Origin of the sequence: Niallia circulans, assembly GCF_007273535.1 — a bacterium.
GTDB lineage: Bacteria > Bacillota > Bacilli > Bacillales > Cytobacillaceae > Niallia > Niallia circulans_B.
Genome location: NZ_RIBP01000004.1, coordinates 1489547 through 1720232 on the forward strand (window position 1 = coordinate 1489547; position 230686 = coordinate 1720232).

201 protein-coding genes, 1 tRNA gene, 1 other RNA gene, 1 pseudogene, 1 riboswitch and 1 other annotated feature (1 of these 206 only partly in view) are annotated in these 230686 nt (G+C 38.5%); of the genes and pseudogenes, 169 read left to right on the forward strand and 35 right to left on the reverse strand.

The features are described from left to right. Nucleotides 1-207 precede the first annotated feature (207 nt). On the forward strand, nucleotides 208-1533 hold the full coding sequence (locus CEQ21_RS15330; RefSeq protein WP_185765273.1) for a UDP-glucose dehydrogenase family protein: 1326 nt from the start codon (nucleotides 208-210) through the stop codon (nucleotides 1531-1533). 31 nt (nucleotides 1534-1564) lie between these two features. Here CEQ21_RS15330 and CEQ21_RS15335 read toward each other — a convergent pair whose 3' ends face one another. Further along, nucleotides 1565-1768: a hypothetical protein gene (locus CEQ21_RS15335; protein ID WP_185765274.1), complete on the reverse strand. Its 204-nt coding sequence runs from the start codon at nucleotides 1766-1768 to the stop codon at nucleotides 1565-1567. 213 nt (nucleotides 1769-1981) lie between these two features. Between CEQ21_RS15335 and CEQ21_RS15340 the strand changes: the two genes are divergently transcribed. From CEQ21_RS15340 to CEQ21_RS15360, 5 genes are all read left to right on the forward strand, one after another. After that, nucleotides 1982-3694 carry a spore germination protein gene (locus CEQ21_RS15340; protein ID WP_185765275.1) on the forward strand — a complete coding sequence of 571 codons (1713 nt, stop codon included), beginning with the start codon at nucleotides 1982-1984 and terminating at the stop codon, nucleotides 3692-3694. Further along, entirely contained in the window at nucleotides 3691-4905 is a 1215-nt protein-coding gene (locus tag CEQ21_RS15345; protein ID WP_235907264.1) for a Ger(x)C family spore germination protein, read from the forward strand. Before CEQ21_RS15340 ends, CEQ21_RS15345 begins: the two co-directional genes overlap by 4 nt. Next, nucleotides 4902-6014 (forward strand): GerAB/ArcD/ProY family transporter, encoded by a 1113-nt coding sequence (locus tag CEQ21_RS15350; protein ID WP_185765276.1) that lies wholly within the window; start codon nucleotides 4902-4904, stop codon nucleotides 6012-6014. The genes CEQ21_RS15345 and CEQ21_RS15350 overlap by 4 nt, the downstream gene beginning before the upstream one ends. Nucleotides 6015-6298: 284 nt before the next feature. After that, on the forward strand, nucleotides 6299-6679 hold the full coding sequence (locus CEQ21_RS15355) for a VOC family protein (RefSeq protein ID WP_185765277.1): 381 nt from the start codon (nucleotides 6299-6301) through the stop codon (nucleotides 6677-6679). A gap of 102 nt (nucleotides 6680-6781) precedes the next feature. After that, nucleotides 6782-7249, forward strand: coding sequence for a hypothetical protein (locus CEQ21_RS15360; protein ID WP_185765278.1), 468 nt, complete (start codon nucleotides 6782-6784; stop codon nucleotides 7247-7249). A gap of 136 nt (nucleotides 7250-7385) precedes the next feature. Here the strand turns inward: CEQ21_RS15360 and CEQ21_RS15365 are convergent, their stop codons facing one another. Further along, nucleotides 7386-8045, reverse strand: coding sequence for a methionine ABC transporter permease (locus CEQ21_RS15365; RefSeq protein WP_419181619.1), 660 nt, complete (start codon nucleotides 8043-8045; stop codon nucleotides 7386-7388). Continuing rightward, nucleotides 8045-9064, reverse strand: a complete 1020-nt coding sequence (locus tag CEQ21_RS15370) for a methionine ABC transporter ATP-binding protein (protein WP_185765280.1) — start codon at nucleotides 9062-9064, stop codon at nucleotides 8045-8047. Before CEQ21_RS15370 ends, CEQ21_RS15365 begins: the two co-directional genes overlap by 1 nt. Nucleotides 9065-9440: 376 nt before the next feature. On the opposite strand from CEQ21_RS15370, the gene CEQ21_RS15375 reads away from it, so the two are divergent. The 10 genes from CEQ21_RS15375 to CEQ21_RS15420 all read left to right on the forward strand — a co-directional run bounded on the left by CEQ21_RS15375 (nucleotide 9441) and on the right by CEQ21_RS15420 (nucleotide 22364). Next, a complete protein-coding gene (locus CEQ21_RS15375) occupies nucleotides 9441-10970 on the forward strand; it encodes a glycosyltransferase family 2 protein (RefSeq protein ID WP_185765281.1) in 1530 nt (509 codons plus the stop codon). Between the two features lie 229 nt (nucleotides 10971-11199). Beyond that, nucleotides 11200-11931, forward strand: a complete 732-nt coding sequence (locus tag CEQ21_RS15380) for a ZIP family metal transporter (protein ID WP_144453939.1) — start codon at nucleotides 11200-11202, stop codon at nucleotides 11929-11931. A 78-nt stretch (nucleotides 11932-12009) separates the two neighbouring features. Then, nucleotides 12010-12861, forward strand: coding sequence for an NAD(P)-dependent oxidoreductase (locus tag CEQ21_RS15385; RefSeq protein ID WP_185767291.1), 852 nt, complete (start codon nucleotides 12010-12012; stop codon nucleotides 12859-12861). A gap of 148 nt (nucleotides 12862-13009) precedes the next feature. After that, a complete protein-coding gene (locus CEQ21_RS15390) occupies nucleotides 13010-13831 on the forward strand; it encodes a MurR/RpiR family transcriptional regulator (RefSeq protein ID WP_185765282.1) in 822 nt (273 codons plus the stop codon). A gap of 137 nt (nucleotides 13832-13968) precedes the next feature. After that, entirely contained in the window at nucleotides 13969-14418 is a 450-nt protein-coding gene (locus CEQ21_RS15395; RefSeq protein WP_185765283.1) for a VanZ family protein, read from the forward strand. 224 nt (nucleotides 14419-14642) lie between these two features. Next, nucleotides 14643-16847: a GAP1-M domain-containing protein gene (locus CEQ21_RS15400; RefSeq protein WP_185765284.1), complete on the forward strand. Its 2205-nt coding sequence runs from the start codon at nucleotides 14643-14645 to the stop codon at nucleotides 16845-16847. 155 nt (nucleotides 16848-17002) lie between these two features. Continuing rightward, on the forward strand, nucleotides 17003-18613 hold the full coding sequence (locus tag CEQ21_RS15405) for a gamma-glutamyltransferase family protein (protein ID WP_185765285.1): 1611 nt from the start codon (nucleotides 17003-17005) through the stop codon (nucleotides 18611-18613). A 241-nt stretch (nucleotides 18614-18854) separates the two neighbouring features. Beyond that, a complete protein-coding gene (locus CEQ21_RS15410; protein WP_185765286.1) occupies nucleotides 18855-19778 on the forward strand; it encodes an LCP family glycopolymer transferase in 924 nt (307 codons plus the stop codon). 377 nt (nucleotides 19779-20155) lie between these two features. Continuing rightward, nucleotides 20156-21589 (forward strand): NAD-dependent succinate-semialdehyde dehydrogenase, encoded by a 1434-nt coding sequence (locus CEQ21_RS15415; protein WP_185765287.1) that lies wholly within the window; start codon nucleotides 20156-20158, stop codon nucleotides 21587-21589. Nucleotides 21590-21749: 160 nt separating this feature from the next. Next, the gene (locus CEQ21_RS15420) at nucleotides 21750-22364 is read left to right on the forward strand and encodes a cysteine hydrolase family protein (protein ID WP_235907265.1); all 615 of its coding nucleotides are present in this window, start codon (nucleotides 21750-21752) and stop codon (nucleotides 22362-22364) included. Between the two features lie 79 nt (nucleotides 22365-22443). Here the strand turns inward: CEQ21_RS15420 and CEQ21_RS15425 are convergent, their stop codons facing one another. Beyond that, complete coding sequence (locus CEQ21_RS15425) at nucleotides 22444-24144, reverse strand: HAMP domain-containing methyl-accepting chemotaxis protein (protein WP_185765289.1); 1701 nt, start codon at nucleotides 24142-24144, stop codon at nucleotides 22444-22446. Between the two features lie 249 nt (nucleotides 24145-24393). On the opposite strand from CEQ21_RS15425, the gene CEQ21_RS15430 reads away from it, so the two are divergent. The 7 genes from CEQ21_RS15430 to galU (CEQ21_RS15460) all read left to right on the forward strand — a co-directional run bounded on the left by CEQ21_RS15430 (nucleotide 24394) and on the right by galU (CEQ21_RS15460) (nucleotide 30612). Continuing rightward, nucleotides 24394-24903 (forward strand): cupin domain-containing protein, encoded by a 510-nt coding sequence (locus CEQ21_RS15430; RefSeq protein ID WP_185765290.1) that lies wholly within the window; start codon nucleotides 24394-24396, stop codon nucleotides 24901-24903. 121 nt (nucleotides 24904-25024) lie between these two features. Then, complete coding sequence (locus CEQ21_RS15435) at nucleotides 25025-26761, forward strand: phospho-sugar mutase (RefSeq protein WP_185765291.1); 1737 nt, start codon at nucleotides 25025-25027, stop codon at nucleotides 26759-26761. Between the two features lie 222 nt (nucleotides 26762-26983). Continuing rightward, nucleotides 26984-27328, forward strand: coding sequence for a single-stranded DNA-binding protein (gene ssb / locus CEQ21_RS15440; RefSeq protein WP_185765292.1), 345 nt, complete (start codon nucleotides 26984-26986; stop codon nucleotides 27326-27328). Between the two features lie 39 nt (nucleotides 27329-27367). Further along, on the forward strand, nucleotides 27368-27532 hold the full coding sequence (locus CEQ21_RS15445) for a hypothetical protein (protein ID WP_185765293.1): 165 nt from the start codon (nucleotides 27368-27370) through the stop codon (nucleotides 27530-27532). Nucleotides 27533-27842: 310 nt separating this feature from the next. Continuing rightward, nucleotides 27843-28718 carry an ABC transporter permease subunit gene (locus CEQ21_RS15450; protein ID WP_185767292.1) on the forward strand — a complete coding sequence of 292 codons (876 nt, stop codon included), beginning with the start codon at nucleotides 27843-27845 and terminating at the stop codon, nucleotides 28716-28718. Further along, nucleotides 28711-29631 carry an ABC transporter permease gene (locus CEQ21_RS15455; RefSeq protein ID WP_185765294.1) on the forward strand — a complete coding sequence of 307 codons (921 nt, stop codon included), beginning with the start codon at nucleotides 28711-28713 and terminating at the stop codon, nucleotides 29629-29631. Before CEQ21_RS15450 ends, CEQ21_RS15455 begins: the two co-directional genes overlap by 8 nt. 72 nt (nucleotides 29632-29703) lie before the next feature. After that, nucleotides 29704-30612, forward strand: a complete 909-nt coding sequence (gene galU, locus CEQ21_RS15460) for a UTP--glucose-1-phosphate uridylyltransferase GalU (RefSeq protein ID WP_185765295.1) — start codon at nucleotides 29704-29706, stop codon at nucleotides 30610-30612. A 136-nt stretch (nucleotides 30613-30748) separates the two neighbouring features. Here galU (CEQ21_RS15460) and CEQ21_RS15465 read toward each other — a convergent pair whose 3' ends face one another. Then, nucleotides 30749-30904 carry an anti-repressor SinI family protein gene (locus tag CEQ21_RS15465; protein WP_235856594.1) on the reverse strand — a complete coding sequence of 52 codons (156 nt, stop codon included), beginning with the start codon at nucleotides 30902-30904 and terminating at the stop codon, nucleotides 30749-30751. Between the two features lie 27 nt (nucleotides 30905-30931). Next, a riboswitch (cyclic di-GMP riboswitch) is annotated at nucleotides 30932-31019 on the reverse strand. Between the two features lie 231 nt (nucleotides 31020-31250). On the opposite strand from CEQ21_RS15465, the gene CEQ21_RS15470 reads away from it, so the two are divergent. From CEQ21_RS15470 to CEQ21_RS15480, 3 genes are all read left to right on the forward strand, one after another. Then, nucleotides 31251-32009 carry a WecB/TagA/CpsF family glycosyltransferase gene (locus tag CEQ21_RS15470; RefSeq protein ID WP_185765296.1) on the forward strand — a complete coding sequence of 253 codons (759 nt, stop codon included), beginning with the start codon at nucleotides 31251-31253 and terminating at the stop codon, nucleotides 32007-32009. 172 nt (nucleotides 32010-32181) lie between these two features. After that, nucleotides 32182-33147, forward strand: coding sequence for a UDP-glucose 4-epimerase GalE (gene galE, locus CEQ21_RS15475; protein ID WP_185765297.1), 966 nt, complete (start codon nucleotides 32182-32184; stop codon nucleotides 33145-33147). A gap of 80 nt (nucleotides 33148-33227) precedes the next feature. After that, entirely contained in the window at nucleotides 33228-33614 is a 387-nt protein-coding gene (locus CEQ21_RS15480) for an SMU1112c/YaeR family gloxylase I-like metalloprotein (protein ID WP_185765298.1), read from the forward strand. Between the two features lie 461 nt (nucleotides 33615-34075). Here CEQ21_RS15480 and CEQ21_RS15485 read toward each other — a convergent pair whose 3' ends face one another. The 3 genes from CEQ21_RS15485 to CEQ21_RS15495 form a co-directional block, all read right to left on the reverse strand. Beyond that, entirely contained in the window at nucleotides 34076-35248 is a 1173-nt protein-coding gene (locus CEQ21_RS15485; protein ID WP_185765299.1) for a CDP-glycerol glycerophosphotransferase family protein, read from the reverse strand. A gap of 1 nt (nucleotide 35249) precedes the next feature. After that, the gene (tagD, locus tag CEQ21_RS15490; RefSeq protein ID WP_185765300.1) at nucleotides 35250-35642 is read right to left on the reverse strand and encodes a glycerol-3-phosphate cytidylyltransferase; all 393 of its coding nucleotides are present in this window, start codon (nucleotides 35640-35642) and stop codon (nucleotides 35250-35252) included. 574 nt (nucleotides 35643-36216) lie between these two features. Continuing rightward, nucleotides 36217-37146, reverse strand: coding sequence for a polyisoprenyl-teichoic acid--peptidoglycan teichoic acid transferase TagU (locus tag CEQ21_RS15495; RefSeq protein WP_185765301.1), 930 nt, complete (start codon nucleotides 37144-37146; stop codon nucleotides 36217-36219). A gap of 308 nt (nucleotides 37147-37454) precedes the next feature. Between CEQ21_RS15495 and galU (CEQ21_RS15500) the strand changes: the two genes are divergently transcribed. The 7 genes from galU (CEQ21_RS15500) (at nucleotide 37455) to CEQ21_RS15530 (ending at nucleotide 49844) form a co-directional block, all read left to right on the forward strand. Further along, nucleotides 37455-38348: a UTP--glucose-1-phosphate uridylyltransferase GalU gene (gene galU / locus CEQ21_RS15500; protein WP_185765302.1), complete on the forward strand. Its 894-nt coding sequence runs from the start codon at nucleotides 37455-37457 to the stop codon at nucleotides 38346-38348. 209 nt (nucleotides 38349-38557) lie between these two features. Next, nucleotides 38558-42448, forward strand: coding sequence for a PA14 domain-containing protein (locus CEQ21_RS15505; RefSeq protein ID WP_328593502.1), 3891 nt, complete (start codon nucleotides 38558-38560; stop codon nucleotides 42446-42448). Nucleotides 42449-42853: 405 nt separating this feature from the next. After that, nucleotides 42854-44398 (forward strand): glycosyltransferase family 2 protein, encoded by a 1545-nt coding sequence (locus CEQ21_RS15510; RefSeq protein WP_185765304.1) that lies wholly within the window; start codon nucleotides 42854-42856, stop codon nucleotides 44396-44398. A 209-nt stretch (nucleotides 44399-44607) separates the two neighbouring features. Continuing rightward, nucleotides 44608-46722: a CDP-glycerol glycerophosphotransferase family protein gene (locus CEQ21_RS15515; protein ID WP_185765305.1), complete on the forward strand. Its 2115-nt coding sequence runs from the start codon at nucleotides 44608-44610 to the stop codon at nucleotides 46720-46722. A 75-nt stretch (nucleotides 46723-46797) separates the two neighbouring features. Beyond that, nucleotides 46798-47616: an ABC transporter permease gene (locus tag CEQ21_RS15520; protein WP_185765306.1), complete on the forward strand. Its 819-nt coding sequence runs from the start codon at nucleotides 46798-46800 to the stop codon at nucleotides 47614-47616. A gap of 14 nt (nucleotides 47617-47630) precedes the next feature. Next, nucleotides 47631-48440 (forward strand): teichoic acids export ABC transporter ATP-binding subunit TagH, encoded by an 810-nt coding sequence (tagH, locus tag CEQ21_RS15525; RefSeq protein ID WP_185765307.1) that lies wholly within the window; start codon nucleotides 47631-47633, stop codon nucleotides 48438-48440. 342 nt (nucleotides 48441-48782) lie between these two features. After that, nucleotides 48783-49844: a glycosyltransferase family 4 protein gene (locus CEQ21_RS15530; protein WP_127738236.1), complete on the forward strand. Its 1062-nt coding sequence runs from the start codon at nucleotides 48783-48785 to the stop codon at nucleotides 49842-49844. 47 nt (nucleotides 49845-49891) lie between these two features. Here CEQ21_RS15530 and CEQ21_RS27270 read toward each other — a convergent pair whose 3' ends face one another. The 3 genes from CEQ21_RS27270 to CEQ21_RS15540 form a co-directional block, all read right to left on the reverse strand. Then, the gene (locus tag CEQ21_RS27270) at nucleotides 49892-50026 is read right to left on the reverse strand and encodes a hypothetical protein (protein WP_268878992.1); all 135 of its coding nucleotides are present in this window, start codon (nucleotides 50024-50026) and stop codon (nucleotides 49892-49894) included. A gap of 122 nt (nucleotides 50027-50148) precedes the next feature. Continuing rightward, nucleotides 50149-51309 carry an LCP family protein gene (locus tag CEQ21_RS15535; protein WP_185765308.1) on the reverse strand — a complete coding sequence of 387 codons (1161 nt, stop codon included), beginning with the start codon at nucleotides 51307-51309 and terminating at the stop codon, nucleotides 50149-50151. A gap of 140 nt (nucleotides 51310-51449) precedes the next feature. After that, nucleotides 51450-52082, reverse strand: coding sequence for a YigZ family protein (locus CEQ21_RS15540; RefSeq protein ID WP_185765309.1), 633 nt, complete (start codon nucleotides 52080-52082; stop codon nucleotides 51450-51452). A 491-nt stretch (nucleotides 52083-52573) separates the two neighbouring features. Between CEQ21_RS15540 and CEQ21_RS15545 the strand changes: the two genes are divergently transcribed. The 26 genes from CEQ21_RS15545 (at nucleotide 52574) to CEQ21_RS15670 (ending at nucleotide 77790) form a co-directional block, all read left to right on the forward strand. Continuing rightward, nucleotides 52574-53716, forward strand: coding sequence for a sensor histidine kinase (locus CEQ21_RS15545; RefSeq protein WP_185765310.1), 1143 nt, complete (start codon nucleotides 52574-52576; stop codon nucleotides 53714-53716). Between the two features lie 36 nt (nucleotides 53717-53752). After that, nucleotides 53753-54442 carry a response regulator gene (locus tag CEQ21_RS15550; protein ID WP_127738232.1) on the forward strand — a complete coding sequence of 230 codons (690 nt, stop codon included), beginning with the start codon at nucleotides 53753-53755 and terminating at the stop codon, nucleotides 54440-54442. Between the two features lie 182 nt (nucleotides 54443-54624). Next, complete coding sequence (gene sda / locus CEQ21_RS15555; RefSeq protein ID WP_185765311.1) at nucleotides 54625-54756, forward strand: sporulation histidine kinase inhibitor Sda; 132 nt, start codon at nucleotides 54625-54627, stop codon at nucleotides 54754-54756. 136 nt (nucleotides 54757-54892) lie between these two features. Beyond that, complete coding sequence (locus CEQ21_RS15560; RefSeq protein ID WP_185765312.1) at nucleotides 54893-55732, forward strand: DegV family protein; 840 nt, start codon at nucleotides 54893-54895, stop codon at nucleotides 55730-55732. 148 nt (nucleotides 55733-55880) lie between these two features. Beyond that, nucleotides 55881-57380 (forward strand): ATP-dependent helicase ComFA, encoded by a 1500-nt coding sequence (locus CEQ21_RS15565; RefSeq protein WP_185765313.1) that lies wholly within the window; start codon nucleotides 55881-55883, stop codon nucleotides 57378-57380. A 2-nt stretch (nucleotides 57381-57382) separates the two neighbouring features. Further along, complete coding sequence (locus CEQ21_RS15570; RefSeq protein WP_185765314.1) at nucleotides 57383-58075, forward strand: ComF family protein; 693 nt, start codon at nucleotides 57383-57385, stop codon at nucleotides 58073-58075. A gap of 26 nt (nucleotides 58076-58101) precedes the next feature. Continuing rightward, entirely contained in the window at nucleotides 58102-58500 is a 399-nt protein-coding gene (locus CEQ21_RS15575) for a TIGR03826 family flagellar region protein (protein ID WP_185765315.1), read from the forward strand. A gap of 258 nt (nucleotides 58501-58758) precedes the next feature. Continuing rightward, nucleotides 58759-59037, forward strand: a complete 279-nt coding sequence (gene flgM / locus CEQ21_RS15580) for a flagellar biosynthesis anti-sigma factor FlgM (protein ID WP_185765316.1) — start codon at nucleotides 58759-58761, stop codon at nucleotides 59035-59037. Between the two features lie 21 nt (nucleotides 59038-59058). Continuing rightward, a complete protein-coding gene (locus CEQ21_RS15585) occupies nucleotides 59059-59556 on the forward strand; it encodes a flagellar protein FlgN (RefSeq protein ID WP_185765317.1) in 498 nt (165 codons plus the stop codon). Between the two features lie 12 nt (nucleotides 59557-59568). Continuing rightward, nucleotides 59569-61131 carry a flagellar hook-associated protein FlgK gene (gene flgK / locus CEQ21_RS15590; protein ID WP_185765318.1) on the forward strand — a complete coding sequence of 521 codons (1563 nt, stop codon included), beginning with the start codon at nucleotides 59569-59571 and terminating at the stop codon, nucleotides 61129-61131. Nucleotides 61132-61142: 11 nt separating this feature from the next. Continuing rightward, nucleotides 61143-62030, forward strand: coding sequence for a flagellar hook-associated protein FlgL (gene flgL, locus CEQ21_RS15595; protein WP_185765319.1), 888 nt, complete (start codon nucleotides 61143-61145; stop codon nucleotides 62028-62030). Nucleotides 62031-62173: 143 nt separating this feature from the next. Beyond that, entirely contained in the window at nucleotides 62174-62764 is a 591-nt protein-coding gene (locus tag CEQ21_RS15600; protein WP_185765320.1) for a DUF6470 family protein, read from the forward strand. A 14-nt stretch (nucleotides 62765-62778) separates the two neighbouring features. Next, entirely contained in the window at nucleotides 62779-63225 is a 447-nt protein-coding gene (gene fliW, locus CEQ21_RS15605) for a flagellar assembly protein FliW (RefSeq protein WP_144453867.1), read from the forward strand. Between the two features lie 4 nt (nucleotides 63226-63229). Continuing rightward, nucleotides 63230-63451 (forward strand): carbon storage regulator CsrA, encoded by a 222-nt coding sequence (gene csrA, locus CEQ21_RS15610; protein WP_127738220.1) that lies wholly within the window; start codon nucleotides 63230-63232, stop codon nucleotides 63449-63451. 140 nt (nucleotides 63452-63591) lie between these two features. Further along, nucleotides 63592-64407: a flagellin Hag gene (hag, locus tag CEQ21_RS15615; protein WP_185765321.1), complete on the forward strand. Its 816-nt coding sequence runs from the start codon at nucleotides 63592-63594 to the stop codon at nucleotides 64405-64407. Between the two features lie 255 nt (nucleotides 64408-64662). Next, nucleotides 64663-65475 (forward strand): flagellin Hag, encoded by an 813-nt coding sequence (gene hag / locus CEQ21_RS15620; protein WP_144453860.1) that lies wholly within the window; start codon nucleotides 64663-64665, stop codon nucleotides 65473-65475. A 398-nt stretch (nucleotides 65476-65873) separates the two neighbouring features. Beyond that, nucleotides 65874-66683, forward strand: coding sequence for a flagellin N-terminal helical domain-containing protein (locus tag CEQ21_RS15625; RefSeq protein ID WP_144453862.1), 810 nt, complete (start codon nucleotides 65874-65876; stop codon nucleotides 66681-66683). Nucleotides 66684-67086: 403 nt separating this feature from the next. Beyond that, a complete protein-coding gene (gene hag / locus CEQ21_RS15630) occupies nucleotides 67087-67899 on the forward strand; it encodes a flagellin Hag (RefSeq protein ID WP_185765322.1) in 813 nt (270 codons plus the stop codon). A gap of 360 nt (nucleotides 67900-68259) precedes the next feature. Continuing rightward, nucleotides 68260-69075 carry a flagellin Hag gene (gene hag, locus CEQ21_RS15635; RefSeq protein WP_185765323.1) on the forward strand — a complete coding sequence of 272 codons (816 nt, stop codon included), beginning with the start codon at nucleotides 68260-68262 and terminating at the stop codon, nucleotides 69073-69075. Nucleotides 69076-69169: 94 nt separating this feature from the next. Then, nucleotides 69170-71086 (forward strand): glycosyltransferase, encoded by a 1917-nt coding sequence (locus CEQ21_RS15640; RefSeq protein ID WP_185765324.1) that lies wholly within the window; start codon nucleotides 69170-69172, stop codon nucleotides 71084-71086. 28 nt (nucleotides 71087-71114) lie between these two features. Then, on the forward strand, nucleotides 71115-73724 hold the full coding sequence (locus CEQ21_RS15645; RefSeq protein ID WP_185765325.1) for a CDP-glycerol glycerophosphotransferase family protein: 2610 nt from the start codon (nucleotides 71115-71117) through the stop codon (nucleotides 73722-73724). 17 nt (nucleotides 73725-73741) lie between these two features. Then, nucleotides 73742-74797, forward strand: a complete 1056-nt coding sequence (locus CEQ21_RS15650; RefSeq protein WP_185765326.1) for a glycosyltransferase family 2 protein — start codon at nucleotides 73742-73744, stop codon at nucleotides 74795-74797. Between the two features lie 118 nt (nucleotides 74798-74915). Further along, a complete protein-coding gene (gene flaG / locus CEQ21_RS15655) occupies nucleotides 74916-75281 on the forward strand; it encodes a flagellar protein FlaG (protein WP_185765327.1) in 366 nt (121 codons plus the stop codon). 235 nt (nucleotides 75282-75516) lie between these two features. Further along, the gene (locus tag CEQ21_RS15660; RefSeq protein WP_185765328.1) at nucleotides 75517-77037 is read left to right on the forward strand and encodes a flagellar hook-associated protein 2; all 1521 of its coding nucleotides are present in this window, start codon (nucleotides 75517-75519) and stop codon (nucleotides 77035-77037) included. 16 nt (nucleotides 77038-77053) lie between these two features. Beyond that, nucleotides 77054-77455: a flagellar export chaperone FliS gene (fliS, locus tag CEQ21_RS15665; RefSeq protein WP_185765329.1), complete on the forward strand. Its 402-nt coding sequence runs from the start codon at nucleotides 77054-77056 to the stop codon at nucleotides 77453-77455. Beyond that, a complete protein-coding gene (locus CEQ21_RS15670) occupies nucleotides 77455-77790 on the forward strand; it encodes a flagellar protein FliT (protein ID WP_185765330.1) in 336 nt (111 codons plus the stop codon). The genes fliS and CEQ21_RS15670 overlap by 1 nt, the downstream gene beginning before the upstream one ends. A gap of 120 nt (nucleotides 77791-77910) precedes the next feature. On the opposite strand, the gene CEQ21_RS15675 is transcribed toward CEQ21_RS15670, so the two are convergent. Beyond that, nucleotides 77911-79077 (reverse strand): glucose-1-phosphate adenylyltransferase, encoded by a 1167-nt coding sequence (locus tag CEQ21_RS15675; RefSeq protein ID WP_185765331.1) that lies wholly within the window; start codon nucleotides 79075-79077, stop codon nucleotides 77911-77913. 808 nt (nucleotides 79078-79885) lie between these two features. Here CEQ21_RS15675 and hpf point away from each other — a divergent pair. The 14 genes from hpf (at nucleotide 79886) to CEQ21_RS15745 (ending at nucleotide 97582) form a co-directional block, all read left to right on the forward strand. Next, nucleotides 79886-80437 (forward strand): ribosome hibernation-promoting factor, HPF/YfiA family, encoded by a 552-nt coding sequence (gene hpf / locus CEQ21_RS15680; protein ID WP_185765332.1) that lies wholly within the window; start codon nucleotides 79886-79888, stop codon nucleotides 80435-80437. A 248-nt stretch (nucleotides 80438-80685) separates the two neighbouring features. After that, complete coding sequence (locus tag CEQ21_RS15685; protein WP_185765333.1) at nucleotides 80686-81018, forward strand: bh protein; 333 nt, start codon at nucleotides 80686-80688, stop codon at nucleotides 81016-81018. 327 nt (nucleotides 81019-81345) lie between these two features. Continuing rightward, on the forward strand, nucleotides 81346-83865 hold the full coding sequence (gene secA / locus CEQ21_RS15690) for a preprotein translocase subunit SecA (protein ID WP_185765334.1): 2520 nt from the start codon (nucleotides 81346-81348) through the stop codon (nucleotides 83863-83865). 231 nt (nucleotides 83866-84096) lie between these two features. After that, nucleotides 84097-85207, forward strand: a protein-coding gene (gene prfB / locus CEQ21_RS15695) for a peptide chain release factor 2 (RefSeq protein WP_185765335.1) whose coding sequence is annotated in 2 segments (ribosomal slippage) — nucleotides 84097-84168 and nucleotides 84170-85207 — 1110 coding nt in all. Because the reading frame shifts where the segments join, the coding sequence is not laid out codon by codon here. A gap of 515 nt (nucleotides 85208-85722) precedes the next feature. After that, nucleotides 85723-86712 carry a glycosyltransferase family 2 protein gene (locus tag CEQ21_RS15700; protein WP_185765336.1) on the forward strand — a complete coding sequence of 330 codons (990 nt, stop codon included), beginning with the start codon at nucleotides 85723-85725 and terminating at the stop codon, nucleotides 86710-86712. After that, nucleotides 86712-87140, forward strand: coding sequence for a GtrA family protein (locus CEQ21_RS15705; RefSeq protein WP_185765337.1), 429 nt, complete (start codon nucleotides 86712-86714; stop codon nucleotides 87138-87140). The genes CEQ21_RS15700 and CEQ21_RS15705 overlap by 1 nt, the downstream gene beginning before the upstream one ends. After that, nucleotides 87137-88852: a DUF6044 family protein gene (locus CEQ21_RS15710; RefSeq protein WP_185765338.1), complete on the forward strand. Its 1716-nt coding sequence runs from the start codon at nucleotides 87137-87139 to the stop codon at nucleotides 88850-88852. The genes CEQ21_RS15705 and CEQ21_RS15710 overlap by 4 nt, the downstream gene beginning before the upstream one ends. A gap of 173 nt (nucleotides 88853-89025) precedes the next feature. After that, entirely contained in the window at nucleotides 89026-89823 is a 798-nt protein-coding gene (bacA, locus tag CEQ21_RS15715) for an undecaprenyl-diphosphate phosphatase (RefSeq protein WP_185765339.1), read from the forward strand. Between the two features lie 238 nt (nucleotides 89824-90061). Further along, the gene (locus CEQ21_RS15720) at nucleotides 90062-90925 is read left to right on the forward strand and encodes a YitT family protein (RefSeq protein ID WP_185765340.1); all 864 of its coding nucleotides are present in this window, start codon (nucleotides 90062-90064) and stop codon (nucleotides 90923-90925) included. A 606-nt stretch (nucleotides 90926-91531) separates the two neighbouring features. Next, a complete protein-coding gene (gene ftsE / locus CEQ21_RS15725) occupies nucleotides 91532-92218 on the forward strand; it encodes a cell division ATP-binding protein FtsE (protein WP_127738198.1) in 687 nt (228 codons plus the stop codon). Continuing rightward, complete coding sequence (ftsX, locus tag CEQ21_RS15730) at nucleotides 92208-93101, forward strand: permease-like cell division protein FtsX (protein ID WP_185765341.1); 894 nt, start codon at nucleotides 92208-92210, stop codon at nucleotides 93099-93101. The genes ftsE and ftsX overlap by 11 nt, the downstream gene beginning before the upstream one ends. 179 nt (nucleotides 93102-93280) lie before the next feature. After that, nucleotides 93281-94705 (forward strand): murein hydrolase activator EnvC family protein, encoded by a 1425-nt coding sequence (locus tag CEQ21_RS27410; RefSeq protein WP_185765342.1) that lies wholly within the window; start codon nucleotides 93281-93283, stop codon nucleotides 94703-94705. A gap of 133 nt (nucleotides 94706-94838) precedes the next feature. Beyond that, entirely contained in the window at nucleotides 94839-95183 is a 345-nt protein-coding gene (locus CEQ21_RS15740) for an ArsR/SmtB family transcription factor (RefSeq protein ID WP_185767293.1), read from the forward strand. A 209-nt stretch (nucleotides 95184-95392) separates the two neighbouring features. Next, nucleotides 95393-97582: a heavy metal translocating P-type ATPase gene (locus CEQ21_RS15745; protein ID WP_185765343.1), complete on the forward strand. Its 2190-nt coding sequence runs from the start codon at nucleotides 95393-95395 to the stop codon at nucleotides 97580-97582. 47 nt (nucleotides 97583-97629) lie between these two features. Here CEQ21_RS15745 and CEQ21_RS15750 read toward each other — a convergent pair whose 3' ends face one another. Beyond that, entirely contained in the window at nucleotides 97630-98457 is an 828-nt protein-coding gene (locus CEQ21_RS15750) for a manganese catalase (RefSeq protein WP_185765344.1), read from the reverse strand. Nucleotides 98458-98633: 176 nt separating this feature from the next. On the opposite strand from CEQ21_RS15750, the gene CEQ21_RS15755 reads away from it, so the two are divergent. Beyond that, the gene (locus CEQ21_RS15755; protein WP_185765345.1) at nucleotides 98634-100046 is read left to right on the forward strand and encodes a S41 family peptidase; all 1413 of its coding nucleotides are present in this window, start codon (nucleotides 98634-98636) and stop codon (nucleotides 100044-100046) included. Between the two features lie 57 nt (nucleotides 100047-100103). Here CEQ21_RS15755 and CEQ21_RS15760 read toward each other — a convergent pair whose 3' ends face one another. Continuing rightward, nucleotides 100104-100466 carry a winged helix-turn-helix transcriptional regulator gene (locus CEQ21_RS15760; RefSeq protein WP_185765346.1) on the reverse strand — a complete coding sequence of 121 codons (363 nt, stop codon included), beginning with the start codon at nucleotides 100464-100466 and terminating at the stop codon, nucleotides 100104-100106. A gap of 211 nt (nucleotides 100467-100677) precedes the next feature. On the opposite strand from CEQ21_RS15760, the gene CEQ21_RS15765 reads away from it, so the two are divergent. The 10 genes from CEQ21_RS15765 to CEQ21_RS15810 all read left to right on the forward strand — a co-directional run bounded on the left by CEQ21_RS15765 (nucleotide 100678) and on the right by CEQ21_RS15810 (nucleotide 111458). Beyond that, a complete protein-coding gene (locus CEQ21_RS15765) occupies nucleotides 100678-101877 on the forward strand; it encodes an MFS transporter (RefSeq protein WP_185765347.1) in 1200 nt (399 codons plus the stop codon). A gap of 2 nt (nucleotides 101878-101879) precedes the next feature. After that, entirely contained in the window at nucleotides 101880-102719 is an 840-nt protein-coding gene (locus CEQ21_RS15770) for an aldo/keto reductase (RefSeq protein WP_185765348.1), read from the forward strand. Nucleotides 102720-103122: 403 nt separating this feature from the next. Continuing rightward, the gene (gene rpiB / locus CEQ21_RS15775) at nucleotides 103123-103569 is read left to right on the forward strand and encodes a ribose 5-phosphate isomerase B (protein WP_185765349.1); all 447 of its coding nucleotides are present in this window, start codon (nucleotides 103123-103125) and stop codon (nucleotides 103567-103569) included. Nucleotides 103570-103704: 135 nt separating this feature from the next. Beyond that, nucleotides 103705-104571, forward strand: a complete 867-nt coding sequence (locus CEQ21_RS15780; protein WP_185765350.1) for a 6-phosphofructokinase — start codon at nucleotides 103705-103707, stop codon at nucleotides 104569-104571. Nucleotides 104572-104598: 27 nt separating this feature from the next. Further along, nucleotides 104599-106614 carry a transketolase gene (gene tkt, locus CEQ21_RS15785; RefSeq protein ID WP_419181620.1) on the forward strand — a complete coding sequence of 672 codons (2016 nt, stop codon included), beginning with the start codon at nucleotides 104599-104601 and terminating at the stop codon, nucleotides 106612-106614. Nucleotides 106615-106788: 174 nt separating this feature from the next. Beyond that, complete coding sequence (locus CEQ21_RS15790) at nucleotides 106789-107982, forward strand: PDZ domain-containing protein (protein ID WP_185765352.1); 1194 nt, start codon at nucleotides 106789-106791, stop codon at nucleotides 107980-107982. Between the two features lie 298 nt (nucleotides 107983-108280). Then, nucleotides 108281-108520: a phage holin gene (locus CEQ21_RS15795; protein ID WP_185765353.1), complete on the forward strand. Its 240-nt coding sequence runs from the start codon at nucleotides 108281-108283 to the stop codon at nucleotides 108518-108520. Nucleotides 108521-109007: 487 nt separating this feature from the next. Continuing rightward, the gene (locus CEQ21_RS15800; protein WP_185765354.1) at nucleotides 109008-109730 is read left to right on the forward strand and encodes a DsbA family oxidoreductase; all 723 of its coding nucleotides are present in this window, start codon (nucleotides 109008-109010) and stop codon (nucleotides 109728-109730) included. Between the two features lie 158 nt (nucleotides 109731-109888). Further along, entirely contained in the window at nucleotides 109889-110320 is a 432-nt protein-coding gene (locus tag CEQ21_RS15805) for a MarR family winged helix-turn-helix transcriptional regulator (RefSeq protein WP_185765355.1), read from the forward strand. A gap of 64 nt (nucleotides 110321-110384) precedes the next feature. Further along, nucleotides 110385-111458: a YhgE/Pip domain-containing protein gene (locus CEQ21_RS15810; protein WP_185765356.1), complete on the forward strand. Its 1074-nt coding sequence runs from the start codon at nucleotides 110385-110387 to the stop codon at nucleotides 111456-111458. A gap of 41 nt (nucleotides 111459-111499) precedes the next feature. Here the strand turns inward: CEQ21_RS15810 and CEQ21_RS15815 are convergent, their stop codons facing one another. Next, nucleotides 111500-114112 (reverse strand): putative bifunctional diguanylate cyclase/phosphodiesterase, encoded by a 2613-nt coding sequence (locus CEQ21_RS15815; RefSeq protein WP_185765357.1) that lies wholly within the window; start codon nucleotides 114110-114112, stop codon nucleotides 111500-111502. A 378-nt stretch (nucleotides 114113-114490) separates the two neighbouring features. On the opposite strand from CEQ21_RS15815, the gene zupT reads away from it, so the two are divergent. After that, nucleotides 114491-115297 (forward strand): zinc transporter ZupT, encoded by an 807-nt coding sequence (gene zupT / locus CEQ21_RS15820; protein ID WP_185765358.1) that lies wholly within the window; start codon nucleotides 114491-114493, stop codon nucleotides 115295-115297. Between the two features lie 22 nt (nucleotides 115298-115319). Here the strand turns inward: zupT and CEQ21_RS15825 are convergent, their stop codons facing one another. Further along, the gene (locus CEQ21_RS15825) at nucleotides 115320-115538 is read right to left on the reverse strand and encodes a hypothetical protein (protein WP_185765359.1); all 219 of its coding nucleotides are present in this window, start codon (nucleotides 115536-115538) and stop codon (nucleotides 115320-115322) included. A gap of 178 nt (nucleotides 115539-115716) precedes the next feature. Here CEQ21_RS15825 and rpiA point away from each other — a divergent pair, with 178 nt between their 5' ends. Both rpiA and CEQ21_RS15835 read left to right on the forward strand, forming a co-directional pair. Then, nucleotides 115717-116394 carry a ribose-5-phosphate isomerase RpiA gene (rpiA, locus tag CEQ21_RS15830; protein WP_185765360.1) on the forward strand — a complete coding sequence of 226 codons (678 nt, stop codon included), beginning with the start codon at nucleotides 115717-115719 and terminating at the stop codon, nucleotides 116392-116394. Nucleotides 116395-116668: 274 nt separating this feature from the next. After that, a complete protein-coding gene (locus CEQ21_RS15835; RefSeq protein WP_185765361.1) occupies nucleotides 116669-117901 on the forward strand; it encodes an NADP-dependent malic enzyme in 1233 nt (410 codons plus the stop codon). Nucleotides 117902-117947: 46 nt separating this feature from the next. Here CEQ21_RS15835 and CEQ21_RS15840 read toward each other — a convergent pair whose 3' ends face one another. Continuing rightward, nucleotides 117948-119270, reverse strand: a complete 1323-nt coding sequence (locus CEQ21_RS15840; RefSeq protein ID WP_185767294.1) for a nucleobase:cation symporter-2 family protein — start codon at nucleotides 119268-119270, stop codon at nucleotides 117948-117950. A 125-nt stretch (nucleotides 119271-119395) separates the two neighbouring features. Further along, on the reverse strand, nucleotides 119396-121039 hold the full coding sequence (locus tag CEQ21_RS15845) for a PucR family transcriptional regulator (RefSeq protein ID WP_185765362.1): 1644 nt from the start codon (nucleotides 121037-121039) through the stop codon (nucleotides 119396-119398). A gap of 196 nt (nucleotides 121040-121235) precedes the next feature. Here CEQ21_RS15845 and CEQ21_RS15850 point away from each other — a divergent pair, with 196 nt between their 5' ends. The 4 genes from CEQ21_RS15850 to CEQ21_RS15865 all read left to right on the forward strand — a co-directional run bounded on the left by CEQ21_RS15850 (nucleotide 121236) and on the right by CEQ21_RS15865 (nucleotide 126131). Beyond that, nucleotides 121236-122468, forward strand: coding sequence for a Zn-dependent hydrolase (locus CEQ21_RS15850; protein WP_328593482.1), 1233 nt, complete (start codon nucleotides 121236-121238; stop codon nucleotides 122466-122468). 36 nt (nucleotides 122469-122504) lie between these two features. After that, nucleotides 122505-123743: a pyridoxal-phosphate-dependent aminotransferase family protein gene (locus CEQ21_RS15855; RefSeq protein WP_185765363.1), complete on the forward strand. Its 1239-nt coding sequence runs from the start codon at nucleotides 122505-122507 to the stop codon at nucleotides 123741-123743. 61 nt (nucleotides 123744-123804) lie between these two features. Continuing rightward, nucleotides 123805-124018, forward strand: a binding site (T-box leader). Between the two features lie 46 nt (nucleotides 124019-124064). Beyond that, nucleotides 124065-125498 carry a proline--tRNA ligase gene (proS, locus tag CEQ21_RS15860; protein ID WP_185765364.1) on the forward strand — a complete coding sequence of 478 codons (1434 nt, stop codon included), beginning with the start codon at nucleotides 124065-124067 and terminating at the stop codon, nucleotides 125496-125498. A 279-nt stretch (nucleotides 125499-125777) separates the two neighbouring features. Next, a complete protein-coding gene (locus CEQ21_RS15865; RefSeq protein ID WP_185765365.1) occupies nucleotides 125778-126131 on the forward strand; it encodes a hypothetical protein in 354 nt (117 codons plus the stop codon). A gap of 300 nt (nucleotides 126132-126431) precedes the next feature. Here the strand turns inward: CEQ21_RS15865 and CEQ21_RS15870 are convergent, their stop codons facing one another. Together CEQ21_RS15870 and CEQ21_RS15875 are read right to left on the reverse strand one after the other, a co-directional pair. Further along, the gene (locus tag CEQ21_RS15870; RefSeq protein ID WP_185765366.1) at nucleotides 126432-128666 is read right to left on the reverse strand and encodes an MMPL family transporter; all 2235 of its coding nucleotides are present in this window, start codon (nucleotides 128664-128666) and stop codon (nucleotides 126432-126434) included. A 152-nt stretch (nucleotides 128667-128818) separates the two neighbouring features. Next, nucleotides 128819-129457, reverse strand: coding sequence for a TetR/AcrR family transcriptional regulator (locus tag CEQ21_RS15875; protein WP_185765367.1), 639 nt, complete (start codon nucleotides 129455-129457; stop codon nucleotides 128819-128821). 314 nt (nucleotides 129458-129771) lie between these two features. On the opposite strand from CEQ21_RS15875, the gene adhE reads away from it, so the two are divergent. Continuing rightward, the gene (gene adhE, locus CEQ21_RS15880; RefSeq protein WP_185765368.1) at nucleotides 129772-132384 is read left to right on the forward strand and encodes a bifunctional acetaldehyde-CoA/alcohol dehydrogenase; all 2613 of its coding nucleotides are present in this window, start codon (nucleotides 129772-129774) and stop codon (nucleotides 132382-132384) included. 60 nt (nucleotides 132385-132444) lie between these two features. On the opposite strand, the gene CEQ21_RS15885 is transcribed toward adhE, so the two are convergent. Then, nucleotides 132445-133473, reverse strand: a complete 1029-nt coding sequence (locus CEQ21_RS15885) for an HD-GYP domain-containing protein (protein WP_185765369.1) — start codon at nucleotides 133471-133473, stop codon at nucleotides 132445-132447. Nucleotides 133474-133761: 288 nt separating this feature from the next. Between CEQ21_RS15885 and CEQ21_RS15890 the strand changes: the two genes are divergently transcribed. From CEQ21_RS15890 to CEQ21_RS16020, 27 genes are all read left to right on the forward strand, one after another. Further along, nucleotides 133762-134052 (forward strand): hypothetical protein, encoded by a 291-nt coding sequence (locus CEQ21_RS15890; RefSeq protein WP_185765370.1) that lies wholly within the window; start codon nucleotides 133762-133764, stop codon nucleotides 134050-134052. 240 nt (nucleotides 134053-134292) lie between these two features. Beyond that, nucleotides 134293-135147, forward strand: a complete 855-nt coding sequence (locus tag CEQ21_RS15895; protein ID WP_185765371.1) for an STAS domain-containing protein — start codon at nucleotides 134293-134295, stop codon at nucleotides 135145-135147. Between the two features lie 36 nt (nucleotides 135148-135183). Beyond that, nucleotides 135184-135414, forward strand: a complete 231-nt coding sequence (locus CEQ21_RS15900) for a CsbA family protein (protein ID WP_185765372.1) — start codon at nucleotides 135184-135186, stop codon at nucleotides 135412-135414. A gap of 328 nt (nucleotides 135415-135742) precedes the next feature. Beyond that, a complete protein-coding gene (gene uvrB / locus CEQ21_RS15905; protein WP_185765373.1) occupies nucleotides 135743-137722 on the forward strand; it encodes an excinuclease ABC subunit UvrB in 1980 nt (659 codons plus the stop codon). 8 nt (nucleotides 137723-137730) lie between these two features. Beyond that, complete coding sequence (gene uvrA, locus CEQ21_RS15910; RefSeq protein WP_185765374.1) at nucleotides 137731-140607, forward strand: excinuclease ABC subunit UvrA; 2877 nt, start codon at nucleotides 137731-137733, stop codon at nucleotides 140605-140607. A 336-nt stretch (nucleotides 140608-140943) separates the two neighbouring features. Further along, nucleotides 140944-142053 (forward strand): DUF4097 family beta strand repeat-containing protein, encoded by a 1110-nt coding sequence (locus tag CEQ21_RS15915; protein WP_185765375.1) that lies wholly within the window; start codon nucleotides 140944-140946, stop codon nucleotides 142051-142053. An 18-nt stretch (nucleotides 142054-142071) separates the two neighbouring features. Continuing rightward, on the forward strand, nucleotides 142072-142257 hold the full coding sequence (locus CEQ21_RS15920) for a PspC domain-containing protein (protein ID WP_185765376.1): 186 nt from the start codon (nucleotides 142072-142074) through the stop codon (nucleotides 142255-142257). 6 nt (nucleotides 142258-142263) lie between these two features. After that, nucleotides 142264-142617: a phage holin family protein gene (locus tag CEQ21_RS15925; protein WP_127738162.1), complete on the forward strand. Its 354-nt coding sequence runs from the start codon at nucleotides 142264-142266 to the stop codon at nucleotides 142615-142617. Nucleotides 142618-142807: 190 nt separating this feature from the next. Next, entirely contained in the window at nucleotides 142808-143734 is a 927-nt protein-coding gene (hprK, locus tag CEQ21_RS15930) for an HPr(Ser) kinase/phosphatase (protein WP_185765377.1), read from the forward strand. A gap of 47 nt (nucleotides 143735-143781) precedes the next feature. After that, a complete protein-coding gene (lgt, locus tag CEQ21_RS15935; RefSeq protein WP_213087343.1) occupies nucleotides 143782-144594 on the forward strand; it encodes a prolipoprotein diacylglyceryl transferase in 813 nt (270 codons plus the stop codon). Between the two features lie 23 nt (nucleotides 144595-144617). Further along, complete coding sequence (ppaX, locus tag CEQ21_RS15940; RefSeq protein ID WP_185765378.1) at nucleotides 144618-145271, forward strand: pyrophosphatase PpaX; 654 nt, start codon at nucleotides 144618-144620, stop codon at nucleotides 145269-145271. After that, nucleotides 145268-145801 (forward strand): acyltransferase, encoded by a 534-nt coding sequence (locus tag CEQ21_RS15945; RefSeq protein ID WP_185765379.1) that lies wholly within the window; start codon nucleotides 145268-145270, stop codon nucleotides 145799-145801. The genes ppaX and CEQ21_RS15945 overlap by 4 nt, the downstream gene beginning before the upstream one ends. 235 nt (nucleotides 145802-146036) lie before the next feature. Beyond that, entirely contained in the window at nucleotides 146037-147221 is a 1185-nt protein-coding gene (locus CEQ21_RS15950; RefSeq protein WP_185765380.1) for an ATP phosphoribosyltransferase regulatory subunit, read from the forward strand. Further along, the gene (gene hisG / locus CEQ21_RS15955; protein ID WP_185765381.1) at nucleotides 147218-147856 is read left to right on the forward strand and encodes an ATP phosphoribosyltransferase; all 639 of its coding nucleotides are present in this window, start codon (nucleotides 147218-147220) and stop codon (nucleotides 147854-147856) included. The genes CEQ21_RS15950 and hisG overlap by 4 nt, the downstream gene beginning before the upstream one ends. 20 nt (nucleotides 147857-147876) lie before the next feature. Then, nucleotides 147877-149148: a histidinol dehydrogenase gene (gene hisD / locus CEQ21_RS15960; RefSeq protein ID WP_185765382.1), complete on the forward strand. Its 1272-nt coding sequence runs from the start codon at nucleotides 147877-147879 to the stop codon at nucleotides 149146-149148. A gap of 24 nt (nucleotides 149149-149172) precedes the next feature. Continuing rightward, nucleotides 149173-149760, forward strand: a complete 588-nt coding sequence (hisB, locus tag CEQ21_RS15965) for an imidazoleglycerol-phosphate dehydratase HisB (protein WP_185765383.1) — start codon at nucleotides 149173-149175, stop codon at nucleotides 149758-149760. A gap of 1 nt (nucleotide 149761) precedes the next feature. Continuing rightward, nucleotides 149762-150385: an imidazole glycerol phosphate synthase subunit HisH gene (gene hisH, locus CEQ21_RS15970; protein ID WP_185765384.1), complete on the forward strand. Its 624-nt coding sequence runs from the start codon at nucleotides 149762-149764 to the stop codon at nucleotides 150383-150385. 5 nt (nucleotides 150386-150390) lie between these two features. After that, nucleotides 150391-151122 carry a 1-(5-phosphoribosyl)-5-[(5-phosphoribosylamino)methylideneamino]imidazole-4-carboxamide isomerase gene (gene hisA, locus CEQ21_RS15975; RefSeq protein WP_185765385.1) on the forward strand — a complete coding sequence of 244 codons (732 nt, stop codon included), beginning with the start codon at nucleotides 150391-150393 and terminating at the stop codon, nucleotides 151120-151122. Then, a complete protein-coding gene (hisF, locus tag CEQ21_RS15980) occupies nucleotides 151122-151880 on the forward strand; it encodes an imidazole glycerol phosphate synthase subunit HisF (protein ID WP_185765386.1) in 759 nt (252 codons plus the stop codon). Before hisA ends, hisF begins: the two co-directional genes overlap by 1 nt. Beyond that, entirely contained in the window at nucleotides 151877-152512 is a 636-nt protein-coding gene (gene hisIE, locus CEQ21_RS15985) for a bifunctional phosphoribosyl-AMP cyclohydrolase/phosphoribosyl-ATP diphosphatase HisIE (RefSeq protein WP_185765387.1), read from the forward strand. The genes hisF and hisIE overlap by 4 nt, the downstream gene beginning before the upstream one ends. Nucleotides 152513-152751: 239 nt before the next feature. Further along, nucleotides 152752-154257 (forward strand): tetratricopeptide repeat protein, encoded by a 1506-nt coding sequence (locus CEQ21_RS15990; protein WP_185765388.1) that lies wholly within the window; start codon nucleotides 152752-152754, stop codon nucleotides 154255-154257. A 199-nt stretch (nucleotides 154258-154456) separates the two neighbouring features. Further along, complete coding sequence (gene trxB, locus CEQ21_RS15995; protein ID WP_185765389.1) at nucleotides 154457-155407, forward strand: thioredoxin-disulfide reductase; 951 nt, start codon at nucleotides 154457-154459, stop codon at nucleotides 155405-155407. A gap of 303 nt (nucleotides 155408-155710) precedes the next feature. Continuing rightward, on the forward strand, nucleotides 155711-156169 hold the full coding sequence (locus CEQ21_RS16000; protein WP_127738147.1) for an NUDIX hydrolase: 459 nt from the start codon (nucleotides 155711-155713) through the stop codon (nucleotides 156167-156169). Nucleotides 156170-156184: 15 nt separating this feature from the next. Then, on the forward strand, nucleotides 156185-157081 hold the full coding sequence (rapZ, locus tag CEQ21_RS16005; RefSeq protein WP_185765390.1) for an RNase adapter RapZ: 897 nt from the start codon (nucleotides 156185-156187) through the stop codon (nucleotides 157079-157081). After that, nucleotides 157078-158055, forward strand: coding sequence for a gluconeogenesis factor YvcK family protein (locus CEQ21_RS16010; protein ID WP_185765391.1), 978 nt, complete (start codon nucleotides 157078-157080; stop codon nucleotides 158053-158055). Before rapZ ends, CEQ21_RS16010 begins: the two co-directional genes overlap by 4 nt. A gap of 40 nt (nucleotides 158056-158095) precedes the next feature. Then, nucleotides 158096-159037: a DNA-binding protein WhiA gene (whiA, locus tag CEQ21_RS16015; protein ID WP_185765392.1), complete on the forward strand. Its 942-nt coding sequence runs from the start codon at nucleotides 158096-158098 to the stop codon at nucleotides 159035-159037. A gap of 76 nt (nucleotides 159038-159113) precedes the next feature. Further along, entirely contained in the window at nucleotides 159114-159359 is a 246-nt protein-coding gene (locus CEQ21_RS16020) for an HPr family phosphocarrier protein (protein ID WP_185765393.1), read from the forward strand. A gap of 34 nt (nucleotides 159360-159393) precedes the next feature. Here CEQ21_RS16020 and clpP read toward each other — a convergent pair whose 3' ends face one another. Next, entirely contained in the window at nucleotides 159394-159999 is a 606-nt protein-coding gene (gene clpP, locus CEQ21_RS16025; RefSeq protein ID WP_182102171.1) for an ATP-dependent Clp endopeptidase proteolytic subunit ClpP, read from the reverse strand. Between the two features lie 304 nt (nucleotides 160000-160303). Between clpP and CEQ21_RS16030 the strand changes: the two genes are divergently transcribed. From CEQ21_RS16030 to ssrA, 22 genes and pseudogenes are all read left to right on the forward strand, one after another. After that, nucleotides 160304-160375: transfer RNA gene (locus CEQ21_RS16030), tRNA-Arg, on the forward strand. Nucleotides 160376-160825: 450 nt separating this feature from the next. Next, entirely contained in the window at nucleotides 160826-161842 is a 1017-nt protein-coding gene (locus CEQ21_RS16035; RefSeq protein WP_185765394.1) for a sugar-binding transcriptional regulator, read from the forward strand. Between the two features lie 52 nt (nucleotides 161843-161894). Continuing rightward, complete coding sequence (gap, locus tag CEQ21_RS16040; protein WP_144453739.1) at nucleotides 161895-162905, forward strand: type I glyceraldehyde-3-phosphate dehydrogenase; 1011 nt, start codon at nucleotides 161895-161897, stop codon at nucleotides 162903-162905. Nucleotides 162906-163036: 131 nt separating this feature from the next. Then, complete coding sequence (locus CEQ21_RS16045; protein WP_185765395.1) at nucleotides 163037-164221, forward strand: phosphoglycerate kinase; 1185 nt, start codon at nucleotides 163037-163039, stop codon at nucleotides 164219-164221. Between the two features lie 27 nt (nucleotides 164222-164248). Beyond that, a complete protein-coding gene (tpiA, locus tag CEQ21_RS16050) occupies nucleotides 164249-165007 on the forward strand; it encodes a triose-phosphate isomerase (RefSeq protein ID WP_185765396.1) in 759 nt (252 codons plus the stop codon). Beyond that, nucleotides 165004-166536 (forward strand): 2,3-bisphosphoglycerate-independent phosphoglycerate mutase, encoded by a 1533-nt coding sequence (gene gpmI / locus CEQ21_RS16055; protein WP_185765397.1) that lies wholly within the window; start codon nucleotides 165004-165006, stop codon nucleotides 166534-166536. The genes tpiA and gpmI overlap by 4 nt, the downstream gene beginning before the upstream one ends. 27 nt (nucleotides 166537-166563) lie before the next feature. Continuing rightward, the gene (gene eno / locus CEQ21_RS16060; protein WP_185765398.1) at nucleotides 166564-167859 is read left to right on the forward strand and encodes a phosphopyruvate hydratase; all 1296 of its coding nucleotides are present in this window, start codon (nucleotides 166564-166566) and stop codon (nucleotides 167857-167859) included. 160 nt (nucleotides 167860-168019) lie between these two features. Further along, nucleotides 168020-168931, forward strand: coding sequence for a tyrosine-type recombinase/integrase (locus CEQ21_RS16065; protein WP_185767297.1), 912 nt, complete (start codon nucleotides 168020-168022; stop codon nucleotides 168929-168931). Between the two features lie 135 nt (nucleotides 168932-169066). Then, the gene (locus CEQ21_RS27185; RefSeq protein WP_185765399.1) at nucleotides 169067-169819 is read left to right on the forward strand and encodes an SHOCT domain-containing protein; all 753 of its coding nucleotides are present in this window, start codon (nucleotides 169067-169069) and stop codon (nucleotides 169817-169819) included. Nucleotides 169820-169960: 141 nt separating this feature from the next. Then, nucleotides 169961-170512, forward strand: coding sequence for a hypothetical protein (locus CEQ21_RS16075; protein ID WP_185764151.1), 552 nt, complete (start codon nucleotides 169961-169963; stop codon nucleotides 170510-170512). Between the two features lie 26 nt (nucleotides 170513-170538). Then, nucleotides 170539-171504 carry a hypothetical protein gene (locus CEQ21_RS16080; RefSeq protein ID WP_185765400.1) on the forward strand — a complete coding sequence of 322 codons (966 nt, stop codon included), beginning with the start codon at nucleotides 170539-170541 and terminating at the stop codon, nucleotides 171502-171504. Nucleotides 171505-172093: 589 nt separating this feature from the next. Beyond that, entirely contained in the window at nucleotides 172094-172999 is a 906-nt protein-coding gene (locus CEQ21_RS16085) for a restriction endonuclease (RefSeq protein ID WP_185765401.1), read from the forward strand. A 337-nt stretch (nucleotides 173000-173336) separates the two neighbouring features. Next, nucleotides 173337-174554 carry a hypothetical protein gene (locus tag CEQ21_RS16090; RefSeq protein WP_185765402.1) on the forward strand — a complete coding sequence of 406 codons (1218 nt, stop codon included), beginning with the start codon at nucleotides 173337-173339 and terminating at the stop codon, nucleotides 174552-174554. Between the two features lie 139 nt (nucleotides 174555-174693). Continuing rightward, a complete protein-coding gene (locus CEQ21_RS16095) occupies nucleotides 174694-175761 on the forward strand; it encodes a hypothetical protein (protein WP_235907268.1) in 1068 nt (355 codons plus the stop codon). A gap of 86 nt (nucleotides 175762-175847) precedes the next feature. After that, the gene (locus CEQ21_RS16100; RefSeq protein ID WP_185765403.1) at nucleotides 175848-176420 is read left to right on the forward strand and encodes a hypothetical protein; all 573 of its coding nucleotides are present in this window, start codon (nucleotides 175848-175850) and stop codon (nucleotides 176418-176420) included. Next, entirely contained in the window at nucleotides 176410-177489 is a 1080-nt protein-coding gene (locus CEQ21_RS16105; protein WP_235907269.1) for a hypothetical protein, read from the forward strand. Before CEQ21_RS16100 ends, CEQ21_RS16105 begins: the two co-directional genes overlap by 11 nt. Nucleotides 177490-177826: 337 nt before the next feature. Continuing rightward, nucleotides 177827-177943: pseudogene (locus CEQ21_RS27485) on the forward strand (hypothetical protein); the annotation flags it as partial. A 145-nt stretch (nucleotides 177944-178088) separates the two neighbouring features. Next, nucleotides 178089-178325 carry a preprotein translocase subunit SecG gene (gene secG, locus CEQ21_RS16115; RefSeq protein WP_127738135.1) on the forward strand — a complete coding sequence of 79 codons (237 nt, stop codon included), beginning with the start codon at nucleotides 178089-178091 and terminating at the stop codon, nucleotides 178323-178325. A gap of 189 nt (nucleotides 178326-178514) precedes the next feature. Further along, entirely contained in the window at nucleotides 178515-179258 is a 744-nt protein-coding gene (locus CEQ21_RS16120; protein ID WP_185765404.1) for an alpha/beta hydrolase, read from the forward strand. Nucleotides 179259-179318: 60 nt separating this feature from the next. Then, nucleotides 179319-181634: a ribonuclease R gene (gene rnr, locus CEQ21_RS16125; protein ID WP_235907390.1), complete on the forward strand. Its 2316-nt coding sequence runs from the start codon at nucleotides 179319-179321 to the stop codon at nucleotides 181632-181634. Between the two features lie 111 nt (nucleotides 181635-181745). Further along, nucleotides 181746-182213, forward strand: a complete 468-nt coding sequence (smpB, locus tag CEQ21_RS16130) for an SsrA-binding protein SmpB (RefSeq protein ID WP_127738132.1) — start codon at nucleotides 181746-181748, stop codon at nucleotides 182211-182213. 156 nt (nucleotides 182214-182369) lie between these two features. Then, nucleotides 182370-182728: a transfer-messenger RNA gene (ssrA, locus tag CEQ21_RS16135) on the forward strand. A 77-nt stretch (nucleotides 182729-182805) separates the two neighbouring features. Here ssrA and CEQ21_RS16140 read toward each other — a convergent pair. After that, nucleotides 182806-183843, reverse strand: a complete 1038-nt coding sequence (locus CEQ21_RS16140) for a LacI family DNA-binding transcriptional regulator (RefSeq protein ID WP_185765406.1) — start codon at nucleotides 183841-183843, stop codon at nucleotides 182806-182808. 352 nt (nucleotides 183844-184195) lie between these two features. On the opposite strand from CEQ21_RS16140, the gene CEQ21_RS16145 reads away from it, so the two are divergent. From CEQ21_RS16145 to CEQ21_RS16175, 7 genes are all read left to right on the forward strand, one after another. Further along, nucleotides 184196-185632 carry an L-fucose/L-arabinose isomerase family protein gene (locus tag CEQ21_RS16145; RefSeq protein ID WP_185765407.1) on the forward strand — a complete coding sequence of 479 codons (1437 nt, stop codon included), beginning with the start codon at nucleotides 184196-184198 and terminating at the stop codon, nucleotides 185630-185632. An 18-nt stretch (nucleotides 185633-185650) separates the two neighbouring features. Then, on the forward strand, nucleotides 185651-186481 hold the full coding sequence (locus tag CEQ21_RS16150) for a transketolase (protein ID WP_185767300.1): 831 nt from the start codon (nucleotides 185651-185653) through the stop codon (nucleotides 186479-186481). Continuing rightward, entirely contained in the window at nucleotides 186478-187443 is a 966-nt protein-coding gene (locus CEQ21_RS16155; protein WP_185765408.1) for a transketolase family protein, read from the forward strand. Before CEQ21_RS16150 ends, CEQ21_RS16155 begins: the two co-directional genes overlap by 4 nt. A gap of 12 nt (nucleotides 187444-187455) precedes the next feature. Then, nucleotides 187456-188937, forward strand: a complete 1482-nt coding sequence (gene glpK, locus CEQ21_RS16160; protein WP_185765409.1) for a glycerol kinase GlpK — start codon at nucleotides 187456-187458, stop codon at nucleotides 188935-188937. Nucleotides 188938-189094: 157 nt separating this feature from the next. Beyond that, on the forward strand, nucleotides 189095-190507 hold the full coding sequence (locus CEQ21_RS16165; protein ID WP_185765410.1) for a PTS transporter subunit EIIC: 1413 nt from the start codon (nucleotides 189095-189097) through the stop codon (nucleotides 190505-190507). An 85-nt stretch (nucleotides 190508-190592) separates the two neighbouring features. Further along, nucleotides 190593-191879 carry a glycoside hydrolase family 140 protein gene (locus tag CEQ21_RS16170; protein WP_185765411.1) on the forward strand — a complete coding sequence of 429 codons (1287 nt, stop codon included), beginning with the start codon at nucleotides 190593-190595 and terminating at the stop codon, nucleotides 191877-191879. A 313-nt stretch (nucleotides 191880-192192) separates the two neighbouring features. After that, the gene (locus CEQ21_RS16175; RefSeq protein WP_185765412.1) at nucleotides 192193-192783 is read left to right on the forward strand and encodes a lysozyme inhibitor LprI family protein; all 591 of its coding nucleotides are present in this window, start codon (nucleotides 192193-192195) and stop codon (nucleotides 192781-192783) included. A gap of 446 nt (nucleotides 192784-193229) precedes the next feature. Here CEQ21_RS16175 and CEQ21_RS16180 read toward each other — a convergent pair whose 3' ends face one another. The 3 genes from CEQ21_RS16180 to CEQ21_RS16190 all read right to left on the reverse strand — a co-directional run bounded on the left by CEQ21_RS16180 (nucleotide 193230) and on the right by CEQ21_RS16190 (nucleotide 196331). Beyond that, on the reverse strand, nucleotides 193230-194366 hold the full coding sequence (locus tag CEQ21_RS16180; protein ID WP_185765413.1) for a 7-cyano-7-deazaguanine synthase: 1137 nt from the start codon (nucleotides 194364-194366) through the stop codon (nucleotides 193230-193232). 137 nt (nucleotides 194367-194503) lie between these two features. Then, nucleotides 194504-195160, reverse strand: a complete 657-nt coding sequence (locus tag CEQ21_RS16185; protein WP_185765414.1) for a hypothetical protein — start codon at nucleotides 195158-195160, stop codon at nucleotides 194504-194506. Between the two features lie 430 nt (nucleotides 195161-195590). Continuing rightward, nucleotides 195591-196331: an SDR family oxidoreductase gene (locus CEQ21_RS16190; protein WP_185767301.1), complete on the reverse strand. Its 741-nt coding sequence runs from the start codon at nucleotides 196329-196331 to the stop codon at nucleotides 195591-195593. A 134-nt stretch (nucleotides 196332-196465) separates the two neighbouring features. Between CEQ21_RS16190 and CEQ21_RS16195 the strand changes: the two genes are divergently transcribed. The 4 genes from CEQ21_RS16195 to CEQ21_RS16210 all read left to right on the forward strand — a co-directional run bounded on the left by CEQ21_RS16195 (nucleotide 196466) and on the right by CEQ21_RS16210 (nucleotide 201604). Continuing rightward, complete coding sequence (locus CEQ21_RS16195; RefSeq protein ID WP_235907270.1) at nucleotides 196466-197365, forward strand: AraC family transcriptional regulator; 900 nt, start codon at nucleotides 196466-196468, stop codon at nucleotides 197363-197365. Nucleotides 197366-197456: 91 nt separating this feature from the next. After that, a complete protein-coding gene (locus tag CEQ21_RS16200; RefSeq protein ID WP_185765416.1) occupies nucleotides 197457-198443 on the forward strand; it encodes a LacI family DNA-binding transcriptional regulator in 987 nt (328 codons plus the stop codon). Nucleotides 198444-198610: 167 nt separating this feature from the next. Further along, nucleotides 198611-200062, forward strand: a complete 1452-nt coding sequence (locus CEQ21_RS16205) for a sucrose-specific PTS transporter subunit IIBC (RefSeq protein ID WP_185767302.1) — start codon at nucleotides 198611-198613, stop codon at nucleotides 200060-200062. Between the two features lie 60 nt (nucleotides 200063-200122). Beyond that, nucleotides 200123-201604, forward strand: coding sequence for a glycoside hydrolase family 32 protein (locus CEQ21_RS16210; protein ID WP_185765417.1), 1482 nt, complete (start codon nucleotides 200123-200125; stop codon nucleotides 201602-201604). Between the two features lie 60 nt (nucleotides 201605-201664). Here CEQ21_RS16210 and CEQ21_RS16215 read toward each other — a convergent pair whose 3' ends face one another. After that, nucleotides 201665-202096: a GNAT family N-acetyltransferase gene (locus CEQ21_RS16215; protein ID WP_185765418.1), complete on the reverse strand. Its 432-nt coding sequence runs from the start codon at nucleotides 202094-202096 to the stop codon at nucleotides 201665-201667. Nucleotides 202097-202221: 125 nt separating this feature from the next. On the opposite strand from CEQ21_RS16215, the gene CEQ21_RS16220 reads away from it, so the two are divergent. Together CEQ21_RS16220 and CEQ21_RS16225 are read left to right on the forward strand one after the other, a co-directional pair. Beyond that, nucleotides 202222-202674, forward strand: a complete 453-nt coding sequence (locus CEQ21_RS16220; protein ID WP_185765419.1) for a MarR family winged helix-turn-helix transcriptional regulator — start codon at nucleotides 202222-202224, stop codon at nucleotides 202672-202674. Nucleotides 202675-202703: 29 nt separating this feature from the next. Next, complete coding sequence (locus tag CEQ21_RS16225) at nucleotides 202704-203285, forward strand: hypothetical protein (protein ID WP_185765420.1); 582 nt, start codon at nucleotides 202704-202706, stop codon at nucleotides 203283-203285. Between the two features lie 53 nt (nucleotides 203286-203338). Here the strand turns inward: CEQ21_RS16225 and CEQ21_RS16230 are convergent, their stop codons facing one another. The 3 genes from CEQ21_RS16230 to CEQ21_RS16240 all read right to left on the reverse strand — a co-directional run bounded on the left by CEQ21_RS16230 (nucleotide 203339) and on the right by CEQ21_RS16240 (nucleotide 204741). Next, nucleotides 203339-203653, reverse strand: a complete 315-nt coding sequence (locus CEQ21_RS16230; RefSeq protein WP_185765421.1) for a hypothetical protein — start codon at nucleotides 203651-203653, stop codon at nucleotides 203339-203341. A 63-nt stretch (nucleotides 203654-203716) separates the two neighbouring features. Beyond that, complete coding sequence (locus tag CEQ21_RS16235) at nucleotides 203717-204055, reverse strand: hypothetical protein (RefSeq protein WP_185765422.1); 339 nt, start codon at nucleotides 204053-204055, stop codon at nucleotides 203717-203719. 131 nt (nucleotides 204056-204186) lie between these two features. Then, a complete protein-coding gene (locus CEQ21_RS16240) occupies nucleotides 204187-204741 on the reverse strand; it encodes a helix-turn-helix domain-containing protein (protein ID WP_185765423.1) in 555 nt (184 codons plus the stop codon). Between the two features lie 112 nt (nucleotides 204742-204853). Between CEQ21_RS16240 and CEQ21_RS16245 the strand changes: the two genes are divergently transcribed. Continuing rightward, on the forward strand, nucleotides 204854-205435 hold the full coding sequence (locus CEQ21_RS16245) for a LysE family transporter (protein ID WP_185765424.1): 582 nt from the start codon (nucleotides 204854-204856) through the stop codon (nucleotides 205433-205435). Between the two features lie 208 nt (nucleotides 205436-205643). Here the strand turns inward: CEQ21_RS16245 and CEQ21_RS16250 are convergent, their stop codons facing one another. From CEQ21_RS16250 to CEQ21_RS16260, 3 genes are all read right to left on the reverse strand, one after another. Then, entirely contained in the window at nucleotides 205644-206621 is a 978-nt protein-coding gene (locus CEQ21_RS16250) for an NAD(P)-dependent alcohol dehydrogenase (RefSeq protein WP_185765425.1), read from the reverse strand. A gap of 115 nt (nucleotides 206622-206736) precedes the next feature. Then, complete coding sequence (locus tag CEQ21_RS16255; protein WP_185765426.1) at nucleotides 206737-207465, reverse strand: MOSC domain-containing protein; 729 nt, start codon at nucleotides 207463-207465, stop codon at nucleotides 206737-206739. A 47-nt stretch (nucleotides 207466-207512) separates the two neighbouring features. Further along, nucleotides 207513-208013 (reverse strand): GNAT family N-acetyltransferase, encoded by a 501-nt coding sequence (locus CEQ21_RS16260; protein WP_419181621.1) that lies wholly within the window; start codon nucleotides 208011-208013, stop codon nucleotides 207513-207515. A gap of 232 nt (nucleotides 208014-208245) precedes the next feature. On the opposite strand from CEQ21_RS16260, the gene CEQ21_RS16265 reads away from it, so the two are divergent. The 8 genes from CEQ21_RS16265 to CEQ21_RS16300 all read left to right on the forward strand — a co-directional run bounded on the left by CEQ21_RS16265 (nucleotide 208246) and on the right by CEQ21_RS16300 (nucleotide 222554). After that, on the forward strand, nucleotides 208246-213735 hold the full coding sequence (locus CEQ21_RS16265) for a tandem-95 repeat protein (RefSeq protein ID WP_185765428.1): 5490 nt from the start codon (nucleotides 208246-208248) through the stop codon (nucleotides 213733-213735). Nucleotides 213736-213833: 98 nt separating this feature from the next. Continuing rightward, nucleotides 213834-215624, forward strand: a complete 1791-nt coding sequence (locus CEQ21_RS16270; RefSeq protein ID WP_185765429.1) for a cohesin domain-containing protein — start codon at nucleotides 213834-213836, stop codon at nucleotides 215622-215624. A 52-nt stretch (nucleotides 215625-215676) separates the two neighbouring features. Beyond that, a complete protein-coding gene (locus tag CEQ21_RS16275) occupies nucleotides 215677-216237 on the forward strand; it encodes a sortase (RefSeq protein WP_185765430.1) in 561 nt (186 codons plus the stop codon). Nucleotides 216238-216397: 160 nt separating this feature from the next. After that, on the forward strand, nucleotides 216398-217738 hold the full coding sequence (locus CEQ21_RS16280) for a methyl-accepting chemotaxis protein (protein ID WP_235907271.1): 1341 nt from the start codon (nucleotides 216398-216400) through the stop codon (nucleotides 217736-217738). 360 nt (nucleotides 217739-218098) lie between these two features. After that, nucleotides 218099-219601, forward strand: coding sequence for a glucose-6-phosphate dehydrogenase (zwf, locus tag CEQ21_RS16285; protein ID WP_185765431.1), 1503 nt, complete (start codon nucleotides 218099-218101; stop codon nucleotides 219599-219601). 135 nt (nucleotides 219602-219736) lie between these two features. Then, on the forward strand, nucleotides 219737-220630 hold the full coding sequence (gene gnd, locus CEQ21_RS16290; protein WP_185765432.1) for a phosphogluconate dehydrogenase (NAD(+)-dependent, decarboxylating): 894 nt from the start codon (nucleotides 219737-219739) through the stop codon (nucleotides 220628-220630). A gap of 141 nt (nucleotides 220631-220771) precedes the next feature. Continuing rightward, the gene (locus CEQ21_RS16295; RefSeq protein WP_185765433.1) at nucleotides 220772-221758 is read left to right on the forward strand and encodes an LLM class flavin-dependent oxidoreductase; all 987 of its coding nucleotides are present in this window, start codon (nucleotides 220772-220774) and stop codon (nucleotides 221756-221758) included. A 199-nt stretch (nucleotides 221759-221957) separates the two neighbouring features. Then, nucleotides 221958-222554, forward strand: coding sequence for a nitroreductase family protein (locus CEQ21_RS16300; RefSeq protein WP_185765434.1), 597 nt, complete (start codon nucleotides 221958-221960; stop codon nucleotides 222552-222554). Nucleotides 222555-222588: 34 nt separating this feature from the next. Here CEQ21_RS16300 and CEQ21_RS16305 read toward each other — a convergent pair whose 3' ends face one another. Continuing rightward, the gene (locus CEQ21_RS16305) at nucleotides 222589-223710 is read right to left on the reverse strand and encodes a histidine kinase N-terminal domain-containing protein (protein WP_185765435.1); all 1122 of its coding nucleotides are present in this window, start codon (nucleotides 223708-223710) and stop codon (nucleotides 222589-222591) included. Between the two features lie 351 nt (nucleotides 223711-224061). Here CEQ21_RS16305 and licT point away from each other — a divergent pair, with 351 nt between their 5' ends. Next, entirely contained in the window at nucleotides 224062-224910 is an 849-nt protein-coding gene (gene licT / locus CEQ21_RS16310) for a BglG family transcription antiterminator LicT (protein WP_185765436.1), read from the forward strand. 41 nt (nucleotides 224911-224951) lie between these two features. On the opposite strand, the gene CEQ21_RS16315 is transcribed toward licT, so the two are convergent. Further along, a complete protein-coding gene (locus CEQ21_RS16315) occupies nucleotides 224952-226442 on the reverse strand; it encodes an MDR family MFS transporter (protein WP_185765437.1) in 1491 nt (496 codons plus the stop codon). A gap of 129 nt (nucleotides 226443-226571) precedes the next feature. On the opposite strand from CEQ21_RS16315, the gene CEQ21_RS16320 reads away from it, so the two are divergent. The 5 genes from CEQ21_RS16320 to CEQ21_RS16340 form a co-directional block, all read left to right on the forward strand. After that, on the forward strand, nucleotides 226572-227216 hold the full coding sequence (locus CEQ21_RS16320) for a TetR/AcrR family transcriptional regulator C-terminal domain-containing protein (RefSeq protein WP_185765438.1): 645 nt from the start codon (nucleotides 226572-226574) through the stop codon (nucleotides 227214-227216). Nucleotides 227217-227401: 185 nt separating this feature from the next. Continuing rightward, a complete protein-coding gene (locus tag CEQ21_RS16325) occupies nucleotides 227402-227713 on the forward strand; it encodes a PTS sugar transporter subunit IIB (RefSeq protein ID WP_127738098.1) in 312 nt (103 codons plus the stop codon). Then, nucleotides 227713-228045, forward strand: a complete 333-nt coding sequence (locus tag CEQ21_RS16330) for a PTS sugar transporter subunit IIA (RefSeq protein WP_185765439.1) — start codon at nucleotides 227713-227715, stop codon at nucleotides 228043-228045. Before CEQ21_RS16325 ends, CEQ21_RS16330 begins: the two co-directional genes overlap by 1 nt. 33 nt (nucleotides 228046-228078) lie before the next feature. After that, nucleotides 228079-229374, forward strand: a complete 1296-nt coding sequence (gene celB / locus CEQ21_RS16335; RefSeq protein WP_185765440.1) for a PTS cellobiose transporter subunit IIC — start codon at nucleotides 228079-228081, stop codon at nucleotides 229372-229374. Between the two features lie 127 nt (nucleotides 229375-229501). Then, nucleotides 229502-230686, forward strand: the 5' portion of a protein-coding gene (locus tag CEQ21_RS16340) for a glycoside hydrolase family 1 protein (protein ID WP_185765441.1). 219 nt of this gene lie beyond the right edge of the window; the window shows 1185 of its 1404 coding nt (coding positions 1-1185); its start codon is at nucleotides 229502-229504; the stop codon falls past the right edge of the window.

Consider the following 230686-nt stretch of genomic DNA (forward strand, 5'->3'; position numbering starts at 1 on the left):
CTCTTCTTCTTAAAAGGGGATATATGGTTATTAATTTGAAAATCGCCGTTTTCCCTTAAATAAACATACGTATTCATACAACCTTTACATAAGTGCCAACTTAGCTTAACATGCCGCTGTTAAACTATCTGGGAATGAATTGTATATAAAAATTCCCTTCTTACTTTAGGGAGTTTATCCAATAAAAAAGCAAGGGAGTTTAAGTGAATGGAGATTACAGTAGCAGGTACAGGTTATGTAGGGTTAGTGACAGGCGTTTGTTTAGCAGAGGCAGGTCATGTGGTGACGTGTGTGGATCCCATTCAGGAAAAGATTGACCTTTTGAATCAAGGAATATCTCCTATATATGAGCCTCAGCTAGATGACATGATTTCCAAAAACAGAAATTCAAGCAACCTGTTTTTTACGACAGACTATAAATATGCATACGCGAACGCAAGCGTCATTATCATTGGTGTTGGTACACCTGAAAATGAGGACGGTTCTGCTAATCTTACATATCTTTACACAGTTGCAAGACAGATTGCAGAAACAGCGATAAGAGATTGCTTGGTTGTCATCAAGTCTACTGTCCCTATTGGTACAAATGACAAGATAGAAGCATTTATGAGGGAACATGTAAAACAGGGGATTAACGTGGAGGTTGCCGCAAACCCAGAATTTTTGGCACAAGGCACTGCTGTCAGAGATACATTAAATGCTTCTAGAATTGTTATCGGTACTGAATCAAAAGCAGCAGAGCAGCTTTTGACCGAAATCTATCAGCCGTTTCAGCAGCCAATTTTAACGATGGGCCGCAGAAGTGCGGAAATGGTCAAATATGCGTCAAATGACTTCCTTGCACTCAAAATTTCTTTTGTTAATGACATTGCGAATTTATGTGAAACAGTCGGTGCGAATATCGATGATGTGACGAAGGGGATGAGCATGGACAGCAGAATCGGCGACAAATTCCTTCAGGCCGGTATTGGCTATGGCGGTTCCTGTTTTCCGAAGGATACGAAGGCGCTGCACTGGCTGTCAGAGGAAGAGGGCTATGTTCTGCGTACTGTTAAAGCGGCAATAGAGGTTAATGAAAAGCAGAAATTCAAACTCATCAAGAAGGCAAGGAAAGACTTTTCAAGCTTTGCAGGCTTAAAGGTTGCTGTGTTGGGCGTTACCTTTAAGCCTGGTACAGATGATTTGAGGGAGGCTCCTTCTATTCCGAATGTGCGCCTGCTATTAAATGAGGGGGCAAAGATTCATGTTTATGATCCTGTTGGAGAAAAGAACTTTCAAAAAATTTACCCGACAGAAGTCGAGTTTACCGCAAGCATTGAAGATGCTTTAAAGGATGCAGATCTTTGCTTTGTATTTACAGAATGGCCTGAGATTAAGAACATGTCAGTAACTAAGTTTGCAGAAAATATGAAAACTCCGTACGTATATGACGGCAGAAACTGCTACTCGCTTCATGCAATGGAGAAGGCCGGAATTCATTACAAATCAATCGGCCGTCCTGCTGTGAACGAGAAGGTGCTGCAAAATAGTTAGTTCGTTTAAGTATAAAGGAAACGAAGCAGAATCAAGATTCGAGATTCTGCTTTGTTTTCTTTTTTGCTTTTTGCTTAATTGTCTTCCCCCATTTAATCAGAGCGGTTCCATTCATCAATCCCCAGATAATCACAGGTGCGATAATATTCAAGCCAAGCAACACATAGACAATCATCCAAATAAACCATTTCGCATTCAAGATATATTCATAAATCCATGTATGATATAAATTCATTGGCAAATACTCCTTAATATAAAAAAATTTCTATAATCTAACAATTTTAGCAAGGTTTTATCTACTATTCCTTTTCTTCAACATAATTAGTCAGCTTTATACATTTTTCGGCAAAAAGAATAGAACGGCAAGTTGTTGGTTATGAAGGATAGTGATGCCGTTTGAGCCGCAATAGACTAATAAAGATTTTTTGCAGATTGAGGGTGAGGATTAATGGTATCAAACAATAGTACGCAGCATGATTTCACGAATTCTTTAACCTATAACAGCTCTATCATTAAAGAGCTTCTTTCAGGCAGTGCCGATTTTATTGAACGGAAGGTTACTTTTTTAGAAAAGAAGAATGTTCACGCCACTTGTTTTTATATTGATGGACTTGTGAACACACAGATTATTGAAAAGATTGTGCAAGCGTTGATGTTTGAAGGAAATGAAGTTATTCTTCGCAATGATCTTGATACGTTTAACATCGAGAGCCTTTTGGAAGAGCATGTGCTCATGAATACTAATTTCATTGAAACAACAGAGCTTGAAAGTGCTATTAAAGCGATTTTGTCTGGAGATACAGTCCTCCTTGTCGATGGCTGCAAGAAGGCCTTTCAAGTACCGACAAAGGGCTGGGCTGCAAGAAGTGTGTCAGAGCCTCAGGCAGAGCAGGTTGTACGCGGACCGCGGGATGGTTTTACCGAAACTATTCGCGTAAATACTGCGCTCGTTAGGAGAAGAATACGGGACACTGGCTTTAGAATCGAAGAATTAAATGTTGGCAAACGCACGAAAACAGACATTAATATTGCCTACATAAATGGTGTTGTCAAAAAAGGACTAGTGGACGAGGTGAAGGAGCGTCTTGAAAAAATTGATCTTGACGGCATTTTAGAGAGCGGCTATATCGAGGAATTAATCAGGGATGCGCCATTATCTCCCTTCACGACAATCATGAGTACAGAGCGCCCTGATAAGGTTGCATCCTCCTTGCTTGAGGGCAGGGTGGCAATATTTGTTGATAATACGCCGTTTGTACTTGTAGTGCCAACATACTTCTGGGAGTTTCTGCAGGCAAGTGATGACTATTATTTAGGCTTCATGGCAGGCAGCTTTTTTCGAATTGTCCGGTATACAGCCTTTATTCTTAGTTTAACGCTGACCTCCATCTATGTGATGCTTGTCAGCTTTCATCAGGAAATGATTCCGACCCCATTAGCGCTGACAATCGCCTCAGGTCGTGAGGTTGTGCCATTTCCTGTTTTGCTGGAAGCTTTGCTGATGGAATTAACGTTTGAGCTCATGAGGGAAGCAGGCTTACGTATGCCAAAGCCAGTCGGCTCTGCCGTGAGCATCGTCGGTTCGCTCGTTATCGGTCAAGCCGCCGTTCAAGCAGGAATCGTTTCGCCATTTATGGTTATTGTTGTTGCAACGACAGGAATTTCATCATTTGTTATCCCGAACTACTCGGCTTCTTATTCTATTCGTCTTATTCGCTTTCCACTGTTATTAGCGTCAGGAACGCTAGGACTCCTTGGCTTTGCGTCCATGTTTGCGCTTATCGCGATACATGCGTTAAGTCTTCGTTCCTTCGGTGAATCGTACTTGTCACCGGCGACACCGTTCCAGCCGCAAGACCAGAAGGATACGGTTATCCGCATGCCTTGGTGGGCAATGAAAAAGCGGCCATCAATAGCAGACGGTGACACATCAAGGCTTGGGGAAGCCCGATCGCCGCAGCCTCCTAAAGGAGATGAGGAAGAAGATTCACAGACGAAGCAGGCGGAAGCCTCTGAACGAAACGAGCCGGAAAGCAATAGAGAAACGCAGTCAATGGAAGACAGCAGCAAGCAAGAGACACAAAAGCAAGACAATGTCACAGGTGTTAAACAGGTAAAAACAAGAAAAGCGAAAAAAGGAAAAGGGGATGATACGAAGTGAAGAAAATCATCCTTTTCCATATGTTCCTGGCAATGCTTGTCCTGCTTGGGGCTTGCTCAGGAAAAAGAGAAATTAGTGATTTAGCATTAGTAATGGCAGTTGGAATTGATAAAGGCGAAAAGGAAGGAACAGTTAAGATAACAGCACAAGTTGCAAGACCAGCAGATGCTCGTGGTCAAACCGGGGCACCGTCTGGTCAATCTGGTGAGGCTGTTTGGTCTGTGGAAACAGAAGGTGAGTCCATCTTTGAGGCAATTCGCCAAATGTCCAGCTTTTCGTCGCGAAGAGTGTTTTGGGCCCATAACTTTATCATTGTTATTAACGAAGAAGTGGCAAAGGAAGGTATAGGAGATGTAATAGACTTTTTTACACGTAATCCAGAGCTGCGAATGAGGACGTGGGTTGCTGTAACACCGCAAACAGCAAGTGAAGTCATCTCCACGGTAACAAGTCTTGAAATAATCCCAGGTGAGGCACTTGCTAAACTTTTTCGGTATACAACAATATCCAACCAAGCTCCAAGAACAGTGATTATGGATGTTTTGAGTGCGTACTTAAGTGAATCAACAGAGCCGCTGCTTGCAAGACTTGATTTTGAAAAAAGCAAAATTGACAGCAAGGCACCGGATAAGGGAGCCCAAGCAAATCAAGTCGTTCTTGCCGGGGCAGGTGTATTTAAAGAAGACAAGCTTATTGGCATATTAAAGCCGGAAGAACTGAGAGGAGTTCTTATCTTTAGGGAAAAGATTGATTCTGGTGTCGCTGTTGTTGGCTGCCCTGATAATACTAACACTCCCCTCAGTGTGGAATTAACCAACCAAAGCTTTGATGTAAAGCCAAAATACAAGGATGGAAACATCAGTTACGATGCCGCCTTTCAAGCGAAAATTCGCGTTGTGGAGGCTGGCTGCGCATTAGATCTTTCCGATGAAAAGCAAGTGAAGAAGCTTGAAAGCTCTGTTGACAAGGAGCTGACAAGCCAAATAAACACAACGATTGCGAAAATTCAAAAGGATTATAAGTCAGATGTATTAGAATTAGGAAAGGTTTTCCAAAATAAATACCCATATGAATGGAAGCATTATGCTAGTTCCTGGGAGGAAATCTTTCCTGAAGTGAAAATAAACTTGCAAGTAACTGCCAAGTTAGAAAGCGGATCACTTCTTTATAAACCGACAACGTCAGGCAAAAAGGAGAAAGAAGAAAAATGAAGGTGCAAATAACGAATGGTATGTTCATGGCGTTGATTATTAATATGCTTTATGCAAAATCAATTGGCATGACACAAGGCATCATGGCAAGAGAAGTGGGCGGCGATATGTGGATTTCAACAATCATTTCCTCTGTACAGGGTATTGTCATTATGGCAGTCGTGATACTTGCAATTAAAAGACTGCCTAACGGAGATATGATTGATCAATATGAAAAAATCTTAGGTAAATGGATGAGCAAAGGAATCGCACTTCTTGTTTTTTTGTTTTTTTTAGGTGCCTATGGCTCGATAATGGCTACCTTCGTTTATCATTTGAAGGATTATTTCCTGCCAGAATCAAATATTATCCTGTTCATTGTTGCCGCGTTTTTAATTGGCACATATGCCATCCATTTTGGGTTAGAGGTAATTGCAAGAATGGCATTGATCGGGGTTTTTTCTGTGATGGCCTTGAATATTTTACTTTTGGCAGGCTCTATAAGTGAGTTCGATATTAAGGAATTACAGCCGACATTTTCTTCCGGCTTTGTTTCTACCGTGTGGGCAAGCAGGCATCATGATACAGACTGGGCGATAGCGACAATGATGACTTGCATGATTTTGCCGCTTGTAAGAGACAATACGACTTGGATTAGATCAAGTACAGCTGGTCTGATTTTTAGCGGCGTAATTATTGTGATGTGGCCCATTTTGGAGGTTGGCGTTCTTTCGCCAGAAGTGGCAGCCCAATATATTGTTTCATGTATGCAGATGGCGAGAAGCGCAGAAATCGGCTTATTTTTGCATCGCTATGAGATGATCATGATTGCCTTTTTCGCTCTATCTATATTAACCCAAATTATGATGACATTTTTATGCTCCTCCATCGCAGTCCAAAAGATTATTGGTCTGAAGGATTATCGCCCAGTCATCATTCCAGTTGGAATCGTCCTTAGTGCTTTCAGCTATTGGATGGTAGGAAGCCATCACAGGGCAATGGGAATTATTGAAAACGAATGGGTGCTTGTCTCTTTAAGTCTTGCAATCGGACTTCCGGGCATGTTATTTGTTTTGGGGGCAATCTTTAAGAAGAAGCTGAAAAAAGATCAGCAAGCAAAATCAGTTTAATCGGTACGATTAGTTTACATAGATAAGGGATGAAAGTTCAGTGGAGAAATCATTTGCTTCTGGCTGCTTTTGGGGCATTATAATATCTGTTCCAATATGGATTTTGGTCATTTGGCTGATCACAAAGGTATTGTTTTAGTCAGATAATAGTTAAGGCTAGTCCTTTATGTTTTTTATGTAAAATTCAAGCAAATATCCGCATATGATAGAAGACAGAAGGGAGGTTTTGAAGGGATTATACATAAAAATCGACACGAAGAGCGTATTAACGGGGAGGAGATAGTTTGGGTGAAGTAATTTCAAAATCGATGATTAATGGCAAGGTTGTCATCTGGACGTATGTCGAGCAGCTGCAAAGTTCTGTGGAATGGTATTCATACATACTAGAAATGGAGCCAACGGAACGGCATGATGCTGCCTACTTCTTTACGATTAATGAATACACAAAATTGGCGCTTTGCAACAGGTATATGAGGAATCCTAATTATGAGCTGCCTGTTAATGACTGCTTGGACCTGCAGGCAGATGACATATTTGCAGCACATCGCCAGCTTGAGGCAAAGGGTGTGCTTGTCGGTCCTGTTGATAACCCATTCCCGACCTATTATGAATTTTATTTTGTTGACAAAGAAAACAATAAAATACGAATTCATGGCTTTGAATAATAAATTGTAAGCGCTTTTAGTTAGAATTATTTTCCTGGTTTTTTGTCACCAATCTAGGCGGATTGCATACATTAAAGCATCAAAACCGAAAGGGGATTACGTATGTCTTATCCGTCAAATTATCCATATTATATTACGAATGACCAAAATCCATATCGAATAGGGGGAGGCTCATTTTTTCCGAATCCTGGCCCTCCAAGCGGTCCGCCGCCTTTCTCAGGAGGCCCATCAGGTGGTCCGCCACCGTTTCAACCAGGAGGACCTTCCTTCCAGCCTGACTTTGGCGGAGGATCAGGTGGCGATCAATATGGCCCGCCATCAGGACCGCCACCGTCCTTTGTGCCACAGTCTCAGCAATTGCAAGGAGCACAAACTTTTGCGATTGATCCTGGTGCCATGAGAAGATGCAGGTTCCGCTATACGTATGTTTGGCTGCGTAACGGCAGCTCCTTCTGGTTCTATCCAACCTTTATTGGCAGAAATTCTGTTGCGGGATGGCGCTGGAGAAACAACCGCTGGGTCTACTACGGTACAGATGCAGACCGTATCGTATCCTTCCAATGTACGTGAATATAAAATGAATGGTCGCGGCTTTCGTCTATTAGCAGTTTATGCTGCTAATGCGAAGGCCGTTTTCTAATTTAGTTTTATTGAATTTAAATAAAAAACACCTCTTTTGAAAAGAAAAGGTGTTTTTTTGAAAAGCTTATCTTCTTCTAACTCTCCGGGCCAGAAAAGTGCCTAATGACTGAATGACTTGAACAATGATAATAAGAACTATCACTGTGATTACCATAACAAAAGTATCAAAGCGCTGGTATCCGTATGTTAGTGCAAGGCTGCCGATTCCGCCGCCTCCAACTGTTCCAGCCATCGCTGTTGCTCCAAGGAGGCCGATTGCTGCTGTTGTTATAGAGAGGATAAGCGAACCGAATGCCTCTGGAAGCAGAAAATACCAAATAACCTGGAAGGGAGTTGCTCCCATTGCTTCAGCTGCTTCAAGAATGCCCGGGTTTACCTCCAAGATGGAGTTCTCCACAAGTCTTGCGATGTATGGAGCGATATAAATAATCAACGGTACAATTGCTGCTTCCGTCCCAATCGTTGTTTGCACGACAAATCTTGTGAATGGGATGATGGCAATCAGCAGGATGATGAATGGCAAGGAGCGGATTATATTTATGATTGGATTAAGAATATTGTATAAAAGCTTGTTTTCCAACACACCGCCCTTCCTTGTTACGACAAGGAGTATGCCAAGTGGACCGCCAATTAGTGTGCCGATTAATAATGACCAGCCAACCATATAAAGAGTTTCAATGCTTGCTTGGATAAATAAGTCTGCAGTTATGTCTGTTTGAAATATCATGCAGATACCTCCATAACTTGTATGCCTTGGTCTTCTAAATACAAACATGCAAGTACAAGCTTATCCGCTTCCCCCGTTAGGCTGATGGTCATCGTGCTAACAATATTTTCTTGAATTTCTACCATATTCGCAAACAGAATGGCAGGCACCACCTCAAACCGAGTAACAAGCTCATAAAGGAATGTCTGTGTCATTTCATTTCCAAGAAACTCTAATCGAATAATCTTGCTTCCTGATGCAGTTTTGAGTTTGCCTTTCATACTTTGTGGCAGCTCCTTTTGCACAATTGTTTTTACAAAGCTTCGTGTAGTCGGATGGGAGGGATTTGAGAAAACCTGCAATACATTGCCTTGCTCTATGATTTCTCCTTGCTCCATCACAGCAACCTTGTTACAAATTTCCTGAATGACGGCCATTTCATGGGTAATAATCATAATCGTAATATTGTACTCTTGATTGATTTTTTTCAGGAGCTGAAGGATGGACATTGTCGTTTGCGGGTCCAAGGCAGAAGTTGCCTCATCACATAATAAAACAGAAGGATTTGTCGCAAGAGCCCTCGCAATTCCGACACGTTGCTTTTGTCCGCCGGATAATTCACTTGGATATGCTTTTTCTTTATCTGCAAGACCGACAAATTCAAGCAGCTCAATAACGCGCTTGCGAATTTCTCCCTTTTTTCTTTTTTGCAAAACAAGGGGAATCGCAATATTATCAAACACGCTCTTCGATTCTAATAGATAGAAATGCTGAAATACCATCCCAATTTGCTTCTTCGCTGTCCGTAACTGTTTATCATTTAAAGATAACAGGGAATCTCCATTAACGATGACTTCTCCTGATGTTGGTCTTTCCAGAAGATTGACTAGACGGATAAGTGTGCTTTTCCCAGCACCGCTAAAGCCAATAACACCAAAAATGTCTCCCTTTTCTACTTTTAAGCTAATATTTTTCAGTGCCTGCACCTCGGCATCTTTTTTCTTAAATGTTTTGTAAATGTTTTTTAACTCAATCATATGAAATCCTTTCATTTAACGGCATTTTTATCCTGTGCTGCATTAATAATAATGAAATTGTGTTGGGAATACAATATTTAAGTGTAATAAATATAGTAGATAAACATCGGTTTAAATTGTTCTATATAAAGAAAGTGTAAAACGCAGATTAATGAGAGTCATTTTAATAATTTCTACGGATTTTTTTGTTGATAATTCATTTAAAATGAATTGACGGGAAAGCATTTGGATGTTAATATGTTCTTAGTTAAGAACAATTTTATTCTTGTATGAAAACAAACTGTATCACCTATTTTTTTAGTCATTTTGTTCTATATAGTGAACGAAATATGATAGGTATTCTATAAAAAAAACATGTAAGAGAGTTGGTGATTTTATGGCATTGTTATTGGAAAAAGAAGAAGGGAAAATGTCGATTTTTAGTATGCCTGGTGTAAAGAAGACATATATGAAGCCGCGCATTATTGCATTAATTCCTGCACACAATGAGGAGAAATCGATTCGGGACTGCTTAGCTGGCTTAAACGACCAGCTGCTGCCAAAGGGTGTTGAGCTAGATGTTTATGTCATTGCCGATAATTGCACAGACCGTACGGAGGAAAAGGCAATTCAAGCTGGAGAGGAATTCAACTTGCATTTAAAGGTAATAGTGACAGAGGGCAACAAGCTTCGAAAAGTAGGTGCGTTGAATTCAGGCTGGAAGCTATTATATGGCGATTTAATGGACATTTATAACACAGAGCTGACAGAATCACAAATCGTTTATAAACAAAGCGTTAAAGCAGTACTTGGGATGGATGCAGACAGCAGACTTGCTCCAAACTGTTTGAAGTATTTATGGGATGGGCTTATGAGTGCGCGTAATATTGGCGGTGTTATGGCTAAATACACCATGCGTATGCCAAAGAAAAAAAGTCAGCTCAGCAAAAGCGATGTATATTATGAAGAAAAAATTGCGAGCGGCGAATATGGCGGACCAATGTCAAGATGGTGGACACATCAGCAAAAGCAAGACATGGCAAGCTGGCTGCTTGACCTTCAATATCATGGCGGAAGCACCTATGTTCTTGGCGGCCAAGCAACATTGTTCAGACCAGAAGCGTTACAAGAGGTTGTTAACAACAATAAGCTGGATGGACCGTGGCAGAATGACAGTGATGTTGAGGACATGCTGCTCACATGGCAGCTTCAGAAATCAGGCTGGAAGACGCTTATAAGTCCTAAGGGAAGATGCTTTGTAGATGCAATGCGCTCTTATCATACTTTCCGAGAGCAGCGAAATAAGTGGAATTCAGGTACGGTTGAATTGCTGACAAATAAGGATTTGGATGTAAAGACAAGACATAAGGGGAAAATCTGGCGCAGTCAGGTTAAACTATTTTCCGATTTACTGATCCGTGTGATGTTCATCGTGTTACTTGCAGTTGCTCTTGCAACAGATCAGTATTATTGGTCATGGATTTGGCTGACACCAATTGCGCTCGCATCTTTTTTAAATATTATTTTAGCAATGAAAACGCCGATGTATCGTCCGATTGATGTGATAATGGCAGGCTTGCTCATAAGCCCTGAACTGTATTTATGGGTAAACTTAATGACATTTGGTCAAGTGTGGCTTGGTAAGCTTTCCGCAAACAAGAAAGACGGCTGGGCCAATCAATACGCTGCAGAATCAGGGAAAACACAAAGCAAACTCGCACAAGGAATTTTACTTTGTTTATTGCTAGCAGCTGGAGGAGTTTATCTGTGCTACAATTACCGGGATTTCCTTACTACTGCTACTGTACAAGGTGCAATTGAGCCGTACTTGATGGGAGGCTGGGTCGTTCTGACTTACTTAACGATCATTAAGTCACTCATGATGGTTTATCAAATTTGGACACTTCGTGGCAGACATACAGCTTGATTTATAGAAAAAGTAGAAATAAAGGCTTGAAGAAAAAGATAAAGTAAAAGTTCTAAGGTTAAGGCGGACAGAGAAATGCTGCAACATAATATAGAAGATAGATAGAGTACAGCAAGCTTAGCTGTACTTTTTTTTTGTGGAATAATCGCTCGCACGCAACTAACGCTGGTTTTAATGAAACGAAAAAAGAGAAAGATACAAGAGAGAAACAAAATAAGGAGGGATTCGCATGTGGTCTGCGGCGATGTGGGGCGGTATTTCCGGTTCGGCTGTTTTGCTTGGTGCGTTGGCTGCACTGCTGCTGCCGATTAAACGAAGAATCATTGGGTTTATTATGGCGTTCGGTACAGGGGTGTTGATTGGTGCATCTACATATGAGCTGCTAGGTGATGCAGTTGAAAGCGGAGGCTTGCTGCCGACAAGCTTAGGGTTTTTGGCTGGAGCAGTCGTCTTTTTTGGATTGGACTTGCTAGTGTCACGCAAAGGTGCAAAGGACAGGAAAAGGTCGACAGGTGACAAGGAAGGCAATCAATCTGGAATAGCGATTTTTATCGGGACTGTCATGGATGCGATTCCTGAATCGATTATGATTGGCGCAAGCTTAATCGGTCAAAATAGTGTGAGTGCATTACTAGTTATAGCTATTTTTATAAGTAATATTCCAGAAGGACTTTCAAGTACAACAGGTCTATTAAAAAGCAATTATTCAAAAAAGAAAATTCTTGTGTTGTGGATTAGTGTACTCGTCATTTCAACAGCTTCCTCCTTCTGTGGTTATGTATTTCTTGACCATGCATCAGAGGAATTAATGGCTGCGATCGGTGCATTTGCTGGTGGAGGCATTATTGCCATGGTTGGATCAACGATGATGCCAGAGGCGTATGAAGAAGGTGGGTCAATAACGGGTTTAATAACAGCATTGGGCCTCCTGACATCTCTTATTCTTGATTATATGTCCTAAGAGAGGTACAACACTTGTCTGCACTATTTGGTATGGTAAAATGAAAGAAAAATTATCCATAAGGATGGTGCTATAGTGATGAAGTTAGGTTGGGTCGGTTTAGGAAATATGGGAGTGCCAATCTCTATGAATCTGTTAAAGGCAGGTTACGATGTGACAGTATTCAACAGGACTGCATCGAAAACTACTGAGCTAGTTGCTGCTGGCGCTGTGCAGGCAAAAACGCTTGAAGAGCTTATCCAAGAAAATGATGTTATCTTCACAATGGTATCGGATGATGAGGCAGTTAAGGATTTATACTTCTCCAATAAGCTTTTAGAAACAGCAAAGCCCGGACAAGTATTTATTGATATGAGCACAGTTTCACCAGCTACCTCTAAGGAATTATATGCAGCAGCGAAGGATAAAGGAATTGGTTTTATAGATGCTCCTGTTTCAGGCAGTGTTGCCCCTGCAAAGGAAGGGAAGCTGCTTGTACTCGCAGGTGGCGAAGAAGAAACATACAACAAGGTAAAGAACCTGTTTGAGCCAATCGGCAAAATGTCGATTTACTTAGGCGAAAGCGGGTCTGGCAGCAACGCCAAGCTTGCGATTAACCTGCTTCTTGGCATTACTGTTCAAGGCATTGCGGAATCAGTTCTGTTCGCAGAGCAGCAAGGTATTAAATTGGAGGACATGCTGACAATAATTAACGAAAGTGCAGTTGGAACTGCCATTTCGAAAATGAAGACACCAGCAATTCTCGAGGACGAGTATCCAGCTGCCTTTGCATTAAAGCATATGGCTAAGGACTTACGCCTTGCCAAGGAAACAGGAGAACTAAATGCAATCGGAAATTCTGCTCATCATACATATCAGGATGCCTTGGCAAATCAGCTTGGAGACCTTGATGTAATGGCAGTAATTAATGAGCTTCGCAGTAAACAGTAAGTAACAGGGGCTGTTCCAATATTGGAGCAGTTTTTTGTTGTTGTCTATCAAAAGGCTTGCATTTTCATGCTCGAAAAATCAAAATAAAACTAGTAAGGATGGCAGGGGTTACATTAAAGACAGATACTAATAAGCAAGTGGTGATCAAATGAAAGATATTATTTTTAGGCTTTTGGATTTTATTAATAACCATAAGACAAGGGACACGAATTACACCATCGCATTGGCATTGCTGCGGGACGTTTATAAAATCCCGGATATGAATATAAGTGCATTGGCAGACTCCTGTTTTACATCCCCTGCTGCTGTTACGAGGTTTTGCCGCAGAATAGGCTATAAAAACTTTCAGGAGTTTAAGGATTATGCCAAAATAAGTGTGATGGATGCCGCTCCTGCTTTCCAGCCTGGTCAAAACCGGGAGAATCCAGAGCAGATTGGGGAATTGCTGCAAAAAGTTCTTTATGAAAAGATTGTCGGCTGGCTTAAGGCGTCAGAAAATGTGATTGATGTACAGAAAGTACAGGAAATCATGGAGTGTATCCATCGTGCAAATAAGGTTTCCTTTTATGGGACACAGCTATCACAGGCAATTGCACAGGATTTTCAATTCAGGCTTGTTAGATTAGGAAAGTTTGTAAGCGCTTATTCAGATGTGCAGGAACAAAAGACAGATATGGCGGATTTGGATGCATATTCTGTTGCGGTTGTTGTAAGTCCGTCAGGGCGATTTATTGCAGGTAATGAGGAGCTGATGAGACAGCTGCTAGAAAGTGGGGCAAAAGTCATCCTTATAACACATAATAGGGATGCGAACCTTTTAAATAAGGCAGACATTGTTTATTATTTAAATGGCGACAGCCATGATAAAACAGGGTTTTCCTCAGAAAGATTTTCGTTGATGTATTTTTTTGATTTTGCTATCGCGTACTATCAAGAGCTTTTTTATCATGAAGAAACAGACAGAAATTAATATAATAGCCGGGAAAGTGAGAGTCGTGCCTTATAAAAAGGCAAGCTCTCTTTTTTTTCGTTAGTTTTATGGAAATATTGGAAAATGTGATATGATAAGCAAAACTCATTTAAGGGTCTTGGATATTGATGAAGTAGGTGGTCAAGATAAGTGAAAAGAAAAGGCTGATAAATGGCATGCTGCTTGTATCCGTATGTTTTATCTTTTACATGACGATGTTCCCAAACCGCTATTTAGGGATTGGAATTGAAGAAGGCGGCCATAATTTCATCCCTTTTTTGATGATAAAGGAAATGTTTGTGGATAGATCTGTTTTTACATTTGTGGTCAATAATTTTGGCAATATCGCCTTGTTTATGCCTTTTGGTTTTTTTCTGCCAATGGCTGTTCCGAAATTTAGACATGTAATCCTTACTACTGTTGCCGGCTGCTGTTTATCAGCGGTAATTGAATCAATTCAATGGTTCATGAAATACCGGTGGAGTGATGTGGATGATATTATCTTAAACACGATTGGTGCACTTGCTGGCTTCGGAATTTATAAGGCAGTTTTAAAGGCAAAAGCTCATATTTCTATCTCGTTGTAGGCAGGCTCCGTCATATGGACCTGCCTTTTTTGTGCGATATGTATTTGCTCTACAAACTTTCTTGCAAAACATTCTATTATACTAGTGATAATCCGTTTACGATAGTACTAATATAGTGTAATATTTGCATTATATGACAAATAAAAAACTAATTTGATAGAGAAGAACTAACATTGCAAATGAAAGTAAATTCAGCATGATTAGACAAAAGGGAGGGGCGCTATGTGAGCGATAGCTTGATCCAGCAGTATATGTACAAAAAGGTCAAAAAAGGCTTATTACTTGAGGGGGAAGGATCTGATGCAGCTTTTAGCACCCCGAATCTTGATGAACAATTTATCCAAACGAATCTTCAGCCACTTTTAAGTGATGAGTTGAAGAAGGAAGACGATCCTCCATCCTTCCAATTGCTCCAGCCTGAAACAGGGGAGCTTGTTATTGGACAAGCTCAGTTACTGCTTTCAGAAAGGTCAGTTTTTACCCACCAGTATATTATCCCGACAGAGCGTAAGGGAGAGTGGGTTAGAAGTCCAGAAATGATTTTTCAAACGCAGTTTCTAAGCAATTACGATATAGGCAGAGAAGAAGCTTTAGAAGAATTAACGGATATTCCATGTGAAAAAGCAGAAAATATATTCAGGAAAAAGCAGGAGTTGTTCTATAGCCTGAAAATAGATGAAAGCATCTTTAAAAAGCTGTTATATGCTTGTTTATCAGCGGCAGAAAGCGCTAAAACCGTCTATGTATCGCTAGACATACCGATTACAGAGCAAAATAGGCATGCAGTAACATTATTAGAATTGCTGTACATACATTTGCCTTATGCTGCAAGAGAGGTTTTTGGCGCTGTTTCGTTCCAGAAAGCGGCAGCAAAACAAAAAAATGTTCACCTTATGTTTGTGGAGCAAGGCAGCATCCGGTTAAGAAATCATGTATTCGAAAATCAATTTGTTTTTGATTTTACAAAGAAAAGAATAAGTGGTGTGGATATGGAAGGACAGAAACATGAATACCTCGATTTTGCATATGATGCCCTGCAGACAGCTTCTAAATTGGATGATTTTTTTCTTTTTGCAGAAAGGGCGCTTAAAGGGCTGAAGCTAAATGATCAGCTGAACATCAGCTATTATGACCGCTTATGCGCCATCTACCTGCTCGACGTTATGGATTATGACGGGTACGAACGGGATAAGCTTGGAATTTTACAGCTTTTATTAGCACTGCTGCAAATAAATCATAAAGAAAAACCCGAAATAATCGAGATAACGGGAAAAATACTGCAACGTGAAAAGCTACAAAAGGATGGCTTGATTACGAAAGAGTATATGAAGGCAGTGTTTGATATCCATCAAATTACCGGCCTCGTTGAAGCAGTGGAGTTTACCGTAAGAACATTGGCTTATTATCATGAGGAGCCACTGTGCAAAGAGCTTTGGTCCATGTTAGATAAATACCCACGATTATATAAGCAGGTTCTGACATTTATGGATGATATAAAAGGCTCCTATCAAGAGATAATATCCCTTCATTTAGATGATAAGCTCAGCCAGCGTCAATCATTCGAAGCTTATCTTTCTAATATGGCAAATCTTTTGCATGCGCATGTATTCTTTATTGATGATAAAGAATTTGTCAAGCGTGTGAAAAAACGGCTGCTAATTGAAGTGAAAATAAGCAGCAGGCCGTTTGCGATTGCAGAAAAATTCTTTGATTTCTTATGGAAAAACAGCATCCATCCTGCATTTGTGAGAGCTGTAATGCCAGATATAAAACTCGAGCTTTTAAAGCTTGCTCAATTAGAGCGGCTGCAGCTAGAGGATGTCCGCATCTTTGGTGAGCTGTTTCTGTCTGCACATGCCATGGAGGATAGTGCTCTTTACAAAAAAGGGGTGGAGGGTGAGATATTTGGACTTCTTCATGCTCTTCATGCTGCTTTTTTTGAAAACATAGATCATGTAGAGAGCTTAACAGAGCTTGTAGATAGCTATTTGCTGGAAGATACGAAACAAGCTGGCAAAAACATGATAAAAGAAGGTGGACTCTTCCAGCCATTTGAAAGACTTGTGCTATTTTTCCAAAGAAGTGAAGGAAGCAGAATAGACCATGACAAGCTTTTTGCCTTTCTTGCCATTTATAGCTCTGATACACAAATGCTTGAGTATATCATGTGGTCTTACAAAAAATACGGAATGCAGGATGGCAATTACGTTCGTGCTTTAAAGGGCTATTTGGTTGGAGACCGTAATTCGATTTGGAAGAATAAAGACTATCAGCGCAAATTAAAGGCAATCAGATCTCAATCATTCAAGAAACTCTTAAAGGAAGTGAAGCGGAAAAGATCCGGTAAGCTTTCACTTTTGTTCGGCAAATATGGTGTCATTCTTGTATTGCTTGTCCTGCTTGCAGCAGGGGGATTTTTGTTTATTTAAGGCGGCAGTTTTGATGTGAAAACATCAAGACTGTCGCTTTTTTTTTATTTTGCCGTGTAGAAGTGGTGAATCTTATGTTAAAATAATAGAAAATTATAAATTTTCTTTATAAGACGGGACAACTCAGGCCCAATACATACATAACAGGAGGCACTATGCTAAATCACGATCCGCTTTATAATCCATACCCTTCAAAACGAAATACTGTATATGCGAAAAAAGGGATGGTAGCTACATCCCAGCCCCTTGCTGCCCAAGCTGGGATTGATATTTTGAAAAAAGGCGGCAATGCAGTTGACGCTGCTATCGCAACAGCAGCAGCTTTAACAGTTGTTGAACCAACATCCAATGGAATTGGCGGAGATGCCTTTGCATTAGTTTGGATTAACAATAAGCTGCATGGACTAAATGCAAGTGGCCCTGCTCCAAGTGCCATTTCTATAGATGCTGTAAAAAATGCCGGCCATGAAGAGATGCCTAAGTATGGTCTGACACCAGTTACTGTGCCTGGCGCACCTGCGGCATGGGCAGAACTATCGAAGAAATTTGGAAAGTTGCCGTTATCAGAGGTCCTTCAGCCTGCCATTCAATATGCGGAGGAAGGATATCCTGTTTCTGCGACATTAGGACACTTCTGGGAGAAAGCCTATCAAACATTTTCAAAATCTTGTACAGATGACGTTTATCAAAATTGGTTTGAAACATTTACGCCAGATGGCAAGCCACCGAAAATCGGGGAGATATGGAAGTCTGAGTATCACGGCAAAACTCTTCGTGCTATTGCAGAAACAAATGGTGAAGCATTTTATAAAGGGGAAATTGCCGATAAGATAGACGCCTTTTCTAAGAAATATGGCGGTTACATTAGGAAGGAAGATTTAGAGTCCTATTCACCTGAATGGGTCGACCCGATTTCTGTTCATTACAAAGGCTACGATGTTTGGGAAATACCGCCTAATGGTCAAGGTCTGATTGCACTGATGGCGTTAAATACGCTGAAAGATGATAAGCTTGCAGCAAAGGAAATACCTGAAACATATCATCTTCAAATTGAAGCGATGAAGCTTGCGTTCACAGATGGTCTTAAATATATTACGGAAGAAGACAAAATGAGTGTAAGAACTGCTGATCTTCTATCTGACGAATATGCTAAAGCTAGACGGGGACTTATTGGTGAAACAGCAATTGAGCCAGAGCCAGGCAATCCTCCGAAGGGCGGAACAGTTTATCTAGCGGCAGCGGACGAAGATGGTAATATGGTTTCCTTTATCCAAAGCAACTACATGGGATTCGGTTCAGGAGTTGTTGTGCCTGAAACAGGGATAGCCCTGCAAAACAGAGGACACGGCTTCAGTCTTGATCCAGACCATGATAATGCCCTTGTACCTGGTAAAAAAACATACCATACGATTATTCCTGGCTTCATCACAAAAGACAATGAAGCAGTCGGACCGTTTGGCGTAATGGGGGGCTTTATGCAGCCACAAGGACACTTACAGGTAGCAATGAACTTGATTGATTTTTCTCTTAACCCGCAATCAGCATTAGATGCGCCGCGTTGGCAATGGGTCGAGAAAAAGGTCGTTCAGATTGAACCGTCCTTCCCAGAGCATATTGCACACGCATTGGCACGAAAAGGCCACGATGTGCAATGGGCACTTGACTCTGGTTCCTTCGGCAGAGGCCAGATTATTGTTCGTAATAAAAACGGCGTTCTTGCAGGCGGCACAGAGTCGAGAACAGATGGCTGTGTAGCAACTTGGTAATGGAATGAAATACTAACCTCAATCGAATGAGTTCGGTTGAGGTTTTTTTTATATAAGGGCAATGCACATGGGCAACAAAGGTTTTTTGTATATTGATGGCTGCTCTTTGCAAATACTTTATATCAACAGGATATTCCCTGTTGATTAAAGCGTATTTTGGAGGAAATTGTCTTTTTTTCATTTATTTTTAATGTTAATTTGCTATGATGGTAAATATTTTGACGAGAAAGCGAGAAATAATATGAAGAAAAAAGTCCTGATAACAATCGGCTCTATTATTGCCGTGCTTGTACTGGGAATTGGTGGATATGCAGCCTATCTTTATCATTACGTGCAAAAGACTGCAGACAAGATGTATGAGCCAGTGGCAGAAGAGGATCAATCTGCGGCAAAACAGAGAGAAACAAACCTCTCTAATAAAAAGCCAATTTCGATTTTATTGATGGGTGTGGATGAGCGAGAAGGAGATGTTGGCCGTTCTGACACGCTTATGGTGATGACAGTTAATCCGAAAACAGAAAAAATGCAAATCGTTAGCATTCCAAGGGATACAAAAACAGAAATTATCGGTGAAGGCAAAACGACAAAAATCAATGCAGCTTACGCATATGGCGGTGTGAAGATGGCATTTGATACAGTCGAGAACTTCACAGGCATTGATATTGACTATTATGCACAAGTGAATATGGAAGCATTAAGTGACCTTGTAGATGCAGTTGGCGGAATTACTGTGAACAATGAACTTGACTGGATTGATGAAGGCTATTATAAAAAAGGCTATCATTATGAGGAAGGAAACATCCAGCTAGATGGTCCGAAAGCTCTCGGTTATGTTCGTATGCGTCATCTTGATCCAAATGGTGACTTTGGTCGGAATGAGCGCCAGCGTAAAGTGCTGACAGCAATTATCAATAAAGCGGCAAGTATTTCATCCGTGTCTAAATTTGATGATATATTAAATGTACTTGGCAGCAATGTTAAAACAAACATGACTTTTGATGAAATGATGGATATTCAAAAGAACTATCGTGGTGCAAGAAATAATATTGAACAGTATGAGGTCACAGGAACAGGTGATACTTCAACAGGCACCTATTACTTAGTCGTTTCAGATGAAGAAAAACAAAAAGTACATGATATGCTTGCAGATAATTTAGAACAGTAAAGGGGCGGGAAACCGCTCCTTTTTGTTATGTGTTATAAACTAATTCAGTTGTAAATTATGGTAGTATGAGCATCTCCAAGGGGTGCTGCATGGACAATCTGTTAAAATGGAACAGAACTTAATTAATCAAACAAGTAAATAAACATGCAACAGGTGAGGCAGAGGTCTTTAATGCCTGCATTCGAGCTCCTTGATAATTCTTAATTTGAAGGCGGTAAGCAATAGAAAAGATGTAGTAAAACAAGCTTTTGTTATTGGCCAGTGGAAAAATAACAAAAGCTTGAGAAGACAGGAGCTGGATGAAGCGTTTATAGCTCTCATATTCAAGCAATCATAAATTAGAAGCTTGCCTGATAAGCTAAAAGGAGGATTTCATTATGTTATATATAAATGGAGAATGGGTTGAGGCAAATAGCGGTGAAACGTATCCTGTCCTTAACCCTGCGACAGGGGAGCTTATTGAGGAAACAGCAAAAGGCGGAAAAAAAGACGCGAAAGCAGCAATAGTTGCTGCAAAAGAGGCATTGTCTGCCTGGTCAAAGCTAACTGCAAAGGACAGATATGTATATATAAAGAAGGCAGCAGATATCCTTCGTTCTCGTGTTGATTCCTTGTCGAAAACAATTACGATGGAAATGGGGAAACCATTAGCTGAAAGTGCTGGTGAAGTACAGCTTGCGGCAGAATATCTTGATTGGTATGCAGAAGAGGGAAAACGTATATATGGTGATACTGTTCCGTCTAGTTCACCGACGAAAAGAATTCTTGTGTTAAGACAGCCAGTCGGCGTAGTTGGCGCGATAACACCTTGGAATTTTCCGATTGCCATGATTGCAAGAAAAATAGCCCCGGCACTTGCGGCAGGCTGTACGGTTGTGATAAAGCCGGCAGAGTCAACACCTTTGACTGCTATTGAAGTGTTAAAGGCATTTCATGATGCCGGATTGCCAAAGGGTGTATTGAATCTTGTTCATGGTATGCCACAGGAAATTGGTGACGCCATGATGGAAAGCCCAGATGTTCGTAAAATTACATTTACAGGCTCCACAAGGGTTGGGAAGGAGCTTGCAAAACGAGCGGCAGATACAATGAAAAAAATCTCGATGGAACTTGGTGGACATGCTCCATTCCTTATCTTTGAAGATGCAGATCTTGAGAAGGCGGCAGAGGGTGTGATTGCAAGTAAATTCCGGAATGCTGGTCAAACTTGTGTTTGTACAAACCGTGTATATGTACAAAAGAACATTAGTGAGCAATTTGCAGACATCCTGACAAAAAAGATGTCCAAGCTTGTTGTTGGAAATGGTTTAGATACAGGCATTACAATTGGTCCGCTAATTAATGAAAATGCTGTGAAGAAGACGATTGAACATGTTGAGGATTCGATTCAAAAAGGAGCAAAGCTGTTAGCCGGCGGTAAAAAGCCTGAAGGTGAACAATTTAAAAATGGCTACTTCTATGAACCGACGATTCTTGCACATGCAACACATGACATGAAAATAGCAACAGAGGAAACGTTTGGTCCTGTTGCGCCTCTGTTTGATTTTGAAACAGAAGAGGAAGCAGTGGCACTTGCTAACAATACTGTATATGGTCTTGCTGCTTATTTCTATACGAATGATGTTTCCCGGATTTTCCGAGTTTCTGAAGGCTTAGAGTATGGCATTATCGGCATTAACGATCCTCTTCCAACAGTTGCACAAGCACCATTTGGAGGCGTGAAGGAATCTGGGGTTGGCCGTGAAGGCGGAAAATATGGGATTGAGGATTATTTAGAATATAAATACTTGTCCCTTGAGTTAAATATATAAATTTTTATGCTGATTGAATACAACTGCAGCTTCCTGTGAAGAAGGCGATTGTTTTCAATCAGCTTATTTTTGTTTTGTGCCTAACGGGGATACAGAATTGCCTTTAACAAATACTACAAAGGAGCATTGCTCAAAATCTTGTAACGAGAGGATGAATAGGATGAGTGTAGAATGGAATCCAGCTCGAAGTGCGCTTGTGATTGTAGACGTGCAAAATGATTATTGTCATAAAGACGGCAGTATAGCGAAGCAAGGATTGGATGTTTCAATGGCTGAACAAATGCTGCCAAACTTAAAACAAATGATACGTGCATGCAAGGAAAACAACGTGCCGGTTATCTACATTCAGACAATTCATGAAGACAGCACCGATTCAAAAATCTGGGTGAAAAGATTAAAGAACAAAAGCCAAAAGGATCTGTGCCGAAAGAATACTTGGGGATCTGAGTTCTTTCACTTGGCTCCAGAAGAAGGGGATGTCATCGTAATAAAGCATCGTTACAGTGCCTTTATTAATACAAGATTTGACAGTGTTCTGCGTGCAATGGAGATTGATACATTGCTTATGGCAGGTGTTAGTACGAATATATGTGTGGAATCAACTGCACGGGATGGGTTTATGCTCGACTATGATATTCTGTTATTGTCTGACTGCACAGGTGCCTTTACTCGTGAGGAGTATGATATGTCATTAAAGACAATTAATCAGTTTTTTGGGAGTGTAACAAGCTCTGCAGAAATCATGGAAAGCTTGAAGCAGGAAGTTCAGGTTTAACTGTTCGTCTATTCTGATAGACGGCAAAGAAACAAGAAAAACCCACAAGGCAATTTGCTTTGTGGGTTACTTACATAAATTAGATTCTAAAACGATTTACAACCGTCATCAGCTCTTCAGCCATGCCAGCCAATACTTGTGCGGAAGCCTTGATTTCCTCCATGGAAGCCAATTGTTCTTCGGTCGATGAAGCAACCTCTTCTGTATTATTGCCGTTAACCTTTGATAAGGAAGCAATCTCATCAGCAGATGCTGAAGCACCCTGTACATATGAAGCGATTTGCTGGATTGTTGCCGTAACCTCTTTAATTTTTGGTGTCACCTTTTGGGTGCTGTTCAGAATTTCGCCAAATGTATCAGCCGTTTCTGTTGAGATTTTAACACCGTTCTCTGCTTGAGATTTTGCTTCATTTAACAAATTCACTGATTCGGCAGTATCTTTTTGAATACCGCTTAATAGTCTAGAAATATCCTTTGCAGAAACTTGCGATTGCTCGGCAAGCTTACGCACTTCGTCAGCGACAACTGCGAAGCCTTTGCCATTCTCACCTGCTCTTGCCGCCTCTATGGCAGCATTCAGGGCAAGGAGGTTTGTCTGTTCGGCGATATTGCTGATAATATCAATGATAGACCCAATTTCCTTTGATCTTTCTGATAAGGAAGCAATGACAGTGTTGGAACGATTAACGGAATTAGAGATAGATTCCATTTGTGCCAAGTTGCTGCTAATAGAATTAGAGCCTTTTTCCGCATTGTCTGAAGCAGTTTTAGAAAGCTCGGAAACAGCCTCCGTATCTTTTTCGATTTTCTGGATGCCATCAAGAATATTAAATAAAGAGCTTGAGTTATCATCTGTTTTTGACATAGTGATCTCTGTTCCGCTGGCAATTTGCTGGATAGAAGAAGTGATATTTTCTGCTGCCCGTGCCGATTGGTCTGCACTTGCATTGAGCTGTTCTGCAGATGAAGCAACATGGTCTGCGTTGCTTGCAATTTTCGTTATCATGTCTTTTAAGCTGTCTTGCATTTGTGTAAATGATTCATTTAAATGGTATATTTCATCTTTATTTTTAAGCTGCATTGGCTCAGTATTCAAATCACCATCTGCAACCTTTTGCATTTTAGTTTTCAGCTTGCTGATTGGTCTTACAATGAACAGCGATTGAATAACACCAGCAGCAATAGCTATAACTGTTGCTGCAATACTGATAATCAGAATGAACAGTGTACGGTGCTGTGAATCTTCTTGAGCCGCCGCCATTTTCGGTTCTAAAATATCATTGTTAAGCCATGTTATTAAGGCTGTTGTTCTATCTGTTAAGTTGTTTGAAATCGGTTCAAGTGCTTCTAGACCGTCCGCAATCGCAGCTGTCTTATTTGTGGACGAGCTTGACAGGCTGTTCATACTGGAATTAGCTTTTTGGAAGTAATCAGCGTTTAGCTCCTCGATTTGATTCAGTCTGTCCTTTGTTTCCTTAAGTGTTGCAAGCTTTTTACCCTGCTCAACAAGGTTCTTAATATTGCTGTTTGCACCGTTGAGCTGACTTTTTAACTCTGGAGTTTCATAAAGCATAAACCCTCTGTAGCTGGCAACCTGTGTTGCTGTATTTGTTTTGATTTGTTCGCTGATTGAACGCAGCTCTTCAACAGTGTTTATAAGATAAACAAAGGACTCCTCAGTTTTCTTAGAGCTAGTGTAAGAGTAATAGGAAGCAATGCTGAAGATGAGCGAAACGATAATAAAGCTTCCGATAAGTTTTTGTCTAATGCTTATATTCATAACCTGTCCTTCTCCTTTTAAAATATGAAATCTGGGAAATGATAACAAGCTGACCATCTATAAATTAATCGGAAATAGACCGTTAGACACTTGTTTCATTTCTTTATTGTCCATTCTATATCGGCGGAATTTCTGGAATTTTAAGCCTTTTTATCAATCTAAAAAACAAAAAATACAGAAGCATTTAATAGAAGGAATTTTTTTTTGTAAAAGGGGTATAGAAGAGCTATAGAGGGGGAGTGGGTTAAAATGGCAAGAGATGTTACATTGTATTATTTTGAACCAAGTGGCTTTATTCCTAATAATCCAACATTCCCTGTTCTTCACTATAAGCAGGTACTCAAACATAATGAGCACAATATCGGCAAGATATTTCGCTCTCATAATTGGCGGAACAGCTGGGTGGATGGCATCTTTTCCTATCATCACTATCATAGTAATTCGCATGAGACACTTGGAATTATGAAGGGCTCTGCACTGTTGCAACTTGGCGGGGAACATGGGAGCAAAGTGATTCTGAACGCTGGTGATGTACTGGTAATTCCAGCGGGAACAGGGCATAAGAAGCTGTCTGGCACACCAGATCTGCAGGTGATTGGAGCATATCCAAATGGACAGCATTATAATACAAAAAAGGATACAGAGGAAGACTTTCTTCATTCCCCGGAAGAAATTGAAAATGCCCCATTTCCTCTTGAGGACCCTGTATTTGGTGTGCGTGGTCCATTAACAGAAATTTGGAAAAGAAATCAGGAGTAAATACCTAATTAATAAAAGGGAAAACAGTTGTTTATACCCCTGATTTCCCTTTACATAAATACATAATTTAGGTAATGTTAAGGTAGGCAAAAATATTATTCAAAGGTGGGAATCTGGCTATATGGTGTATCAAGATATAGTAGAAAAATGGGCTAGTTTTCAAGATTTAGAACCAAACTTAAAAACGCAATTACAAGAATTGCAAAAATCTGAAAAACAGCTTGAGGATAGCTTTTACAAGCATCTAGAATTTGGCACTGGCGGTATGCGCGGTGAACTTGGACCGGGAATTAACCGTATGAACATTTATACAGTGCGCAAGGCTGCCCAAGGATTGGGGAAATACATACAAGAACAAGGCAAAGAGGCAATGAACCGCGGTGTAGCAGTTGCTTATGACTCTCGCCACCAATCACCAGAATTTGCTTTGGAAGTTGCAAAAGTAGTGGGCAAGCTTGGTATCAAATCTTATGTATTCGAAGAGCTTCGTCCAACCCCTGAGTTATCATATGCAGTGCGGCACCTAAATACATTTGCTGGTGTTGTTATCACTGCAAGCCATAATCCGCCTGAATATAATGGCTTTAAAGCATATGGAGAAGACGGGGGACAACTGCCTCCAGAAGCTGCAGATGTTATTATTAAATATGTGAACGCAGTAGAAAATGAGCTTACGATTGAAGTGCTTGAAGAAAAAGAGCTTTTAGATCAAGGCTTATTGACATATATAGGTGCAGATGTTGATGCAGCGTATGTGGAGCAATTGAAGACAATTCAGCTTAATAAGCTTCCTGAAGCTGAAGACTTAAAAATCGTCTTTACTCCATTGCACGGTACGGCAAACAAACCAGTGCGTGCGGGCCTGCAAGCATTTGGTTTTGGCAATGTAACAGTTGTTAAAGAGCAAGAACTGCCAGATGCTAACTTCTCAACAGTAAAGTCACCAAACCCGGAAGAGCATGCTGCATTTGAGATTGCTATCCGCTACGGAAAGGAAATCGATGCAGATATCCTTTTAGGAACAGATCCAGATGCAGACCGTCTTGGTGTTGCTGTGAAGGACTTGAATGGTGAGTATACAGTTCTTACTGGTAACCAATTAGGAGCATTGATGCTGGAATACTTGCTTTCAGAGAAAAAAGCAAAAGGTATTCTTCCTGAAAATGGTATTGTTATTAAAACAATCGTAACATCTGAAATCGGCAGAACGATTGCAGAAGCTTACGGTATTCCAACACTTGATACATTGACTGGCTTCAAATTCATTGGCGAAAAAATCAAAGAATTTGAACAGACAAATCAACATAATTTCCTATTCGGTTATGAGGAGAGCTATGGTTACTTGATCGGTGACTTTGTCCGTGATAAAGATGCAGTCCAATCTGCTATTTTCGCAGCTGAGGTTGCAGCTTACTACAAAGCAAAAGGCATGACAATGTTTGAAGGCCTACTTGAAGTATTTGGTAAGTACGGCTTCTATCAAGAAGGGCTTGAATCGTTAACACTTAAAGGTAAAGATGGTGCGGAACAAATTTCCTACATCATGGATACCTTCCGTCAAGATCCTATTTCAGAAGTAAAAGGCTTGCAAGTAGTTGCAATCGAAGATTATCAAACAAGCAAAAGAACAGAAAGCGTGAAGGAAATATTAATCGACCTTCCAAAATCAAATGTTATCAAGTACTATTTGGAAGATGGTTCTTGGTTCTGCTTACGTCCATCAGGAACAGAACCAAAAGCTAAATTCTATTTCAGTGTTACTAGCCCATCTCTTGAAGAGAGCCAAGCAAAACTAGCTGAGCTGAAGGCTGGTGTGATGGATAAGGTACAAGCAGTTATCGCATCATACGAGCAATAAGAGGAAAGCGGATAAAGCATATAGCTTTATCCGCTTTTTTGTGCGCAAAAAAAGATTGTTGATTGTTGAGGTTTGCCTGTCATTACCCTTCCAAGTTTAAATAATCTATAAAAGAAACATGAGTTTTCAATTAGCTAACTTTTGTGTTGTTAATGATTGACGGTTTTTCAATAAGCTCCCTATTTAGTATGATAAGCTTGCTAGGAAGAAAGGGGTGATCTATTGGTAAATCAAGTGACATTAGTTGGAAGATTGACTCGTGATCCTGAATTAAAGCTGACTCAAGCAGGCACTTCTGTCACTAATATTACGCTTGCAGTTAAGCGAAATTACAGAAATCAAGCAGGTGAGTATGAAGCAGATTTTATTTCATGCATCTTCTGGAACAAAGCAGCAGAGCATATTGTACATTATTGCCATAAGGGCTTGTTAATTGCCATTATCGGCAGTATCCAGACTAGGAATTATGAAAATCAAGAAGGAAAAAGAATTTATGTGACAGAAGTTGCTGCTGAGTACTTTCGGTTTTTAGAGCCGAAAAGGGAAGAACAGCTCATTACCATTTAAATTTACATTTTTACTAATATGAGAATAGGAGGTGACAAAATGAAGAGCAGTAGTGACAACATGTCAGATTTGCTGTCAGCTCTAATATCAATGCAAGCGAAAACCATTAAGCAAATGGAACAGCAAAATGTTCGTATTCGGCAATTAGAATTTGTAATTCAAGAGGAATTCTCCAGAACGCAACGCTCCGTGCCAACACTCTAAACCAACTTTTTCCCAATTCAAGAATACAAACTATTTCCCCGTTTTAAAAATCTTCGTAAAACATATTCACTTTCTATAGAGAATCAAGCCAATTCCCCATATTCTCCTCACACTTAAAGCGTCCTGCAAGACGCTTTTTCTATTATATAAATATAATGCTATTTTTAGATTCGTGCCTTTATTCTTAATTGTAAAAATCTTTAATTGATATATGTGAGAGTTATATGGTAGATTAGTATGGCTGGTATTTAGTGGAGCGAATTATATATGTAAATAGTATTTTATTTTGACAGGAGGGTTTCTTTTGAGGATGCTTAAGGGTCCTTTCATCCATTTGCTCAGCTTTTTCTTTTTGCTTTGCTTGGCTGCGTTTCCTCTTGTTTTATCTAGTGCAGAGGATGGAAGCATTTTATTTAATTTCTTAGGCATGTTTGCCATTATAAAAACATTTATTATTGGGCTTTTTACAGGAGATGCTTTTTATTTTATTCAGGGCGATCGGACTGTACTTATATTTTCCGTAATAGGAGCTAGTTTTGCTTCGTCCTTTTATTACTTAATTATGGCAGGAGTAGTTGTGCTCAGCCTAACCTTCCTGTTTGGCATTTGGTTTTGGAAGTTGAATGAACGCTTTTTTGGTAAGATAATCAGCCTGTTGGGAATATTGCCCGATTTTATTTTGATCTTGCTGCTGCAGCTTCTTGTTACGGTAGTATATAAAAGCTCTGGAATTAAGCTTGCGAAGGTTGCTTCCTTTAATTCTGATAACATGGCTGTATTGCTGCCAGTTATCACATTAATAATAATCCCGCTATTGTATGCAGTAAAAGCACTAAATGAAAAAACAAAGGATGTGCTGACACAGGATTATATCCTGACAGCAATTGCAAAAGGAATTAAGAAAAAGGACATTTATCTTTATCATGTAACTACAAATGTTACTCCATATTTAAAAGCAGATATGCATAAAGTGTTGGCAATCATGATCAGCAATCTGTTCATTGTGGAATATTTATTTAATTTAAACGGGATTACCGCTCTTTTCTTTCAGACACAAGCTTATTTTGGGTATCAATATAATTTGGTCATTTTCTGTCTGGTTGCATTATTCCTTCTGTATGGCGCAGTTTTTTTCTTATTGTACATGCTCATTATTCTGATAGAAAGGATCTTGAAATATGATTAAGTGGAATATACAGCTTGTTTCAGGAATTTTTTTATTAGCCTTTTTTGTGTTGTTGAGCATTTTTGGGTCATCTATTGCGCCATATCCTCCAGATTATAAGGTAAAGGTTGGCTATATGGAGACAGAAAATGGAACAGAATTTGTCGCCCCGCCATTAGCACCATCAAAGGATTTTCCGTTAGGAACAGACAAATGGGGAAAGGATATCCTCTCCCTGATTTTACATGGTGCAAAGTATACCGTATTTACAGTGTTAATCGTTGCGGCAGCAAGGCTATTGGTTGGAGGAATTGCAGGTGTCTTCGGCGGTTTGGCAGCAAGCGGAAGAAAAAAGGGGAAGCAGGGGCGGATTACTTTATTGACAAGCATACCACCAGTTATACTTATCTACTTTATTATGCTTGGAATGAATATTAATCCAAGCCTGTCATCATTTGCGTTAATTTTTATTCAAGGAGTGTTGATGGCCGCACTTGGTGTGCCTGGTGTATATAATGTTGTTTATTCTAAAACGGCGGAAATAAAAGAAAACCTGTATATTATGGCCTCTGTAACCCTTGGCGGGAACAAAAGTCATCTTTTGAAAAAGCATATTTGGCCAATTCTTAAAGGTGATTTTATTATTTTGTATTTGAATGAAACGATACAAGTGCTTCATTTAATGGGCCAATTGGCGATATTTAACTTGTTTTTCGGAGGAACGGAATTCCAGCCAGATTTCTCTATCTATTTGTCTATGACAAATGAATGGTCTGGATTAATTGGACAGTCACGCTCATTCCTGTCTTATTCTCAATGGATTCTTATCTATCCTCTTATAGCTTTTATTCTGTTTTTACTTTCTTTTTACCTTATTTCGCAAGGCTTAAGTCAACAAAGCAGAAAAAGTCATCGGAAAAATACTTATATTTAATAGTGGTGGTGATAGTTTATCCTGACGAAAACAAGGGAAAAGACTCCTATAATTATTAGGAGGGAATACACCATGAAAAAAGTTAGGAAGGCTATCATACCAGCAGCAGGGCTTGGAACTAGATTCCTGCCTGCAACAAAAGCAATGCCAAAGGAAATGCTGCCAATCGTTGATAAGCCAACTATTCAATATATAGTTGAAGAAGCAGTCGCTTCCGGAATTGAGGACATCATTATTGTTACTGGAAAGGGAAAAAGATCGATTGAGGATCATTTTGACAGTGCCAATGATTTGGAATGGAATCTTGAAGCGAAGGGCAAGGAGGATTTGCTGAACAAAGTCCGATTTGCCTCTAATTTAGCGGATATTCATTATATTCGCCAAAAGGAACCGAAAGGATTAGGACATGCTGTTTGGTGTGCAAGAAACTTTATCGGTGATGAGCCATTTGCTGTCCTGCTTGGAGATGATATTGTTCAAAGTGGTATCCCATGCTTAAAACAGCTCATTAACGAATTCGAGGAAACTCAATCATCAATTATTGGTGTGCAGCAAGTTCCAAAGGATGTAACAGACCGGTACGGTATTGTAGATCCTGGAGAAAATAAAGGTAGAAGATATCAAGTGAAAAACTTTGTGGAAAAACCTGAAAAAGGAACGGCACCCTCCAATTTAGCTATACTTGGCAGATATATATTAACACCGGAAATTTTTATGTTCTTGGAAAAACAACAGACAGGCGCGGGCGGTGAAATCCAATTAACAGATGCCATCCAGCAGCTGAACCAAATTCAACGTGTGTTTGCTTATGATTTTGAGGGTGAGCGATATGATGTCGGGGAAAAGCTTGGATTTGTAAAAACGACCATTGACTTTGCTTTGCAAAATGAAGAAATAAAAGATGAAGTGTATAAGTTTCTGCATGATAGAATTTCGCAGATGAAGGATGAAAAAAGGATAGATGTAGAGCAGTATGGATAAAAAGCACAGAAACGTTTTACCAGGACAAACATTTCAAATCTGAAATGTTTGTCTTATTTTACATAAACTGTGCTATAAGATTCACATATATCCATAAAAAGTGTTTTTAAAAGAATATTCAGAAAGTTAAGCTAAGTTATTTATCTGCTTGTTTTTTATCTGAAAGAAATGAACTTACTTGTTTACTTGTAAGGCCTAAACGCTTTGCCTCAAGCACCAATTCTACCCATTCACTATCTAGTTCTGCTGGATCTCTAGTTTCTAGTTCTTTTACTGGTAACAAATTTAACACCGTAATAAAAACCTCCTTATATTCTCATAAGGTGACCCAGCCATCATAGCAGTACTGCTGCCTTAGATCTGTAGCTTTGCGTCCCACTCTTTCAAATGGTTTGCCTTTATCTTGGATAATTTGTTTTACATGCTTGTTTCTCTTACTACAAGTTGAAAAGTCTTTTAAAAACACATATATATTTTACCACTTTTTGTTCACAATTTAAAAGGCTTTAGCAGTGTAAAGTTTCGACAAATTCCAACAAAACCAACCGTTCTAATGAAAGAATCTAGCCGATAATTGTAACATTAGCTAAATTTCTATATAATGAAGCTACATTATGCAAGGCAGGAGACTGTAACAGATGGAAAAGACGTGGATGGGAAATATCGGGGTGAATGTGCTTTATACAAATGAAGCAATAGCCGGCATTATAAATAAATTAAAGTATAATCATAAATCAAATGTATTCTTTCTAAATGACCATTGCTATAACTTGGCACAAAAGGATAAAAGCTATTTAAATCTTCTTAATGATAGTGACTTTTTATTGAATGATGGTATTGGGATAGAGATAGGAGCAAAGCTGTTCGGTTTTTCTTTTAAGGAAAACTTAAATGGAACCGATTTTATTCCAGCATTGTTTGACAGGCTTAAAGAGGAAAAGGACAGACAATATAATGTCTATTTACTTGGAGCAAAACCTGGTGTTGCTAAAGCAGCACTTGATAAGATGCAGCAGCAATTTCCTCATTTAAAGTTTGTTGGGGAGCAGCATGGTTATTTCGATGTGGGCAGCAATGAAGCCGTCATTACGGACATAAATAACAAACAAACCGATATACTGCTTGTCGGCTTTGGAATGCCGATACAGGAGAAATGGATTGCTGATAATCGGGAAATGCTGAACTGTACGCTTGCTTTTGCAGTCGGTGCATTTTTGGACTTTTCATCAGGTCAAGCTGTAAGAGCACCAGGATTATTTAGAAAGCTGCGGCTTGAATGGCTTTATCGTATGCTGAAGGAACCGAAAAGATTGTGGAAGCGCAATTTGGTCGGCCACCTGGAATTCTTTTATTATGTGTTAAAAAACAGAAGAAAAAAATTAAATGCTGCAGGTTAAGGAAGGATGATTTATCCTTCCTTTTTTGATAGGGAAAATTGCACCTGTATAAAGTATGAAAAAAGGAAATTTTGCCAATGAAATTTTTTTCTAACTGGCTATGTGCTAAAATAAAAATATACGGGTATTAATAGATTGTGAGAAAAAATAATGTGAATAAAGGGGATTTAATATGATACTAGTAGTAGGCGGTGCCGGCTATATCGGCAGTCATCTAGTAAAGGAACTGGCGGAAAAAGAGGAAGTCATCGTCCTTGATAATTTGGCAACAGGTCATCAGGAATCTGTTGATGAAAGAGCAGTATTTATTAAAGGAGATTTAGGGAATGCGGAAGATTTAGAACCGATATTCACTAAATATCCAATTAAAGCTGTCATGCATTTTGCTGCGTTCAGTCTTGTTGGTGAATCAGTGCAGGACCCATTTAAATACTATGAAAATAACGTTGCTAATACTTTAACATTGTTGAAAACGATGCTTAAATTTAATGTGAAAAACTTCATCTTTTCATCAACAGCAGCTACATACGGTATTCCTGAAGAAGAAATTATCTTAGAAAAATCCAATACATCTCCAATTAATCCTTATGGACGTTCTAAGCTGATGGTAGAGCAAATTTTGGCTGATTTTCATGAGGCTTACGGGTTGAATTATGTTGTTTTTCGTTATTTTAATGCTGCAGGTGCACATGAATCAGGGGAGATCGGTGAGAAGCATGACCCTGAAACACATTTGATTCCAATTATATTACAGCATTTATTAGGTCAAAGAGAGTCTATTTCTGTTTTTGGAACAGACTATCCGACAGAGGATGGGACTTGTATCCGCGATTACATCCATGTAACAGATTTGGCAGCTGCTCATATTAAGGGTGTGGAAGCATTATTAGATGGAAGCAAGCAGGCAGAAACGTATAATCTCGGAAATGGTGTAGGTTATTCTGTCAAAGAAGTTATTGAAACATGTGAAAATGTAACAGGCAAAAAGGCAAACGTTGTGTTAGCTGAAAGACGGGCAGGAGATCCTGCAAGACTTGTTGCATCTTCTAATAAAATATATGAGGATCTTGGCTGGAAAGCAGAAAGAGGCTTAGAATCCATTATTCAAAGTGCTTGGGAATGGCATAAAAAAGCATGATGTTAAAGCGGAGAAATGCAACCTGCATTTCTTCGTTTTTTCTTACATACAAAAAAGTGAATTGAGGATGGTGTTGTCATATGAAAGTCAATAAAGTACATCATATAGCGATTATTTGCAGTAATTATCAAGTATCTAAGTCCTTTTATGTCGATATTCTAGGATTTAAACCGATTAGAGAGGTGTTTCGAGAAGAACGTAATTCATATAAACTCGACCTTATGGTTAACGATGTTTATCAGCTAGAACTATTCTCATTTCCTAATCCAAAGAAAAGGCCGAGTTATCCAGAAGCAGCAGGCTTGCGACATATCGCATTTGAGGTGGATGACATTGCTGAAACGGTATCTTATTTACAAAGTCAATCTATCGAAGTGGAAGATATTCGCCGTGATGAGTTTACAGATAAAAGATTTACATTTTTTGCAGATCCGGATGGACTGCCTATCGAAATTTATGAGAAATGACAGTATTCGAGCATTATTTAGAACCCTTGTATTTAGAAAGAATGCTAAGTGTTTGCAAGATGAATTGCTTGTCCTGTGTCGTTAATAGTCTCCAGCTTCCTGCTTTGATTTTCATGATTATCATCCTTTCATTGGGATTATTGTTTTCATATTATACATATACCGCATTCGGTTGAATAAGAAACAACAAAAATATCAACAAATGCTGACAGTTTATTTCCCGAGAAATTTCAGGAAATTTCCTTATTCGAGTTTGTTTTGTATTATTTCGTCAAAAAATGGTTTGTGAGTGCTGTTTCTACAAGCTTTTGAAATGCTTTAGTATATAGGTTTAAGTGGTGGTTTCATTTGAAAGGTAAGGTGTGCGTTTAAGATGGAGCAGCACCAAAATTAGAGGGTTTACTATCGCTTCTATCAACACTTAACATAATAGTTATTTAAAAAACGACTGAAGAATATCTTCAGTCGTCTAACCATTTTGTTATAAGTGCCGCAACGTTCTCACTTGATTTGCCTGTGGAATATTCGTTCCAGCGTCTATGGAATGAATCTATTCTTTCCAGATCATAGCTGTCTTTTTCCAAAATAATGGCCAGTTCTTCTGTTGTATAGGCAACAGGTCCAGGGACGAGCTTTTCGTAATCTGTCCAAAATCCTCTATCTTTTGCATAACCTTCGAGATCATATGGGAAGAATATCATTGGTCTTCTCATAAAGGAATACTCAAAAGGGATAGAGGAATAATCTGTGATGAGCAGGTCTGTAATCAAAAGTAAATCATTTATATATGGATATTGTGATACATCAAAGACAGTGCCGTCCATTTCAGGTATATTTGCCTTTTCTTTAATGGAAGGGTGGAGTCTAATTAGCATAATAGTATCATCACTGAGCTTCGTTTTTAATAATGGTAAATCAAGCTTGGCATTTGTAATCCCATTATTTCCGCCTCTAAAGGTTGGGGCATATAATACGATTTTTTTGTTTTCAAACTGTGGATACTCGCTGTATATTTTTTTGATTGTGTTGTTTTTTCTTGCTTCATCAAAGAAAATATCAGTACGAGGTATTCCTGTGTGAATGATTTGCTGCTCTTGGGTGGAGAATGCTTCATGGAAAATAGTATCCATCTCATGTGACCCAGTTATTACATATTGAAACTGACTGTATACATCCTTGAATCGCTGATTTGCTTTGCTTGTCCGCGACTGAATACTTGAATCCTTTAAGCCGAACGTTTTGATTGCACCAGCAGCATGCCAGATTTGCAGCACTTTAACATTTGGCTTAAATCGAATGCTAGATAGAAAACCGAAATAATTATCAAGTACAACTACTTTTGCTGTCGCAAGATGCTGTATTCCTGTAAGGAAATGCAGTGGCTTACGTGGTGTGAAATCAAGCACTTCACCAATTTGATTTTCTTCGAGCATTCTTTTCGTTTGTGCTGTTGTTGCAAGAAAGATAGATCGGCTATTTGCAGCGTTTTTTATAAGCTTTTCATTTATATCCAGCGTATTTTCTGGAAAAGACACACAAAAAACTATTTTCTTTTGTTGCTGGAATAGACTGCTAATCCGAAACAACAAAGAAAATAGCATTAAATAGAAGGAAATCGCAAGTTCCCTTATCATATTACTTAACCTTGAATAAATCCTTTTTGATTTTAGAAGTAGAAATTCCAACAGTTCTTGGCAGGTAAACAACCTCACAATGATCTTTCAAGAAATCGAATTTTCCTTCCCAGTCATCTCCCATAACAAATACATCGATGTTGTGGTCGACAACGTCTGTAACCTTTTGATCCCAATGGTTTTCAGGAATTACTTCATCAACATAACGGATCGCTTCTAGAATCATTTTTCTGTTTTCATAGCTGTGATACGCCTTTTTATCTTTAATTGCATTGAACTCATCGCTAGAAAGAGCTACTGTCAAATGGTCACCAAGTTCTTTTGCTCTTTTAAGAATATTGATATGACCCCAGTGCAATAAATCGAAGGTGCCATAAGTAATTACTTTTTTCATTTGTATCCTCCTATATATGAAGTTCCATAATCATTATAATAACAGCCAGTCATTCTGCTAATTATTTGGCGTTGCAAACAAATGTGCAAGGATTGTTATCCAAGCTGTTTCTCATAGTTCTTAAATTTATGATATATTGTTTCCTAATTACCTTATTTTAAAACCTTTCCACCATTCTGACAAGTATTTCTATATTATTCGACAGCGTCTTTCATAAAAATGAAAAAACATTGAAAAATATGTCATATTAGCGAGTGTTTGTTACAAGATAAATAAGAAAGAAAAATGAAAAATATATTATTTCCATACCTAAAGGCGAAATAATAATCATTAAAAATATTGGATTTTCTGTTTAAATAACGTCTCTCTTTCCGCGGGTTGGTCTGGCGTACGGGGTTTAACTCGTCTCTATAGCCCTTAATAGTCGATTGGCCTCCGCTCCATTCCACTCAAAAGTTTAAATAATGTACTTGAATAGTTATAAAAAATGAAAAAACCGAACTATTAGGCACGATGGCTAAAGTAGTTCGGTCTTATGATTAAGTTATAATACTGTTTCCCGGCCTAGAATGTATTACTTTACTGACAAATGGTCTTTCAAAGCTGTTTGGATTTTCGTTTTTTCTGCATCATCTACGAGTAAATACCAAATACCGTCAATTTTCTGACCTGTACCATTAATCGTAAATTGCTCGATATTCCCGGCAGCTTGTTTATAATTTTTTTGAATATTTACCATTTCATCAAATGTTAGGTTTGTTTTAATATTTTTACTTAAAGCAGCAAAGATATCGTCGAAGTTTGTTAATGAGTTAAGACTCGCACCTTCCTTCAGTACTGCTTGGATGATCATGCGCTGTCTTAGCTGACGTCCAAAGTCTCCGCGAGGGTCTTCATAACGCATCCGCGAGAATTTAAGTGCTTTTTCTCCATTAAGAGTAACCTCTCCCTCTGGGAAATGAACACCTTCATACGTAAAATCAAGGTCATTATTTACAGTGACTCCGCCGACAGAATCAACTATATCCTTAAAACCTTCCATATTAATTTGCATATAATAATCAATAGGTATATCCAGGAAGTTCTCGACAGTGTCCATAGACATTGCGACTCCACCAAATGCATAAGCGTGATTTATCTTATCTGTTGTTCCGTGTCCAACAATTTCTGTACGTGTATCGCGAGGAATGCTGAGCATTTTCACAGATTTTTTCTCTGGATTAACGGTCATAACAATCATTGTATCGGATCTTCCGCTGTCACCGTCGCGTTCATCGACACCGAGCATTAATACGGAAAAAGGCTCCTGCTGCTCTAGATTTAACGTTTCTGTCCGTTTTGTTGTTTCTCTGTCAACAGGCTCATGCATAGAATCCACTGCACTAGTTAACGAATTCCATATAGTATATCCATAAACTCCAATACCAATTAAAAGGATCAGTAGTATTAATCCTGTGATTCGCAGCCATTTTCGTTTTTTCTTTTTCGGTTTTTCCGATCTCATGTTCTGCTAAAACCTCCATAACTTGACAATTTTTGATAAAACTACTTTTAAGATAGCAGAAAAGACATTGTTTGAATATAAAATTCAGCAAATTTATTATATTAATAATTGTTTATAGAAGGGATGTACTGCTTCAATAAGCTGAAAATGAGTTTATCTACTGTGTATGAATTAGATATGCTGCTTTTTTGTATACTAATAATGGTATAAACTAAAATAGTAACTTTTGCCCTGCCTGTAATCGGTGGACAATAAATAATATTGCATTTAAAATAGAGGTAAGATAGGAATTATTTGGAGGTAAATACATGTCTAAAGTTAGAAAAGCGATAATACCAGCTGCAGGTCTTGGAACTAGATTTTTGCCGGCTACAAAAGCAATGCCAAAGGAAATGCTACCAATTGTTGACAAACCAACTATCCAATACATTGTTGAAGAAGCGGTTGCTTCAGGCATCGAAGACATTATCATTGTTACTGGAAAAGGGAAAAGAGCAATCGAGGACCATTTCGATAATGCATGGGAATTGGAAGAGAACCTAGTTGCGAAAGAGAAGTTTGACCTTCTTGATAAAGTAAAAGAATCATCCAATGTCGATATTCACTATATCCGCCAAAAAGAACCAAAAGGTTTAGGACATGCTGTATGGTGTGCAAGAAACTTTATCGGTGATGAGCCGTTTGCCGTTCTGTTAGGTGATGACATTGTGGACAGTGACGATCCGTGTTTAGGTCAGTTAATGTCCCAATACGATGAAACATTATCTTCTGTAATTGGTGTACAGGTTGTACCTGATTCAGAAACACACCGCTATGGTATCGTTGATCCGATCGAAGGATCTGGAAGAAGACACCAAGTGAAAAAATTCGTGGAGAAGCCAAAGCAAGGCACAGCTCCATCTAATTTGGCAATTATCGGTCGCTATATTTTCACTCCGGAAATTTTCAAATTCCTAGAAGAACAAGAAGTAGGCGCAGGCGGCGAGATTCAGCTGACAGATGCAATTGAAAAGCTGAACCAAATCCAAAGAGTGTTTGCATATGAGTTTGAAGGCAACAGATATGATGTTGGAGAGCAATTGGGCTTTATCCAAACAACAATCGAGCTTGCTTTAAAGCGTGATGATATTAAAGACAAATTGGAAGTATATCTGAAAGATCTTGTTGGAAACATGCAGGATGAGCCTGTTAATAATAAATAATGGACAATAAAAAAAGAGGATGAAAATCCTCTTTTTTTATTGTCTTTTTATACGGAGATTACTAAAAAGAGGAATTGATTCCAAGTATTTTCAGCTAATGTTATTAAACAAAACTCTTATCTACTCGATATTAATAGTATATTAAACTATTAAAATTATTGAGGTGTATGGTTATAAAAAAATTACTGAGCAAGAAGGCTGCTTTTTTGGTGTTTTTTTCTATTTTTGGTCTGTTTTTAATCAACCCTGAGCATAAATTAGCAGCGGAAGCAGGGTGGTCTGGTAATTTTTACAATAATACGAATCTTTCAGGAACTGGAATAGCTGCACAGTTTCCAAGTCTTCACTTGAATTGGGGCTATGATAAACCTCAGAGTGGCGTTAATGCGAATAATTTTTCAGCGTCATTAACAACAAAGCTGAATGTACAAGAAGGCCAGCGCGATTATTTTCTTCAAACCTTTGCTGATGATGGTGTCAGAATGTATGTGGATGATAAGCTATCAATTGATAGCTGGAATAAATCTGGCCAAACAATTTCGAAACCAATCAATTTGACTGCTGGAGTTCATAATGTCAAAACAGAGTATAGTGAGGCAGGAGGCAAAGCAATCCTGTTTTCTGATGTGCTGCCTTTTAACAGCTGGGTTGGCTATTTGTACAATAACACGACAAAAAAAGGTGCTCCAGAGGATGCGCTTCTATATACACCTACTAATAACAGTGATTTGTCTTTTAACTATGGCTATAATGCACCTGGTGCAAAAAATATTGGCAGTAACAACTTTTCAATGAAGCTTTACACATATAAAAAGCTTGCTGCAGGGCAGTATGTTATTCGGACAAAATCAGACGATGCTATCCAAATTTTTATAGATAATAAGAAGGTGCTTGAGAAAACAAGTCCAGGAGAGGAACAAATTATCGTCGATGTGGCTAATTCCTCGCAAGGAAGCACACATGCTATTAGAGTGGAATATGTGGAGAAAACGGGAAAAAGCTATTTAGACTTTTCCATAACACCTGTTAAGGAAGAGCTAGCTGAAGGCTCATGGCTTGCCGCTTATTATAACAGCACAACTGCTGCGGGAATCGGCAATGTTTATGGAGGCAACAGCAGTACAAACAAAATCAGCAATGTGTTTTATAACTGGAAAACTGCTGCACCGAACACAAAAACAGCTAAGGACAATTTTTCTGCTTCCTATTATAAACTAGTAAATAAAGGCAACTACTTTGTTCATACAATTGCTGATGATGGGATAAGTGCGTCTATTAATGGACAGCCATTATTTAATCGCTGGTCATCCTCCTCAGGTAAAGAGAATAAGGCAGTGATTACAAATCTGCAGTCTGCAGGTATATTGGAAATCAACTATTTAGAAAAGACTAGCAGTGCTTTTGTTAGTGCAGATGTTCTTCCGTATGGACAGTGGCTAAGTTATTATTATGCAAATACTAGTTTAAAAGGCGTCCCAGCGAACAAAAAAATTATCAAGGGCGACGAAAACGGGGCATTCAGCTTTGATGCTGGCACTGGCTCTCCTGCTACAGGTGTTCCAGTTAATAATTATACGGCCCAGTTCATTACTGCAATGAAGCTGACTGCAGGTGATTATGTCCTTCGTTATGGTGCAGATGACGGTATACGAGTTTATGTTGATGATAAGCTAGTGCTGGACAAATGGACTGGCTCCAATTCTGCTGAAAACACAATGAAAATCAACATAAATGATATAGCGACATCAGATGCCTCTAAAAAGGATGTTCACTGGATTAAAGTACAGTATTTAGAGAAAAGCGGAAAGTCAAAGCTTAACTTCGACATAAAACCATTACAGCAATCAGTGACAACAAGTGATTGGCTTAATGTGTTTTATCCAAACAAAACGCTAACAGGAACTGGAACTGTAATTGGCGGGGAAAATGCTGAGACAAAAATCACTTCTATTCAGTATAACTGGAATAAAAGTGCGCCTCTTGCTGGTATTCCTGCAGATGGCTTTTCGGCATCCTTCTTGAAAAAAATAACTGGCGGTCAGGATTACTTCGTATCAACATTTGCAGACGATGGCATGCGGGTGAAGGTAGACAATCAATCTGTCATTAATCGCTGGAGTAACTCAGGCGGTGTATATAACAACGGGTTAATGACAAACTTAAGCTCTGGTGAGCATGTTATCCAAGCTGATTATTTTGATAATACAGGCAGTGCTTTTGCTTATGCAGATGTACAGCCATTAGGAAACTGGATTGCCTATTACTATAACAATACGTCACTGACAGGAGCACCGGTCGCAGCTAAGGCTGTTAACAACAGCAACAGCATGACATTGACTCAAAATTTTGGAACAGCAGCACCGGCAACTTCTGTTCATGCAGACGGATTCTCAGCGAAATATGTAACAGCGAAAAGAATCGAAGCTGGGGAGTATGTTATTCGTGGTCTTTCTGATGACGGTGTTCAAGTATTTATTGATGGACAACCAGTCATTGATCAATGGAATAACGGCTCTTACAGAGAGAAGGCTACAAAGGTAAAGATTGCTGATACGAAGGACGGTAATATTCATTGGATAGAAGTGCGTTATTACGATAATAAAGGAACAGCGAAATTCGAGCTTTCTTTTGTCCCATATACTGCTGAAAATCTAGTCAACAGCACTGGCTGGTATGCAGAATATTATCCGAAGATTATCGATGCTGATGAGACTCCTGCTTATACTTTGTCTGACAATGTAAAACCAGTTGTCATCGGCGGACAGAATTCGATTAACAAAATAACAGCTGTTAATTTCGATTGGGGAACTGGATCGCCAGCAAGCACACTTGGTACAGATAAGTTCTCTGCCATTTACAGGAAAACAGTGGAAATAACAGAGGATGGATTGTACAACTTTACGATTGAAGCAGATGATGGAGTCATTCTGGAAATTGATGGTGAAAGAGTGATAAATTCATGGGAGAGCACCTCAAGCGGAAAGCGCGAAGTTACTGGCTATAAGCTTGCGAAGGGGACACATGAAATTGTGCTTAAATATTATGAGAATACTGGTGAATCTTCTGTTAGCTTTGAAATGAAGAAAACAAAAGCTGTCTATACAGCATATGATTATTTAAACTATTCGTTGGCTGATGCAGCTGCTATCCAAGCTAGTAAATCTGCCCAAACGGATAAGAAGTATAAGGCATATGTCAGAGAGGATGTCTTCTCTTATATAAGCAGCTACAGTGATTATGGTCTGATTAAAAGTGGCAGCTGGAATGTAAGAGGTGGAGCTAGCCTAGATGATTGGATAATTGGCAAGTTCTCAACAGGAGACAAAGTAACCATTTCTTCAAAAACAGCTAAGGACAGCAGCGGCTATTACTGGTATGAAGTAGACTTCTACAAATACTATGATGAAATTGCAGCAGCAACAGCTGACAAGCCCGCCCAATACAGACTAGCATACAATTATTGGGTTAACGCTGGTCCTGCTGACATCCAATATTATTTGAATCCGGATAATTTCATTAATGATGACAAGCAGAAGCTGCAGTTCTTGAAGCTTTCAGCAAGTGCAAGTTTAAATGAAGCAGAGGTGAACGCCAAGATTCTTGTCGGCAAAGGGGTTTTTGCAGGAAAGGCGAGCTCATTTATAGAGGCAGGCAAACAGTATGGAATAAACGAGATTTACTTAATTTCTCATGCCATGCTGGAAACTGGCAATGGTTCTTCAGAGCTGGCAACAGGAGTTACCGTTTCAAGTGTTGACGGTAAGGCAGTTGAACCAATGAAGGTTTATAATATGTACGGAATAGGAGCATATGATGCATCACCGACACTAGGCGGATCAGAATATGCATACAAGCATGGCTGGACAACTCCGGAAAAAGCAATTATCGGCGGAGCAGAGTTCATCGGCAAAAATTATATTAATAATGCCACATATCAACAAGATACACTCTATAAAATGAGATGGAATTCCAGCAATCCAGGAGTGCATCAGTACGCAACAGATATAGGGTGGGCAAGCAAACAAGTGAACCGCATGAAATCCTTGTATGATTTGCTTGATTCCTATGAAATGTACTTTGAAATTCCGATATATAAATGATAAGGAAGCCGGCACGCCATTGGAGTGCTGGCTTTTACTTGTTTTCAAAGCGTATAAGTTTTAAAATGGTCTTCATAGAAAAAAGGATAATGATTGGTTCGGAATCCTTTTTTGAGAAAGGTGTCTGAAGGCCTTTAGTGATCTGAAACCAAAAGTATAAACAATGGCATTTAAAGGGGGCTTTGTACTGTTTGTCAGTACTTAAATAAAGGTAAGAATTAGTTCGAAAATCCTAGCAAAAACAATAGTAAAATTACTTATTTTTGCTTGCTTGCTCTATAATGTTAGGTTAATGTTTAAGAAAATCTGCAAAATGTGTATAATAATAAAATGGTTACTTTTGTAAAAGAAGTGAATCGTTCTAATACATAGTGTATTTGATAATGAAGAGGCGGTGTTTTTATAGTGTCAAACTATAATAAAAAACAATTCGAAGCACAAAACAATATTGATTATAATAATGATGGCTACTATGTCTACAATAAAAAAAGCAGCATATTCAGTGCATTGAAAAAGAAAAAGGAAAAGCTTCTGACAGTTGTTACACCTGTTTATAATGCTGAGAAATACTTAAGCAAAACAGTTGATTCTGTTATTAATCAAACAATCGGTTTTGATAATGTTGAGTATATTCTTGTTGATGACGGCTCAAATGATAATTCTCGTCCGATGCTGTTGGAATATGCGCAGAAATATCAGAATATGATGGTTGTTTTCCTTAAGGAAAATACAGGAACACCTGCACAGCCAAGGAACTTAGGGATAGAACTGGCAACGGCTCCTTATATTACTTTCCTTGATGCAGATGACTGGTTGGAGAATAACGGTCTTGAAGTTCTTTATAATATCCTGAAAGAAACTAACGATGATTATGTTGTCGGTAAAACAATCCAGGTAGAGAATAAATCTACTAAAATAGTTGGAGAGCATGAATCCTGCAAAGAAAGAAGAAGTATTCAAGCAACGTCCATTCCTCATATTTTCCAGCATTTAGGGCCGCGTTCAAGAATGATGAAGACAAGCCTGCTGAGAGATAATAATATTCGTTACCCGGAAATGAAGTATGCGGAGGACAAGCAGTTCTTTATCGATGTGCTTGTAGCAACGAAAACAATTTCAACTACAACTAATCTTATTTACTATTTGAACAGGCTTGATGAAAACGATGCTTCCTTAACGAAACAAACAAGCATCATGCAGAAAATGGATACAAACATTAAAGTAATTGACTATGTGAAGGCTAAGAAGCTTGATGAAAAAACAGAAAAGATGATTTTAAATCGTCTATATGAATTTGATTGCATCACTAGATTCTTTAATCGTCAGCATTTCTTCAAGAGTAAAAACAAGCAGGCGTATTATGATAAATTTAATGAAGTAATTGAAACAACTAAGGATCTTAGCTACTCTATTGAGGATCAATTCTTCCACCCAATCAATAAGGTCGTTTATAATATGTTCCTTAATGGGGAGCAGGATAAAATTGCGGACTTGTTTAAATGGGACAAGAAGGAAAAAGTAAAAGACATTGTTATAATTGAAAATGAGCCATATATGGTAACACCATTTGAAGACAAAAAGCATATTCGTGTTTCAATGGCAGGCTTCTATGAAGAGGGAGCTTTCGGGGAGAGCGACTATGTTTTGAACTTCCACTTATATGGTGATTCTATCGATAATGTTAATGATATTATTTTACGTGACAGGGGCAATACTGAAAATCAGTATTCCTTTGATCTTGAAAGAATTGATAAGCATCACTTCCGCATGACACTTCCATTGACAACAATGCTTGAGTTTGCGAAGGGAAGCTACGCGATATTCATCCGCTATAATGAATATCAAAAGATTAGCTTAATTCGTATGGACTATACGCAAAAAATGATGGATAAAAAGCTGTACCAGTTCTATACAACAATTAATTCAAATCTTGGCTTGAATATTAAGTAATGTAAGCAACGCTGTATCCTATAGTGCGGGCTCCTTATGCCCGCAGCTATAGGTTTTTTTCATTATTGTGACAAAAATGAAAATAGTCTAACACAGTTGAGCGTCGTACTTCTAAATAAGTTTGAAATCCATTCACGATACCTATATAATGTTTGATAGATTGTAAAGTACGTGAATTTAGGTACTGTATGTTTGAGAGGAGTAGCATAATGAGTGAATCTGGATATGTTCATAAACAGGCACATAAGGTAATTATTGATAACGATCAATTATCTGTGAAGTTCTGTTTTAAACATGAATTGCTTGAAGCAAAGCAGACAAGCCTTGTACTAATACAAAGAGGCTCTGAAAATGTAATAGAGGGGTCTATCAAGCAAATTGACATAAATGAAGATTTTGGGATTTATGAATCGGCAATCAGCCTTACTGAAAATAAAGAGGAATTCATCAAGACATCTACATGGGACTTGTATTTGCTTGTGAAGGACGAAGAGACGGACACAGAGAAGAGATTTAGAATAAAAAGCAATAAGGCAGCATTGGAGCTTAATTATTATATGTTTGCTGAGGCTGGCACAATGTTTTATGCTTATACAACGAATAAGGGCAATGTTTCCTTCAGAACGGTACAACAGAGAATTATCGCTAACATTGAGGAAGCCCATTTAACAAATGGCAGTCTTGTACATATTTCTGGGTATGGCTTTAATCCGCAGATACAGCAGCCTCCTGTCGAAAAAAGACTGATTATCACAAATAATATTAATGAAGAAGTATTTAATATTTCTCTTGAGGATAACAAAAGAAGTGATTTGCAGGAAATGTACGGTGGAAGCAACCATCATTACGAAACAATTGGGTTCGAAGGTAAAATTGATTTAAGCCAATATCTTTTCCAGTCAGAAGCAATCTTTTACCGCCTCTATCTGGAGCTTTCTTATGAAGAAAACGGGGAAATAGTTAAAGTATTAAGCCCAAGATTGAAGTTTATTTCCTTCAATCCAAAATACAAAAGACAAAGAAGTCGTATTTCAACTGTATATGGAAAGAAAAGAGTGCTGCTTAAATCAACAGCAAAAAATAATTATCTATCCCTAAAAGTGGCGGATTTTAATGCAAAGCAAGAGCTGAAAAGCAGAATTAAAGGCAAGCTTGTGCGCATTAAAAGAAGCCGAAAAGCGAAAAAGCTCTTTAAGCTTGCATTTAAAATGCTCGGCATGCTTCCGGCAAGCAAGAAAACAGTTATATTTGAAAGCTTCTTAGGGAAACAGTATAGTGACAGTCCAAGAGCAATTTATGAATATTTGAAAGAAAATCATCCAGAGTATAAGCTGTACTGGAGTGTTGATAAAAGATTTATTGAAAACTTTGAGAACAGAGGTATCAATATTACGCCAAGATTCTCAGTTAAATGGCTCTTCAGGATGGCTAGGGCACAATACTGGGTCAGCAACAGCCGTTTGCCGTTGTGGATTCCGAAGCCAAAGAACACGACATATTTGCAGACATGGCATGGCACACCGCTAAAACGTCTTGCAGCAGATATGGATGAGGTGCATATGCCTGGCACGAACACGAAAAAGTACAAAAGAAACTTCCTTAAAGAAGCAAGCAACTGGGATTATCTTGTTTCTCCTAATGCGTACTCAAGTGAAATCTTTGCAAGAGCATTTGATTTCGACAGGAAGATGATTGAATCAGGCTATCCGCGTAATGATGCCTTGATTAATGATAACCATGTCGATAACATTACAGCAATTAAAGAAAAGTTTGCGTTACCTCTTGATAAAAAAATCATCCTTTATGCACCGACATGGAGAGATGACCAGTTCTATGGTAAAGGAAAATACAAGTTTGATTTAGAGCTAAAGCTCGACCAGCTAAAAGAAGAGCTTGGCGATGACTATATCGTTATTTTGAGAATGCACTATTTAGTTGCAGAGAATCTAGATCTAACTCCGTATGTTGGTTTTGCTTACGACTTTTCCAACTATGAGGATATTAGAGAGCTATACTTAATATCTGATTTGTTGATTACCGATTATTCTTCCGTATTCTTCGATTACGGTAACTTAAGAAGACCGATGATCTTCTACGTATATGATATAGACACATATCGCGACAAGCTGCGCGGCTTTTACTTTGACTTTGAGCAAAAGGCACCAGGTCCATTGGCAAAAACGACGGATGAAGTTATTGCATATATCCGTCAAGCGGAAAAAGAGCCTCTTAACGAACAATTCGAGGAGTTCTATAATACGTTTTGTTATTTGGAAGATGGGGAAGCATCTAAGAGAGTGGTTGAAGAGGTATTCCTTAAGTAGAGCAATCTTGCTTAAAGCTTACATTAAAAAGCCCATTTAGTCCTATTTGGCTTATGAGAGAAGGGTTAGGTTTACATGGTTTCAATGTTTAAAGTGTTAAAAGAACAATATGATAATTTTCATTTGATCAATAGACTGGCTGCATATGAACTGAAAAGCGCCAATAACAATAACTATTTGGGAAGCTTATGGGAGCTGTTGAACCCTGCTATTCAGATTGCGATTTATTGGTTTGTGTTTGGGTTTGTTCAGGGAAGAGACCCTATATCTTATGAAGGTGGAGGAACCTATAATTACTTTCCGTGGATGCTTGCAGGTATCACGATTTGGTTCTTCATTTATCCTTCGATAACACATGGGTCGAAATCGATTTATACAAGGCTGAAGATGGTGTCTCGCATGAACTTCCCGTTGAGTGCGATACCATCGTATGTGATATTGTCGAAGCTAATGCCGCAATTGCTGTTAATGCTTGTGACAATCATTATTTTTCAGTTTATGGGTATTCCTATTAACATATACTATTTGCAGCTTCCATACTTTTTGGTAGCCACAATTCTGTTTTTGTTTTCATTGTCCTTAATCACGTCAACAATTTCAACAATTGTGAGGGACTTTCAAATGCTTGTGCAATCATTAATGAGGGTGCTTCTTTATATCACGCCAATTCTTTGGCCACTAGGACATTTTGGAGATACGTTCCAATTTGTAATGAAGCTTAATCCATTTTATTATTTGATTGAAGGTTTCCGATATGCCCTTTTAGGTGAAGGTTGGTTCTTCATCGAGCATGGCTGGCTGACTCTTTATTTCTGGGCAGTATTGCTTGTCTTCCTATTCCTTGGTTCGTATTTACATGTAAGGTTCAGAAGGCATTTTATTGATTTCTTATAAATGGAAGTGATTGTATGACTAAATCTGTCGTAGTGAAGAACTTGACGAAAAGATATAAACTATACAGCAGCAACAAGGAAAAAATGATGGATATTTTTTTGCCGAAGAGCTATGGTGAGCCTTTTTATGCACTTAGAGATGTCAGCTTTACGGCGGAAAAAGGCGATACAATCGGCTTTGTCGGCATAAATGGTTCAGGTAAATCAACGCTGTCCAATATTATCGCAGGCATCGTTCCAGAAACGAGCGGCACTGTTGAGATAGATGGACAGGCTTCCTTGATTGCTGTTGCAGCAGGGCTTAACAACCAGCTGACAGGCCGGGAAAACATTGAGCTGAAATGCTTGATGCTCGGCTTCAGCAAAGAAAAGATTAAAGCACTTGAGCCAGATATCATTGAGTTTGCTGAATTAGGCAAGTTCATTGATCAGCCTGTTAAATCTTACAGCAGCGGGATGCGTTCCCGTCTTGGCTTTGCGATTTCTGTTCATACAGATCCAGATGTACTTATCATTGATGAAGCATTGTCTGTTGGGGATAAGGCATTCGGTGAAAAGTGTTTAGAGAAGATGCAGGAATTTAAGGAACGCGGCAAAACGATGTTCTTTGTCAGCCATTCTATCGGCCAAATGAAGAAGTTTTGTGAAAAAGCAATTTGGCTGGAATTTGGCAAGGTGAAAATGGAAGGCAGTATTAAGGATGTTATTCCCGCTTACGAAAAATTTATGGACGATTACAAAAAGATGTCTAATAAAGAGAAAAAGCAGTATCGGGAAAATGCCTTTAAAGACAGAAGTGAAGAGAAGGAAAAAGCACATAGTTAATTATTAGCAGCATTCAAAAAGGGAAACCTTGCTTGAATGCTGTTTTTTTTGCCTTTTTCGGCATGGAATGGCTGGTAACAGAGAAAAAGCGGAAAATTATCAGTAAGATCGGGAATTTATGTCCATATTATAAGTAAAGAGTGCAACTTTTGCTTGTGATGCTACGTCTAATATTATATATTTATAAAAGGTTTTAATTATTTGTAATTTATATGTAAACTATCATGAAGAAATTAAAGGATTTATTAAGATGAAATATGCTATAATCAGTCTTGAAAAAATATAAGCTTAAGAAGAAAGCGCAAATGCCTAAAATACATAAGGGGCATTGGGGAGGATCTTATGATTTATATAATGCTTATTACATGTTTTTTTGGATCCATCATACTTACTCCTTTAGTAAAAAAACTGGCATTTAAACTAGGAGCGGTTGATAAACCAGAACAACGTAAAGTGCATCTGAAAATAATGCCCCGAATGGGCGGTTTAGCAATATATATCAGCTTTATTATCGGAGCTTTAATTATTAACCCTAACAAGGATTATCATTTTCCGATTTTAATCGGGAGCACCATCATCATTATTACAGGCATATTAGATGATATTTATAATTTGTCTGCAAAAATCAAATTCCTGACACAAACATTGGCAGCTGCTGTTGTCGTTATCTGGGGTGGAGTACAGGTTGAATTCATTAACCTGCCATTCGGCGGTCAAATTGAGTTTGGTTTCCTGGATATTCCGATTACCATTCTTTGGATCGTTGGGATTACAAATGCGATTAATTTGATTGATGGTCTTGATGGACTAGCTGCAGGAGTTTCCTCTATCGCCCTGTTCACAATTACTGGTATGGCGATGATTATGGGGAATGGTTATGTTATTGCCATTTCCTCCATTGCTCTTGCGAGTACATTAGGATTCTTATTCTTTAACTTTTATCCGGCGAAGATCTTTATGGGCGATACAGGAGCATTATTCCTTGGTTATATTATTGCTGTGATGTCCTTGCTGGGCTTCAAAAACGTAACATTAATCTCATTCGTTATTCCAGTGATAATCCTGGGTGTGCCGATTTCTGACACATTTTTTGCGATAATACGCAGGCTTATTAATAAGCAGCCATTATCTGCTCCAGATAAATCACATTTACATCATTGTCTGCTCAATATTGGCTTTACACATAGACAAACAGTCATCATTATTTATGCAATGGCAACATTCTTTGGATTGGTGGCAGTCATTTTCTCGCAAGCGAAGGTGTGGGGAGCGATTCTCCTTATCGCTACAGTACTGCTGATTATTGAGTTGTTTGTTGAAAAGATAGGACTTGTCGGCAAGAACTATAAACCTATCCTAAAATTCATTAACGACATTCGATATGCAGCAGATAAAGAGCGTTAAATCACATAAAAAAAGCTTACCTAAAATGGGTAAGCTTTTTTTTGTTATTACAAATCATCATCTGTAATGCTTTCTAGCACCGGCATTACATCCTCTTCATCATCCATCAGGAATGAATCATGTTCTGAAAATAACGGCCTTTCAAGCGCATAATTAATTAATGACCAAACTGATTTAATCATGGTTGTTTCCCTCATTCTTGATAGTTTAACAGCATCAATAGTATTTACAAAAACGAACCGTTTTATAGGGATAACATAAAAAAAAGAAGATGGACTGCTTGTCCCATCTTCTTTAGTGAAATTTAATTAGTTGTACTTGTCGACTCAGAATAAGTCGAATCTGTAGTTGTACCTGTACTATCTGTTGTACCTGTGCTGCTGTCTGTTGTGCTTTCAGAAGAAGTGCCAGTAGTGCCAGTTGTATCAGTTGTTGTATCAGTATCTGTAGTGTTCGTATCAGAAAGCTCATCAGTAATTCCAAGATGCTCCTGTAGGATTGCTTTCGTTTCTTCTAATGCTGTTTGATCTAATTGGTAAATATACTTACCGTCCACATTGCCATCACTGCCTTGTAATGTCAGGCTTTCCACCTGCAATCCGTTTTCAGCAGTTGCGTATGCAAGAAGTGATTGTATGTTGCTGAAAGAAAGGTCTGTTGTCATATTATCGCCGACAGCCTCCATCAGCTTCGAATATTTCGTAATCGCTTGAGCAGATACTGCTTTGTTCATAACAGCCTTCATAATCAATTGCTGACGTTTACCGCGTTCAATGTCATTATCAATTTTTCTTGTTCTTGCAAGGGCTAGAGCCTGCTCGCCATTAAGTGTTTGCAAGCCTTCTTCTAAATGAATCGCATTAGAGCCTTTTTGGTCCTTCGAGTTTTGCTCTGTGAATGTAACCGGAACATCTACTTCAATTCCGTCAAGTGCGTTAACAACATCCATGAAGGCATCAAAGTTCATTTTTACATAGTAATCGACAGGTACGTCCAACAGGTTTTCCACTGTATCAATTGTTGAGCTCACACCACCGAAATAATGGGCATGAGTGATTTTATCACTATAGCCTCGTTCAGGGATGTACACATAGGAATCACGCGGTATGCTTAGCAGCTTAACTGATTTTTCCTTTTCATTTAATGTTGCAAGCATTAGTGCATCCGAGCGGGATCTTGTTGTGCCAGAAGAGGAGGAGCGTTTTTCACTGTCATCCACTCCGATAAATAAGATCGATATATCATCAATGTCTGGATCTACCGCTGAACTGCGTAGGGAGGAATCCCTATCGATTGGCTGATATGAGTCATCTGCAACCGATTTAGCCTTTGTATAAAGGAATGCCCCGTAGCCTATTCCGCTTGCAACAATGACAAGCAGCGGCACAAGGATAAATGTCAGGATTTTTTTCCTTTTTCGTTTCTTTTTATTATAATTAACATAAGATTCTCTATTCGATGCCATTGGTTTCTCCTTTAAGCGTTGATTTTGGAAACTAGTCATAATAGCCATTACATTATTCTTATCTTACTATCTCATCCCATAATAATAACTAGTGTTTTATTTCTTGTTAAGGAAGTTTTTAATAAGAGAAGGGAAAATATTCATATAAGTGTTTCTAAATAAACGGCTTCTTTTTCTTTTAGTATGCCTTGACCATTCGTTAATTCTGTCATCCAATTCTTGTAGGTTTGGATTTTTTCGGTTTCAACATATACATCAATCTCAACAGACTCCAGATAATGGATTTCTTTTAATTGATAAGGGGAGGTTCTTAGCTCATTCTCTATTTTACCGAGGAATGTATAGTCAATGGTAACGCCAATAATTGTCATCAGTGTTCTTTCCACGACTCCTGTCGCAGTTATACACTCTGAGGCCGATTTTCCGTAAGCACGGATAAGGCCGCCTGCTCCCAGCTTAATTCCCCCGAAATAGCGAGTAACGACAACCACTGTATCTTTCAGTTTTCTTTTCTTCAGCACTTCCAAGATTGGAACACCTGCTGTTCCGCTTGGCTCTCCATCGTCATTTGCTTTTTGGATTTGATCATTTTCGCCAATTAAGTATGCTGAACAGTTATGAGTTGCATCTTTATGCTTCTTTTTAATATCTATAATAAACGCTTGTGCTTCTTCTTCACTAGTTGCAGTGCAAACATGTGCGATGAAACGCGATTTCTGTATGATGATCTCATGTTCTCCATAACCTTTTACAGTATGGTAGCAAGGAAGCATTCCAAACAGCTCCTTTCTAAATAAAAAAACAAAAATGTTTGTTATAACGAACAAATAAGAATATAATATTTTATAGCCTTATTTCATTATAATTCGACATTCTTCATTCTTCAATTGTTGATGTGTTTGTAACAGAATTTTAATATTAGTCCGATATTGCCATGTTATAATAAGTAAAACTCCATGCCTAAAAAGTCCCTGATAAAAAAGCAGTCATATCAAAGGTCAATAGGTAAATGCAAGGCACAGCTCGATTTCAGCCGTATCTTTCATAAATGACAAATAGGGCAAAGGGCATTTGTTTAGTATAAAAAATATTCCTTAAAAATTTCTTAATTAGGTAAATAGTATTACTTTTATTGGGTATAATATATGTCTATATAACGATTTTATAATAATTACCCATGAAATTATACATATTTTCCACTTTCACGCTAAAATAAGATTTGATACAGGAAGGGTTTTCAACCTTTTTGGAGGAATTATATAATATGATAATAAGGAAATTTGATACAAAAACACTAGATTTCATTTTAGAAAAAATGGTCGAGACAGTCAGCTCCAGTAAGGATGAAATATTTCGCATTGGAGAACAGTGTCGAAAGGATTATGAAAAGCTGACCGAAGAGCTGAAGGAAATAAGGAATCTAGTCCTTCAAACAATTGAAGAGGGAGATAAGCTTGAAGCACAATCCCGCTTTGCAAGAAAACGCCTGTCAGAGGTGAGTAAGCATTTCAACGAGTACTCCGAGGTAGAAGTGCGTGAAGCATATGAAAAAGCGCATAGCCTGCAGATGGACTTAAGCATGAACCGACATCTGGAAAAGCAATATCGAGATAGACGTGATGATATTGAAAGAAGGCTGATCGGTTTGGATGAGACGATTGAGCGGGCAGACCATCTTGTTACACAGATCACAGTCGTAATGAAATATTTGATCAGTGATTTGAAGCAGGTCGGAGAAGCACTTGAGGATGCGAAGCAAAAGCAGGATTTCGGCTTGAAAATAATCGGGGCCCAAGAGGAAGAGCGAAAAAGACTTTCACGGGAAATTCATGATGGACCTGCCCAGATGATGGCGAATGTCATGATGCGCTCCGATTTAATAGAAAGAATATATAAGGAGCATGGCGCACAGGAAGCATTTGAAGAGATTAAAAATCTTAAGCTAATGGTTCGCAGCGCGCTTTATGAAGTGAGAAGAATCATCTACGATCTTCGCCCGATGGCACTCGATGATTTAGGCCTTGTGCCAACATTAAAAAAATACTTAAAAACGACTGAAGAGTATTATCAAACGGCAAGTATCGGTTTTACGACAATAGGCAAGGACTTCAGACTGCCAAACAAATATGAGGTAGCGCTGTTCCGGCTTATTCAGGAATCAGTTCAAAATGCATTAAAGCATGCAGAAGCCAAGACGATCCTCGTAAAAATAGAGATGAGGCGCGATCAAGTTATTGTTGTCATCAAAGATGATGGTAAAGGCTTTGACAAGAGTGTTAAAAAGCAGGAATCCTTTGGTTTAATAGGGATGAGAGAAAGAGTAGAATTGCTCGAAGGGGAATTATCAATTGATTCAAAAATTGGATCAGGGACGCTCGTCATGATTAATGTTCCAGTTAAAAATTAATGAAATTGATAAGTGAGATTAGGGGAGGCGAAACAATTGGCTACAACGAAAATAGTTATTATAGATGATCATCAATTGTTCAGGGAAGGTGTTAAGCGAATCCTGGATTTTGAATCAAGCTTTGAGGTTGTCGCAGAAGGTGATGATGGTTCACAAGCTATCCAATTGGTAGAGCAATATGAGCCGGATGTAACAATCATGGATATTAATATGCCGACAACAAATGGTGTGGAGGCAACAAGACAATTGCTGGAGAAATTCCCAGATACAAAGGTTATTATCCTGTCGATTCATGATGATGAAAACTATGTGACACATGCATTGAAAACTGGTGCAAGCGGCTATCTGTTGAAAGAAATGGATGCAGATGCACTTGTAGAAGCAGTGAAAGTGGTTGCTGATGGCGGATCTTATCTTCATCCGAAAGTAACTCATAACCTTGTTAATGAATACCGCAGATTAGCATTGGAAGAGACAGGCGGCGGAGATCATTATGTACAAACAGTTGAAATAAGAAGACCGCTTCATCTTCTGACACGTCGTGAGTGCGAAGTGCTGCAGCTTCTTGCAGATGGAAAAAGCAACAGAGGTATTGGAGAAGCCTTGTTCATAAGTGAAAAAACAGTTAAGAACCATGTCAGCAATATTTTGCAAAAAATGAACGTTAATGACCGTACTCAAGCAGTTGTTGTGGCAATCAAAAACGGTTGGGTAGAAGTACGATAAAAGCTTCCTTATGGGGAGCTTTTTTTTTACCTATTTAAAATAAATGTCGATTTCTGTCCTGAATCATGGGGGAAAACCACATTATTTGTCAAAAAAGTAGCGGAATTAGTATAATATTCCTATGTCCATCAAATGGTGAATAGTGCAGAATATTCATAGATAAAGGGATAGGAGTGTTTGAGATGAGCGGAGTTTGTATTCTTTCAAACGCTGAACTGATAAAAGCATATCACCTGGCGGTATCTTTAAAGTTGGAGGAAGAATTTATTTCCATGCTATTTGAAGAAGTAAATCGTCGGGAGCTGACTGTTTAATTCTTTCTTAATAGGAATCAGTATAAGATACCTTTTTGACTAGAATAATAAAATTAACCTATATTTGGTGCAAATATTTTGTTTTTTAGTTAAAATATACATACATCTGTATAGATAAGGAAGGTATTATATAAAAATGAAAACAGCTATTGTAACAGATAGTACTGCTTATATAACGAAAGAAGTAAGAGATAAATATGATATACATATGATTCCGTTGACAGTTGTTTTTGACAACGAAATTTATGAAGAGGAGGTAGACCTGCAAGCAGGTCAATTCTATGAAGAAGTGAAGTCAAAAGCACTTCCGACTACCTCTCAGCCGTCAATCGGAAAATTTGCTGAACTGTTCGAGCAGCTTTCAAAGGAATATGATGAAGTAATTAGCATTCATCTATCAAGCGGTATTAGCGGAACATACCAGGGAGCAATTACTGCTGGCAATATGGTTGATAATATTAACGTATTTGCTTTTGATACAGAAATAAGCTGCATGGTCCAAGGGTTTTATGCTATAGAAGCAGCTAAGCTTGCCAACTCGGGCAAAAAGGCAGCAGAAATTATGCCTGTTTTGGAAGAGCTGAAAAAGACAAGCCATGCCTACTTCATGGTAGATGATTTAGCCCATTTGCAGCGGGGAGGACGCTTGTCCAGTGCACAAGCATTAATCGGCAGCCTGCTGCAGGTTAAACCACTTTTACACTTCGCTGATAAGGTAATTGTTCCGTTTGAAAAAATTAGAACAAGAAAAAAAGCGATGAAACGAATTGTTGATTTGCTTGCAGAAGCAACAAACGGAGAAGACTACCAAGCAGTAATTATTCATGCGAACAGAGAAGAAGAAGCAATCGAATGGAAAGCCGAGCTTGCTGAAAGATTTCCTAATATCGAATTTTCTATCAGCTACTTTGGCGCTGTCATCGGTACTCATCTTGGTGAGGGTTCGATGGGGCTTGGCTGGATAAAAAAAATCTAAACAATGGCCTATCTAATGAAGAATTAGATAGGCTCTTATTTTTTAGAAGGAATGTATAGAATAAATAGAGAAGATAATAGAGGAACATAGAAAAAAGGAAGGAGGAGTAATAAAGCATCATACAAGAATGCTATAAGGAGGCTAAAATATGCTTTTTAGACTTTCACCTGATAACGCACTTCTTCCCACCCTCACCTACAGTCCTGAATTGTCCCGAATAGTGGACCTCCCTTGCCATCCACATAGGTTATTAAATCCAAATTTCCCCTACAATAAAAAACTTCAATCAGCACTACAAGGCAAAAAAATGGTACTGGAGGAGACCACCTTCTCATTAGAAGAAATTCAAACACATTATATGAATGGATATTGCACGTATCAGCCAGCCATAATAAAAAACCGCAAGCAAATAATGTGTGTGCGTTGTGGAAATAGCCAGCCGGCACTATTTGCGTCCTTCCATTGCGCACGGTGCAGGCGGAAATGTACCTATTGCCGTAATTGTGTCATGATGGGCAGACTTTCCGAATGCACCCCTCTTATAAGCTGGGCAGGCCCAGATGCACCAATACCTGCATGCAGGCTCAACTGGCAAGGAACACTTTCGCCAGGGCAGCAGCTGGCTTCCGAAAAGATTGTAACAGCAGTCGAACAAAATTTGGAGATGCTGGTCTGGGCAGTCTGTGGAGCAGGGAAAACAGAGCTTTTATTTAAAGGTATTGAACGGGCACTCCAGTTGGGAAAGAGGGTGTGTATTGCCACCCCAAGAACAGATGTTGTGCTTGAACTGGCACCGAGACTGCAGCAGGTTTTTCCTGATATAAATGTAATCGCAATATATGGAGGCAGCGAGGATAAGCTGACATACAGCCCTCTTTTCATTAGCACAACACATCAGCTTTATCGCTTCGAGAAGGCATTTGATCTTGTTATCCTTGATGAGATGGATGCATTTCCATATTCAGCAGATAAAACGCTTCAGTATGCTGTGAGGAAAGCAAGAAAACAAAATTCTTCCATGATATATTTAACAGCTACTCCCAACAAAAGCTGGCAACGAAAATGCCAAGATAACAAAATTAACTTTGTCACAATACCGGCACGGTTTCATCAGCATCCACTTCCCGTCCCGCACTTTGTTTGGTGTGGAAATTGGGAGAAGCAGCTCCAACGAGATAAACTGCCATCCGCGCTGTTAACTTGGTTGAAGAACAGATTAATCACGGATAGGCAGGTTTTATTGTTTGTACCAAAAATCGCTTATTTACAAAAGGTTATGTCAATATTGAGACAGCTGAACAGCAATATTGAATCAGTTTATGCTGCAGATCCCATGAGGATGGAAAAGGTGAAAAGGATGAGGAATAAAGAAATAAAGCTCCTGATAACTACGACGATTTTGGAAAGAGGTGTTACTTTTCCTAATATTGATGTTGCTGTGTTAGGTGCAGAAGATGCTGTGTTTACTGCAAGTGCACTTATTCAAATTGCCGGCAGAGCAGGGCGAAGCGCTCAAAATCCATTTGGTGACGTCGCTTTTTTTCATTACGGAAAAACAGAAAGCATGGTAGAGGCAAGACAGCAGATTATTAACAGTAATGAGGAAGCAGCAAAAAAAGGCATGCTTCTGCCTGGTACAGGAGGATAACAATGAATTGCACGTTTTGCTTAACCTCACTACGGCCAGTCTTAGATTGGACTTATTTGTTTCAGAAACAAAAGACATTCTTATTATGTGAGGACTGTAATAGCAAATTAGAGATAATTGAAGGTGAACGATGTACCATGTGCTGTCGTCCTTTTGCGTTAGTTGATGCACGCTACAAAAAAGGGGATGTTTGTCTTGATTGCTATAAATGGGAAAACAACCCGAGTTGGAAAGGCGTGCTGGACGGAAACACCTCTATTTTTCGTTATAATGATTTTTTGAAAGAGAAGATTGCGCAGTTTAAATATCGAGGAGATCATCAAGTTGCAGGTGCTTTTGCTGAATATTTTCCGAAAGCGTTGGTGAAAGGAAAGCTTATTACTCCTATTCCATTAAGTGCTGAAAGATTGTACGAAAGGGGCTTTAATCAGGCAGAAGCAATTCTTGAGTATGCTCAAATAAAGAATAAACAGCTTTTAACCAGAACCCATGGTGAAAAACAGTCTAAGAAAGAACGGCAGGCTCGATTGGAAAATACTGCTGCATTCTCAGCGACAATTAATACTGGTTGTAATGCTCAACATGTTCTGCTGGTTGACGATATATATACTACAGGTGCAACAGTAAGGCAGGCAGCGAAGGTATTAAAGGCCGCAGGAGCAAGTACAGTTTATTCCTTTACTATTGCAAGATGAAGATTACTAATGGAGGGAAAGAAACAATGGCTGATTTAGCTAATTGTCCTAAGTGTGGGGACATTTATGTTGTAAATAATCTTAGGGATATTTGCCCTAAGTGCTATAAAAAAGAAGAAGAGGATTACGAGAAGGTATATCAATTCATTCGTAAGAAGCAAAACAGAACAGCACCGATGGAGCAAGTCGTAGCAAATACTGGTGTGGAAAAATCGTTAATATATAAATGGATAAAAAAAGGCCGAATTAAGCTGTCCCAATTTCCAAACCTAGGATATCCTTGTGCAAAATGTGGTACTCAAATTAGAGAAGGTAAGCTTTGTACAAGCTGTTTATCGAGCCTTCAGGGGGATATAAAGAATTTAGAGGTAGAAGAAGAACGGAAGAGGCAGGCAAAATCGTCCACTTATTTGTCAGGCAAATAATTTGAGTGTGAACCTAATGATCTGGGGCTGTGCTTGACAGCCCAGATGACACTGCTTTCCTTCTGCTTATATCTCCAGGAAACAAGCCTCACGACACGATTTCTTCAATATAGTAAAATACTCTTGGTTTTTTAGTTTTAAATTAGTCTTTTTGGCGCATTTTAAGAAAAAGCGAAGGAAATGTTTAAATAAAACGCTAATCATCCGATACTAGAGGTAGAGCTTTTCTGTACGGAAAAAAGAAAGCGAGGAATAACGATGAAAATTAATAATTATGGAACACAAGGAATTAACCCATACAAAAAACAAGTCAATAAAATAGATCAAGTAAAATCAGAGGCAGTAAGGGGAACAGATAAAATTGAAATCTCTTCTGCAGCTAAAGAGCTTCAGCAAGTGACACAAGTGTCACAAGCGAGAACTGAAAAAATTGAAGCACTTAAAAAGGAAATTCAAAATGGCACATATCAAGTCCGTGCAGAAGATGTTGCGAGCAGCATCGTGAATTTCTATGCGAAAAATAATCAGGCTAACTAATTTTTAAAAGGAGGGTCTCTAATGTCTGCGTCCTTATTGATTGAAGTGCTGGAAGAGCTCGTCAACTCCCATGCAAAGCTGTATGAGGTGGCGAAAAACAAAACAGAGATCATAAAGAAGGGGGATATTGAGTCCCTTCAGCAAGTGATGAAAGATGAGCAAGCGCAAGTCATGAGCATTCAAAAGCTGGAAGCGGCAAGAATGGAAGTTTGCCGGAACATTGTCAAGACCGTTCACAATCCTACCATTTCAGATTGCTTGGAGCTGCTGCAGCCAGCAGATGCCAAGCGAGCAGGGGAAATAGCAGATAAGCTGCGCAGCATCATAAGTGATTTAAAAGATGCGAATACGTTGAATCAGCAGCTGTTAAGACAATCAATGCAATTTGTAAATGTATCATTAAGCTTGTTAAAACCAACAAAGCAAAGCCTAAACTACGGAAAACCGGTAAATGGAAACACTGTACAAACAGACAGCATCGGAAAAACATCAAGCAGTCTTTTAAATATGAAAGCATAATGGAGGATAATTATGGGATCAACCTTTATGGGGCTTGAAACAGCCAGAAGAGGGCTAGTCGCACAGCAAAGTGCACTTTATACAACAGGAAATAACATTTCAAATGCTAATACACTTGGCTACACTCGTCAAAGAGTTGACTTAGAGCAAGCTCAAAGCTTTCCAGGAGTGGGACAAAATGCTCCGAGAATTGCCGGGCAATTAGGGACAGGCGTTGTTGCAGGTTCTGTAAACAGAATCAGAGACAGCTTCCTTGATACACAATACCGCTCAGAGTCAAGCAAGCTTGGTTATTGGGAGAATCGTTCAGCAGCATTAAGTAACCTAGAGACGATTATGAATGAACCATCTGATTCTGGTCTGTCTACTTCGATGGATTCTTTTTGGGAGTCATTGCAGGATTTAGCAACAGACCCACAGAACTCAGGGGCACGTGCTGTTGTGCGTCAGCGTGGGATTGCCGTTTCTGAAACATTTAACTATTTATATAAAACAGTAGCAGCAGAAAAAAGTGATGCGAAAAATGAACTTGGTGTTGCGGAAAAGGCCGTTAATACAATTCTTAGCCAGCTTGACCAGGTTAACAAACAAATTGGTAGTGTGGAGCCAAATGGCTACTTGCCGAATGATTTATATGATCAAAGGGACAGCTTGCTTGATGAACTTTCTTCATATGCAAACATTAAAGTCTCATATGAAGCATCTGGCGGCCACTCACTTGCACAAGCTGAAGGAAAAGCAATTGTTACGCTTGTTGATGATAAAGGCAACTCATTAGGAACATTGGTAGATAAAAATGGTTATAACACTTTTAAGGTGAACAGCAATGCTGATGACAGTGCTGTCAAAAGCATAACAATCGGAGATAACGAGATTAATATAAATGACTATGAATCTACTGGAAAATTAAAGAGTATTGTAGAAGCATATGGTTATGAAGATGCAGATGGTAATAAAGCTGGAATATATAATGATATGCTGACAGAATTAGATAATTTAGCATACACATTTGCGACAAAATTCAATGAGGTTCACCAACAAGGGATGAGCCCGAACGAAATTAAAGCAGGCGAAAACCAGTCTATATCCTTTTTTGCTGACGCAGAAAGTGCGGATGGTTCGATTACAGATCGAAGTGGCTTTGCAAGCAGAATATCGATTTCCGCTAGCATTGAGAGCAGCTTAGATAATATTGCGAATGCTGATCCTGGTACAGATCCAACGAAAGCGACACTCGGGGATGCGACAATTGTGAGCAAGTTGGCTGACATCATTAACCAAAGCTACGATTATGGAAACAATTCGCAGACTTCTAATTTCCGTAACTATTACGAGGGTGTAATCGGAAGTATGGCAGTTAGTGCACAAGAAGCAGAAAAGATGACTTCCAATGCGACAACATTACAGCAGACTGTTGAAAACAAACGACTGAGTACAAGTGCTGTTTCTTTGGATGAAGAAATGACGAATATGATTCAATTCCAGCAGGCTTATAATGCTGCTGCAAGAATGATTTCTTTAACGGATGAACTTTTAGATACGATAATAAACGGCATGGGTGTCGGAGGGAGATAGGTGATTAAGCAATGCGCGTAACACAATCAATGCTTTCAGCAAACAGCTTGCGTAATATTAGCAGCAGCTATAATAAGCTGAACCAATTATCTAACCAAGTACAAACAGGGAAAAAAATCACAAAACCGTCAGATGATCCAGTTGTAGCGATGAAGGGAATGTACTATCGGTCCAGTCTGTCAGAGGTAGAGCAATATAAACGTAACCTTTCAGAGCTGTACCTGTGGATGGATAACTCAGAGTCTTCAATGAACCAGGCTAGTTCTGGATTAGACCGTGTCAGAGAATTGCTTCTTCAAGGGAAAACAGATACGAACGGCAAGGATGAAAGAAATGCTATCGCTGAGGAAATCAATCAAATTAAAGAAGATTTGGTAAATGTGGCTAACACGAAGGTGAATGGAAAGTATCTTTTTCATGGTACTGATGTTTCTAATCCACCTGTAACAGCAGGAGATCCACCACAAGTCGCAGCGAACTTAACAGATGGTTCTATAGACAGTTATAAAGTAGAGGTTTCAAGTGGTGTCTCTATGAAGGCAAACGTGAACCCTGCAACATTCAATCAAGAGATGTTTGATGTTGTCCAAGAAATCCAAGACAAAATGGCAAACAACGATAGTACTGGTTTGGATGATTTGCTGACAAGACTTGATTCTGTCATGAATTCTTTATCAAGTGAAAAGTCAGAGCTTGGCGCGAGATATAACCGGTTAGAAATGGTTGAATCAAGAATTGATGCACAGGAAATCCTTGCGAACAAGGTTCTTTCAGACAATGAAGATGTTGATATGGAAGTTGCCATCACTAACCTGTCTGTGCAGCAAAGTGTTCATAATGCTTCATTGAGTGTAGGAGCAAAAATCATTCAAACGTCATTGATTGACTTCTTGAAATGATGTAACCAAGTTCCTTCATTATTCAGGCTGATGAGCTCATTTTGACCATATTATCTATGGTAAATATCACCTGAATATTAGGAGAAACAGCGAAGCTATTCTGAAAGGAATAGCTTTTTTTTATAGAAAGGAGCGTGTTATGTATGCAAATTCCGCAAATTAGAATAGATTCAACTCCTGGTAAGCTTGGACTGACAATACTCCAACCACAAGTTTCTATGGAGCAAAGGCCTGCTGATTTGCATATTGAGCAACCGGAGGCGATTCTGACTATCGACAAAAAGGCGGCGACTTTAACAATTGATCAAACAGAAGCGAGAGCATATGAAGGAATGAAAACAAGAGAAAGATTCATTGATGATTATGTGCGAAAAGGCCGCCAAGAATGGCTGAAGGGGATTGCAAGGCGAGTGCAGGAAGCAGACCAGCTTGGAGCAATCCAGAATAATGGCAAGCCAATCCAAGCGATAGCTAAGCGGAATAGCGAAGGTCCTCAGAAGGAGTTTGGGCTCGGCTGGATACCTCCGGCAAACAGTGTCAAAATTAACTATGATCCCGGCTATGTAAAAACAAATGTTGAAACTCGTGATCCAATTATTGAAGTGAACCAAAACAAGCCAATAATTGACTATACGCCTGGTAAGGTCATTACAGATTTGGTTCAATATCCAAGTTTAGAAATTCATTTTGAAAATTTAAAGTCCAATGGGGTAAACTATCAACAATCAAACTAAAAGGACTGATGTAATTGAAAATTAATACAAGATTTCATGGAGAAAAAGAAATAACAGATAAGGAAATAATCCATTTTCCAAAGGGGATTCCTGCTTTTGAAGAGGAAAGACAATTTGTTATTTTGCCAATCGATGAACAAGAGCATGTTTTTATCCTTCAGTCAGTAACAAATGAAAACCTTGGTTTTGTTATTGCCAATCCTTTTGTTTTTTTCAAGGAATATGAGTTCGATCTGGAAGAGCCTATCACAAGCTTTTTAGAATTAGAGTCTGAAAAAGAAGTTCTCTTGTTTACCATTCTGACAGTGCAGGATCCATTTCCAAATTCAACTGCTAACCTGCAAGCGCCTATTGTGTTGAACATGAAAAACAATAAGGCCCAGCAAATCATTCTGAACCTGCCGCATTATAAAACAAAGCACAGTATTTTTTCACAACAATCAGAAGCGGTAAAGGGGTGAGGAGATGCTTGTACTATCAAGAAAAGTTGGAGAAGTAATAAAAATAGGCAATGATATTGAATTGACTGTCGTGTCTGTCAGCGGAGACCAAGTGAAGATAGGCATTAAAGCACCTAAACAAGTTGAAATACACCGCAAGGAAATTTTTGATCAAATTTATAACGAAAACAAAGCAGCATCTGTCGATATTAGCAGTGTTTTAAATGTGTTTAAAAAAAATCAATAAAAAAGTATAAAAAATATTAAACAAAAATTTCTCCTGCCGATATATATGTTAGAGAGGGGAAGGGCGGCCGACCTTCCCCGATCCTAAAAAATGAAGTCCACAAGGATGTGGACAGAACATTCACGGAGGAGAAAATTACAATGAGAATCAATCATAATATCGCTGCATTAAACACATACCGTCAATTGAGCTCTGCAACAACTGCTCAATCTAAATCAATGGAGAAATTATCTTCAGGTCAACGTATCAACCGTGCTGGTGACGATGCTGCTGGACTAGCAATCTCTGAAAAAATGCGTGGACAAATCCGCGGTTTGGATCAAGCATCTCGTAACTCACAAGATGGTATCTCTTTAATCCAAACAGCTGAAGGTGCATTGAACGAAACACATGCAATCCTTCAACGTATGCGTGAACTAGCTGTACAAGGTGGTAACGACACGAACACTACTGATGACAGAACGCAAATTCAAACAGAATTGAACCAATTAATGTCTGAAGTGGACCGTATTGCAAATACAACTGAATTCAATACGCAAAACCTATTAAAAGGTTCTTTCTCAGCAACACTACAAGTAGGAGCTAATAATGGACAAACTATTAACTTCTCAATTAGTGGAATGGGTGCAGCTAGTCTTGGTCTTACAGCTGCAAAAATTTCAGTAGGATCTAACTTGCTTGCAAGTGGAGCAATTTCAACACTAGATGCTGCGATTAAGTCAGTTTCTACACAACGTTCAAACCTTGGTGCATTGCAAAACCGCCTAGAGCACACAATCAACAACTTGGATACATCATCTGAGAACTTGACTGCTGCTGAATCTCGTGTACGTGACGTAGACATGGCGAAAGAAATGATGAATCAAACGAAGAATTCAATTCTTTCTCAAGCAGCTCAATCAATGCTGGCACAAGCAAACCAACAGCCACAAGGCGTACTTCAATTACTTCAATAATTTGTATCATTCTTTTATCAAAAGAGGATTGTCTATTTATAGACAGTCCTTTTTTGTTTTAAGATCTATTTCTGTTTTTATTAATACTTAAAAGCTCTCCAGGAAGGTATATTGGGAATATCTACTTGTTAATGCGAGAATCGAATTCCCGATATATAAGATAGATAAGGAAAGAGCTGCAGAACTTTCCTGATCATAAAAAAACTTTAACGTTCACAAGGATGTGGACACTTACATTCAGGGAGGAAAATTACAATGAGAATCAACCATAATATCGCTGCATTAAACACATACCGTCAATTAAGCTCTGCAACAAACGCTCAATCTAAATCAATGGAGAAATTGTCTTCAGGTCAACGTATCAACCGTGCTGGTGACGATGCTGCTGGTCTGGCAATTTCTGAAAAAATGCGTGGACAAATCCGCGGCTTGGATCAAGCATCTCGCAACTCACAAGATGGTATCTCTTTAATTCAAACAGCTGAAGGCGCATTAAACGAAACACATGCAATCCTGCAACGTATGCGTGAGCTGGCTGTTCAAGGTGGTAATGATACAAACACTACAGATGATAGAGCGCAAATCAAAACAGAAATTGACCAATTAACAAAAGAAATCGACCGTATTGCCGATACAACGGAATTTAACACACAGAACTTATTAAAAGGTTCATTCTCTGCGACGCTTCAAGTGGGGGCGAACGATGGACAAACAATCAACTTCTCTATAAGTGCAATGGGTGCTGAAGGCCTTGGAATCTCTGGAACAATCAGTGTTGGAACAAATGCTGAAGCAGGTGCTTCTATCTCTGCTCTGGATAAAGCGATCAAAACGGTTTCTACGCAACGTTCAAACCTTGGTGCATTACAAAACCGTTTAGAGCACACAATCAACAACTTGGATACATCATCTGAGAACTTGACTGCAGCTGAATCTCGTGTTCGTGATGTCGACATGGCGAAAGAAATGATGACGCAAACGAAGAACTCTATTCTTTCACAAGCAGCTCAATCAATGCTTGCACAAGCAAACCAGCAACCACAAGGCGTGTTACAATTACTTCAGTAATTAATAAATAGTTTGTTTAAAAAAAGAATACCTGATTTTATTTAAGGTATTCTTTTTTTATTGAGTCAGGTCAATTAATAGAATTACGCTGACGGTGTTTTGGGCTTGATATGTGATAAGTTGGGATTATTAGACACTCTTAATAAAGGTTATTTTGTAAATCAATTTCTGTTGTTGGGATTTTGTTATTTTAAAATAATTAATAGTGATAAAGGTGTAAAATATAATCTAGAATTATATTGGTATAACCTACCATGAAATAAATTTTATAATAAGTTAAATAGAAAAAAGATATACCGATATATAAATTAGAGAGGGGAGGAGCGGCCGCTTCCCTAAATCTAAAAATAAAAAGTCCATAAGGATGTGGACACCTAAATTCAAGGAGGAAAATTACAATGAGAATCAACCATAATATCGCTGCATTAAACACATACCGTCAATTAAGCTCAGCAACAAACGCTCAATCTAAATCAATGGAGAAATTATCTTCAGGTCAACGTATCAACCGTGCTGGTGATGACGCTGCTGGTCTTGCAATCTCTGAAAAAATGCGTGGGCAAATCCGCGGCTTGGATCAAGCATCTCGTAACTCACAAGATGGTATCTCTTTAATCCAAACAGCTGAAGGTGCATTGAACGAAACACATGCAATCCTACAACGTATGCGTGAACTAGCTGTACAAGGTGGTAACGACACTAATACTACTGATGACAGAATCCAAATTCAAACAGAGTTAACGCAATTGACTTCTGAAATCGACCGTATTGCAAATACAACTGAGTTCAACACGCAAAACCTACTAGGTGGTTCATTCTCTGCAACTCTACAAGTTGGAGCTAATGATGGACAAACAATCAACTTCTCTATTTCTAAGATGGATAGTGCTGGATTATCTGTTGGATCACTTAGCGTGACTTCAAACGCAGCTGCAAGCTCATCTATCTCTAAGTTGGATGAAGCAATCAAAACAGTTTCCACACAACGTTCAAACCTTGGTGCATTACAAAACCGTCTAGAGCACACAATCAACAACTTGGATACATCATCTGAGAACTTAACGGCAGCTGAATCTCGTGTACGTGACGTCGACATGGCGAAAGAAATGATGACACAAACGAAGAATTCAATTCTTTCTCAAGCAGCTCAATCAATGCTTGCACAAGCGAACCAACAGCCACAAGGCGTACTGCAATTACTTCAATAATTAATATTATGTTTTAAAAAGAGAAATGCCTTATTTTAAGGCATTTCTCTTTTCTTTATTGAGTCAGGTCAATTGATAGTATTTCATTGACAGTATTTTTATCCCTTATTCTTATATTAAAAATGTTGCAAATAATACGAACCCTTAATAAGGACGCTATTTATTATTCTATTATACTGTACGAGATTTGGTATTTTAATATATTTAATTTGGTAAAACCATAATGGTGAAGTCATTTTCGATAGAGTTAAAACTTACCAAATGATAAAAATGAATAAAAAGTTAAATGATAAAATACTATACCGATATATAAAGTAGAGAGGGGAGGAGCGGCCGCTTCCCTAATCCTAAAAACTTAAGTTCACAAGGATGTGGACACCTAAATTCAAGGAGGATAATTACAATGAGAATCAATCACAATATCGCTGCATTAAACACATATCGTCAATTAAGTTCAGCAACAAACGCTCAATCTAAATCCATGGAGAAATTGTCTTCAGGTCAACGTATCAACCGTGCTGGTGACGATGCTGCTGGTCTTGCAATCTCTGAAAAAATGCGTGGACAAATCCGTGGCTTGGATCAAGCATCTCGTAACTCACAAGATGGTATCTCTTTAATCCAAACAGCTGAAGGTGCATTGAACGAAACACATGCAATCCTACAACGTATGCGTGAGCTAGCTGTTCAAGGTGGTAATGATACAAACACTACTGATGATAGAGCACAAATTAAAACAGAAATTGACCAATTAACAAAGGAAATCGATCGTATTGCCGATACAACGGAATTCAACACACAAAACCTATTAAAAGGCTCATTCTCTGCGACGCTTCAAGTGGGGGCGAACGATGGACAAACAATCAACTTCTCTATTAGCGCAATGGGTGCTGATGGCCTTGGGATCTCTGGAACAATCAGTGTTGGAACAAATGCTGAAGCAGGTGCTTCTATTTCTGCTCTTGATAAAGCTATCAAAACAGTATCTACGCAACGTTCAAACCTTGGAGCATTACAAAATCGCCTTGAGCACACAATCAACAACTTGGATACATCATCTGAGAACTTGACTGCAGCTGAATCTCGTGTTCGTGACGTCGACATGGCGAAAGAAATGATGACACAAACAAAGAATTCAATTCTTTCTCAAGCAGCTCAATCAATGCTTGCACAAGCAAACCAACAGCCGCAAGGCGTACTGCAATTACTTCAATAATTTATTTAATATCTTTTAACTTTCTTTTAACGATTTATCCTTTGTTTGTATGAAATGTAGAGTATAAGTGAATAATAAATATAAAGATATTGTGAATTTAGATTCTTTAATTTATTGGTGAATGCTTCTCTTTGCTTATATTGAATTTTTCTTATTGGTGACATAGTATGTAGTTTTATATCCTTTATAAAGTTTTGTAATCCTAGAGATTTAAATTATAAAAACTTTATAAAAACAGGTTAAACAAAAAACTATATGTCCGATATATAAAGTAGAGCCGGGAAGACAAATTCTCCCCTGCTCTAAAAATAAGAATGTCCACAAGGACGTGGACACCAAATTCAAGGAGGAAGCTTTACAATGAGAATCAATCATAATATCGCTGCATTAAACACATACCGTCAATTGAGCTCTGCAACAACTGCTCAATCTAAATCAATGGAGAAATTATCTTCAGGTCAACGTATCAACCGTGCTGGTGACGATGCTGCTGGACTAGCAATCTCTGAAAAAATGCGTGGACAAATCCGCGGTTTGGATCAAGCATCTCGTAACTCACAAGATGGTATCTCTTTAATCCAAACAGCTGAAGGTGCATTGAACGAAACACATGCAATCCTTCAACGTATGCGTGAACTAGCTGTACAAGGTGGTAACGACACGAACACTACTGATGACAGAACGCAAATTCAAACAGAATTGAACCAATTAATGTCTGAAGTGGACCGTATTGCAAATACAACTGAATTCAATACGCAAAACCTATTAAAAGGTTCTTTCTCAGCAACACTACAAGTAGGAGCTAATAATGGACAAACTATTAACTTCTCAATTAGTGGAATGGGTGCAGCTAGTCTTGGTCTTACAGCTGCAAAAATTTCAGTAGGATCTAACACGCTTGCAAGTGGCACAATTTCAACACTAGATGCTGCAATCAAGTCAGTTTCCACACAACGTTCAAACCTTGGTGCATTACAAAACCGTCTTGAGCACACAATCAACAATTTGGATACATCATCTGAGAACTTGACAGCTGCTGAATCTCGTGTACGTGACGTAGACATGGCGAAAGAAATGATGAACCAAACGAAGAACTCAATTCTTTCTCAAGCAGCTCAATCAATGCTGGCACAAGCAAACCAACAGCCACAAGGCGTACTACAATTACTTCAATAATAAAATAATTTAGTAGTTCTATTGAAATATCGTGCTTCGTTTTATTAAAGCACGATATTTTTATTAGCATTATTAACTATCAGGAGGAATAATCGTGAATATAAAAGTATCATTATGCATGATTGTAAAAAATGAAGAGAATGTATTGGATCGCTGCTTGGCATCAGTTGCACATTTAGTTGATGAAGTGATTATTGTAGATACAGGGTCAACAGACAAAACGAAGGAAATTGCAAGTAAATATACGTCTAAATTATATGACTTTGAATGGGTTAATGATTTTTCGGCTGCAAGGAATTATGCTGCAGAACATGCAACTGGTGACTGGATTTTAGTATTAGATGCTGATGAATTTATTGATGAGGAAAATTATCATGATTTTATTAATGGGTTAGAAGAAGATAATGGCGAATTTGACACATATGGTGTTAAAATAATCAATTTTACTGGTTTGTATGGAGAGAAATTAGTTCAAAATTATCATGACCGCGTGTATAAAAATAACAAAGAGATTGCCTATTATCGTGCTATTCATGAACAATTAAAGGGTATTGATGGACAATCACTGAACGGAAGTATAGCAAAGCTTTCTGTATTTCACTCTGGATACATGAATCAAACAGTGGCAGAAAAGGGAAAGAATGAAAGGAATAAAGACCTTCTTGATAAAGAAATGCAGGAAAGTAATAATGCATTTGATTATTTCAATTTAGGTAATGAATTTTATTCACAAGGAGAGTTTGAAGAGGCATTAAAAGCATACACAAATGCTTATAACTTAAAGAGCAGTTATCAATTATCATGGGTGGCCTCTACTGTTATCCAGATAATAAGTGTGTTAATACAATTAAAGAGATATAATGATGCAGTTAATGTGATTGATGATTCTATAGAGCTATATCCAGGCTCATTCGAAATGATTTTCTTAAAAGGTGAGATTAGTTTCGTTAGAGGACAATATGATGATGCCAAGTATTACTTTGAAGAGATAATAAACAATAGTGAAAAGTATAATCATACAATCTTAAGACCAGACTTGAAAGACCAAATGCCACACAGAAGGCTTGGAGATATATACAACTATGAGAAAGTATATGACAAAGCTATTTACCATTATATGAACGTATTGAACATAAATAAATTGGATAGTGACAGCATTAAAAAGATTATTTATATTTTAAATAAATTCCATTCTGAAGATGAGATTATACAATTTATTGAAAGAAATGATCTGATTAATAAAAATAATTTAAGCTATTACATGTCAGCGTGTTTTGATATTGGAAAACCAATTATAATTGAACCATTTTTAAAATATAATAATGAAGACAATCTGTTAGAGAGAATATACAAACTTAAAAATTACTGTTTAACTGGTACAGGAAATATAGAAGAGTTTAAAGACTTGTTAAATCCACAATTAGTTGAGCGTTTAAATAAGAAACAAATGCTAAACATTATTGATTTATATTTATTAAGAAATAGGCTCGTAGAAGGTAACCATTCACCTTTGCTTATTGCTGCCTTTGAGAAAGACGAGCACATAAGTATGTTGGTTAAATTATTAAATAATATAACAGTGGAAAAATTAGATGAAGCAGAATTATTTTTAGGTTCCCTCCAAATTCTTATGAATTATAAGAAATATGATTTAGCATCCAGTTTATTGAATAATAAACAGTTATTAACAGATTCTGCACTTGTGAAGGTAGCAGCTATTCTTTATGAGAATGATTTTAAAGGAGAGGGTCTTCAATTATACAATGCATGTGACTGGGATGTTTATTCTGAACAAGATTTCCTGAATATAATAAATGGTCTATTTGAAACCGAAAATGATCAGAATGCTATTGAATTCACAAAATATGCTAATTTGTTATTCGAAAATGACTTCAGATTCTGTAAAATTTTACTGGAGAACCCAATTGATGATCACTTGTTTAATACTACAGTAAAAAAAGCATTAGAGACTTTTAAAGGAAGCGTTTATTTGGAAAAGTATCTATTATAGAAAAGGATTATTCAAAAGGGGTTAAAGAATGATTATTGATATTGTATTAGTGTATGCCGCTGGCCGTGGTGGTTTAGAAGATGTAGTAGCTACAGTAAGTACAGAACTGACAAAAAAAGGGCATAGGGTAAGATTTTTTCAATCTTATCCTTCTCAAAATCCAGACTGGGAACAGAGCCTGCCTGAACTCTATTATTATGGAGAAATGGGAAACCTTGAAAGTGAAACACTGCAATCATTGTCCAAAGGATATGCTAATAAATTGAAAGAGGCAGGAAAGCCAGATATTGTCCTTGCGACACATGCACCAAGTATAAGTTATATATGCCGTTCTGCTATTTCTAGTGTGGAAGGAAGGATGGCCCCAGTACTTTCATGGCTTCATGGTCCACCAGAATATTATGGAAATGAAAACATGTTAAGATATAGTGAAGCTCATCTTGCTATATCCTCTCAAATTGGTGACAGCATAGGTAATAGTATTTTTGAAGGGCAACCAGTTTATAATGTAGGAAATCCTGTCATTAGAAACGAGTTTGAGACGATAAAAAGAAGTGACGGAAAAACAGTAGAGCTTCTGTATGTTGGAAGGCTTCATCAGCATCAAAAAAGGCTAGACATTCTTTTCAAAGGACTAGAATTACTAGAAACTGATTGGAGACTTCATTGTATAGGGGAAGGCCCGGATGGAGATGAAATAAGAAGCTTAGCAGATAAGCTGGGAATCAAGGATCAGATCCTGTTTCATGGCTGGCAGGAAAATCCATGGGATGTTGCAGAAGAAGTATCTGCGCTTGTTATGAGCTCTGACTATGAAGGCCTTCCGCTCGTTCTTATGGAAGCACTTGGGAGAGGGATACCTGTTATTTCAACAAATTGCAGTGGCGCATCAGATATTATTAATGATGGGGAAAATGGTTGGATTTACCCGATTGGAGATTTTCATGCTCTTGCTGATATTCTTCAAAAAATTGGGGAAGATCAGAGCATCTTGCCTACTATTGAAACATGTCAGGCAAGTGTTCAAAAGTTCCATTATTTAAAGGTAGTTGACAATATTGAGATGATTTTGCAGTATCATCATGAACTGTTTTTGAAGCAATCTGATAAAAGGGTTTCCCACATTGTAAAAGATAATTCCTATCGAAAATCTCAAGTTGTTAATAATATACTTGATTCTGTTATTAATGGGATTGAATATTTAGGGACAACAAGGGAGACTGTTGTACAGGAAAAACTTGCGGAATATTTCTCGCAAGAATTTATGGACCTTCTTCAGCAGGACGACCAAATAGTAGGCGATAATGAACAAGTAATAGCATACGTCTGTTATCCTAAAGTTGATTTAATCGATTATACCTTCATGAAGGCTAAAGTAAGCTTTTTGTTAGTTAATGAAATCCAAGATGGGGATATTTCCGTAAAAGAAAAGCTACATTATTCTGCAAAGCTTTTCAATGAAAATGGTAACTGGAAGATTTCGGAACTTACCTTAACGGATGATTATCCAAGTAAATCGCGTCCAGAAAAACAACGAAAACAAAAGGTGCTCTTAGTAACTACTTCTAACAGCAGTTCTTCTAATACTGCTGCTTTATATAAAAATATGCCTAAACACATTTCAGATAGCTTTGAAGTGGAGATTACGGAGCAAAGGCTGACTGATGAGTATTATCAAAAGGTCCTTACTGCAGACATACTTGTTCTGACAGAAGCAAATATCATTTTTGATAAGGAACAATATGTTCCAAACCAAACTATTATTGATTTATGGCATGGTTTTCCATTAAAGGCAATGGGACATGCAGATAGAAATGAAGCAGACCGAAATGCTGTGACAGAAAGATGGGGAAATATCGACTATGTTTGCTCCTATTCGGATAAATTTAGCGAAATGATGACAAAATGTTTTAAAGTAGATCCAGAAATATTTCAAATTACCGGAATGCCTCGAAATGATTTGTTAATACATTCTCATCTTAATAAAGATAAGTCTGTTTTGGAAAGAATATTCCAAATTAAAACAGAGGGTAAAAAGTTTATCATGTTTATGCCGACATATCGAAAGGCAGCTTTTAATAACAGGCAGGATACAACGTTGAACAGAAACCATTTCTTTGGATTTGAGAGTTTTAATTCAGAAGAGTTTACTGCATTCTTGAAAAACAATGATTTGGAATTGATTGTTAAGTTTCATCCAGTTGAAGAACAGTATATGCTGAAAAATGGAATTGAACTAGGTGATCATGTTCATTTGTTGACACATGATATGCTATCAAAAAATAACCTAGACATGTATGATGTTTTAGGAAAGTTCGATTTGCTGCTTACAGATTATTCTTCTGTATACTTTGACTATTTGTTAATTGATAAACCAATCATTTTTCTTCCTATTGATGTGGAGCAGTATAAAACAACTAGAGGATTTATTTTAGGTAATTATGATAATTGGACACCAGGGGCTAAAGCGACGACACAGGAACAACTACAGGAAGCAGTTCTTACTAACTTAAAAGATAGCGAGAAGTTTGCTGAGGAGAGAGCGGAGGTACGGGATGTTGTTCATTATTATCAGGATGACGTTTCTTCGTTCAGGGTTTGGGAGTTCATAAAGCAAAAGGCCATTTCTAACAATTGAAAGAATTAGGTACGGACATGAAAATATCGTTAGCAATGATAGTTAAAAACGAAGAAAATTCAGTTAGGAAATGCATACTAAATGCAAAAAAAATAGTAGATGAAATTGTGGTAGTAGATACGGGATCCACAGATAGTACACTAAAGGTTTTGAAGGAGGATCCCAATATAAATCTTTTTCAATTTCAGTGGGAAAATGATTTTTCAAAAGCCCGTAATTTTGCAATTGAAAAATGTACTGGCGACTATATTCTGGTATTAGATGCTGACGAGTATGTGACATTCGGCAAAAGAAGTGAGCTTGAAAAGGTCATAGTCAATAACCAAATAGGCAGAATTAAAATCGTCAGCAAGTTCAAGAAAGATGGAGAAGAGTTTGAAGCGAGTTCCTATATATCAAGATTTTTCCCAAATTATGTTCGCTATAAGGGGGCAATACACGAGCAGCTGGATTCAAATCTTGCAAGGGTGGATTTGAGAGTGACGGTTTCTCATACCGGCTATTTTGATAAGGATAAAGGCGCAAGAAATATCCCAATCCTGCTTCAGGAATTAGAAAAACATCCAAACGATGCCTATTTCCATTACCAACTCGGAAAAGAATACCGGCTAAGTAAGTCCCTTAAAGAATCTTGGTACCATCTCCAGAAGGCATATGGGTTAGTAAATCATCGTGATACCTATTATAACCTGCTTATATTAGAGCTAATACAGACAGGAAAAGAGCTTGTCAATAAAGAAACAATTTCTGTCATTCATGAAAATGAGCAAAGCTTAAACAATGTCACTGATTTTCACTTTTATAAAGGGCTGTTTTATTTGGACTATTGTTTAAAGAATTTGAATGAAGCTGTGCACTTACTTCCGAAAATAGAGGCAAGCTTTACAGCATGTTTGAAGATTAGCAAAAAAAAGCATATCGAATACCTATCTGGAACAGCCAGTTTTCTAGCGCTTTACAATTTAGGCGTTTATTATGAAGCAATCGGCGCTGTACCAAATGCTAAAAGATATTATATGGAGTCTGCTAAACTTGGTTATGAACCAGCTAAGACACGGCTCTCCGCCATTTAATTAGAAAAGGGAAGGCAGTTTGGCATATTTGTCGAACTGCCTTCCCTTTTTATAAACACAGGAAAGAAGCCGCCGATATAATGGTGGTAGTATATTTTTTTTTTAGGGGGAAATGCCTATGATAGAAAAGTATTCTTCAAATGGCGTCTATTCAGCTCAACAGCTCAAAACCAATGAGAATAGTGTGACGAAGGTTAATGAGGCAACTGCCGAACCGCAAGCGGAAGGGAGTAAGGCTGTAAATCCAGTCGATAAGGAAAAAGAGAGAAAAAACCTTGAAGGCTTGATGGACAGCTTGAATGATTTCATGCCAGCACACACATCACTTAAGTTTCAGCTTCACGATAAGCTTGAGGAGTATTATGTGCAAGTTATCAATGATCAAACAAAAGAGGTCATAAGAGAAATACCCTCAGAGAAAATGCTTGATATTCATGCTGCGATGAAAGAGTATTTGGGATTAATGGTAGACAAAAAAATTTGATGCATACATTGACAGCATCTTTTGCATGTATAGGAATAGATGCTGTCACCCTAAAAAAAACTACATCTGACTTTTTTAAATGAAGACACTTTATATATAGGTAAAAAGTAAGATATCTTAATAAAATGTTAAAGCCTGAAAAGGACTGGCCGATAATAATAGTAATCAATGATTATATTTAAAAAATAGCAATACACTATTGATTTAAATATAAAAAAAGTACGAGGTGAGGAATTTGGTAATAAGAATAGGCGGACTTGCAAGCGGCATGGATATTGACACCTTAGTAGAACAGCTAATGACTGCGGAAAGAGTTCCGTTGGACAAGTTGAATCAGAAGAAAACATATACAGAGTGGCAGCGAGACGACTATCGCGAAATGAACACCTTGCTGCTGTCATTGGATACGCTAATGTCAGAAGGCGTCACAAAACAGTCGACATTTATTAAGAAGACAATCAATTCATCTAATTCAGATGCATTGAGTGTTAAAAATATGACATCTACAGTTGATTTTTCAGGTTCCATACAAATAGACAAGTTGGCAACTGCTGCTTCTATGCGAAGTGGAACAACAGCTGATGGAAAAACTGGTATAACAAACTATAGTACAACTGGAACATTAAGTTCTTATAATATAACTGGAAGTAAAATAACAGTAGCTGCTATTGATTCAAATGGTGCAATGTCTAGTAAAGATATAACCTTTGATCCGCAAACAGATACGATGGATTCACTTATTTCAAAAATAAATCAGCAATCAGGTGTTACGGCATTTTATGATCCGAACTCTAATCAAATTTCTTTTACTGCAAAAAATACTGGGGATGTTACAGGAGGACCTGAAATCTCACTTAGTACTGATGGCACTTTATTAGATGTCCTTAAGTTGGGTACAAGCAATACTGATACTACACAAGGCGTTAATACTGAAGGAACTAATGCTGAATTTGTATACAATGGTGTCGCGACAACAAGATCATCCAACACCTTCCGCATCAACGGTGTTGAACTAACACTTAAACAAGTCACAGAATCAGGCAAACCTGTAACGTTCTCATCAACGGCTGATGTTGATTCCATCTACGATTCGGTTAAAAGCTTTGTAGACAAATATAATGAAATAATTGAAAAAATCAGCGATAAAATGAGTGAAACAAAGTACAGAGATTATGCTCCATTGACTACTGCACAAAAGGAAGAGATGTCAGAGGATGAGATTGAAAAGTGGGATGCGAAGGCAAAGAGTGGAACACTAAAGAATGACCAAATCCTTTCCAGCGTTTTAACTAAAATGCGTTCAAGTCTTGGCTCTATTGTGAACACAGGAGGAGCATTCAAAAGACTTTCTGATATTGGAATTTCCACTACTAACAATTATTTAGAAGGCGGTAAGCTGGAAATCGATGAAGACAAGCTAAAGGAAGCAATCACCGCTGACCCAAATAGTGTTTATAAGCTATTCCAAAACAGCAGTGCAAAAACTTCTTCTGAAAATGGCTTGGCACAAATGGTTAGAGCAAACTTGAAAACTGCCATGAATGATATTAAAACAAAGGCAGGTTCATCTTCAAGTGTTAATAATACATTTACATTAGGTAAATTATTGAATCAATATAGTACAAGAATAACTGATTTTGAAGATAGATTAAAGAATATTGAAGACAGATACTGGTCAAGATTTACGGCAATGGAGACAGCTATCAATAACGCAAATAGTCAATCTGCATACTTAACAAGTATGATGAGCTCATAAAAAAGGAGTAAAATAAATGGCAACTACTAATCCGTATCAATCATATAAACAGAATTCAGTAAATACTGCTTCACCTGGTGAATTAACACTTATGCTTTATAATGGCTGCCTGAAGTTTATCGGTTTAGCCAAAAATGCTATTCAAAATAATGATATTGCGACGAGAAATGTAAATATTCAAAAGGCACAAAAAATCATAAATGAATTAATGGTTACATTAAATATGGATTTTCCTATTTCTAAAAATTTCATGTCTTTATATGATTTTATGAACCGTCAGCTTATCAAGGCTAATATTGTTAATGACATTAAAATTCTAGAAGATGTTGAGTTCTTATTAACGGAATTCAGGGATACATGGAAAGAAGCAATTCAGATTAACCGTCAAAAACAATATGCGGCAGGCGGACAAGTTTAATGGAAGCAATTAAACAATGCTATGCAATCACTGGGGAGCTTATCGGCTATTTAAAGAGCGATGGGGAAAAGGAATCGGACAAGATTAGCCGCCTGCTTGACCAAAGAAAAGCAGCACTGACATTGTTGACAAAGCCTTCTACCGAAAACGAAAAAAAGCTCGGGGTTGCACTTCTTCAGCAGGATAAGGAGTTATTAGAGCTTCTTCATGCTGAAAAGAGAAGTATCCAACAGGATATAAGAGAGTTAAAGCTTAAGAAGAATTCCAATCAAAAATATGTGAATCCGTACCAGTCTTTACAGACAGACGGCATATACTATGATAAGAGAAAATAACAGGTGAAACCCATTTGCTAAGGCAAATGGGTGTTTTTTTATATTCAAAACAAAATGAAAAAAAACTGACTCAAATAGGTTGCAAACAACAACCTTTTTGAGTCAGTTTATTATGCTTGTTTAAATTACTCTTGAAAGTTCATGGTGCTTCTTATCATTAACGACATCTTCACCGATTAGAGCAATGGCGTCGTAGGGCGTTTTTGATTTTAAGACTGAATAAGCGTCTATCTTCACATTAGATGCAACAACAGCTCTTTCGATAACTGCGTTTTCTCCGACAACGGCTCCTGGAAGAAGGACGGAATCCTTAATAACGGCGCCTTTTCCGATTGTTACGTCTTGGAAAATAACAGAGTTTTCCACTGTTCCGTAAATCTCGCAAGCCTCACTGACTAAGGAATGCTTAACAGATGAAGCATCGTCAAGATATACTGGTGGATGGGACTGTTCTACTGTGTAGACATTCCAATCCTTGTCTTTTAAGAATATGTTGGATTCTTTTTCAAGTAGATCCATATTAGCTTCCCAGAAGCTGTCGATTGTACCGACATCTTTCCAGTAGCCTTTGAATTTATATGCGTGGAGTTTAAGGTTGTCATGCAGCATTGCGGGGATAATGTCTTTCCCAAAATCCTTGCAGCTGTCTTGATTGTTTTCTTCTTTTTCTAGGTATGCTTTGAGGGTTTTCCATTTGAAGATGTATACACCCATTGAAGCAAGGTTTGATTTTGGATCTTCTGGCTTTTCCTCGAATTCACTGATACGGTTGCTGGTAGTTTCTGTATTCATAATACCGAAACGGCTTGCTTCTTCCCACGCTACCTCTGTAACAGAAATTGTTGCATCAGCACCTGTCTCGATATGCTGCTTAAGCATAAGGTCATAATCCATTTTATAAATATGGTCGCCAGAAATAATCAAAACATTCTCTGGATCATACTGCTCAATAAAAGGGGTATTTTGATAAATAGCATGTGCAGTTCCTTCATACCAGCGTTCTTCTGTATCGCATTGATATGGAGGAAGGATGGAAAGACCGCCATCTCTTCTGTTTAAATCCCATTCTTTTCCGTCTCCGATGTAATTTTGTAATACATGAGGCTGGTATTGTGTCAGCACGCCAACGGTATCAATGCCAGAATTACGGCAATTGCTTAAAGTGAAATCGACGATTCGGTATTTTCCTCCGAATGGTACGGCTGGTTTAGCTAGATGATCTGTTAGTTTTTTTAATCTCGTTCCTCTTCCACCGGCTAAAAGCATGGCGATGCATTGTTTTTTCATTGATAACCCTCCTGTATTCGTTTTCAGATTGTTGTTAGATTGAAGAATTATAATCGGTCATCTTCCCATAACTTGTAGTAGTACTCATGCTCTTCTTCAGTTTCTATGCTGTTATGCTGTTCTTCTGGAAGTTCTGTTAATACTTTTAAGTTGTTCAATGCTGTTCCTCCTTGGCCATTCATATAGACGTTATTCTATTAGATTTTAATTAGATTAACAATTAAAATAATTAGATGTTTTCTGTCAACTAACGACAAATTTCGAACGTTTTTTTATATTGTGAAGAAGATTTGTTTTTTATTTTTGAAAAATATTAGCTTGTTTCACGTAGTTTTTAGATACCCGGGCTAAAAAGCTTTGAAACCAAGTTATATCAAAAAAATTGTAAAAGATTGTTCTAAACGACAAATTAGTACTATAGAAGCAGTAAAAAGATAGAAATTATTAATTGTAATGAAAAATATTTAGAAACGAATAATGGAAAAATGAAGGTTTATCTATAATAGAAAGCGGATGTTAGAATACATGCCACAGATTCTTGCAAAACAAAGACGCTATACTGGTAAAGATTCTCGTAAATAATTTGTCTAAACGTATAAATGAAAAATTTGCCGTAAAATTTATTGTGAAATCGGCTTTTTTTTAGTAAGTTCACAAATTTGTCGAATTTTACAAAAGTTTTTGCAGGAAATTGAAAGGGTAAACAAGAATTATATAGCATAGTCAAAAAAGTTCACTGCTCGCATAGATATAAGAATGTGGTGGGAACAATAAGACTTGCACTGGAATCTAAAAGGAGGAGTAACTTATGAATTTCAACATTAGAGGAGAAAACATTGAGGTAACTCCAGCAATAAGAGAGTATGTAGAAAAGAAAATTTCCAAACTGGAGAGATATTTTTCCGAAACGCCAGATGCAAATGTTAACGTAAATTTAAAGACCTACAATGATAAGACTGCCAAGGTGGAAGTGACAATTCCGATGTCCCAGCTGGTACTGCGAGCTGAAGAAGACCATTTGGACATGTATGCAGCAATTGATTTGATCGTTGATAAATTAGAGCGCCAAATCAGAAAACATAAAACGAAGGTAAACAGAAAGCAACGTGAAAAAGGCAATCTAAATGCTTTATTTGGCGCAGATGAGCCTAATGCGGTATCTGTACAGGATGAAGAGGACGAACTGGAAATTGTTCGCCAAAAGCGCTTTAATTTAAAGCCAATGGACAGCGAGGAAGCCATTTTACAAATGGATCTTCTTGGCCACAGCTTCTTTGTTTATACAGATGCAGAAACGAATACAACGAATATCGTTTATAAAAGAAAAGATGGCAAGTATGGTTTGATTGAAGCAAAGTAATTAGATAGCAAATTTTTAAGAGCCTGCAGGAAACTGCAGGTTTTTTTCTACTACAGTAAGAATATGTAAGGAGGAAGCTTTTTTTAGCTAAATAGTATGTCGCTATCATAATATGGAAATTACTTGAATAATCCAGCGTGATGCAGATGTGTTTGATATAATAAACAAAAGAATTTATAGATAAAACAGCTGAAATCAGAATATCCTTTCTATAGAAGTTAATTTCATTTTCAAGGAGTGTGAAAGGGATGAAAAGGTCTGTAATGGAAGCGAACCTGTTTTGTACACACTGTAATAATGAAACAATCCATGACGTTGTTTATATAAATGAGGAGATAACGAGCGTCAAGTGCCAAACTTGTCAGCATGAAGCAGGTATGAAGGTGGATATTATGAAGAAGTTTTATAAAGAGCTGTTTGAGCATATTGCCACAAAGCCGAGCAGGATGACAGAGGAATACAAGCAGGATCTGAGTAAATTCATTGCAAGACTCCCGATTAGGGTCATCAGCAAGCCATATCGCTTCATGCGCTACTTGAATGAATCCAGAAAGGTATTAAAGTACTATAAAAAGCCGTGATTTTTTTATGATAATGAGTAACTGCATGTTTTTCTTTAGGGCATTAGCCCTTTACATACCCCTTTTTTCACCTTTCTGTCTTTCATTTATACTAAAGTTGTCACTCTATTAAGGAAATGGTAATATTAATAGGAAAATACTAGTTCAGCTATAATATATCCTTCATATATGGAGTTTACAAAAGAGCCATATTCTTTTCATGTGTTTTTAATGAATAGTGAATATGCTATAGATGCTTTAATGCTAGTTATTATGCTATTGATATAATAAACGGATGGAATTTTTCACATAGAATCTCTCATTTTAATTATAAAGGAGCGTTTTTTAATGCTTGGTATTTTAAATAAGGTTTTTGATCAGAACAAACGCGATATAAAGAAACTGACTAAGATTGCCGAAAAGGTTGAGCTTTTGGCTGGAGAAACGGCAGCATTAAGCGATGAGCAGCTCAAGGCAAAAACGGAGGAGTTCAAAGCTCGCGTTCAAAAAGGAGAAACACTTGACGATTTGCTGGTTGAGGCTTTTGCAGTTGTGAGGGAAGCTGCAAAGCGTGTTCTTGGCCTTTACCCATATCCTGTTCAGCTTATGGGTGGAGCTTCTCTTCATGACGGAAATATCTCTGAAATGAAGACTGGTGAAGGTAAAACCTTGACTGCGACAATGCCGGTATATTTGAATGCACTTTCTGGAAAAGGCGTTCATGTTGTCACTGTCAATGAATATTTGGCAACACGTGATGCTGCTGAGATGGGACAGCTATATGAGTTTCTTGGTTTAACGGTTGGGTTGAACTTAAACGGCCTTTCAAGAGAGGACAAGCAGGCAGCATATAATACCGATATTACGTACGGTACTAATAATGAATTTGGCTTCGATTATCTTCGTGATAACATGGTTCTCTATAATGAGCAAAAGGTACAAAAACCACTTTACTATGCTGTAATTGATGAGGTCGACTCTATCTTAATTGATGAAGCGAGAACACCGCTGATTATTTCTGGCTCTGCTCAGAAGTCGACTCAATTATATGTTCGGGCAAATGTTTTTGTGAGCAGCTTAAAGGTAGAAAAAGACTATACGTATGATGAAAAGACGAAGGGTGTTCAGTTGACAGAAGAAGGTATGTCAAAGGCTGAACGTGTCTTCCAGATTGAAAACTTGTTTGATGTAAGCAATGTGGCAATTAACCATCATATTACGCAAGCCCTTAAGGCACATGCAAGCATGCATAAAGATGTCGATTATGTTGTGCAAGATGGCGAAATCGTCATCGTTGACCAGTTCACAGGCCGCCTTATGAAGGGGCGCCGTTATAGTGACGGGCTTCATCAAGCAATCGAAGCAAAAGAAAATCTTGAAATTCAAAATGAAAGCATGACACTTGCAACCATTACATTCCAAAACTATTTCCGCATGTACGATAAGCTTGCTGGGATGACTGGTACTGCGAAGACAGAGGAAGAGGAATTCCGCAATATTTACAATATGAATGTTGTTGTTATCCCAACAAACAGAGATATCGTTCGTGATGACCGTGCTGATTTAATTTACGCAACAATGGACGGTAAATTTAGAGCTGTTGTTGAGGATATTGCTGAAAGACATAAGTTAGGTCAGCCGGTTCTTGTTGGTACTGTTGCAATTGAAACATCCGAAATTATTTCGAAGTATCTTTCTAAGAAGGGTATTCCTCATGATGTATTGAATGCAAAAAATCATGAGCGGGAAGCAGAAATTATCGCAACTGCCGGTGAAAAAGGCGCTGTGACAATTGCAACAAATATGGCAGGACGCGGAACAGATATTAAACTTGGAGAAGGAATTAAAGAAGTGGGCGGTTTAGCTGTTATCGGTACAGAACGTCATGAAAGCCGACGAATTGATAATCAGCTGCGCGGACGTTCCGGACGTCAAGGAGATCCAGGTGTGACACAATTTTATCTTTCTATGGAAGATGAATTGATGCGCCGCTTCGGATCTGACGGCATGAAAGCAATGATGGCTAAACTGGGCATGGATGACTCTCAGCCAATCCAAAGCAAGATGGTTTCAAGAGCAGTTGAATCTGCTCAAAAACGAGTGGAAGGAAACAACTTTGACTCACGTAAACAGCTTCTTCAATACGATGATGTCCTTCGTCAACAAAGGGAAATCATTTACGCACAACGTAATGATGTACTGACATCTGACAACCTTCGTTCTATTGTTGAAAGTATGATTAAGTCATCATTGGATCGTCATGTTGCAGCACATACTCCAGCGAGTGAAGATCAGGAAAACTGGGATTTGCAGGCAGTTCTTGATTATGCAAACGGAAACCTGCTTCATGAAGGCGAATTGGAGCTGAACGATATCCGTGGCAAAGAAGGCGATGAAATTGCCGAAGTCATCATGGAGAAGGTAGTGCATAACTATGATGAGAAAGAAGAAAAGCTGACAACGGAACAAATGCGTGAATTTGAGAAGGTTATTGTACTTCGAGCTGTTGACAGCAAATGGATTGACCACATTGACCAAATGGATCAGCTTCGCCAAGGTATTCATCTGCGTGCATATGGTCAAATTGATCCACTTCGCGAATATCAATCTGAAGGGTTTGCAATGTTTGAGCAAATGGTTACTTCCATTGAAGAGGATGTTGCTAAGTACATTATGAAAGCTGAGATTCGTGAAAACCTTCAAAGGGAAGAAGTCATGAAGGGTCAAGCAGTTAACCCGAAAGAAGAAGGCGAAGATAAGAAGCCGAAGAAAAAACCAGTGATGAAGAAGCTTGATGTGGGCCGTAATGCTCCATGTTTCTGCGGCAGCGGCAAAAAGTATAAAAACTGCCACGGAACTAATCTTTAATAGAATACTGGGACCTGCCTCCCCGAATGCGGAGAGGCAGGTTTTTTAAAGCCTAACGTTTGTGCAAATAAAGTATATCTTCATGAATAATGGAAATGCTTTAATACAGAAAACAACTATTTAAAATAACTTCTAAAAAGGAAAGCATGCATTTTTTCTTGAAAAGCCATATAATACTAGAAGGAAGCAGCCGTGCTTTGCATAATAATTTTTATAAAGGGTGACAGGTAAATGGAATTAGCAGATATTCGCAATGAGTTAGAGAAGATAAATGTAACACTAGAAAACTTTAGGGGGTCTCTTTGACTTAGATAACAAAGAGGCACGTATCGCTCATCTGGAGGATGAAATGTTGCATCCTGATTTTTGGAATGATCAACAGGCAGCACAGACAGTCATCTCCGAAAGCAATGGCTTGAAGGAGCAAGTTAATGAATTTTATAAGCTTGCTGAAACATTTGAAAACCTTGAGCTTACTTATGAGCTGGTTAAAGAAGAGGACGATGAAGAATTGCGCACTGAGCTGGAAGAGGAGCTAGGCCAATTGGTAAGCAGCTTAAGCCAGTTTGAGCTTAATCTTCTGTTAAGTGAGCCTTATGATAAAAACAATGCAATATTAGAGCTGCATCCAGGTGCTGGTGGAACAGAGTCCCAAGACTGGGGAAGCATGCTGTTGCGTATGTACACTCGCTGGGCAGAAAAAAGAGGCTTCAAGGTGGAAACATTGGATTATCTGCCTGGTGATGAAGCTGGAATTAAGAGTGTAACATTGGCTATTAAAGGACATAATGCATTCGGATACTTAAAAGCAGAAAAAGGCGTACATCGTCTTGTTCGTATTTCTCCATTTGATTCATCTGGCCGTCGCCATACGAGCTTTGTATCATGTGAAGTTATGCCAGAATTCAATGATGAGATTGAAATTGAAATTCGTACAGAGGATTTAAAAGTTGATACTTACAGAGCGAGTGGTGCCGGTGGACAGCATATCAATACAACAGACTCCGCTGTTCGTATTACACATATCCCAACAGGAGTAGTCGTATCTTGCCAAACAGAACGCTCTCAGATAAAGAACAGGGAAACAGCAATGAAAATGCTGAAAGCAAAACTTTATCAGAAAAAAATCGAAGAGCAGGAAGAAAAGCTTGCGGAAATCCGCGGCGAACAAAAGGATATTGGCTGGGGAAGCCAAATTCGTTCGTACGTTTTTCATCCATACTCTCTTGTTAAAGACCACCGTACAAACACAGAAGTAGGTAACACACAATCTGTCATGGACGGAGATATTGATCTATTTATAAATGCTTACTTGCGTTCAAAGCTAAGCATTGCAGAATAAGTATTAGAGGCTGGGACATAAGTATGTGAACCAGCGTAAAGACCGAACTACTTAATCATCTATTGATTAAATGGTTCGGTTTTTTTTGTTTTTAGTTTTCATACAATCATTAGAAATCTTAGTTGCATGGAGCGGAGGCCACTCGATATTAAGGGAAATAGAGACAATTTAGACCCCGCAGGCGAAGATATGGGGGCTTCAAACCTTCCAGCGGAAAGCGAGTGCACAAGATTACGATGAACGAAAATAATTTTATTACTAATTATAAAGTGATTATTTATTTTTGGTAAAGTTTTGCCAGCGTTGCATATGGGAAAGGAATTGTAACGTATAATTTTTAAAAGAATTAATTTAATAAGACAAGGAGATAGCGTTCAAATATTCAAAATAATAATAAATTTACTTTTTTAGGGAAAAGTGAAACTTTCTGCTGTATTTTACGTTTATATGTATATTGTTGGAATTATTTAGGGATTCTTATAGTAATTGGTTATTTTAAGAAAAGAGGTTATGAAATGAAAGAGGTCGTTTTGACTATTGCTGTACCATGCTATAACGAAGAGGAGGTTTTTGAACAATCATATTATCAGCTGAAAAATGTGCTGACTTCTCTTATCTCAGAAGGTCTTATAAGTTCTAAAAGTCAACTGCTTTTTATTGATGACGGAAGCAAGGATTCAACATGGGATAAAATTGAAAGTGCAACCCATTTTGACAAGCTTGTCAGCGGTATTAAGCTGTCGAGGAACTTTGGACACCAAAGAGCATTACTTGCTGGGCTGGAGGAAGCCGTTCAGTTTTCCGATTGTGTCATCAGTATTGATGCAGATCTTCAGGATGACACCAGCGTCATAAGAGAATTTGTTCTGAAATACTTAAGCGGCTATGAAATTGTGTATGGTGTTAGAAGCAAAAGAGAAACCGATACCTTCTTTAAACGGAGTACGGCACAAGGCTTTTACAGTCTTATGGGGAAAATGGGCTTATCTCTGGTTTATAATCATGCTGACTATCGTTTGTTAAGCAAAAGAGCATTAACAGAAATGCTGCAGTTTAAAGAGTCCAACCTTTTCTTGAGAGGTGTTGTTCCTTTACTTGGTTTTAAGTCGACTAGTGTTTACTATGAACGAAAGGCTCGTGAGGCAGGGGAATCAAAATACCCAATCGCAAAGATGCTTGCATTCGCTTTAGATGGCATTACATCCTTCAGTGTTAAGCCGATTCGGTTTATAACATTAATAGGATTTTTGTCTGCCATTATCAGCCTTGTTGCAGGTGGTTATGTACTTGTGCAAAAATTCCTTGGTGATACAGAATCAGGCTGGGCATCTGTAATGATATCCTTATGGCTGATTGGCGGTCTTCTTTTAATGAGTATTGGTCTTATTGGTGAATATATTGGGAAAATTTATGAAGAAGTAAAACACCGTCCGCGCTATATAATTGAGGATAATCTTTGCAGAAATAAGCAGGCTAATCCTGCTAAATCAAAGGTGCATGTATAATGCTTCGCTCTTCTTTTATACGTTTTTTGTTCGTTGGTCTAATTAACACAGCAGTCGGCCTCTCTATCATGTATGCCTGTCTGCTGTTGCTTCATATCAATTATTGGAGCTCCACTTTTATAGGTAACTTGGTTGGGGCAGCTGTAAGTTATTTTCTTAACAAAAATATTACTTTCCAAAGCAATGCTAGATTAATAGGCAGCGGTATACGGTTTGGCATTGTCATACTAGCGTCGTACTTCATTGCCTATAAGCTTGGTCTGGTGCTTGTGGAAGAAGTGGCAGGAAGAATTCCGGTGCTCGCCAGTTATGTGGAAGTGCTTGCTGTCCTTTTTGGAAGCGGCATGTACACGATATTAAATTACTTCGGGCAGAAGCATCTTGTATTTGCATCCAAATATCAACAGGTTTCAAGGAGTGTTAAATGATTAAAGTAACAGGTTTAGGGAAGCAGGAAAAAATCTTCCTCTCAATGGCATTATTAATCGTTGTATTATGGGTTTTGCCCTATTTTATTCTTAATGGAAATGCTCATATGCGGATCCATGATAATCTTGATTCAAATCTTGGCTGGTATGAAGTTTTGAAAAACAGTGGTAATATGTTTGCACCTGTCAATACGCCAATGGAACAGATTATGAACGGTGAGTTTTCCAGAGATACATACTATTCGGAATACTATGGCATGGTTTTTCTTTTTAATATCCTGCCACCCGTCGTGGCATATGGTTTGTGTCAGGCAATTACTAGAATTGTTGCCTTTTTAGGAATGTATCTTCTTTTAAAAAAATATGTTTTTAAGAAGTCAAACCCTTATATCATTACAATAGGAGCAGCATTGACATTTTCGCTCACACCATACTGGCCTTCTGGCATGCTCAGCATCCTTGGAATGCCGTTAGCATTATGGTGCTTTCTTAATATACGCAAGGGTGAGCGGAACTGGAAAAACTATGCAGTAATTACACTTTTGCCGTTTTTCTCGACATTTGTGATCGGCTTTTTTTATTTTCTTACATTCATTGGTCTGCTGTGGGTATATGACCTCTTTAAAACGAAAAAATGGAATCTAGTATTTTTGCTATCAATTATCTATATGCTAGTAATCTATATGGCGATTGATTATCGTTTAGTTATATCCATGATTGCACCAGCATCAAATGAACTGACAAACAGGGATGTATTTTATCAATCTAAGCTCGATATATTCCAGACATTCAAGCTAATTGGCAAGAACTATGTTGTTAGTCATAATCAAGACAGAACGATTTCGCAATATATTATTTTGCCGCTCACGATTTTTTGCTTAGTTTGGGTGCTAATAAAAAATAAGGCAAAAGACAATCGTCTATTTATCTTCTTGCATATTGTTAACTTGCTGCTGTCCACATGGTATGCGTTTTGGTTCTTTGAAGGCTGGCAGCCATTAAAAGAACGAATTAGTATTCTAACGAGTTTTAATTTTGGCAGATTTCATTATTTGCGACCAATGATTATTTATGTTTTATTTGCCCTATCATTGAAAATGCTATGGGACCAAGGTGGATGGCTAAAAAAAGTTGTTTATGCTTTGGTAATAGCACAGCTGCTTGTATTGGTACCAAATAATGAGGAGATCATGTACAAAAATCAGCCAAGCTATAAGCAATATTTTGCAGTGGACGAATTTAAGGAAATTAAGGATTACATAGGTAAGCCATTAGAGGACTACAGGGTTGTCAGTATTGGGATGCATCCTAATGTTGCCCAGTACAATGGCTTTTATACACTCGATTCATACAGCAATATTTATCCATTAAGCTATAAGGATGAATTTAGAAAAATTATTGAACCTGAACTCAACAAAAATAAAGGGCTAAGGGAGTACTATGATTATTGGGGTGGACGCTGTTATATATTTGTTGATGAACTAGGCAAAAAATATCAGTTCTCTAAGCATTCCAAGAAAACGATCAAGCATTTGGACTTGAATACGAACCAGCTCAAGAAAATGGGCGGTCAATATATCCTGTCCGCAGTGCCTATTGATAACGCCGCAGATAATAATTTAAGCTTTGAGAAATCCTTTGATTCAAAGGATAGTTATTGGAGAATTTACCTTTATAAAGTAAATGGAAAAGGGTCTCAACAAAGACTGTAGAAAAAATGACCAGCTTCTTGAGAAAATAAGCAATGAGGATATTTTCCCCTTTAGAGCCTAGCTGACAAGCTAATCTGTAGTGGGGAGCGATATCCTTTTTTTTATGTGAGTTTATTTTAAACTGAATAGTATAAATTAATGAGTACCCCAATATATTTAGATTGGAGGTGTTTATGGATATTTTAACGGCTATTATCATGGGCATTGTAGAAGGCTTGACAGAGTTCGCGCCTGTTTCGTCAACAGGGCATCTTATTTTAGCGGGCCATTTGTTAGATTTTACTGGAGCAAGTGCGAAAACATTTGAAATCATCATTCAGCTTGGCAGCATACTTGCCGTTGTTTTTGTTTTTTGGCGCAGGATATTAAGTATTTTAGGGTTGAAGAAATATCAGGATTCCGAAAGCGTAGGTTCCCTGAGCATTTTTCATATTGCTGTTGGAATTATTCCTTTCGGTGTTGGCGGTGTGCTGTTTTATGACTTGATCAAAAATGTGTTATTTAGCCCGGCAACTGTTGTCATCACATTAATTATTGGCGGGTTGCTGATGCTTTCAGCCGAGAAGCTGAAGCCAAAAGCTTCTGCGGAAACGCTTGATCAAGTTACATACAGACAAGCTTTAGCAGTAGGTTTTTTTCAGTGCTTTGCCTTAGTGCCAGGCTTTTCCCGATCTGGAGCAACACTCTCAGGTGGACTGCTTGCAGGCATGAGCCATAAGACAGCGTCTGAATTCACATTTATCATGGCAGTTCCCATCATGTTTGCAGCATCGGCAAAGGATTTGTTTGAAAGCTGGAATCAATTGGGCGCACAAGATATACCTGTTTTTGCAGCTGGTTTTGTGACAGCGTTTATCGTTGCGTTAATTGCCATTAAGTTTTTTCTGCGTCTTATTAATAAAGTGAAACTAATTCCTTTTGCGATATATCGTTTTGGACTAGCCATCGTTTTTTGGATATTTATTATATAACATAACAAATACTATCCTTTAGAAAAAGGGATAGTATTTTTTTGTTCCTTTCCTTCTAAAAAGCCTCGTTTCATCCCTTTACCACGCTAATTTGTCACCATTTACACCTGCTCATTTGAATGATATACTCTCTGCTTGGGAAAATATAAAGGATACATTTTTTAAGCAATATTATGAATAATGTTTCTTACATATTTTTTAACTTTCAAAAATTATGTCATTATTTAGAAATTAAGACATGTCAATAAAAGACAATAACAAAAGAGGTGTCAAAATCGTGCGTGAGTATATTTATGTATTAATCGGATCTGCTATTGTAGCATTATCATTTAACTTATTTCTCTTGCCTAATAGCATCGCTTCAGGTGGAGTGAGCGGTATCAGCACTATTACTGCAAGTTTGTTCCATTGGGAGCCGGCGTTTGTACAATGGGCATTTAATATTCCTTTATTTATTGCCGGTGTAATATTCCTTGGGAAAAATTTTGGTATAAAAACGCTTGTCGGAACATTATTTTTGCCATTTGTCGTTTTCTTATCAAAGGATATGGAGCCTTGGACTACGCAACCTCTGCTTGCAGCAATATACGGTGGAATTGGTATTGGCCTTGGAATTGGGATTGTTTTCAAAGGAAGAGCATCAACAGGTGGAACAGACCTTGCTGCCCAAATTATTACTAAATACACTGGGATGTCTTTAGGAAAAAGCGTTGCATTGATCGATGGGGTTATTGTTATTTCGGCTGCGGCTGTATTCAGTATTGAACAAGGTTTATACGCATTATTAGCCTTGTTTATTACGAGCAAGACAATTGATATTGTTCAGGTTGGTTTCGGAAGCAGCAAAATGGCACTTATCATTACTGAAAAACAAGAGGATGTTAGGGAAGGAATCTTAAATAAAATCGACAGAGGTGTTACTAAGCTGACAGCTCATGGCGGTTATACAGATTTTGAGCGTCCTATTTTAATGTGTGTTGTTGATCAGGCCCAGTTTATGAAATTAAAGGGCTTAGTTCAATCGATAGATCCGACTGCTTTTGTCATTGTTATGGATGCATCAGAGGTTCATGGCAGAGGCTTTAGTGCGAAAAAAGCATAATAGTAAATAATGTCCTTCTATCTTTGTCTAAAACGAAAAGATAGAAGGATTTTTTTATGTGTAATATGTCGATTGTTTGTAAGATTTGTAACAGGATAAAAAATGTAATCGTTTTATTGTAAATGTAAAAAAAGCTAAACAGAAAAATGTCATGTAAATATTTCCACAGATTGTAACATAAAGTAGGTATAAAAGACTAAAAAAGAGAAAAAAATAAAAAAAAAAGGGGAAAATGGTCGATTTGTAGTACTATTATAGTAGTAAATAAAGGTAAGGGATGATAATAATAGTACTTTTTTCGATATTTGAAAAGAAAATGTAATAATTTTATCCGTTAATTTACCGTACTATGATGATATAATAATGTAAGTAATTAGAAGGAAGTCTTGTATTTATAAAAAAAATGTCTCCTTCAGTCGGGTTGTAAATGTCGAATTTTGGTGGTTAATGGAGTTAGAAAAGGAAAAACGAGAGAATTAAGTTAATTCTCTTATAAGAGAAAGCAATTGATATGGCAGTTCGCAAATGTGATTCGTCTACCATGTTGCTATAGACGTTTTGCACTTTTCTTATGTTCTTACAAATAAAATTCAGGTGTGATAATAGATGATAGAAATGAAAAATGTGATAAAGAAATACGCCAATGGTGTTATTGCAGCCAACGGCATTGATGTGAAAATTAACCAAGGTGAGTTTGTATATGTAGTAGGGCCGAGTGGGGCCGGAAAATCTACTTTTATTAAAATGATGCATCGGGAGGAAAAACCGACGCAAGGAACGATTTTGATTAACGGAGTTAATTTGGCAAAACTGAAAAACAGCAAGGTTCCGCTATTGAGAAGAAATATGGGAGTTGTCTTTCAGGATTTCAAGCTCTTGCCGACACTGACTGTATATGAAAATGTTGCGTTTGCATTAGAAGTTATTGAGGAAAATCCTAAATTAATAAAAAAACGAGTTATGGAAGTTCTTGGACTTGTTGGTTTAAAGCATAAAGCAAGAATGCTTCCTACTGAGTTATCAGGAGGAGAGCAGCAGCGTGTCTCCATTGCCCGCTCAATTGTGAATTCTCCAAAGCTTGTCATTGCCGATGAGCCGACTGGAAATCTTGACCCTGAAACTTCTTGGGAAATTATGAATATTTTCGAGGAAATTAACAATAGGGGAACGACAATTGTGATGGCTACTCACAATAAGGAAATTGTTAATACGATAAGACATCGTGTAATCGCCATCGAGGGTGGAAGAATTGTTCGTGACGAGCAGAGAGGTGATTACGGATATGAAGGCTAGAACAGTTAAAAGACATGGAAGAGAGAGTTTTAAAAGTTTATGGAGAAACGGATGGATGACATTCGCTTCAATCAGTTCGGTTACTATTACCCTTTTACTTGTTGGTGTATTCTTTGTGATTATGATGAACTTGAACGAGGTTGCCACGACGATTGAAGAAAATGTGGAAATACGTGTTCATGTTGATCAGACAGCAACTAAAGAGGATCAGGCAGCACTTGAGGATAAAATTAAAGGAATATCAGATGTGGCAAGTGTGACATTTTCTGCGAAACAACAGGAATTGGACAACCTAATTAAAAGTTTTGGTGATCAAGGGGATGCCTATGAACTATTCCAACAGGATAATCCGCTAAGTGATGTATTTGTTGTTAAAACAAAGGATCCAAATGACACGAAAAAAGTAGCAAAACAAATTGAGAAGTTTGATAATGCTGCAACTGTAAAATATGGACAAGGCACGGTTGACAGATTGTTTAATGTCATTAATGTTAGCCGTAACGTTGGAATTGTTCTTATTGCAGGACTTCTATTCACGGCAATGTTTTTAATTTCCAACACAATCAAAATTACGATTGTTGCCAGACGCAAAGAGATAGAAATTATGAGACTTGTTGGTGCAACAAACTGGTTTATCCGCTGGCCGTTTTTCCTTGAAGGAATGTGGCTTGGAGTATTAGGTTCAATTATTCCAATTGGCCTTGTATCAGTTATATACTATTATGCTTATGAATATTTACAGCCAAGATTAGCAGGAAACTATATCCAAATTCTTGATTTTACACCATTTGTTTATCAAGTGGGAGCATTACTATTGTTGATGGGTGCAGTCATTGGTATTTGGGGAAGTGTTATGAGTATACGTAAATTCTTGAAGGTATAAGGTGAAATCAGGAGGAAGTAGTCCCTTCCTCCTAGTACTCACATTATACTGTTGAGTTAATAGTCTGGATGAAGGCCAGGCTATTAAATTGGCGTTATTTTCGATGGTATAGTTCTAATTTACTAGTTTTATAGTGATTAAATCTACTTATCTATCAATAGAGGGGAAGGCATGAAAGCTTGAAAAATACAATAGTAAAATGGACGATCGTTACTACTTTAGGCATTGGTGGTATAGTTACTCAAGCACCATTTTCTACGGCATATGCTGCGAGCATAAATGATCTTAATAAGCAAAAAGATGATATTGAAAGCAAGCAGAGTGATGTAGAGAATAAAAAGAGCGATAAAAACGATGAGTTAAGCAGCATCCATGACGAACAAGAATCTGTGGAAGCAGAGCTAAAGAGATTAAATACAGCCATTTCCACTACTCAAGTCAACATCACCGAGAAGAAAAGTCAGATTGAAACGACAAAAGCTGATGTGAAAAAGCTGGAAAAACAAATTAAAGAGACGCAAAAGAGAATTGATGAAAGAAATGAAGTACTGAAGGACAGAGCTAGAGCAATGCAGGAAACTGGCGGCGCAGTTAGCTACATGGACGTTCTTATGGGCTCTCAAAGCATAAGTGATTTAATCGACCGTATCGGAGCTGTTGCAACAATTGTGGAAGCAGACCGAACTATTTTAAAAGAGCAGGAAGCAGATAAGAAGCTTCTTGAAGATTCAAAAGCAGAGTTAAAGGAAAAGTTAAGCTCCCTTGAAACAATGCTAAGTGACTTGGAAGATATGAAAGCTGATTTAGATTCGAAAAAGAAAGAAAAAGATAAAGTGATGGCTCAGCTTGAAAAAGAAGAGGATCATGTTCATGCAGAAATGCTGTCTCTTGAAGAAGAAGAAGCAATTTTGGCAGACCAAAAAGTAGCTATGGAAAAGGCAATTGAGCTGGAAAAACAGCGTCAAGCTGAAGCAGCGAAAAAAGCAGAAGAAGAAAGAAAGAGACAAGAGGCAGAAGCAGCCGCTGCTGCAGCTGCAGCTAAAGCTAAAGCTGCAAAAGCGAGCAGCAGTTCAAGCTCTAGCTCAAGTTCAAAAAGTTCAGGTTCAAGTAGCTCAAGTTCAAGTAGCTCAAGTAGCTCAAGTTCAAGCAGTTCAAGCTCAAGTTCTTCATCCGCACCTTCAAGCCCAGCAGTATCGTCAGGGTCTTTCACTAAACCAGCAAACGGAGTTCTTACTTCTGGTTTAGGTCAACGTTGGGGTACATTCCATGCAGGTGTTGACTTAGCGGCGACTGGTGATAATGTGGCAATTGTAGCGGCTGCAGACGGTGTTGTTATCCGTTCTTATACTTCAAGCAGCTATGGGGAAGTTATTTTCATCGCGCACTCTATTGATGGACAGACGTATACAACTGTTTATGCACATATGAAATCTGGAAGCAGAAAGGTAAGTGCAGGCCAGGTTGTTTCGAAAGGTCAACGCATCGGTACGATGGGGAATACAGGCGATTCAACTGGACAGCATCTTCATTTCGAATTGCATAAAGGCGAGTGGAACCAAGCAAAATCCAATGCAATTAACCCGATTGGCATTGTTCCATTGTAATAGATTAAAAGACTTGTCCGCATTGCGGACAAGTCTTTTTCTTTTTATAGATGCAGAGCTTCTGGATAATTAACCAGGATACAACTATGCTATAATGGAGGCATTAGTTGTGTTAACAAGAGGAGCAATGAAAATGAGCGGGAATAATCATAATAATGACGAGTTAAATCCGATAACCGAAAACAGTGCCATGCTTGATGAGGAAACATTATTTATCGTTTCCCAAACCTTTAAAGCATTATCAGATCCAACGAGAATTAAAATTCTCCATGTATTATCTGAAAAGCAGCATTCTGTTAATGAGATTGCAGATAGGCTTCAAATGCTGCAGTCAACCGTATCACATCAATTACGTTTTCTGAAAAACCTTCGTCTTGTCAAATACCGTCGTGAGGGAACTACGATGATTTATTCCTGTGATGATGAGCACGTTATGAGCGTTTTAAAGCAGATGATTGACCACGCTAGACATCACTAAGTGAAGAACTGCAGCAGCCGTTATTATTACGGTTGCTTTTTTTATACCCATATTGGAAATTACATTGACACTTTAAAGCCTGCTTACATATAATATGAATATATGAGTAATTGTTCATATAATAAATTTTATAATAACTAAGTAAAATAGATAAAACCAAATCAAATAAGGTAATTTCACTAGGATTTTTTACGAAAGAGGGGATAACCATGGAGAAGGGAAGAGAGCTGCAAAAAAAGGATTTTATTTTAGAAGGGTTGGACTGTGCTAATTGTGCAATGAAAATTGAACGAGGTGTTTCTTCTATTGATGGAGTAGATGCCTGTCATGTCAATTTTGCGACACAAACATTGTCTATGGAGTTCAGCCAAGAAGCAGAAGCAATTGTTGCAAAAACAGAAAAAACGATAAGAAGATTAGAACCGCATGTTAAATTAAGAGAAAAGGCAGCAGGAGAAAAAAACAAAGCAAGTAATCACGCCCATCATCACAGCCACGCTCATGACCATGAACATGAACACGGTCATTCCCATGAACATGGAAATGAGAATATGAAAAGGATGATCCTTAGGCTCGTTATAGGGACAATTATTGCTGGAGCTGGCCTTTTTCTTCCTTTAGATGGTATCGCCGAATTATCTGTATTTCTTGTTGCCTACTTAATTATTGGTGGGGATATTGTTTGGAGGGCTTGCACGAATATTGTTCGCGGCCAAGTATTTGATGAACATTTCCTTATGGCAATCGCCACAATAGGCGCATTTGCCATCTCAGAGTATCCAGAAGGTGTTGCGGTAATGTTGTTCTATCAAGTTGGAGAGCTGTTTCAAGGTGCTGCTGTTAACCGCTCACGCAAGTCTATCAGCGGCCTGATGGATATCCGACCTGATTATGCTAATGTGCAAAAGGGGCAAGTCCTTGAAAAAATGTCACCTGAGGACGTTGTAATTGGCGATATAATTGTCATCAAGCCTGGTGAAAAGGTTCCGTTAGATGGTATTGTGCTTGAAGGCAAGTCAAGTGTTGATACCTCTGCATTGACAGGTGAATCTATGCCAAGAGATGTAGAAGCAGGGCACGATATACTAAGCGGATTTATAAATAAAAATGGTGTTCTTACTGTTAAGGTAACAAAAGAATTCGGACAGTCCACTGTTGCTCGCATCTTGGAGCTTGTGCAAAATGCCAGCAGCAGAAAAGCACCGACAGAAAACTTTATCACGAAGTTCGCCCGTTATTATACTCCAGTTGTTGTAATTATTGCGGTACTTTTAGCTGTTGTTCCGCCTTTGCTTTTGGAAGGTGCGACATTCTCTGATTGGCTTTATCGCGCTTTAATCTTTTTAGTAATTTCTTGTCCGTGTGCCTTAGTCGTATCGATTCCCCTTGGTTTTTTCGGAGGGATAGGAGCAGCTTCGAAAGCAGGTATTCTTGTCAAGGGAAGCAACTATTTAGAAGCTTTAAATAGTGTTAAATATGCAGTATTTGATAAAACCGGAACACTTACAAAGGGAGTATTTGAAGTAGTTTCTGTTCACCCTGCAAATGGATATACAGACCAAGATGTATTGAAAAATGCCGCATTAGCAGAGGTTCATTCCAACCATCCTATAGCAGAATCGATTAGAAAGGCTTATGAAGGAAAAGTTTCAGAAGCGGATGTAAATGAGTATGAGGAAATTCCCGGTCATGGTATATCTGCTATTGTAAGTGGAAAGCAAATTTTAACAGGTAACCACAAGCTGATGGTGAAAGAAGAAATCGATTTTACAGTGAGGGAAGAGACGGGAACAATTGTCTATGTTGCAGCAAACAATGAATTTATCGGCTCTCTTATCATCTCAGATCAATTAAAAGACGATGCAGCACATGCAATTACAGCTTTAAAGAAAGCAGGCATAAAAAAGACAGTCATGCTCACAGGTGATGCAGCAGCAGTTGGAAGGAGTGTTGCTAAGTCACTGGATATTGATGAAGTTTATGCAGAGCTGCTACCTCAGGACAAAGTCGAGCAAATTGAAAAGCTAGACGCAAAAAAACATGCTAAAGAAAAGATTTTATTTGTAGGAGACGGTATCAATGACACTCCTGTACTTGCAAGGGCAGATATAGGGATGGCGATGGGCGGATTAGGTTCAGATGCTGCAATTGAAGCAGCAGATATTGTCATCATGACAGATGAGCCTTCCAAGATTGCCACAGCAATATTAATAGCCAAAAAAACGAGAAGAATTGTCTGGCAAAACATTTTGTTTGCATTAGGTGTAAAAGCAATTTTTCTTCTGCTCGGAGCCTTCGGTATTGCAACAATGTGGGAAGCAGTATTCTCTGATGTTGGTGTCACATTAATTGCAGTCCTTAATGCAATGAGAGTTCTTAATAATAAAGATATACAATGATTACAAATCCCCGCTGCTAATAGAGCAGCGGGGATTTGTTTTATATATTACATTACATTCGGAGGTGTATTATGTTCAGCAGGTGGAGCAGGCTTGAGCTTAGGAGCAGGACCAAACGGTGGTACATCCTTAACATATTGGAATGTGCCCATGCCATCCATGCTTTGCCCAGATGCCCATCTTCCTTTGCTGCTTTCATCTCCCATTGAATGGTTCAAGAATAAATAAGATACATCTCTTTTTTCCAATTCCTTAGGGAAGGTGCTTGGAACAATAACGCCTTCTTGCTGCTCTAGCTCATAGATAGCAGCAAGCCATTGGTTTTGGTGCATTGTATCCCGTGCAATAAGGAAGGAAAGCATGTCTTTAATCCCTCTATCATCTGTTTGCTCATAAAGGCGGACTGCCTGCAGTCTTCCTTGTGATTCTGCATTTAAGTTTGCCCGCATATCGGCAAGTAGGTTTCCACTCGCAACAATATATCCACCACTCCAAGGAACACCAACACTATCCTTTGGCATTGCACCAAGCCCTGACACGATTGCATGTTGAGGGTTCATTCCGCCAATAATTGCTGCCATTGCAGGGTTACTTGCAGCAGCAGTTTCCAAATCCTCAACAGGTGCATTATCAAGAAGTCTTGCCACCATTGTTGCAAGCAGCTCAATATGTCCAATTTCTTCTGTCCCTGTATCTAGCAGTAAATCTTTATATTTAGCATGACCTCTAGTTCCCCATGCTTGAAATAAATATTGATTCATGACAGACATTTCACCGAATTGACCACCAATAAGCTCTTGGATTTTTTTAGCGAAAACTGGATCTGGTCTTTCTGGCTTGGCTTGATAGGCTAATTCCTTAATATGATAGAACATTCTAGGCATTCCCCCCTCTTAGTCTGTATAGAGTATTCAACCTAAGGGAAATAGGTTCATTTAATTAGAGTATGCAAAAAAGAGGTCATCATAACTTGTCCTTTGGCCGCATATAAATGAGTAGGCACTTCTCATGAAGAAGACAGGCATGATGAAGAAGGAAGGGACGATCTTAGATGAATCGAAAATTGCTGGTGATTTGCATGACAGGCTCGCTTATAGTCGGAGCTGGCGGCACCTATATTGGAATGAATAAATGGGGAGAACATACAGAGACAGCCGCTAACAGCAGTGAAACAGTCTTATCAAAGGTTGGTAAGGCATATGACCTCATCCTAAATAATTATGTCCAACAGGTAGATAAGAATAAATTGGAGGAGGGCGCAATAAAAGGGATGCTTTCCACCTTAGAGGACCCTTATTCTGTCTATATGGACAAGGATAGTGCAAAGCAATTCGAACAGGCGCTGGATTCATCCTTTGAAGGAATCGGTGCAGAGATAAGTGCAGAGGATGATAAAGTGATTATTGTTTCACCCATAAAGAACTCCCCTGCCGAAAAGGCTGGCATGAAAGCAAATGATGAAATTGTTAAGGTAGATGGAGAAAGTGTGGAAGGCTTTGATTTATACGATGTGACACAGAAAATAAGGGGCAAAAAAGGAACGAAGGTAGATTTAGAGATTGTTCGACAAGGGTTGGAGAAACCACTGCAAATTGCTGTTGTCCGCGATGAGGTACCACAAATTACGGTTCATTCTTCTGTTAAAAGAGAAGGTGGAGAAAATATAGGCTATATTGAGATTACCTCCTTCTCAGAGGATACGGCTTCTGAATTTCACAAAGCATTAGCTGCACAGGAGGAGGAAGGGATTGCCGGCTTAATATTAGATGTCAGAGGAAATCCTGGCGGCTTGCTGACAAGTGTTAATGCTATCTTAGAAGAGTTTGTAACTTCAGATAAGCCTTACGTGCAAATTGAGCAACGCAACGGAAAAACAGAGCAATTTTACTCTGATTTAAAGCAAAAGAAGGATTATCCTGTAGTCGTGCTTGTTGACAATGGAAGTGCAAGTGCGTCAGAAATCATGGCAGGAGCTTTAAAGGAAGCGGAAAATTATACATTGATTGGCGAGAAGACATTTGGAAAAGGTACGGTGCAGCAAGCAGTCCCAATGGAGGATGGCAGTAAGATAAAGCTGACTTTATTCAAATGGCTCACACCTGATGGTAATTGGATTCATAAGCAAGGGGTTGAGCCAAATCTGGAGGTCGAAAAAACAGCCTTATACAATACACATCCGCTTCAAATAGAGGAAACACTTAAACGAGAAATGAATAGTGAACAGGTCAAATATGCACAGGAAATTTTGACAAGTATCGGCTATCGAACAGACAGGCAGGATGGCTATTACAGCAGCCAGACGGAGATTGCCGTTAAGGCATTTCAAGGTAGTAATAACCTTCCAGAGACAGGTGCAATTGACTCAAAAACAGCCGGAAAAATGCAGCAGGTTGTCAGAGAAGAAATGCAAAAAGACGAAAATGACATCCAGCTTCAAACAGCATTACATTATATTGTTAATTAAAGATAAACGCAAAAAGGAAAGAGCACCGTATAGGTGCTCTTTCCTTTTTGCGTTTACTTATTTATTTAAAATGCTGTCCTCAAGCATCAGTGACTTGTCACCATATACCTTCGTAATATGTCTTTCACCCCAATTGCACAATGCATCAAGGATGCTTTGCAAGCTTTCTCCATATTCACTCAGCTCATACTCTACTTTTGGAGGGATTTGCTGATAAATAATGCGGTTAATAATGCCGTCATCCTCTAATTCACGAAGCTGCTGTGTCAGCATCTTTTGTGTGATATTTGGCATTAGACGCTTCAGCTCACTTGTCCGCTTTTTCCCATGTGTCAGATGGCATAAAATCACGCATTTCCACTTGCCGCCAATAACCTCAAGTGTTGCTTCGACAGAAATATTATATTTTTTCTTTTCCAATTTCTTTCCTCCTGAACGAAAAAATCAACAATATTTTGACAGGCACTAAAAAGTACCTATATAACTTATTGGTTCCTATATTACAAAAAAGTACGTACTTCTCAAAGAAAACGATATGATTCATAATAACATTTGCCGGTCGAAAAGCAAGCTGATAAACAATTTACTTCCACTAGTGGATAACATATAAGAGCATCAAGAAGGAGGACATATGAGTAATCAAAAAAATAGCAGCATGTTTGCCTTGCTTGCATTGGCAGTTAGTGCTTTTGCTATTGGTACAACAGAATTTATTAGTGTCGGTCTTTTACCGCTTATTTCTAAGGATCTACATGTCAGCATAACAGCAGCAGGTTTGACAGTTTCCATCTATGCATTAGGTGTAACAGTTGGAGCACCTGTTTTAACTTCCATCACATCAAGCATCTCAAGAAAAACATTATTATTATGGATTATGATTGTGTTTATTATCGGGAACGGTATCGCAGCAACAGCAGGAAGCTTATCTGTTCTGCTGACTGCAAGAATTATTTCTGCATTATCACATGGAATATTCATGTCAATTGGTTCAACCATTGCAGCAGACCTTGTCAGCAAGGATAAAAGAGCAAGTGCTATTTCCATCATGTTCACAGGATTAACAGTAGCAACTATTACAGGAGTTCCAATTGGAACATTTATAGGCCAGCAGTTTGGCTGGAGGCTCGCATTTTTTGCCATCGTGGTAGTTGGTGTCATTGCATTTGTCGCCAACAGCATTCTTGTTCCTAAAAACTTGTCTCAAGCGAAGCCTGCTACATTTAAGGACCAGCTTAAACTGGTGAAGAATGGCAGATTGCTGCTGCTGTTCATCATCACGGCATTAGGCTATGGAGGAACATTTGTCGTCTTTACGTATTTATCTCCGCTTCTGCACGAAGTCACTGGCTTTAAAGAAGGTACCGTAGCTGGAATCCTGCTGCTGTATGGTGCAGCCATCGCAGCAGGAAATATGATTGGGGGCAAGCTGTCCAATAAAAAGCCGCTTACAGCCTTATTTTATATGTTCATGATTCAAGCTGTTATCTTATTCTTGCTTATCTTTGCCTTGCCATATAAAGGGGCAGGCCTTGCAATGATTGTGTTAATGGGGCTGTTGGCATTCATGAACGTTCCTGGCTTGCAAGTATATGTTGTCATGCTTGCTGAACGCTATGTACCTGGAGCTGTCGATGTCGCATCTGCCATTAACATTGCTGCCTTTAATGCAGGCATTGCAATCGGCTCCTATTTAGGCGGTGTTGTCACCAATTCATTAGGCCTGATTCACACAGCATGGGTTGGCGGAATAATGGTCACAGCAGCAGTGCTGTTGACTGGCTGGAGTTTAATGCTAGAGAAAAAATCAAACAAAGAAGAATGGGGTAATTAAACATGAAACATTTACAAGATACAGTTGCATTATCAAATGGAGTTCAAATGCCATGGCTTGGATTAGGTGTATTCCAAGTGGAGGATGGTTCCGCTGTTGTTGAGTCTGTTCGCACTGCCATAAAAAATGGGTATCGCAGTATTGACACGGCGGCTATTTATCAAAATGAAACAGGTGTTGGACGAGGCATTAAGGAAGGACTTGCGGCAGCAGGTATCAACCGCGAAGAGCTTTTCATCACGTCTAAAGTTTGGAATGAAGATCTTGGCTATGAACAAACACTTACTGCGTTTGACACAACCTTAGAAAAGCTTGGGCTGGACTATTTGGATCTTTATTTAATCCACTGGCCGAAAGCGACGAAATATAAAGAGGCGTGGAGAGCGCTTGAAACACTTTATAAGAATGGAAAGGTAAAAGCAATCGGTGTAAGCAACTTCCAAATTCATCATTTGGAGGAGTTGATGAAGGATGCAGAAATTAAACCAATGATTAACCAAGTCGAGTTCCATCCAAAGCTAACACAAGCAGAATTAAGGGCTTTTTGCCAGCAATACGGCATCCAAGTTGAAGCGTGGTCACCGCTAATGCAAGGCAAGCTTTTAGATAATCACCTATTAAAGACAATTGCAGCAAAATATAATAAATCTGTTGCACAAGTTATCATTCGCTGGGATTTGCAAAATGGGGTCATCACTATTCCTAAATCTATTAAAGAGCATCGTATCATTGAAAATGCAGATGTGTTTGATTTCTCCTTAACTTCAGAAGAAATGGAGCAAATTGCAGGCTTGAATGAAGACTTGCGTGTTGGTCCAGATCCAGATAATTTTGATTTTTAATGTTGTACGATAAGGCCTGACTCCAAATGGAGCAGGCCTTTTTTAATGTGAAGGAAGTTTTTTTGTAATAGCTTCATAAAGCATAAAGCAAATGTTTGCTACTCTATTTGTTTCTATTCCAAGGGGAGAGTAGGTCTTTCTTAAAACAAAGGGAGACGAACAATGTTTAAGGAATTTTTTTTTTTTTGAAATATTGTAAAGTCAATCACCATTCAATATGCTGAAAGGTCTGACAACTTTTTTAAAAAAGTTTTACATGTACGTACCATTCTTGTATGTGTAATATATTTTATAAAAAATAAGCCATTTTTTCTATGCATGTACGTACGAATATATGATAAAATGTACGTGTCAAAATAAATTTCATGAAAAAGTCTAAAATGATGGGGAAGGGGATAGTGAATTGAAGCTGGCAATTGCAAGTGATCATGGCGGCTTTCATTTGAAAGAAGCAGTAAAAGCATATTTAGCGGATAAAGGCCTTGAGGTCCTTGATTTTGGGTGTACGGGCACAGAGAGTGTTGATTTTCCTGGGTATGCTAAGAAGGTGGGAGATGCTATTAATGCTGGTGAAGCAGTATTAGGCATTCTTTGCTGTGGAACAGGGATTGGCATGAGCATTGCCGCAAATAAACTAAAAGGGATTCGTGCTGCTGCAGTTGGGGATGTGTTTACTGCTAAAGCTACAAGGGAGCATAATGACAGCAATGTTCTTTGTTTAGGGGAGCGTGTAACTGGAGAGGGCTTGGCCATAACCATTGTGGATACATGGCTGAATGCAGAATTTCTTGGAGGCAGGCATGCCCAAAGGGTAAACGCTATCAGTAATTTGGAAGCAGAGCTTTGCTAACTAAGGGATATATCTGAAAAATCTGCCAAAAATAATCCTCTAAAAGACAAGTTTTTTTCCATTGCTCTAATAATCCTATATAATACGATTATACGAAAGTAAAAACGCATGCAAAAATTTAGGGGGTAAAATGCTTTGAAAGTTGGAGTAATTGTCTTTGGGAGTTTGCCTGCAGGGGTCAAACAAATAGTGTATAAAATGCAGCTTCATTTGGCTTCTAAGCACGAATTGGTAGGAATGGAGATAGAAAAGGATTCAGGAACAGCAACGTATAGAGAGTTGAACATAAACAGCGACGCTCCTTATTTAAGCCAAACTATGCTGATGATGTCTGCATATCCTGAAGATAATAAATGGGAAGAGATTTTCTCGGCAGTTGATGCCGCTGTTGTTATCGGAAATAAAGAGGCGAAGGAAAAATGGGAAGCGCATCTTGCTGGCCGTTCTTCTGTTCGTTCTTTGTTTGTGCCAGTATCAATTTATAACGATATGGAAGGCTCTGATTCTTCTTTAGGATATGATACTGCCGTTAACAGCATTGTTGATAATATCTTAAGAGTCAAAGATACGATTAATTCGTTGAAGTATGATAAGCCGCGGTTATTCGGTTTTTCCATTGATGGAAGCCCATCTACGAAAATGCTGAAGGATATCTCCATTGCAGGAGATGGTCATTACTTTGTACCTGCAGCTAGTGAAGAGGAAATCCTTTCTTTAAGAGACAGAATCGAAAACAGCTTTACGGAATGGAACACCTCCTCCGTTATTGTTTATAGCAAGGCTTCAGCAAATGAGGCTCAAGAAAAAGTGGTCGACCAGTTAAATGTTGACTTTAAATACACAGAAATTGATGAAGCGCTCTGTATGGGGACAAACCCAACTTCTGCAGACCGAATCATTGCCAATGGATTAGCAGTAGAGATATTATCTTGGGTGCAGAATGAGCAGGAAACAGGTCAAGTGGCTGTCCGTACAGACGGAGTTGCATTCTTGAAGAAATAACGACAATTCATTAAAGGGCGGGTAATGATGAGCGAAATGACGAAGACAAATATTGAACAAATGGCAATCAATACAATCAGAACACTATCTATTGATGCTGTCGAAAAATCCAATTCAGGTCACCCAGGAATGCCGATGGGCGCAGCACCAATGGCGTATGCATTATGGGCAAAGGAAATGAATCATAATCCAGCAAACCCACATTGGTTTAACAGAGACCGTTTTGTGCTGTCTGCAGGACACGGTTCTATGCTGTTGTACAGCCTGCTGCATTTGTTTAATTATGGTGTGAGCATTGATGATTTGAAGAACTTCCGTCAATGGGGCAGCAAAACTCCAGGACATCCGGAATTTGGTCACACTCCTGGAGTGGAAGCAACTACAGGTCCACTTGGACAAGGCGTTGCTATGGCAGTTGGAATGGCAATGGCAGAGAGACATCTTGCTGAGACTTACAATAAAGAAGGCTATCAAGTAGTTGACCATTATACATACAGTATTTGTGGAGATGGTGATTTAATGGAGGGTGTGTCTGCAGAAGCAGCTTCACTTGCTGCCCACCTTAAGCTAGGAAGACTGGTTGTCCTTTATGATTCAAATGATATTTCTCTTGATGGTGACCTTCATCTTTCCTTCTCTGAAAGTGTGCAAAAGCGCTTTGAAGCATACGGGTGGGAGGTCCTTCGTGTCGAGGATGGCAATGATATCACTGCGGTTCAGGAAGCAATCTCTCAAGCGAAAAAATCAGATGTGCCAACATTGATTGAAGTCAAAACAGTCATCGGCTTTGGTTCTCCGAATAAAGGCGGTAAATCAGCGTCTCATGGTGCGCCGCTTGGAGCTGACGAAGCATTGCTTGCAAAAGCTGCATACAGCTGGGATTACGAAGAAGCCTTCCATGTGCCAGCAGAGGTTGCTGAGCATTATGCAGGCTTAGCTGGAGAAGGTCAGGAAAAGGAAAATGCTTGGAATGAAATGTATGACAAATATAAGTCTGCATATCCAGAGCTTGCCGAGCAGTTTGAAACAGCTGTTAAGGGTGAGGTTCCTGCAAATCTACAAGATAGCCTGCCTGATTTTGAAGTGGGGAGCTCTATGGCAACAAGAGATTCTTCTGGCAAAAGCATTCAAGCTGCTGCAAAGGCAATTCCTGCATTTTTGGGCGGTTCAGCTGACTTGGCGGGCTCTAATAAAACGTTGATTGCTGATGAACAGAATTTTGCAATCGACAGCTATGCTGGAAAGAATATTTGGTTCGGCGTTCGTGAATTTGCAATGGGAGCAGCTATCAATGGAATGGCATTGCATGGTGGAGTGAAAGTATTCGGCGCAACATTCTTTGTTTTCTCCGACTATCTTCGTCCAGCCATTCGTCTTGCAGCATTGATGAAGCTCCCTGTAACATATGTGTTCACACATGACAGTATTGCTGTAGGAGAGGATGGGCCGACACATGAGCCTGTTGAGCAGCTTGCTTCCTTGCGTGCAATGCCAGGCCTTTCCGTTATCCGTCCTGCTGATGCAAAGGAAACAGCGGCGGCATGGCAAATTGCCTTGGAAAGCAAGGATACTCCGACTGCTTTAGTACTGACTCGTCAAAACTTACCAACATTAGACTTGTCAAAGTCAGCGGCATATGAAGGGGTAAGCAAAGGGGCTTATACAGTTTCAGCAGCAAAAGGCGAAGCACAAGGCTTGCTGCTTGCCAGCGGTTCAGAAGTTTCACTTGCAATGAAGTCACAAGCAGCGCTTGCACAAGAGGGTATTAATGTAAGTGTCGTCAGCATGCCAAGCTGGGATCTGTTCGAAAAACAATCACAGGAATATAAAGAAAGCGTGCTTCCTGAAAGTATTCAAGCACGTGTGGCAATTGAGGCAGGCGCTTCACTTGGATGGAGAGAGTATATCGGTTCTAAAGGGGAGCATATTACGATAGACCATTTCGGTGCATCTGCTCCAGCCGACAAGCTTTTCCAAGAATACGGATTTACAGTTGAAAACATATCAGCAAAAGTAAAAGCGGTTATAGAAGCAACAAAATAATCCGAAGAAAACCTGCCTTTGTGGCAGGTTTTTTTTCATGGATTCTGCATGAATTATCCTTCCTGGTCTTTCTATTACTTTGCTAGTAGAATATAATAGATTTATATAATGAGGAATATCACATTCTTGTTCAAAAATAGGAATAACTAGTTTTTTAAAAAGGTGGGACTCTTCATGTGGCAAGATTGGCTGTTTGAATTTTTAAAAGGATTTGGAAAGCTATTCCTTCATCCTTTGTTTTATGTATCCTTTCTTTTAGCTGCCTACCTAGGTGTCTCAAGGGTAAAGCAGGAAAGAAAGGAATTTACCATCAGGGCGAAAAATGCCTTTTATGAGCTGCGACAGCTCCTGCCGATGGGAATTATTATAGGGCTGTGCTTATCCATTCTTTCCATTGCACTCGTTCTTGTAGTACCGATGGAAATGATTATTTATACAGGAGCTTTTACAATCCTGCTTGGTCTAATTGGAAAAACACGATTGCTTTCTCCTGCCTATACACTCGGTTTAGGGTTATTGGCAACAATGGCTTCCCTTTATATGGGCTGGGATTTTTTCCTGTTTTCCAAAGGGGCTATAGGTGAAGGTACATATATTTTCCCGACAGCTGTTGCAGTATTAGGTCTGCTGCTTGCAGCAGAAGGCTTGTTAATGGAGAAGAATGGAAGTAAAGGAACATCTCCACGCTTGAAAAAAAGCAGCAGGGGCCAATCAATTGGCATACATTTGTCAGAAAGAGTCTGGCTTGTGCCAATGTTTTTGTTCCTGCCAAATGGCATTCTCTCGATTCCGATTGAAGGCTGGCCTGCATTTACAGTCGGTGATGAAACATATTCCATCATCTTCGTGCCATTTTTGCTCGGATTTAAACAAGCCGTACAGGGAATGCACCCAACGCCTGCAATAAAAGCAGTTGGCAGAAAGGTCTTCTGGCTTGGAATACTTATTGCATTAAGCGCAGCTGCAGCATATTTCATTCCGCTTGCAGCAATCGGCAGCATTCTTGTTGCCATCATTTGCCGCGAATGGATAACAGCTGGCCAAAAAGGTAAGGAAAAAAATAAAGCCTTTTATTTCACGAAAAAAAATAACGGTATTATGATTTTAGGTGTCGTGCCTGAATCCCCAGCAGATAAGATGGACCTTAAAGTAGGGGAAGTCATCACAAAAGTAAACAGTATTGCTGTGCATGATGAAATCCAGTTGTACAGAGCACTGCAAAAAAACTCTGCACATTGCAAGATAGAAGTTCTCGATATAAACGGGGAGGTTCGATTTGCACAACGGGCCCTGTACGAAGGCGACTATCATAAGCTTGGTATTCTAATGATTCAGGATGATAAGTCTAGGGATAATGAGGCGGTATAAGAAAAAGAGCTTGCTTGATGAAGCAAGCTCTTTTTTCTATTTGTGAGAATTTTCTTATCTTCTCGCTACTTTAATGTATGTAGGATTGAGATGAAGTTGATATAACTTTAAAACAGCTTAAGAATTTGAAATCGTAAATCCATTTTAAAATCTTAAGAAAATTTTAAAGAAGTACATAGTAGGTTAAGTCAAAAACCAAATCTCACTCCTTTCCTAATGCAAAAGCCGTTACCAATTTGGTACGAGCTGTCATATTATATGGTGACAGTGCAAAAAAAGGACAAGGAGTGATTAATCTATGGATAGAGGCACACTTATCCGTACATTAGTGTTGGCAATTGCATTGGTTAACCAAGTTTTAGTATCTGTTGGGTTATATGAAATTCCAGGTACGAGCGAGGATTGGACAAACATTTTAACAAATGCATTTACGGCAATATCTGCGGTTGTTGCATGGTTTAAGAACAACTATGTAACAGCGAAAGGGAAAATGCAGAAGGATGTTTTGAAGGCGAATAATCTTACAAAAGCGAAATAAAGTTAAGAGGCTGGGACATAAGTATGTGAACCAGCGTAAAGACCGAACTACTTAATCAACTATGATTAAATGGTTCGGTTTTTTGTTTTTAGTTTTAATACAAAAAATTAGAAATTTTAGTGGAATGGAGCGGAGGCCACTCGACTACTAAGGGAAATAGAGGAAAGGATGAGACCCCAGCAGGCGAAGACAAAGAGGATCCATAACCTCCCCGCGGAAAGCGAGTGGGTGTGGGTGCAGTGCAATGAAACGAACTAATTTTAACTCCCTATTCTATTTTGACACAACCTTCATTTTTAAATTTAGTTGTAATTCTATTATTCGTGTTTAGAAAGGTTATCTTTTGTTTTGTCCCAGCCTCTTTTCAGTTTATCAAGTAGGGTTTGAGCGTATTAATTTTTTATTTAAGTTGATTATTTTATAATGGTAAAGAGAGACTAGGAAGACATAAGTCCAGGTAAGTAAATGATGAAAAGAGGTAGCAATAATGAAAATAGAAGTATGGTCCGATTTTGTATGCCCATTTTGTTATATAGGAAAACGCCGCTTAGAGGAGGCAATTGCTCAATTCCCTGGTAAAGATCAGGTTGAGGTGGAGTTCAAAAGCTTTGAGTTAGACCCAAATGCACAAATATATTCTGGCACAGGAATTAATGAAGCTTTGGCTAAGAAATATGGCATGAGCATTGAGGAAGCGAAGAGAGCAAATGAAGGTGTTGGCAGCCAAGCAGCTGGGGTTGGCCTAACATTTAATTTTGATGAAATGAAACCAACAAATACATTTGATGCTCATCGTTTAGCGAAGTTTGCCGCTACCGTTGGTAAAGAAAAGGAAATGACGGAAAAGCTGTTAGCTTCTTACTTTACAGAATCGAAGCTGATAAGTGATCATGATGTATTAGTAGAAATCGCTCAAACCGCTGGAATTGAGAAAGAAGAAACGTTAGCTGTTTTGAATGACTCCACAAAATATGCAAATGATGTCAGAATTGATGAAGCGCTAGCTCAGCAAATGGGAGTTACGGGAGTGCCATTTTTTGTTATTAATCAGAAGTATTCTATCTCAGGAGCACAGCCGGCTGAAACCTTCAGACGTGCACTTCAACAAGTATGGGAAGAGGAAGGGAATGCCCCTAAGCTGCAAGACCTAACAGGAGGAAACACAGGCGCGGCTTGTACAGACGATAACTGTGACATCCCTGGAAAATAAATCGATATTTGAAAGAAACTGCTTTTGGCAGTTTCTTTTTTTACTATTAAAATGATGTTTACATAAAAAAGCAATTGACATTAACGTTCCTTTTATTTTAAAATTACATGCATGTGCAATTATATGTAGTGCAACTATTTTTGTGGGAAGGATACTATATGTCAGATAATCATAAGAATAATAAAGAATTAGGCTTGATACTTTCAAGAACTTACTTAGCCTTTAAAAGGGCAGCTACACGGCAGATGAGCAGTTTCGGACTGACACCAGAACAGTTTTCCGTACTGAGTGAATTGAGTAAGACAAATGGCATTTCTCAAAAAAGGCTTGCGGAATTGACAGAAAGAGATCAGACAACAGTCGGCAAAATTCTCGATAAGCTTATAAAAAAAGAACTTGTTAGCCGGTCAGTAGATCCATCTGACAGAAGAGCAGTCCAACTCAATATTACTAGTAAAGGGCTTGATTTGCATAAACAAATTTGGCCAGAGCTCGAAATGCTTGAAAATCGAGTATATGAAGGCTTGGAGGATTTGGAAATAGAGAGCTTTATATTCGCATTGAATAAAATGTATGACAATCTTTCCTAATTTTTTTTAAACATATACATGCATGTGCAACTATTTTTGTGAACAGAAGTAAAGGGGAGTAGGAATGAAGATTTTACAAGGCTTTAAAAATATGATGAAAATTCCACAGACAAAGATTGGATTAGTATTTGCGATCTTTGTACCTGTATTTTTTATGATTGTGTGGATGACAGGTTATAATAATGCGACAGAAAGACTTGATCAGCTGAATGTCGGTATTGTCAACGAAGACGGAACTGCTAGCAAGGCAATTGCAGAGCAAATAGCAAAAAACAGTCCGTTCCATGTAGTCGCTGATTCTGAATATGAAAAAGCGAAAGAACAGCTAGATAAAGGGAAATATGCAATGCTTATTGTCATTCCTGAAAAATTTGCTGAGACAATGACAGATAGCAGTGGCAAATTGACTTTCTATGTGAACGAGGCAAATTCACAAGTAGCTGTGTCAATGATGGAAAAAGCAGCTTCAGAAATTAGTGCCAACTTAGGAGCACATAGTGGTGTTACAGCGGATATTGTTAAAACAAATGAGCTTCATAATTTTGCGGCATCTATGCTGCCGATGATTCTTGGCTTCATTACGTATATTGCCGTTATGACAATGAATATCCAATTTAATTTAGTTGGTCAAATAATGAAAAAAGGTCATTCTAAATGGCAAATTTTCTGGAGCAGACAAATGCTTCTGCTAATCGTTGCTCTCGTTGTTCCAACTATTATTATCAGTCTAACGGTTGCTTTTCAGGATGTTGCGGCATCCTTCTGGAAGCTATGGCTGTTCCATGTGTTAGTAACAGCAACATGCATTAGCTTTACACAAATGAGCTTCAGCTTGTTTGGCAATGCTGGCCCGCTGTTTAATGTGGCGATGGTGCCGTTGCAGTTAATGACAGCAGGGAACATCATTCCTGCTAATATGCTTGCACCATTTTATCAGCATTTCGGTGCATTCCTTCCAGCATCTAACGGAGTCCAAGGATTTACGAAACTGATTTATACCGGTGAATCAGTGTCAGCATTTGCTATTCATCTAGTACTTCTGCTCCTTGTGACATTTTTGATAACTATTATCAGACTAGCAGCGCAAAAAGAAAAGGCAGTCAATCCAGCTTTATCAGCAAAGCAGCTAGCCCATTAAAAAAAGGAGAATCCATCACGTTTGGTGGATTCTCCTTTTTACTAGTTATCTAATGTAAACAGAAGCACATCTTCTTTCAAGATGGGTTTTGAGAACAGATAGCCTTGAATGTAAGAACATCCCATTTCTTGCAGGAGCTGTAGCTGTTCCTGATGTTCAACACCCTCAGCTACAAGCTTAAGATTCAGATTGTTTGCTAGTGTTATAATGGTATGAACGATGGCATTATTCGTTTCAGTTCCAAGATTTTGCACAAATTCCCTTGGGATTTTCAGAGCGTCAATTGGTAGTTCTGTTAAATAGGATAAGGAGGAATGACCTGTTCCAAAATCGTCAATGGAAATTCTAACACCTAGTTTTTTTAGTCTGTACATCGTATCAACCGTTTTTTCAATTTGGTTCATCGCAATTGCCTCTGTTATTTCGATGATTAGATAACTTGGGTCAAAACCAGATTCCTCCAGTGCGTCAGCGATTAGAGTGACTAGCTGGCTTGATTGAAATTGTTTAGGTGAGATATTAATAGAAACTTGCAGCATCGAGCCACTGTCATGCCATTCTTTTCCTTGTCTGCAAGCTTCCCTGACAATCCATTCTCCAATAGGAATAATTAAATTTGTTTCTTCTGCTATATCAATAAAATGGAAGGGAGTCAGCATTCCTAGCTTTGGATGCTGCCATCTTATCAATGCCTCTACTCCGTACATTAGTCCTGCCAGTGTATCCACTTGCGGCTGATAATACAGTTGAAACTCATTATTTACAATGGCATGATGCAAGTCCTGTTCCATTCTTAAGTGATTCTCCGAAACACCCTCCATTCCATGCTGATAAAAATTATATTGGTTTTTACCATTTTTCTTTGAGTAATACATGGCAATATCGGCTTGCTTCATCATCATAACTGCACTTTTTTTCTTTTCTTCCGATAATGATACACCCATGCTTGGTGTTGTAGTAACATAATTGTTTTTTATAAAGTAGGAAGGTGCTAATACTTTCATCATTCGCTCAAGAATTTCAATAATCTCAGCCTTTGTTTGAATCTCCGTTAAGAGGATGATAAATTCATCTCCTCCTAATCTGGCAAGCACGTCACTACGCCGGATTACAGAGGAAAGTCTTGCTGAGATAGAAACCAACAATTCATCGCCAGCGTCATGTCCTAAAGAGTCATTGATCACTTTAAATCTGTCAAAATCAATAAAAATAACAGCCATGTCGCCACGGTTAGATGCTGCCAGCTTCTTCTTAAGTGTTTCTTCAAAATAAGCTCTATTTGCCAGCCCTGTCAATGAATCATGATAAGCCAAAAACTGTATTCTTTCCGTGTTTGCGATTGTATTTGTAATGTCTTTGGAAATTACAAATACCCCGGCAACCTCTTTGTCTATATAAATCGGAATGAAGGTTACTGAATAATAATATTTGTTTTCAGCTATATCAAGATAATCGACCTCAAAGCTTTGGTGCTGTCCTTGAAGGGCAGTTAAAAAGGATCTTTCTACGAGCTGTCTTTTCTCCGGAAATATATGAAAGAAGGACGCACCTAAAAAAGATTCAACTGGCTCATAAGCAATGCTGACAAAAGCATCATTAATTTCAATAATCGTTCCTTCTAAGTCAAGCGTCATCGCAGCATCAGGATGGTACTTAAACAAGGACATAAACTTTTGCTTATCAGCAGCGGCAGTTCTGAGAAGCCTTTTATATCTTGTTAGAATGATAATTTGTCTTGCTAAAATTAAAAGAACAGATATAATGCTGCCAATTGCTAAAACATAATGGTGATGATTCAACCGAATGGAAAAAATTATTAAAATTAAAAACGCTGCGTAAGGAATATAAAGCTTGAACAATTCGTATTTAGCTTCTTCGTTATTGCCAGCCTTCGGAATTGCCTTCGTCATAATGCTAGATAACGAGATAATCAGCAAGGATAACGTAAATAAAGGATCAAAAAAACTCCCCGTATTATAGTGTGTTGCAAAAAGTAAGTACATATATCCTGTATCTGAGACTATTTGTATCAATAGCCCAACAAATATTACCGCCAAGCTTGATCGAAGCGGCAATTCCTTTATGGAAAACAGAATAAGTAAGGCTCCCGTTAATAAAGCAAGGTCACCTAAAGGATAGCCGATGGCGATTGTCAAAAAAACATCTGTATATTCATTATTTTTGAGCAAAGGTTCAATAATAAAATAGTAGCTCAAGCTGAATGCAGCAATCATTATAATCAACATTTCAAATACAAGCTGAACACTTCGAAGAACGGTTCTTAGTTTGCTGAAGTAACGAATCAATCCAATTAAGTAGAAGCAGATTTGCAGTACATAAAAAATGTCGCTGTAATCAGGAAAAGGGATAGTACGTTGCAGAAAGCTTTCCTGATACATCCAAATTAGCTCTCCAATAAAGTAGGTAAATGTTCCAATAGCAAACCAAAACCAAATTATTTTATCAGAAGTGGCACTTTTTCGATAGGAATAAAATAAGACAGCAGAGGACATTAAAGCACCAGCAGCAGATAAAAGATTGCGGCTGACCACAGAAATATGGCTTTCAGGTCCAAATAACAAAACAGAGTAATAGAATAATATATAAATGATAATAAATGCTATGCCAAGTCTGATTTTGTAGGTATTTTTCAACGGTGTTCATCCTTTATTTCTCGTATATTAATATATATGTTAGGTATTTTGTCTCATTATATACGAAATATTAGGTTATTCCTACAGTATAAGGAAATGTTTGGAATGGTACTATTTTCTAAATGGTGCGGAAAAGTTTGGAGGCATTTTTTTACATGTTAAAAATGATTATGGCGCTTGAAAAAAGTATTTTAGTTATTTACATGTCCTTATTTGTAAATGTAGAGAACATTTGCCTAATAAAAGCATATATATAATTGACGTATTGTTGATATACATTTAAAATCTTTCCTAAGGGAAACTTTTTTAAATTGGGCAAAAAACATTGGTGATACGAATTGATTAGAAAACTCAAAAAATAAAAAAAGGGGTATGATGATGCCGGAGAATTTGTTGCTAGCATTTGGTTTAACCTTATTAGCGGGCCTTGCAACTGGAATTGGGAGTATACTTGCGTTTTTCACATCGACGACAAATACGAAGTTTTTATCTTGGATGCTTGGTTTTTCTGCAGGTGTAATGATTTATGTGTCAATGATTGAAATCTTTGTTAAGGCGAAGGATTCGCTTGTTGGATATTTAGGGGTTCAACAGGGAAATTGGCTGACTGTGGCGGGGTTTTTCGGAGGTATTTTGTTAATTGCATTAATTGATAAATTTGTTCCAGAACAGGGGAATCCCCATGAATTAAAGAAGGTAGAGGATTTATCTTCAACTAACAAGGTTGCAGACCCAGCCCTTCTGAAAATGGGAACATTCACAGCGCTTGCTATTGCTATTCATAACTTTCCAGAGGGGATTGCTACATTTACTGCTGCATTGCAGGATCCTGCACTAGGAATTGCGATTACGGTTGCTATTGCCATTCACAATATTCCAGAGGGAATTGCTGTATCTGTACCAGTTTATTTTGCGACAGGTGATAAAAAGAAAGCATTCAAGCTGTCCTTTTTATCTGGTTTGGCAGAGCCGGTTGGTGCTGTAGTTGCTTTCCTTATTTTAATGCCATTTTTAAATGATTTACTGTTTGGATTAATTTTTGCTGCTGTTGCCGGAATTATGGTGTTCATTTCTTTAGATGAACTTTTACCTGCAGCCAAAAAATACGATGAAGGCCACTTGTCCATTTACGGGCTTATAACGGGAATGGCCATTATGGCAATAAGCTTGCTGCTATTTATCTAACAAGAAAAATAGCAGCTTGTTTTTACTTTACGTCAAACTTTTGGTTTTCTATTTCTAATTTTTCAACTTCTAGCTTCATTTTATTTGTCTCTAACAGAAAATTTTCATGCTTTAATTTTTCCAATGCAATTTCATCTTGAAGTATCTTCCGTTTTAATTTCAGCTTATCTTTGGAATGTTCTGTTATGATGGCGATAATGGGTATGGCAAATACCATTATTACTGCGACTAGTCCTGTCATGGTTATCCTCCTTAAATTAATTTCTTATTAATAAGTATACGAATAACCCTGTATGTATGTTTCAGAACATTCCATATTTATGCGATAATATAGTGAAAAAAGAGGAGTTAATGGAAATTCCTCTTTTTTTGTATTACGATAAAGACAAGCATTTTTACCAACTAATGAGGTGAAAACAATGAATGAAAAAGCTGCAGTAGGAGAAAAGGCGGCCGTCGATTATGTTAAAGACGGGATGGTTGTTGGGTTAGGGACAGGCTCAACAGTTTACTATACAATATTAAAAATAGGTGAAATGATACAGCAAGGAATGAAAGTCCAAGGAGTAGCAACAAGTGTTCAAACAGAAAAGCTGGCTGAAGAGCAAGGCATTCCACTGTTAACGTTAGATGAGGTTGAGTCCATTGATGTTGCGATTGATGGTGCAGATGAAATAGATCATCATTTTTATGCCATTAAAGGCGGAGGCGGAGCGCTGCTGAGAGAGAAAATAATTGCAAAGGCTTCCAATAAGTTCGTCGTTGTGGCTGATTCTAAAAAAATCGTTCAAAAACTCGGTAGCTTCCCATTGCCGGTTGAAGTAATTCCATTTGGAGTTAGAAAAACGGAGAGCTATATTCAACGTTTTGGATGTCAGACGTTGTTAAGAATGAACGGAGACACTCCTTATGTAACAGACAACGGTAATTATATTATAGATTGCACATTTGATGTAATAGCAGATCCGAAACAACTGGAAAAGGATTTGAACAACATTACTGGCGTTGTGGAAAATGGTTTGTTTATCGATATGGTCAAGGAAGTTATTACGATAAACGGGGATAAACAGGCAATCCTCCTTGACAAGCTAGAATAAGCTATATAGTAGGAAAAGCTAATTTTACGAACAAGTGAAAAAGAGCTTTACAGCTGAAACCTTTAACTTTGTTAGGGGTTTTTTTTATCCTGTCTTCCATTGTTCATAAAATCCTCACAATATCGCCATTTTTTTTACTTTATTAAAGTTTTCATTTCATTTTGTAAGTTATATCATCGTTACATGGATATTTATAAAATGAAAATATTATCAGAAGTAAGTGGTATATAAGCTTTATCTGCTTATGATGTGATAAGCGAAAGGGAGAGAAAATATGTCATTACGAGAAGATGCTTTAAAAATGCATCAGGAAAAGCAAGGCAAATTAGAAGTAAATGCAAAGGTAGAAGTAAAGAATGCGAAGGATTTAAGCCTTGCTTATTCACCTGGTGTTGCAGAGCCTTGTAAGGTAATTCATGAGGAGCCGGAAACAGTTTACGACTATACAATGAAAGGCAATATGGTTGGTGTTGTTACGAATGGTACTGCTGTACTTGGTTTAGGTAATATTGGTGCAGCTGCCTCGCTGCCTGTTATGGAAGGAAAAGCAATACTATTCAAGAGCTTTGCAGGAGTTGATGCATTTCCAATCGCATTGGACACTACAGACCCAGATAAAGTTGTGGAAACAGTAAAATTGTTAGCTTCTGGTTTTGGCGGAATCAATCTAGAGGATATAGCAGCACCACAGTGCTTTGAAATTGAAGAGCGTCTTAAGCAGCAATTAGATATTCCTGTATTTCACGATGATCAGCATGGAACAGCAATCGTAACGGTTGCAGGGCTGTTTAATGCTTTGAAAATCGTTAATAAAGAGTGGAAGGATATTAAGGTTGTTTTAAATGGTGCAGGTGCTGCTGGTATTGCCATCACAAAGCTTCTGTATTCTTATGGTGTGACAAACATGATCATGTGCGACACAAAGGGAGCCATTTATGCAGGACGTCCTGAAGGCATGAATAAAGTGAAGGAATCTGTAGCGGCATATACAAATGTTAACAAAGAAGCTGGTTCTTTAGCTGATGTCGTTAAAGATGCGGATGTGTTTATCGGTGTTTCTGTTGCAGGTGCCCTAACTCGTGAAATGGTTGCAACGATGAATAAAGATGCTATCATTTTTGCGATGGCAAACCCAGTGCCTGAAATTACACCAGATGAAGCGAAGGCTGCTGGAGCTGCAGTTGTTGGCACAGGAAGATCTGATTTCCCGAACCAAGTGAATAATGTTCTGGCATTCCCGGGGATTTTCCGTGGTGCACTTGATGTACGTGCAACAGATATTAATGAAGAAATGAAGCAAGCGGCAGTTGGCGCAATTGCTGACTTGGTTATGGAGTCTGAGTTAAATCCGGATTATGTTATTCCAAGCCCATTTGACCCGCGTGTTGCCCCAGCGGTAGCAGCAGCAGTTGCAAAGGCTGCAATGGAAACGAATGTGGCAAGAATTACAGTTGATCCACAACAAGTTCAAGACAAGACTGCTGAGCTGACAAGCATTGGCGGTTAAGCTTTAAACAGTGAAAGGCTGCAGTATATGCTGCAGCCTTTCTTTATTATGATGGTTGTTCTAATGTAGGAGTAACCTTTTGTGCTGCTTTATCCTTCTTAGGCTTGATACTGAAAAGTAGGTTTAACAGAATGGCAACAAGGCTTCCGGAAATAATGCCATCACTGACAATGATGCGAAGAGCTGAAGGAAGCTGTGCGAATAAATCAGGAACTGCAGTTGCACCAAGTCCAATAGAAACGGAGCACGCCATGATAAGCAGATTTGCCTGTTTGCTGAAATCAACAGTGCTGAGCATTTTAATTCCTGATGCTACGACCATCCCGAACATGACAACAGTAGCACCGCCGAGAACGGGAGTTGGTATGATAGTCGCAAATGCAGCTATTTTAGGAATCAATCCTAAAAAGACTAAAATACCGCCGGCTGCTACGACTACATTTTTTGTTTTTACCTTTGAAAGCTGGACAAGTCCAACGTTCTGGGCGAAGGTGTTATAAGGGAAGGCATTGAGTATTCCGCCAAGTGTGATGGCGACACCCTCTGCTCGATAGCCTCTAGTCAAATCTTTATCTGACAGCGGCTTTTCACAAATTTTGCTTAGTGCAAAGAAGACACCTGTTGACTCAATAACTATAACAATTCCAACAACCAGCATCGTCAAAATCGGACCAATTTCAAAGGTAGGTGTTCCAAAATAGAAAACGCTTGGCAAGCGGAACCAGCTTGCTTCTGCTACTGGAGAGAAGTCAACCTTGCCCATTAATGTAGCTACAATGGTTCCTGCAATGATGCCAGCTAGTACTGATAATGATTGAATAAATCCTTTGGAGAAGCGACTGAGAACTAGGATGAAAAGCAAAACACCAAAGGATAAGGCAAGATTATCAATCGAACCGAAATCAGGACTTGTGGCTCCGCCTCCCATATTTTTAATTCCTGATGGTATTAGTGATAAGCCGATAATTGTCACAACAGTGCCAATAACAACAGGGGGGAACAATCTTGCAATCTTACTAAAGAGCGGCGCACATAGAACGATGAACAAGCCTGTAACGATAATGGCTCCATAAATGGCTGTAATACCATAATTTGTTCCGATTGAAATCATCGGAGTGACGGCAACGAAGGAGCTGCCTAACACTACGGGCAGTCCGATTCCTAAATACTTGTTTTTCCAAGCTTGCAATAATGTCGCAATTCCACATGTGAGCAAGTCAATTGCGACTAAATAGGAGAGCTGTTCTGCTGTCAGCTCTAACGCTCTGCCGACAAGTAATGGCACAAGAATTGCACCTGCGTACATTGCCAGCACATGCTGGAGGCCTAAGGAAAAGATTTTCCCACTGTTCTGCTTTGTTTTTGTCATCATTATCACTCTTTCATCCTTAATGTTAAATAATCTAACACAACAAGTTAGGTTTAATAACATATTAAAGAGCGGAGGGAAAGAAGTCATTGGTTATAATGTACAAAATATTTAGAAAATATAGTTTACTTTACGCCTGCAGCTGGCTTCTGTGTGTGCAATATTGATTTTATCCGAAAAGCAAGTCTTAAATGAAAGGTCGTGTCAGCATCTTTCAAGCTTCTTCCTAAAAGCTCTTCACATTTTTCCAAGCGGTAAATAACTGTATTACGATGAACAAATAATCTTTTAGCAGTCTCGGAAATTTGGCAATGTGTTTCTAAATAAACGGATAAAGTATGAAGCAGGATTTGTTCATCGTCTTCTTGCTGCTTGCTCGACAATCCTTGGAAAATATGATCACAAAACTCTTGCAGATCTTTTCCTGGAATGATGCGGAGCATCTCAGAGACATCTTTGGGACGATGGATTTGGATAAATTGCGTTTTTGCTGAAAGCATGCCTGTATGATAAGCACTTAAAGCTTCTTTATACGCATTAGGCATATTGATTAGCTGATGGCTTATATTACTTACTCCAAATGACATTGTTTTCTTGAATATATTGGCGATATTAGCTTGCAGTTTTTTTAAGTAAGAGATTGCCTGTGAACGGAATTCGGCATTGGAATCCCCTGCCTCCATAATAAGAATGCAATGATCGCCTTTCACAAACAATTGTGTCATAAAAGGTGCTTTCGTGATTTCTGTTTCCAAAAATTCATACAAATAGTCTGTTTCAAGCTGGTGCTGAGTAAATGTTTTATGGACATCATCTTGATCAACCTTGCCAAGAAACATCAGACAGGGCTGTTCGTTTTGTAAGGAAAATTCTTTTGCTCTACTGGCAATTTCCTCTTTTGAAGTAATTCTTCCTTCCACCATATTTAAAAAGAATTCATTACGAGCTCTTCTTGCATATTGTCTCTCTGTATTCTCACGCATCAGCTCAAAGGAAAGTACATTTGTAGCCTGTTCAATTGTCAGCAGCAAGTTTTTGTCATTGATAGGCAGGCTTCCTAACGCAATCAGAAATGCCGGTTTTCCGATAGGGGTATGAATGGGAAATGCACAAAAGACTTCCTCTGTGTACCTGGACGAAAAACATGTGCAGGCAGTGCTATTTAAAAACAACCGAAAGTCTTCTGCATATAAGTTCATGACAAACTCACTGATTGGATGTTTGGTGTGGGAGGATGCATGTGTTTGAAAATGCTGATCAAGCAAAATAACCCTTTGTCCAATCATGGTAGATAAATCATCAAGCAATCTCTTAATCCCTTTTCCTTTTAAAATATGCTGAGTGAATTTCCGGTGGGTTTCAAAAGCAGTCATTAAATCGGTTGTCCGTTCATTCAACATATAATGCAAAGTTGCATTAACGATTTCCCCTAACGATTTCTCAAGAGGGATTTGCATAATCGGAAATTGATGCTCGTCAGCATATTGGATGACATTTTCCGGTATTTGCTCCAAAAAACGATGTGTTTTAATCCCCAGTCCGGCGCATTTTTGCTTATGCATCGATTGCACCAATTCCAAAAGCAAGGCAGAATCATCCTTCAAGTGATAGGCGGTCGTTACAAGAAAGTCATTTTCAAACAGGAAGTCAATGATGTCTGGAGCATCCATCATGGTGACATTTTTTATTTCTCTGCTCAAACCGTTTTTTCCAGCTAGAACTTCAATATCACAAAAAGCTGGTTTATTAAGAAGATCGGTAAGCTTCATAATAGCCTCCTTTATAAATACCGTTTTTTCTTTATATTATAACGTCAACTTAGTTAATTTGCACAAAAAATTTAGATAATTCTAACATTGTCTCTAATGAATTCACTAAATATCGTCTTTATGATTAATTTAATAAAAAACTGTTTGTTGGCAAAAAGAGCTTATGATGAAGATTGCTAGGAGGAAGTGAGGCAAAATGATGAAAACATCCATTCAGGTGAACGAACAAGAAATAGACAACTGGCTTAAATGGCTGTCTGATTACGGACGATCGGAGGACGGTGGGGTGACTCGCCTTCTTTATGATGAAAGCTGGGCAGAAGCACAAACCGCCTTAAAGGAAAGAATGGAGCAAATCGGATTGTCTGCCAAGTTTGACGGTGTAGGGAATCTATTCGGTAGATTGGAGGGGACGGAATCGGGTAACGCAATTTTGACTGGCTCTCATGTTGACACTGTCGTCAATGGCGGTATCTATGACGGGGGATTTGGCATTATTGCAAGCTTATTAGCTGTCGGTTATCTTTTTGAAAGGTTTGGAAAACCAAAGAAAACGATAGAGGTAGTGTCACTAAGTGAGGAAGAAGGAAGCCGCTTTCCGTTGGCATTTTGGGGTTCAGGGTCCATTACTGGGAAATATCAAAAAGACGAAAGCTTGCTACTCTTTGATTCTGCTAATATCTCTATGGCAAAGGCGTTGAATAATATACCGTTCATTCCAGATTCTGATAAGCTTCAGCGAGATGATATTGATTGCTTTATTGAATTGCATATTGAACAGGGAGCGGTACTGGAAAAAGAACAAAAATCGATTGGACTTGTTTCTCATATTGTTGGGCAGCGGAGATTTACTATTAAAGTGACAGGTGAAAGCAATCATGCAGGCACAACACCGATGCCTTACAGAAAGGACAGCCTCCATATTGCATCACAATTAATTGTGTATGCATTAGATAAAGCCTCCACCATTAATAGTTTAGTAGCAACAGCCGGGAGTATAACGGCTTCCCCAAATGTCCCGAATGTTATCCCAAATGAAGTGGTCTTTACATTAGATGTACGTCATCATGAGGAAGAGATCATTCAGCAATATTGCGAAAATATCTTTAACTATTTCAGAGAAATAGGCGCAAAAAAAGGAGTTGCTGTTGAGATAGATCAATGGCTTGATGTAAAGCCCGTGGAAATGAACATGGAACTAACTCGCATTGCGGAGGAAGTGGTGAAGGAAAACGAGCTTTCCTTTAAAACAATGACAAGCGGTGCAGGGCATGATGCACAGGTTTTTGGAACGTATTGCAAAACAGCGCTGTTATTTGTGCCAAGTGTTAATGGAATCAGCCATTCACCACTGGAGTATACGAATAAACATGATTTGAAAAATGGCGTTACAGTATTGATTGAGTTACTGCTAAAATTAGCCTATTAATAGGAAATCATTATGAAACTTTAAGGAGAGATAAGGATGTTTGCTGAATTGAACACACCGTTACGAACAATTATGACCCCAGGTCCCGTAGAAGTGGATCCAAGGGTTTTACGCGCAATGTCCACACCAATTCTTGGACAGTTTGACCCTGCATTTACAGATATTATGAATAATGTTATGAAAATGCTGCAGCGCACTTTTAAGACAAACAACGAGTGGGCATTTCCGATTGACGGGACTTCTAGATCTGGATTAGAAGCAGTGCTTGCAAGCGTGATTGAACCTGGTGATAAAGTTCTTATTCCTATCTACGGCAGATTTGGACATTTGCTCACAGAAATAGCGGAAAGATATGGGGCGGAAATTCATTTGCTTCATACTGATTGGGGAACTGTGTTTGATCCTGAAGAAGTGATTACAGAGATGAAAAAGGTAAAACCGAAAATCGTGGCAATGGTGCATGGCGAAACATCAACTGGCTGTATGCAGCCTTTAGAAGAAATCGGGAGGGCTTGTAGGGAAGCGGATGTCTTGTTTATTGTGGATGCCGTTGCCACAATCGGAGGTGCAGATGTCCAAACAGATAGTTGGTATATTGATGCTGCAATCGGAGGAAACCAAAAATGTTTATCTGTTCCTTCAGGGAATGCCCCGATAACTTATAATGATCGGATAGAAAAAATCCTTAAGCAACGTAAAAAAGTGGAACGAGGCATTGCAACAGAACAAGAATTAGCAGAAGGCAGAGCCTTTTCCGCTATCCGCAGCAATTATTTTGATTTAAGCCAGCTACAGGATTATTGGGGACCAAGAAGACTGAATCATCATACGGAAGCAACCTCCATGCTGTATGCTCTTCATGAAGGCTTAAGAATACTTCTCGAAGAAGGACTTGAGCAAAGGTTTAAGAGACATAAGCTTCATGAGAAAGCATTGATTGCCGGAATTGAGGGCATGGGCCTTGAGCTATTCGGCGATGCCCATTCAAAGCTGCCGACAGTAACATGTATAAAGATTCCAGACGGCATTGAAGCAGAATCAGTACGCAGCATGATGCTCAACGATTTTGGGGTAGAAATAGCAAGTTCATTCGGTCCGCTGCACGGCAAAATCTGGCGAATCGGCACAATGGGATACAGCTGCCGCAAGGAAAATGTCTTGTTTGCATTAGCGAGTCTTGAAGCGGCATTAATTAGGCACGGTGCAAAAGTCAATGCTGGGCAAGCACTTCAAGCATCATTAAATGCCTATGAAAAGGAAAAGTCACTAATTTAGTTCCTTATATTTTTCTGGAAAATTGACAATAATGAATCTATTGGCTATCATGTAAAAAAATAAGGAAACAATAAAAAGGATTAGTAAACGGGGCTGGGCTATCAGAAGAGAGGGTCTTACAGCTGAAAGGGACCTATAGTACGGCCGTTGAACCTGCCTTTTTCGTTCTGCATCGGATACTGTTGAAGATGCAGCGGTTAAAAGACCGTTATCATGTTAGAGTGTAAAGCTTTGCTTTGAATTAGGGTGGTACCGCCGATTTTTCGGTCCCTAATGAAAGCAGGGCTTTTTTTGTTTTCAAAAATGCGGGGAGTGATTAACATGAAGGGTAATTATGTTGAAAAAATTACGAATATGGAAGATGATTTCGCAAAGTGGTATACAGATGTAGTGACAAAAGCAGAGCTTGTTGACTATTCAAGTGTCCGTGGATCGATGATTATAAGACCGTACGGCTTCGCCATTTGGGAAAATATAAAAAACGAGCTTGATAACCGAATTAAAGAAACAGGGCATGAAAATGTCTATATGCCATTGTTCATACCAGAAAGCCTGCTCCAAAAGGAAAAGGACCATATTGAAGGCTTTGCTCCAGAGGTAGCATGGGTTACACACGGAGGAGAAGAAGAGCTAACAGAAAGACTTTGTGTTCGCCCGACATCTGAAGTGCTGTTTGGTGAGCATTATAAAGACATTATTCATTCTTACCGAGATTTGCCAAAGCTGTATAATCAATGGGCTAATGTTGTCAGATGGGAAAAAACGACAAGACCTTTTTTACGCACGTTAGAATTCCTCTGGCAGGAAGGGCATACATGTCATGAAACAGCAGAGGATGCAGACATAGAAACCGTGCAAATGCTTCATGTTTATGCAGATATTTGTGAACAAATATTAGCTATCCCAGTCATTAAGGGGAAGAAAACAGAGAAGGAAAAATTTGCTGGAGCAAGATATACTTATACAATCGAAAGTTTGATGCATGATGGAAAGGCGCTGCAATCAGGTACATCGCATCATTTAGGGGACCACTTTGCCAAAGCGTTTGGAATCCAATTTACAGACAGGAACGGTACGCAAAGCTATGTGCATCAAACATCTTGGGGATTTACAACAAGAATCATTGGGGCAATGATCATGGTGCACGGCGACGACAGAGGATTAGTTGTGCCTCCAAGGATTGCACCGACCCAAGTAATGATTATTCCGATTGCCCAGCATAAGGAAGGCGTCCTTGATTTCACTTACGAGCTTAAAAAGCAGCTCCAAACGAGCTTCCGCACAGGCTTGGATGCAAGTGATAAGAAGCCAGGCTGGAAGTTCAATGAATATGAAATGAAAGGGATACCTGTGAGGCTCGAGGTTGGCCCAAAGGATATAGAGCAAAAGCAAGTTGTACTTGTGCGACGTGATACAGGCGAAAAGCTTGCTGTTCCATTAGATGGGCTTGAACACACAATTGCCAATCTGCTTAATGATATCCAAGAAAATCTGCTGACAAGGGCTACAGAGCATCGCGAAGCAAATACCCATATTGCCCTTGACTTCGATACATTTAAAAAGCAGGCAAATGAACAGAAAACAGGCTTTATAAAAGCGATGTGGTGTGGTGATACAGTGTGCGAAGAGTTTATTAAAGAAGAAACTGGCGCAACATCAAGATGTATGCCGTTTGAACAAGAAAAAATCAGTGATACATGTGTATGCTGTGATAAAGAAGCAGACGCGCTAGTGTATTGGGCAAAAGCTTATTAATGCCAAAAAGCCGAAGGAGAATCTCCTTCGGCTTAAGTTAATGCAAAAAAATACAAACGTTTTCATTTCTCGCTATTTTTACCATATAGATAGTAAGAAAGTAGTATACCCCAAGTATTGACCGCCATGTATTATTTGTTAACATTAATGGTAGGGAGAAATAAAGCGTTATTATGGCATATTAGTCTCAAATGTATAGGTATGCCATATTGGGAAAATAGATTGCCTTTAGTCCATACTGGTTGATGACAGGACATCAGGGCAGTGGAGGGGTATTGAATGAGAAAATGGGCTGTAATCGTCATGGTGGCCCTGTTTCTGACTGGCTGCAGCTCAGAAACATATGAAAACGACATGAAAGCAGCAAAAACAGCAATTGAGAGTGGCGACTTAAAAAAGGCCCTTTTATCACTTGAACTTGCCCTTGAGCAGAAGCCAAAGGATAACGCCGCACGCGACCTCCATAAAAGAGTGTCAGGATTAATGGATATAAAAACCGCCATTGATAACGGGAACTGGAGCGATGCATTAGCCAAAGCGAGCCAGCTTGCAGAGGATGGCAAGGTGGATAAAGATTTAGATACACTGCTGGACAAATATTTAGTAGCAGCAGAAGCAAATGCAAATGAATAGGAGAGAGGACAGGCATCTATCAGTCTGTTTTTTATTCAGAAAGGCGTATTTTCTTTGGAAAAGCGTCTTTTTTTATTGGATATATGATTTGCTCCTTTATAAAAAAATCGCCATCCATTACGGTAGTATCAAAATCATGCTATTCTTCATCTGTATGTAAATTCCCTAATGATTTGGTGAAAGGAAAATGAATAAAGCTGAATTCTTAAAAGAAACACCATTGTGAAAAAAGGAATATTTGGTATGAATAAAAGAGACCTAGTAGATAACTTCTTCTAGGTCTCTTTTTATTAAAATTCATTAAACTGTTTGATTGTTCTCTAGCTTTTCTCTCTCTTTTTCATTACTTTCATGTAAATGTTTCGTTGCTGGCCAAAAGGCTGCTTTTTTGCATAAAGCAGTTATGCTAGGCACCAAAAATGGACGAACAACAAATGTATCGAGAAGCACACCGATTGCGGTAATTGTTCCGAAGTGGACTAATATTTGAATCGGTAATGTTGTTAATACCATAAAGGTGGCTGCAAGGATGACTCCTGCTGAAGTTATAACTCCTCCAGATTCGGCGACTCCTTCTTTAATCGCTTGGGTCAGCGGCATTTCCTTGCTTTTCTTCCAAATGCTCGAGATCATAAAAATATTATAATCTTCTCCAAGTGCGACAATGAAGACGAAGGCGTAAAGTGGAATCAGCCCTTGAATAGCGTCAACACCAAATCCGTAATGGAGAATGACCCAGCCTAAGCCTAATGCACTGAAATAAGACAGCAGCACTGTTGCAATAAGATAAATCATTGCTGTTATTGATCGCAAATAGGCAAGCAGTAGCACTGCTATCATGACAACAATAATCGGAATGACAAGAAGTGCATCACCATCAGCTGTTTCTTTTGTATCAAGCTGCTCTGCGGTAATGCCTCCTATCCAAACCTTGTCACTGCTATTTGTAATACCATTGTCAGCAAGAGTTTCTTCAACAGCTTTACGGAGGTCAGGCAGCTTTTCCATTGCCTCATTTGAGTAAGGATTTGTATTAAGCTCTACGGAATATTTCAGCAGGCCTGCATCATCCTTTCCTTGCTCACCTTCAGAAACTTTTGCTACATATGGCAGGTCGTTCAATGTATCTTCTACAGAAATATCTTTTCCTTCTGTTTGGACAACAATATCTGCTGGAGCAAGCTCACCTGCAGAAAAATGCTCAGAGATAATCGAGAATCCTTCTCTTGACGGCATATCTTCAGGGAAAGAAGATAATGTGTCATACGTGTATTCGGTTTTTATGGATAATAAGGCGAAAATGCCGAGAAATACAGTTGTTATTATAGTAACCTTCCAAGGATGCTTAACAGCAATTTTACCGACAAATTCCCCGATTGCCCAAGTCTTTTTCGGTTTCTTCGCTTTTTTTGCTTTTTCCATGTCTGCAGTTTTTGGCATGAAAGGGAAGAAGGATATTCTTCCAAAAATCGCTAGGATTGCTGGAACAAGTGTTAAGCTTGCGATCATCATTATTAAGATAGCAAGGCTAAAAGGTACGGCAAACCGTTGGATTGACCCATATTCTGCAAGCAGCAGAACCAGCAGGGAGAACACAACTGTCAGCCCGCTCATTGCCACAGCTCCGCCTGAACGACGCAGGGCATTTGCCATTGCAATTTCCTTCTTTGTTTCAACCTTTAGCAAGCTTCTGTATTTGCTTATAAGGAACAAGCAATAATCTGTTCCTGCGCCAAACAGCAAGACTGTCATGATGGCAATGCTTTGTGAGTCAAACTCAATCCAGCCAGCTTTTCCCATGCCCCCAAGGATTGGGCTAATCACTAAGTAGGCGATACCAACTCCAATGAGCGGTATGAATGCTAGAATAGGAGAGCGGTATATGACTAGTAAACAGATTAAAACAATAATAACAGTACCGATTAGTAAAGATAAGTCGCCTTGGCTAAACAACGCTGCTGCATCGACTGCAATCCCGACAGGCCCTGTAGTTCTTGCTGAGAGGTTATCAGCATCACCAATCTTTGTTTTGAAAGGATCTGTGCTAAAAACATCGGACGCTGTGTCTTGAAGTTCTTCAAGACTTTTCTCTAATTCAGCAGTTGTTGCTGACTTCTCAAACAATACAGCAAGAACAAAGGTTGTTCCATCGTCTGAAACTTGCTGCTTCAATACTTCAACAGGCAGTTGGTGAAGCGGTGCGATCGTCTGTTGATGTACAACTGGTTTCTCCGCTAGTTCACCAGCTAATTTTTGTATTTGTGTTAAATCCTCATCTGCAAGGCCAGCTTCTCGATGAAAGGTAATAAGTGCTGGTGTACCTTGTTCATTTGGAAATTCTTTATTAATAATTGCTTCTGCTTCTTGAGAAGGAGAATCCTCAGACAGATTTGCTGCAAGCTCGTTTTTCTGTGAGCTTGCTTGTGGCAGTGTCAGGCTCAAAACAAGGACAAGGCAGATCCATGCAAGCAGGGTAAGCCATCTTCCTGTTTTACCTGAAACAAAACGGAAAACAGTTGGGATAAGATTTTTCACTTTATTTAGCTCCTTTAAATTGGTTTATATGATGAACTTATCAACTGATAAGCTGAGACAAAAAAATCAACTTATCAAACGATAAGGTAATCAGAAAAATATAATGCTGCTTCTGTAATAGTGTAGAAACAGCATGCATAAATGGGTAAAACTCAGCTGTTTTTTTCCGCAATTCCACTTAAAAATATTTGAACGATGAGTCTTGCCTTCTTTTCAACGATGGCTTTTTGCTCAGATTCAGTTAAGGTTTTCATGAAATCTGGGAGAAGAGCTGACTTAATCATGTTCAACAAAAGGAGAGACACTTCAAAACTGCTGCTGTCTATCGCCTCAAATGAACCAATTTCCTTTTTGGAAACTGCCTCCTCGAACATATGCATAATCGGTGAAAGGAAGCCTTTTTGCCAATGGCCATTAATAACCTGTTTGACATCTTCCGGCATTTCATGATGAAGATCATGAAACATTTGCATTAAATCCTCTTGATAATTTTGCATGAAATAACAGGACAGATGAAAAATACGCTGCTTTATGTCAGGAAAATCTCTAGCTATCTTGGTAAGATGGTTCTCGGTCTGAAGGATGGAAGCCTTTAAGACCTCTATATAAATTTCTTGCTTATTCTGAAAGTGATGGTATAAAGCAGGCTGGGTTATCCCGCATTCTGCCGCGATTTTCCTTGTGCTGACTGCCCGATATCCAAGCTCCATAAATAATTTTGTTGCTGCCTTGATGATCAGATGGTGTGTATCTTGTGTTTGTGAAGGCAACTCGGTGTGATTCCTTTTCATTTTGTTTCCTTTCTAATACCCAATAAAATGACTTATCACTCGATAAGTATAGGAGAAATTAAAAAAATATGCAACTTGTGAACAAACAGTGAATAAATTTGTGAAATGTTGAACAAAGTTTCGGAAACCTATTGCGGACTGGTGTAAAAGAGATTAAGATATGCTTGTAAGAAGAAAAATTGGTTTTTCGGGATTAAATTTCCATTATTTAAATCTTTAATTGCAAACCGGGTCCTTAAACAAGACATGACGGTTTTTCTTTTAAAGATTATTGTGAAAACATTCACAAAGTATAATATCTGGAGGGATTAGTAATGTCGACTGTCGAAAAGGATGTTAAGGCAAAACAGGAAGCGAATGATGTGCAAGCTATCATTGATGATATTGCTGCAAAAGGCAAAAAGGCGCTCAAAGAATTTTATGAGCTGGATCAGACTAAGATTGATCAAATAGTGAAGGAAATGGCCTTGGCAGGGCTTGATAAACATATGTATTTAGCTAAGCTTGCAGTTGAAGAAACTGGGAGAGGCATTTATGAGGATAAAATAACGAAAAATATTTTCGCAACAGAATATATTTATCACAGTATTAAATATGACAAAACGGTTGGAATCATCAGAGATGATGAATCGGCAGGAGTTGTTGAAATAGCTGATCCAATTGGTGTTATTGCAGGTGTTACTCCTGTGACGAATCCCACATCTACAACGATGTTTAAAGCCATTATTGCCATAAAAACACGTAACCCGATTGTATTTGCTTTCCATCCATCAGCACAGCGCTGCAGCAGTGAGGCCGCAAGGATTTTACGAGATGCTGCTGTAAAAGCAGGTGCTCCTGAAAATTGCATCCAGTGGATTGAGAAACCTTCCATTGAAACGACAAAGACATTGATGAACCATCCAGGCATTTCTTTAATATTGGCAACAGGCGGTCCAGGAATGGTTAAATCTGCGTATAGCTGTGGTAAACCAGCTCTTGGCGTCGGTGCGGGCAATGTGCCATGTTATATAGAAAAAACAGCAAAGGTAAAGCGTGCAGTCAATGATTTAATTCTTTCTAAAACATTTGATAACGGCATGATTTGTGCATCTGAACAGGCAGTTATTGTTGATAAGGAAATTTATGAAGAGGTAAGAACCGAGCTTATTCGCAACGGCTGTCACTTCTTAAATGAAGCCGAAAAAAAGAAAGTGGAAGAGCTCGTCATTAATGTAAATACATGTGCGGTCAATCCTGATATTGTCGGTAAATCAGCCTATGATATTGCAGCAATGGCAGGAGTTGAAGTGCATAAAGAAACAAAAATTCTCATCGCAGAATTGGATGGAGTTGGTCCAGCGTATCCTCTTTCAAGGGAAAAGCTCAGCCCTGTGCTTGCCTGCTATAAAGCAGAATCTACAGAAGAAGGGATTAAGCGTGCGGAGGAAATGCTTGAGTTCGGAGGTTTAGGACATTCTGCTGTCATTCATTCAGAGGATGAGGAGGTAACGAGGAAGTTTGCTTTAAGAATGAAAGCATGCCGGATTATCAGCAATGCCCCGTCTTCCCAAGGAGCAATCGGTGATATATATAATGCCTTCATGCCTTCATTGACATTAGGGTGCGGTTCTTATGGAAAAAACTCCGTTGCCACGAATGTAACAGATGTGCATTTGCTGAATGTCAAAAAACTTGCTAAAAGGAATGTTAATATGCAATGGTTCAAACTTCCGCCAAAAATTTACTTTGAAAAAAATTCAGTTCAATATTTACAGAAAATGAAGGAGATTTCAAGGGTGTTCATTGTCACAGACCCTTATATGGTTAAGCTTGGCTATGTGGATAAAGTGCTGCATCATTTAAGACAAAGATCTGACCTCATCCAAGTCGAAGTATTTTCAGATGTTGAGCCAGATCCATCTCTCGACACTGTGGCAAGAGGAACAGAAATGATGGCCAAATTTCAGCCTGATTGCATCATAGCATTAGGTGGTGGTTCACCAATGGATGCAGCGAAAGGAATGTGGCTTTTCTATGAACATCCCGAAGAGGATTTCTTTGGACTTAAGCAAAAATTTCTTGATATTAGAAAAAGAGTTTACAAGTATCCGAGTCTTGGAGGCAAAGCTAAATTTGTAGCAATACCAACAACCTCCGGAACAGGCTCTGAGGTAACTTCCTTCGCAGTCATTACAGATAAGGAGAATAATATTAAATACCCGCTCGCAGACTATGAGTTAACACCGGATGTTGCCATCATTGATTCACAGTTTGTTATGACAGTTCCTCCGGCTGTAACTGCTGACACGGGCATGGATGTACTGACACACGCAGTAGAGGCTTATGTATCCAATATGGCGAATGATTACACAGATGGATTGGCTGTTAAAGCAGTTCAATTGATTTTTGAATACTTGCCGCGAGCTTATCGCAATGGTAAGGACGAAGAGGCACGGGAGAAGGTTCATAATGCCTCCACCATTGCTGGAATGGCATTTGCCAATGCCTTTTTAGGAATTAACCACAGCTTGGCACATAAATTAGGAGCAGAGTTCCATATTGCTCACGGCCGGTCCAATGCCATATTAATGCCACATGTAATCCGCTATAATGCAGAGAAACCGAAGAAATTCACAGCTTTTCCTAAATATGAGCATTTTAAAGCAGATGAGCGTTATGCAGATTTAGCAAGAATATTAGGTCTGCCTGCAAATACGACAGAGCAGGGAGTAGACAGCTTTGTTAAAGCGGTTATCCGCTTGGCTAAGGAGCTGAATATTCCAATGAGCATTGCTGCTAACGGTGTTGAAAAGGAAGCCTTCGAGAAAAGAGTAGAGTATTTGGCAGATAGAGCATTTGAAGATCAATGTACAACAGCAAACCCGAAGCTGCCGTTAGTTACTGATTTAGCAGAAATATACCGAAAAGCATATAAAGGGGTTTAATAATAAAAAAAAGGCGCAGATTATCTGTGCCTTTTTTTTTAGCTGTTTTGTTACCAACCGCTATGCTGGTCCTTTTATTTTTATCGATGCTACTTTTCTTAGATCTAAATAATCATCTTTGATACGAACAAGGGGCAGATGGGGCTCATTTTGATGAATAAAAATAATTTCCGCTGTTTGCTCGGTTGTTAATGTAACTTTGTTAAAAAGCTGTTTTCGCATGAGGTAGGAAGCAAACGGAATAACGATGGCAGGGTTTAAAGAGTTGCCATGAGCTTCGTCAACCAATTCGTTAATCGCTTCAAAATAGGTTTTTTTCTTTTGGTCCCAAGGATTAGAGCACATGCTGTTAAAAATATCAGCAACGGAAATAATTTGAATCATAAATGGAATATCCTTTTCCTTACGGTTATAAGGATAGCCGTTACCATTAATTTTTTCATGATGAAGCAGTGCTGTTCTTGAAATGATAATGTCTAGTGAATTAATGGAAAAAAGAATGCTTTTTCCTAATTTTGTATGTTTTTGGATTTCTTTATATTCAGAATGTGTCAGCTTTGTCTTTTTGTGAAGGATATCCTCATTTATCAGGAGCATACCAATATCGTGAAATAAACCCATTTGGCTTAATAAATGACAGTTTTTTGCAGAGTATCCTAAGGTATTACCAATAAGTGCGGATATGATACCTACATTAATGCTGTGCTTATAAATAGAGCTGCTTGCAAAAGATTCATCCAGAATGATATCTAAAATCGAAATGTCTTGTATAGCTAATTCGATTAAATTTTCATAGTCTGAGAGCATTTTCTCCAGACCATCCTCACTTTTAGTGATGATAGAGGAAAATGTTTTTTTTACTTGCTCAATAAGCACTAAGTAAGCATCCTCAACGGATAAGGGCTTATAGGCTTCTGACAATAAATTTATAGAATTAATATCAACTTTGTGGTTTATAAGCAGTTCAATATGGGTATTATCCAAAACAGCGCCTTTTTTTAATAGTAAAAGACCTTCAATGGAATTTGAAAAGATATCTTCATTTATTTTTGTTCCGATGTATTTTGTTTTTATTTTTTCAATATCCATATTGATTCCTCCTCCTAGAAATCATGAAGCATTGGAGTGTATGAACGCAGAAACAGGGTAAAATTATATGTGAAATATATAGTAAATTCTACCTTATATTAATTAGGAGCGGAATAGACTATATCCCTAGGCGGCATACGACATTATTCCTAATTTCCTTCCATATAAGGAGGATACTGCCTTTCATGATTGACCTCTACTAATCAAGTAGATATATTTACACTTAAATAAAGAAGTTACTGAAATTAAAATGTCTACAATTGTATGTAACCAAAGTGAGGTGCAGCTATGTATAAAGAGGATCGTACACAGAGGGTTAATCAAGTTGAACAAAATGGGTTATCAAAATATGAATATCATATGAATATACTCAGAAAAGAGCTTATGCAATGTCGGACAATCAAAATTCCTTTTCAGAACATATCTATAAGCCACCAGGAGTTGGCAGATTGGATAATAGAAGAACTTTCTCCACAAGAATTAAATGAAATTATTGTCATGTTGAGCAATGCTAAAAAAAGATCTTCATCCGTGAGGCCGCTTTTTCAAGTTATTGCCACAGGACTTATAAAAAACTAAGTATTGCTTAGACCTATATAAGATATAAATGCTGCAAACTGCAATGAGGTAATTCCTTTCTTAAAGTTTGGTCAACAGCTGTAACATGCATTTGATTCATACGGACAAGCTCCTTTTCTGTTAAGATGCGGGTAATTTTAGTACAATTACTATGGATATATCCTTCTAGATAGTGATTGAAAGATAAAAACTCGCAATGATAAAGATTGGACCGTCGCAAACTTTTAGGAGGGGAATTACGTGTCAGATTGTAAACAAAAATTATACATCTATTTAAATGAGCATATAGAATTTATGGCAGAGGAATGGATTAAAACATTAAGCGCAAGCGAATCTGTTTTTTACAGGATTGAAGAGGGACAGCCAATAAGAGAGGAGCTTATCAGCAGCTATCAAATTTTGATGGGAAATGTCCTTCATGTCTTTAATTCAGATGAAGAAGTCTATCGAACAAGCATTGCGGAGTGGGCTGTTAAGGTTGCAAAACAAAGATCACAAGACCTTGTACCGATTTTGGAGTCAATAGAGCAGCTTACTTGTGTTAAAGCTATCTTGTTTAAATATATTCAAAAATTTGCAGAGGAATCTGGGGAGCATTTGACTGTTAGCAATATGTTCAACTGGCTGCGTCTGGCAAACTATGCTTTTGATATCTTTACGAATATTTTTATTGAATACTATGATAAGTTTAAACATCATCAGCTTTCTGCACAGCAGGAAACAATTTATGAATTGAGCAGCCCTGTTATTCCGATTACGAAGGGAATAGGAGTACTTCCTTTAATTGGCGATATTGATACACAAAGAGCAAATATTATTATGGAAACTACACTAAAGCAATGCAATAATAACAATATGGAAAAGCTATTTATTGACTTATCAGGAGTACCAATAATTGATACAATGGTAGCACAGCAAATCTTTCATGTTATTCATGCATTGAACCTTATTGGAGTTAGTGCATATCTTTCCGGCTTGCGTCCGGAAGTTGCACAGACGGCAATCCAGCTAGGTGTTGACTTTAGTAAAATTCCAATTTTCAACAACCTCGCCAGTGCATTATCAAGACTGGGCATTACGGTTAATGAAGGATAATTAACGCTCAAGCAAAAAAGAGGTGTATCATTTAAAATGATCTATTTAGCAGCACTCATTTTTCCTGGATTATTAGTATTGCTTTTTACAAGGGTAGCATACAACCGTGTACTTGCCTTAGTTCTTACTGTTGCACTGATTGCTGCCTCTGCGTATAAAGGCTATACGAATTCTCTTTTGCTGATTGTCATTGATTCATTTTCCCTCACAGCGGGATTTTGGCTTAGCCATAGGTTAAAAAAAAGCGCGGCTAAACCAGCTGAATAAAGATAGAAAAAATGGCCTTCCTGCCAGATGAATGTACTCTTTGTCGAGAATTCATCTGAAAGGGAGGCCATTCTTTTTTTAGAGGGAGCATACAAGTTTATAAAGCCATCATAATAAAGGAAGAAGAAAATAATAAAAAGGGGAATATTCGTTCGCATATTGTTGGTTTGAATAGGACAGTTTGTGGTAGAATGGTGATATATCAATTTCTTACATTTAAATTAGGAAAAACGGTGTTTCTTTAACATTTACATATAAAGCTACACTTTCCAAGCAGGTGAACCTTAAGATAACTTACCTTACAGATAAATGAAACAGGAGGATTACAGTGAGCCAAGAATTCGAATTAGTTTCTAAATATTCCCCTCAAGGGGACCAGCCCGCGGCAATTAAAGAGCTCGTTGCTGGAATAAATTCAGGCAAGAAAATCCAAACGCTCCTTGGTGCTACAGGGACAGGGAAAACATTTACTGTCAGCAATGTCATCAAAGAGGTAAAAAAACCGACATTAATTATTGCACATAACAAAACATTAGCGGGTCAGCTTTACAGCGAATTTAAGGAATTTTTCCCAAACAATGCTGTTGAGTATTTTGTCAGCTATTATGATTATTATCAGCCGGAAGCATATGTGCCAAGCACAGATACCTTCATAGAAAAGGATGCAAGCATCAATGATGAGATTGATAAGCTTCGTCACTCGGCGACAGCCTCGCTGTTTGAGAGGGAGGATGTTATCATCATTGCCAGCGTTTCCTGTATATATGGCTTGGGTTCTCCAGAAGAGTACAAGGAAATGGTTGTTTCGTTAAGAACAGGTATGGAGATTGAACGCAATCAGCTTCTTCGCAGGCTTGTTGATGTCCAATATGACCGCAATGATATTGATTTTAAGCGGGGAACATTCCGCGTAAGAGGAGATGTCGTTGAAATCTTTCCGGCCTCCCGTGACGAGCGCTGTATCAGAGTGGAGTTTTTTGGAGATGAAATCGACCGCATTCGCGAAGTAGATGCATTAACAGGAGAAATTTATGGAGAAAGAAATCATGTTTCCATTTTTCCGGCATCCCACTTCGTTACACGAGAAGAAAAAATGAAAATAGCAATAGAGAATATTGAAAAAGAGCTGGACGAACGGCTTGAAAAGCTTAGGGAGGACAATAAGCTGTTAGAGGCACAGCGTCTTGAACAGCGGTGTCGATATGATTTGGAGATGATGAGGGAAATGGGCTTCTGTTCGGGGATTGAAAACTACTCCCGCCATTTGACTTTAAGACCACCTGGCTCCACACCATATACATTATTGGACTTCTTTCCAAAGGATTTCTTGCTTGTTATTGATGAGTCCCATGTTACTTTGCCGCAAGTAAGGGGAATGTACAACGGAGACCAGGCGCGTAAAGGGGTGCTTGTTGACCATGGCTTCCGCTTGCCGTCTGCACTGGACAACAGACCATTAACATTTGGTGAATTTGAGGAGCATATTAATCAGATGATTTGCGTTTCAGCGACACCAGGTCCGTATGAAATCGAGCATACTCCAGAAATGATCGAACAGATTATCAGACCGACAGGGTTGCTTGATCCAACGATAGATATCCGTCCGATAGAAGGTCAGATAGATGATTTAATCGGTGAAATTCAAGAGCGTATTAAGAAGAATGAAAGGGTATTGGTTACTACCTTGACGAAAAAAATGTCAGAGGACTTGACGGATTATCTGAAGGAAATCGGCATTAAGGTTCAATATCTTCATTCTGAAGTAAAAACCTTGGAGCGTATTGAAATTATCCGTGAGCTCCGCTTAGGAAAATATGATGTTCTCGTTGGTATTAACCTGCTGCGGGAAGGTCTTGATATTCCGGAAGTATCACTTGTAACTATTTTGGATGCTGACAAAGAGGGCTTCCTTCGTTCCGAGCGTTCTCTGATTCAAACAATTGGGCGTGCAGCGAGAAATTCAAATGGGCATGTCATTATGTATGCAGATAAGATGACAAACTCGATGGATATAGCGATAAATGAAACGAAACGCCGCCGGGCTATGCAAGAGGAATACAATGAGAAGCACGGCATCACACCGCAAACCATTCAAAAGGGCATCAGGGATTCAATCAGGGCAACACAAGCTGCAGAGGAACCAGAAGAGTATTCTGCATCTGCCAAGCTGGAAAAGTTGACGAAAAAAGACAAAGAAGCAATGATTGCGCAAATGGAAGCAGAAATGAAGGAAGCTGCAAAAGCCCTCAATTTCGAAAGGGCTGCAGAGCTTCGCGATTTGCTTCTTGAGCTTAAGGCAGAGGGGTGAAGGCTTAAATGGCAAAGGATAAATTGATCGTAAAAGGTGCAAGAGCACATAATCTTAAAAATATTGATATCACGATACCAAGGGATAAGCTTGTCGTGATAACTGGATTGTCGGGCTCAGGGAAATCTTCTCTGGCCTTTGACACCATTTATGCAGAGGGACAAAGGCGTTATGTGGAGTCATTATCAGCATATGCCCGCCAATTCCTCGGCCAGATGGATAAGCCGGATGTTGACTCGATTGAAGGCCTAAGTCCTGCTATTTCCATCGATCAGAAAACGACGAGTCGCAATCCAAGATCCACTGTAGGAACAGTTACGGAAATCTACGATTATTTGCGGTTATTGTATGCAAGAATCGGCAGACCAGTATGTCCTGATCATGGTGTCGAGATTACGTCCCAAACGATTGAACAGATGGTTGACCGTATATTGGAATACCCGGAAAGAACGAAAATTCAGGTGCTTGCACCTGTTATTTCCGGCAGAAAAGGAGCACATGTGAAGGTGCTCGAGGATATAAAGAAGCAAGGATATGTGCGTGTCAGAATTGACGGTGAGATGCATGAGCTAAGTGATGATATTGAGCTGGAGAAAAATAAGAAGCACAATATTGAAGTGGTTATTGATCGGCTTGTTGTTAAAGAAGGGATATCCCAGCGTCTGGCAGATTCACTTGAGTCAGCCCTGCAATTTGGCGGCGGAAAAGTAATCATTGACGTAATCGGGGAAGAAGAGCTGTTATTCAGTGAACATCATGCCTGCCCGATTTGCGGTTTTTCAATTGGGGAATTAGAGCCAAGATTATTTTCCTTCAACAGCCCATTCGGAGCATGTCCAGAATGTGACGGACTTGGGACAAGGCTTGAGGTGGATATTGAGCTTGTCATTCCTAATCCAAATCTAACATTAAAGGAAAATGCGATTGCGCCGTGGGAATCGATAAGCTCGCAATATTATCCGCAGCTTTTAGAATGTGTCTGCAACCATTATGGCATTGACATGAATATACCCGTTAAGGATATTCCGAAAGGCATGCTTGATAAAATTCTTTACGGGTCAGGAAAGGAAAAAATTCACTTCCGATATGAAAATGATTTTGGTCAGGTAAGGGAAAATGATATCCAGTTTGAGGGTGTTGTTCGCAATGTGGAGAGAAGATATAAAGAAACAAGCTCTGACTTCATTCGTGAACAAATGGAAAAATATATGGCTCAGCAGGATTGCCCAACATGCAAAGGCTATCGATTAAAGAAGGAAGCTCAAGCAGTGTTTGTTAACGGCTTGCATATCGGCCAAGTGACAGAGAAATCAGTCATTGAAGGCAAAAACTTTTTTGAAAACCTAACATTAACTCAAAAGGAACAGCAAATTGCTAATCTTATTCTTCGCGAAATTTCAGAACGGCTTGGGTTCCTTAATAATGTTGGCTTGGATTATTTAACGCTGAGCAGGGCTGCTGGGACATTGTCAGGCGGGGAAGCACAGCGAATTCGGCTTGCAACCCAAATAGGTTCAAGATTAACAGGCGTCCTTTATATATTGGATGAGCCCTCCATTGGGCTTCATCAAAGGGATAATGATAAGCTGATTGATACTTTGAAGCATATGCGGGATATCGGTAACACGCTTATTGTCGTAGAACATGATGAAGATACCATGATGGAAGCAGACTATCTTATCGATGTCGGACCAGGTGCTGGTGTTCATGGTGGAGAAATTATTTCGACAGGGACACCGCAGGAAGTAATGGCAGATGATAATTCTATTACTGGTCAATATTTATCAGGTAAGAAGTTTATTCCATTGCCATTGGAAAGAAGAAAAAGTGATGGCAGAGAAATAGAGATTATTGGGGCGAACGAAAATAACCTCAAAAATGTCAACGTCAAAATTCCGCTTGGTGTGTTTACAGCAGTAACAGGAGTATCCGGTTCAGGGAAAAGTACCTTAGTAAATGAGATACTTCATAAAAGCCTTGCTCAGAAGTTGAACAGAGCGAAAGCGAAGCCTGGAGAGCATAAGGAAATCAAAGGGATTGACCAGCTTGAAAAGGTTATTGATATTGACCAATCTCCTATTGGCCGTACGCCAAGATCGAATCCGGCCACATATACTGGTGTGTTCGATGATATTCGTGACGTATATTCCACAACGAATGAAGCGAAGGTGCGAGGCTATAAAAAAGGCAGGTTCAGCTTTAATGTGAAAGGCGGAAGATGTGAAGCTTGCCGCGGTGATGGTATTATCAAAATAGAAATGCACTTCCTGCCGGATGTTTATGTTCCATGTGAGGTTTGTCATGGGAAACGGTATAACAGAGAAACACTTGAAGTGCAATACAAAGGGAAAAATATCTCAGATGTACTTGACATGACTGTAGAGGATGCAGTGTCATTCTTTGAGAATATCCCGAAAATACACCGTAAGCTGCAAACAATAGTAGATGTTGGTCTTGGATATATTAAACTTGGCCAGCCGGCGACAACCCTGTCCGGCGGTGAAGCACAAAGGGTCAAGCTTGCTTCTGAGCTTCATAAAAGATCAACAGGAAAAACCTTTTATATTTTAGATGAACCGACGACAGGTCTGCATGTTGATGACATTTCGAGACTGCTTGTTGTCTTGCAGCGTCTTGTCGATAATGGAGAAACGGTCCTCGTTATTGAACATAATCTGGATGTAATTAAGGCGACTGACTTTATTATTGATCTTGGTCCTGAAGGAGGAGACAAGGGCGGAACCATTTTAGGAAGCGGCACTCCTGAAGAAATTGCTGAACTTAAAGGTTCGTATACTGGTAAGTATTTAAAGCCCATCCTTGAAAGAGACCGTTTGCGTATGAAGAAAAGCATCAAAGAAGCGGAAGAAATAACAACAGGATAAGCTTTTTTCTGCAGCCGGCTTTAGAGTTCACTCTCTAAGCCGGCTTTTTGTATAAATCACTACAGGCATTTGAGTGTGGACATTATTCTTAATCCGTATCACTGCTCATACGATAGAAAGAAATGTTTTATTCCCAGCTTAGATGAAACCTTAAGATTGTTTCATTCGTAGTAATAGGAAAGGGAAGCAAGTAAAATCCAGCTTATCGCTGTATTTTTAGTAAGCCACAGGTCAAGAATGGACATAAAGAAAAAGAAGCGGCAAGTATTATACTCAAAGCTTAAAGTTTTACTTAAGTAGGGAAATATATAACAAGCATATGGGGAGGCATTTAGAATGGCTGATGAAAAAAGAAGGATTTTACAACTGTTGGAAGAAGGGAAGCTTACAATAGAAGAGGCTCTGTCTTTAATTGAAAAGGCAGACGAAGCAGATTTAGCTAAAAAACTAAATAGTGAAGAGACTCTTGCTGACGACTCTGTTTTTCAAGAAAAGAAGAAAGAGCCAAATCAGCAATCAACTTTTAAATTTCAATCAGCAAAAGAGAAATTATTTGACTTTGTTGATAATGCAGTAAAAAAGGTAAAGGAAGTAGACTTCGATCAGTTAAATATTACAAGACATGAGGAAGTATCCCATATCTTTCAATTTACAGAGGTATTTCCAAAAAACATAGATGTGGATATACCAAACGGTGAAGTAGAGCTTATTCCTTGGGACCAAGACGAAATCCGCATTGAGTGCAAAGCGAAGATATACAGAGTTGATTCGAATGAACAGGCGAAGGAATTGTTCTTGAAGGAAGTGCAAGTGAAGGCGAAGGAAGATATCTTAGAGCTTAAAGTGAATCATAAGTGGATGAAATTGCAGACGAAGTTTTATATTCCGAAAAACTCTTATCATATAGCAAAGGTTAGACTATTTACAGGCTCTATTAAAACATACGATTTATTGGCAGATCAGCTTTATGCGAAAACAGCGAACGGAAAAATTACGATAAATGCCGGCCAGAGCGAAAAGCTGGAAGCAGACGCAGCAAACGGCAGTATTGTCATTGAAAACAGTGTGATTCAAGCGCTTGATGGAGAAACATTAAATGGTGCAATCAAGGCAGAAGGTTTCTTCAGAAAGGTCGACCTTCAATCATTTAACGGCAATATCCTTTGCATCAATCATTCTGAAGATATTGAAGTGCTTGAGTTGAACGGCACAACTGGAAGTATTGAGGTTCAAGTACCAGATCAGCTTGCTGTAACAGGTAATTTAAAGACTAATTTTGGTGGATTTAATGTGGAACTGGAGGGTATACAAATAATAGAGGAAAAAAATGATGTGCTCCAAAAAGTGATGCAGTTCCAGTCCATTCAATCATTAGATAAACGAACCAAAATTGAAGCAAATACAAAAACTGGATCCATCAAAATAAAAAAACGGGAGCAGCAGTAATCTTCGAAAGGAGACAATATGAAGAAATTAGTGCGCTCAACAAATAATCGGAAATTGGCAGGAGTTATCGGTGGACTTGCAGAAAGTATCAATATTAATGCAAATCTATTAAGAGTAATTTTCATTCTGGCATTAATTCCGACTGGTTTTACGCTAGTATTAATTTACTTATTATTGACGTTTGTTCTTCCAAATGAGGTGTAGGAAAATATGAAGTGGTTATTAGGTATTGTTATAAATGCAGTGTTTTTCATTGCATTGGCAGGGTTGTTTAAAGATTCATTTTACCTTTCTGGTATAGGAGCAGCAATTGGGGCAAGTGTTATTTTGTCATTGCTTAATATTGTCGTTAAGCCTATCCTGATTCTTTTGACACTTCCTGTAACAATACTATCCTTAGGTTTGTTTTTATTTGTAATTAATGCTATTACCCTTTCTTTAACAGATCACTTAATGGGAGACAGCTTTGAGATTTCAAGCTTTGGTATGAGCATGCTTGCAAGTGTCCTGCTTTCTCTCTTTAATATCATCATTCAGAATACAATGCTGAAAAGTGAAAAGTAGAGGTTTTAGCATGTGGAAAAGGCGACACATATGTGTCAGCCTTTTTTTTTATCATGAAAAAAAGGTAGCCGAAAAACGTCAATTAACATAGTCAGAATCTAGCATAAATTTATGGAATAATGCTAAAATAAGATGATGCGATAAAGTAATTAAGTTAAAGCAGCATTGAACCTTTGAAGGAGGAACCCCATTGGCTAAGGTATTAATAAAAGAAGTAATGGAAGAGTTTGATTTAGAACTGATCAGCGGTGAAGAAGGAATTAATAGACCGATTACGGTAAGTGATATATCTAGACCTGGATTAGAGCTTGCAGGTTATTTTGATTATTACCCTGCAGAAAGGGTACAGCTCCTTGGGAAAACCGAGCTTACATTTGCTGAGAAGCTAAGTGAAGAGGAGCGGGAAACAAGGCTGACAAAACTTTGTAATGATATAACGCCAGGAATTATCATTACAAGAGGTAAAGAGGTACCAGCAGAATTAATAGAAGCTGCTGAAAGAAATGCTGTTCCTGTTATGCGATCCAAGCAAAAGACATCTTTATTCTCAAGCAGACTGACAAACTTCCTTGAGCGCAAGCTGGCTCCGACTACTGCTGTTCATGGCGTGCTTGTTGATATTTATGGTGTTGGTGTACTTATTACTGGGAAAAGTGGTGTTGGTAAAAGTGAGACTGCACTTGAGCTTGTTAAAAGAGGGCATCGTCTTGTAGCGGATGACTGTGTAGAAATTCGCCAAGAGGACGAGGGAGTAATCGTCGGACGCTCTCCTGAATTAATTGAGCATCTTTTGGAAATCCGCGGCTTAGGTATTATCAATGTGATGACATTGTTTGGAGCTGGTGCTGTCAGAAGTGATAAAAAAATCTCCATCATCATGTCTCTGGAGTTGTGGGAACAAAACAAGCAGTATGACCGCTTAGGTTTAGATGAAGAGAAAATGAAAATTATTGATACAGATGTGACTAAGCTGACAATTCCTGTTCGTCCTGGACGAAACTTGGCAGTTATCATTGAGGTTGCAGCAATGAACTTCCGTCTGAAAAGAATGGGTGTTAATGCTGCGCAGCAATTTACGAACAAGCTTGCTAACGTGATTTCACACGATAATGCATGATAACCTTATAGAGAAGAATAATTACAGGGGAAAAGGGAGGAATAGTAGTGGAGAATATACAGCCGATTGATCCTATTGCATTTTCGATAGGAGGGCTAGATGTTCGTTGGTATGGTGTTATTATCGGAACAGGCCTTATTCTGGCATTGATTTTGGCAATACGGGAAGGAAATAGACGAGGACTTGGAAAAGACGATTTCCCGGACTTAATGCTGTGGGCTATTCCAATATCCATAATATCTGCCAGAATTTATTATGTTATTTTTGAGTGGGATTATTACAGCAGCCATTTAGGAGATATTCCAAAAATATGGCATGGCGGTATTGCCATTCATGGTGCATTGATTGGCGCCATTATAACCACATACATATTTACAAAGAAAAAAGGCATTTCGTTTTGGAAAATGGCCGATATCGCTGCACCAAGCATTATTTTAGGTCAGGCGATTGGCCGCTGGGGCAACTTCATGAATCAGGAAGCGCACGGCGAAGAAGTGAGCCGATCGTTTTTAGAAGGATTGCATTTACCACAATTCATCATTGATCAAATGTATATAAATGGCACGTACTATCACCCAACATTTTTATATGAATCTTTATGGAATATCGTTGGTTTTGTTATTTTGATTCTATTAAGAAGAGTTAACATACGCAGAGGGGAAATATTCTTCTCTTACGTCATCTGGTACTCAATCGGTCGTTTCTTTATTGAAGGCATGAGAACAGACAGTTTAATGGTTGGTGATTTAAGAATGGCGCAGCTTATATCCTTGGCATTAATCGTAGTGTCAGTTCTGGCTATTATTTACAGAAGGAAATCCGGATTGGCGAGTGAGCGCTATTTGGAGAGCAGTAACTAGAAGTCAGAAAGGAAAGAGATAAGATGAACGGAAAAATTAATACACTGTTATTTGATTTAGATGGAACACTTATCGATACAAATGAACTAATTATTTCTTCATTTTTGCATACACTGGAGTTCTATTATCCTGGTAAATATCAACGCGAAGATGTCATTCCATTTATGGGGCCAACCTTAATGGAGACATTCGGCGGGATAGATGTACACAAGGCAGAGGAAATGGTCGCAAAATACAGGGCATTTAATATAGCTAACCATGATAATATTGTGACGATTTTTGAAGGTGTTTATGACACGATTAAGGCATTAAAGGAAAATGGCTATAAGATTGGGATTGTTACGACAAAGTTATCAGATGTAGTCAATATGGGCTTGCGCTTAACGAAGCTGGATGAATTTTTTGATGTTATTGTTGCACTTGACCATGTGAAGAATGCGAAGCCTGATCCAGAACCAGTCTTAATGGCGCTGGAAAAGCTCGGATCTTCTCCTGAGGAAGCAATTATGGTCGGTGACAACTCTCATGACATCCTTGCAGGGAAAAATGCGGGCACAAAAACAGCGGGTGTAGCATGGACGTTAAAAGGAAGAGATTTCTTGGCATCCTTGGAGCCGGATTATCTTTTGAATAATATGAGCGATCTGCTGGCTATTCTTGACGTGGAAGTTAAATGAGACGAACGACTCGCTATCCGGTGAGCGGGCCCAACTCTTTATGGCATGTTTATAAAACAGTTCCGTTTCTGAAGGTAATCAAAAATTTCATCGTCATTCAGCTTGCAAGATATACTCCGTTTCTTGGATTGAAAAACTGGATGTATCGCAAACTATTGAAAATGACCGTTGGCAAAGAAACCTCCTTTGCTTTAATGGTGATGGTGGATATTATGTACCCAGAAAAAATAAAAGTCGGGAAAAATTCGGTCATCGGCTATAACACCACAATTTTGGCGCATGAGTATCTTATTGAAGAATATCGTCTTGGAGAGATAGTAATTGGAGATGAAGTGATGATTGGGGCGAATACGACAATTCTCCCTGGTGTGGAGATTGGTGACAATGCGGTTGTTTCCGCAGGCACCCTTGTTCATAAGGATGTTCCTGCCGGCAGTTTTGTTGGCGGTAATCCAATGCAAATCATTTATTCTGCAGAAGAGATGCAAAAACGGCGCCAAAATAGTCCAATTTATATAGTGGAAGAATAAAACGAGGCAACTCTAATAATGAGTCTTATTTCAAAGGGGATGACAAGAAGTCAGGCCACCTTTGAAAAAGATCATGAGCTAGGGTTGCTTTTTTTTATAAAAGGGAAAAGTCAGAAAACAGTGATTTTTACTTGACCAAAAGGTTTTGGAAGAGTAAACTACAAATAACCTTTAATTTGTTAGCATATTAGCGAACTAAAGCATTCGGAATATTCTTCTTTATGAGGTGTATAAAATGAGCAGCTTGTTTATGTTTGAAAAGCCATTAGGCATGAGAGACAGTTTACCTGAAATATATGAAACAAAATATATAGTAAAGCAAATAATGGACAAAGAAATAAAGCAATGGGGCTATCAATTTATGGAGACACCAACATTGGAGTACTACGAAACAGTTGGAACAGCCTCCGCTATTTTAGATCAGCAGCTGTTTAAGCTCCTGGATCAGCAAGGACATACATTGGTGCTTCGTCCTGATATGACGGCTCCAATCGCAAGGGTGGCAGCCTCTAAACTGCTGAATGAAGATTTGCCGTTGCGCCTTGCCTATAATGCTTCTGTTTTCCGTGCACAGCAAAGAGAAGGTGGCAGACCTGCAGAGTTTGAACAAATTGGTGTTGAGTATATTGGTGACAAAACAGTTAGTGCAGACGGCGAAGGGATAGCGCTGATGATATCTTCATTAGAGAAGGCAGGCGTGCAGAAATATCAGCTTTCTGTCGGACATATCGGCTTTGTGCAAGCCTTTTTTGAACAAATTCTCGGCACGAAGGAAAGAGCAGATGCCTTGACGAAATATTTGTATGAAAAGAATTATGTCGGCTATCGCCAGCATGTGGATAATCTTTCTTTGTCTAGCATTGATAAACAGAGGCTTCAAGATTTTCTGAAGCTAAGAGGTGGAGAGGAAGTAGTTACTCTTGCCTATAAGCTGATTGAAAATGGCAGGGGAACACAAGCAATTGATGACTTGCAGCAATTATGGGACATCCTATTAGATTACGGTGTCGAAAATCAAGTTCGCTTCGATTTAACGCTTGTCAGCCATATGAGCTATTACACAGGAATTCTGTATGAGGCCTATGCCGAAGGAGTTGGCTTTCCAATTGGAAGCGGAGGCAGATATGATCTTCTCCTCGCCAAATTCGGCAAAAATACAGGCGCAACAGGATTCGCCATTCGCATCGATCATTTGCTGGAGGCATTAGGAAGTCTTGCTAGAAAAAGCGATATTCACTGCATTCTTTTCAGTGGTGACAGAAGAAAAGAAGCATTCGAATTGGCGAAACAAAAAAGAGCAGACGGCTTTAAAGTGATTACACAGGACATAAATGGTGTCGGTAACGTGGATGCTTGTACAAAGCAATATGATGAGATCACCTTGTTAGTCGGGAAAGCGGGAATGGAGGTTGTCAAATGAAGGATATTCTTACAATTGCCATGCCAAAGGGAAGGATTTTTGAAGAAGCAGCAGAGCTTTTGCGAGAAGCAGGATATCAGCTGCCACAGGAATTTGACGACTCCAGAAAACTAATTATTGATGTTGAAGAAGAAAATTTTCGGTTTATTCTAGCAAAACCTATGGATGTTCCGACATACGTCGAGCATGGTGTTGCAGATTTAGGAATCGCAGGCAAGGACGTTATGCTAGAAGAAGAAAGAGATATTTATGAGCTTTTAGACTTGAAAATAAGTGCTTGTTACTTAGCCGTGGCAGGCTTGCCAAATACAAAATTAAATGAAATTGCACCTCGAATAGCAACCAAATATCCAAATGTGGCTGCAGCATATTTTCGTGAACAAGGCTCACAGGTGGAAATCATTAAGCTGAATGGATCTATTGAGATTGCACCAATTATCGGCTTAACAGATCGGATCGTAGATATTGTATCTACAGGAAAAACGCTTGTTGAAAATGGGCTTGTTGAATACGAAAAGATTGTTGATATTACATCCCGTCTTATTGTTAACCCAGTCAGCTATCGCATGAAGGATAAGCGAATAAGTGATTTAGTCGACCGTGTTAACGGTGTAGTCAGAGCGGTGCAAAAATAGATTTTGGAGTGGAGACCGGAATGAAAATAGTAAATGGTGTAGACAGTTCCTACCTGAAACGATCTGTGGATGCAGGGACGGAAGAACAGAGAATTATTGTAAAGGACATTATAGCGAATGTGAAAAACGCTGGCGATAAGGCGTTGAAGGAATATACGCTGAAATTCGATCAAGCCGATTTATCAAGCCTTCTGGTCAGCGAAGAAGAATTGGAAGCAGCCTACGAAGATGTTGATAAGGAAATGGTATCCATTATTAAAGAAGCGGCAGATAATATTCGGTCATATCACCAAAATCAGCTGAAAACCTCGTGGATGGTTACAAAGGAAGATGGCACAATCCTTGGGCAAAAAATAACACCGTTGGATTCTGTCGGTGTTTACGTTCCAGGCGGGACAGCGGCATACCCTTCATCTGTTCTTATGAATGTTGTACCCGCAAAGGTCGCAGGTGTTGCTAGAATCGTCATGGTTTCTCCTCCGAACGCAGATGGGAAATTGCCAAGTGCAGTTTTGGTAGCAGCACATATCGCAGGTGTTAAGGAAATTTATAAGGCTGGAGGAGCACAAGCGGTTGCTGCCCTTGCATATGGAACGGAAACGATAAACAGCGTCGATAAAATTGTTGGACCAGGCAATATTTTTGTAGCATTAGCAAAAAGGGAAGTTTACGGTGACGTTGATATTGATATGATTGCAGGTCCGAGTGAAATTGCTGTTCTTGCAGATGACACAGCAAATGCGGATGAAGTGGCAGCAGACCTCCTGTCACAGGCAGAGCATGACACAAGAGCATCGGCTGTTCTTGTGACAACATCTCAATTGCTTGCTGAACAAGTTTCAGCAGAGGTGGCAAAGCAGCTGAGCGAATTACCGCGCAAGGAAATTGCTGAGAAATCGATTGAAGATTATGGGTTGATTGTGTTAACCGAAACAATGGATCTTGCAGTAGAAGCAATCAATGCGATTGCTCCGGAGCATCTGGAAATTATCACAGAAAATCCGTTTGAGCTGCTTGGGAAAATCAAGCATGCTGGTGCAATTTTTCTTGGGCGATACAGCTCAGAGCCGGTCGGAGATTATTTTGCAGGGACAAACCATGTGTTACCGACAAATGGAACGGCTAGATTCTCCAGTCCGTTAAATGTTGATGACTTCCAAAAGAAATCTAGTGTGATTTCCTACAGTGAAAAGGCATTTACACAAAATGGCCAGAAGATTGCCGCATTTGCACGTCTTGAAGGCTTGGAAGCACATGCTAGAGCAATCGAAGCAAGATATAAAAACAAGTAATATTTTTTAAAGGAGGCTTAAACGATGGGAAGAACAGCGGCGATAAGCAGGAAAACAGGCGAAACAAATATTCAATTGTCCTACAATATTGATGGCGAGGGCATTTCGGAGATTGATTCAGGTGTCCCTTTTATGAACCATATGCTTGATCTCTTTACAAAGCATGGTCAATTTAACTTAACCGTTCAAGCAAATGGGGATATTGAGGTTGACGACCACCATACTACAGAGGATATCGGTATTTGTCTTGGGCTTGCATTAAAGGAAGCACTTGGTGATAAAATGGGCATTAAACGCTATGGAAACAGCTTTGTACCAATGGATGAAACATTGGCGCAAGTAGTAGTGGATTTAAGCAATCGTCCTCATCTTGAGTTCCGGGCGGAATTTCCAAGCAGTAAAGTAGGCACATTTGATACAGAGCTTGTTCATGAATTCTTATGGAAGTTTGCCTTAGAAGCAAGAATAAATCTGCACGTCATCCTGCATTATGGGCACAACACGCATCATATGATTGAAGCAATCTTCAAAGCGTTAGCTAGAGCGCTTGACGAGGCAACAACCATTGATCCAAGAGTAAAAGGGATTCCATCCACGAAAGGAATGCTTTAAAATGCTTGGAATTATCGATTATGGCATGGGCAATTTATTTAGTGTAAGCAAAGCGCTAGAAAGATTGGACATTCCTTATTTTATTTCTGAGGATGCGGAGAAGCTGATGGAAGCAGATGCGTTAATTCTGCCAGGTGTCGGGGCATTTAAGGATGCAATGGCAAAACTGAATGAATCCGGCTTAGCTGATATGATTCGTCAATATGCTAACAGCCAAAAGCCATTGCTTGGCATCTGTTTAGGCATGCAGCTCCTTTTTGATGAAAGCGAGGAGCATGGTCAGGCAGAAGGACTGCACTTATTGCCAGGTAAGATCGTCCGCTTTCCAGGTGAAACAGCAGATGGGGAGAAATATAAAGTGCCACATATGGGCTGGAATCGGATTGAGTTTAAGAAGGACTCAAAAATAACTGCAGGTTTAACAAATGACTATGTTTATTTCGTTCATTCTTACTATGCAGAAACAAACGAAGACATTATCATTGCCAGCAGTGATTATGACAAGGAAGTGCCAGCAGTAGTTGGAAAAGGCAATGTATACGGAATGCAATTTCATCCTGAAAAAAGCAGCAAGCTTGGGATGGAGCTGCTTGGCGGCTTTACGGAGCTTATAAAGAAAGGGTGAACAACATGAGCTTTACCTTATATCCTGCGATTGATATGAGAGGCGGCAAGTGTGTCCGTCTAATTCAAGGAGATTATGATAAAGAGACTGTTTACGGTGATTCACCGTTTGATATGGCAAAAAGCTTTGCAGACCAAGGAGCAGAGTGGATACATATGGTCGACCTTGACGGAGCAAAGGATGGTAAAAGAGTCAATGATTTATTCGTTGTAGAAGCAGCAAACAAACTGGGCGTTTCTGTGCAAATCGGTGGCGGCATTCGAACAGAGGAGGACATTGCTCACTATTTGGAGAATGGTGTTACACGTGTCATCATCGGAAGTATTGCTATATCCAACCCCGATTTTGCGATTGACATGATTAAAAAGTATGGCAGCGCGATTGCACTTGGTATTGATGCGAAAAATGGCTTTGTGGCAACACATGGTTGGATGGAAACATCTGCAACACGAGCAGCAGACTTAGGGAAACGATTTGCTGATGCAGGTGCAGAAAACTTCATATTTACTGACATTGCAACAGATGGCATGCTTAGTGGTCCGAATGTGTCTGCGGTTAGAGAAATGGCTGCTGTAACAAAGAAGAATGTAATTGCCTCTGGCGGAGTCAGCAGTCTTGCCGACCTTGTTGGATTAAAACAGTACGCCGCTGATGGTGTTGCAGGTGCAATAATCGGCAAGGCACTATATGAAGGACGTTTTACACTTCGAGATGCATTAAATGAGGTGGGCAAATAATGTTGACGAAAAGAATCATACCTTGCTTGGATGTTAAGGAAGGACGGGTCGTTAAGGGTGTGCAGTTTGTCCAACTCCGGGATGCTGGCGATCCAGTCGAGCTTGCTCGTTTTTATGATGAGCAAGGCGCAGATGAGCTTGTTTTTCTTGACATTTCAGCGTCACATGAAGGGCGCAAAACAATGGTTGAAGTGGTGAAGGAAGTTGCTTCAGAGCTTGCAATTCCGTTCACTGTCGGCGGTGGGATTAATACATTGGATGATATGAAAAGAATTCTCCGTGCAGGTGCTGATAAAGTATCCCTAAATACAGCAGCAGTCACAAATCCAAAGTTGATCACCGAGGGAGCCAATTTTTTCGGGTCTCAATGTATTGTTGTTGCCATCGATGCTAAATTCGACCAAGAGCTTGGAACATGGAGAGTGTACACGCACGGCGGCAGGACACCTGTCGACAAGGATGTTATTACATGGGCAAAAGAAGCAGTCGAGCTTGGTGCAGGCGAAATCTTGTTGACGAGCATGGATTCTGATGGAGAGAAGAAGGGATTTGACTTACCCTTAACAAAAGCAGTAAGTGAGGCTGTTACTGTTCCTGTCATTGCATCAGGCGGTGCTGGTAACGCAGAGGATTTTCTGAAGGTATTTAAAGAAGCAAATGCAGATGCAGCACTGGCTGCGAGCATTTTTCATTATAAAGAAACCTCTGTTAATGAAGTCAAAGGATATCTACATGAAAGAGGAGTGCTTGTAAGATGACATTAGACGAGCTTAAATTTGATGAAAAAGGACTAATCCCGGCAATTGTTCAAGATGCTGCTACAAAAGAAGTTCTTACATTGGCATATATGAACGAGGAATCATTAGGAAAATCTCTGGCTACAGGAGAAACATGGTTTTACAGCAGGTCAAGAAGTGAGCTTTGGCATAAAGGAGCAACAAGTGGAAACACACAGCAAATTGTTGAAATTAAATTTGACTGTGACAAGGATGCTCTTGTTGTCCTTGTATCTCCAAATGGTCCTGCGTGTCATAATGGCACAGTTAGCTGTTTTGCAGAAAGTCTTTATCAAAATAAAGATGCTTTCAGCAAGGAAATTTCAAACTATCAAATTTTGAAAGACTTGGAAGCTGTCATTCAAGAAAGAGAGATTAATCGTCCTGAAGGTGCGTATACAACTTACCTGTTTGAAAAAGGGGTCGATAAAATTTTGAAGAAAGTCGGCGAGGAGGCAGCTGAAGTCATCATTGCAGCTAAGAATAGAGATACGGAAGAGCTTAAATGGGAAGCAGCCGATCTACTTTACCACCTCTTTGTATTGCTGAGGGAACAAGGACTTCCTTTTGCTGAAATACTGAAGGTTTTAGATCAACGCCATCAAGAAAAATAATGATACGGACTGTCTGACGGATTTTTAGCGCTTTCGCTCTCAATTCCTGACGGCAGTTTTTTGTATGCTTTCATGAAATAAGGAGAATAAATTTGCACCAAAGAAAAACCATATTTTTTCAAGTGTGCGGGCATTTTCGTAAACTGCCTGCTCCGCAACCTTCGAAATATGGTATACTACATAAGTTGAAGCAATAGAAATTGCTCTGTATGAGTTTAAATAGATTGTTGGAGGATTACATGAATAAAGACTCAAATACTTTACAACCAATGGGTAAACTTATTACATTTAATCCTACAGGCGAATATTATTTTTCCAAAGGCATTAAGGCATATCATCAAAGAGATTATAATAAATCATTGAAATATTTGCAAAGAGCAATGCAACTGGATCCCGGGGAACCGACGATACTTTGTCAACTTGCAATTGTCTATGCAGATATTGGAGAATATCAAAAATCCAATGAACTGCTTCATCTCATTATTGAAGAGCTAGATGAAGAAATGGTGGAATGTTATTATTTCCTTGCAAATAATTATGCGCATTTAGGATTTTTCAAAGATGCTTATTATCATGCTAAATTATATTTAAAGCTGGAACCAGAAGGCGAATTTCGGGAGGATACCGAGGACTTGCTTGAAGTGCTCACATTAGAGTCTGATGACCTGGAAGAAGAGGAGCCTTATGAAGAGGAAGATCTGATTAACAGGCAAGAGCATGCTAGAGAGCTTCTTGAATCAGGTAATTTCAACAAAGCTGTTGAAATGCTAAAGAAAGTTATTTCTGACTATCCTGAGTACTGGTCTGCCTACAATAATTTGGCCTTGGCTTACTTCTATCTTGGGGAAGTGAAAAAGGCGAACAGCATTCTTGAGGAAGTGCTGGAGAAAAACGCTGGCAATCTTCATGCTCTTTGTAACAAGCTTGTTTTTGCTTATTATGAAGGAAGTATCGAAAGTATAACCGAGCAGACAGAAATTCTCAAAAAAATAAAGCCAATTTCTGTTGATCACCAATTTAAGCTTGGAACTACTTTTGCTCTTGTTGGAGAATATGAATCTGCTTATTTTCTTTTGCGAAAGCTACAAAAACAAGGATATACAGAGGATGCGACCTTCTATTATTGGCTATCTGCCTCTGCCTATTTTGTTGGCAGAACAAAGTTTGCCAAGACTGTTTGGAAGAAAGTGCTTGAGCTGAATCCAGATAAAGAAGGGCATGAACCATGGAAGGAAAAGGAAGATAAGGTCAATGGGTTTGAAGATCATATACCTTCCATCTTAAAGAGGTATACTAGCAACCATCAAGAGGAACGATTGTTTGCAGTATTTCTGACTGCTATTTCCAAAAACAAGGAAGCAATTTTGTCATCTTCACAAGTCAATGACACTCACAGTTTCACTTCATTGGAGAATCAATATCTCTCTTTTGTGAAGTCTGGAGCAAACATTAGCGATTCAATGCTGTTAACGGCACATAGTACTGCTGAAATTATCTACAGTAAACATAATCCAATCGGAACGGTTGAGGCAGGACTTTACTTAATGTGGTTTTCTGTTTTTATTCAGCTTCATAAAGCAGGAGTAAAAATGGGCAACAGCAGTGGATTGGCTGCGGCAATGGATTATGTGTGGAGCAAATACAGAAACGAAAAGACTTCTCAAAAGGAAACGGCAAGTTTATACGGTCTTTCTACAGCAACACTGCAGAAGTACATTAAAATCATCAAGGAATATAATGAGTGATGAAATAGGCTCCACCATTGATTGAGCAATGGTGGAAGTTTTTCTTTTATGAGCAAATATTTGGACTAAAGCAGTGGGGTCTAATAGGATAGTATTAGATGGTAATACTACTTATAGTTAATAAGTGAATCGAACGCAGCGGTTTTGTTACTCGAGCGTTTTATAAATAGAGAATGTTGAGAATAAAGGAGTGTTTAGTGTGGCAGAAGAGAAAATTTATGACGTGATAATTATTGGGGCAGGACCGGCAGGAATGACAGCAGCAGTGTATACATCCCGTGCTAACCTTTCTACGCTAATGATTGAAAGAGGAATTCCTGGTGGACAAATGGCAAATACAGAGGAAGTCGAAAATTTCCCTGGATTTGAAAGCATTTTAGGTCCAGATCTATCTAATAAAATGTTTAACCACGCAAAGAAATTCGGAGCAGAATATGCGTATGGAGACATTAAGGAAATTGTAGACGGTAATGAATTCAAGACAGTTAAAGCAGGCTCAAAGGAATACAAAACAAAATCGATTATTATTTCAACTGGTGCTGAGTACAAAAAAATCGGTGTACCTGGTGAAAAAGAATTGGGCGGCCGCGGAGTTTCCTATTGTGCAGTTTGTGATGGCGCGTTCTTTAAAGAAAAAAGACTGTTTGTTATCGGCGGAGGAGATTCAGCTGTAGAAGAGGGTGTGTACTTAACTCGTTTCGCTTCACAAGTAACAATTGTGCATCGCCGTGATGAACTAAGAGCACAAAAAATCTTGCAAGACAGAGCGTTTGCAAACGATAAGGTTGATTTCATCTGGAATCATACAATTAAAGCCATCAATGAAAAGGACGGCAAGGTTGGAAGTGTGACGCTAGTTTCAACAGTTGATGACACAGAGCAAGTGTTAGATGCAGACGGCGTATTTATCTATATCGGTATGCTGCCACTATCAAAACCATTTGAGAGCTTAGGTATCACAAACGAAAACGGTTATATTGAGACAAATGACCAAATGGAAACGAAAGTACCAGGTATCTTCGCAGCAGGAGACATCCGTGAGAAGACGCTTCGTCAAATCGTAACAGCTACAGGTGATGGCAGTATTGCAGCGCAAAGCGCTCAACATTATGTGGAAGAGCTTGTTGAATCATTGAAACAAAAAGCGTAATGAAAAAGCTTCCAAAGTGTTACTCGCTTTTAATTCTCCTGTAACAGTAGTGAAATATATTTCGGGTAACATAATAATAGAAATTGACCCCCTTTTAAGATATATATTTTGGTGCATAGGCGAATTGCCTATGCTTTTTTTTTGAAGAAAAATAAAAAATCCTGTAAGTTTTTCGTGAGAAATTTGTTGAATTTATTTGGAAAGGCATTTTATTGTGGGTGTTTCACAATAATAGTATAATATAAGGACTAAGCAATTGTTTCATTCTACATAGATTTAGACAAGAATGTTTGAGGTGATAAAGTGCAGCGTGTTACGAATTGCCTGTTGCTGAAGGATAATAAGGTGCTCCTGCTGCAAAAGCCAAGAAGAGGCTGGTGGGTGGCTCCAGGAGGAAAAATGGAGCCAGGAGAGTCTGTGAGAGACTCCTGCATAAGAGAATTCAGAGAAGAAACAGGTATATACTTGAGGAATCCAAATATTAAAGGAATTTTTACGTTCATCATTAAGGATGGCGACAAGATAACTTCAGAATGGATGATGTTTACCTTCTTCTCCACAAATGCGGATGGCGTCAATGTGGATGAATCGGAAGAGGGGAAAATTGTCTGGCATGACATTGATAATGTCAAAAATTTGCCTATGGCAGAAGGCGATTATCACATCTTGGACTATATGATGCACGGTAATGGCATCATATATGGGACTTTCACATATACGCCTGATTTTGAACTAATTAGCTACCGATTAGATCCGAGCTAAAAAATTTAAGGGGGAATGAGCATGGGTGCAAGTATGGTGAACGAACCGCAAGTTGTCATTATTACAGGAATGTCTGGTGCAGGCAAAACAGTTGCCATTCAAAGCTTTGAAGACTTAGGGTTTTTCTGTGTAGACAACTTGCCGCCAACTCTTTTGCCGAAATTTCTTGAACTAATGAAGGAATCGGAGAATAAGATGAATAAGGTTGCACTCGTGATGGATTTACGAGGCAGAGAGTTTTTTGAAAATCTATTCAGTGCATTGGATGATTTGGCCAATTCATGGGTAGTACCAAAAGTGCTTTTTCTGGATGCAGATGACAGTACTTTGGTCAGAAGATATAAAGAAACAAGAAGATCACATCCTCTTGCACCATCAGGTCTTCCCCTTGAAGGCATTAAAATGGAGCGTGAACTGCTTGAGGAGCTTAAAGGCAGGGCGCAAATCATCTATAATACGTCCAAGAGCTCGCCAAGAGACTTGCGTGAAAAGATATTAACGGAGTTTTCAGCTAACAAAGAGACGATTTTTACGGTGAATGTCATGAGTTTTGGCTTTAAGCACGGCATTCCCATTGATGCGGATTTAGTATTTGACGTTCGTTTCTTACCAAACCCTCATTACGTTGAGCATATGAGACCGAAGACAGGGTTGGATGCTGATGTGTCCAGCTATGTATTAAAGTGGACAGAGACTGGCCAATTTCTTGAAAAAGTGATTGACCTCCTTACCTTTATGCTTCCGCAGTATAAAAGAGAAGGAAAGTCGCAGCTTGTGGTGGCAATTGGCTGTACAGGTGGCCAGCATCGTTCTGTTGCCTTGTCGGAATATATTGGTCATCATTTCGAAGGTGACTATCATGTCGAAATAACTCATCGTGACATGGAGAGGAGAAAGGACCAACAAACATGAATGAAGTGGAGCATCCGAGAATTGTAATCATTGGCGGAGGAACGGGTCTGTCTGTTTTAGTTAGAGGATTAAAAAAATATCCTCTCGACATTACAGCGATTGTAACTGTTGCAGATGATGGCGGTAGTTCGGGCCGGCTGCGGAATGATCTAGATATTCCTGCACCTGGTGATATTAGGAATGTGCTGGCAGCATTATCTGATGTTGAGCCGTTAGTGGAAGAAATGTTTCAGCATCGCTTTTCAAATAGCAAGGATCTCAATGGACATTCCTTAGGGAATTTAATTATAGCTGCAATGACATCGATAACAGGGAATTTCCCTTATGCTATTCAGGAAATGAGCAAGGTGCTCAATGTCCGCGGCAAGGTATTGCCTGCAACAAGCCATAGTGTTGTTCTTAATGCAATTATGGAGGATGGTTCTATCGTTACAGGAGAATCGCGTATTCCCGAAAGCGGCAAGAAAATCAAAGAAGTATTCTTAACACCAGAGGATGCTACGCCGCTGCCAGAAGCCATCCAGGCAATCCGTCATGCAAACTTAATCGTAATTGGACCAGGAAGTCTGTATACAAGTATACTTCCAAATCTTGTTGTACCAGAAATAAGCAGGGAAATCATCTCTGCTGCTGCTAAAAAGGTTTATATCTGTAATATTATGACGCAGGCCGGTGAAACGCTTGATTTTTCTGCGAGCGATCATGTTAAGGCAATTTACGAACATATGCCTGAGCCTTTTTTGAATACTATATTGGTAAATAAAGAAAATATCCCCGGAAACGTTCTGGAACGGTATAATGAAGAGAAAGCAAAACCTGTCTTTTTTGACACAGAGAAATTAGAAAAGCTTGGACTAGAAGTCATACTTGGGGATATTATCAGTCTGGAAGAAAAGGTCATCCGCCACAATACGTTGGAAGTGGCTAAAATCCTCTATTCTATGCTTGACTCGAAAGTGCAAGCAGAGCTTTAACAGGGAAACAGGGGTTGCGTTTTGAAATGGGGGTGAAGGTATGTCTTTCGCTTCAGAGACGAAAAAAGAACTGACGACTATTGAAGTTAAAGATTGCTGCGGCAAGGCAGAACTGTCTGCCCTTATTCAGATGAATGGTACTTTATCCTTTTCTAATCAGAAGCTGGTAGTGGACATTCAGACGGAAAATGCTGCAATTGCAAGAAGAATATATACACTCATTAAGAAGTATTATGACATACCTGTCGAGCTTTTAGTGAGAAAGAAGATGCGCCTCAAGAAAAACAATGTTTATATTGTAAGGCTGTCGGCAAAGGCGAAGGAGATTCTCGAAGATTTGAGTATTTTGACGGAGGGCTTTATGTTTACGCATGAAATAGCGGAAGACCTTGTCAAAAAGAAATGCTGCAAACGTTCCTATTTAAGAGGGGCGTTTCTTGCAGGCGGATCTGTCAATAACCCAGAAACATCCTCCTATCACTTGGAAATAACGTCGCTTTACAAAGAGCATATTGTTGCATTGAGCAATCTGATGAATGCGTTCGATTTGAACAGCAAAGTGTTAGAAAGAAAAAAAGGATTCATCACGTACTTGAAGGAAGCTGAGAAAATAACAGAATTCCTCAATATTATTGGGGCTCACGGTGCATTACTTCGATTTGAAGATATTCGCATTGTCAGAGATATGAGAAATTCAGTTAACAGACTTGTGAATTGTGAAACAGCAAACTTAAACAAAACAATTGGTGCTGCGCTGCGGCAAGTCGAAAATATTCGTTTCATTGATAGAACAGTAGGCCTGCAGGTGCTCCCAGATAAGCTCAGGGAAATTGCGGAGTTACGAGTTGCTTATCAGGATGTTACCTTGAAGGAGCTTGGGGAAATGGTTTCCTCCGGCAATATAAGTAAATCTGGAATCAATCACAGACTGCGAAAAATAGATGAAATTGCTGATGCGCTTCGCAGAGGAGAACAAGTATAATAAACTATAGAAGGATAATATATCTTATCGGTTAAGACTATATTATCCTCCTTATATATTAGGAGGAGGTAATAAGATGGTAGAAAGGGATATTAAAGTAACACTGAAATCAGGATTACAGGCAAGACCGGCGGCGATATTTGTTCAAGAAGCAACAAATTATGTATCTGAAGTGTTTATTGAGAAGGAAGGGCGCAGAGTAAACGCAAAAAGCATCATGGGAATTATGGGCTTGGCGATTCACTCAGGGGCAGAAATCAAGCTGATTATTGATGGAAGCGATGAATTGGAAGCGCTTAAAACATTGGAGGAATTATTATAAAAACACCTCGCGTTTTCGGCGAGGTGTTTTTTTATTACTTATCTTTTTTGTCTGTCAATTCATTGCGAGTGATAATATTGTCGATTAGACCATATTCCTTCGCTCTTTCAGCTGTCATGAAGTTATCACGCTCTGTGTCTTTTGCGATAATGTCGATTGGTTGGCCAGTGCGCTCTGCAAGGATACCATTCAGCTTATCACGCAAGAACAAGATGCGTTTTGCAGCAATTTCAATTTCTGTCGCTTGACCTTGTGCGCCACCAAGCGGCTGATGAATCATTACTTCAGCATTTGGAAGGGCATAACGTTTGCCTTTTTCACCTGCTGCAAGTAAGAAAGCTCCCATAGAAGCCGCCATACCGATGCAGATTGTTTGTACATTTGGCTTAATGAACTGCATAGTATCATAAATAGCCATACCTGCTGTAATGCTTCCGCCAGGGCTGTTAATGTATAAGGAAACGTCCTTTTCAGGGTTTTCAGCATCAAGGAACAATAGCTGTGAAACAATGGAGTTAGCAACATTATCGTCAATTGCGCTGCCAAGCATAATGATGCGATCCTTCAATAGACGGGAGTAAATGTCATAAGCACGTTCCCCTCTGTTTGTCTGTTCAATAACTGTAGGGATTAAATTCATTGAAAAATCCTCCTTTAAAATAAAGTTTGCTTTATAAGTATGTGTTTCTTCAGTAGTGAGTGAACTCATTACTGTATGTAATCCTAATGATACACGGATGGTCAATTAAGGTCAAACGTTTACGTTCAGATAAAGAAAAATATCCTTCGACAATGTCTATATCCTAAGTATCGTCAACATTTTCACACCTGTTTATCCAATATGTTTTTATCCTTACCATGATACCCACTGGTACTTTTTTTAAACAATTATTCCTTGCATTACCATCCAACATATCATATAATCAAAACGTTCTTTAAAATTTGCCCTCGTGGTGTAATGGATAGCACGCAAGATTCCGGTTCTTGAAATAGGGGTTCGATTCCCTTCGAGGGCGCTATAAAAAAAGACGGTCGACAAGTTGTCGACCGTCTTTTTTGCTTTTAAAATGAGGTTATTTCGTTAGAGGCAAATGCTGCTTTAGTGTTTTTTTACTGGCTCACTAATCCTGTCGGAATCTTATCGACGGCATCATGAATCTATAACCTTCTTTAGTAAAGATTGAGTCTTTTCTATCGACAAGCTAAAAAAGGATTATCGTCCATTTGCTGTTTCACTTTTTTATATAGTATGAAAGCAATGAAAACGTGATTAAATTCACATATGGCAGTTCTTCAATTTTTCGTCAAATTTCTTGAAAAATGGACGTTTATAAGTTGAATTTGCTATGCGCTGGTGATAGAATGAGTTTTGTAGCAGGAATGATTTTTTTTGGAGAATGTGGGACATAATATGTCTATGCGGGACTTCAAATGACCACCACTGTAAGTGAAGGGGCACCAAATCAATGAATTCATTTATCGAGATTCAAAAAAGATTATTGCCTGATTTACTCGTAATTATGCAAAAAAGATACTACATTCTTCATCACATTAGCAACATGCAGCCTGTTGGCAGAAGAAGCCTTGCAGGAAGCCTTGGAATGACGGAACGAGTGCTCAGGAGCGAAGTGGAGCTCCTAAAGGATCAGAAGCTTATACATATCAGTACTATTGGCATGACACTCACTCCGATTGGCGAAGAAACTTTGGAAAGTCTTTCTAGTGTAATGAGGGAAGTAGCGGGTATTAACCAAATGGAGAAAGAATTAGAAAAGAAGCTGCACATTAAAAGAGTCATAATTGTAGCTGGCGACAGTGATCATTCTCCATGGCTCAAAAAAGAACTGGGACTTGCAACAGCTCATTGTATGAAATCACTATTAAAAGGCAATAATATCATCGCGGTTAATGGTGGAACCACTATGGCTGCAGTGGCAGAAATGCTGACGCCTAATATAGTGGACGGCGAATGGCTGTTTGTACCTGCACGTGGCGGCATTGGTGAAGATGTTAAAAACCAGGCAAACACAATTTGTTCCATGATGGCGGATCGTACAGCGAGCAAACATCGTGTCCTGTATGCACCAGATGAGGTGAGTAGGGAAATGTACAAAAGCATCGTTAAGGATGCCCGCATCAATGAAGTTTTGCAGCTGATTAAGTCTGCTAGCCTGCTTATTCATGGAATTGGTGATGCCATTACAATGGCAGAGCGCCGCAGTACAAGCGCAAGTGACCTAGAAAAAATCGTTCAGGCAGAAGCTGTCGGTGAAGCATTTGGCTATTACTTTAATGAAGATGGAGAGGTTGTCCATAAGGTTCAGACGATCGGCCTTAGACTTGAAAATCTTTCTACTGTTCCAAATGTAATCGCAGTTGCCGGAGGATCGTCAAAATCAAAGGCTATTTCAGCCTACTTAAAAAAAGCACCACCATCTACTATTCTGATAACAGATGAAGGTGCGGCAAAAAACTTGATATAACGGGTATTCCCTTTATATATAATTATCTCTACATTTAGAGGAGGAAATAATAATGACAGTAAAAGTTGGTATTAACGGATTTGGACGTATCGGACGTTTAGCATTCAGAAAAATCATGGAAAACCCAGAATTGGAAGTAGTGGCAATCAATGATTTAACTGATACTAAAATGCTGGCACATCTTTTAAAATATGATTCATCTCAAGGTACTTTCCAAGGTGAAATCGAAGTACACGAAGGTTACTTCCTAGTAAACGGTAAAAAAGTAGTAACTACTGCTGAAAGAAACCCAGCTGACCTTAAATGGGGCGAGCTTAACGTAGATACAGTTATCGAATCTACTGGTTTCTTCACAACTAAAGAAAGTGCTGAAGCTCATATCCAAGCTGGCGCTAAAAACGTTGTTATCTCTGCACCTGCAACTGGTGAAATGAAAACAATCGTTTACAACGTAAACCATGACATTCTTGATGGTACTGAAACAGTTATCTCTGGTGCTTCTTGTACTACAAACTGCCTTGCACCAATGGCAAAAGCTCTTCAAGACAACTTCGGTATCGTTGAAGGTCTTATGACAACTATCCATGCTTACACTGGAGACCAAAACACACTTGACGCTCCACATCCAAAAGGTGATTTCCGCCGCGCTCGTGCTGCTGCAGAAAACATCATCCCTAACTCAACTGGTGCTGCTAAAGCTATCGGTCTAGTATTACCAGAACTTAACGGTAAATTGGATGGAGCTGCACAACGTGTACCTGTTAAAACTGGTTCATTAACTGAGCTTGTAACAGTTCTTGACAAAAAAGTAACAGTTGAAGAAGTTAACGCAGTTATGAAAGCAGCTGCTGACGAGTCTTACGGTTACACTGAAGACGAAATCGTTTCTTCTGACATCATCGGAATCAGCTACGGTTCATTATTCGATGCGACTCAAACTAAAGTAATTACAGTTGGAGACCAACAATTGGTTAAAACTGTTGCTTGGTATGACAACGAAATGTCTTACACTAACCAACTTGTAAGAACAGTTAAACACTTTGCACAATTAGCTACAAAATAATTTTTTGTAAGCTAAAGCCCTTAATCAAACAGCGGAAACAGCTTTGTTTCCGCTCTTTTAAAAATTAGCTTTGCAATCTTAGTGGATATGGATGATAAGCTTAAAATAATGCAAGTGGAGGGTCTCATTTAATGAACAAGAAAACGATTCGCGATATCGATTTAAAAGGCAAAAAAGTATTTGTTCGTGTTGACTTCAACGTTCCAATGAAGGATCAACAAATCACGGATGAAACAAGAATTCAAGCAGCTCTACCAACTATTAACGAGTTAGTAGAAAAAGGTGCTATCGTAATTTTGGCAAGTCACTTAGGCCGTCCAAATGGTGAAGTGGTTGAAGAACTACGTTTAACTCCAGTTGCTGCACGTCTTTCTGAGTTGCTTGGCAAAAACGTTGTGAAAACAGATGAGTCTTATGGTGAAGCTGTTAAAGCTGAAATCAGCAAGCTGTCTGAAGGCGATGTATTATTGCTTGAAAACGTTCGTTTCAATGCTGGCGAAGAGAAAAATGATTCAGAATTAGCAAAAGCTTATGCTGAACTAGCTGATGTATTCGTTAACGATGCATTTGGTGCAGCACACCGTGCGCATGCTTCAACTGAAGGTATTGCACACCATATCCCAGCTGTATCTGGTCTATTGATGGAAAAAGAGCTTGATGTATTAGGTAAAGCACTTTCAAATCCAGACCGTCCATTCACAGCTATCGTTGGTGGAGCAAAAGTAAAAGACAAAATCGGTGTTATCGAAAACCTACTTGATAAAGTAGATAACTTGATCATCGGTGGCGGATTGGCTTATACATTCGTAAAAGCTCTTGGCCATGAAATCGGATTATCTCTTCTTGAAGAAGATAAAATCGAGCTTGCTAAATCCTACATGGAAAAAGCAAAAGAAAAAGGTGTTAAATTCTACATGCCTGTTGATGTAACAATTGCAGATGACTTCTCTAATGATGCAAACATTCAAACTGTTTCTATCGAAGAAATCCCTGCTGATTGGGAAGCATTGGATATTGGTCCAAAAACAAGAGAAATCTATGCAGATGTTATCAAAAACTCTAAATTGGTTATCTGGAATGGACCAATGGGCGTATTTGAATTAGATGCATTTGCTAAAGGAACAAAAGCAGTAGCAACAGCTCTTGCTGAATCCCAAGATACATACTCTGTAATCGGTGGCGGAGATTCTGCAGCAGCAGTTGAGAAATTTGACCTTGCAAGCAAAATGAGCCATATTTCAACAGGCGGCGGAGCTTCGTTGGAATTCATGGAAGGTAAAGAACTTCCAGGCGTAGTAGCTCTTAACGATAAATAATTAACGAAGCATGAAAGGATGTTAAACATGCGCAAACCTATTATCGCTGGAAACTGGAAAATGAACAAAACACTTCCAGAAGCAGTGGACTTTATCCAAGAAATTAAAGAATCAATTCCTTCTAGTGAACAGGTTGATGCTGTAGTTGTAGCTCCTGCTCTATTCATCGGTCAATTAGTGGAATTGACTGACGGCACAGAAGTGAAAATCGGTGCACAAAACATGCACTTCGAAAAAAGTGGTGCTTTCACTGGTGAAATCAGCCCTGTAGCATTAGAAAATATCGGTGCTAAATATGTTGTCCTTGGACATTCAGAACGCCGTGAGTTCTTCAATGAAACAGACGAAGGTGTTAACAAAAAAACGATTGCAGCATTTGAAAACAACTTAACTCCAATCGTTTGCTGTGGTGAAACACTTGAGCAAAGAGAAAACGGCGAAACAAACGAATTCGTTGCTTCTCAAGTTTCAAAAGCTTTAGCTGGTCTTACTGATGAGCAAGTTAAAGCAACAGTTGTAGCTTATGAGCCAATCTGGGCTATCGGAACAGGCAAATCTTCTACATCTGCAGATGCAAACGAAGTTTGCGCACATATCCGTAAAACTGTTAGCGAACAGTTTTCTCCAGAAGTGGCAGAAAGCATCCGCATTCAGTACGGCGGCAGTGTTAAACCAGAGAACATCAAAGAATATATGGCACAGCCTGATATCGATGGTGCTCTTGTAGGTGGAGCTAGCTTAGAAGCACAAAGCTTCCTGCAATTATTGGAGGAAGGTAAGGCATGAGTAAATCTCCTGTAGCATTGATCATATTGGATGGCTTTGCATTGAGAGACGAACGTATGGGAAATGCTGTTGCTCAAGCAAAAAAGCCAAACTTTGATAAATACTGGAACAAATATCCTCACACTACACTTGTTGCAAGCGGTGAAGCAGTTGGTCTTCCAGAAGGACAAATGGGTAACTCTGAAGTTGGTCATTTGAACATTGGAGCAGGACGAATTGTGTATCAAAGCTTAACAAGAGTAAATGTGGCAATCAGAGAAGGCCAGTTCGCTAAGAACGAAACTTTCGTGAATGCTATTAAGCATGTGAAGGAAAATGGCAAAAATCTTCATCTGTTCGGTCTTCTGTCCGACGGCGGAGTTCACAGCCATATTGAGCATATGTTTGCACTTCTTCGCCTTGCAAAAGACGAAGGTGTAGAAAAAGTATATATTCACGGTATTCTTGACGGCCGAGACGTCGGTCAAAAGACTGCTGAAAAATACATTAAAGCAACACAAGAAAAGATTGAAGAATACGGTGTTGGTGAATTTGCGACAATTTCAGGCCGCTATTACTCTATGGATAGAGACAAGCGCTGGGATCGTGTAGAAAAATCATACCGTGCAATGGCTTATGGTGAAGGACCTAGCTACTCCAACCCATTAGATGTTGTGGAAGATAACTATAGAAACGGTATCTTTGATGAATTCGTACTTCCGTCTGTTATTACAAAAGAAGACGGTAAGCCGGTTGCAACCATTCAAGACGAAGATGCAGTAATTTTCTATAACTTCCGCCCTGACCGTGCAATCCAAATCTCTAATGTATTCACTAATGAAGACTTCCGTTCATTCGATCGTGGAGAAAATCATCCGAAAGATTTATATTTCGTATGCTTAACTCATTTCAGTGAAACAGTAAAAGGGTATGTCGCATTCAAACCGACAAACTTGGATAACACTATAGGTGAAGTTATTTCTCAAAACGGATTGACTCAGCTCCGCATTGCGGAAACAGAAAAATATCCGCACGTAACGTTCTTCATGAGCGGTGGACGTGAAGCAGAATTTCCTGGTGAAAAGCGTATTTTGATCAACTCACCTAAAGTTGCAACATACGACTTGCAGCCAGAAATGAGCGCATATGAAGTGACAGATGCACTTCTTAAAGAGATTGAAGCAGATAATTTTGATGCTATCATCTTAAACTTTGCAAACCCTGATATGGTTGGGCACTCCGGAATGCTTGAACCAACAATCAAGGCTATCGAGACTGTTGATGAGTGCTTAGGCAAAATCATCACATTGATCGAAGAAAAAGGCGGCAAAGCTATCATTACAGCAGACCATGGTAACTCAGATGAAGTGGTAACACTTGATGGGAAACCAATGACTGCACATACAACAAACCCTGTACCTGTCATTGTGACAGTACCTGGTGTCGAGCTTCAAGAAGGAAAGCTTGGAGATTTGGCTCCGACAATGCTAGAACTATTAGGACTTGAACAACCAGCAGAAATGACTGGTACGTCTATCATTAAAAAATAATTGATCTATTAAAGGAGAGAATTTATTATGCCATACATTCAACATGTATATGCTCGCGAAGTATTAGACTCACGCGGTAACCCAACAGTAGAAGTAGAAGTTTTAACAGAATCAGGTTTCTTCGGTCGTGCACTTGTTCCATCTGGTGCATCAACTGGTGAATACGAAGCAGTAGAATTGCGTGACGGCGACAAATCACGCTACCTTGGTAAAGGTGTTCTTAAAGCAGTAGAAAACGTTAACGAAGTTATCGCTGAAGCAATCATCGGTATGGACGTTACTGACCAAGCTGGAATCGACAGAACTATGATCGAGCTTGACGGAACTGAAAACAAAGGTAAATTGGGCGCTAACGCTATCCTTGGTGTATCTATGGCTGCAGCTCATGCTGCATCTGAAGTTGTTGGTCTTCCATTGTACCGTTACCTTGGCGGATTCAACGCTAAGCAATTGCCAACTCCAATGATGAATATCATCAACGGTGGTTCTCATGCTGATAACAACGTGGACTTCCAAGAGTTCATGATCTTGCCAGTAGGAGCTCCAACATTCAAAGAAGCATTGCGTTATGGTGCTGAAGTGTTCCATGCACTTAAATCAGTTCTTTCTGCAAAAGGCTTAAACACTGCTGTAGGTGACGAAGGCGGATTCGCTCCAAACCTTGGTTCAAACCGTGAAGCACTTGAAGTTATCATCGAAGCAATCAAAAAAGCTGGCTATGAGCCTGGTAAAGATATCTTACTTGGAATGGACGTTGCTTCTTCTGAGTTCTACAACAAAGAAACTGGTAAATACGATCTTGCTGGAGAAGGCCGTACTGGCTTGACTTCTGAAGAGCTAGTAACTTTCTACGAAGAGCTAGTTAACGAATTCCCAATCATCTCTATTGAAGATGGTCTTGACGAAAACGACTGGGAAGGTCACAAATTATTGACTGACCGCATCGGTTCTAAAGTACAATTAGTTGGTGACGATCTATTCGTTACAAACACTAAAAAATTGGCTGAAGGTATCGAAAAAGGAATTGCTAACTCAATCCTTATCAAAGTTAACCAAATCGGTACTTTGACTGAAACTTTCGAAGCTATCGAAATGGCTAAACGTGCAGGTTACACTGCTGTAGTATCTCACCGTTCTGGTGAAACAGAAGATGCAACAATCGCTGACATCGCTGTTGCTACAAACGCTGGCCAAATCAAAACTGGTTCACTTTCTCGTACAGACCGTATCGCTAAGTACAACCAACTTCTTCGCATCGAAGACGAGCTTGGCGACCTAGCTGTATACGATGGTCTTCAATCTTTCTACAACCTTAAAAAATAAGGTTTGAATGAAGGATGTACGGCTGAATTGTTTCGTACAAAACAGTTTTATACAAGATAAATTATGTAGTACGAAAACATGAGCTTAGTTGTACAACGTTTTTGCTTAAAACCTCCTATTTATGTGTGAGTATTCCACATTTATAGGAGGTTTTTTTATGTTGGTAAAAGATTTACAAAAGGAATTTAAGTTTGATTTAGAGATTAAGAATTACTCCAAGAGAACCATTGCAACATACAATTATAATATTGACCAATTAATGACTTACTTGGAGGAACATTTTGGCTTTTGTGAAATAGAAGAGATTTCAACAATGCATATTAAGCGTTTTGTACAACAACAATTACACTTAGGCAACAAATCGAATTACATAAATACCATCATAAAATCTCTACGTGCGTTCTATAATTATTTGGTGGCAGAAGAATATGTTAGCCACAATATTGTGGAGAAAGTAAAATTCTTGAAAGAAGAGAAAGTAATTATTAAAACATTTACTGACAAAGAGGTAGCAAATATGATTGATGCTTATGACTTCAAAACTTATTTAAACGCACGAAACAAGGTAATAATTGCAATGTTTATTGATACAGGAATGAGGATGAGTGAGTTAATAAATCTTCAATCTAGCTGGTTTAATGAAACGAATATAAAAGTATTTGGTAAGGGTGCTAAATGGAGATACGTACCAGTAAGCCTAATGTTAAAGAAATACATGATTAGATATGAGAGGTTAAAAGAAGGATATTTCAAAAATAAGAGAAAAGAATATGATAATTATTTTTTATCACGAAGTGGAAAGCCGTTAACAGGAGTACAAATCCAAAATATAGTAAGAAATGCAGGTGCGAAGGCAAAGGTTAGAGAAGAGATTAGGTGTAGTCCTCATACATTAAGACATTTTTCTATTCAGTCAAACCTTAGAAATGGATTAGATTTGTATAGTTGTTCTAGGATAGCTGGTCATGAGAATATTCAGATTACAAAGAAATATCTAATGGGATTAGAAACAGAAAACATACTAGAAATGGCAACGAAATCAAGCCCGTTAATGAATATAAAAAATAAGTGAGAAAGAATAAGCGGGGTAGTTTTCACCACAATGCCAATGATGTAATACAAATTATAGATATGCACTACCAGCCCCGCAAGCTAGGTGAATTATTAAAAGACTTTTGGTTTGTATTATAAAAGTGGAGGTAAAGAAATGGCTATACTTATTTGTTTCCTTATTGCAGGAGTGTGTTTCTGGCTAGTAGCATTAATAAATAAAGGTGAGGACAAGATTGAAAATATTCGCCAATTAAGTGTTAATGAGGTTGTTAAGGAAAATAAAATTACAATTTCCAAAAGGTATGATATGAAGATGGTTTACACGCTAATTCATGATAACAAGAAAAAATGTATATGGGTTATCTTATATTCAAGACCAAAGGATTTTATTAAACAGTTTAATTATCAAGATATTATTCAAGTTGAAATGAAGGAAGATGATGAAACCGTAAGTGTTACGTCAAGAACAAGCCAATTAGGTGGGGCTCTAGTTGGTGGAGCTTTAGCTGGTGGGGTTGGAGCTGTTATAGGTGGGCTAAGTGGAAAACAAAAACAGAAAAGAGCTGTAAAAAGTATTAAACTAATTTTAACAATAGACGATTTGGAAAACCCTATATACACTATAGAAATAGAGCGTTTTCACAAACCAGCAGATACTAATTCAAGGGAATATGCAAATGCATATAACGTAGCACTTAATTGGTTTAAGCTTTTAGAAGTCATAATAAAACAGGGTGATAAGGAGTATAATGTTGAGCGGAATAAACAACTGATGAATAATGATGAAACAAAGATTTTAAATTCCTCTGTGGCTGATGAATTAACAAAACTAGCTTTGTTACTAAGGGAGGGGGTTTTAACAGAGGAGGAGTTTAATATTCAGAAAAAAAGGCTACTGTCTAGTTAACATTTATCAAGGTTTTTTGATAAAATCTTGATTTTATTTATTGGATATAAACAGAAACAACCAATATCCGCTCGTTTAGAAAAACGGTCGGATATTATATCATTTTTATATTGTAAAGTCAATTAATAATAGCTAAAACATTTGACAAATATGCAGAATTATGTTATACTATATATTAAGCACGAAACACCAAACGCCAACACGAAACACCAAACGCCAACACGAAACACCAAACACGAAACACCAAACACCAAACACGAAACACCAAAACACCAAAACACCAAAACACCAAAACACCAAAACACCAAAACACCAAAACACCAAAACACCAAAACACCAAAACACCAAAACACCAAAACACCAAAACACCAAAACACCAAAACACCAAATACCAACACCAAATACCAACACCAAACACGAAACACCAAACACCAAACACCAACACGAAACACCAAAACACCAAAACACCAAAACACCAAAACACCAAATACCAACACGAAACACGAAACACGAAACACCAAACACCAAACACCAAACACCAAACACCAAGCACGAAACACCAAACGCCAACACGAAACACCAAACACGAAACACCAAACACGAAACACGAAACACCAAACACCAAACACGAAACACCAAACACCAACACGAAACACCAAAACACCAAAACACCAAAACACCGTACCAGAATAATTTACTAGGAAGGGAATCAAAGAATTATGGAGAAGAAAATTAAAAAGTCAATATTAAAGAAAAAGTTGCTATATAGTAGTAAAGAAAACTACCTGCTAATGCCTAATGAGCTTATGGATATATTTATTAATGATACAGAGCTAAATGAAAAGAAAGCCCCTCATGTTGCTTTCGCATATACATATCTGTACTTTATAACATGGTTATATCGATATGCAAAATACGGTGAAATGACATTTGAAGATATTACAAAAGCATCGATATTTGAGGTTATTGGAGTTTCTAAGACTAGTAAAGAATATGACTATATTGTTAAAAAGGATGGGGTACTTGACCGTTTAGGTCTGACATCGACTTTATCTTACATAAATGCACCTATAATATGGATGATAAATAAAGAGGAAGGACATGGTTTTCCAGAGTTTTATTACTTTTATGAATTAGAAAAAGAAGTGAAAGATAAAATTTTAGAGGGTCAAACAACGAAACGCAGACAGATTAAAGAGCCACTACTAGCTACTGGTTTTAGGTATCCAAAAAATGAAGATGGATGCGAAGAAAAATATAATGGAACTTTCTATGATGGTGGGAAGGAATACACACACATGGTTGGTTTTGATGTATTTATCAAGTGTATGACAGAACCAAAACTAGGATACGTAGCATTTTATTTATATGCGTTTTTAAAGGCACGTATTGGTGCAAACACAGTAGTAAATATTTCATTGGAAGGCATTACAAAGTATAGTGGGATTCTTCCTTCTACAAGAGATAAATATTTAAAAGAATTAAAGGGATTTTGTCTTATTGGTAGTTTGCCTGAGGATTTTTGTATAGAGCGAGGAGAGTACCATACTGAATCAAGTATGTATTGGATTAAAGATAGTGATGATTGGTTAATTGACCCTGATTACAATTTTCCAAAGCGAAAAGTATACCATGTTTCAACGCATACAGATTATGTTAAATCTAGTGATATAGGTACAGGATAAATGAAATAATCTAAAAGGTATGATATTTGGTGTAAATATATATATATATTTATTTATTTAATTATTAATTTAATTATTAAGCATATGTACATATATATAATATATTAACTTACTTCGAATAACATACCTTTTAGCATTAGGGGATTTTTCTGTTTTTTAATGTTTCATATAGATAAAACTATGTCAAAAGTTACTTTACAAAGTAGGATGTGTTAACTTATTTGGAAATAAATGCAAGATGATAATAAAGTCTTAACAATATAAATTTTTAAGGAGAGCAAATAGGATAGTGAAAACCATCTATGTTTGTTATTTTAGGATTTAAACAATTAACAGAGAGGAATAAAAGACCTAAAAACATTGTGGCACTCTTAATAGGGTGCTTATTTTTTATAAGATAAATTATACTAGTAAATCATCTTTAAAACATTGCCATGTAACTATTAGCTAACTACTGAGTATCTAACTTAATAATAGCGACCTTATTCGGAAATTTAAAGGCAAAAAGTAGGAAATTTGATATAATATTCTAATAGTAGAGAAAATTTGAGTAGCTTAAAATAAACTTTAATATATTTGGGGTGAAGCAATGAAATACCTTCCATATGAGATTATAGAACAAATGATACAATGTTTCGGTAAATGTTTCCACTATAAAGACCCTATGGCATCATTTATGCGGTCATGTGATGTACCTTCTTTAATTATCAATAAGTATAGAGATTTACCAAAGTTTGTTTGGGCAAGAAGGGTACTAGAAGATTTGTCTATCAATGAAGATGGATTAATTATTCAAAGGAAGTTGTTAACAAATCTTTGTAAACTTAGGGATTTACCTGACAAAGAGGTACTAGATAGAAATGCTGGTTTAGATGCACTGAGGAAATTGAAAAGATTAGCCCAAGAAAATGACTTTATTATAAAAGAAGAGAAGGAAAAAGAAAATATTCAAAAAAAAGTAAATCAGGAAAAACTAACTTTAGTGTTACAAAGAGCAAAGCAACTAGAAGAATTAAGAACATTATTTAATAACTGTGTTATTGAAAAAAATCGACAGAAAGCAGGATTCATTTTAGAAGACTTGCTAAAAAGTCTTTTTGAATTAAACGATATAGAGTATAGAAAATCGTTCAGAACAACTGAAAATACTCAACAAATTGATGGTTATTTTAGATTTGATGGATTTGATTACCTTGTAGAAGCAAAATGGCGAAAAGAAATTCCAAATGTGGCTGAAATAGCAGGATTTAAGTACAAATTGGAAACAAAAATTGATAGTACAAGAGGATTGTTTGTATCAATAAATGGATTTAGGGAAGAAGTCATTAAAGAGTTTAGTGGTAAGGGTACAAAAATTATTTTTATGGATGGTCATGAATTAATGTTGATATTAGAGGGAAGAATAACTCTAAAAGATGGTTTAAGGTATAAGATTGAAAAAGCGGTTCAATTAGGTGAGCCCAATTCACCACTGTATTTAGCTTCTGTAAATTAACCAGCGAACATTACTAATAAATGATAACTTTGTTCCCATAAAATTGGGGTAATTGACCCATCATACAAAGTAATAAAGACACCCTTTTAATGGGTGTCTTTTCGAAATCGAATGTAATATTACTCCAATTAAAAAAGGTAATAAGTATACTTCTACTCCCACAATCCGTATGAAAAAAACTACGTATGAAATTAAAAAAAACTTAATAAAACTATCTTAATTGACAATGTTTCTACGTGTGATTATTGTGGTGACAAATGAATATATATAGGGTTTTATTAGGAGATGGAAAAATTATGTAGGTGTAGCTTGTTTAAATTGCAAGGAGGAGGTCAATATGTTTTCACCTATGATATATACTTTTGAAAAAGGAACAGAGGTTTATAAAAATACTAAGACTTTTATTGAGAGCAACACAGTATTACAAGAAGAGGTTAAGAATTATTTCTGGGCTTATAATTCCTTGGTTGACTTAATCCCTCAAACTTTCGAAAGTTTCTGGTCAGGCAATACATTTCCATTAATTGAATCGTGGGAAGAATTGCAGATTTCCTTTAATTTATGTAGCCAAGGTTTATATAAACAAAGCATGGCTACACTAAGAAATGTTTTCGAATTAAATCTTATGTCGGTGTACATGAATATCAGTGATAATGGACACAAAGATATAACTCAATGGTTAAATTCTAAATTAAATACTCCAAGACTAAATAATATATGGGAAAAAATATCAAAACATAATAACTTTAAACAAATACAAAAAGTTTATGATTTAAAAGGTAGAATGTTAAGGTTAAATGATTTACACAATTTTGTTCATACAAAGGGTTATGAATACTCAAATAATATGGGATTAAAACATAGAAGTAATTATCAAACTTTTGAAGAAGAATCATTCCATAGATGGTTTGCTTGTATGAAAGAGGTAGTCGAATTATCTGCTATTTTTCATCTTGTTAAGTATCCTATAGGTATAATTGAATACGATTATAGTAGAAAGTTCGGAATTAATGCACCTATGATGGGGGTATTACAGGAACATCAAATAGTTATATTAAGGGAAATAATTGGGGAAGAGTTAGTAATTGAGATTGAAAAAATAGCTGATAATGATTCAGATATAAAAGACACAATGGAATGGATAAATTCATTGGAGGATAAAACAGATGATGACGTTGAACAACAAATCATTAAGCGAGAAAAGTCTGAGATAGAGTATAGTGGACTTAATAATTGGATAATAAATTATAATGCACTATATTCAACGATGTCGAAAGAAACAGGCTGGATAGAGAGAAGAGAGAGTTTAAAAAAATGGGCGAAGGAAAATAATTATATTGAACATGTGATGATAAGGAATGCTCTTAAAATAAAGGAGCTAAAAGAAAGCGGATATTCACTAGAAGAAATAACAGTTGTATTAAAAGATAAGCATTTTGGGAATTTGGAAAAAGTTTATGTAAATCCTCATAAAGAAATCCTTAAGCTTAGAGGAATGCTTAGTAAAATCAAGGGAAATACAAATGGAAATAGTAATCTGGAAAATTGTGAATAAAATCTTGTAGTTTTTTTCTAGATTTAATTCTTTATTATTTGTTTTAGTTTGAGGAGTTAAATTAGAGCAAAGTCTGTCGTAATTTGTAAAAATATGTTATAATATTACAATGTATCTCTGTTGTAAAGGAGTAATCATTGTGGAAATTAATAGGAATAGTGTCCTTGAAAGAGCTTTTGGTAATTTAACTAAATCTCAAGTTATAGAAGTGCTAAAAAAATTTAAAAATGGTTTTGTTTTAGATAAAAGTAAGAAAAATAAAAGTGACTTAAAAGAAGAATTTCTGCTTTTAGGGAGGGTTCTTAGTAGTCAAGATATTATTAATCTGGCAGAGATGGCTGTAATGAAAAGAAAAAAAGGTTTATCTGCATATACCTATAAACTAAATAATCTGGGTAAATTAAATAATAAGACTCCTGAACAAATAAAAACCGAATTTATGAAATCTTTTGTTATAACTCCTCAGTTTGAGGTTGTGATGATGGACATAGAATCAGATGAGAAAGATATAATTTTAAAGATGAGTATTAAAGAATACGGAACATATTGGAAAATGGGCGTTCAGGATATAAGTTCGTTAACTGCTGTTTACCACAATACTGTTACTATAGAGAAAAGCAATAGTAAAATATCTGTGGAAGCTGGTGGAGATAACATTGAAGATGTTATAGAGAAATTTCTTCTAAATAGATTAAATGTTTCTTTCTCACCTTATAATATTAGAATATTTAATGCTCCAACTTTAGAAATGGATAGTGCTTCAGAAAAGACAATGCTTATTTTAGATTTTATCTATAATAGGTTACCATCAAGAGGGATAAGTTCTAGCTTTAATGATGTTAAATTCAAGTTGAATAGCACATCGCAAAGCGGAGGATTAAAAGGTGTTACTATACACGGTAACGATATTATTAATTCAGATGAAGCATGTAAGTACATTACATTATCTAATGATATAATCTCCTTTAAAACTACTTCAATATATAATGGTATAAAAGTAAATGTACATTTTAGTTTGAAAGGAAAAGAATACGACAAGCTAAAAATAGTTATACTTGATAATAAAGATGAGGACTTTAAGCTAGATGTTTTGAATCATATACAAGAGGAATATATTCTAATGTGTAACAATGGAATCATGGATATTGAAGCTACTAGAAGAATCCTTGAGCCAATATATAGTTCATTCATAGCTTCTCATAGCTAATAACCTCTAAAAAAGTAGGTGTTAACATGCTACTCCACAAAGATTGTGTTTTTTATAAATATAGTGGAAGCCCTAACTGGGGGGAGATGGAAAGTAATAATAGAGATGACTTTTATACTATGGTTTGTGATTTGTATGAAGAGGGAATCCTTAGAGCTGATATTAACTGGACAGACCCCATAAAAGTAAGAGATAAAATTATCACTTCACAACGTAAAACAATAAGTTTTTATATTTTTGAAGAAAATAATACATTATGTTTATTTGGTGGGTCTGAAAGTCAGATTGCTTATGCTATTTCAAAGATAGTTTCTTTCTTTACCATAAGAATTAAAAAAATAAATATATTTCATAGTTTTAAAGAATACCTTAATGAAAGTAAGGAATTTAATGGGTTTCAACTAACTAGTGTGGACATTGCAAAACTTCAAACAGGCTATGATGATAGCACATATTCCAATATTCCTGTAAAGGACATGCCAGTTAGAGTTTTGACAAACCACCTAAATCATTCGGATATTGTAAGTTTAGTTCTTTATACAAAAATGGAACAAATATATTTTGTATTAGATTTAAACTCAGTAGTATCATTCTTTGATACTGACGGTGATAACTGCATATTTGAAACATGTAAAAGGATTGTTGCGAATGTTATTTAAATGGTGGTCATTGTTAATATTGATTATTCCCTTTTTACTAATACTAGGACTGTTATTTTGGTTTGATGATTTCCAGTCCTATTTTAGTTTAGAAGGAGAATTACCTTCGTTAGTTTCTGATGCATCCAATTTAATAAGTTGGATATTTGGAGGTATAATGTCATTGTTGGGGTTTGTAACATTATTTATTGCTTTTTCTTATGAAAACAAACTATTAAATGCATCAAAGATTAAGCAACAGATACTAAGACCTTATGCCTTGACGCTTGAAGAGATTATTTTAAACTTTAGTCAATATAGTATATATATAACAAAGGACTTTCTGCTTAATTATATTTATTGGGTTTTCCTTATAGTTTCGGGTATCTCAATTACTACTTGGGGAATTGTTATTTCGCTTTATACGAATTTTAATTTTTTTGCAAAAGAACTGAATTATATACATATCATTAATATAACCGAATTAATAATGTGGGGAGTATTATCCTTTTTACTAATTTCTATCTCTATTTTATTAAATCTAATTCGGCTAAATAAAGACCCACTTGATAAGGGTTATTTACTTAATGAGAAAGAATTATCCAATATTGAAATAATTAAGAAAAGTGAAGGGGATTTACAAGAATTATTCTTTAAAATATCCCCTACAATAACTTTACACCAGATTCCGCAGGAAGGTGAAGGGGAATGTGATTTGAGTATTCACTTTCCTTTGAAGTTATCTAATATTAGGTTTGTCGCTAAAATATATAATGCAAATAAGGATATAGTCATAAGGATGTTTGGAGTAATGCAAAACATCGATAAACTTGGAGAAAGTTATTCTCACGTATTCACAAAGCAAATTAATCCAGTAAATTTAGAAATTAATGAAAATGCCCATTGTGAGCTTAAGTTCTACGATAATCAAAATAAAATAGTAAGTTTATTGAAATTAAAAGCTAAAAAGACGGATGACTTTATTAAGTTTTATGAGAGTGAAAAAGTTGATTTAAATATGATTACCAATGATAATGATTACCGTGATATTGAAAATAGCTTTGATGAATTTATAGATTTCTCTATGTGAACTTGAAATTCTAATTAAAATATAAAAGTTATAAGACACTCTTCAAGTGTCCTTTTTCTATAGGATGGTCAGGTTGATGCTCGCATTGGTAGTGACTATCTCATTCAGCGTTTTTTTGGTTCTTATACTAATTATTGAAAGAGAACTGTGTCATATTACTATTAACTGTTTCAGTTATGTGCTTAACAATCAAATTAATGTTTGTTATAATTTAATTAGTTCGTACAAGAGCTCAATAAGTAGAGAAACATTGTTTATGAACTATACAATACATTCACATATAAATAGGAAGAAATAAGGTAATTAAAGTTGATTTATTCGCTTTATAATAGGATAATCACTTTCTCGTACAGACCGTATCGCTAAGTACAACCAGCTTCTTCGCATCGAAGACGAGCTTGGCGACCTAGCTGTATACGATGGTCTTCAATCTTTCTACAACCTTAAAAAATAAGGTTTGAACATTAACACCTGACATTCATTTGTCAGGTGTTTTTTGTTTGGATAAGTTTTGTAAAACAATTGTAAGGCTATTGTGGGACAACATAAAATATGGTACATTAAGAGTAATGTATGTTCGTCTTAATGGAGGTGTTTGTATGCTACACACAATCTTGTTAACATTATTGATCATTGTTGCTCTTGCTCTTATTGTAGTTGTACTTTTGCAATCAGGGAAAAGTGCAGGTCTATCCGGGGCCATTTCTGGTGGGGCAGAACAGCTTTTCGGTAAACAAAAAGCGCGTGGTTTAGATTTAATACTTCATAATACAACAATCGTGTTGGCTATTCTGTTTTTTGCCTTGACGATTGCAGTCAGCTATTTCGATATTTAATAGCTGTACGGTATAGATGAAAACCTGGCCGGAAGCGGTCAGGTTTTTTTTCTGTAATAGAAGCTTTAATTCTTTTTACTGGATTCTTATCCTTTTTTCTGCCTAAAATAGGATAAGAATTGAAGAAATTCAAGCATACATAATTGATTTCGAATAAAATGGGAAAAGATAAAGCAAGGAGTGTTTTAAATGAAATTAGTGGAACAAAAGCCATTGTTTTTTGAAGGAGACAATAAACGTGCTGTCTTACTGCTGCATGGCTTTACAGGCAATACTTCAGATGTCAGGCTGCTCGGCCGCTACTTGAATACAAAAGGATACACAAGCTATATTCCATTGTATAAGGGGCATGGAGTGCCTCCAGAGGACCTTGTTCAATATGGCCCTAAAGATTGGTGGGAGGACGTTCAGGCAGGCTATAATTTTTTGAAAGACAAAGGCTATGAGGAAATAGCAGTCGGCGGACTTTCCCTCGGTGGGGTATTTTCCCTTAAATTAGGTTACACTGTACCAGTAAAGGGTATCGTAACGATGTGTGCGCCGATGTATATTAAAAGCGAAGAAGTTATGTATGAGGGTGTTTTAGAATATGCCCGCAGTTATAAAGCACGTGAAGGAAAATCAGAGGAACTTATTGAAAAAGAAATGGCAGAATTCGCTCCAATGAACACATTGAAGGAGCTGCAAGCATTAATTGCAGATGTTCGCCAATCGGTAGACTTAATCTATTCTCCTGTATTTGTAATACAAGCAAGACATGACCATATGATTAATACAGATAGTGCTAATATTATTTATAATGAAGTGGAAAGTGACATGAAAGATATTAAATGGTTTGAAAACTCTGGCCATGTCATTACACATGATAAAGAAAAGGACCAGGTTTTCGAGGACTTTTACCAGTTTATCAATCGTTTAGACTGGAGTCGTTAATTAAAGGAGGTTGTTTGTTTGGATATAATTCACGAACATATAGAAAAGTTACTGCATTATATGAAGGACGAGGCGTATAAGCCGCTGACAGTCCAAGAATTAGAAGAAGCGTTTGGGATAGAGGATTCCTCTAACTTCAAAGATTTCGTCAAAGCATTAGTGCAGATGGAAGAAAAGGGTTTGGTCGTAAGAACGAGAAGCAATCGTTACGGTCTTCCTGAAAAAATGAATTTAGTAAAAGGGAAAATATCCGGTCATGCGAAGGGCTTTGCCTTTGTTATTCCAGAGGAGCCTGGCTTAGATGATATTTTTATCCCGCCGAACGAAGTAAATACAGCCATGAATGGTGATATCGTGCTTGCGCGTGTTACGTCAGAAAGCTCTGGGCAAAGACGGGAAGGTACAATTGTCCGTATCCTTGAAAGAGGGGTACAACAAATTGTCGGTACATATTCCGAAAGCAAGCATTTTGGCTTTGTTATTCCTGATGATAAAAAAATCGCCACAGATGTGTTCATTCCAAAAGGCAGCACTAAAGGGGCTGTAGAGGGACATAAGGTGGTTGTTAACCTTACTGCATATCCAGAAGGCAGAAAGAATGCAGAAGGTGAAATCACGAAGATTCTGGGACATAAAAACGACCCGGGTGTAGATATTTTATCTGTTATTCATAAGCATGGCTTGCCGCTTGCTTTTCCTGACGATGTTATGGAACAGGCTGATGGCGTTCCAGATGAAATTGATGAAAGTGAGATCAAAAACAGACGCGATTTAAGAGACCAGCAGATTGTTACAATTGACGGAGCAGATGCGAAGGACTTAGATGATGCTGTTACGGTTACAAGGCTGGAAAACGGCAATTATAAGCTTGGTGTCCATATTGCTGACGTGACTTATTATGTGAAGGAAGAATCGCCAATTGATGTGGAAGCACAAGACAGGGGTACAAGCGTTTATTTAGTTGACCGCGTTATTCCAATGATTCCTCATCGATTATCAAACGGAATTTGTTCCTTGAACCCGAAGGTAAATCGATTAACGCTCTCCTGTGAAATGGAGATCAGCTCAAGTGGTGAAGTGGTCAGCCATGAAATCTTCCAAAGTGTTATTAAAACAACGGAAAGAATGACATATGCTGATGTTAACTCTATTTTAAATGACAAGGATGAGGTGCTGCGAGAAAGATATGCGGAGCTTGTTCCTATGTTTGAGAGAATGGAGGAGCTTGCACAAGTTCTTCGTAATAAACGGATGGGCAGAGGGGCAATTGATTTTGATTTCAAAGAATCAAAGGTGATTGTCGAAGAAAACGGCAAGCCAAAGGATATCGTTTTGCGCGAACGCTCTGTGGCGGAACGCTTAATTGAAGAATTTATGCTTGTAGCTAATGAAACAGTTGCAGAGCATTTCCACTGGCTGCAAGTACCGTTCATCTATCGTATTCACGAAGATCCGAAGGAAGAAAAGCTTCGCAGATTCTTTGAGTTTATTACAAACTTTGGTTATATCGTTAAAGGAACTGCAAATGAAGTTCACCCAAGAGCGCTTCAGGAAATCATTGAAGAGGTGCAAGGAACACCAGAGGAAATGGTTATATCAACAGTAATGCTTCGATCTATGCAGCAGGCGAAATATTACCCAGAAAGCCTTGGGCATTTCGGATTATCAACTGATTTCTATACGCATTTCACATCGCCAATTAGACGTTATCCGGATTTAATTGTGCATAGACTTATTCGCACATATCTTGTGGAGGGTGATATTAGCGCACCTACTCAAGAAAAATGGAACAGCAAGCTAACAAACATTGCCGAGCATTCCTCGAACATGGAAAGACGCTCTGTTGAGGCTGAACGTGAAACAGATGAGATGAAAAAGGCAGAATACATGCTGGATAAAATCGGTGAGGAATATGATGGAATTATCAGCTCTGTCACTAACTTCGGAATGTTTGTCGAGCTAAACAACACGGTTGAGGGCCTTGTCCATGTCAGCTATATGACAGATGACTATTACCGCTATGATGAACGTCATTTTGCGATGATCGGTGAAAGAACAGGCAAGGTGTTCCGAATCGGTGATGAAATCACAGTTCGTGTTGTTAATGTTAACAAGGAAGAAAGAGCAATTGATTTCGAAATTGTCGGCATGAAAGGAACACGCCGCAGAGATCCGAAAAAAGACGGTAAAGTTTTCCCCACTGGCAGCACGTCTCGTCCGCCGCGCAAAGGAAAACCTGGTGCAGGCAAGGATGGCAGAAAAGGCAGTGGCAGTGGAAATGGCAGCGGCAGCGGTGAAGGAAAACGCCAAGGGAAAAAAGACCGAAAGTTTTTTGAGAATGCCCCGAAGGCAAAAAGAAAGAAAAAGAAACGCTGATTGCAGGCTTAAGAAAGGGAAGCAACATTGCTTCCCTTTGACAAAGCTCATCAAAATTGTCCGAACGAAGATAATTTGGTACAATTAGCTTATAAAGGTAGGGGAATTCAAATGCCAAAAGGTGAAGGGAAAGTAGTCGCACAAAACAAAAAAGCGAATCATGATTACTTTATTGAGGAAACATATGAAGCAGGCATCGTGCTGCAAGGAACAGAGATTAAAGCAATTCGTGCCGGCCGAGTCAACTTGAAAGAATCATACGCTCGCGTTCATAACGGGGAAGTATTCTTGTATGGCATGCATATAAGCCCATATGAGCAGGGGAACCGTTATAATCATGAACCGCTGAGAACACGTAAGCTGCTGCTTCATAAAAAGCAGATAAACCAACTGATTGGTGATACAAAGGAAATCGGTTATGCATTAGTTCCATTAAAGCTTTATATGAAAAACGGTTTTGCCAAGGTTTTAATCGGACTCGGAAAGGGTAAGAAAAACTATGACAAGCGTGAGACACTAAAGCGCAAAGAAGCAAACCGCAGCATCGAACGTGCCTTAAGAGATAGGCAAAAAATGTAATCCAAGAACTTACAATTGAAATTTAGGATGTTTATGTTATAATAAATTATGTCGTTAAGACAAGCATAACTTAAAGCTCCTATTTTTGAGCTTCCTAACGTTAACGCTTTTCAGCGTGAATCCTGTGATGTAACAATTACATGATTTTATCCTTATGGGGACGTTACGGATTCGACAGGGATAGTTCGAGCTTAGGTTGCGAGTCGAGGGGATCGGCCTCGTTAAAACGTCAAAGCCTATAACTGGCAAACAACAAAACAACTTCGCTTTAGCTGCTTAATAGCGCTTAGCGGTTCCTCCCTCCATTGCCCATGTGGTAGGGTAAGGGACTCACTTTAAGTGGGCTACGCCGGATTCCACCGTCTGAGGAAGAAGGAAGAGAACAACCAGACTAGCTCATCGGACGCCCGTCAGCAGGCAGAAGAATGAGCGAATTACGAATATGTTGACTACACTCGTAGAAGCTTAAGTGCCGATGTTTCTGGACGTGGGTTCGACTCCCACCGTCTCCACCAAATACATATGTTTGGTGGTTTTTTACTACTTTGAGATATAAAGCATCAATTCCTTTAGGAATTGATGCTTTTTTATTTTATTCATGCTGTTGCGGTCTTTTACAGCTGGACCGCCTCTTCACAAGCTCTGTGTCTATAAATATCTTCATTTTATCTTCTTCTTGATAATCAATCTCTCTAATTAATTTCTCCACTGCAAGAGAAGCAATTTTATCTTTTTTGACATGAATCGTTGTTAGCTCTGGACTTACAATTCGTGACTCTACAATATTATCAAATCCAATCACAGATATATCTTCCGGCACTTGCAGATTAAGTGCGTTGAGTGCCTTAATCACGCTGATGGCCATATAATCACACTCGCAAAAAATAGCGGTTGGTAGATTGTCTTTTAGTTCGAGAATAGATTGTGTGAAGTCATGTTGAATGGAGAGGTCCGTCGGAGACATTTGGAAAGTATGTTCAGGCTTAATATATAAGCCGTTTTCTTCCATGGCTTTTTGAAATCCTCTTCTTCGTGAATCAAAGTTGTACATTCTTGCAGTAGATTGTGCATAGCCAATTTCCCTATGTCCTAATTCAACTAAGTGTTTCCCTGCTTGGTAGCCCCCAATCACATTATTCATGACGATGAAGTTAATATCCAATGTCTCAAAACAAGTATCCAAGACAACTAGATTAGGCTGTAAGTCAGCGACCGTTTTAATCTGCTCTTCTGTTAAGTTTGTTCCTAATAACAAAATACCAGATGAACTTTGTTGCTTTTCTAGATTCATTACTTCCTGTTCAAGTGAATCAATATTTATTGAAGAAATAATTAAAGAATAGCCTTTTGATGAAAGAGATTGATCAATATTATTTATTAATTCCATAAAGAAAGATTGAGACTGGTATTGCTCAGTGATGATTCCAGTATGTGTACAAGCTATAAACCGAAATATTTTAGAGATAGAATGTTTTGTTTTCGAAAAGGATTTAGGGTTGTAGCCATTTTCCTCTGCAATCCGGATGATTTTTTGTCTAGTTTCGTGGCTAACACCAGGCTTTCCATTTAAAGCTAAAGAGACAGCTGATTTGGATACCTCTGCAATTTGGGCAATGTCATTTATCTTCATATGTATCCTCCATTCTATCTAAACTAAACTGTTTTTATAAATCTTTACGTTTAGTTTAGATAAAAAGTTTAGTTGTGTCAAATTAGTTAACTAGTACAAAATGATGTATATTCTAGTATTTTATTAAGTTTATTGCATGAAAATAACTAAAATAAACTAAAAATTAACGCTTACAAATAATAAAATTTTTAATAAATTTATATAAACATATTGACTTCTTTTTAGTGTCGGTGTTAATCTTATACCAAGAAATAACTTAGATATAACTCAGAAAACACTGTATTAATTGCGGTTACCACTTTTATTTATTGTTTAGTAAGTTTAGTAGTTAATGTTAATTTGGGGGAATAACATGGAAAAGTTTAAGTTAGGTTTTGCTCCGACGCGCAGATTTTTGTTTAGTAAAGAGGATGCTTACAAATATAAAGAGTTAATTAAAGAAAAAATGAAAAGCTTTAATTTAGGTATTGAAATCATTGATTTAGAGGGGATTAATGACGAGGGCTTACTTTATAATCGTGCTGAAGAGCAACTGATTATTGACCGCTTTATTTCCGAAAAAGTAGATGCTGTCTTTTTCCCACATTGTAATTTCGGAACAGAGGACCTTGTCGCAAAAATTGCTAAAGCGGTCGATAAACCTGTATTAATATGGGGACCGCGAGATGAAGCTCCGTTAGTGGATGGAACTCGACTTAGAGATACTCAGTGTGGAATTTTTGCAACGGGAAAAGTGCTGCGCAGATTTAAAGTTCCATTTACTTACATAACAAACAGTTCTGTCGACTCAAAAGTGTTTGAAAGAGGCTTTAAAAATTTCATTGGTGCAGCAAATGTTGTAAAGCACTTTAAGAAGCTTAGAATACTGCAAATCTCAACAAGACCGTCTGACTTTTGGTCTGTTATCTGTAATGAAGGCGAATTACTTGAGAAATTTGGCATTCAAATATATCCGATTACATTGGACCAAATTAAACAAAAGACATTAAAAATTGAGAAGGTTGGCAGTGAAGAACTTGATAAGGCAATTAAATATATCAAGGATACACTCGATTGGAGTGCGGTTAAAGATGAGGATGTTCGCCGGATCGCATCATTAAAGGTTGCGATGAAGCAGTTTGCAGAAGAAACAGGCAGCTCGGCAATAGCTATCCAATGTTGGTCAACATTGCAGGATATTATCGGAATCATGCCTTGTCTTGCGAACGCTATTTTAACAGATGAACAAATACCTGTCACTTGTGAAACGGATATCCACGGGGCAATAACTTCCATCATGGTTCAAGCAGCAACATTTAATACATTACCGACATTCTTTGCAGATATTACGATTAGACATCCAGAGCATCCGAATGGAGAGCTATTATACCATTGTGGTAATTTCCCAGTTTCGTTAAGTGTGGAAGAGAAGCCGCAATTAAATAAGCACTTTTTATTTGAAGATCATGCACCTGGAACACATGAAGGAGAAATTAAAGGCGGAGAAATGACGATAGCTCGTTTTGACGGTGATAACGGAGAATACTTCATTTTTTTAGGGAAGGCAAAAGGAATGGAAGGTCCATATACAAGAGGTTCTTATGTTTGGGTGGAGGTGAATGATTGGCCACTTTGGGAAGAAACATTAGTTAAGGGTCCATACATCCATCATTCAACGGGAATTCATGCAAATGTTATTCCGGTCATTTATGAGGCGTGTCAATACATTCCAGGATTAACTCCAGACCCTGTTGATCCGACAGTAGAGGAAATTCGTGCATGGTTACGTGGCAGTGACATAAATGAATGAGTTAATGGAGGGTAAATGATGTTAAATATTTTAGAATTGAAACGCAAAGCAACGGAAATAAGAATGTCTGTAATTGATATGGTGTACGAAGCAGGCACAGGACATACTGGATCATCTCTATCTAATACAGATATTTTGACAGCGCTTTTTTACGGTGTAATGAAGGTTGATCCAACAAATCCGACATGGGAAGACCGTGACCGTTATATTCAAAGTAAAGGTCACGCTGTTGAATCATACTGGGCAGTTCTTGCTGATATGGGCTTCTTTCCGAAAGAAGAATTAAAGACATTCTCTAAATTCAACTCACGATTAATAGGTCATCCAAATAATAAAGTTCCTGGTGTAGAAATGAATACAGGAGCATTGGGCCATGGTTTATCAATTTCTGTTGGCTTGGCATTAGCTGCTAAACTCGATAAAAAATCTTACCGGGTTTTCACGTTAATGGGAGATGGAGAATTAGCGGAAGGGTCTGTGTGGGAAGCTGCGATGTCTGCTTCACAATATAAACTTGATAATCTAGTTGGAATTATTGATAGAAACAGATTGCAAATCACTGGAAGTACGGATGATGTGATGAGTAATGAGCCTCTTGATAAGAAATGGCAAAGCTTTGGCTGGGATGTCATTGAAGTTGACGGTAACGATGTAGCTGAGCTAGTAAGAGTATTAACAGAAGCACCGATATCTCAAGGGAAGCCGACGATGATACTTGCCAACACGATTAAGGGCAAGGGCATTTCACTGGCAGAAAATGTAGCTAGCTGGCATCATCATGTCCCAACTAAAGAGGAATATGACTTGGCAATGACGGAACTTTCTAAGCAATTGGAGGTATTAGCATGAACAATGTAGCGTTTGAGAAAAATACTGGCAATAAAATTGCCAACAGGACAGTTGTTAGTGATACATTGCTTGCGTTAGCTTCAGAGAATAAAGATATTCTAGTATTAACAAGTGATTCAAGAGGGTCGGCATCAATGGTGCCGTTTGCGGATGCATTACCTGAGCAACTAATAGAAGTAGGTATCGCCGAACAAAATTTAGTTGGAATTTCGGCGGGCTTGGCTGCCTATGGAAAAAAACCATTTGTTGCTTCTCCAGCATGTTTTCTTAGTATGCGGAGCATTGAACAAATTAAAGTGGACATTGCCTATTCCAAAACGAATGTAAAACTAATTGGAATAAGTGGAGGTGTCAGCTATGGAGCCCTTGGCATGTCTCATCATTCTGTTCAGGATTTAGCTGTAACTAGGGCGATTCCAGATTTACATGTAATGATGCCTGCAGATCGTCATGAAACAAAAAAAATGATTGAGGCATTAGTAGATTATGAAACGCCAGTTTATATGAGAATTGGCAGAAATCCAGTCGAAGATTCGTATTTAAATGCTGATTATGATTTCCAGATTGGGAAGGCAGTCATCATGCATGAAGGCAATGACTTAACGATTATTGCTACTGGGGAAACGGTACGTGTTGCCCTTGATACTGCGTATGAATTGAAAGCAGACGGCATCAGCTGCCGAGTAATTAATATGCACACAATAAAGCCATTAGATGAAGCAGCAATTATTCAAGCAGCTAAAGAAACAGGCCGTATTATTACGATTGAAGAACATAGTGTTTTTGGTGGTTTAGGTTCAGCTGTTTCAGAGGTTACATCACAATCCTGTCCAGTGCCAGTAAAAATCCTCGGAATTCCAGATGAACCAGCAGTCGCAGGGAATACGAAGGAAGTTTTTCAACATTATGGATTAAGTGCTGACAATGTTGCACGCATTGCCAAAGAAATGCTTGGTTACTAGGGGGAGATTGCTATGAGTAATCGTTATATCCTTGCGATAGATCAAAGTACTTCTGGAACAAAAGCACTGCTTATTAATCATCAAGGTCAAATTGTTGAAAAGCAAACAGTTGTTCATAAGCAAATTTATCCTCAATCGGGTTGGGTCGAGCATGACCCGGTTGAGATTTACGAAAATGTTAAGAAAGTAATCAATAAAATCGGCGTGAAACATCCGTCGTTATTACTGAAAATGAATACCCTTACAATTACGAACCAACGGGAGACTATTGTTATCTGGGATAAACGGACAGGTGAGCCAGTCTATAATGCGATTGTTTGGCAGTGTAGAAGAACGACTTCCATTTGTACGAACTTGAAAGCACAGGGATATGAGGAAGCGGTTCATGCAAAGACCGGTCTTAAAATTGATCCGTATTTCTCTGCAACGAAGGCGAAATGGATTTTAGATAATGTTTCAGGTGTAAGAGAAAGAGCGGAACAGGGAGATTTGTTACTCGGAACAATTGACAGTTGGTTAATTTGGAAGCTAACAAATGGCAAGGTTCACGCAACAGATGTTACAAATGCCAGTAGAACCCTTTTGTTCAATATTTACTCTTTAAGCTGGGATGAAGAGCTGCTTAAGATTTTTAATATCCCAAAAACAATGCTCCCTGAAGTTAAATATTCGGATGAAATCTTTGGAATCGTTGAAGACAGCGAATCTTTCATAAATAAACTGCCAATATCAGGGGTAATCGGTGACTCACAGGCAGCTTTATATGCCCAACAATGCTTTGATAAGGAAATCGCGAAAGCAACCTTTGGGACCGGGACATCTGTAATGGTATACACCAAGGAATGTGTGGAGGCGAAGGAAGGGTTAGTTACTTCTGTAGCTTGGGGCTGTAATGGCAAGGTTCATTATGCTTTGGAAGGAATTATTAACACTACAGGCGATATTATCCGATGGATGAAGGATGACTTAACATTATTTGCAACCTTTGCTGAGGCAGAGCAGTTGGCACATATGCTTGATGATAATGATGGGGTTTATTTAGTGCCTGCATTTGTTGGCTTAGGTGCACCGTATTGGAAACCAGATATCAGGGCTAGTATAACAGGGATGAGCAGAAATACGAAAAAAGCTCATATTGTAAGAGCTGGCTTAGAAAGCATCGTATATCAAGTAAAAGATGTTCTGCAGCTTATCGAAAAGGAAACAAATGTCGTTGTAAAAGAGTTGCGAGTTGATGGTGGGGCAACAACAAATCAATTTTTAATGCAGTTTTTAGCCGATATTCTTGGAATAAAGATTATGGTGTCGACAATCTCTGAGTTATCTGCACTTGGTTCTGTTTATTTAGGCGGGCTTGGGTCAGGCTTTTGGACATCTGAAGAGATTTCAGCATTACATACGGAGAAACGTATGTTTGAACCAAAAATGAAGATAGAAGCAAGAGAACAGTTTTATTTAGAATGGAAGAGAGCCGTTTACTCAGCTATAGGCTAATTAAACTAGCTATTGCAGTCTTTGAAAGCACCCTTTTGTATGCGCTTTAAATCCAGTTAAGGAGGTGAGATTCTTCCGCAATCAATAGCGTGGGTAAGCCACCATGATAATTGTGCACTTATTCTAGTTGTAAGATATTTAGTGGGGGGGAAATAGGATGAGTTATGAAAAACTTGCCAAGAAAATCGTTCAAGAAGTGGGGGGCAAAGAAAATATTAATAGTGTCATCCACTGTGTAACACGGCTAAGGTTTAAGCTGAAGGATCAATCGATTGCGAATACAGAGGTATTAAAAGAACTAGAAGGCGTTATGACAGTTATCAAAAGTGGTGGTCAATACCAAGTAGTAATTGGAGAGCATGTTAGCAGTGTCTTTGCTGAAGTAATAAAATTGATTGGGGGAGAAGCTCCTCAAGCAGATGAGAATAAAGAAGAATCAACGGAAAAGAATACGATATTCAGCAAGTTTGTATCTTTAATCTCTGGAATCTTTATGCCCGTTATGGGTGCAATGGCTGCTGCCGGGATACTAAAGGGCTTCTTAGTAGCATTAACAGTAGTTGGCTGGGTAAATGAAGAAATGGGCGTGTATAAGATTTTATATGCAGCATCTGATGCATTCTTCTACTTTATGCCAATTCTCTTAGGGTTCTCAGCAGGTAAAGTATTTAAAACAAATGTTTATATAACAGCTACAATCGGTGCGGCGCTTGTATATCCTACTATGATCGAAATTTATAATGCTGGGGAGCAGTTAAGCTTTCTGCAGATTCCAGTTATCCTGATGAATTATACACAATCCGTTATCCCAATCATTCTAGCATCGTTTTTAACAGCTAAATTAGAAAAGGTTCTTTTGAAAGTTATTCCTAAATCATTACAATTGATTTTTGTTCCATTATTCATTACCGTTATAATTGTTCCATTATCCTTTATTGTAATCGGCCCGATTTCTGTATATGCAAGTGAATTACTAGCTAAAGGTGCTATGTCTGTTTATTCATTAAGTCCACTTGTTGCAGGATTGCTTCTAGCAGGAATTTGGCAAGTTGCCGTTATGTTTGGTTTGCACTGGGCGTTTATTGCGATTTTCATTAATAATATTACAACACTAGGGTATGATCCTATTAATGCATTGCTGTATTGTACAGTATTTGCCCAAACAGGAGCAGCTTTAGCTGTTTCATTAAGAATAAGAGAAACAAAAATGAAATCGCTATCAACGACAGCTACTATTTCAGGCTTCCTCGGAATTACTGAGCCTGCCATATATGGTGTTAACCTACCACTGAAAAAGCCATTTATTTTTGCCTGTGTTGGTGGTGGTGTCGGCGGAGCAATTGCGGGATTCTTTAATGCAAAGATGTATGGCGGATTTGCATCAGGCGGTATTTTTGGTATCCCGATGTTTATAAATCCAGACGGCATTAGCTGGGAATTTTATGGTTTTACCATTTCGTTAATTGCTGCATTGATTACCGCGTTTCTGTTAACATTTCTTTTCGGATTTTCTAATAAAGTAAGTTCAACAAAAGCAACAACTACGGCAAAAGCGAGTTCGAATCTCTAAGCGATGGGATAAATATTTTGGACAGCAGAGAAAGTAGAATCAAGCACTACTTTCTCTCTTCCGTATAACCTGGGAGGGAAAATAAATGATAGAGTTAAGAGTAGCAGAAAATAAACAATACCTTGAAACTGAAAAAGGTGAACGGTTTTTTTACCTGGCAGATACTGTTTGGAGTGCTTTTACGAATGCTACGTTAGAGGAATGGAATGATTATCTTAACTATCGAAAAACACAAGGCTTTAATGTACTCCAAATTAATATCCTTCAACAATGGGATGCCAGTGACACAGATGTTAACATGAAGCCATTTGCATACAAGGAAGATGGCTCATTCGATTTTAATAAAAGAAATGATGCTTACTTTGAACGTGCAGAAAAAATGGTGGCAATGGCAGTGGAAAAAGGATTTGTCCCTGCACTTGTCCTGCTGTGGTGTAACTATGTGCCTGAAACATGGGGTTCGGAGATTAGTAATATCAATAATATGCCTTTTGAATTGGTAGAGGATTATGTGAAATATGTTGACGGCATATTCTCGAAATACAATCCCATTTATTTAGTAAGTGGAGATACAGACTTTCCAACAGATATAACAACTAGCTACTATTCACTTGCGTTAACTATAATTAAACAACTAAGTCCACAATGTTTAACAACATTACATATAAGAGGAAGATTAACCGAAATTCCTGATGAACTGCTGTACAGTGACAAGCTGGATTTCTATATGTTCCAATCTGGTCATAATATACAATTTCAACATACATCTTATACGCTTGCAGAAGAATTCAGCAATAAGCCAGTTAAACGGCCGGCTCTTAATTCAGAGCCATGTTATGAACAAATGGGCTATAGCAGAAATATATATGGCCGTTTTAGTAGATTTGATGTTAGAAAGGCTGCTTGGCAAAGTTTATTGTCAGGTGCAGAGGCAGGTATCACCTATGGAGCTCATGGAATCTGGAGCTGGCATAAGCAAGAAAAGGGCTTTGGTCTAGTTGGTGAGGTGTTTGACAAGCCATACGATTGGCGAGATGCCGTAAAGTTTGAAGGTGCTTGGGATTATGCTTTTGCCAAAAAAATCTTTCGCTTATTTAATCTCAACGACTTACAGCCATTAAAAATTGTCATGAAAAATACCGAGGAGATAAGAGTAGCTAGCACCAAGGATGACGGTAGAATTGCTTTTTACCTGCCTGTTAATACTACCTTGAAATTAAATACACTGCTTGAAGACTACGATTTTACGATCATTGATTTAGAGTATAGACGATTTGGTGAAGCAAGTGTAGCTTTTGAAGATAATATCACGACAATTAATATGCATAGCTTTGACTCAGACGTTGTGATTATTGGGGAGAAAAGACGTTAAAGATTATAGGGTGTTGAAAATGTTATGCTTTGGGAAAACGGCAGGCAGTACTGCTAGAACCGGCACTCAAAGTGGTTTAAATAGTCGGTCGAATCAAAATGCATACCATATATTAAAAAATAATAAATTCCATAATAAACAAGCTGCCATTAATGGCAGCTTGTTTATTATGGAATTTACAGGGAAAATGAATATAGAACACATATAATTTTAGTTGATGAACAACCGTATCGTTGGACAACCTCTGTAATTGTATAAAAGGTTTGGGGAAAAATAAAACATAATTTACTTTCGCAAAAGGGAGGACTAGATTATGAAAATAGCCAAGAGAATGGTTCCTCTTATAATTGTACTGCTACTTGCTGCATGTAATAACTCAGCCACAGAATCAAGTAGTTCAGCAACTAACGATCCAGCAAACAACAGTAATCCGCAAACAGCAAACGAAGAGAATGCTAATACAGAGCCAGCAGCAACTGCCAACACAACCAATACTAATGGAACCGAAAGCGAAGAAGATTCAGGGAGTAATGACGAAACAGTGAGCCAGAAGGAAGAGTATCTTACCAAATTAAATGCTAAGAAAAAAGAAATGGATGAACTACGAAAAAATCCCGAAAATGATACCACATATGCAATGAAAAAGGTGGAAGGGGAGAGATATGACGCTTGGGATGATTTATTAAATGAGATTTATGGAGTTCTGCAGAAACAGCTTTCCTCTGAAGAAATGGAGCAGCTAAAACAAGAGCAGCGCGAATGGATTAAAAACCGCGATAGTAAGGCAAAAGAGGCCTCTCTTAAATATGAAGGCGGAACAATGGAGCAATTGGAATATGTAACTGTGCTAGCAGATCTTACGGAAGAACGCTGCTTTGCATTGGTTGAGGGGTATATGAAATAGAGAATGACTGCAGACATTCAGAGAGACTGCCTGACAAGCTTAGTGTTTTTAAGTTTGTCGGCAGTTTTATTTATTTAGGAGAGGTTGAAGGTTTCCGAGACTTATTGAATCTTCCTTTTTCTAATAAGTTTAGCTACTTTTTCACTAATAAACAACAGCATTACACCGGATAAAAGTATGAACAAGGAACTTATTGTACTTTTTCCATTTGTTTCTAAAAATTACATTAATAAATAAAAGCAATGCCCAATATACAAAGGTTGAATAACATGCGATGTTTAAACTAGGTCTGTCGAAATCTTTGTCTTCTTTAAAAAACAGATAACGCAACTCCTTCGGATAGTATCGACGTAAGTTTTTTCTAATTAAAGTACAACATTGATTGATTAGCAAAAAGGGTATTGCCACTAGCAATACCCTTAAATAGTATATCATCTTTGTCATTCTCAAAATGGTGAATATTTACTAAGAAAAACGTCAAACGACCTAATAAACTCACTAGCTGTATGCTGCTCTTCCTCTGTGAATAATTGATTGGTTTTTACCTGCTCATAGAGGGCTTGCATTAGGTCTAGTGTTTCTGTATAAATCTGTTGATCTTGTTCATTTGTGATTTCGGCTATTTTTTGTCCGTAGTCATACTGATAAAATCCATCATATACTTCACTTTCAGCAGCAGTTAATGCTATCTTTCTCTGAAGGCAAGCCATGCATATTCCACAAGGGGTAACCGTATCCTTGTCTATTCTTCTCTTCATTCTTACACAGTCATTTGTATTTTTAATTTGCTGTTTATATTCTTTTGGCAGTTCCTTAATGATTTCTGCTCGGCTTTTTTGCAGGAATGGCGTCTCAATTTTCATATCGACTGATGTGCTTTTATAAAGGTTATTCATTATTTGATATGTTTTCGGGTGGGCTGTCTTAGGCAAAAGAGATGGTTTGTTTAGATAGTCTATATTTATTTGTTTGCTTCGATAATAGAATACTTTTGACCCGCCATTAAAATATGACTTTGCAGCAGCAATTGCTAGTACGAATAAAATAGCTGCAGGAGTGGTTTTTCTTTTATTGAGTAGTTTCATAGGTGCATCGAGAATTTCACTAGAATCTGCAACAGATTTCCGTAAAAACGCTGCTAATTTTTGTTGTTTCTGCTTTTCATTATCCTTGTTGATAACGCGAATGTAATCAAACATGGACTGGTCCGTGGTTAATCCAGCTATTGATTCGATGTCATCATAAAACAAGGCCACGTCTTGGTTTGCAGGCAATGACAGAAAGGCATCGTCGTTATCGAGCGGACTGATCACTGTGAATTGCACAGGTACTGGTTTGTCTGTAATCCATTCAAAAAGCGCCTCTACTGTATCCTTTTCCTTGTTCCAAAAAGCTACATCAAAGACTGGTATTGACATGTCGAGGTCTTTTTTTTCTTTTATTATATCAGTCTCAAAGACAAAAAGACTGCCCATTATAGTGATGAGGTCTATAAATTTACTGCTAGTATCGTTATAGTCAAAGTAAATCCCATGAAGCACTTCTCTATGTAAATTAGTTAAAAGTTCATTTTTTACATTCATACAAAAACTCCTGTTATTCTGTAGAAATGAAAATAGTAATTTACTAAATTATAGCACTTAATGGTTGTTTAGAGATAATTCTAAGACGGATAAGCAGGACTTTTTCAATTGTTCAATGTAGAGAAGCCATTTTTGCTTTATATTTCCCGCGAAGCACTTACCTTTGAAGTGAATTGACGGATTTGGCTTAGTCGTTCAAAGTTATCAGCGAAATTAGGGGCATTTACTTTCACTAATCCTTCGTTGAAATCCTTTTTAAAGTGGAATACGCCAGTTGGACGCATTGCGATAAGGTGGATTTGATTCCACTCAGGAAAATCAGCTTTGTGGTACAAAACGTCTGCTGTTTCGAGTGCGATAAACTCCTTGCACCACTTCTTTGTGTGGAGGATATGCTCCATAGCAGGACCATTGTTATTAATCATAATATTTTTGAATTCTGAGAGATACTCTTGTTGTACGTTAACGTATTCAACAATCTGAATATTGCCGTTTTTTTCGTCGGAAGGGAAGAAGGAGCCAGGGGTTGGAAGCATTGTTTCTTGTCTCACTAACTGTCTTTTATGATCGTTAAAAGCTTGCTTGAAATGGTCGTAATGTTTTTCTTCCTCTGTCTTAAGAAGGATGAGGATATTCCACATTTGGGTTTTATCTATGGTAGAAAAGGTTAGTTTCTTGCGATACATTCTATAAAAAGAGAATTTGTTATTGTGTAGTTGGAAATAAGTAAGGAATTGACTGATAATCTGCTTATCCTCTTTTTTGTCTGTAAAGTATGTTGCGGCGTAATACATCTTAAGACACTCCCTATGTTAGGTTATTTTATTATAAATCTAACATAATTGATAATGGTTTTCAATTAGAGGGTATTTCGGTCCAAACAAAGAAAAGACGAGGCTGGGACAAAACAAAAGATAACCTTTCTAAACATGAATAAAATTACATCCATATTTGAATAATGAAGCTTGTGACAAAATAGAATTTGGAGTTAAAATTAGTTCGTTTCATTGCGCGCTCGTCTTCGCCTGCGGGGTCTAAAGCGTCCTCTATTTCCCGCAGGAGTCGAGTGGCCACCGCTCCATTCCACTAAAATTTCTAATTCTTGTATTTTAAAAAACAAAAACAAGAATCTGAATTATCCAATCGAAATTAGAATGGATAGTTCGGTTTTTATACTGATTCATATACTTATGTCCCAGCCACATCCTCTTTTTCTTCCTACTATTAAATCATCCCGCCATTAACCCGAATTGTTTGGCCTGTTATCCAGCGAGACTCTTCACTCACTAAGAAGGCTAATGTATCGGCGATATCTTCTGTTTCGCCTAATCTTCCAAAGGCATTATTTCGTTTTAATCCTTCTATTTGTTCAGGACCTTTGCCTTCTAGGAACAGTTCTGTTGTTGTCGGACCTGGAGCAAGGGTATTGATGGTAATATTCTTTTGTCCAAATTCCCTTGCCAATTGTCTGCTGATTTGTTCAACTGCACCTTTAGTAGCGGCATAGAGGCTGTATGCTGGGAACATCACTCCTGCAACCGATGTGGAGAAATTGACAATGCGACCGTTTGCTTCCATATGTTTGAAGGCTTGTTGACAGGCGAAATAGGTTCCTTTCACATTAATGGCAAAATGCTGGTCAAATTGTTCCTCTGTTACTTCGCTTATTGGAACGGTATGCATGATACCTGCGTTGTTTACAAGGATATCGACTTTACCGAAATGGCTGATTGTCCTTTCAAATAACTGCTCCATTTCCTTTAATTTACTTACATCTGCTTTGACAGCAATTGCGTGGCCGCCGTTCTCAACAATGCCTGCAACAACCTCGTCGGCAGCTTGAGGACTGTTGGCATAATTGACGACTACCTTCGCTCCTAATTCTGCAAGCCTTTTAGCACTTTGTGCACCGATTCCTCTTGATGCACCTGTTATGATTGCAACTTTATCTTGTAAGCTTGTCATCATTAATTCCTCCAAAACTTATATTTTCTTTACATTATAAATAACCTGAATTTGAACTAGGTAGCAGATTCATCTGTTATTTTTGCCTATTTCTCCAAATAAACGTTAAAATGATAAAAAAGGCGGTGAATGACATGAAGGACAGGCAGCAGCAGCTTGTGAAATTAATCGACAGATATACAAATACGGATGGAACGATTGATACGGAGATTGATAAATTAAGTTTTATCCGGTCTTCATCTTTATCAGAGCCACTCCATTCCTTATTTGAACCATCTGTCTGCTTTATTGCCCAAGGCTCAAAAATCGTGATGGTTGGTGACGATATTTTTCATTATGACCCGAATCACTATCTTATTGCCTCTGTTCATTTGCCAATAACGGGAAAAATCATCAAGGCTACAGAGGACAGACCATACTTAGGTGTCAAGCTGCGCTTTACAACAGAAGAGATTCTTGATGTTATTAAGGTGAAGCAGGATCACTCCGCTCCTGCCCAAAGAGCGATTATGGTCAACGAAACAACGTCAAATATTTTGGATGCTGTCATAAGACTGATTAGTTTACTTGATACACCACAAGATATTCCGGCACTTGCGCCGCTTTATAAAAAGGAAATTCTTTATCGAATTTGGCAAAACGAGGATGGTGAACAAATGAGGGAGTTCGCTGTAATGGGAAGCCAAGCACAGGCAATCAAGGAGGTTATCCAAACAATTAATGAGGAGTTTGCCCAGCCGCTGCGAGTAGATGTACTTGCAAAAATGGCCAAGATGAGCGTTTCCTCCTTTCATCATTATTTTAAACAAGTGACCTCACTGAGCCCGTTGAAGTATCAAAAAAAGATAAGGCTGCAGGAGGCGAGAAAGCTATTATTGTCAGAGCCGATTGAAGCAGCAGAGGCAGCTTTCCAAGTTGGCTACGAAAGTCCGTCTCAATTCAGCAGGGAATACAGCCGAATGTTTGGTTTTCCGCCTGTTAGTGATGTGAAAAGACTGCGAGACTCCTTAACGAACAGTTCAGAAAAACATTAATCGAGCACAATCTGAGAAACAGCTCTAGTATCTTAACTAGGAGTTAGTAGGCTATAATATAGTTATAAATACATATATGAGGTTGGTAAAAATGATTCGGACCATTGCGGATATTGCTAAAATCGCTGGTGTCGCCAAAAGTACCGTTTCACGCTACCTAAACGGCGGCTCTGTCGGTGAAGCAACGAAGAAGAAGATTGAAAAGGCAATTCAAGATACTGGATATACGCCAAATCCATTTGCGCAAAGCTTAAAAGCAAAAAAGACGAATATTATCGGCACGATTGTTCCGAGACTGGATTCCTATGCTTCTTCACAAACGTTAATCGGAATTGATGAGCAGTTGAAGGAATGGAATTATCAAATGCTGATTTCCAATACAAGCCAGGATTTAGACAGGGAAATTGAGAGTATTTACAGCTTGGCAAAACAGAAGATGGCGGGCATTATTCTCCTTGCTACTGTGATAACAGACAGGCATCTGAAGGCATTTTCCGAAATTAATATTCCTGTTTTGCTGATCGGTCAGGAGCATGAAGAGATTCATAGTGTTATTCATGATGATTATCATGCTGGTTTGGCGATAGGACAATATGTGCTTGAGAAGGGGCACCGAAAAATTGCCTTTCTTGGTGTTACGGAACAGGATATTGCTGTTGGCATTAAACGGAAAACAGGTTTCCGAAAAGCATTGGAGGCAAGGGGGGATATTGATGTCAGTTATTTTGAAACAGAATTTAATATTCCTGCGGCCCAAGCTGCTGCAATGAAAATAATGGAATCCCGTAAGCATTCCATTATCGTTTGTGCGACAGATAATATTGCGATTGGTGTTTTAAAGGCAGCCTACAAACAAGGCTTATCTATCCCAAGAGATGTGTCAGTTACAGGATTTGGCGGTTATGATGTGACAGAAGCAATCCATCCCGGCATTACAACAGCGAAATTTCATTATAAAGAAGCAGGCAAAAAAGCGGCAGTAAATATGGTCGAGCTCATTCAAGAACGGTCGGTGGAAAAATTGACAACCATGAATTTTGAGATAATTAAAAGAGAAAGCGTTGACACCGTCAAGTGAGATGAATTATAATTCTAGTGAAACCGATTCCAATCTTAAGATTAAGTTGGTTTCAGTAGAATTATTTTTTTAACTTTAAATTGGAACCGGTTCCTAAATCGGTTTTTGTTTTTAATTGAGTTTGGAACCGGTTCTATAAATGAATGTATAATAGGGAGGAACGAATGATGAACCATAAAAAAATTGCAGAAGAGATACTGACAGCAATTGGCGGTAAAGACAATGTGTCTGCAGCAGCACACTGTGCAACACGGCTCCGATTAGTGCTGAATGATGAATCAGCAATCGATCAAGGAACGCTTGATAATATGGATGTGGTCAAAGGGACATTTTCAACAGGAGGCCAATATCAAATTATTTTGGGATCAGGAACTGTAAATGAGGTGTATAAGCATTTTGCCTCGATGACTGGCTTATCGGAAATGTCGACAAAGGAAGTTAAAGAAGCAGGCGCAAAAAAGCTTAATCCAATCCAACAATTTGTAAAAATGCTGTCAGATATCTTTGTGCCGATCATACCTGCAATTGTTGCTGGCGGTTTATTAATGGGACTCAACAATGTTTTGACAGCACAGGATTTATTTATCGATGGAAAATCATTAGTGGATGCTTATCCGAATATGGCAGATTTAGCTGCGCTTATTAATACTTTTGCAAACGCTGCCTTTGTATTTTTGCCAATCTTAATTGGTTTTTCTGCCACACAGCGGTTTGGGGGGAATCCATATCTTGGGGCAGCACTGGGAATGCTTATGGTGCACCCGGATTTGCTGAATGGCTATAATTATGCAGATGCAATGCTTAAAAACGAAGTTCCTGTGTGGAACATATTTGGTTTAGAAATTGAGAAGGTGGCCTATCAAGGAACTGTGCTGCCTGTGCTTGCTGCATCATTTATTTTGGCGAAGATTGAAACATTTCTTAGAAGAATCGTACCTTCAGCATTAGATAATTTGTTGACACCGCTCTTATCTATTTTTATAACTGGTTTATTGACATTTACTATAGTTGGCCCGCTTACAAGGTCAGCAGGAAATTTATTGACAGATGGCATTGTATGGATGTATGACACAACAGGAGTTATCGGCGGTTTAATTTTTGGCCTTTTGTACGCACCAATTGTTATAACAGGCATGCATCACAGCTTTATCGCAGTGGAAACACAATTGCTTGCAGACATCGCCAAAACAGGAGGCTCCTTCTTGTTTGCCATCGCAACAATGTCTAATATAGCGCAAGGTGCTGCAACACTTGCAGTATTGAAGCTAACAAAAGATGCAAAGGTGAAAGGAACTGCCTCTGCAGCAGGTATTTCTGCATTGCTTGGTATTACAGAGCCAGCGATGTTCGGTGTAAATCTTAAACTGAGATATCCATTTATCGGGGCTATTGTTGGTTCAGCAGTCGGCTCTGGTTTTGTCACATTGTTTAAAGTAAAAGCTGTCGCATTAGGTGCTGCCGGATTGCCTGGAATCATTTCAATTCGTCCAGATAAGATTGTGCCATATATTATCGGAATGGCAGTCGCATTTGCAGTTGCCTTCACTGTGACGATTGTATTAGCGAAAAGAGCAGCTAAAAAGGAAGCAACTATAAAAAAAGAAGGCGTAGTGGCATAAAATATGGATAAATAAAGGGGAGAAGTTTTTCTCCTTTGTTTTTTTAGGGAGTGAATCAGCATGGAATGGAACAGAGAACAAAGGTATCGAAGATGGGAGGATGCATTGGAGGCAGAACAGAAGCAGCTTGTAACTATGGTGAATCAATGCTCATGGAGACAATCCTTTCATATTCAGCCTGTAACAGGGCTGCTTAATGATCCGAATGGCTTTGCCTATTATAACGGCGAATATCATTTGTTTTACCAATGGTTTCCCCTTGGTCCTGTCCATGGATTAAAGAATTGGTATCATACAAAATCAAAGGATCTTGTTCATTGGGAAAATGTCGGTGTGGCGCTTGAGCCAACAAATGAATTTGACAGCCATGGAGTTTACTCTGGCAGCGGAATCGAGCATGAAGGACAATTATACTTTATGTATACGGGCAACAGCCGAAACGAGAGCTGGAACAGAACGCCTTACCAATGTCTTGCTGTCATGAATGAGAAGGGGCAAATTCAAAAGCACGAAATACCGGTAATAGCGAATGTACCTGAAGGGTATACCGATCATTACCGAGATCCTAAAGTTTGGAAGAATGGATCTGCCTTTTTCGCGGTTATCGGAGCACAGCGTTCAAATGAAACAGGAACAATTGTACTCTATCGTTCTAGTGATTTGACGGAATGGAGCTTGGAAGGTGAATTGAATATAGGTTTTGAGGATTTCGGATATATGTGGGAATGCCCAGATTATTTTGAAGTAGATGAACATGGGATACTGCTGTTTTGCCCGCAAGGTATACCGGCAGAGGGAGACAGCTATCAAAATATTTATCAATCAGGCTATGTTCTAGGAGATAAGCTGAATATACAAGAAAGAAACCTTGTTCATAACGGTTTTCAAGAGCTGGACAGAGGATTTGATTTTTATGCACCACAAACAATGGAGGCTCCTGATGGCAGAAGAATACTAGTCGGATGGATGGGGCTGCCTGAAATAGAATACCCAACAGATAAGAATGGCTGGGCTCATTGCTTGTCACTTCCCCGTGAATTGACTGTAAGGAATGGGAAGTTACGGCAATTACCAGTGCAGGAACTGGAGAGTCTTAGAGGGAAGAAAACGGATGCTAACTTTTTGATAGAGAACGAGACGAAGCAGGTCGAAGCATTTGCAGGAGCGGTTTATGAATTATCAGTAGAGTTTTCAAGTTTCACGGCAGAACAATTCGGTGTTGAGCTGCGAGCAGGGGATAAGAACAAAACAATCCTTAAGTACGATACTCTTGCGAAAAAGGTGGTTTTAGACAGAAGTGAGTCGGGAGAGCTTGCTGGGATACAGTATGGGACTGTTCGAGAATGGCCAATGCAGTCAGAAACCATTCAATTGCAGATTTTTGTTGATGTGTCATCTGTTGAAGTGTTTGTCAACGACGGAGAGGAAGTGTTCACAGCAAGAATTTTCCCTGATGCAAACAGCCAGGACATTCGATTTTTTGCACAAAATGGTAAGGCAGAAGTGAAGGCTATTAAATATGAACTGAATTCTGACTGCTGATTTTTTTATAAGCAGCCCCATAAATATTAGAATGGATTCTAATATTTATGGGGTGTTTTTTTAGATACTTTTTGTCATCAGCACATGAGGGATGCCATCTTCCATAAATACATCTGAAGAAGTCTCATAGCCGAGCTTATGATAGAAGCCTTCTGCCTGTGTTTGGCCGTGGAGCTTCACCTTTTTGTCTTTTCGGTCTGCGGCAAGCTCTTCAAGCTTTGCAATAATAACTTTACCAAGGCCGAATTTACGGTAATCCTGCAAAATACAGATTCTTTCTAGTTTACCCAAGCCCTCAACAGATCTCACTCGTCCAGTCCCAACTGGCTCGCCTTTATAATAGACAAGGATATGATCACAGTTGCCATCAAGCTTATCAAATTCATCGTACTCGTCTTCTAATGGGACACCCTGCTCCTCGACAAACACCTTTCGTCTTATATGTAACGCCTGCTCAAGTTCATCCATTGATGTGATTTTTTTTGCTTCCATTTACTATTTCAGTCCTTTCTGGATTTATTAGAAGAAACAAGTCATAATTTAATTATCATCTTTAAACAGTTTATAGGAAAAGTTTATTGTTGTAAATACAACAATAATTGGAGGTTTTATTTTTAATGAAGGAAATTCTGCGTGAGGTAGGCATGATTGCTAGAGCACTTGACTCTATCAGCAATATCGAATTTAAAGAATATGATTTAACGAAGGGACAATATTTGTACCTTGTCCGCATATATGAAAACCCAGGAATCATTCAAGAAAAGCTCGCAGAAATGATTAAGGTCGACCGGACTACTGCAGCTAGAGCCATTAAAAAGCTTGAAATAAATGGCTTTATCGAAAAAAGACAGGATGAAACAAATAAAAAAATCAAGAAGCTGTTTCCAACTACTAAGGGAGAAAATGTTTATCCTTTATTAAAAAGGGAGAGCGACTACTCAGACAAATCTGCACTTGCCGGGCTTACTGAACAGGAAACAGAGCTTCTTTATGACCTATTGAAAAAGGTTAGAGAAAATATTGAGGTGGATTGGGAGGATGTTAAAAAAGGGAAAAAACGAGAGTATTAGCTTTAATTATACGGTTGGGGGATAATCAAATGAAGCGTTCATTTCTCATCGCCTTAGAGCCAAGTCATACGTTGAACTTTATGATTTATCTACAGAATATATATCTTCAACAAGAAAACGCAGAATATCGGAAGTTTCCATACATAAAGCCAAATGTTATCTTTCATGAAGACTTTGCACAGCATTTTAAAGAATTATGGGAGGAACTAACAGAAAAAATGATTGAGGGTTCTGCGATAGATTCTGAACTTTTTGTATGCCATAAAGATATGTTTTACGACAGACTGTTTATCGGGGCGAGTAAGGATAATGAAGAGGCATATACAACTATTTACGACTCCTTTAAAGTATGGTGGGAAAGTATGGCGGGAGGTTTTTCTATTGAAAGTTCTGTTTATAATAAGCTTGATCAATTATACAGTGAATTGACTAGTTTTCCTGATACAACTGCTTCAGAAAGGCTCGATATCAAATTGATATATGATCAGTGTCTCCTTGGTGGGTCAGTTTTTTACCGTAACTTTGCGATTCTTTCGATTGATGATTTCTATATAAATTATAAAAAAATCATTCCGAAATTAAGGCAATGCATTGCAGATGAAAGCAAATAAAAAAGAATTAACGATTGTATAAAATAAGTTAATTCTTTTTTATTAACTATTCGTCATCGTTTTCTTGGCGGAGGACCTGGCAGTCTTCCCACAGTCTGATTGCTGCTGTTTGTGTCTCTCATAAGTCTTTCTAAATTTCTGATTGCTTCATCGAATTCGGATCTTGTTATTTGCTTTGTTGCCAATAAGGAGCAAAGCATGGCATAAGCAATCGGGTTTGTATTAACTTCGACATTAACATAAACGTCCACATCGGAGTTGCCGCTTTCCCCAATCTGTGCCGCATTGGCATCAAGCTCTGTGTTACCGTTATTGCGAAACTCGTAATTCGTGTTTTCCCTAGGTCTTGGCCGGCGGTTCGGATACATGAAGTTTCCCTCCTTTACTGCGAAAGAACGAGAATGGGCTTATCCATTCTCGTCTCACAATTATTAATCTTGATCTTGGTTGTTATCTTGATCGTTATCCTGATCTTGATCAGAATCAGCGTTCGCTTTCGAACGAGAACGAACACGAGCCTTAGAATCAGATGCAACATCAATACAAAGATCAATCTTTGCATTTCCTGAACAGTCTACTTTAGCAACATTCGTATTCTTGTCGATGTTTTTTAAATCGTTGTCATTGTCTACATCTGTGTTTGATTTAAGACGATTATCACTTTCAAAATCGACATTTGCTTTAGAACGGCTGTTACTGTCGCCAGAGCGGGATTTAGAAGTATTACGCTGATTGTTGTCTCCATCACCTGGATGCCATACTTTACTCATTAGAAATCCTCCTTTCGTTATTCAATTATTATCTTATTCAAGAACGGAAAATTGACATGGTTGCCTGTAGTAGGACAAGTATGGATTTTGAAAAAAACAAAAAAACATCTCCAATAAAAGGAGATGTCCTGTTACTCAGGATAATAAATTGTCATGCTAAGTCTTGTAAGCCTTTCGCCGGGATTATGGTACGTATGCGGTTTGTCTGCCTTAAATTTAATCGAATCACCAGCGTTAACTGCATAGTTTATGTCATTAACCTGCACACAAAGCTCTCCGTCAAAAACTGTGATAAACTCAATTGTACCTTCCTGATGTGCTTCTGCGCTTAAAAATCCACCTTGTTCGATTTCCACTGTATAAATCTCAAAGCGTTTATCCTCTTCAAATGGAAAGTAAGGATAAACAATATATTTTCCATTGTCCTCTGATAAGGCTTTTATTTCGTTTCTTTTGACGATCTTTGCCTCTGGCTGTTGGTGTTGGATGAGTGAAGTAAAAGAGATTTTTAAGCCATTCGCCATTTTCCAAATCGTATTGAGCGTAGGACTAGATTCGCCTCTTTCTATTTGGCCAATCATCGTTTTACTTACTCCAGTCAATTCCGCTGTTTTTTCTAAGCTTAACTTTTTCTTTTCCCTTATCATTTTCAGATTTTTTGCTAAAATAAGCTGAATTTCCTCCATAAAAACACTCCTGTCATATGTACAATATAACGACCGTATTGTACAATAAGTTGTATATCGTTATATTGTCCGTTATGGACATTATAACATACATGTGAAGGAGGAAAGCAGTATGCCGTTGTTATCGTTTTTGCTGTATGTGACAGTAACCAGTTTTACACCAGGACCTAATAATATTATGGCGATGGCCTTTGCTAATAAATACGGACTGAGAAAAACAATTGGATTTTGCATTGGTGTTAGTGCCGGCTTTTTTATCATTATGCTCTTATGCAGCTACTTTAACTTAATTCTTAATAGCTTTATGCCCAAAATCGAGTTTGGAATGACAATCCTTGGTGCGGTTTATATGTTATATCTTGCCTACAAAATCGCCTTTAGCAAGGATGGAGGACAGGAGAAAGAAGAGGATAAGAATAACAGCTTTTTGGCAGGTATGCTTTTGCAGTTTATTAATCCAAAGGGGATTTTGTACGGTATAACGGTTATCGCCACGTTTATTCTGCCATATCATGATTCACAGCTAGTTCTGTTATTATTTGCGATTTTTCTAGCTTTTATTGGGTTTTTGAGTACTTTCAGCTGGAGTTTGTTTGGCAGCATCTTCCAAAAGTTTTTGTCCAAATATAAAAGCCAGTTTAATATTGTAATGGCATTGCTGCTTGTTTATAGTGCTGTTTCCATCCTTATTTAATATAAAAGGGGTGGGGACAAAATAAAAATAACCTAACTAAACACGAAAAAAACTTTATCTAACTTTGGGAAATTGAAGTCGAGTGGCCTCCGCTCCATTCCACTAAGATTTTTAATTATTGTTGTTAACTAAGAAACCGAACTATTTATCAATTAAATAGTTCGGTTTTGAATTAGACTTTCATTCTTATGCCCCGGCCTCAATTCATTTAGTCTTCTGCAACTTTAATAATAATCTTGCCTTGTGCATGACCTTTTTGCAAATAGCGGTATGCTTCTGCTGCTTCACTTATAAGAAATTCTTTATCAATGACAGGCTGGAGCTTATTCTGTTCAATAAGCTCTTTTAGAAAATTCAAATCAGACTGATTTGCCTGTTGCAGCATATTGCCAAATTTTTTACTGCTTGTTAACGACAGGAAAGGGCCAAGCAGCATGGCATCACGCATTTGCTTACCATTTCCGCCAACCATAACATAGCGCCCTTTTTCCGTTAATAACTTTTTATAGGCATGGATGGTCTGATAACCATTCACTGCTAGTATAAGATCATATTTTTTAGAGGTATTTGTGACATCTTCTTTTGTGTAATCAATCGCATAATCAGCGCCGATTGATGTTATTTTTTCAAGATTTCTTGTACTGCACACACCAGTTACCTCTGCACCAAGTGCTTTTGCGATTTGAACTGCAAAGGTGCCAACACCGCCAGATGCCCCGTTTATCAATACCTTTTGTCCTGGCAGTATTTTGCCAGTATTTCGCAATGCTTGTAATGCAGTTGTGCCTGCCATCGGAACAGCTGCTGCTTCTGCAAAGGATAGGTTTTCCGGCTTTATGGCTAAAGCTTTTTCAGGTACAGCAGCATACTCAGCAAAACCACCCCAGCCACTTTGAGAAAGGTCCCCAAACACTTCATCACCTGGTTTAAATTGGGTAACCCCGTTTCCGACAGCCTCCACAACACCGGCAATATCGCTGCCTGGTATTGTATATTTTGGCTTCAACAATCCAAAGGCAAAACGAGCTAAGAATGGTTTTCCACTAAGTAATACAAGATTTCCATAGTTAAGGGATGCAGCATGAATTTTTACGAGCACTTCCTCTTCTTTAGGTAATGGCCTATTTATATCGGAATAGCCAAGTGTTTCTGGCGTGCCATATTTGTTAGAAACAATAGCCTTCATCGTTTCCCCTCCTTTAAAGATAATAATGTCAATTAAAGATATGTATAAGAAATGAATGTAAGGACATAAAAACACTGCATCAATAACAGAATGCAGTGTTTTAAACTATATAGACTCAATCAAACAGATGAACTTCATCTCCTGAATGGATTTTTCCTGTTTTAATAACAGAGGCATAGACGCCAAAATTATTTTGTCTTTCCTTAAAAACGGTTTTTAATAAAGAAGGAGATCGTTCTGCATTATCAGGGTCAACTGTAACAATCATGCATCTTTCACAATGCCTGTTCACCTGCAGCTCTACTTCTGTTCCAATTTTTATGCGTTTGCCAAACCAGCTTTCTTCTATAAACGGAATCTTGTCCTTTAAAGAAAGGATAAGATTTGGCCGAAAGCGGCGATGGTCAACAGCGGAATCACCCCAAAGCTCCTTAAGCTCAGCAAGTGATGCGTCTGTCACGAATTGGATGTGCTCTTCTTCTATTGCTCCTAAAGGAACATTTTCTGGTGTGTAGGATAGGAGTGAAACCTTTCGTTTGGACTTTGCATCTAATTCCAAGGCTAAAGCTGCATCTCCCCAATTCATTACTTTTCCTTCAGGTGTTGTAATTTCAATGCTAGGATACTCAGACATCGCTTCCTCTCCAGCAAACCTTGCAGAATAACGGACCATCTCCGGAAACTGAGTGATTGTCAAATATTTTCCTTTTCTTGTGTCATCTGCAAAAGCATGGCTTCTGTCACCATACAAACCATATTCCATAACGTTTGTTTCTGCTACGCTTTCTCCGCGAAAAGACTTTACTGGGTGACGAACAATTTCTTCAATGTGACCTATTAACATGAACGAAAACCTCCATTTTATAGTATCTTGAAGCACTGTCTAACTCATTATTCTCCGAGTGGATTTGCTGGTCCTGGCAGTTGTAATTGATAAAATGCTAAATCTAACCATCTATCGAATTTATAGCCGGCTTTCTCAATAGTACCAGAATGGACAAAACCAAATTTCTTATGTAAGGCAATGCTTTTCTCATTAGAAGCATCTATACCCCCAATCAGTGTAGCATACTCTCTTTCTGAAGCAATGGCGATAAGCTCTTTCAATAGTGCAGCCGCAATGCCTTTTCTGCGATAATTACCGTCGACATAGATAGAATGTTCAATAGAATACTTATAGGCAGGCCAAGCACGGAACGGGCCGAAACTAGCAAAACCGACTGCTTTATTGTCTAGTTCAAAGACTATTACCGGGTAGCCGTCCTTTAGCTTCTGTTCGTACCATAGTTGCCTGTTTTCTAATGTATCTGGCTTATATGTATATACAGCGGTAGTGTTAAGAATTGCATCATTATAAATAGACAGGATGTGGGTGAGATCCCTTTCCTCCATAGGTCTTATCACTGTTTTTTGTCCTCCTTCAATTTGCTAGATATTATTCTGTTCCATCTACTATAACAAATATTTTAAATCCTTAAAAATTTATATTTACTGAACGATGGTCAATTAAGTATGATGAGCATATAGAACTAGTGACGAAAGAACTAACTTTGTTGTTAGAGCCCTTCTTTTGGGACTGTGGACTATGAAGATAGGTAACTCATAAACAACTGGGGGAAAATATGTGAAAAAGAAAAAGTATCCTTTTATTCCTTTAAGCAAAAAAGGGATTGTGTCTATTTTTAGTGCTGCATTGTTGTTTTCAGCACCATTAGCAGGACCTTCTATCACAATGGCTGAAGGAAATGGGACAGATAAAGTTATTTTTGATGAGAATCTTGAATGGATGAAGTCAAAAACTGCAATGACTGGAAAAACATTGACGATAGATTTCAGCGAGCAGTTAGCAAGCATGGGTGCAGATTCAGTGCTGGAAGCGGCATCAAATAAACAGTCTGTACAAGCTGTTTTTGACAAGAAAGTCTTGATGCTCACACTGAAGGATTTCGGTGAAACGACTATAAGTGTTACGGCAAAAAACAGTAAGCAAACTGTAACTAACACCTTTAAAGTAAATATCACGAAAAAAGGCGATATTAATGGTGATGGCACGATTACACCTGCAGACTCTCTTTACATCTATCAGGTTATCAGCGGCAAGGTTAAGATTTCAACTGAACAGCAAAAGTTACTTGATATAAACGGCGACGGAAAAATCACTAATATGGATGCGACTCTGTTAATGAGCAGTTATGTTGGCAAAAATGTTCCTGCAACTATTGAAGATAATTCCTTCGTCCAATTAACGGAAATTAATGACACACCTGTAGCAGCAGATGACGCATATACAGTAAATGAAGATGAGCAGCTTAAGGTAAATGCAGCAACAGGCGTGCTGGCTAATGATATTGATCCAGAAACAAAGGAATTAACGGCAACTGTTACTACAAATCCTGAAAATGGCAAATTGACATTTAATGAGGATGGGTCGTTTCAATATGTACCTAGTGCAAATTTTGTCGGAACAGATCGATTCACGTATAAGGCAAGTGATGGAAACAGCACAACAGAAGCTAAAACAGTCACAATTAATGTATTGCCTGTAAATGATGCACCTGTATCAAAGGATGGTGTGTTGAATACACAAGAGGATACAGTCGGAATTGGGACAATGTTAGGGACAGATGTCGATGGTGATACACTGACATATACTATTGTTGAAAACGGTAAAAAAGGCAAAGTAACGATTCTTGACCAGAAAACAGGAGTTTTCTCTTATAAGCCAAATGCAAATGAAAATGGAGAAGACTTCTTCACTTATAAAGTAAGTGATGGCAAGTTAACTTCTACTGCTAAGGTGTCTGTAGTTATTAAGGCAGTGAATGATGCTCCAACAGCAAAAAGTGATGCTTATACTACTAAGGAAGATGAAACATTAGCTGTTGGTAAGGAAAAAAGTGTATTGGTGAATGATGAGGATGTGGATAACGATTCTTTGAAAGCTGTCCTTGTAAAAGGAACTGCTCACGGCACACTTGATTTTAAAGCAGATGGAACATTTACATACATTCCAGCTAAAGACTTTAATGGAAGTGATTCCTTTGTATATAAAGCTACCGATGGTGTTTTAGAATCAGCAGAGCAAAAAGTTGTTCTTTCGGTAGGAGCAGTGAATGACGCACCAGTTGCGAAGGACAGCTCGCTGAATGTAACAGAAGACGAAGCAGCTAGTGGCGTGATTGAAGCAAGCGACGCAGACAAAGACAAATTAACATTTGCGATTGCGGAAAACGGCCAAAAAGGAAAAGCGGTTCTGACAGATGCGGAAACAGGTAAGTTCACATACACACCTGACAAAAACGCTAATGGAGAAGACAAGGTAGTCTTTACAGTGACAGACGGTCAAGGAGAACCTGTTAAAGCAACAGTCTCGATATCGATTAAAGCAGTGAATGACGCTCCAATAGCGGCAAGTGACAGCTTTACAACAAATGAAGATGAAAAGCTGACGATTGAAGCTGCTAAAAGCATCCTTAGTAATGACGGGGATGTTGATCATGATGCACTTGAAGCAATTTTAGTGAAAACAACAGCGCACGGCAAGCTTGAATTGAATGCAGATGGAACCTTTACGTATACGCCAGACAAAGATTATAACGGTACGGATTCCTTCACATACAAAGCAACAGATGGAAAACTAGAATCAGCAGAACAGACTGTTAAGATTGAAGTAAAACCAGTGAATGATAGTCCAACTGCGAAAGACAGCTCGCTGAATGTAACAGAAGACGAAGCAGCTAGTGGCGTGATTGAAGCAAGCGACGCAGACAAAGACAAATTAACATTTGCGATTGCGGAAAACGGCCAAAAAGGAAAAGCGGTTCTGACAGATGCGGAAACAGGCAAGTTCACATACACACCTGACAAAAACGCTAATGGAGAAGACAAGGTAGTCTTTACAGTGACAGACGGTCAAGGAGAACCTGTGAAAGCCACAGTTTCGATTTCGATTAAAGCAGTGAATGACGCTCCAACAGCGGCAAGTGACAGCTTTACAACAAATGAAGATGAAAAGCTGACGATTGAAGCTGCAAAAAGCATCCTTAGTAATGACGGGGATGTTGATCATGATGCACTTGAAGCAATTTTAGTGAAAACAACAGCGCACGGCAAGCTTGAATTGAATGCAGATGGAACCTTTACGTATACGCCAGACAAAGATTATAACGGTACGGATTCCTTCACATACAAAGCAACAGATGGAAAACTAGAATCAGCAGAACAGACTGTTAAGATTGAAGTAAAACCAGTGAATGATAGTCCAACTGCGAAAGACAGCTCGCTGAATGTAACAGAAGACGAAGCAGCTAGTGGCGTGATTGAAGCAAGCGACGCAGACAAAGACAAATTAACATTTGCGATTGCGGAAAACGGCCAAAAAGGAAAAGCAGTTCTGACAGATGCGGAAACAGGCAAGTTCACATACACACCTGACAAAAACGCCAACGGAGAAGACAAGATAGTCTTTACAGTGACAGACGGTCAAGGAGAACCTGTGAAAGCCACAGTTTCGATTTCGATTAAAGCAGTGAATGACGCTCCAACAGCGGCAAGTGACAGCTTTACAACAAATGAAGATGAAAAGCTGACGATTGAAGCTGCAAAAGGCATTCTAAACAATGATACGGATATAGATAATGACGCTCTTGAAGCCATTTTGGTGAAAGCTACAGCACACGGAAAGCTGGAATTGAATAAAGACGGTACCTTTACGTATACGCCAGACAAAGATTATAACGGTACGGATTCCTTCACATACAAAGCAACAGATGGAAAACTAGAATCAGCAGAACAGACTGTTAAGATTGAAGTAAAACCAGTGAATGATAGTCCAACTGCGAAAGACAGCTCGCTGAATGTAACAGAAGACGAAGCAGCTAGTGGCGTGATTGAAGCAAGCGACGCAGACAAAGACAAATTAACATTTGCGATTGCGGAAAACGGCCAAAAAGGAAAAGCAGTTCTGACAGATGCGGAAACAGGCAAGTTCACATACACACCTGACAAAAACGCCAACGGAGAAGACAAGATAGTCTTTACAGTGACAGACGGTCAAGGAGAACCTGTTAAAGCAACAGTCTCGATATCGATTAAAGCAGTGAATGACGCTCCAATAGCGGCAAGTGACAGCTTCACGACAAATGAAGAGGAAAAGCTGACGATTGGTTCAGAGAAGAGCATTCTTGCTAATGACGAGGATGTAGATAATGATAATCTACAGGCAATCTTAGTGAAGGGGCCAGCCAACGGACTGCTTGTCCTAAATGCGGATGGAACATTTACGTATACACCAGACAAGGATTATAGCGGCAAAGATTCGTTCACATATAAAGCAACAGATGGAAAATTAGAATCTGCTGAACAAACGGTTGAAATTGAAGTGAAGGCAGTGAATGATACGCCAACAGCAGATGCTAGTTCAATAGAGTTAGAGGAAGATGGCAGCTTTAATGGCAAGTTAACAGGATTTGATCCAGAAGGCGACAGCCTGACATTCTCGCTTGTTGAAAATGGCAGTAAAGGAACAGCAGTCATTACAAATGAACAGACTGGTGCTTTCACTTATACACCGAGCAAGGATGCAAATGGGGCAGACTTCTTTACATTCAAGGTGAATGATGGTAACTCTAATTCGGAAAAAGCAACGGTAGCAGTGACAATTAAGGCAGTAAATGATGCACCGACAGCAAGTGATGTGAAAATAGAAGGTACTGCAAGAGTCGGTGAAACACTGACGGGGACATACAGCTATCATGATGTCGAAAATGATGCAGAAGACCAATCAACATACCAGTGGTATAGTGGCGCCAAAGAAGACGGCAGTGATAAAACAAAAATAGATGGCGCGACATCTAACGAATACAAAATTACAAATGCTGATTTGAAGAAGTATTTATTCTTTGAAGTGAAGCCTGCAGCAGCAACAGGTGAGCAATCATCTGAAAGCTACTTAAGCAATGCAAGTGAAAAGGTAATGCTTGCTGACAGTGTTGCGCCGACAATTGTATCCACAACACCGGCGAATTCTGCAAGTGAGGTTGGGGTTTCTGATGATTTAGTCATTACGATGAGTGAAAATGTTTTAGCTGGATCAGGCAAAATCGAAATTAAAAATAGTGACGGCAGCACATTTGCTGAATACGAGGCGAATGACACACAGCATGTCGTGATAAACGGAGCTGCAATTACTATTAAGCATCCTGATTTTGCAGAAGGAAAAGAGTATTCAGTTGTTGTTGGTTCAAATGCATTTGTTGATGAAGCAGAAAATGCCTATGTAAATAACAATAATGAGTGGAAATTTGAAACGGAAGCGGCCCCAGGTCTGACAGCTTATGCTGATCCAAGCACTCCTTTAGAGGAAGGAGCGATGAAGCAAATGTTTGGCGCATTTGTATATGTGGATATTTCAGGAGATAGCTTTAAGGACGGCTTAACGGCAGATGATATTATCCTGAACAATGTGCCTGCAGGAGTAACCGTCATGGATCAATATGTAATGGGGAACAATCTTACGCTTGTGCTGAATTATGATGGAACAGATTTTGATACGAAGTTCAGTGAATTTTCTGTAACGATAAAAGGCACAGCTTTGGAAAAAGGCAATGATCTGACATCTAACAGCTTGGAGTTTGTACCAAGTGCTGATGCACCAACACCGATCATTACAGAATATTTACACGGTGGCGATGGTAGGTCTGCCGTTGAAATATTCAGCCCTGCTCCGACATCAGAGAAATATAAGCTGAAAGTATATTCTACAAATAATGGAGTAAAGAGTTCTTCTGAAATAGCATTATACTTGCAAAGTAATCCTAATATAACTATTGGCAGAATCTTTTACGATTATTTCGATGTCGTTCCATTTTGGTACTATAACCAAGATACTGTTTTAGATGAAGGAACCAATATAGTAAATGCATTGCAAATTATAGCTCCAAACGGAACAGTTGTTGATACACTAGGAGATCCGGCATCAAGCACTCCAATTGTAACGGGAAGTGTGACAATGGTTAGGAATACAGATATAAAAGACGGGATTGACCGCTATGTGCCAAGTCAATGGAATACTTATACAAGTGATATCTACAATCATTTCGGTAAAAGAGATTAAAACATGTTCTAAAAAATCAGGTGAAAGATTTTCCTTGTAGGCACTTTCACCTTATATTGATAAATACACGTTAACTTAAAATTAAGGGAGATTACAGGATGAACCGAAAGAATATAAAAGCTTTATTGCTTGTCCTTCTTATTGCGATGCTGACAGTGCCTGTACAGGCATTTGCAGCTGCTTCCAAAAGCGTTACAGTGAAAATCGGTGATGTTCACGGGGAAGCGGGTCAAGTGGTAACAGTACCTGTGTCTGTTTCAGCACCTGCCACAGATATTGCTGCATACGGTTTGGAGCTGAACTATGACAATACTTCTTTAGAAGTAAAGGAAATACATCAGGTTGGCGATAATCAAGAATTTCAAAGCAACTTCAGTAACAAGGATGGGTATTTGCGAGCTGCATGGGCGGACGCTACTGGAGGGGATCATGCTTTAAAAAATGCTGCTACTTTATTTACAGTTGATTTCTTAATAAAGAAAAATCCAGCATACGGAACTATAAGCATTACTGTTCCAACAAATGATCCAGCAGCATTGACTTTTACTGATTCCAATATTAGTAACGTGAGTGCTACAGTAGAAAGCGGCAGCTTTATAATCAATAAATCTAGCAATTCTAAGCTAAGCAACTTACTAGTTAGCGATGGGACATGGAATGAAGCCTTCTCACCAGAAGGAACATCTTACACTATTGCAGTAAAAAGCACTGTGAATTCATTGAATTTTGTTCCGACAGCACAGAATGAATATGCTGCTATTACGATTAACGACAAAAAAGTAACGAGCGGGACATTATCTCAAGGGTTTGCTTTAAAAGAGGGCAGCAACAGTTTCACCATCAAAATAACGGCACAGGATGGATCTGTTTCGACTTATACTGTGAAGGTTAATAAGGAAAAAGAAGCAGTAGCAGAAAAACCAGACACAAATACTGAAGTTGTCACAGTTGATATACAATCAGGCAATGATGCAGTTGTTTCTAAAACACCTATTTATCGCACTACAGATGAATTTGGTATGAAGTCAGATAAAGTGACTTTGACTGAGGATGTTGTCAAGGAATTGTTGGCAAGTGCTGAGCTGCAGAACTCAAACACAGCTAAGATTATCATTCCAGATACGAAGGATGAGATTTCTGAAACGTATTTCTCTATCCCAAAGGATGCTCTTAAGCTATTGAGCGAAGGTAATATTAATATCCAATTAGTAATGAACAATGCTCAAATCATTTTGCCAAAAGAGTCTCTTAAAGACGTAAAGGATGACTTATATTTCCGCTTCGTTCCTGTTAAAACAGAACCAGAAAAGAATGAAGTGAAGGACAGAGCGCTTAACAGCATCAAAAGCTTTTCTGAATATGAGAATGTCCAAGTACTAGGAAGACCGATGGAAATCCAGACGAATATGGAAAACTCGAAGGTGAAGCTTGTTTTGCCAGTAGAATCTGATGTAATCGAAACGATTAAAGAAAAAAATAATGGCATGGAGAACCTGCCGATTTTCATTGAGCATGATGACGGTACGAAGGAAGTTATCAATGCATCCTTTACAAATTATCATATTGGTGGCTTTACTGGATTAGCCTTTGAAATAAATAAATTCAGTACCTTCACACCACTGTACCTGTCAGGTGCTGTTTCTAACAATACAGAACAAGAAGCAGTTAGCGGCAATGATTCGAAGGACAGCAAGAGTACGGAAGCATCTTCAAACACAGACACATCAGCAAGTACAGATGAGCAGGAAACTGGAACAAATCTGAAGAAACTGCCAAAAACAGGCGACGATTCTTATATTGATATAATTTTAAATATCTCTATTGTTGCAGTAGCGGCAATTCTAGTTCTTCTGTTTGTCAGCAAAAAGAGAAGGCTGAAAAAGCAATAATATTCGTGAGGGGAGGGACTGTGTCTCTCTCCTTATTCTTTAGGAGTATGCTATGAAAAAAGTGATAATGGTTTTGCTTGTTCTCCTTTTGCTTGGTTTATTGGCGATAAGAGGGGCTCGCTTCTATGAAGACTATAAAAATGAGCAAAAAAGAACAGAGCTGACAGAGCGCTATGAAAAAGCAGTTACCGGTGAAATAGATACAAAAAACAAAAACCAAGAAACTGCTGTACTAGGGGAAATCACCATCCCTAGTCTCCAAATCAACTACGTCATCCTTGATGGAGCAACAGACGAAAACCTTGATATTTCGATAACGAAGGTGACAGGTCCTAATATGAACAAAACAGGAAACCTTGTTCTTGCCGGGCATAATATGCGAAATGGCAGTTTATTTGGCAAATTAAAAAAGGCGACAAAAAAGGACACGATTTTTTTGACTGATGACAAGGGGAATAAGGCGGAATACAGCATTACGAAAATGTATACTGTGAAGGATACGAACCTCACACCGCTCGCACAAAACACTAATGGTACAAAGTTAACGTTGATAACATGTACAGATAATAATGAAAACAGACTAATTGTTGTCGCAGAAAAGACAGCAGATTAAAAATGATAATAGTGATGGACTAGGAGAGGCTTTTCAAAAAGTCTCTTCTTTTAGGTCTTTTTATTCAGGAGTTTATAACTAGATTAAGGGAAATTTAAGTTTCACTCTATATAGTTAGCAACATAACAAAACGACAATAAAAAGATTAGGGGAAATTACTTTGAAGAAAATCTCAACAAAAATCATTATATTATCATTATTTAATTCTATCTTTGTAGCAGCGGTCAATGTCTTTGCATCGCTATTCATGAGCAGCAGCCAAGGCAGTGAAAATGGTGACACAGCGACAGAACAGGCACAGAGCGGTCTGCTGGGCCATCTTCCGCCAACACAAGTCCTTATAGGTCTTGGTGTTTCGATCGTCCTTGGCGTTATCCTCGCATACTTCCTAGGAAGATTAATATCAAAGCCAATTGTCCAATTAACAGAGATCGCCCAAAAAACATCTGAGCTTGAATTAATGGAAGACGATCGTATTTTCGGGAAAACACTTGCCTCAAAGGACGAAACAGGGGAAATGGCAAGAGCACTTCTTGAAACGAGAAACTCATTGAAATCAATGGCAACACAGTTGAAATATGTATCTTCAACAGTTGCAGCACATTCAAGCAGTTTAACGAAAAACACGGAGGAAAATGCCAGAAATATTGACCAAGTTGTCACAACAATAGAAGAAATTGCAATTGGAAACAACGGTCAGGCCCAAACAATCAGTGAGGTAAACTCAACGTTAATAGAGGTTGTCGAACTGATGGAAAATATAACGAGAGATGCATCGGCAGGTGCGGATAAAGCGGCAGCTTCCATTGATTCGATTGAAGAAGGACAGAACACAGTAGAATTGCAAGGTAATAAAATGGATGAAAATATTTCTGTATCTGCTGAAGCGACATCATCTATCAATGAATTGAGCATGATGATTGGTCAAGTTGGCAATTTTGTTGCTGTCATTACGAATATTGCAGAGCAGACAAACCTGCTTGCACTTAATGCGGCAATTGAAGCAGCAAGAGCGGGAGAAGCAGGCAGGGGTTTTGGAGTAGTAGCGGATGAAATTAGGAAATTAGCAGAGGAATCTTCAAGAGCTGCAAAGGAAATCACTGGCATCATTCATGATACGACAGAAAAAACAAACCAAGCTGTTTCACATATTAATAAAGCACATAATCTTATTGACGAACAAAAGGATGCACTTAAGATAACAGAGGAAGCATTCAGTAAAATTAAAAATACGTATGACGGAATTGTGCACAACTTTAAGCAGACAGCTGCTCACATGACTGCGATTAACGGAAAATCACGGATAATTTCTGAGCAAATCCAGCAAATGACAGAAACGGCAGAAGATTTCGCCGCAAATACGGAGGAAATATCTGCTTCTGGCCAAGAACAGCTTGCGTCAACGGAAATCATCGCAGCTTCTTCCAAAGAACTGCAGATTCTAGCAGAGGAATTAGATGCAGAAGTGAATAAGTTTAAAGTAAAGAGAGAAAACCAATAGTAAGAGATGAGCGGCTATAAATGGCCGTTCTTTTTTTTAATTCTAAAGCAGTTATTTACAAAAAATAACCATTAGTAAAAAAGTTACTTCAATAACGTATCTCTAATCAACAAAATGATTAAGTTAGTTTGCCATAAGCCTGATTAATTACTTCTGGGAATTAAATGTAATATCCTTATATATCAGCATTATATTACCAAGGATGAGCAGATGCTTATTTGGGGAAAATACTTCGCGAAGCGAAGTTGTTGTAATTGACATGAAATTCTAACAGGATTATTATTGTTATGATAAATAACTAAGGTAATAAAAAGTAACTCGTTAACCATTTTTTGGTTTTTAGATATGGAGGTTTAAGTGATGGAATCAATGACATTTGTGTTATTTGGCGCAACAGGAGATCTTGCGAAAAGAAAAATATATCCTGCTCTTTATAATTTATATTTAGATAAAAAAATGCCGCAGGCCATCTCCGTTTTTGGATTAGGAAGAAAAGAGTTCACAGACGCTACTTTCCAGGAGCATGTGAGAAAATCAATTGAAACTTTTTCGAGAAGAAAAGCGGAGAATGACGAGCAATTGGAGGCATTTATTGCAAGCTTCCGTTACAGCATTCTTGATGCGACAAAAATAGAGGATTACGAAACCCTTTTGAAAAAGGTTGAAAAGCGCGAAGCTGAATTGAACATACCGAAAAATCGCATGTTCTATCTGTCAGTTGGTCCAGAGTTTTTTGATCTCATCGCCTTAAATCTGAAGGAAAGCGGTTTGGGTACAACAACAGGCTGGAAAAAGCTGCTTATTGAGAAGCCGTTTGGTCATGACTTAGCTTCAGCCAGAGAGCTTAACGAAAGACTGAGCAAAGCATTCACAGAGGAAGAAATTTACCGCATTGACCATTACTTAGGAAAACCAATGGTTCAAAATCTTGAAGCATTGGAGTTTGCCAATCCTGTATTGCAAGCACTATGGAATAATAAGCATATTGCAAATGTGCAAATTACTGCAAGCGAAATGGTTGGAGTAGAAGAAAGAGCCGGCTATTATGATCATGTTGGTGCACTTCGTGACATGGTCCAAAATCATCTGCTGCAAATGCTGATGATGACGGCTATGCAAACACCTGAAAAAGTAGGTCAAGACCAAATTCGTGAACAAAAACGAAAAGTGATGGAAGCTCTTCGTCCAGTTAATGGCCAAGATATTCTTGAGAGTATTGTTAGAGGACAATACAGCAGTGGCGAGGTGAACGGCCAAGCTTCAGTTGGATATCGTGATGAGCCAAATATTAAAGAGAATTCCAGCACAGATACATTTATAGCAGCAAGACTTTGGATTGACAATGATTTATGGGAAGGTGTCCCATTCTATATTAGAACAGGGAAAAAGATGAAAGAAAAATCTACTCGGATTGTCATTGAATTCAAGGATACACTTAAAAAGCTTTATGAAGAGAAAAAGGATCAAATTGTGCCGAATCTTTTAATAATAGAAATCAGTCCGAATGAAAACATTAAATTGCTGTTAAACAGTAAAAGCCCATTTGAAAATGGGAAAATAGAGCAAGTGGAAATTGATCTAACACATGCCCAAAAGGATGTTCCAGAAGCTTATGAGCGTTTAATATTTGATGCCTTTAAAGGCGACTCCACGTTCTTTGCTCATTGGAATGAAGTCGAATTGTCTTGGGAATGGGTGCAGCCAGTATTAGATGCGTTTGAACAAGACGATGTGCCATTGCATTTCTACCCAGCTGGTTCTAACGGACCTGAAGCATCAGAGGAGCTGCTTGCAGCAAATGGGTTTAAGTGGTGGCTTGATAGTAAACCAGCAGAAAAAGACAGCTTAGTTTCCATCGGCTAACACATATCGGCAGTGATATGGAACAAGATATAAACAGCGTCTTTATAAAATCTGTCGTTTAGTTTCCATTATTACCAAAAGGAATATGGATAAAAATAAATGTTTTTTTTTCAGTTAATCAGGAGGGGTTTAAGTATGAAAGTTGGTTTAATTGGTTTAGGGAAAATGGGTTTAAACTTAGGAAAGAATCTATTAGATAACAAACATCAAGTGTCAGCATTTGATTTAAATCCGGCTGCTGTTTCTGAAATGAAGGAATATGGAGCAGATGGAACGACAAGCTTAACAGAGCTTGTGCAATCATTGGAAACACCAAGAGTACTTTGGATCATGGTGCCTCATAATGTCGTGGATTCTGTTATTGGCGAAATGGCACCATTACTTGCTAAGGGTGATATTGTCATTGAAGCAGGTAATTCCCATTACAAAGAATCAATCCGCAGATATAATGAGCTGCAGGAATTCGGTGTCCACTTTATGGATGTTGGAACGTCTGGAGGAATGGCCGGTGCACGTAATGGTGCATGCTATATGATTGGCGGTGACAAGGAGGCATGGGATGTTGTAGAACCAATTTTCCGTGATACAGCTGTTGAAAATGGCTACTTCTATGCAGGTGCAGCAGGCAGCGGTCACTTCTTGAAAATGGTTCATAACGGAATAGAGTACGGAATGATGGCGGCAATCGGAGAAGGATTTGAGGTTCTCGAGAAAAGTGAATTCGATTACGATTATGAAAAGGTCGCGAAGGTTTGGAACAATGGCTCTGTTATCCGTTCATGGCTGATGGAGCTAACAGAAAATGCCTTCTCTAAAGATGCTAATTTAGATGAGATTAAAGGAGTTATGCATTCATCAGGTGAAGGTAAATGGACAGTAGAAACAGCTCTTGACTTGCAGGCTGCTACGCCAGTTATCGCTATGAGTTTATTGATGCGCTATCGCTCTCTTGAAAATGATACATTTACAGGCAAGGTCGTAGCGGCACTCCGCAATGAGTTCGGCGGTCATGCTGTTGAAAAGAAATAAAGTGTAAGAAAGAACCCTTAAGCACATGCTTAAGGGTTTTTTCTTTTATAGAAACTTGGCGAAGCAGGTTTTAAGTATATCTCTATAAATCGGTTTATAATAATAAAAGCAAATAAAGCAGGATTGGGGGGACAGGGAAGATTGAAATTAAGTGTATTGGATCAATCCGTTATAAGCAGCGGTGCAACAGCACATACTGCTTTAAAAAATACAGCCGCATTGGCACAAATAACTGAGGAATTGGGGTACGAAAGATTTTGGGTTGCTGAACATCATAATGCAAACGGGATTGCAGGAACGTCTCCAGAGGTGCTGATAGCACATATCGCAGCAAAGACGAACCATATTAAAGTTGGCTCTGGCGGGGTGCTTTTGCCACAATACAGTCCTTATAAAGTGGCGGAAAACTTTAAAGTGCTTGAAGCTTTATATCCAAATCGGATTGATTTAGGGATTGGCAGATCTCCTGGGGGATCACCTGAAACAAGACTTGCCTTGACAGATGGCATCCGGAAAAGCTTAAATGAATTTCCTCGGCAGGTACAGGACTTACAGAAATATCTAATTGGAAACGATAAAGGAAACAGTACTGTAACAGCATATCCTGTCCACGAAAGCCTGCCTGAAATGTGGATGCTTGGTGTGTCACATAGAGGTGCGAGACTTGCGGCGGAGCTTGGCATTGCGTTCACATTCGGACATTTTATTGCACCGCTAAATGGGAAAAGGGCGCTGGAATATTATTATAAGCATTTTCAGCCCTCTGTTCAAACGAGTAAGCCGAAAGCTAATATCTGTATCTTTGTAATATGTGCAGAAACAACTGAAAAAGCCGAGCATTTGGCCACAAGCCTTGATTTATGGCTGTTGGCTCTTGGAAAAGGAGAAGCAAATGCAGAAATCCTAAGCCCAGATCAAGCCAGCCGCAAAGTGCTGTCACAAGAAGATAAAAAAGCTATTAAAGAAAATAGACGGAGAATGGTTATCGGCACAAAAGAATTAATCAGGGTAGAGCTTCTTCGCCTTAGTGATCTTTATGAAACAGATGAATTCATGGTTTTAACGAATGTGTATGATTTTGAAGATAAGGTGAAATCATATCAGCTATTGGCCGAAATAAATTTTTGAATAGGCAAGAAAAACCTGAAAGAAATTAATTTTCAGGTTTTTCTTTCATGTGAGACAAAAAAGTTGACATTATTTTCAAGCGTGTTATAATAATCTCGAATTAAAGATATGTTGGTTTGAGATATTTTGCAGTATGTTTAATCATTATTGTCGTTAATCCTATTTAAGATAACGAAAAAAACACTTGGAGGGTATAAACATGAGTACTTTTTTTGAAGCAATTAAAAACCGCCGTTCTCACTATGCAATCAGCAAGGAACAAGTAGTATCTGATGAAAAAATTCAAGAAATTATTAACGAGGCAGTGCTTCATACTCCGTCTTCATTCAATTCCCAAAGTACGAGAGTTGTTGTCCTACTTAACGACAAGCATGATAAAGTATGGGATATAACAGCAGCAGAATTGAAAAAGATTGTTCCTGCAGAGAACTTTGCGTCAACAGAAGAAAAGCTTAACAGCTTTAAGGCTGGATATGGAACAGTATTATTCTTTGAAGACCAAGAGGTTGTGGAAGGGTTGCAAAAAGCATTTGAACTGTATGCAGATAACTTCCCAGTTTGGGCAAACCAAACAAATGCTATGCACCAATTGGTAATCTGGACTGCTCTTGAAGAAGTTGGCTTCGGTGCATCATTACAGCATTACAATCCATTAATTGACGAAGCAGTTGCAGTTGAATGGGACATTCCAGCAACATGGAAGCTAATCGCGCAAATGCCATTCGGTAAACCAACAGCAGAACCAGGAGAAAAAGAATTTAAACCATTAGAAGATCGTGTGAGATTCTATAAATAATAAAGGTGAGTGTGCAGAAATCCTGCACACTTTTTTAGTCCCAAGTTGAAATTGGGTGATGGATAAAAAATGAAGTCCATTCCTCGTCAGATTTACAGTAAATGGTGCCGCCAATCTTGTCGATAATTTGCTTGCACACAAATAAACCAATACCTGTCCCAAGCTCTTTTGTCGTATAAAAAGGTTCAAAGATTGTTTTTGTGTTTTCTTCCTCAATCATTGGCCCGTTATTGGAAATAACAAAGACTATTTCATCTGTGTTTGTTTGTGAGCTTATCTTTAAATCGCGTCCATTAGGCCTTTGCTTTAAAGCATCAATAGAGTTCATGATTAGATTAAGGAGAACCTGTTTTAATTCATCTTTAAATGTATAGAGTAAAAGAGGCGTTTCTGTTTCAATCGTTAGATTAATTTTATTATCGACAGTGCTTGCATAACAAAGCTGTTTGAGATTTTCAAAAAGCAAATCAATTGCAACGTTTTCTTTGCCCTTTTTTACGATCTCGGTTTTCGAAGTATGAAGAAACTGGGTAATCCTGAAATTTAATTCGTTCAGTTCATGCTGAATAATGTCCAAGTATTTTAAATCAGGATACTCATCACGTAAGATTTTATTAAACCCTATTATAGCGGTTAATGGATTTCTGAACTCATGCACAAAACTGGAGGAGATTTGTCCGAGTACTGCGAGCTTATCCATATGGTTATCATTGATATACTGTGTTTTCGTATGCAATTCTCGATTCTTTAATTGTGTGTATCTTTTAACGGCGTGATAACAGAAAGAATCAAATAGGGTGTTCAGACTATTAACAAAAGATTCTAGTTCATTTGTGGGAAGATTCGCTTGAAAACAATATTTAATGAGAATACTTCTTCCTGCATTCACATTGAAGATGAAGTCACCGATATTAATATCGGCCTCAAGCCGCTCTTTGCCCACTTTATAAGCAAACTCCTTCAGTTCTGTCTTGGAATATTTGCCTTCTAGTACCTTTATAAGAAGACCATACATTGTCACTGCATTTTTTTTGATTTCCTCCTTATGAGGATCATTTGATTCGATAACGGATTTATCTATCCATTCATCGATGAATGACGACTGGTGTTCCATCAGAAATAACATAAGTTTATTTTGTTGGTCGTTTATAAGCAAAACAAACCCTCACTTTGCATTTTTTTTCAGTTTTGATTGGTATGTATGTAACTTATTCGACAAAGTGATTTAAAAACCTTTTTGAATACAGCTTTTGAAATTTTAAATATTGGCAGTTTTGAATAGTAGTTTTTCTGGAATAGTAAATACACAGGTTATTTTATAGGAACTTTGATGCATAATATTCTTGCAATAGAAAACGTTATCATCTATAATAGGTTTAGTAAGGATTGTTACTGTTCGGCAGGCAAAACCTGAATCAACTAAACTTATGGAGCAAATTTGTTCTATCTATGAGTTTATTTGGTTCGGGTTTTTTTATGATAAAAATTCGAAGGAAAAGTGATTAGAATGAAAATTTTAAAAGTGTTTAATAATAATGTCGCTTTGACTAAAGACCTTAATTCCATAGAGATGGTAGTGATGGGCAAAGGGCTCGCATTCCAGAAGAAGGTTGGAGACGAAATCGACGAAGAGAAGGTCCAAAAGACGTTTGTATCTCCTTCGGAAAACTTTGCGGCCAAGCTTTCCGAGCTATTGAATGAAATACCTTATGAGATTATGTCACTGTCAAAAGATATCATTGAGCTTGCAGAGAAGGAATTGCGCACAGAGCTGAATGATTCCTTGTATTTATCTTTATCAGATCATATTCACTTTGCCATTACGAGAATAAAAAATGATATACCAATCAAAAATGCGCTCATGTGGGAAGTAAAGAAGTTCTATAAGGCAGAATATCAGGTTGCCCGCCTTGCTTTAGGTTTAATTAAGGAAAGAACAGGTGTTGAACTTCCAGAAGATGAGGTTGCATCGATTGCTCTGCATATTTTTAATGCAAGACAGGATCATACTGGCATGGAAGAAACAGTTACAATGACAAATATCGTTAAAGATGTGACGAATATTGTTAAGTATCATTATGGCATTGACTTTAATGAAGAATCAGTCAATTACAGCCGGTTTATCACACATCTTCGCTACTTTGCTTACCGTATGCTTCGTGGTGAAATAAATGATGATCAAAACGATGCTCTTTATAACCAGGTGAAGAGACAGTATGGCGAAGCTTATAAATGTACAATGAAGGTTGCCGACTACTTGGAAAAAGAATATACCATGAAGATGACAAAAGATGAGCTTGCCTACTTTATGATTCATATCCACCGTGTTTCGATAAGAGAGAAACGGATGAAATAATATAGCAAAAAACCACTGTTTAAGAAACAGTGGTTTTTTTGTTAGCCTTGCTGATTTAGTTTCGAATCGGTAATTTTTTCTTTTGTCATACTCAAGATGAACACGAATGACAGCAAAAGTGGAATGAAGGTCCACAGGAATGTTGTGCTGATGGAATCTGACAGCACATCGGTAATCTGTTTAAGAATATCTGCAGGAATATGAGCCCGTGCCTCTGGTGACAGGATACTTCCGCTTTCGGCGCCGCCTTCCTGAATTGTTGCTGGAAGATTATCTGTAAAGCTGTTTCGTTGGATTACTCCAAACACTGTTATTCCCAATGTCATTCCAAGAGAACGTAGGAAGTTGCTTGTTGAGCTGGCAATTCCCCGCTGCTGTGGCAACGCTTTTTGCAGGGATGCCATCCCAAGGACAGAGAAGGATGGTCCAACACCAAGCCCAATCACCATCATATAAATCGTGATAGACCATCTTGGTGTAGTTGCATCAAGTGTGCTTAACAGGAATGTTCCGATTGCCATAATAATTCCAGAAGTCATCATTATCGACTTATAGCTGAATTTATTTGCGAATGCTCCTCCAAGTGCAGCAGCAACACTTGATGTAACCATCATCGGCAGCAAAAGCAAGCCTGAATTGGTAGCAGTCCCGCCAGTCACTCCTTGGATATACAATGGAATGTAAATAGTTGACACCATGAACACACCGCCATAAAACATTCCAGTCAAAACGCTTGTTGTGTAAAGTCGCTCTTTAAACAAGTTAAATGGCAGAATAGGATCTTTTGCCCGTTTTTCCACAAGCAGAAAAACGATGAAGCAAACAACAGACAGTATAAATAAGGAGATAATCTGCCATGACTGCCAAGGATAAGTTTCTCCTCCTAATTCTAGTCCGAACATTAACGAAATAGAAAAACCTAACAAGAATACAAAGCCAAACCAATCGATGATTTGTTTTGTATGTGTTTTTGATTCTTGATAAAAAATAACAATTAATGCTAATGCAATGATACCAATTGGAATATTTATAAAGAAAATCCAGCGCCAATCAAATTGTTCTGTAATAAAAGATCCTAATAATGGTCCTGCGATACTGGATAAACCGAAGACAGCACCGAAAATACCACTCATTTTCCCGCGGACTTCGCGTGGGACTACATCCCAGATGATCGTGAATGCGATTGGCATTAAGGCGCTTCCGCCAATACCTTGGATAGCTCTGAAAATACAAAGCTGTATCATTGTATTTGCCATTCCGCAAAGAATGGAACCTGCTAAAAATAGTAAAATTCCAAAAACAAAAAATTTCTTTCTGCCATACATATCCGATAATTTACCGAATATCGGCATACCTGCCATCTCTGCTACTAAATACGCGGAAGTAACCCAAACATATTTATCCATCCCGCCTAAGTCGCCGATAATGGAGCCCATGCTTGTTGCTACTATTGTGTTGTCAAGAGATGCAACAAATATCCCGAGCATTAAGGCAATCATAACAGGAACTAATCTTGTCTGTTTAGAAGACATACATTATAACCCTCATTTCTTAATTTAACAGTGTTAAATAACCAATATGCAGTTTAACACGGTTAAATACGTTAGTAAAGAATTATAGCCACAAATAATATACAATATAAGTGTAAAGAGGTGACTTTTATGCAGAAGAAAAATGTCAGCAAAGAAGCAATAATAAATGCGGCGCTTGAAATCCTCCGCGAACAAGGTTTATCACATGTGACGATGAGAAATGTAGCAGCAAGGCTGAAAATAAAAGCGCCTGCTTTGTATTGGTATATCAAAAACAAACAGGAATTATTGGAGCTGCTTGGAGAATACATAGCATGCCAATTTACATTCCCGAAAGAATACAGCAGCTGGGAGGAAGAAGTAGAGTTGTTTTCTCTTGAGCTGAGAAGAGTATTATTGTCAGTCCCTGATGGAGCCGAAATCATGATGGTCACATTACCTGTTACAAAACAAAGATTGCTGCTAATTAACAGGACATTTGCGATTTTTCATCGGTCGGGCTTACGAGAAGACAAAATTTTTCAGGCAGTTAATTTTATCAATACATATGTGACTTCCTATGTATTAGACGAACAAAAACAGCAAAGAATGCTTGAAGAAATTGGCTTTGAAGCAGTACAAGACAAATTCTCCGAAGCAATTGCAGCCCTTTCAAAAGCAGAAGCCCCTTATATATACCACCATTTCCTTTCACCAAACGAAGGACTAAAATCAAGTAATGACTTCCTTTCCGGCTTGAGGGTAATCATAAAAGGACTGCAGCAGCTGCAATAAGAATAGAAAGATGCCAATAAGGCATCTTTTTTTTGTTCCATTTTCAAAGATTGAAAATGACTTTATTTTATAATTTAAATGTATAGACAAATAAGAACAAATGATTATAATAATAAATGTAAGCGGTTTTTGAAAACGATTTAACAAAATTTAATCATATAAAAAGGTAAAGGAGCATGAACGATATGAAAAAGATATTACTAGCTTGCAGTGCAGGAATGTCTACTAGTCTACTAGTTACTAAGATGGAAGAACATGCAAAAACAATCGGTGTAGAAGCAAAAATATGGGCTGTCGGCCAGGATAAAGCAAAGCAGGATATGGCAGAAGCAGATGTTGTCCTAATTGGTCCACAAATGAGCTTCTTGAAGGGGGAACTTCAAAAGGCGGCAGATCAATATGGAATTAAAGTGGATGTTATCGACATGATGGCATATGGTTTGGCAGATGGTCAAAAAGCCTATGAACAGGCAGTTGCTTTAATGGGTGATAAGTAATGGAAAAGATTGATGTTAATACATTAACAGCAGAACAAATCAACTTTATGCTTATTCTTCACAGTGGCAATGCGAGGAGCAAAATCATTGAGGCGCTCCGTGAGTACCGTGCAGGTAAACCGGAGGCGGCAGATGAACTGCTTGTACAAGCAGAGGCGGATTTAAGTGTTGCCCATGAAATTCATTTTAAAATGGTTCAGCAAGAGGCATCCGGCAACAAGGTTGAATTCGCGCTTCTTCTTATGCATGCAGAGGACCATTTAATGTCAACGCTTTCCATGAAGGAGCTTGTGAAAGAGCTGCTTGAAATCTTTAAAGAAAAGAACCTATAAAAATAGCTGTATATCTAAAAGGGGGAGAATCCTGTGTTTGAAAAATTAAGCCAATTTTTGGTGCCGATAGCAGGGAAACTGAATAACAACCGTTACTTAACGGTCCTGCGTGACGCCTTTATGCTGTCATTTCCATTAACGATTTTCGGTTCTATCTTTGTTGTACTGACAAATCTGCCATTCTTAAAGAAATTTATGAGTGCAGATGCAATCGCATCCTTCCAATCGTTGTTTGGAATTGCTAACTCGGCTACAATGGGCATCATGTCTATCTTTGTTGTATTCGGTATCGGTTATTATCTGTCCAAAAGCTATAATGTGGAGGCTGTATTTGGCGGTGCAATCGCACTTGTTTCTTTCTTATTACTAACGCCATTTGTTGTTCAGCCAGAGACAGGTGAAGCAATTTCAGGTGTCATTCCTGTCGATCGCCTTGGCGCAAAAGGGATGTTCCTTGGCATGATCACTGCCTTTATCGCAGGGGAAATTTACCGTACGATTGTGCAAAAGAATATCACGATTAAAATGCCGCCAGGAGTTCCGCCGGCAGTAGCAAAATCATTCGCAGCATTAATTCCAGCTGTGCTTACATTGACTTTCTTCCTGCTTGTGAACGTTATTGTAACAGCAGCTTTTGATACAAACCTGCATGATGTTATTTATAAAGCAATTCAAGCACCGTTAGTAGGCTTGGGCAGTGGCATCATTCCAACACTTATTGCAGTATTCTTTATCCAAATTCTATGGTTCTTTGGTCTGCATGGTCAAATTATCATCAACTCTGTTATGGACCCAATTTGGAATACACTGCAAGTAGAAAACTTAACAGCATATACGAGCGGACAGGAAATACCACATATTATTTCAAAACCGTTCATGGAGATTTATACTGTCGGCATGGGTGGAACAGGTATGACACTTGCTGTCGTGTTCGCAATCCTGCTGTTTATGAAGAGTAAGCAAATGAAGCAAGTGGCGAAGCTTGGCCTTGGCCCTGGTATCTTTAACGTCAATGAGCCGATCATCTTCGGATTGCCGATTGTTATGAACCCATTAATTATTGTACCTTGGATCATCTCACCAATGATTGTTACGCTAGTTACTTATTTCGCTATGTCAACAGGAATTGTACCGCCTCCTACAGGTGTTACCGTTCCATGGACGGTGCCATTCTTCATTAACGGTATTATGGCTACTAACTCCTTCGCTGGAGGACTAATGCAGCTTGTTAATATGGCAATCGTATTTGCGATTTGGTTCCCATTCCTGAAAGTTATTGACCGTGTCAATGTGAAGAAGGAAGAAGAAGAAATGAAAAAAGCATCTTAATAATACATGTATGGAAGGGAGGAAGCAGAGTATTGGGTTTTAGCGTCAGCAAAAGCTCTATACGCCTGCTTTTTCCTATAACAAAGGAATTCATCTTAGAGTATGTCTTTGAAAGGGGAAAGAAAAAATGTCAGTAAATAATGAAGTGAAATATAATTTTCCAGATGAATTTTGGTGGGGATCTGCCGCATCAGCAACTCAAACGGAAGGTGCAGCAAATGTTGATGGAAAAGGACAAAATATTTGGGATTACTGGTACGAGCAGCAGCCAGAGCGTTTTTTTGATGGTGTTGGTCCACAAGATACATCGCAATTTTATGTAAAATATAAGGAAGATATTAAGCTGATGAAGGAAATCGGTCATAACTCCTTCCGCATGTCTATTTCGTGGTCAAGACTGTTCCCTGAGGGCAAGGGCGAGATTAACCCGAAAGCAGTCGAATTCTACAATAATGTTATAAATGAATTCATTGCTAATGAAGTAGAGCCATTTGTTGGGCTTTTCCACTTTGATATGCCGATGGAGCTTCAAAAAATCGGCGGGTGGGCAAACAGGGAAGTCGTTGATGCATATGTTAACTATACAAGTACATGCTTCGAATTGTTTGGTGACCGTGTGAAGAAATGGTTTACACATAATGAACCAATCGTACCAGTGGAAGGCGGATATCTGTACGATTTCCATTATCCTAATGAGGTTGATTTCAAGAAGGCTGTCCAAGTCGGATACCATACAATCCTTGCAAGTGCAAAAGCGATTCAAGCATATAAAAACCAAGGACAGGATGGGAAAATTGGAATCGTCCTTAATTTGACGCCATCTTATCCGCGCAGTCAAAATCCTGCCGATGTAAAAGCTTCCGTGTTGGCGGATGCCTTCTTTAACAGGTCATTTTTAGATCCTTCTGTTAAAGGTGAATTCCCTGCTGAGCTTGTTGCTATCCTGAAAGAGGAGGGCTTCATGCCTGAAATTGCAGATGGAGATTTGGAAATCATCCGCAATAATACAGTTGATATTCTTGGTGTTAACTATTATCAGCCAAGAAGGGTGAAGGCGAAAGAGCATCTTCCTAATCCAGAGGCTCCATTTATGCCAGACCGCTATTTTGATAACTACGTAATGCCTGGCAGAAAAATGAATCCGCACCGCGGCTGGGAAATTTACGAAAAAGGTATATATGATATTTTAATCAATTTAAAAGATAACTATGGAAATATTGAATGCTTCATCTCTGAGAATGGAATGGGAGTTGAAGGAGAAGAAAAATTCCGTGACGAAACAGGCATCATTCAAGATGATTACCGAATTGAG

Bases quoted from the DNA above. Each gene is read 5' to 3' on its own strand.
- CEQ21_RS15330 (WP_185765273.1), top strand. From the start codon at position 208: ATGGAGATTACAGTAGCAGGTACAGGTTATGTAGGGTTAGTGACAGGC.
- CEQ21_RS15335 (WP_185765274.1), bottom strand. From the start codon at position 1,768: ATGAATTTATATCATACATGGATTTATGAATATATCTTGAATGCGAAA.
- CEQ21_RS15340 (WP_185765275.1), top strand. From the start codon at position 1,982: ATGGTATCAAACAATAGTACGCAGCATGATTTCACGAATTCTTTAACC.
- CEQ21_RS15350 (WP_185765276.1), top strand. From the start codon at position 4,902: ATGAAGGTGCAAATAACGAATGGTATGTTCATGGCGTTGATTATTAAT.
- CEQ21_RS15360 (WP_185765278.1), top strand. From the start codon at position 6,782: ATGTCTTATCCGTCAAATTATCCATATTATATTACGAATGACCAAAAT.
- CEQ21_RS15370 (WP_185765280.1), bottom strand. From the start codon at position 9,064: ATGATTGAGTTAAAAAACATTTACAAAACATTTAAGAAAAAAGATGCC.
- CEQ21_RS15375 (WP_185765281.1), top strand. From the start codon at position 9,441: ATGGCATTGTTATTGGAAAAAGAAGAAGGGAAAATGTCGATTTTTAGT.
- CEQ21_RS15380 (WP_144453939.1), top strand. From the start codon at position 11,200: ATGTGGTCTGCGGCGATGTGGGGCGGTATTTCCGGTTCGGCTGTTTTG.
- CEQ21_RS15385 (WP_185767291.1), top strand. From the start codon at position 12,010: ATGAAGTTAGGTTGGGTCGGTTTAGGAAATATGGGAGTGCCAATCTCT.
- CEQ21_RS15390 (WP_185765282.1), top strand. From the start codon at position 13,010: ATGAAAGATATTATTTTTAGGCTTTTGGATTTTATTAATAACCATAAG.
- CEQ21_RS15405 (WP_185765285.1), top strand. From the start codon at position 17,003: ATGCTAAATCACGATCCGCTTTATAATCCATACCCTTCAAAACGAAAT.
- CEQ21_RS15410 (WP_185765286.1), top strand. From the start codon at position 18,855: ATGAAGAAAAAAGTCCTGATAACAATCGGCTCTATTATTGCCGTGCTT.
- CEQ21_RS15415 (WP_185765287.1), top strand. From the start codon at position 20,156: ATGTTATATATAAATGGAGAATGGGTTGAGGCAAATAGCGGTGAAACG.
- CEQ21_RS15420 (WP_235907265.1), top strand. From the start codon at position 21,750: ATGAGTGTAGAATGGAATCCAGCTCGAAGTGCGCTTGTGATTGTAGAC.
- CEQ21_RS15425 (WP_185765289.1), bottom strand. From the start codon at position 24,144: ATGAATATAAGCATTAGACAAAAACTTATCGGAAGCTTTATTATCGTT.
- CEQ21_RS15430 (WP_185765290.1), top strand. From the start codon at position 24,394: ATGGCAAGAGATGTTACATTGTATTATTTTGAACCAAGTGGCTTTATT.
- CEQ21_RS15435 (WP_185765291.1), top strand. From the start codon at position 25,025: ATGGTGTATCAAGATATAGTAGAAAAATGGGCTAGTTTTCAAGATTTA.
- CEQ21_RS15445 (WP_185765293.1), top strand. From the start codon at position 27,368: ATGAAGAGCAGTAGTGACAACATGTCAGATTTGCTGTCAGCTCTAATA.
- CEQ21_RS15450 (WP_185767292.1), top strand. From the start codon at position 27,843: ATGCTTAAGGGTCCTTTCATCCATTTGCTCAGCTTTTTCTTTTTGCTT.
- CEQ21_RS15455 (WP_185765294.1), top strand. From the start codon at position 28,711: ATGATTAAGTGGAATATACAGCTTGTTTCAGGAATTTTTTTATTAGCC.
- galU (WP_185765295.1), top strand. From the start codon at position 29,704: ATGAAAAAAGTTAGGAAGGCTATCATACCAGCAGCAGGGCTTGGAACT.
- CEQ21_RS15470 (WP_185765296.1), top strand. From the start codon at position 31,251: ATGGAAAAGACGTGGATGGGAAATATCGGGGTGAATGTGCTTTATACA.
- galE (WP_185765297.1), top strand. From the start codon at position 32,182: ATGATACTAGTAGTAGGCGGTGCCGGCTATATCGGCAGTCATCTAGTA.
- CEQ21_RS15480 (WP_185765298.1), top strand. From the start codon at position 33,228: ATGAAAGTCAATAAAGTACATCATATAGCGATTATTTGCAGTAATTAT.
- CEQ21_RS15485 (WP_185765299.1), bottom strand. From the start codon at position 35,248: ATGATAAGGGAACTTGCGATTTCCTTCTATTTAATGCTATTTTCTTTG.
- tagD (WP_185765300.1), bottom strand. From the start codon at position 35,642: ATGAAAAAAGTAATTACTTATGGCACCTTCGATTTATTGCACTGGGGT.
- CEQ21_RS15495 (WP_185765301.1), bottom strand. From the start codon at position 37,146: ATGAGATCGGAAAAACCGAAAAAGAAAAAACGAAAATGGCTGCGAATC.
- galU (WP_185765302.1), top strand. From the start codon at position 37,455: ATGTCTAAAGTTAGAAAAGCGATAATACCAGCTGCAGGTCTTGGAACT.
- CEQ21_RS15515 (WP_185765305.1), top strand. From the start codon at position 44,608: ATGAGTGAATCTGGATATGTTCATAAACAGGCACATAAGGTAATTATT.
- CEQ21_RS15520 (WP_185765306.1), top strand. From the start codon at position 46,798: ATGGTTTCAATGTTTAAAGTGTTAAAAGAACAATATGATAATTTTCAT.
- tagH (WP_185765307.1), top strand. From the start codon at position 47,631: ATGACTAAATCTGTCGTAGTGAAGAACTTGACGAAAAGATATAAACTA.
- CEQ21_RS15530 (WP_127738236.1), top strand. From the start codon at position 48,783: ATGATTTATATAATGCTTATTACATGTTTTTTTGGATCCATCATACTT.
- CEQ21_RS27270 (WP_268878992.1), bottom strand. From the start codon at position 50,026: ATGATTAAATCAGTTTGGTCATTAATTAATTATGCGCTTGAAAGGCCG.
- CEQ21_RS15535 (WP_185765308.1), bottom strand. From the start codon at position 51,309: ATGGCATCGAATAGAGAATCTTATGTTAATTATAATAAAAAGAAACGA.
- CEQ21_RS15540 (WP_185765309.1), bottom strand. From the start codon at position 52,082: ATGCTTCCTTGCTACCATACTGTAAAAGGTTATGGAGAACATGAGATC.
- CEQ21_RS15545 (WP_185765310.1), top strand. From the start codon at position 52,574: ATGATAATAAGGAAATTTGATACAAAAACACTAGATTTCATTTTAGAA.
- sda (WP_185765311.1), top strand. From the start codon at position 54,625: ATGAGCGGAGTTTGTATTCTTTCAAACGCTGAACTGATAAAAGCATAT.
- CEQ21_RS15560 (WP_185765312.1), top strand. From the start codon at position 54,893: ATGAAAACAGCTATTGTAACAGATAGTACTGCTTATATAACGAAAGAA.
- CEQ21_RS15565 (WP_185765313.1), top strand. From the start codon at position 55,881: ATGCTTTTTAGACTTTCACCTGATAACGCACTTCTTCCCACCCTCACC.
- CEQ21_RS15570 (WP_185765314.1), top strand. From the start codon at position 57,383: ATGAATTGCACGTTTTGCTTAACCTCACTACGGCCAGTCTTAGATTGG.
- CEQ21_RS15575 (WP_185765315.1), top strand. From the start codon at position 58,102: ATGGCTGATTTAGCTAATTGTCCTAAGTGTGGGGACATTTATGTTGTA.
- flgM (WP_185765316.1), top strand. From the start codon at position 58,759: ATGAAAATTAATAATTATGGAACACAAGGAATTAACCCATACAAAAAA.
- CEQ21_RS15585 (WP_185765317.1), top strand. From the start codon at position 59,059: ATGTCTGCGTCCTTATTGATTGAAGTGCTGGAAGAGCTCGTCAACTCC.
- flgK (WP_185765318.1), top strand. From the start codon at position 59,569: ATGGGATCAACCTTTATGGGGCTTGAAACAGCCAGAAGAGGGCTAGTC.
- flgL (WP_185765319.1), top strand. From the start codon at position 61,143: ATGCGCGTAACACAATCAATGCTTTCAGCAAACAGCTTGCGTAATATT.
- CEQ21_RS15600 (WP_185765320.1), top strand. From the start codon at position 62,174: ATGCAAATTCCGCAAATTAGAATAGATTCAACTCCTGGTAAGCTTGGA.
- csrA (WP_127738220.1), top strand. From the start codon at position 63,230: ATGCTTGTACTATCAAGAAAAGTTGGAGAAGTAATAAAAATAGGCAAT.
- hag (WP_185765321.1), top strand. From the start codon at position 63,592: ATGAGAATCAATCATAATATCGCTGCATTAAACACATACCGTCAATTG.
- hag (WP_144453860.1), top strand. From the start codon at position 64,663: ATGAGAATCAACCATAATATCGCTGCATTAAACACATACCGTCAATTA.
- CEQ21_RS15625 (WP_144453862.1), top strand. From the start codon at position 65,874: ATGAGAATCAACCATAATATCGCTGCATTAAACACATACCGTCAATTA.
- hag (WP_185765322.1), top strand. From the start codon at position 67,087: ATGAGAATCAATCACAATATCGCTGCATTAAACACATATCGTCAATTA.
- hag (WP_185765323.1), top strand. From the start codon at position 68,260: ATGAGAATCAATCATAATATCGCTGCATTAAACACATACCGTCAATTG.
- CEQ21_RS15645 (WP_185765325.1), top strand. From the start codon at position 71,115: ATGATTATTGATATTGTATTAGTGTATGCCGCTGGCCGTGGTGGTTTA.
- CEQ21_RS15650 (WP_185765326.1), top strand. From the start codon at position 73,742: ATGAAAATATCGTTAGCAATGATAGTTAAAAACGAAGAAAATTCAGTT.
- flaG (WP_185765327.1), top strand. From the start codon at position 74,916: ATGATAGAAAAGTATTCTTCAAATGGCGTCTATTCAGCTCAACAGCTC.
- fliS (WP_185765329.1), top strand. From the start codon at position 77,054: ATGGCAACTACTAATCCGTATCAATCATATAAACAGAATTCAGTAAAT.
- CEQ21_RS15670 (WP_185765330.1), top strand. From the start codon at position 77,455: ATGGAAGCAATTAAACAATGCTATGCAATCACTGGGGAGCTTATCGGC.
- CEQ21_RS15675 (WP_185765331.1), bottom strand. From the start codon at position 79,077: ATGAAAAAACAATGCATCGCCATGCTTTTAGCCGGTGGAAGAGGAACG.
- hpf (WP_185765332.1), top strand. From the start codon at position 79,886: ATGAATTTCAACATTAGAGGAGAAAACATTGAGGTAACTCCAGCAATA.
- CEQ21_RS15685 (WP_185765333.1), top strand. From the start codon at position 80,686: ATGAAAAGGTCTGTAATGGAAGCGAACCTGTTTTGTACACACTGTAAT.
- secA (WP_185765334.1), top strand. From the start codon at position 81,346: ATGCTTGGTATTTTAAATAAGGTTTTTGATCAGAACAAACGCGATATA.
- CEQ21_RS15700 (WP_185765336.1), top strand. From the start codon at position 85,723: ATGAAAGAGGTCGTTTTGACTATTGCTGTACCATGCTATAACGAAGAG.
- CEQ21_RS15705 (WP_185765337.1), top strand. From the start codon at position 86,712: ATGCTTCGCTCTTCTTTTATACGTTTTTTGTTCGTTGGTCTAATTAAC.
- CEQ21_RS15710 (WP_185765338.1), top strand. From the start codon at position 87,137: ATGATTAAAGTAACAGGTTTAGGGAAGCAGGAAAAAATCTTCCTCTCA.
- bacA (WP_185765339.1), top strand. From the start codon at position 89,026: ATGGATATTTTAACGGCTATTATCATGGGCATTGTAGAAGGCTTGACA.
- CEQ21_RS15720 (WP_185765340.1), top strand. From the start codon at position 90,062: ATGTCAATAAAAGACAATAACAAAAGAGGTGTCAAAATCGTGCGTGAG.
- ftsE (WP_127738198.1), top strand. From the start codon at position 91,532: ATGATAGAAATGAAAAATGTGATAAAGAAATACGCCAATGGTGTTATT.
- ftsX (WP_185765341.1), top strand. From the start codon at position 92,208: ATGAAGGCTAGAACAGTTAAAAGACATGGAAGAGAGAGTTTTAAAAGT.
- CEQ21_RS15740 (WP_185767293.1), top strand. From the start codon at position 94,839: ATGAGCGGGAATAATCATAATAATGACGAGTTAAATCCGATAACCGAA.
- CEQ21_RS15745 (WP_185765343.1), top strand. From the start codon at position 95,393: ATGGAGAAGGGAAGAGAGCTGCAAAAAAAGGATTTTATTTTAGAAGGG.
- CEQ21_RS15750 (WP_185765344.1), bottom strand. From the start codon at position 98,457: ATGTTCTATCATATTAAGGAATTAGCCTATCAAGCCAAGCCAGAAAGA.
- CEQ21_RS15755 (WP_185765345.1), top strand. From the start codon at position 98,634: ATGAATCGAAAATTGCTGGTGATTTGCATGACAGGCTCGCTTATAGTC.
- CEQ21_RS15765 (WP_185765347.1), top strand. From the start codon at position 100,678: ATGAGTAATCAAAAAAATAGCAGCATGTTTGCCTTGCTTGCATTGGCA.
- CEQ21_RS15770 (WP_185765348.1), top strand. From the start codon at position 101,880: ATGAAACATTTACAAGATACAGTTGCATTATCAAATGGAGTTCAAATG.
- tkt (WP_419181620.1), top strand. From the start codon at position 104,599: ATGAGCGAAATGACGAAGACAAATATTGAACAAATGGCAATCAATACA.
- CEQ21_RS15790 (WP_185765352.1), top strand. From the start codon at position 106,789: ATGTGGCAAGATTGGCTGTTTGAATTTTTAAAAGGATTTGGAAAGCTA.
- CEQ21_RS15795 (WP_185765353.1), top strand. From the start codon at position 108,281: ATGGATAGAGGCACACTTATCCGTACATTAGTGTTGGCAATTGCATTG.
- CEQ21_RS15800 (WP_185765354.1), top strand. From the start codon at position 109,008: ATGAAAATAGAAGTATGGTCCGATTTTGTATGCCCATTTTGTTATATA.
- CEQ21_RS15805 (WP_185765355.1), top strand. From the start codon at position 109,889: ATGTCAGATAATCATAAGAATAATAAAGAATTAGGCTTGATACTTTCA.
- CEQ21_RS15810 (WP_185765356.1), top strand. From the start codon at position 110,385: ATGAAGATTTTACAAGGCTTTAAAAATATGATGAAAATTCCACAGACA.
- zupT (WP_185765358.1), top strand. From the start codon at position 114,491: ATGCCGGAGAATTTGTTGCTAGCATTTGGTTTAACCTTATTAGCGGGC.
- CEQ21_RS15825 (WP_185765359.1), bottom strand. From the start codon at position 115,538: ATGACAGGACTAGTCGCAGTAATAATGGTATTTGCCATACCCATTATC.
- rpiA (WP_185765360.1), top strand. From the start codon at position 115,717: ATGAATGAAAAAGCTGCAGTAGGAGAAAAGGCGGCCGTCGATTATGTT.
- CEQ21_RS15835 (WP_185765361.1), top strand. From the start codon at position 116,669: ATGTCATTACGAGAAGATGCTTTAAAAATGCATCAGGAAAAGCAAGGC.
- CEQ21_RS15840 (WP_185767294.1), bottom strand. From the start codon at position 119,270: ATGACAAAAACAAAGCAGAACAGTGGGAAAATCTTTTCCTTAGGCCTC.
- CEQ21_RS15845 (WP_185765362.1), bottom strand. From the start codon at position 121,039: ATGAAGCTTACCGATCTTCTTAATAAACCAGCTTTTTGTGATATTGAA.
- CEQ21_RS15850 (WP_328593482.1), top strand. From the start codon at position 121,236: ATGATGAAAACATCCATTCAGGTGAACGAACAAGAAATAGACAACTGG.
- CEQ21_RS15855 (WP_185765363.1), top strand. From the start codon at position 122,505: ATGTTTGCTGAATTGAACACACCGTTACGAACAATTATGACCCCAGGT.
- proS (WP_185765364.1), top strand. From the start codon at position 124,065: ATGAAGGGTAATTATGTTGAAAAAATTACGAATATGGAAGATGATTTC.
- CEQ21_RS15865 (WP_185765365.1), top strand. From the start codon at position 125,778: ATGAGAAAATGGGCTGTAATCGTCATGGTGGCCCTGTTTCTGACTGGC.
- CEQ21_RS15875 (WP_185765367.1), bottom strand. From the start codon at position 129,457: ATGAAAAGGAATCACACCGAGTTGCCTTCACAAACACAAGATACACAC.
- adhE (WP_185765368.1), top strand. From the start codon at position 129,772: ATGTCGACTGTCGAAAAGGATGTTAAGGCAAAACAGGAAGCGAATGAT.
- CEQ21_RS15885 (WP_185765369.1), bottom strand. From the start codon at position 133,473: ATGGATATTGAAAAAATAAAAACAAAATACATCGGAACAAAAATAAAT.
- CEQ21_RS15890 (WP_185765370.1), top strand. From the start codon at position 133,762: ATGTATAAAGAGGATCGTACACAGAGGGTTAATCAAGTTGAACAAAAT.
- CEQ21_RS15900 (WP_185765372.1), top strand. From the start codon at position 135,184: ATGATCTATTTAGCAGCACTCATTTTTCCTGGATTATTAGTATTGCTT.
- uvrA (WP_185765374.1), top strand. From the start codon at position 137,731: ATGGCAAAGGATAAATTGATCGTAAAAGGTGCAAGAGCACATAATCTT.
- CEQ21_RS15915 (WP_185765375.1), top strand. From the start codon at position 140,944: ATGGCTGATGAAAAAAGAAGGATTTTACAACTGTTGGAAGAAGGGAAG.
- CEQ21_RS15920 (WP_185765376.1), top strand. From the start codon at position 142,072: ATGAAGAAATTAGTGCGCTCAACAAATAATCGGAAATTGGCAGGAGTT.
- CEQ21_RS15925 (WP_127738162.1), top strand. From the start codon at position 142,264: ATGAAGTGGTTATTAGGTATTGTTATAAATGCAGTGTTTTTCATTGCA.
- ppaX (WP_185765378.1), top strand. From the start codon at position 144,618: ATGAACGGAAAAATTAATACACTGTTATTTGATTTAGATGGAACACTT.
- CEQ21_RS15945 (WP_185765379.1), top strand. From the start codon at position 145,268: ATGAGACGAACGACTCGCTATCCGGTGAGCGGGCCCAACTCTTTATGG.
- CEQ21_RS15950 (WP_185765380.1), top strand. From the start codon at position 146,037: ATGAGCAGCTTGTTTATGTTTGAAAAGCCATTAGGCATGAGAGACAGT.
- hisG (WP_185765381.1), top strand. From the start codon at position 147,218: ATGAAGGATATTCTTACAATTGCCATGCCAAAGGGAAGGATTTTTGAA.
- hisD (WP_185765382.1), top strand. From the start codon at position 147,877: ATGAAAATAGTAAATGGTGTAGACAGTTCCTACCTGAAACGATCTGTG.
- hisB (WP_185765383.1), top strand. From the start codon at position 149,173: ATGGGAAGAACAGCGGCGATAAGCAGGAAAACAGGCGAAACAAATATT.
- hisH (WP_185765384.1), top strand. From the start codon at position 149,762: ATGCTTGGAATTATCGATTATGGCATGGGCAATTTATTTAGTGTAAGC.
- hisA (WP_185765385.1), top strand. From the start codon at position 150,391: ATGAGCTTTACCTTATATCCTGCGATTGATATGAGAGGCGGCAAGTGT.
- hisF (WP_185765386.1), top strand. From the start codon at position 151,122: ATGTTGACGAAAAGAATCATACCTTGCTTGGATGTTAAGGAAGGACGG.
- hisIE (WP_185765387.1), top strand. From the start codon at position 151,877: ATGACATTAGACGAGCTTAAATTTGATGAAAAAGGACTAATCCCGGCA.
- CEQ21_RS15990 (WP_185765388.1), top strand. From the start codon at position 152,752: ATGAATAAAGACTCAAATACTTTACAACCAATGGGTAAACTTATTACA.
- rapZ (WP_185765390.1), top strand. From the start codon at position 156,185: ATGAGCATGGGTGCAAGTATGGTGAACGAACCGCAAGTTGTCATTATT.
- CEQ21_RS16010 (WP_185765391.1), top strand. From the start codon at position 157,078: ATGAATGAAGTGGAGCATCCGAGAATTGTAATCATTGGCGGAGGAACG.
- whiA (WP_185765392.1), top strand. From the start codon at position 158,096: ATGTCTTTCGCTTCAGAGACGAAAAAAGAACTGACGACTATTGAAGTT.
- CEQ21_RS16020 (WP_185765393.1), top strand. From the start codon at position 159,114: ATGGTAGAAAGGGATATTAAAGTAACACTGAAATCAGGATTACAGGCA.
- clpP (WP_182102171.1), bottom strand. From the start codon at position 159,999: ATGAATTTAATCCCTACAGTTATTGAACAGACAAACAGAGGGGAACGT.
- CEQ21_RS16035 (WP_185765394.1), top strand. From the start codon at position 160,826: ATGAATTCATTTATCGAGATTCAAAAAAGATTATTGCCTGATTTACTC.
- gap (WP_144453739.1), top strand. From the start codon at position 161,895: ATGACAGTAAAAGTTGGTATTAACGGATTTGGACGTATCGGACGTTTA.
- CEQ21_RS16045 (WP_185765395.1), top strand. From the start codon at position 163,037: ATGAACAAGAAAACGATTCGCGATATCGATTTAAAAGGCAAAAAAGTA.
- tpiA (WP_185765396.1), top strand. From the start codon at position 164,249: ATGCGCAAACCTATTATCGCTGGAAACTGGAAAATGAACAAAACACTT.
- gpmI (WP_185765397.1), top strand. From the start codon at position 165,004: ATGAGTAAATCTCCTGTAGCATTGATCATATTGGATGGCTTTGCATTG.
- eno (WP_185765398.1), top strand. From the start codon at position 166,564: ATGCCATACATTCAACATGTATATGCTCGCGAAGTATTAGACTCACGC.
- CEQ21_RS27185 (WP_185765399.1), top strand. From the start codon at position 169,067: ATGGCTATACTTATTTGTTTCCTTATTGCAGGAGTGTGTTTCTGGCTA.
- CEQ21_RS16080 (WP_185765400.1), top strand. From the start codon at position 170,539: ATGGAGAAGAAAATTAAAAAGTCAATATTAAAGAAAAAGTTGCTATAT.
- CEQ21_RS16085 (WP_185765401.1), top strand. From the start codon at position 172,094: ATGAAATACCTTCCATATGAGATTATAGAACAAATGATACAATGTTTC.
- CEQ21_RS16090 (WP_185765402.1), top strand. From the start codon at position 173,337: ATGTTTTCACCTATGATATATACTTTTGAAAAAGGAACAGAGGTTTAT.
- CEQ21_RS16100 (WP_185765403.1), top strand. From the start codon at position 175,848: ATGGAAAGTAATAATAGAGATGACTTTTATACTATGGTTTGTGATTTG.
- CEQ21_RS16105 (WP_235907269.1), top strand. From the start codon at position 176,410: ATGTTATTTAAATGGTGGTCATTGTTAATATTGATTATTCCCTTTTTA.
- secG (WP_127738135.1), top strand. From the start codon at position 178,089: ATGCTACACACAATCTTGTTAACATTATTGATCATTGTTGCTCTTGCT.
- CEQ21_RS16120 (WP_185765404.1), top strand. From the start codon at position 178,515: ATGAAATTAGTGGAACAAAAGCCATTGTTTTTTGAAGGAGACAATAAA.
- rnr (WP_235907390.1), top strand. From the start codon at position 179,319: ATGAAGGACGAGGCGTATAAGCCGCTGACAGTCCAAGAATTAGAAGAA.
- smpB (WP_127738132.1), top strand. From the start codon at position 181,746: ATGCCAAAAGGTGAAGGGAAAGTAGTCGCACAAAACAAAAAAGCGAAT.
- CEQ21_RS16140 (WP_185765406.1), bottom strand. From the start codon at position 183,843: ATGAAGATAAATGACATTGCCCAAATTGCAGAGGTATCCAAATCAGCT.
- CEQ21_RS16145 (WP_185765407.1), top strand. From the start codon at position 184,196: ATGGAAAAGTTTAAGTTAGGTTTTGCTCCGACGCGCAGATTTTTGTTT.
- CEQ21_RS16150 (WP_185767300.1), top strand. From the start codon at position 185,651: ATGTTAAATATTTTAGAATTGAAACGCAAAGCAACGGAAATAAGAATG.
- CEQ21_RS16155 (WP_185765408.1), top strand. From the start codon at position 186,478: ATGAACAATGTAGCGTTTGAGAAAAATACTGGCAATAAAATTGCCAAC.
- glpK (WP_185765409.1), top strand. From the start codon at position 187,456: ATGAGTAATCGTTATATCCTTGCGATAGATCAAAGTACTTCTGGAACA.
- CEQ21_RS16165 (WP_185765410.1), top strand. From the start codon at position 189,095: ATGAGTTATGAAAAACTTGCCAAGAAAATCGTTCAAGAAGTGGGGGGC.
- CEQ21_RS16170 (WP_185765411.1), top strand. From the start codon at position 190,593: ATGATAGAGTTAAGAGTAGCAGAAAATAAACAATACCTTGAAACTGAA.
- CEQ21_RS16175 (WP_185765412.1), top strand. From the start codon at position 192,193: ATGAAAATAGCCAAGAGAATGGTTCCTCTTATAATTGTACTGCTACTT.
- CEQ21_RS16180 (WP_185765413.1), bottom strand. From the start codon at position 194,366: ATGAATGTAAAAAATGAACTTTTAACTAATTTACATAGAGAAGTGCTT.
- CEQ21_RS16185 (WP_185765414.1), bottom strand. From the start codon at position 195,160: ATGTATTACGCCGCAACATACTTTACAGACAAAAAAGAGGATAAGCAG.
- CEQ21_RS16190 (WP_185767301.1), bottom strand. From the start codon at position 196,331: ATGACAAGCTTACAAGATAAAGTTGCAATCATAACAGGTGCATCAAGA.
- CEQ21_RS16195 (WP_235907270.1), top strand. From the start codon at position 196,466: ATGAAGGACAGGCAGCAGCAGCTTGTGAAATTAATCGACAGATATACA.
- CEQ21_RS16200 (WP_185765416.1), top strand. From the start codon at position 197,457: ATGATTCGGACCATTGCGGATATTGCTAAAATCGCTGGTGTCGCCAAA.
- CEQ21_RS16205 (WP_185767302.1), top strand. From the start codon at position 198,611: ATGAACCATAAAAAAATTGCAGAAGAGATACTGACAGCAATTGGCGGT.
- CEQ21_RS16210 (WP_185765417.1), top strand. From the start codon at position 200,123: ATGGAATGGAACAGAGAACAAAGGTATCGAAGATGGGAGGATGCATTG.
- CEQ21_RS16215 (WP_185765418.1), bottom strand. From the start codon at position 202,096: ATGGAAGCAAAAAAAATCACATCAATGGATGAACTTGAGCAGGCGTTA.
- CEQ21_RS16220 (WP_185765419.1), top strand. From the start codon at position 202,222: ATGAAGGAAATTCTGCGTGAGGTAGGCATGATTGCTAGAGCACTTGAC.
- CEQ21_RS16225 (WP_185765420.1), top strand. From the start codon at position 202,704: ATGAAGCGTTCATTTCTCATCGCCTTAGAGCCAAGTCATACGTTGAAC.
- CEQ21_RS16230 (WP_185765421.1), bottom strand. From the start codon at position 203,653: ATGTATCCGAACCGCCGGCCAAGACCTAGGGAAAACACGAATTACGAG.
- CEQ21_RS16235 (WP_185765422.1), bottom strand. From the start codon at position 204,055: ATGAGTAAAGTATGGCATCCAGGTGATGGAGACAACAATCAGCGTAAT.
- CEQ21_RS16240 (WP_185765423.1), bottom strand. From the start codon at position 204,741: ATGGAGGAAATTCAGCTTATTTTAGCAAAAAATCTGAAAATGATAAGG.
- CEQ21_RS16245 (WP_185765424.1), top strand. From the start codon at position 204,854: ATGCCGTTGTTATCGTTTTTGCTGTATGTGACAGTAACCAGTTTTACA.
- CEQ21_RS16250 (WP_185765425.1), bottom strand. From the start codon at position 206,621: ATGAAGGCTATTGTTTCTAACAAATATGGCACGCCAGAAACACTTGGC.
- CEQ21_RS16255 (WP_185765426.1), bottom strand. From the start codon at position 207,465: ATGTTAATAGGTCACATTGAAGAAATTGTTCGTCACCCAGTAAAGTCT.
- CEQ21_RS16260 (WP_419181621.1), bottom strand. From the start codon at position 208,013: ATGGAGGAAAGGGATCTCACCCACATCCTGTCTATTTATAATGATGCA.
- CEQ21_RS16270 (WP_185765429.1), top strand. From the start codon at position 213,834: ATGAACCGAAAGAATATAAAAGCTTTATTGCTTGTCCTTCTTATTGCG.
- CEQ21_RS16275 (WP_185765430.1), top strand. From the start codon at position 215,677: ATGAAAAAAGTGATAATGGTTTTGCTTGTTCTCCTTTTGCTTGGTTTA.
- zwf (WP_185765431.1), top strand. From the start codon at position 218,099: ATGGAATCAATGACATTTGTGTTATTTGGCGCAACAGGAGATCTTGCG.
- gnd (WP_185765432.1), top strand. From the start codon at position 219,737: ATGAAAGTTGGTTTAATTGGTTTAGGGAAAATGGGTTTAAACTTAGGA.
- CEQ21_RS16300 (WP_185765434.1), top strand. From the start codon at position 221,958: ATGAGTACTTTTTTTGAAGCAATTAAAAACCGCCGTTCTCACTATGCA.
- licT (WP_185765436.1), top strand. From the start codon at position 224,062: ATGAAAATTTTAAAAGTGTTTAATAATAATGTCGCTTTGACTAAAGAC.
- CEQ21_RS16315 (WP_185765437.1), bottom strand. From the start codon at position 226,442: ATGTCTTCTAAACAGACAAGATTAGTTCCTGTTATGATTGCCTTAATG.
- CEQ21_RS16320 (WP_185765438.1), top strand. From the start codon at position 226,572: ATGCAGAAGAAAAATGTCAGCAAAGAAGCAATAATAAATGCGGCGCTT.
- CEQ21_RS16325 (WP_127738098.1), top strand. From the start codon at position 227,402: ATGAAAAAGATATTACTAGCTTGCAGTGCAGGAATGTCTACTAGTCTA.
- CEQ21_RS16330 (WP_185765439.1), top strand. From the start codon at position 227,713: ATGGAAAAGATTGATGTTAATACATTAACAGCAGAACAAATCAACTTT.